This window comes from Aquipseudomonas guryensis (assembly GCF_014164785.1).
Classification (GTDB): Bacteria; Pseudomonadota; Gammaproteobacteria; order Pseudomonadales; family Pseudomonadaceae; genus Aquipseudomonas; species Aquipseudomonas guryensis.
The window spans coordinates 1,070,951-1,300,505 of the sequence record NZ_JACJFN010000001.1 but is presented as its reverse complement, the minus strand read 5'-3'; the positions used below and the strand labels follow the sequence as shown (position 1 = coordinate 1,300,505).

At 64.4% G+C, this 229,555-nt stretch carries 203 protein-coding genes, 1 tRNA gene and 1 pseudogene (2 of these 205 cut by a window edge); 96 read left to right on the top strand and 109 right to left on the bottom strand.

The window, feature by feature from the left end; genetic code table 11:
- From H3H45_RS05915 to desA, 8 genes are all read right to left on the bottom strand, one after another.
- Positions 1–2,845 carry the 5' portion of a sensor domain-containing protein gene (locus H3H45_RS05915; RefSeq protein ID WP_182832784.1) on the bottom strand. Its footprint begins 932 nt before the window's first position, so 2,845 of the gene's 3,777 nt are visible here — the first part of the coding sequence; it begins with the start codon at positions 2,843–2,845; the stop codon falls past the left edge of the window.
- Between the two features lie 104 nt (positions 2,846–2,949).
- A complete protein-coding gene (locus tag H3H45_RS05910; RefSeq protein WP_182832783.1) occupies positions 2,950–4,314 on the bottom strand; it encodes a hypothetical protein in 1,365 nt (454 codons plus the stop codon).
- 138 nt (positions 4,315–4,452) lie between these two features.
- Complete coding sequence (locus tag H3H45_RS20270; RefSeq protein WP_182832782.1) at positions 4,453–5,874, bottom strand: S8 family serine peptidase; 1,422 nt, start codon at positions 5,872–5,874, stop codon at positions 4,453–4,455.
- Positions 5,871–6,497: an anti-sigma factor family protein gene (locus tag H3H45_RS05900; protein ID WP_182832781.1), complete on the bottom strand. Its 627-nt coding sequence runs from the start codon at positions 6,495–6,497 to the stop codon at positions 5,871–5,873. Before H3H45_RS05900 ends, H3H45_RS20270 begins: the two co-directional genes overlap by 4 nt.
- Before the next feature lie 61 nt (positions 6,498–6,558).
- Entirely contained in the window at positions 6,559–7,122 is a 564-nt protein-coding gene (locus H3H45_RS05895; RefSeq protein WP_182832780.1) for a sigma-70 family RNA polymerase sigma factor, read from the bottom strand.
- The gene (locus H3H45_RS05890; protein ID WP_182832779.1) at positions 7,119–8,687 is read right to left on the bottom strand and encodes a hypothetical protein; all 1,569 of its coding nucleotides are present in this window, start codon (positions 8,685–8,687) and stop codon (positions 7,119–7,121) included. Before H3H45_RS05890 ends, H3H45_RS05895 begins: the two co-directional genes overlap by 4 nt.
- A 45-nt stretch (positions 8,688–8,732) precedes the next feature.
- Positions 8,733–10,928 carry a hypothetical protein gene (locus H3H45_RS05885; RefSeq protein ID WP_182832778.1) on the bottom strand — a complete coding sequence of 732 codons (2,196 nt, stop codon included), beginning with the start codon at positions 10,926–10,928 and terminating at the stop codon, positions 8,733–8,735.
- 391 nt (positions 10,929–11,319) lie between these two features.
- On the bottom strand, positions 11,320–12,504 hold the full coding sequence (gene desA, locus H3H45_RS05880; RefSeq protein WP_182832777.1) for a delta-9 fatty acid desaturase DesA: 1,185 nt from the start codon (positions 12,502–12,504) through the stop codon (positions 11,320–11,322).
- Positions 12,505–12,681: 177 nt separating this feature from the next.
- Between desA and dibA the strand changes: the two genes are divergently transcribed.
- Positions 12,682–14,946, top strand: a complete 2,265-nt coding sequence (gene dibA / locus H3H45_RS05875; protein ID WP_182832776.1) for a phosphodiesterase DibA — start codon at positions 12,682–12,684, stop codon at positions 14,944–14,946.
- Positions 14,947–14,999: 53 nt separating this feature from the next.
- On the opposite strand, the gene H3H45_RS05870 is transcribed toward dibA, so the two are convergent.
- The 7 genes from H3H45_RS05870 to H3H45_RS05840 all read right to left on the bottom strand — a co-directional run bounded on the left by H3H45_RS05870 (position 15,000) and on the right by H3H45_RS05840 (position 20,837).
- Positions 15,000–15,215, bottom strand: coding sequence for a TOBE domain-containing protein (locus tag H3H45_RS05870; protein WP_013793202.1), 216 nt, complete (start codon positions 15,213–15,215; stop codon positions 15,000–15,002).
- Positions 15,216–15,270: 55 nt separating this feature from the next.
- Positions 15,271–16,071, bottom strand: coding sequence for an aliphatic sulfonates ABC transporter ATP-binding protein (gene ssuB, locus H3H45_RS05865; RefSeq protein ID WP_182832775.1), 801 nt, complete (start codon positions 16,069–16,071; stop codon positions 15,271–15,273).
- Positions 16,068–16,862, bottom strand: coding sequence for an aliphatic sulfonate ABC transporter permease SsuC (gene ssuC / locus H3H45_RS05860; RefSeq protein WP_182832774.1), 795 nt, complete (start codon positions 16,860–16,862; stop codon positions 16,068–16,070). Before ssuC ends, ssuB begins: the two co-directional genes overlap by 4 nt.
- Before the next feature lie 254 nt (positions 16,863–17,116).
- Positions 17,117–18,265: an FMNH2-dependent alkanesulfonate monooxygenase gene (gene ssuD, locus H3H45_RS05855; protein WP_182832773.1), complete on the bottom strand. Its 1,149-nt coding sequence runs from the start codon at positions 18,263–18,265 to the stop codon at positions 17,117–17,119.
- Between the two features lie 163 nt (positions 18,266–18,428).
- Positions 18,429–19,403: a sulfonate ABC transporter substrate-binding protein gene (locus H3H45_RS05850; RefSeq protein WP_182832772.1), complete on the bottom strand. Its 975-nt coding sequence runs from the start codon at positions 19,401–19,403 to the stop codon at positions 18,429–18,431.
- Positions 19,404–19,595: 192 nt separating this feature from the next.
- Positions 19,596–20,189 (bottom strand): NADPH-dependent FMN reductase, encoded by a 594-nt coding sequence (ssuE, locus tag H3H45_RS05845; RefSeq protein WP_182832771.1) that lies wholly within the window; start codon positions 20,187–20,189, stop codon positions 19,596–19,598.
- 9 nt (positions 20,190–20,198) lie between these two features.
- On the bottom strand, positions 20,199–20,837 hold the full coding sequence (locus H3H45_RS05840) for a peroxiredoxin (protein WP_182832770.1): 639 nt from the start codon (positions 20,835–20,837) through the stop codon (positions 20,199–20,201).
- A gap of 217 nt (positions 20,838–21,054) precedes the next feature.
- Between H3H45_RS05840 and H3H45_RS05835 the strand changes: the two genes are divergently transcribed.
- Positions 21,055–22,050, top strand: a complete 996-nt coding sequence (locus H3H45_RS05835; protein ID WP_182832769.1) for a sulfate ABC transporter substrate-binding protein — start codon at positions 21,055–21,057, stop codon at positions 22,048–22,050.
- Between the two features lie 52 nt (positions 22,051–22,102).
- On the opposite strand, the gene H3H45_RS05830 is transcribed toward H3H45_RS05835, so the two are convergent.
- Positions 22,103–22,504 (bottom strand): hypothetical protein, encoded by a 402-nt coding sequence (locus tag H3H45_RS05830; protein ID WP_182832768.1) that lies wholly within the window; start codon positions 22,502–22,504, stop codon positions 22,103–22,105.
- A gap of 124 nt (positions 22,505–22,628) precedes the next feature.
- On the opposite strand from H3H45_RS05830, the gene H3H45_RS05825 reads away from it, so the two are divergent.
- Positions 22,629–23,414: an MmyB family transcriptional regulator gene (locus H3H45_RS05825; RefSeq protein WP_182832767.1), complete on the top strand. Its 786-nt coding sequence runs from the start codon at positions 22,629–22,631 to the stop codon at positions 23,412–23,414.
- Positions 23,415–23,482: 68 nt separating this feature from the next.
- The gene (locus tag H3H45_RS05820) at positions 23,483–24,106 is read left to right on the top strand and encodes a LysE family transporter (RefSeq protein ID WP_182832766.1); all 624 of its coding nucleotides are present in this window, start codon (positions 23,483–23,485) and stop codon (positions 24,104–24,106) included.
- A 49-nt stretch (positions 24,107–24,155) separates the two neighbouring features.
- On the opposite strand, the gene H3H45_RS05815 is transcribed toward H3H45_RS05820, so the two are convergent.
- The 4 genes from H3H45_RS05815 to H3H45_RS05800 form a co-directional block, all read right to left on the bottom strand.
- Entirely contained in the window at positions 24,156–24,887 is a 732-nt protein-coding gene (locus H3H45_RS05815) for an ABC transporter ATP-binding protein (protein ID WP_182832765.1), read from the bottom strand.
- A 1-nt stretch (position 24,888) separates the two neighbouring features.
- Positions 24,889–25,716, bottom strand: coding sequence for an ABC transporter permease (locus H3H45_RS05810; protein WP_182832764.1), 828 nt, complete (start codon positions 25,714–25,716; stop codon positions 24,889–24,891).
- A gap of 5 nt (positions 25,717–25,721) precedes the next feature.
- On the bottom strand, positions 25,722–26,711 hold the full coding sequence (locus tag H3H45_RS05805) for an aliphatic sulfonate ABC transporter substrate-binding protein (RefSeq protein ID WP_182832763.1): 990 nt from the start codon (positions 26,709–26,711) through the stop codon (positions 25,722–25,724).
- Positions 26,712–26,806: 95 nt separating this feature from the next.
- On the bottom strand, positions 26,807–28,132 hold the full coding sequence (locus H3H45_RS05800; RefSeq protein ID WP_182832762.1) for an OprD family porin: 1,326 nt from the start codon (positions 28,130–28,132) through the stop codon (positions 26,807–26,809).
- Between the two features lie 367 nt (positions 28,133–28,499).
- Between H3H45_RS05800 and H3H45_RS05795 the strand changes: the two genes are divergently transcribed.
- Both H3H45_RS05795 and H3H45_RS05790 read left to right on the top strand, forming a co-directional pair.
- The gene (locus H3H45_RS05795; RefSeq protein ID WP_182832761.1) at positions 28,500–29,474 is read left to right on the top strand and encodes an aliphatic sulfonate ABC transporter substrate-binding protein; all 975 of its coding nucleotides are present in this window, start codon (positions 28,500–28,502) and stop codon (positions 29,472–29,474) included.
- Positions 29,464–30,690, top strand: a complete 1,227-nt coding sequence (locus tag H3H45_RS05790) for an acyl-CoA dehydrogenase family protein (RefSeq protein WP_182832760.1) — start codon at positions 29,464–29,466, stop codon at positions 30,688–30,690. Before H3H45_RS05795 ends, H3H45_RS05790 begins: the two co-directional genes overlap by 11 nt.
- A 710-nt stretch (positions 30,691–31,400) precedes the next feature.
- On the opposite strand, the gene H3H45_RS05785 is transcribed toward H3H45_RS05790, so the two are convergent.
- From H3H45_RS05785 to H3H45_RS05775, 3 genes are all read right to left on the bottom strand, one after another.
- Positions 31,401–32,306 (bottom strand): sigma 54-interacting transcriptional regulator, encoded by a 906-nt coding sequence (locus H3H45_RS05785; protein ID WP_182832759.1) that lies wholly within the window; start codon positions 32,304–32,306, stop codon positions 31,401–31,403.
- Positions 32,307–32,425: 119 nt separating this feature from the next.
- A complete protein-coding gene (locus tag H3H45_RS05780) occupies positions 32,426–33,007 on the bottom strand; it encodes an RBBP9/YdeN family alpha/beta hydrolase (protein WP_182832758.1) in 582 nt (193 codons plus the stop codon).
- Between the two features lie 111 nt (positions 33,008–33,118).
- Positions 33,119–34,087, bottom strand: coding sequence for a GGDEF domain-containing protein (locus H3H45_RS05775; RefSeq protein WP_182832757.1), 969 nt, complete (start codon positions 34,085–34,087; stop codon positions 33,119–33,121).
- 291 nt (positions 34,088–34,378) lie between these two features.
- Between H3H45_RS05775 and oscA the strand changes: the two genes are divergently transcribed.
- The 6 genes from oscA (at position 34,379) to H3H45_RS05745 (ending at position 39,420) form a co-directional block, all read left to right on the top strand.
- Positions 34,379–34,561 (top strand): sulfur starvation response protein OscA, encoded by a 183-nt coding sequence (oscA, locus tag H3H45_RS05770; RefSeq protein WP_182832756.1) that lies wholly within the window; start codon positions 34,379–34,381, stop codon positions 34,559–34,561.
- Positions 34,562–34,655: 94 nt separating this feature from the next.
- Positions 34,656–35,654, top strand: a complete 999-nt coding sequence (locus tag H3H45_RS05765; protein WP_182832755.1) for a sulfate ABC transporter substrate-binding protein — start codon at positions 34,656–34,658, stop codon at positions 35,652–35,654.
- Positions 35,655–35,791: 137 nt separating this feature from the next.
- Positions 35,792–36,610 carry a sulfate ABC transporter permease subunit CysT gene (gene cysT / locus H3H45_RS05760; RefSeq protein ID WP_182832754.1) on the top strand — a complete coding sequence of 273 codons (819 nt, stop codon included), beginning with the start codon at positions 35,792–35,794 and terminating at the stop codon, positions 36,608–36,610.
- Positions 36,611–36,619: 9 nt separating this feature from the next.
- A complete protein-coding gene (gene cysW, locus H3H45_RS05755; RefSeq protein WP_182832753.1) occupies positions 36,620–37,489 on the top strand; it encodes a sulfate ABC transporter permease subunit CysW in 870 nt (289 codons plus the stop codon).
- A 3-nt stretch (positions 37,490–37,492) separates the two neighbouring features.
- Positions 37,493–38,482 (top strand): sulfate/molybdate ABC transporter ATP-binding protein, encoded by a 990-nt coding sequence (locus tag H3H45_RS05750; RefSeq protein ID WP_182832752.1) that lies wholly within the window; start codon positions 37,493–37,495, stop codon positions 38,480–38,482.
- A gap of 173 nt (positions 38,483–38,655) precedes the next feature.
- Positions 38,656–39,420 carry a hypothetical protein gene (locus tag H3H45_RS05745; RefSeq protein ID WP_182832751.1) on the top strand — a complete coding sequence of 255 codons (765 nt, stop codon included), beginning with the start codon at positions 38,656–38,658 and terminating at the stop codon, positions 39,418–39,420.
- Between the two features lie 256 nt (positions 39,421–39,676).
- On the opposite strand, the gene H3H45_RS05740 is transcribed toward H3H45_RS05745, so the two are convergent.
- Positions 39,677–40,201 carry an Mpo1 family 2-hydroxy fatty acid dioxygenase gene (locus tag H3H45_RS05740; RefSeq protein WP_182832750.1) on the bottom strand — a complete coding sequence of 175 codons (525 nt, stop codon included), beginning with the start codon at positions 40,199–40,201 and terminating at the stop codon, positions 39,677–39,679.
- A gap of 94 nt (positions 40,202–40,295) precedes the next feature.
- On the opposite strand from H3H45_RS05740, the gene H3H45_RS05735 reads away from it, so the two are divergent.
- Together H3H45_RS05735 and H3H45_RS05730 are read left to right on the top strand one after the other, a co-directional pair.
- Complete coding sequence (locus H3H45_RS05735; RefSeq protein WP_182832749.1) at positions 40,296–40,985, top strand: Crp/Fnr family transcriptional regulator; 690 nt, start codon at positions 40,296–40,298, stop codon at positions 40,983–40,985.
- Between the two features lie 103 nt (positions 40,986–41,088).
- Complete coding sequence (locus H3H45_RS05730) at positions 41,089–43,980, top strand: EAL domain-containing protein (RefSeq protein WP_182832748.1); 2,892 nt, start codon at positions 41,089–41,091, stop codon at positions 43,978–43,980.
- On the opposite strand, the gene H3H45_RS05725 is transcribed toward H3H45_RS05730, so the two are convergent.
- Positions 43,967–45,184: an HDOD domain-containing protein gene (locus H3H45_RS05725; RefSeq protein WP_182832747.1), complete on the bottom strand. Its 1,218-nt coding sequence runs from the start codon at positions 45,182–45,184 to the stop codon at positions 43,967–43,969. The two genes, H3H45_RS05730 and H3H45_RS05725, sit on opposite strands and share 14 nt — an antisense overlap.
- Before the next feature lie 186 nt (positions 45,185–45,370).
- The gene (locus tag H3H45_RS05720; protein WP_182832746.1) at positions 45,371–45,928 is read right to left on the bottom strand and encodes a TetR/AcrR family transcriptional regulator; all 558 of its coding nucleotides are present in this window, start codon (positions 45,926–45,928) and stop codon (positions 45,371–45,373) included.
- A gap of 90 nt (positions 45,929–46,018) precedes the next feature.
- Here H3H45_RS05720 and H3H45_RS05715 point away from each other — a divergent pair, with 90 nt between their 5' ends.
- Both H3H45_RS05715 and H3H45_RS05710 read left to right on the top strand, forming a co-directional pair.
- A complete protein-coding gene (locus tag H3H45_RS05715; protein WP_182832745.1) occupies positions 46,019–46,759 on the top strand; it encodes an SDR family oxidoreductase in 741 nt (246 codons plus the stop codon).
- Positions 46,760–46,921: 162 nt separating this feature from the next.
- Positions 46,922–47,515 (top strand): 2-hydroxychromene-2-carboxylate isomerase, encoded by a 594-nt coding sequence (locus H3H45_RS05710; RefSeq protein WP_182832744.1) that lies wholly within the window; start codon positions 46,922–46,924, stop codon positions 47,513–47,515.
- A 280-nt stretch (positions 47,516–47,795) separates the two neighbouring features.
- Here the strand turns inward: H3H45_RS05710 and gabT are convergent, their stop codons facing one another.
- From gabT to speB, 7 genes are all read right to left on the bottom strand, one after another.
- Complete coding sequence (gene gabT, locus H3H45_RS05705; RefSeq protein WP_182832743.1) at positions 47,796–49,076, bottom strand: 4-aminobutyrate--2-oxoglutarate transaminase; 1,281 nt, start codon at positions 49,074–49,076, stop codon at positions 47,796–47,798.
- A 344-nt stretch (positions 49,077–49,420) separates the two neighbouring features.
- Positions 49,421–50,872, bottom strand: coding sequence for an NADP-dependent succinate-semialdehyde dehydrogenase (gene gabD / locus H3H45_RS05700; protein ID WP_182832742.1), 1,452 nt, complete (start codon positions 50,870–50,872; stop codon positions 49,421–49,423).
- A gap of 474 nt (positions 50,873–51,346) precedes the next feature.
- Positions 51,347–52,786, bottom strand: a complete 1,440-nt coding sequence (locus tag H3H45_RS05695) for an aldehyde dehydrogenase family protein (protein WP_182832741.1) — start codon at positions 52,784–52,786, stop codon at positions 51,347–51,349.
- Between the two features lie 45 nt (positions 52,787–52,831).
- Positions 52,832–53,569, bottom strand: coding sequence for an MBL fold metallo-hydrolase (locus H3H45_RS05690; RefSeq protein WP_182832740.1), 738 nt, complete (start codon positions 53,567–53,569; stop codon positions 52,832–52,834).
- Positions 53,570–53,761: 192 nt separating this feature from the next.
- On the bottom strand, positions 53,762–55,285 hold the full coding sequence (locus H3H45_RS05685) for a purine-cytosine permease family protein (protein ID WP_182832739.1): 1,524 nt from the start codon (positions 55,283–55,285) through the stop codon (positions 53,762–53,764).
- 20 nt (positions 55,286–55,305) lie between these two features.
- Positions 55,306–55,713 carry a YybH family protein gene (locus tag H3H45_RS05680; RefSeq protein WP_182832738.1) on the bottom strand — a complete coding sequence of 136 codons (408 nt, stop codon included), beginning with the start codon at positions 55,711–55,713 and terminating at the stop codon, positions 55,306–55,308.
- Positions 55,710–56,669, bottom strand: coding sequence for an agmatinase (gene speB / locus H3H45_RS05675; protein ID WP_182832737.1), 960 nt, complete (start codon positions 56,667–56,669; stop codon positions 55,710–55,712). The genes H3H45_RS05680 and speB overlap by 4 nt, the downstream gene beginning before the upstream one ends.
- Before the next feature lie 232 nt (positions 56,670–56,901).
- On the opposite strand from speB, the gene H3H45_RS05670 reads away from it, so the two are divergent.
- Positions 56,902–57,795, top strand: a complete 894-nt coding sequence (locus H3H45_RS05670) for a LysR family transcriptional regulator (protein ID WP_182832736.1) — start codon at positions 56,902–56,904, stop codon at positions 57,793–57,795.
- A gap of 7 nt (positions 57,796–57,802) precedes the next feature.
- On the opposite strand, the gene H3H45_RS05665 is transcribed toward H3H45_RS05670, so the two are convergent.
- Complete coding sequence (locus H3H45_RS05665) at positions 57,803–58,813, bottom strand: AraC family transcriptional regulator (protein WP_182832735.1); 1,011 nt, start codon at positions 58,811–58,813, stop codon at positions 57,803–57,805.
- Positions 58,806–58,985 carry a hypothetical protein gene (locus H3H45_RS05660; RefSeq protein WP_182832734.1) on the bottom strand — a complete coding sequence of 60 codons (180 nt, stop codon included), beginning with the start codon at positions 58,983–58,985 and terminating at the stop codon, positions 58,806–58,808. Before H3H45_RS05660 ends, H3H45_RS05665 begins: the two co-directional genes overlap by 8 nt.
- On the opposite strand from H3H45_RS05660, the gene H3H45_RS05655 reads away from it, so the two are divergent.
- The 4 genes from H3H45_RS05655 to H3H45_RS05640 all read left to right on the top strand — a co-directional run bounded on the left by H3H45_RS05655 (position 58,984) and on the right by H3H45_RS05640 (position 61,229).
- Positions 58,984–60,051 carry a fatty acid desaturase gene (locus tag H3H45_RS05655; protein WP_182832733.1) on the top strand — a complete coding sequence of 356 codons (1,068 nt, stop codon included), beginning with the start codon at positions 58,984–58,986 and terminating at the stop codon, positions 60,049–60,051. The two genes, H3H45_RS05660 and H3H45_RS05655, sit on opposite strands and share 2 nt — an antisense overlap.
- A gap of 150 nt (positions 60,052–60,201) precedes the next feature.
- Positions 60,202–60,927, top strand: coding sequence for an NAD(P)H-dependent oxidoreductase (locus H3H45_RS05650; RefSeq protein ID WP_182832732.1), 726 nt, complete (start codon positions 60,202–60,204; stop codon positions 60,925–60,927).
- Positions 60,924–61,088, top strand: coding sequence for a rubredoxin (locus tag H3H45_RS05645; protein WP_173210493.1), 165 nt, complete (start codon positions 60,924–60,926; stop codon positions 61,086–61,088). Before H3H45_RS05650 ends, H3H45_RS05645 begins: the two co-directional genes overlap by 4 nt.
- Positions 61,089–61,152: 64 nt before the next feature.
- Positions 61,153–61,229 (top strand) — tRNA-Arg (locus tag H3H45_RS05640).
- Between the two features lie 69 nt (positions 61,230–61,298).
- Here H3H45_RS05640 and H3H45_RS05635 read toward each other — a convergent pair.
- The 6 genes from H3H45_RS05635 to H3H45_RS05610 form a co-directional block, all read right to left on the bottom strand.
- Positions 61,299–63,653, bottom strand: coding sequence for a Hint domain-containing protein (locus H3H45_RS05635; RefSeq protein ID WP_182832731.1), 2,355 nt, complete (start codon positions 63,651–63,653; stop codon positions 61,299–61,301).
- 17 nt (positions 63,654–63,670) lie between these two features.
- Complete coding sequence (locus H3H45_RS05630) at positions 63,671–67,639, bottom strand: hypothetical protein (RefSeq protein ID WP_182832730.1); 3,969 nt, start codon at positions 67,637–67,639, stop codon at positions 63,671–63,673.
- A 566-nt stretch (positions 67,640–68,205) separates the two neighbouring features.
- Positions 68,206–70,818 carry a LuxR C-terminal-related transcriptional regulator gene (locus H3H45_RS05625; protein ID WP_182832729.1) on the bottom strand — a complete coding sequence of 871 codons (2,613 nt, stop codon included), beginning with the start codon at positions 70,816–70,818 and terminating at the stop codon, positions 68,206–68,208.
- 136 nt (positions 70,819–70,954) lie between these two features.
- Positions 70,955–72,322, bottom strand: a complete 1,368-nt coding sequence (locus H3H45_RS05620) for a DUF1329 domain-containing protein (protein ID WP_182832728.1) — start codon at positions 72,320–72,322, stop codon at positions 70,955–70,957.
- Between the two features lie 18 nt (positions 72,323–72,340).
- A complete protein-coding gene (locus H3H45_RS05615; RefSeq protein ID WP_182832727.1) occupies positions 72,341–74,164 on the bottom strand; it encodes a DUF1302 domain-containing protein in 1,824 nt (607 codons plus the stop codon).
- 421 nt (positions 74,165–74,585) lie between these two features.
- Positions 74,586–75,950: a spinster family MFS transporter gene (locus H3H45_RS05610; RefSeq protein ID WP_182832726.1), complete on the bottom strand. Its 1,365-nt coding sequence runs from the start codon at positions 75,948–75,950 to the stop codon at positions 74,586–74,588.
- Between the two features lie 231 nt (positions 75,951–76,181).
- Here H3H45_RS05610 and H3H45_RS05605 point away from each other — a divergent pair, with 231 nt between their 5' ends.
- Positions 76,182–77,702, top strand: a complete 1,521-nt coding sequence (locus H3H45_RS05605) for a FadR/GntR family transcriptional regulator (RefSeq protein WP_182832725.1) — start codon at positions 76,182–76,184, stop codon at positions 77,700–77,702.
- Positions 77,703–77,763: 61 nt separating this feature from the next.
- Here the strand turns inward: H3H45_RS05605 and H3H45_RS05600 are convergent, their stop codons facing one another.
- Both H3H45_RS05600 and H3H45_RS05595 read right to left on the bottom strand, forming a co-directional pair.
- Positions 77,764–78,987 carry a CaiB/BaiF CoA transferase family protein gene (locus H3H45_RS05600; RefSeq protein WP_182832724.1) on the bottom strand — a complete coding sequence of 408 codons (1,224 nt, stop codon included), beginning with the start codon at positions 78,985–78,987 and terminating at the stop codon, positions 77,764–77,766.
- 106 nt (positions 78,988–79,093) lie between these two features.
- Positions 79,094–80,275, bottom strand: a complete 1,182-nt coding sequence (locus tag H3H45_RS05595; protein WP_182832723.1) for an acyl-CoA dehydrogenase — start codon at positions 80,273–80,275, stop codon at positions 79,094–79,096.
- A 189-nt stretch (positions 80,276–80,464) separates the two neighbouring features.
- Here H3H45_RS05595 and H3H45_RS05590 point away from each other — a divergent pair, with 189 nt between their 5' ends.
- From H3H45_RS05590 to H3H45_RS05575, 4 genes are all read left to right on the top strand, one after another.
- Positions 80,465–81,373, top strand: a complete 909-nt coding sequence (locus H3H45_RS05590) for a LysR family transcriptional regulator (RefSeq protein ID WP_182832722.1) — start codon at positions 80,465–80,467, stop codon at positions 81,371–81,373.
- Between the two features lie 437 nt (positions 81,374–81,810).
- Entirely contained in the window at positions 81,811–82,932 is a 1,122-nt protein-coding gene (locus H3H45_RS05585) for a Re/Si-specific NAD(P)(+) transhydrogenase subunit alpha (RefSeq protein ID WP_182832721.1), read from the top strand.
- Positions 82,933–82,946: 14 nt separating this feature from the next.
- Positions 82,947–83,261, top strand: coding sequence for an NAD(P) transhydrogenase subunit alpha (locus H3H45_RS05580; protein ID WP_182832720.1), 315 nt, complete (start codon positions 82,947–82,949; stop codon positions 83,259–83,261).
- Positions 83,262–83,263: 2 nt separating this feature from the next.
- On the top strand, positions 83,264–84,724 hold the full coding sequence (locus H3H45_RS05575) for an NAD(P)(+) transhydrogenase (Re/Si-specific) subunit beta (protein WP_182832719.1): 1,461 nt from the start codon (positions 83,264–83,266) through the stop codon (positions 84,722–84,724).
- A gap of 61 nt (positions 84,725–84,785) precedes the next feature.
- Here the strand turns inward: H3H45_RS05575 and H3H45_RS05570 are convergent, their stop codons facing one another.
- Positions 84,786–85,376: a methyltransferase domain-containing protein gene (locus tag H3H45_RS05570; protein WP_182832718.1), complete on the bottom strand. Its 591-nt coding sequence runs from the start codon at positions 85,374–85,376 to the stop codon at positions 84,786–84,788.
- Between the two features lie 80 nt (positions 85,377–85,456).
- Positions 85,457–87,286, bottom strand: a complete 1,830-nt coding sequence (locus H3H45_RS05565; RefSeq protein ID WP_235983356.1) for a sulfatase-like hydrolase/transferase — start codon at positions 87,284–87,286, stop codon at positions 85,457–85,459.
- Between the two features lie 60 nt (positions 87,287–87,346).
- Here H3H45_RS05565 and H3H45_RS05560 point away from each other — a divergent pair, with 60 nt between their 5' ends.
- Positions 87,347–88,150 carry a 2OG-Fe(II) oxygenase gene (locus H3H45_RS05560; RefSeq protein WP_182832716.1) on the top strand — a complete coding sequence of 268 codons (804 nt, stop codon included), beginning with the start codon at positions 87,347–87,349 and terminating at the stop codon, positions 88,148–88,150.
- On the opposite strand, the gene H3H45_RS05555 is transcribed toward H3H45_RS05560, so the two are convergent.
- The 6 genes from H3H45_RS05555 to H3H45_RS05530 all read right to left on the bottom strand — a co-directional run bounded on the left by H3H45_RS05555 (position 88,113) and on the right by H3H45_RS05530 (position 93,978).
- Positions 88,113–89,273: an acyltransferase family protein gene (locus H3H45_RS05555; RefSeq protein ID WP_182832715.1), complete on the bottom strand. Its 1,161-nt coding sequence runs from the start codon at positions 89,271–89,273 to the stop codon at positions 88,113–88,115. The two genes, H3H45_RS05560 and H3H45_RS05555, sit on opposite strands and share 38 nt — an antisense overlap.
- A gap of 279 nt (positions 89,274–89,552) precedes the next feature.
- Complete coding sequence (locus H3H45_RS05550; protein ID WP_182832714.1) at positions 89,553–90,317, bottom strand: class I SAM-dependent methyltransferase; 765 nt, start codon at positions 90,315–90,317, stop codon at positions 89,553–89,555.
- Positions 90,314–91,405, bottom strand: coding sequence for an acyltransferase family protein (locus tag H3H45_RS05545; RefSeq protein ID WP_328822252.1), 1,092 nt, complete (start codon positions 91,403–91,405; stop codon positions 90,314–90,316). Before H3H45_RS05545 ends, H3H45_RS05550 begins: the two co-directional genes overlap by 4 nt.
- Complete coding sequence (locus H3H45_RS05540; protein WP_182832712.1) at positions 91,402–92,388, bottom strand: glycosyltransferase; 987 nt, start codon at positions 92,386–92,388, stop codon at positions 91,402–91,404. Before H3H45_RS05540 ends, H3H45_RS05545 begins: the two co-directional genes overlap by 4 nt.
- A complete protein-coding gene (locus H3H45_RS05535; protein WP_182832711.1) occupies positions 92,388–93,308 on the bottom strand; it encodes a glycosyltransferase in 921 nt (306 codons plus the stop codon). Before H3H45_RS05535 ends, H3H45_RS05540 begins: the two co-directional genes overlap by 1 nt.
- 13 nt (positions 93,309–93,321) lie before the next feature.
- On the bottom strand, positions 93,322–93,978 hold the full coding sequence (locus H3H45_RS05530; RefSeq protein WP_235983354.1) for a sulfotransferase family protein: 657 nt from the start codon (positions 93,976–93,978) through the stop codon (positions 93,322–93,324).
- 180 nt (positions 93,979–94,158) lie between these two features.
- Between H3H45_RS05530 and H3H45_RS05525 the strand changes: the two genes are divergently transcribed.
- The 7 genes from H3H45_RS05525 to H3H45_RS05495 all read left to right on the top strand — a co-directional run bounded on the left by H3H45_RS05525 (position 94,159) and on the right by H3H45_RS05495 (position 102,797).
- A complete protein-coding gene (locus tag H3H45_RS05525) occupies positions 94,159–94,947 on the top strand; it encodes an ABC transporter permease (RefSeq protein WP_235983352.1) in 789 nt (262 codons plus the stop codon).
- An 8-nt stretch (positions 94,948–94,955) separates the two neighbouring features.
- Positions 94,956–95,711, top strand: coding sequence for an ABC transporter ATP-binding protein (locus tag H3H45_RS05520; RefSeq protein WP_182832709.1), 756 nt, complete (start codon positions 94,956–94,958; stop codon positions 95,709–95,711).
- A gap of 52 nt (positions 95,712–95,763) precedes the next feature.
- A complete protein-coding gene (locus H3H45_RS05515) occupies positions 95,764–98,910 on the top strand; it encodes a glycoside hydrolase family 99-like domain-containing protein (RefSeq protein ID WP_182832708.1) in 3,147 nt (1,048 codons plus the stop codon).
- A gap of 35 nt (positions 98,911–98,945) precedes the next feature.
- Complete coding sequence (locus tag H3H45_RS05510) at positions 98,946–99,926, top strand: glycosyltransferase family 2 protein (protein WP_328822251.1); 981 nt, start codon at positions 98,946–98,948, stop codon at positions 99,924–99,926.
- Positions 99,927–99,989: 63 nt separating this feature from the next.
- A complete protein-coding gene (locus tag H3H45_RS05505) occupies positions 99,990–100,307 on the top strand; it encodes a DUF2388 domain-containing protein (protein WP_182832706.1) in 318 nt (105 codons plus the stop codon).
- A gap of 211 nt (positions 100,308–100,518) precedes the next feature.
- Complete coding sequence (locus H3H45_RS05500) at positions 100,519–100,842, top strand: DUF2388 domain-containing protein (RefSeq protein ID WP_182832705.1); 324 nt, start codon at positions 100,519–100,521, stop codon at positions 100,840–100,842.
- An 11-nt stretch (positions 100,843–100,853) separates the two neighbouring features.
- Positions 100,854–102,797 (top strand): DUF7844 domain-containing protein, encoded by a 1,944-nt coding sequence (locus H3H45_RS05495; RefSeq protein WP_328822250.1) that lies wholly within the window; start codon positions 100,854–100,856, stop codon positions 102,795–102,797.
- Positions 102,798–102,800: 3 nt separating this feature from the next.
- On the opposite strand, the gene H3H45_RS05490 is transcribed toward H3H45_RS05495, so the two are convergent.
- Positions 102,801–103,205, bottom strand: coding sequence for a GFA family protein (locus H3H45_RS05490; RefSeq protein WP_182832704.1), 405 nt, complete (start codon positions 103,203–103,205; stop codon positions 102,801–102,803).
- Positions 103,206–103,291: 86 nt separating this feature from the next.
- Here H3H45_RS05490 and H3H45_RS05485 point away from each other — a divergent pair, with 86 nt between their 5' ends.
- The 3 genes from H3H45_RS05485 to H3H45_RS05475 all read left to right on the top strand — a co-directional run bounded on the left by H3H45_RS05485 (position 103,292) and on the right by H3H45_RS05475 (position 106,608).
- Positions 103,292–104,197: an AEC family transporter gene (locus H3H45_RS05485; protein ID WP_182832703.1), complete on the top strand. Its 906-nt coding sequence runs from the start codon at positions 103,292–103,294 to the stop codon at positions 104,195–104,197.
- Between the two features lie 246 nt (positions 104,198–104,443).
- On the top strand, positions 104,444–105,748 hold the full coding sequence (locus H3H45_RS05480; protein WP_182832702.1) for a CitMHS family transporter: 1,305 nt from the start codon (positions 104,444–104,446) through the stop codon (positions 105,746–105,748).
- Positions 105,749–105,846: 98 nt separating this feature from the next.
- Positions 105,847–106,608: a TerC family protein gene (locus tag H3H45_RS05475; protein WP_182832701.1), complete on the top strand. Its 762-nt coding sequence runs from the start codon at positions 105,847–105,849 to the stop codon at positions 106,606–106,608.
- A gap of 43 nt (positions 106,609–106,651) precedes the next feature.
- On the opposite strand, the gene prfH is transcribed toward H3H45_RS05475, so the two are convergent.
- From prfH to recC, 10 genes are all read right to left on the bottom strand, one after another.
- Positions 106,652–107,272 (bottom strand): peptide chain release factor H, encoded by a 621-nt coding sequence (gene prfH / locus H3H45_RS05470; RefSeq protein WP_182832700.1) that lies wholly within the window; start codon positions 107,270–107,272, stop codon positions 106,652–106,654.
- Positions 107,272–108,408: an RNA ligase RtcB family protein gene (locus tag H3H45_RS05465; RefSeq protein ID WP_182832699.1), complete on the bottom strand. Its 1,137-nt coding sequence runs from the start codon at positions 108,406–108,408 to the stop codon at positions 107,272–107,274. Before H3H45_RS05465 ends, prfH begins: the two co-directional genes overlap by 1 nt.
- A gap of 370 nt (positions 108,409–108,778) precedes the next feature.
- Complete coding sequence (locus H3H45_RS05460; protein WP_182832698.1) at positions 108,779–110,464, bottom strand: phosphate ABC transporter substrate-binding/OmpA family protein; 1,686 nt, start codon at positions 110,462–110,464, stop codon at positions 108,779–108,781.
- A 243-nt stretch (positions 110,465–110,707) separates the two neighbouring features.
- Complete coding sequence (locus tag H3H45_RS05455) at positions 110,708–111,559, bottom strand: hypothetical protein (protein ID WP_182832697.1); 852 nt, start codon at positions 111,557–111,559, stop codon at positions 110,708–110,710.
- Positions 111,556–113,208, bottom strand: coding sequence for an AAA family ATPase (locus H3H45_RS05450; protein WP_182832696.1), 1,653 nt, complete (start codon positions 113,206–113,208; stop codon positions 111,556–111,558). Before H3H45_RS05450 ends, H3H45_RS05455 begins: the two co-directional genes overlap by 4 nt.
- Before the next feature lie 3 nt (positions 113,209–113,211).
- The gene (locus H3H45_RS05445; RefSeq protein WP_182832695.1) at positions 113,212–113,964 is read right to left on the bottom strand and encodes a PspA/IM30 family protein; all 753 of its coding nucleotides are present in this window, start codon (positions 113,962–113,964) and stop codon (positions 113,212–113,214) included.
- A gap of 226 nt (positions 113,965–114,190) precedes the next feature.
- Complete coding sequence (locus H3H45_RS05440; RefSeq protein WP_182832694.1) at positions 114,191–114,949, bottom strand: substrate-binding periplasmic protein; 759 nt, start codon at positions 114,947–114,949, stop codon at positions 114,191–114,193.
- A 74-nt stretch (positions 114,950–115,023) separates the two neighbouring features.
- Positions 115,024–116,844 carry an exodeoxyribonuclease V subunit alpha gene (gene recD, locus H3H45_RS05435; protein WP_182832693.1) on the bottom strand — a complete coding sequence of 607 codons (1,821 nt, stop codon included), beginning with the start codon at positions 116,842–116,844 and terminating at the stop codon, positions 115,024–115,026.
- Between the two features lie 85 nt (positions 116,845–116,929).
- Positions 116,930–120,595, bottom strand: a complete 3,666-nt coding sequence (locus H3H45_RS05430) for a UvrD-helicase domain-containing protein (RefSeq protein WP_182832692.1) — start codon at positions 120,593–120,595, stop codon at positions 116,930–116,932.
- Positions 120,592–123,930 (bottom strand): exodeoxyribonuclease V subunit gamma, encoded by a 3,339-nt coding sequence (gene recC, locus H3H45_RS05425; protein ID WP_182832691.1) that lies wholly within the window; start codon positions 123,928–123,930, stop codon positions 120,592–120,594. Before recC ends, H3H45_RS05430 begins: the two co-directional genes overlap by 4 nt.
- 147 nt (positions 123,931–124,077) lie before the next feature.
- On the opposite strand from recC, the gene H3H45_RS05420 reads away from it, so the two are divergent.
- The 5 genes from H3H45_RS05420 (at position 124,078) to H3H45_RS05400 (ending at position 131,453) form a co-directional block, all read left to right on the top strand.
- Positions 124,078–125,211: a PilT/PilU family type 4a pilus ATPase gene (locus tag H3H45_RS05420; protein WP_182832690.1), complete on the top strand. Its 1,134-nt coding sequence runs from the start codon at positions 124,078–124,080 to the stop codon at positions 125,209–125,211.
- Positions 125,212–125,310: 99 nt separating this feature from the next.
- A complete protein-coding gene (locus tag H3H45_RS05415; protein WP_182832689.1) occupies positions 125,311–125,622 on the top strand; it encodes a hypothetical protein in 312 nt (103 codons plus the stop codon).
- Positions 125,623–125,780: 158 nt separating this feature from the next.
- Positions 125,781–128,039 carry an EAL domain-containing protein gene (locus tag H3H45_RS05410; protein WP_182832688.1) on the top strand — a complete coding sequence of 753 codons (2,259 nt, stop codon included), beginning with the start codon at positions 125,781–125,783 and terminating at the stop codon, positions 128,037–128,039.
- Entirely contained in the window at positions 128,036–129,625 is a 1,590-nt protein-coding gene (locus tag H3H45_RS05405; protein ID WP_182832687.1) for a methyl-accepting chemotaxis protein, read from the top strand. Before H3H45_RS05410 ends, H3H45_RS05405 begins: the two co-directional genes overlap by 4 nt.
- Positions 129,626–129,749: 124 nt before the next feature.
- On the top strand, positions 129,750–131,453 hold the full coding sequence (locus tag H3H45_RS05400; RefSeq protein WP_182832686.1) for a Na/Pi cotransporter family protein: 1,704 nt from the start codon (positions 129,750–129,752) through the stop codon (positions 131,451–131,453).
- Between the two features lie 4 nt (positions 131,454–131,457).
- On the opposite strand, the gene H3H45_RS05395 is transcribed toward H3H45_RS05400, so the two are convergent.
- Positions 131,458–131,745 carry a hypothetical protein gene (locus H3H45_RS05395; protein ID WP_182832685.1) on the bottom strand — a complete coding sequence of 96 codons (288 nt, stop codon included), beginning with the start codon at positions 131,743–131,745 and terminating at the stop codon, positions 131,458–131,460.
- Between the two features lie 54 nt (positions 131,746–131,799).
- Entirely contained in the window at positions 131,800–132,795 is a 996-nt protein-coding gene (locus tag H3H45_RS05390; protein ID WP_182832684.1) for a TerC family protein, read from the bottom strand.
- A 200-nt stretch (positions 132,796–132,995) separates the two neighbouring features.
- On the opposite strand from H3H45_RS05390, the gene H3H45_RS05385 reads away from it, so the two are divergent.
- Positions 132,996–134,003, top strand: a complete 1,008-nt coding sequence (locus H3H45_RS05385) for a DUF5924 family protein (protein WP_182832683.1) — start codon at positions 132,996–132,998, stop codon at positions 134,001–134,003.
- A gap of 71 nt (positions 134,004–134,074) precedes the next feature.
- On the opposite strand, the gene H3H45_RS05380 is transcribed toward H3H45_RS05385, so the two are convergent.
- Both H3H45_RS05380 and H3H45_RS05375 read right to left on the bottom strand, forming a co-directional pair.
- Positions 134,075–135,685, bottom strand: coding sequence for a methyl-accepting chemotaxis protein (locus tag H3H45_RS05380; RefSeq protein WP_235983350.1), 1,611 nt, complete (start codon positions 135,683–135,685; stop codon positions 134,075–134,077).
- An 84-nt stretch (positions 135,686–135,769) separates the two neighbouring features.
- Entirely contained in the window at positions 135,770–136,996 is a 1,227-nt protein-coding gene (locus tag H3H45_RS05375; RefSeq protein WP_182832682.1) for a nucleoside recognition domain-containing protein, read from the bottom strand.
- 163 nt (positions 136,997–137,159) lie between these two features.
- Here H3H45_RS05375 and H3H45_RS05370 point away from each other — a divergent pair, with 163 nt between their 5' ends.
- From H3H45_RS05370 to H3H45_RS05360, 3 genes are all read left to right on the top strand, one after another.
- Complete coding sequence (locus tag H3H45_RS05370; RefSeq protein WP_182832681.1) at positions 137,160–137,816, top strand: DUF3313 domain-containing protein; 657 nt, start codon at positions 137,160–137,162, stop codon at positions 137,814–137,816.
- Between the two features lie 125 nt (positions 137,817–137,941).
- The gene (locus tag H3H45_RS05365; RefSeq protein WP_182832680.1) at positions 137,942–139,642 is read left to right on the top strand and encodes a sulfatase-like hydrolase/transferase; all 1,701 of its coding nucleotides are present in this window, start codon (positions 137,942–137,944) and stop codon (positions 139,640–139,642) included.
- A 63-nt stretch (positions 139,643–139,705) separates the two neighbouring features.
- Positions 139,706–140,113 carry a DUF1330 domain-containing protein gene (locus tag H3H45_RS05360; protein WP_182832679.1) on the top strand — a complete coding sequence of 136 codons (408 nt, stop codon included), beginning with the start codon at positions 139,706–139,708 and terminating at the stop codon, positions 140,111–140,113.
- A gap of 82 nt (positions 140,114–140,195) precedes the next feature.
- Here the strand turns inward: H3H45_RS05360 and H3H45_RS05355 are convergent, their stop codons facing one another.
- Entirely contained in the window at positions 140,196–140,969 is a 774-nt protein-coding gene (locus tag H3H45_RS05355) for an N-acetylmuramoyl-L-alanine amidase (protein ID WP_182832678.1), read from the bottom strand.
- 178 nt (positions 140,970–141,147) lie between these two features.
- The gene (locus H3H45_RS05350; protein ID WP_182832677.1) at positions 141,148–141,741 is read right to left on the bottom strand and encodes a MarC family protein; all 594 of its coding nucleotides are present in this window, start codon (positions 141,739–141,741) and stop codon (positions 141,148–141,150) included.
- A gap of 238 nt (positions 141,742–141,979) precedes the next feature.
- Here H3H45_RS05350 and H3H45_RS05345 point away from each other — a divergent pair, with 238 nt between their 5' ends.
- Positions 141,980–143,401 (top strand): DASH family cryptochrome, encoded by a 1,422-nt coding sequence (locus H3H45_RS05345; RefSeq protein WP_182832676.1) that lies wholly within the window; start codon positions 141,980–141,982, stop codon positions 143,399–143,401.
- Positions 143,402–143,534: 133 nt separating this feature from the next.
- Here H3H45_RS05345 and H3H45_RS05340 read toward each other — a convergent pair whose 3' ends face one another.
- The 5 genes from H3H45_RS05340 to H3H45_RS05320 form a co-directional block, all read right to left on the bottom strand.
- Positions 143,535–145,424, bottom strand: a complete 1,890-nt coding sequence (locus tag H3H45_RS05340) for a GGDEF domain-containing protein (protein WP_182832675.1) — start codon at positions 145,422–145,424, stop codon at positions 143,535–143,537.
- Positions 145,421–146,299 carry an endonuclease/exonuclease/phosphatase family protein gene (locus H3H45_RS05335; protein ID WP_407926682.1) on the bottom strand — a complete coding sequence of 293 codons (879 nt, stop codon included), beginning with the start codon at positions 146,297–146,299 and terminating at the stop codon, positions 145,421–145,423. The genes H3H45_RS05340 and H3H45_RS05335 overlap by 4 nt, the downstream gene beginning before the upstream one ends.
- A gap of 13 nt (positions 146,300–146,312) precedes the next feature.
- Positions 146,313–146,942 carry a thiol:disulfide interchange protein DsbA/DsbL gene (locus H3H45_RS05330; protein ID WP_182832673.1) on the bottom strand — a complete coding sequence of 210 codons (630 nt, stop codon included), beginning with the start codon at positions 146,940–146,942 and terminating at the stop codon, positions 146,313–146,315.
- A gap of 181 nt (positions 146,943–147,123) precedes the next feature.
- The gene (locus H3H45_RS05325) at positions 147,124–147,747 is read right to left on the bottom strand and encodes a c-type cytochrome (RefSeq protein ID WP_182832672.1); all 624 of its coding nucleotides are present in this window, start codon (positions 147,745–147,747) and stop codon (positions 147,124–147,126) included.
- 44 nt (positions 147,748–147,791) lie between these two features.
- Positions 147,792–148,085, bottom strand: a complete 294-nt coding sequence (locus tag H3H45_RS05320; protein ID WP_182832671.1) for a c-type cytochrome — start codon at positions 148,083–148,085, stop codon at positions 147,792–147,794.
- 182 nt (positions 148,086–148,267) lie between these two features.
- On the opposite strand from H3H45_RS05320, the gene yihA reads away from it, so the two are divergent.
- Positions 148,268–148,918 carry a ribosome biogenesis GTP-binding protein YihA/YsxC gene (yihA, locus tag H3H45_RS05315; protein ID WP_182832670.1) on the top strand — a complete coding sequence of 217 codons (651 nt, stop codon included), beginning with the start codon at positions 148,268–148,270 and terminating at the stop codon, positions 148,916–148,918.
- 303 nt (positions 148,919–149,221) lie between these two features.
- Here the strand turns inward: yihA and polA are convergent, their stop codons facing one another.
- Positions 149,222–152,044, bottom strand: coding sequence for a DNA polymerase I (polA, locus tag H3H45_RS05310; protein WP_182832669.1), 2,823 nt, complete (start codon positions 152,042–152,044; stop codon positions 149,222–149,224).
- 73 nt (positions 152,045–152,117) lie between these two features.
- Here polA and H3H45_RS05305 point away from each other — a divergent pair, with 73 nt between their 5' ends.
- The gene (locus H3H45_RS05305; protein WP_182832668.1) at positions 152,118–152,405 is read left to right on the top strand and encodes a DUF2782 domain-containing protein; all 288 of its coding nucleotides are present in this window, start codon (positions 152,118–152,120) and stop codon (positions 152,403–152,405) included.
- 55 nt (positions 152,406–152,460) lie between these two features.
- Entirely contained in the window at positions 152,461–153,411 is a 951-nt protein-coding gene (locus H3H45_RS05300) for a homoserine kinase (RefSeq protein WP_182832667.1), read from the top strand.
- A gap of 7 nt (positions 153,412–153,418) precedes the next feature.
- On the opposite strand, the gene H3H45_RS05295 is transcribed toward H3H45_RS05300, so the two are convergent.
- Entirely contained in the window at positions 153,419–154,327 is a 909-nt protein-coding gene (locus H3H45_RS05295; protein ID WP_407926673.1) for a zinc ABC transporter substrate-binding protein, read from the bottom strand.
- 63 nt (positions 154,328–154,390) lie between these two features.
- Here H3H45_RS05295 and zur point away from each other — a divergent pair, with 63 nt between their 5' ends.
- From zur to H3H45_RS05260, 7 genes are all read left to right on the top strand, one after another.
- Positions 154,391–154,891: a zinc uptake transcriptional repressor Zur gene (gene zur / locus H3H45_RS05290; RefSeq protein ID WP_182832665.1), complete on the top strand. Its 501-nt coding sequence runs from the start codon at positions 154,391–154,393 to the stop codon at positions 154,889–154,891.
- Positions 154,888–155,679 carry a zinc ABC transporter ATP-binding protein ZnuC gene (gene znuC / locus H3H45_RS05285; protein ID WP_182832664.1) on the top strand — a complete coding sequence of 264 codons (792 nt, stop codon included), beginning with the start codon at positions 154,888–154,890 and terminating at the stop codon, positions 155,677–155,679. Before zur ends, znuC begins: the two co-directional genes overlap by 4 nt.
- Positions 155,679–156,467 (top strand): zinc ABC transporter permease subunit ZnuB, encoded by a 789-nt coding sequence (gene znuB, locus H3H45_RS05280; protein ID WP_182832663.1) that lies wholly within the window; start codon positions 155,679–155,681, stop codon positions 156,465–156,467. The genes znuC and znuB overlap by 1 nt, the downstream gene beginning before the upstream one ends.
- Positions 156,468–156,520: 53 nt before the next feature.
- Positions 156,521–157,474, top strand: coding sequence for a hypothetical protein (locus H3H45_RS05275; protein ID WP_182832662.1), 954 nt, complete (start codon positions 156,521–156,523; stop codon positions 157,472–157,474).
- 347 nt (positions 157,475–157,821) lie between these two features.
- The gene (locus H3H45_RS05270; protein ID WP_182832661.1) at positions 157,822–158,829 is read left to right on the top strand and encodes a methionine ABC transporter ATP-binding protein; all 1,008 of its coding nucleotides are present in this window, start codon (positions 157,822–157,824) and stop codon (positions 158,827–158,829) included.
- Complete coding sequence (locus H3H45_RS05265; RefSeq protein ID WP_182832660.1) at positions 158,826–159,506, top strand: methionine ABC transporter permease; 681 nt, start codon at positions 158,826–158,828, stop codon at positions 159,504–159,506. Before H3H45_RS05270 ends, H3H45_RS05265 begins: the two co-directional genes overlap by 4 nt.
- A 96-nt stretch (positions 159,507–159,602) precedes the next feature.
- Positions 159,603–160,385 (top strand): MetQ/NlpA family ABC transporter substrate-binding protein, encoded by a 783-nt coding sequence (locus tag H3H45_RS05260; protein ID WP_182832659.1) that lies wholly within the window; start codon positions 159,603–159,605, stop codon positions 160,383–160,385.
- Positions 160,386–160,509: 124 nt separating this feature from the next.
- On the opposite strand, the gene H3H45_RS05255 is transcribed toward H3H45_RS05260, so the two are convergent.
- From H3H45_RS05255 to H3H45_RS05235, 5 genes are read right to left on the bottom strand one after another with little or no spacing between them, the layout of a single operon-like run.
- Positions 160,510–161,145, bottom strand: coding sequence for an SCO family protein (locus H3H45_RS05255; RefSeq protein ID WP_182832658.1), 636 nt, complete (start codon positions 161,143–161,145; stop codon positions 160,510–160,512).
- Positions 161,142–162,041 (bottom strand): heme o synthase, encoded by a 900-nt coding sequence (cyoE, locus tag H3H45_RS05250; RefSeq protein ID WP_182832657.1) that lies wholly within the window; start codon positions 162,039–162,041, stop codon positions 161,142–161,144. Before cyoE ends, H3H45_RS05255 begins: the two co-directional genes overlap by 4 nt.
- Before the next feature lie 18 nt (positions 162,042–162,059).
- Entirely contained in the window at positions 162,060–163,115 is a 1,056-nt protein-coding gene (locus tag H3H45_RS05245) for a COX15/CtaA family protein (protein WP_182832656.1), read from the bottom strand.
- 43 nt (positions 163,116–163,158) lie between these two features.
- Positions 163,159–163,752 (bottom strand): hypothetical protein, encoded by a 594-nt coding sequence (locus tag H3H45_RS05240; protein ID WP_182832655.1) that lies wholly within the window; start codon positions 163,750–163,752, stop codon positions 163,159–163,161.
- The gene (locus H3H45_RS05235; RefSeq protein WP_182832654.1) at positions 163,715–164,458 is read right to left on the bottom strand and encodes an SURF1 family protein; all 744 of its coding nucleotides are present in this window, start codon (positions 164,456–164,458) and stop codon (positions 163,715–163,717) included. Before H3H45_RS05235 ends, H3H45_RS05240 begins: the two co-directional genes overlap by 38 nt.
- A gap of 72 nt (positions 164,459–164,530) precedes the next feature.
- Here H3H45_RS05235 and H3H45_RS05230 point away from each other — a divergent pair, with 72 nt between their 5' ends.
- Positions 164,531–164,734: a twin transmembrane helix small protein gene (locus tag H3H45_RS05230; RefSeq protein WP_110680540.1), complete on the top strand. Its 204-nt coding sequence runs from the start codon at positions 164,531–164,533 to the stop codon at positions 164,732–164,734.
- Between the two features lie 35 nt (positions 164,735–164,769).
- Here H3H45_RS05230 and H3H45_RS05225 read toward each other — a convergent pair whose 3' ends face one another.
- Genes H3H45_RS05225 through coxB form a run of 4 tightly spaced genes read right to left on the bottom strand, consistent with a single transcriptional unit; the run spans position 164,770 to position 168,964 of the window.
- Positions 164,770–165,657 (bottom strand): cytochrome c oxidase subunit 3, encoded by an 888-nt coding sequence (locus H3H45_RS05225; protein WP_182832653.1) that lies wholly within the window; start codon positions 165,655–165,657, stop codon positions 164,770–164,772.
- Positions 165,658–165,668: 11 nt separating this feature from the next.
- A complete protein-coding gene (locus H3H45_RS05220; protein ID WP_182832652.1) occupies positions 165,669–166,235 on the bottom strand; it encodes a cytochrome c oxidase assembly protein in 567 nt (188 codons plus the stop codon).
- Between the two features lie 10 nt (positions 166,236–166,245).
- The gene (ctaD, locus tag H3H45_RS05215; protein WP_182832651.1) at positions 166,246–167,835 is read right to left on the bottom strand and encodes a cytochrome c oxidase subunit I; all 1,590 of its coding nucleotides are present in this window, start codon (positions 167,833–167,835) and stop codon (positions 166,246–166,248) included.
- A gap of 4 nt (positions 167,836–167,839) precedes the next feature.
- Entirely contained in the window at positions 167,840–168,964 is a 1,125-nt protein-coding gene (gene coxB, locus H3H45_RS05210; RefSeq protein ID WP_182832650.1) for a cytochrome c oxidase subunit II, read from the bottom strand.
- 372 nt (positions 168,965–169,336) lie between these two features.
- Here coxB and H3H45_RS05205 point away from each other — a divergent pair, with 372 nt between their 5' ends.
- Entirely contained in the window at positions 169,337–169,978 is a 642-nt protein-coding gene (locus tag H3H45_RS05205) for a hypothetical protein (RefSeq protein ID WP_182832649.1), read from the top strand.
- 66 nt (positions 169,979–170,044) lie between these two features.
- On the opposite strand, the gene H3H45_RS05200 is transcribed toward H3H45_RS05205, so the two are convergent.
- The 4 genes from H3H45_RS05200 to prlC all read right to left on the bottom strand — a co-directional run bounded on the left by H3H45_RS05200 (position 170,045) and on the right by prlC (position 174,387).
- Positions 170,045–170,770: a carbonic anhydrase gene (locus H3H45_RS05200; RefSeq protein WP_182832648.1), complete on the bottom strand. Its 726-nt coding sequence runs from the start codon at positions 170,768–170,770 to the stop codon at positions 170,045–170,047.
- Between the two features lie 84 nt (positions 170,771–170,854).
- Positions 170,855–171,913, bottom strand: a complete 1,059-nt coding sequence (locus H3H45_RS05195; protein ID WP_182832647.1) for a PA0069 family radical SAM protein — start codon at positions 171,911–171,913, stop codon at positions 170,855–170,857.
- 156 nt (positions 171,914–172,069) lie between these two features.
- Entirely contained in the window at positions 172,070–172,342 is a 273-nt protein-coding gene (locus H3H45_RS05190) for a YheV family putative zinc ribbon protein (RefSeq protein ID WP_182832646.1), read from the bottom strand.
- Positions 172,339–174,387, bottom strand: coding sequence for an oligopeptidase A (prlC, locus tag H3H45_RS05185; RefSeq protein WP_182832645.1), 2,049 nt, complete (start codon positions 174,385–174,387; stop codon positions 172,339–172,341). The genes H3H45_RS05190 and prlC overlap by 4 nt, the downstream gene beginning before the upstream one ends.
- A gap of 124 nt (positions 174,388–174,511) precedes the next feature.
- Between prlC and H3H45_RS05180 the strand changes: the two genes are divergently transcribed.
- The gene (locus H3H45_RS05180) at positions 174,512–175,060 is read left to right on the top strand and encodes a gamma carbonic anhydrase family protein (protein WP_182832644.1); all 549 of its coding nucleotides are present in this window, start codon (positions 174,512–174,514) and stop codon (positions 175,058–175,060) included.
- Between the two features lie 72 nt (positions 175,061–175,132).
- Positions 175,133–176,098, top strand: coding sequence for a hypothetical protein (locus H3H45_RS05175; RefSeq protein ID WP_182832643.1), 966 nt, complete (start codon positions 175,133–175,135; stop codon positions 176,096–176,098).
- Positions 176,099–176,114: 16 nt separating this feature from the next.
- Here H3H45_RS05175 and H3H45_RS05170 read toward each other — a convergent pair whose 3' ends face one another.
- On the bottom strand, positions 176,115–177,191 hold the full coding sequence (locus H3H45_RS05170) for an aminopeptidase (RefSeq protein WP_182832642.1): 1,077 nt from the start codon (positions 177,189–177,191) through the stop codon (positions 176,115–176,117).
- A gap of 53 nt (positions 177,192–177,244) precedes the next feature.
- On the opposite strand from H3H45_RS05170, the gene H3H45_RS05165 reads away from it, so the two are divergent.
- A complete protein-coding gene (locus H3H45_RS05165) occupies positions 177,245–177,661 on the top strand; it encodes a PA0061/PA0062 family lipoprotein (RefSeq protein WP_182832641.1) in 417 nt (138 codons plus the stop codon).
- Between the two features lie 41 nt (positions 177,662–177,702).
- Entirely contained in the window at positions 177,703–178,122 is a 420-nt protein-coding gene (locus H3H45_RS05160; RefSeq protein ID WP_182832640.1) for a PA0061/PA0062 family lipoprotein, read from the top strand.
- Between the two features lie 161 nt (positions 178,123–178,283).
- Here the strand turns inward: H3H45_RS05160 and H3H45_RS05155 are convergent, their stop codons facing one another.
- The 5 genes from H3H45_RS05155 to H3H45_RS05135 form a co-directional block, all read right to left on the bottom strand.
- Positions 178,284–178,709 (bottom strand): OsmC family protein, encoded by a 426-nt coding sequence (locus tag H3H45_RS05155; protein ID WP_328822274.1) that lies wholly within the window; start codon positions 178,707–178,709, stop codon positions 178,284–178,286.
- Positions 178,710–178,784: 75 nt separating this feature from the next.
- Positions 178,785–179,786 carry an LLM class flavin-dependent oxidoreductase gene (locus H3H45_RS05150; protein WP_182832638.1) on the bottom strand — a complete coding sequence of 334 codons (1,002 nt, stop codon included), beginning with the start codon at positions 179,784–179,786 and terminating at the stop codon, positions 178,785–178,787.
- A gap of 110 nt (positions 179,787–179,896) precedes the next feature.
- On the bottom strand, positions 179,897–180,121 hold the full coding sequence (locus H3H45_RS05145) for a DUF1161 domain-containing protein (RefSeq protein WP_173210698.1): 225 nt from the start codon (positions 180,119–180,121) through the stop codon (positions 179,897–179,899).
- Positions 180,122–180,278: 157 nt separating this feature from the next.
- Entirely contained in the window at positions 180,279–180,494 is a 216-nt protein-coding gene (locus tag H3H45_RS05140) for a dodecin (RefSeq protein WP_182832637.1), read from the bottom strand.
- Between the two features lie 48 nt (positions 180,495–180,542).
- Positions 180,543–181,430, bottom strand: a complete 888-nt coding sequence (locus tag H3H45_RS05135; RefSeq protein WP_182832636.1) for a LysR family transcriptional regulator — start codon at positions 181,428–181,430, stop codon at positions 180,543–180,545.
- Positions 181,431–181,577: 147 nt separating this feature from the next.
- On the opposite strand from H3H45_RS05135, the gene trpB reads away from it, so the two are divergent.
- The 3 genes from trpB to H3H45_RS05120 all read left to right on the top strand — a co-directional run bounded on the left by trpB (position 181,578) and on the right by H3H45_RS05120 (position 184,090).
- Positions 181,578–182,792, top strand: a complete 1,215-nt coding sequence (gene trpB / locus H3H45_RS05130) for a tryptophan synthase subunit beta (RefSeq protein ID WP_182832635.1) — start codon at positions 181,578–181,580, stop codon at positions 182,790–182,792.
- Positions 182,792–183,601, top strand: a complete 810-nt coding sequence (gene trpA, locus H3H45_RS05125) for a tryptophan synthase subunit alpha (RefSeq protein ID WP_182832634.1) — start codon at positions 182,792–182,794, stop codon at positions 183,599–183,601. The genes trpB and trpA overlap by 1 nt, the downstream gene beginning before the upstream one ends.
- 240 nt (positions 183,602–183,841) lie before the next feature.
- Positions 183,842–184,090: a hypothetical protein gene (locus tag H3H45_RS05120; RefSeq protein WP_182832633.1), complete on the top strand. Its 249-nt coding sequence runs from the start codon at positions 183,842–183,844 to the stop codon at positions 184,088–184,090.
- A gap of 23 nt (positions 184,091–184,113) precedes the next feature.
- Here the strand turns inward: H3H45_RS05120 and H3H45_RS05115 are convergent, their stop codons facing one another.
- Positions 184,114–185,238, bottom strand: a complete 1,125-nt coding sequence (locus tag H3H45_RS05115; protein WP_182832632.1) for a M14 family metallopeptidase — start codon at positions 185,236–185,238, stop codon at positions 184,114–184,116.
- A gap of 218 nt (positions 185,239–185,456) precedes the next feature.
- Here H3H45_RS05115 and H3H45_RS05110 point away from each other — a divergent pair, with 218 nt between their 5' ends.
- Genes H3H45_RS05110 through H3H45_RS05100 form a run of 3 tightly spaced genes read left to right on the top strand, consistent with a single transcriptional unit; the run spans position 185,457 to position 188,698 of the window.
- The gene (locus H3H45_RS05110; protein ID WP_182832631.1) at positions 185,457–186,743 is read left to right on the top strand and encodes an NAD(P)/FAD-dependent oxidoreductase; all 1,287 of its coding nucleotides are present in this window, start codon (positions 185,457–185,459) and stop codon (positions 186,741–186,743) included.
- 26 nt (positions 186,744–186,769) lie between these two features.
- Positions 186,770–187,327, top strand: coding sequence for a helix-turn-helix domain-containing protein (locus tag H3H45_RS05105; RefSeq protein WP_182832630.1), 558 nt, complete (start codon positions 186,770–186,772; stop codon positions 187,325–187,327).
- Between the two features lie 18 nt (positions 187,328–187,345).
- Positions 187,346–188,698 carry a glutamine synthetase family protein gene (locus H3H45_RS05100; RefSeq protein WP_182832629.1) on the top strand — a complete coding sequence of 451 codons (1,353 nt, stop codon included), beginning with the start codon at positions 187,346–187,348 and terminating at the stop codon, positions 188,696–188,698.
- Between the two features lie 168 nt (positions 188,699–188,866).
- Here H3H45_RS05100 and H3H45_RS05095 read toward each other — a convergent pair whose 3' ends face one another.
- From H3H45_RS05095 to H3H45_RS05065, 7 genes are all read right to left on the bottom strand, one after another.
- Positions 188,867–189,340 (bottom strand): hypothetical protein, encoded by a 474-nt coding sequence (locus H3H45_RS05095; protein WP_182832628.1) that lies wholly within the window; start codon positions 189,338–189,340, stop codon positions 188,867–188,869.
- Positions 189,341–189,490: 150 nt separating this feature from the next.
- Positions 189,491–190,399, bottom strand: a complete 909-nt coding sequence (gene pbpG / locus H3H45_RS05090; RefSeq protein WP_182832627.1) for a D-alanyl-D-alanine endopeptidase — start codon at positions 190,397–190,399, stop codon at positions 189,491–189,493.
- Between the two features lie 119 nt (positions 190,400–190,518).
- Entirely contained in the window at positions 190,519–191,337 is an 819-nt protein-coding gene (aroE, locus tag H3H45_RS05085; RefSeq protein WP_182832626.1) for a shikimate dehydrogenase, read from the bottom strand.
- Positions 191,338–191,487: 150 nt separating this feature from the next.
- Complete coding sequence (gene hemF, locus H3H45_RS05080; protein ID WP_182832625.1) at positions 191,488–192,402, bottom strand: oxygen-dependent coproporphyrinogen oxidase; 915 nt, start codon at positions 192,400–192,402, stop codon at positions 191,488–191,490.
- A 126-nt stretch (positions 192,403–192,528) separates the two neighbouring features.
- On the bottom strand, positions 192,529–193,086 hold the full coding sequence (locus H3H45_RS05075; protein WP_182832624.1) for an L-threonylcarbamoyladenylate synthase: 558 nt from the start codon (positions 193,084–193,086) through the stop codon (positions 192,529–192,531).
- A 42-nt stretch (positions 193,087–193,128) separates the two neighbouring features.
- Positions 193,129–194,217 carry a DNA-processing protein DprA gene (gene dprA / locus H3H45_RS05070; RefSeq protein WP_182832623.1) on the bottom strand — a complete coding sequence of 363 codons (1,089 nt, stop codon included), beginning with the start codon at positions 194,215–194,217 and terminating at the stop codon, positions 193,129–193,131.
- A 72-nt stretch (positions 194,218–194,289) separates the two neighbouring features.
- Entirely contained in the window at positions 194,290–195,315 is a 1,026-nt protein-coding gene (locus H3H45_RS05065) for a LysM peptidoglycan-binding domain-containing protein (protein WP_182832622.1), read from the bottom strand.
- A gap of 133 nt (positions 195,316–195,448) precedes the next feature.
- On the opposite strand from H3H45_RS05065, the gene def reads away from it, so the two are divergent.
- Genes def through H3H45_RS05040 form a run of 5 tightly spaced genes read left to right on the top strand, consistent with a single transcriptional unit; the run spans position 195,449 to position 199,991 of the window.
- Positions 195,449–195,955 (top strand): peptide deformylase, encoded by a 507-nt coding sequence (def, locus tag H3H45_RS05060; protein ID WP_182832621.1) that lies wholly within the window; start codon positions 195,449–195,451, stop codon positions 195,953–195,955.
- 59 nt (positions 195,956–196,014) lie between these two features.
- Complete coding sequence (gene fmt / locus H3H45_RS05055; RefSeq protein ID WP_182832620.1) at positions 196,015–196,947, top strand: methionyl-tRNA formyltransferase; 933 nt, start codon at positions 196,015–196,017, stop codon at positions 196,945–196,947.
- Positions 196,944–198,257 (top strand): 16S rRNA (cytosine(967)-C(5))-methyltransferase RsmB, encoded by a 1,314-nt coding sequence (rsmB, locus tag H3H45_RS05050; protein ID WP_182832619.1) that lies wholly within the window; start codon positions 196,944–196,946, stop codon positions 198,255–198,257. The genes fmt and rsmB overlap by 4 nt, the downstream gene beginning before the upstream one ends.
- Positions 198,258–198,268: 11 nt before the next feature.
- Positions 198,269–199,642: a Trk system potassium transporter TrkA gene (trkA, locus tag H3H45_RS05045; protein WP_182832618.1), complete on the top strand. Its 1,374-nt coding sequence runs from the start codon at positions 198,269–198,271 to the stop codon at positions 199,640–199,642.
- Between the two features lie 16 nt (positions 199,643–199,658).
- The gene (locus H3H45_RS05040; protein WP_182832617.1) at positions 199,659–199,991 is read left to right on the top strand and encodes a tetratricopeptide repeat protein; all 333 of its coding nucleotides are present in this window, start codon (positions 199,659–199,661) and stop codon (positions 199,989–199,991) included.
- 229 nt (positions 199,992–200,220) lie between these two features.
- On the opposite strand, the gene H3H45_RS05035 is transcribed toward H3H45_RS05040, so the two are convergent.
- The 3 genes from H3H45_RS05035 to H3H45_RS05025 are packed head-to-tail and all read right to left on the bottom strand — an operon-like array spanning position 200,221 to position 202,042.
- The gene (locus H3H45_RS05035) at positions 200,221–200,487 is read right to left on the bottom strand and encodes a PilZ domain-containing protein (protein WP_182832616.1); all 267 of its coding nucleotides are present in this window, start codon (positions 200,485–200,487) and stop codon (positions 200,221–200,223) included.
- 60 nt (positions 200,488–200,547) lie between these two features.
- Positions 200,548–201,435, bottom strand: coding sequence for a lysophospholipid acyltransferase (locus tag H3H45_RS05030; protein ID WP_182832615.1), 888 nt, complete (start codon positions 201,433–201,435; stop codon positions 200,548–200,550).
- A gap of 55 nt (positions 201,436–201,490) precedes the next feature.
- Positions 201,491–202,042: a DNA-3-methyladenine glycosylase I gene (locus H3H45_RS05025; RefSeq protein WP_182832614.1), complete on the bottom strand. Its 552-nt coding sequence runs from the start codon at positions 202,040–202,042 to the stop codon at positions 201,491–201,493.
- A gap of 165 nt (positions 202,043–202,207) precedes the next feature.
- Here H3H45_RS05025 and glyQ point away from each other — a divergent pair, with 165 nt between their 5' ends.
- The 10 genes from glyQ to H3H45_RS04975 all read left to right on the top strand — a co-directional run bounded on the left by glyQ (position 202,208) and on the right by H3H45_RS04975 (position 212,528).
- Positions 202,208–203,155, top strand: a complete 948-nt coding sequence (gene glyQ, locus H3H45_RS05020; protein WP_182832613.1) for a glycine--tRNA ligase subunit alpha — start codon at positions 202,208–202,210, stop codon at positions 203,153–203,155.
- Positions 203,155–205,209, top strand: coding sequence for a glycine--tRNA ligase subunit beta (gene glyS / locus H3H45_RS05015; RefSeq protein ID WP_182832612.1), 2,055 nt, complete (start codon positions 203,155–203,157; stop codon positions 205,207–205,209). Before glyQ ends, glyS begins: the two co-directional genes overlap by 1 nt.
- Before the next feature lie 3 nt (positions 205,210–205,212).
- Complete coding sequence (gmhB, locus tag H3H45_RS05010) at positions 205,213–205,743, top strand: D-glycero-beta-D-manno-heptose 1,7-bisphosphate 7-phosphatase (RefSeq protein WP_182832611.1); 531 nt, start codon at positions 205,213–205,215, stop codon at positions 205,741–205,743.
- 15 nt (positions 205,744–205,758) lie between these two features.
- Complete coding sequence (locus H3H45_RS05005; RefSeq protein WP_182832610.1) at positions 205,759–206,532, top strand: lysophospholipid acyltransferase family protein; 774 nt, start codon at positions 205,759–205,761, stop codon at positions 206,530–206,532.
- 237 nt (positions 206,533–206,769) lie between these two features.
- Complete coding sequence (locus H3H45_RS05000; RefSeq protein ID WP_182832609.1) at positions 206,770–207,384, top strand: CDP-alcohol phosphatidyltransferase family protein; 615 nt, start codon at positions 206,770–206,772, stop codon at positions 207,382–207,384.
- A 19-nt stretch (positions 207,385–207,403) separates the two neighbouring features.
- Positions 207,404–209,158: a bifunctional alpha/beta hydrolase/class I SAM-dependent methyltransferase gene (locus H3H45_RS04995; RefSeq protein ID WP_182832608.1), complete on the top strand. Its 1,755-nt coding sequence runs from the start codon at positions 207,404–207,406 to the stop codon at positions 209,156–209,158.
- Positions 209,158–210,516 carry a phosphatase PAP2/dual specificity phosphatase family protein gene (locus H3H45_RS04990; RefSeq protein ID WP_182832607.1) on the top strand — a complete coding sequence of 453 codons (1,359 nt, stop codon included), beginning with the start codon at positions 209,158–209,160 and terminating at the stop codon, positions 210,514–210,516. Before H3H45_RS04995 ends, H3H45_RS04990 begins: the two co-directional genes overlap by 1 nt.
- A complete protein-coding gene (locus tag H3H45_RS04985; RefSeq protein ID WP_182832606.1) occupies positions 210,506–210,961 on the top strand; it encodes a hypothetical protein in 456 nt (151 codons plus the stop codon). Before H3H45_RS04990 ends, H3H45_RS04985 begins: the two co-directional genes overlap by 11 nt.
- A gap of 9 nt (positions 210,962–210,970) precedes the next feature.
- Entirely contained in the window at positions 210,971–211,594 is a 624-nt protein-coding gene (locus H3H45_RS04980) for a lysophospholipid acyltransferase family protein (RefSeq protein WP_173210767.1), read from the top strand.
- Between the two features lies 1 nt (position 211,595).
- Positions 211,596–212,528, top strand: a complete 933-nt coding sequence (locus H3H45_RS04975; RefSeq protein ID WP_182832605.1) for a phosphatidate cytidylyltransferase — start codon at positions 211,596–211,598, stop codon at positions 212,526–212,528.
- Between the two features lie 67 nt (positions 212,529–212,595).
- On the opposite strand, the gene gyrB is transcribed toward H3H45_RS04975, so the two are convergent.
- The 4 genes and pseudogenes from gyrB to dnaA form a co-directional block, all read right to left on the bottom strand.
- Positions 212,596–215,016, bottom strand: coding sequence for a DNA topoisomerase (ATP-hydrolyzing) subunit B (gyrB, locus tag H3H45_RS04970; RefSeq protein WP_182832604.1), 2,421 nt, complete (start codon positions 215,014–215,016; stop codon positions 212,596–212,598).
- A gap of 4 nt (positions 215,017–215,020) precedes the next feature.
- A pseudogene (gene recF, locus H3H45_RS04965) lies at positions 215,021–216,122 on the bottom strand (DNA replication/repair protein RecF).
- Positions 216,123–216,129: 7 nt separating this feature from the next.
- Positions 216,130–217,233, bottom strand: a complete 1,104-nt coding sequence (dnaN, locus tag H3H45_RS04960; RefSeq protein ID WP_182832602.1) for a DNA polymerase III subunit beta — start codon at positions 217,231–217,233, stop codon at positions 216,130–216,132.
- 31 nt (positions 217,234–217,264) lie between these two features.
- Positions 217,265–218,707 (bottom strand): chromosomal replication initiator protein DnaA, encoded by a 1,443-nt coding sequence (dnaA, locus tag H3H45_RS04955; RefSeq protein ID WP_182832601.1) that lies wholly within the window; start codon positions 218,705–218,707, stop codon positions 217,265–217,267.
- 525 nt (positions 218,708–219,232) lie between these two features.
- Here dnaA and rpmH point away from each other — a divergent pair.
- The 12 genes from rpmH to atpE all read left to right on the top strand — a co-directional run.
- Positions 219,233–219,367 carry a 50S ribosomal protein L34 gene (rpmH, locus tag H3H45_RS04950; RefSeq protein WP_003246698.1) on the top strand — a complete coding sequence of 45 codons (135 nt, stop codon included), beginning with the start codon at positions 219,233–219,235 and terminating at the stop codon, positions 219,365–219,367.
- Positions 219,368–219,383: 16 nt separating this feature from the next.
- The gene (gene rnpA, locus H3H45_RS04945) at positions 219,384–219,785 is read left to right on the top strand and encodes a ribonuclease P protein component (protein ID WP_182832600.1); all 402 of its coding nucleotides are present in this window, start codon (positions 219,384–219,386) and stop codon (positions 219,783–219,785) included.
- A complete protein-coding gene (gene yidD / locus H3H45_RS04940; protein WP_182832599.1) occupies positions 219,778–220,014 on the top strand; it encodes a membrane protein insertion efficiency factor YidD in 237 nt (78 codons plus the stop codon). The genes rnpA and yidD overlap by 8 nt, the downstream gene beginning before the upstream one ends.
- A 3-nt stretch (positions 220,015–220,017) precedes the next feature.
- A complete protein-coding gene (gene yidC / locus H3H45_RS04935; RefSeq protein ID WP_182832598.1) occupies positions 220,018–221,685 on the top strand; it encodes a membrane protein insertase YidC in 1,668 nt (555 codons plus the stop codon).
- Positions 221,686–221,761: 76 nt separating this feature from the next.
- On the top strand, positions 221,762–223,129 hold the full coding sequence (gene mnmE / locus H3H45_RS04930) for a tRNA uridine-5-carboxymethylaminomethyl(34) synthesis GTPase MnmE (RefSeq protein ID WP_182832597.1): 1,368 nt from the start codon (positions 221,762–221,764) through the stop codon (positions 223,127–223,129).
- Between the two features lie 466 nt (positions 223,130–223,595).
- A complete protein-coding gene (mnmG, locus tag H3H45_RS04925; RefSeq protein ID WP_182832596.1) occupies positions 223,596–225,488 on the top strand; it encodes a tRNA uridine-5-carboxymethylaminomethyl(34) synthesis enzyme MnmG in 1,893 nt (630 codons plus the stop codon).
- Positions 225,488–226,135 carry a 16S rRNA (guanine(527)-N(7))-methyltransferase RsmG gene (gene rsmG, locus H3H45_RS04920; RefSeq protein ID WP_182832595.1) on the top strand — a complete coding sequence of 216 codons (648 nt, stop codon included), beginning with the start codon at positions 225,488–225,490 and terminating at the stop codon, positions 226,133–226,135. The genes mnmG and rsmG overlap by 1 nt, the downstream gene beginning before the upstream one ends.
- A 13-nt stretch (positions 226,136–226,148) precedes the next feature.
- Positions 226,149–226,937 carry a ParA family protein gene (locus H3H45_RS04915; protein WP_182832594.1) on the top strand — a complete coding sequence of 263 codons (789 nt, stop codon included), beginning with the start codon at positions 226,149–226,151 and terminating at the stop codon, positions 226,935–226,937.
- Positions 226,938–226,945: 8 nt separating this feature from the next.
- Positions 226,946–227,818, top strand: a complete 873-nt coding sequence (locus H3H45_RS04910) for a ParB/RepB/Spo0J family partition protein (RefSeq protein WP_182832593.1) — start codon at positions 226,946–226,948, stop codon at positions 227,816–227,818.
- 165 nt (positions 227,819–227,983) lie between these two features.
- Positions 227,984–228,391, top strand: coding sequence for a F0F1 ATP synthase subunit I (locus H3H45_RS04905; protein ID WP_182832592.1), 408 nt, complete (start codon positions 227,984–227,986; stop codon positions 228,389–228,391).
- 16 nt (positions 228,392–228,407) lie between these two features.
- The gene (gene atpB / locus H3H45_RS04900) at positions 228,408–229,277 is read left to right on the top strand and encodes a F0F1 ATP synthase subunit A (protein WP_182832591.1); all 870 of its coding nucleotides are present in this window, start codon (positions 228,408–228,410) and stop codon (positions 229,275–229,277) included.
- A 90-nt stretch (positions 229,278–229,367) separates the two neighbouring features.
- A protein-coding gene (gene atpE / locus H3H45_RS04895; protein ID WP_173210797.1) for a F0F1 ATP synthase subunit C crosses the window boundary here: on the top strand, positions 229,368–229,555 show its 5' portion. 70 nt of this gene lie beyond the right edge of the window; the window shows 188 of its 258 coding nt (coding positions 1–188); it begins with the start codon at positions 229,368–229,370; its stop codon lies off the right edge, out of view.

Sequence of the window (229,555 nt, the reverse complement as noted above, 5' to 3'; positions counted from 1 at the left end):
CGGCCAGCTCGTGACCGTTGATCAGGTAGCTGCCGCGCAGGTTGAGCAGCAGCTTCTCGCCCACTTCGGCCGCATGTTCAGCCGCCAATTCCGGGCTGGACGCCAGGTGTTCCAGCAGCACGACGAACTCATCGCCACCCAGGCGGGCCAGGGTGTCCTCGGCGCGCAGGCAGTCGCCCAGGCGCGCGGTGACAGCCTTGAGCAAGGCATCGCCGGTGGGATGGCCAAGGCTGTCGTTGACCGTCTTGAAATGATCGAGATCGATGAACAGCAAGGCGCCGTAACTGCCCTCGCGCTGTTCACGGGTCATCGCGTGCTGCAGGCGGTCCTGCAGCAGACGCCGGTTGGGCAGCCCGGTCAGCTCGTCACTGTAGGCCAGGCGCTCGATTTCGCGTTGGTAGCGCTGGCGTTCGGAGATGTCAGTAATGCTGCCACGGATCAGCAGCGGCTTGCCGGGCATGCGCACCAGTCGCACTTCGCAGGGCAGCACGCGCCCGACGCTGTCGCGGTGCAGCCACTCGAAGACCGGCGTATCGCCGCCGATTGTCATATCCAGATAGCGCTGCGCGAGTAGAGCGGAGTCCTGGCCATCGGCCTGGCGCGGCGGGCTCAGCTCGATCGGGTGGCGGCCCAACAGTTCGGCATGGCTGAGGCCGAACAGGCGCTGGGCGTTCTCGTTGGCCTCGATGATGCCGCCCTTGGGGCTGAACAGCACGATAGCCTCCGGAGCATGCTCGACCAACGTACGGTAGCGCGCCTCCGCCTCGTGGCGCGCGGTAATGTCCTCGATGATCGCCAGGCAGGCCTCCAGGCGGCCACCCTGCTCGCGTACCGCACGCAGGCTCAGGCGGCTGTAGATCACCGAACCGTCCTTGCGCAGAAAGCGCTTCTCCAGCTCGTAATCATCACGCTCGCCACGGCGAATAGCGTCGAACAGGGTCTCCTCCCGCTCGACATCCTGCACATGGGTAATCATCTGCCAGCTGACGTCGCACAACTCCTGGCGACTCCGATCGAGGATCTGGCAGAGCTTGAAGTTGACCTCCAGCCACTGGCCCTGCGGGGTGATCATGGCCATGCCGATCAGCGGCGCTTCGAAGAACAGGCGCAACCACTCGTCGCGTTCACGCAGTTGCTGCTCGGCCAGTTTGCGCGCGCTGATGTCCTGGATCGCGCCGTACAGGCGCACAACGCGTGTGCCATCCAGCTCCGGCAGGCCCTTCAGGCGTACCCAGCGCGAAGTGCCACGAGCACCATTGAGGAGTACTTCGAGATCGAAAGCCTGGCCGGTACGCAGAATCTGCGCCAGGGTCTGCTCCATCTTCAGACGACTCTGGGCATCGTATCGACTGAGCGCCACCTGCATCGACGGCGCCCCGGCAGCAGGTTCCATCTCGTTGAGGCGGAAGCAGCCATCGGTCCAGAACATGCGCTGGTCGGCCACTTCCAGAACCCAGCCACCAATATCGGCAATGGCCTCGGTCTGCGACAGTAGATGGGTCTGCCGCAGCAACTCCTCACGGCCCCTGGCTAGCTCCTTGGCCAGACGCTCACGCTCGCTGACATCCTGGTTGAGCGCGACGAAATGGCTGAGCTTGCCGCGCGCATCGAGCAGCGGCGCAATGGTCACTTCGTTCCAGAACTCCTCGCCGTTCTTGCGGTAATTGCGCAGCACCTCATGGTGCGGCAGACCGCGACTGAGAGCCTGACGCGCACGCTGCAAGGCGCCGTGGTCACTGTTGCCGGCCAGCAGCAGACGGCTACTACTGCCGAGGATTTCCGCACGGCTGTAGCCGCTCAGTTTCTCCATCGCCGGGTTGCAATAGATGAAGGGATTGCCGGGCTGGCGCGCGTCGGAAATCGACACGCCCAGGGGGCAGGACTGCAGCGCCTGGTTGACCAAGGCCAGCTCCTGCTGCATCGCCGCACTGCTGTGCAGGGTTCGGCGCAGGTCGCTGAGGGCGCGGCCGACCAGCAGCGTGGCGATCATCAACAGCAACAGACTGAAGTGCATTTCCAGGCGCTGCGGGCTGGCCCAGTCGAGATCGCTGAGCAGCACACCGGCCAGCGGCAGCGCCAATACGCTGAGCACAGTCAGGGCGGCGCCCCAGACGGCACCACTGAAACCCCAGAGCATGGCCAGCACCAGCATCATGGCGCCAATCAGCGGCAGGATCAGCAGCAGCGGCAACAGGCAGAGCAGCACCGGCAAGCCGACCAGCAGCGCGAGCAAAGCCCACCAGGGCGGGGTCTGCAGCCCGGCGCGGGCCGCGCCGTGCGCAGCCAACGGATTGCCCCGCGCCCAGCCACGCCGGCGCAGGCGCTGGGTCAGCCCGGTCAGCAGTGGCAGGGTCACTCCCAGGGCAATCAGGCTGTCGGCCAGCCACAGGGTCAGGCTCGCCTGGGCCCATTGCTCGCTCGCCAGCACGCCGGTCAGCAGCAGGTTGCTCTGTACGCCGAGCGCGGCCACCGCCGCCGGCACCAGCACACCCAGGAGGATAAAACGCACCAGGCTGGCCACCGTGGTCAGGGCCGCATCAAACTCGCGACCACGCAGAAACAGCCAGGCCACGCCGACAGCCAGGGTTTCCGACAGCGCATACAAGGGTGCCCAGCGCCAATCCAGCCCCCACAAGGGGATGCTCAGCAGGGCGTTGAGGTAGAGCGCCGGCAGGATGCGCGGCCCCCACCACAACAGCAGCGTCAGGCCGAGCGCGAACGGCAGGTACCAGAGCGCGGCGCCACTGACAAACTGGGTCGACAGGGACATCCAGGTTCCCAGATGGAACAGCGGCAACGGCAACCACCAGCTCCACCCCGGCAGTCGGTCCGAATCCACAGGCATGCTGACCTCGGCTAATCCATCTGAGCAGCATAGATCAGCGGCGCAGGCCTGAACTCATGCAAAAGCCCGCCGGATGGCGGGCTTTTGCAGAGCGTGGGGTCAGTTCACTGCGGGTTACTTTGCAGCTGCAGCGTGGGCTTCGGCGGCTCCGGCTGCGGCTCGGCGGCCTTGATCTGCAGCACCGGCTTGGGCGGTTGCGGCGGAGTTTGCGGGGCCTGCAGTTTCAGCTCGGGCTTCGGCGGTTGCGGCTCATTAGCCTTGAGCTGCAGCTGCGGCTTCGGCGGCTCGGGCTGCGGTTGCGGCGCCTTGATCTGCAGGCCCGGCTTAGGCGGCTCTACCGGCGCTACCTGCAGCTTGCCACTGCCACCCGGTTGCACGTTGAGGGTGCTGGTGCAGAGCACCTCGACCTCGACCTTGCTCGACTGCTGCTTGTTCGGCGCCAGCACATGCAGACGGTAGCTGCGCTTGACCAGCGTGCCCTGGCCCTGGGTATTGGCCTTGAAGCCACCGATACCCTGCTGCTGCGGCTGCGCATCCGGCTTGATGGTGACCTTCTGGTTGAGCACCCGCTGGGTCGCCTCACCCACCTTGCCCGGCAGGTTGCTGGTCATCTGCATTGCCGCGCCCTTGCCGCCGACTTCTTCCAGCCAGTACTTGATCTCGCCGCCACCGACACCCTTGATGGTGGCCTTGAGGTTCACCTCCGCCGGGCACACGCCCTTGAACTTGGCAGGCTGGGCGACCAGCTCCACGCTGGTAACCTGGAACTGTGCCGCTACACCTTGCGGGCCTTTCGGCGGGGCAACTTTGTCGGCGATGGTCGGGTTGCCCAGGCACTGGATGGTCACCGGCGCTGTCTTGTCCCACAGGTGGTACTGGTGATTGCTGGCTGGCCGCGACGTGTTCGGCCCGCCGCCCAGCTGGTAGAAACCGGCCATTTTCAGCGGCACATCGAGCTTGACGTTGAAGCCCTGGCGCAGCACCTGATTGAGGCTCTTGCCCTGCTTCAGGCGGTTGCTTTTTTCGAAGCCGCAATAGAGGGCGATATCGGCACCGGGGATGCCGTCACTCACCAGCAACTTGAACGGCAGATTGGCGTTGAGATAGCCACTGGCAGCCTTCACCTGGGCGGCACCGAGATCGAACATCTGCGATTTCTCGAAGTGCATCTCGCCATTCTTGGGGATATTCGCCTCGCCGACGTAAATCCGTGCCCAGGGCTTGCTCGGCTGCTGCGACCACTGGTGGGTATACTGGAAGCGCATTTTCACCGTGCTGCTGGGCACCACCGACCACTCGCCCTTCTGGTCCAGCTGCACCTGCAGGGTGTGTGGCTGGCCGCCATTGGGCACCGCCTTGATGGTGGCGGTAGCCGCCGGGTTGTCGTCGACGGCCTTGGCGGCGGTGCTGGCCAGCAACAGGGCCAGGCTGAGACTGCTGAGGGTGAAGCGGGGGTTGAACGCTTTCATGGTAGAGATCCTTGTAGGGGTGGCGATAAATTTGCCTTGCCACCCTCTGTCGTTGATCGCCACTGCAGCGGTTCAAATTATTTTTGCCGCTCGCGATAATTCTTCTGAGTAAAGCCGCTAAGCCAGGAATAGCGCGGCTCAGCGACAGCCGGGCAGGCGCGCCAGGCCGGCACCGTACTGCTCGTCGCGACCGTTCTCACCGAGATCGCGGGCCTGCGCCAGCAGCGCTTCGGCGGATGGCGCCAGGGCCAGGGCGGCGCTGACGAAAGGCGCGGCGAAGGAGGTGCCGCTGGCGTAGAAGCCCTGGCCATTGCCGTCCAGGGTCCAGATATCCTCACCCGGCGCCACCAGCGCCAGATGCCGGCCGAAGTTGGACTGGCGCAAACGCCGTAGCCGCGCATCCACCGCGCCCACCGCCAGCACACCGGGATAGGCAGCCGGATAACGCACGCCGGCCTGGCCGTCGTTACCGGCGGCCGCGACGAAGTCCATCCGTGCTGCGAGCTGCTCGAACAGTTCCGCCAGCAAACGACTGTGCGAGCCGCCGAAGCTCAGGTTGACCGCTTGCGGCGCTGGCTGCAGGCCGGCCAGCTGCTCCAGGGCGGCGATCACCCAATCGCTGCGGGTGTGCAGGCCGGCCGTGCGGTCTTCACCAAAAACCCCCAGGGCCTGCAAGCGCGCGCCGGGCAGCAGGCCAGCCACCTGCTCGCGGCCGACCAGCAACGCCGCCAGCGCGGTGCCGTGGCGCGCCGCCTCGCTGCTGCGGGCCAGGTACTGCGCCGGCGGCAGGCTCTGGTAATGCAGATCGGCACCGGCAAACTCACTCAGCGCACTGTTCACCGGGCCATCGAGCATGGCCAGCAGCTTGCCCTTGCCGCAGTCGACGGCGGCTGGCTGTTGGCGGCCCATGGCGCGCTGACCCCAGTTGCGCTGTTGCAACTCGGCCGCATCCGGCAACTGCAACGGCCGGTAGCGCTGATTGAGCTCCTGCTGCCAGTGCGGAAACTGCCGCCTTAGATCCGCTTCAAGTTGCTCCAGGTCGAGCTGCGCGGGGATGCGGTAGACGCTGAGCACCCGCTGCAGATTAGGCAGCTGCTGCCGGCGCAGGATCGACAGCTGGAACGCTTGCAAGGCCAAACGCTGCTGCTCCGCTTCGGCCAGATCGCGGCTGAACACCAGCCACTCGCGCAGCGCCGGCAGCTCCTGCGCCGGCGGCTGCACCACACCCCGCCACTGCTGGGGTGGCGCCTGCAGCATAGGCTGATCAAGCAGGCTGCCAGTGGCGCGGCGCGGCGGCGGGATCGGGATGCCGGCAGGTACTGACGGCGGCGCAGGTGGGATAAGTGCCGGCGCTGGCATGGCAGCCGGAGCGGTGGGAGTTGCCGCGGGCACGACAGGCGCCGGGGCAGACGTCGGCGCAGGGCCACCAGGCGCGGGCGGTGCACTGCTGGCGGGCGGGCCACCCGGAACGCCGGAGCTTGCCGGCCCACCAGCAGCGTCGCTGGCGGCCTGCAGCGGCAGGCTGAGAACCAGCGCCAGCAGCAGCCAGGGCTGCCTCATGGCTGCTCACGCGCCAGTAACGCGGCATGCTGTACCACCGGTTGCTGCTGCAACCACTGCAGCAGGGCCTGGCCATCGGCGAAGCGCCGATCCGCTGGCACATGCACCTGCACGATACCCAGCGCCGAAGGGCCATCCACCAGCACCGCATCGACCTCCAGCAACAGCCCACGTACCTGCTGCCACTGGGCATGCTCGACGAAGCGCAGCTGCACCCGGTAGCCACCACTGAGCACCTGTTGCTGGCCGCCACTCTGCAGCTGCCAGTCCGTGTCGGTCGACGCCGGGCGCATCAGGATGCCCAGTTGCAGCGCCACCACCAGGGCCGCGGCGGCCGCCAGTGAAGGCTTCCACCAGTCGCGCCGGGCCGCCACCGGCTCCTGCTGCAGGCTGCGCTGCAGGCGCGCCCAGCCCAGTTCGGCCGGTGCGCTGTGGGCGTTGTTGTGCTGCTGCTCCGCGTGCTTAACCGCCGGCGCCAGCTGGCGCAATCCGGCCAGTTTCTCGCGGGCCTCGGCAGAGCGTTGCAGCAACGCCTCGACCCGCACCCGCTCGTCGGCCGTCAATGTGCCGTTGAGGTACCAGGGCAGCAGGGCCCTTAGATCGTCGTCAGTTTCGCTGTTCATTGTTCACCTCCGCAGTCTGTACCCCTGAGTCGTCTGCGCCGGTGTAGCGGTTCAGTCTTTCTCATGCCTCGGCCCCTCCCAGCAGGCGCCGCAGACACTGCAGCAACTGCTGTTTGGCGTGCAGCATGCGGGTCTTCACCGTGCCATTGGGGATGGCCATGATCTCGGCGATTTCCGGGTAGGACAGTTCCTCGAAGAAGGTCAGGTAGACCACCTGGCGATGGCTGTCCTTGAGCCGATCCAGGCATACGCGCACCTGCTCGCCCTGCTGGCCCAGCTCGATGGCCAGGCTCATGGGGCAGCTCGCCTCCTCCTCGCCTTCGTCCAGGCTGGCTTCGTCGAGCAGTTCGGTGGGGCGCTTGCGGCGCAACAGGTCGATCGACTTGTGCCGGGTGATGCTCAACAGCCAGGTGCGCACCTGCGACTGGCCCTGGAAGCTGGCGGCGCGGCGCCAGACCTCCAGCATCACCTCGTTGAGCACCTCGGCAGCATCGGCCGCGTTGGCCACCGTGCGCATGGAGAACTGGTAGACCACGCCGTGGAAGCGCTCATAGAACTGGCGCAGGGCGCGCTGATCCTGGCCGGCGATGCGCAGCAGCAGTTGTACGTCCGTGTCTTCGCTCATGGCTGGTAGCGCACTCTCCATTCCTGGCTCTTGCCGATCAGCGCACCACCCTGGTCATGGGCGGTCACGCGCCACAGATAGTAACGCCCCGGCTCCAGCTTGTTGCGCATCAGCGCCGATAACGGGGTCTTGGTGGTGCTGGCCGGCAGCAGCATGCCCGCGACGAAACTGAGTGACTCGCCGAGCACTTCGACCTCGCCGGCATTCTGCTGGTCGAGACCGATGGCGAACAGCTGCAACTGGTAGACCACCGCGCCGTCCACCGCCCGCCACTGGAACGGCGTGGCCGCATCGACCACACCGCTTTGCGGGCTGGCGCTGATGGCCAACTGGGCAGCGGGTCCGCTGCCGCCCAATACCTCGTAGACGGTTTCCACGGTAAGGCTCTCGATCGGGCAACCGGAGTCCAGTACCAGGGCATCGGCCGGCACCAGGTCCTGGTTGGTCACGCAGAAGCGCAGCCGATACTTGCCGGCCTTGGCCGTCGGCAGTGGCGGACTGAACAGCGTGCTCTGCTGGGCGCTGCCGAGCTGGCTACGTACCAGCGTCAGGGTGCGATAGAACGGCTTGCCCTCGGTGCTGCCCGGCTCGGCCACCTGCCAGCGCCCCTCGACCAGGCCATTGCCGCTGTAGCCCAGCAGCACCTTGGCCTTCAGCTCAGTGGCCGGCGGCACCAGCTTGATCCGCTGGTTGTCGAGGAAGCTCAGACTCAGGCGCTGCACCAGCAGCTCGCCGTCGCGGTTTTCCCGCGGTGCACGCAGACCACTGCTGACCAGAGTGAGCACCACCTGCGCACTCAGGCTCTGGCTGCCGCTGGAGAACTCGCGCTGCAGGATCAGCCGACGCAAGCCGCGGGCATACCAGCCCTGCACCTCGCCCGCCGACAGCTCCAACTGCTCGCTGAGCAGGAAGGGCGTGCGGCCGCTGGCACTCAGGCCCTCGCCCAGGGTACTCAACACCGCACCGCTGGCTGGGTCGATGATGCGCGCGCGGCTGGAACTGACCCGCCCGCTGAAATCGTCAGTGGCCACCACCTGCCAGGCCAGAGCCAATACATTGCGCTGGCTGGCCAGCACCTGGCGCTGCGCCGGCTGGATCTTCACCGCGCGCAGGCTGCCCACCGGCTGGGTCGGAGCGGGTAGCACCAGCACCTGCTGGCCACGCACCGCACCGCCCCCCGCCAGGTCGGCAAAGTCGCGCACCAGCAGGACCCGGCGCAAACCGCTGCGCTGCCAGGCCTGCACCGTGGCCAGCGGCAGGCTGATGAACTCGCCGAACAGGAACGGCCCGCTACCGCCCTGACTGAGCGTGCCACCGACCGTGGCCAGGGTGGCGCCACCGGACGGGTTGATGATGCGTGCCGAGCTGGAGGCGGCGCCGCCACTGTGGGCAGAGCCCGCCGTGACACGCCAGTTGACCGCGAAATTGTTGTCCTGGTTGACCTGCAACTGGCGCTGGTTGGGCTGCGCCGTTGCCGCCAGCAGGGCAGCCTGGGCAGAAAGGGCAGGCAAGCCGAGGCAGGTAACCAGGGCGAGCAGCAGCCAGTGCTTGGAAAATCGGTTCATCGTTCACCTTCCTTTCCCTCCCCGGCCAGCGGCCAGGGCGGGGCATCAATATGTGTGGGTATCCCAACGCAGGTCGAAGCCCAGCAGTAGCTGCCAGTCCTCCAGGCCCTGGTCGTAGAGGTCGCTGTCCTGCTTGGCGTAACTGCTCTTGATGAACCAGTCGAGGCCGGGGTTGAGGCCATCGGGCTGCATCTGCGTCCAGGTCAGCTGCAGGTTGGCGGTCTGCTGCAGCATGCTGTCGCCGAGGAAGTCGCCATCGCCAAAGTGGCTGGTATCGCGGCCGCGGTAGTAGGAGGCATTCAGCCGCCAGCGTTCGGGCACTATCTGCCAGGCCACATCCAGGCCCCGGCTGACGCTGCGATAGAGATTGTCGTCGTCGCTTTCCTGCTGCTTGTTCCACTGCCAGCTGGTGGAAATGCTCAGCACGTCCCAGGGCATGTAGCCGATCTGCAGGGTGGTGAAGCGGTTGCGCTGATCGGACGGCGGTTCGTAGATCAGGTAGCCGTTCTGCTCCACCGCCTGCGAATCGTCGCGGGTTTCCTGCAGCGTGTGCTGCACCGACCAGTTCCAGCGGTTGTGGTAGAAATTCACCCCGACCAGGCTTTCACGTGTCTCGTCGTTGAGGTCGAAACCGACCAGCTGGGCGTCTTCGCGATCCTGGCGGCGGCGGGTCTCAGTCACACCGGCATTCAGCGAGGGCATGCCGAGGATGCGCCAGGGCAATGCGTTGCTGTCGACCATCGGGTAGTAGTAGAGGTTGAACACCTGGCGGTGGGCGACCTGGTCGGCGATGTCGTCCTGGTCATCGAGGTTGTTGGTCTCACGCGCCAGCTCGGCTTCCACCTGCAGGTTGCCGACGAAGGCCTGCCAGTTGGCGCGATCCAGCTGCAGGTCGCCGGGCAGCGAGAGGTTGCCCAGGGTGAAGAAGTCCAAGCCCACTTCGCGCCGCTGCAAGGTCAGGTTCCACTGGTCGAACGGTCCGGAGGGGAACCATTCGCCGGAGCTGAACTGGGTCTGCAGGTCGTGCGAGGTATCCGTGCGCGCGTCTTCGCCGATGCCGAGGCCGTCGCTGTCGAAGCTGGAGTGGGCGTAGTCGCCATGCAACCACAGGCTGTTGTTGCCCAGACGCGAGTCGACCGCAATATTCCAGCTGTCGCCACCGTAGCGGGTCTGCTGATCCGGCGACCACCAGCCGATGCCACTGTCGGTGGTTTCACCATTGATATAGGCGGTGCTGAACTGCAGCCATTGCGGGTTTTCCTGCAGCGGGGTGAAGGTCAGCAGGCCGCCGGCACTGCGCTCCTCACTGCTCTGCGGGTAACCGAGGCGGCGCCGGTAGTCGGTCAGCGGCTCGCTCTGCAGGCCGAACACCTCCAGCTGCAAGGGACTGTTCAACGCATCGCCGAGGGTCAGCGCCACGCCGCGGCGCTGGTAGGCGCTGAACAGCAGGTCCTCGCGCAGCACGTTGTAGGTGCCCAGGGCCAGGCCCTGGCGAGTCAGGCCCGTGCCGCGCGAGGCGGCCAGGCGGTAGTTGGGCAGCTCCCATTCGTAGCCGTTGGGGTTGTTCTCGCTGAGGTTGTCGTACAAGGCATCCAGTTCACCCTGCCACTGCCAGTCGGCGCCGGCACCCTCGCCGCGGTAGCTGATCCCGCCATTACTGGCGTAGCGCGGGCTATCGGGGTAGTTGGCGGCATCCTTCTCATCGACCCGGTAGTTGTTGCTGAGCAGGCCGTAGAGGGTATAGCGATGGGCGAGCGGGGCAGCGTCCTGGGCATAGGCATCGACCGTGGTAGCGGCCTCTTCGCTGGCAGGCTCCGCCGCCAGCACCTCGGTCGTCTCCGTCGCCGGATCGGGCGCGGCCGCCGTCTCGTCGCTCGCCTGCGGCGCGCTGCCTGCAGCGACTTCGACGCTGGCTTCGAGCAGGGTGGCGACGTTGCCGTTGGCATAGAACACCAGCACCAGCAGCGGGTGGCTGCCATCCGCCAGCGGGCTGGGCATGTCGAGGAGGAAATCGCTGTCGCTGCGGCTGATCAGGGCGCTGACGTCGTAACCATCCAGCTCCACGGCCAACTGGTCACCGGCACCCAGCGTCTCCAGACCGAGCACGCTGAAACTCAGGCGGGTCTGCCCGGGCGCCAGGTTGAGCACATCCTCGGCCGCCGCCTGGCCGGCCAGGCTACCGAGCAGGAACACCGCGCAGCAGCGGCGGGTGTTGGTGATTAGCCGATGCACGATGCTCATGACCATACCTGTTCCTGGTTGCCAGCCCAGCGACCACGCGCACTCGGCGGAGTAGCCGGCGAGGTTCACTGGAGCACAACCGCGGCGCTCTGCGGCGCACGGTCGGGTTGTGGGGTGCCACGGCCGCACACTGGCACCGTGGCCCATGCCGGCTGACGGTCCTGCAAAGGCGCCTTCACGCATGCAGCCGGGCTGCACACATCGTAGACCAGGGGCGGGACAAGCAGGAAAACACGGGGTGAGGACATCGGGTGGCACTCCGGGAAAAAGACTGTCACCCCTCTGTCGTAGTCTCGCGTGCCAGCGGTTCACTTTATTTGCGTGGCTGAGCAATGCGGCCGCGCAAATGAAAAAGCCCGCCAAAGGGCGGGCTCGTTCATCTCGGTGCAACTCAGGCCGTAGCCGGGCGCAACGAATAGGTCTTCAACTGCTCGGCGAACTCGCGCAGCGACTGGATGCCACTGGCCTCGGCCTCGTTCACCCACTGCTTGATCGCTTCAAGCATGTCGTGGCCGTTGCTGCTGGTCTTGACCCAGATCTGCTGCAGGGCCAGGCGCTTCTCATAGATCACCTTGAGTGCCTGGCTCTGCTCCAGCATGCGCTGGATGCGCGCCTGGTGGGTTTCGTCGAGCAGGCTTGGCTCACGCGAGAGCAGGCGCTTGGCGCGGCGGAACTGATGACGTACCGACTCGTCGGCCTTGGCCAGTTCCTGCTTGACCAGCGGCGCGATGACCAGCTTGCGGTACTGCGCCATGATCTGGAAACGGTTGTTGAGGATGGCCATGGCGGTGTCCATATCCAGGCTGCGCTTGCCTTCCACGCGATGGGCAATCGGCGCCACGCGCTGCACCTTGGCCATGCGCAGGAAGCTGAACAGCTGGATCCAGGCCCAGCCCATGTCGAACTCCCACTTCTTCACCGACAGCTTGGCGCTGTTCGGGTAGGTATGGTGGTTGTTGTGCAGTTCCTCACCGCCGATCAGGATGCCCCAGGGCACCAGGTTGGTAGCGGCGTCGCGGCACTCGAAGTTGCGGTAGCCGACGGCATGGCCGAGACCGTTGATCACACCCGCCGCCCAGACCGGGATCCACATCATCTGGATCGCCCACACGGTCATGCCGAGCACACCGAACAGGGCCAGGTCGATCACTGCCATGGCAATGATGCCGCCCATCGGAAAACGGCTGTAGACGTTACGCTCGACCCAGTCTTCCGGGCAGTTCTTGCCATAGATGCGCAGGGTGTCCGGGTTCTTGGCTTCCTGCTGATAGAGCTCGGCGCCGGTGCGCAGCACGGTGCTCAGACCTTTGATCACCGGGCTGTGCGGGTCATCCACGGTCTCGCATTTGGCGTGGTGCTTGCGGTGGATGGCGGTCCACTCGCGGGTGTTCTGGCCGGTGGTCATCCACAGCCAGAAACGGAAGAAGTGCTTGAGGGCGGGGTGCAGCTCCAGCGCGCGGTGCGCCGAGTAGCGGTGCAGATAGACGGTGACGCTGACGATGGTGATGTGCGTCATCACCAGGGTGACCGCCACCAGTTGCCAGACCGACAGGTCGAGTAAACCGTTGTACCACATGGAAGGTGTTGCCTCGCAGGGAAGAGAGAGACGGCCCGGATTGCAGGCTCGCCCGCATTATCTCTTAGTGCAGGGATAAAGCCAGTACACCCTTAGAAGGGAATACTCTGGATGGCGACTTATCTATAATGTGCGCCCGCGCACGTTTTTTTGCCGCCCAGGCAGGCCTCTCTCCCGATGAAATTCCAACGCAGTCCGCTGCAGCTCACCCTGCTTTACCTTGTCGTCGCCCTGCTCTGGGTGCTGGGCAGTGATGCCCTGCTGCTCGAGCTCGGCCTCGACCGCGAACACCTGGTGCGTTACCAGTTGCTCAAGGGCTGTGTCTTCGTCCTGCTTACCGGCCTGCTGCTGTACGCCGCACTGATACAGCACCAGCGCGAGCAGTCACTCATCCGGCACCATATCAAACGCAGCGAGGAGCGCCTGACCCTGGCCCTGGACTCTGCCCAGGAAGGCCTGTGGGACTGGGATCTGAAGAGCCAGAACGTGTTCTACTCGCGGCGCTACTGCGCCCTGCTCGGCTACACCCCCGAGCAGTTCGGCAACAGCCGCAGCGACTGGGAAGAGCGCCTGCACCCGGAAGACCGCAAGCTGGCCAACCAGCGCTTGCAAGCCCTGCTCGACGAACGCACGCCCTACTACGAAGGCATCTACCGTCTGCGCCACCGTGACGGCGACTACCGCTGGCTGCTGGCGCGGGGCCAGTTGCTGCTCGATGAGGCGGGGGAGCCGAGCCGCTTTATCGGCACCTCCGTGGACATCACCCAACGCCGCGCCGACGAAGAAAGCCTGCGCCAGGCCGCCGCCGTGTTCGACAGCACCCAGGAAGGCGTACTGGTCACCGACCGCGAGCAGCGCATCGTCCACGTCAACCCGGCCTTCAGCCGCATCACCGGCTACAGCAGCGATGAAGTGCTCGGGCAGAGCCCCAAGCTGTTCAAGTCCGGGCGCCATGACGCGGCCTTCTACCACAGCCTGTGGCACGCTCTGGAGCAACGTGGCGCCTGGAGCGGCGAGATCTGGAACCGGCGCAAGGACGGCGAAGTCTTCCCCATGTGGCAGTGCATCCGCAGCATCCACGACGAAGCCGGCAACCTCAGCCACTACGTCGCGGTGTTTTCCGACATCAGCGCGCTCAAGCGCTCGCAGCACGAACTGGATTACCTGGCCCACCACGACCCGCTGACCACCCTGCCCAACCGCCTGCTGTTCAGCGAACGCATCGAGCAAGCGCTGCAGCGCGACAAGCAGCGCGGCGCCCTGCTGCTGATCGACCTCGACCACTTCAAGATCATCAACGAAAGCCTTGGCCACAATACCGGCGACCAGTTGCTCAAGCAGATCGGCGAACGCCTGTGTGGCCGCTTCGACAAACAGCTGACCCTGGCGCGCCTGGGCGGCGACGAATTCGGCCTGCTGAGCAACGACTGCGCCCACGCCGAGCAGGCCTCGCAGCTGGCCCAGCGCCTGCTCGACAGCCTTGCCGAGCCGTTCAGCATCGACGGCGAAACTCTGTTCATCGGCGCCAGTATCGGCATCAGCCTGTTCCCCGATGACGGCAACTCGGTCGAGCAACTGCTGCGCAACGCCGACTCGGCGCTGTTCCGCGCCAAGAGCAGCGGCCGCCAGACGTTCAGCTTCTACAGCCAGGATATGACCACCCTGGCGCGCCAGCGAGTCAAACTGGAGGCCGAGCTGCGCCAAGCCCTGGAACAGAACCAGCTGCGCGTGTACTACCAGCCGATCCACCGCCTCGACGACGGGCGCATGCTTGGCGCCGAAGCTCTGGTGCGCTGGCAACACCCCGAGCGTGGCCTGGTGCCGCCCGGCGAGTTCATCCCGATGGCCGAAGACAGCGGCTTGATCGGCGCCATCGACGCCTGGGTGCTGGAGCAAGCCTGCCTGCAGATGTGCCAATGGCTGCAGCAGGGGGCACAGCTGGAATTCGTCGCGGTCAACGTCTCCAGCCGCCTGTTCAGCCGTGGCGAGCTGGACCTGCGCGTCGCACGGGTCCTGGCGCAAACCGGTCTCGACCCGGCGCGCCTGGAACTGGAAGTGACGGAAAGCGCAGTGATGGACGACCCCGATCGGGCCCTGGAACTGCTGCAGCACCTGCGCAGCCTGGGCGTGCGCCTGGCCATCGACGACTTCGGCACCGGCTATTCCTCACTGGCGCGCCTCAAGCGCCTGCCGGTGGACAAGCTGAAACTGGACCAGAGCTTCGTCCGCGGCCTGCCCAACGACGCCGAAGACGCCGCCATCGCCCGTGCGGTAATCACCCTCGGCCAGAGCCTGGGCCTGCGCGTGCTGGCCGAAGGTATCGAACAGGAAGAACAGGCCGTCTTCCTCCGCGAACTCGGCTGCACCCTGGGCCAGGGCTACTGGTTCGGCCGCCCGCAGCCGGCCGAACAGTTGCTGGCGACAGCGGCGAGCGCCTTGTAGGGCGGGTGCAACCCGCGTGCTGGGCATCACGGGTTGTAACCGCCCTAAGCGCCTCAGAGCTTGGCGATCGACACCTCGGTCGATTTGACGAAGGCGATTACTTCGCTGCCAACGCCCAGTTCCAGCTCGCGCACGGAGCGGGTGGTGATCACCGAGGTGACGATGCCAGCAGCGGTCTGCACGTCGATTTCCGACAGCACGTCGCCTTCGACGATTTCCTTGATGGTGCCTTTGAACTGGTTGCGTACGTTGATGGCTTTGATGGTCATGGTATTGCTCCTTGGATCATGGGTAGCCCGGATGCAATCCGGGACAGGGGTTTGCTCAAAGCGCCCAGCGCAATTGCGTGGGCAGGGGTGAAACGGGTTCTGGCTGGGGCGGCAGTTCAGGCAACGCCAGCACGCGGTTGAGCACTTCGGCTTCCAACGCGGCCAGGCGCGCCGAGCCACGCTGGCGCGGACGCGGCAGCTCGACCGGCAGATCGAGACCGATCTGGCCGTCCTCGATCAGGATCACCCGGTCGGCAATGGCCACGGCCTCGCTGACGTCATGGGTGACCAGCAGCACGGTGAAGCCATGCTGCTGCCACAGACGCTCGATCAGTTGCTGCATCTCGATACGGGTCAGGGCATCCAGGGCGCCGAGTGGCTCGTCGAGCAGCAGCAGGCGCGGCTGGTGGATCAGCGCACGGGCCAGGGCCACGCGCTGCTTCTGTCCGCCGGACAGCGCCGCCGGCCATTCGTGGGCGCGGTCGGCCAGGCCCACCGCCGCCAGTGCCTCGCGGGCCTTGGGCTGCCAGTCGCCGGACAGGCCCAGGCCGACGTTGTCGATCACTCGCTTCCACGGCAGTAGACGGGCGTCCTGGAACATCAGCCGAGTGTCTTCGCGGGCAGCGGACAAGGCCCCCTTGCCGGCCAGCAGCTGGCCACCGCTGGGTGCATCCAGCCCCGCCAGCAGGCGCAGCAGGGTGCTCTTGCCGCAGCCGCTGCGCCCGACTATCGCGACGAACTGGCCGGCCGGGATATGCAGGTTGATGGCGTTCAGTACCTGGCGCTCGCCGAAGGACTTGTGAATACCTTCAATGGCCAGGGGAATGCCCTGGCGAATGCTGTGCAGGGCGCTCATTGGCCACCTGCCTTGGCCTGGTAGGCCGGGTGCCAGCGCAACCACAGCCGCTCCAGGCCACGGGCGGCAACGTCCGCCAGCTTGCCGAGTAGCGCATAGAGCAGGATCGCCAGCACCACCACGTCGGTCTGCAGGAACTCGCGGGCGTTCATCGCCAGGTAGCCGATGCCGGCACTGGCGGAAATGGTCTCGGCCACGATCAGGGTCAACCACATGAAGCCCAGGGCGAAGCGCACGCCAACCAGGATCGACGGCAGCGCGCCGGGCAGGATCACCTGCCAGAACAGGCCGAAACCTTTGAGACCATAGCTGCGCGCCATCTCCACCAGCGACGGATCAACATTGCGGATGCCGTGGTAGGTGTTGAGGTAAATGGGGAACAGCGTGCCGAGGGCGACCAGGAAGATCTTCGCGCTCTCGTCGATGCCGAACCACAGGATCACCAGCGGGATCAGCGCCAAGTGCGGTACGTTGCGGATCATCTGCACCGAGCTGTCGAGCAGGCGTTCGCCCCACTGCGACAGGCCGGTAATAAAGCCCAGCAGCAAGCCCAGGCCGCCGCCGATGGCGAAACCGATAGCCGCGCGCTGACCACTGATGGCCAGGTGCGTCCAGATCTCGCCACTGGCAAGCAGCGCCCAGCCGGCCGCCAGCACCGCGCTCGGCGCCGGCAGGATGCGCGTGGACAGCAGACCGGCGACCACGGCGATCTGCCAGGCCGCCAGCAGCGCCAGCGGCAGGGCCCAGGGCGCCAGGCGCAGGCCAATTTTGTGTAGCGTTTGCGTCGACATGCTCAACGCTCCTTCCTTCGATTCGTTGCGGTGGAGTGAGGCAATGGCTCCGCCCCTCTCCCTAACCCTCTCCCCAGAGGGGCGAGGGGATGTTCTATGTTGCCGGCTACGCCGAGCTCGACCACTACCCCGCCAACCCCCTCTCCCATTTATGGGGCGAAGGCGGAAACAGCGAAGCCCTGCTTCGCCCGCTGTAGCGCCCTGAGCCATGCGAAGGGCCGGGGCGCGGAGCGGGGCTGGGGAGAGGGTGCCTTTCAACTCGCCGCTGCCGCCTTGGGCAGAATGTCGCTGGAGATCATTTCGCCGAACGGGCTGACGTAGCCGCGGCTCTGCGGGCGCTCCGGCTGGGCGACATCCAGGTGCGGGAACAGCAGCTCGGCGACCCGGTACGACTCTTCCAGGTGCGGATAGCCGGAGAAGATGAAGGTGTCGATGCCCAGCGCGGCGTATTCCTTGACCCGCGCGGCCACAGTCGGGCCGTCGCCGACCAGTGCAGTGCCGGCACCGCCGCGTACCAGTCCGACCCCGGCCCAGAGGTTGGGACTGACTTCCAGCTTGTCCTTCTTGCCGCCGTGCAGGGCAGCCATGCGCTGCTGGCCGACCGAGTCGAAGCGCGCCAGGGAGGCCTGGGCGCGAGCGATGGTGTCGTCATCGACATGGCTGATCAGCTTGTCGGCGGCCTTCCAGGCCTCTTCGTTGGTCTCGCGCACGATCACGTGCAGGCGGATGCCGAAGCGCACTTCGCGGCCCTGGGCGGCAGCCTTCTCACGCACCTGGGCGATCTTCTCGGCCACCGCGGCTGGCGGCTCACCCCAGGTCAGGTACAGCTCGACCTGCTCGGCGGCCAGATCCTGCGCAGCATCCGAGGAACCGCCGAAATACAGCGGCGGACGCGGCTGCTGGATCGGTGGGTAGAGCAATTTGGCACCCTTCACCTGGATATGCTTGCCGGCGTAATCGACGGTTTCGCCTTCGAGGACGCGGCGCCAGATGCGGGTGAACTCCACCGAGGCTTCGTAACGTTCGGCGTGGGACAGGTTGAGGCCGTCACCGGCCAGTTCGTCCGGATCGCCACCGGTGACCAGGTTGAACAGCGCGCGGCCGCCCGACAGGCGATCGAGGGTCGCGGCCTGCCGCGCCGCCACCGTCGGGGAAATGATCCCGGGGCGCAGGGCAACGAGGAATTTCAGCTGTTGCGTCACCGGGATCAGCGAGGCGGCGACCAGCCAGGAATCCTCGCAGGAACGCCCGGTGGGGATCAGCACACCGCCGAAGCCGAGGCGATCAGCCGCCTGGGCGATCTGGGTGAGATAACCGTGATCGACGGCGCGCGCGCCCTCGGCGGTGCCGAGGTATTTGCCGTCGCCGTGGGTGGGCAGGAACCAGAAAATATTCAGGCTCATGGAGGAGTCTCCTTGTTCAGGCGTTGCCCGGATGCAATCCGGGGCGGGATTTCCCGGAGTGCATCCGGGCTACTCGAAGCATTTGAGTGACAGTCCTCTCTCCCGGCCCTGCGGGCCACCCTCTCCCATTTATGGGAGAGGGGCTGGGGCAGATGGAAGGCCGTTACTGCTGGGCCACCTTGGCCGGCGGTCCATCTGGCCGAGTCCAGATCACGTCCTTGATGGTCAGGCGCTTGGGGATCAGCTTGAGGTCGCTGAAGGTGTCGGCGATCTGCTGCTGCGCCTCTACCACCTCGGGGCTGATGAACTGCGCGCCGTAGGCCTGGCGCTCAACCGCCGTGCGGGTGATCGCCGGCGACAGGCCGAGCAGCGGCGCCACCTGGTCAGTCGCCTCGGCACTGTTGGCGCGGGTCCACTCGCCGATGCCACGGATTTCCTCGACCAGCACGCTGACCACCTCGGGGTTCTGCAGCGCGTAGGGCTTGGCGGCCAGGTAGAACTGGTGGTTGGCCACCAGACCCTGGCCATCGCGCAGGCTGCGCGCTTGCAGCTGATGCTCGGCGGCCGCCAGGAAGGGGTCCCAGATCACCCAGGCATCCACGCTGCCACGCTCGAAAGCAGCGCGGGCATCGGCCGGCGGCAGGTACACCGGCTGGATGTCGCTGTACTGCAGACCGGCGTCTTCCAGGGCACGCACCAGCAGGTAGTGCACGTTGGAGCCCTTGTTCAGGGCGACTTTCTTGCCTTTCAGCTCGGCCACCGACTGCAGCGGCGAATCCTTGGGCACCAGGATCGCCTCGCTGGTCGGCGCCGGAGGTTCGTGGGCGACGTAGAGCAGGTCGGCACCGGCCGCCTGGGCAAAGATCGGCGGTGCTTCGCCGGTGGTGCCGAAGTCGATGGAGCCGACGTTCAGCCCTTCGAGCAGCTGCGGGCCGCCGGGGAACTCGGTCCACTGCACCTCGATGCCCTTGTCGGCCAGGCGCTTCTCCAGCGAACCCTTGGCCTTGAGCAGCACCAGGGTGCCGTATTTCTGGTAACCGATCCGCAAGGTCTCGGCTTGTGCTGAGGTGATAGCGCCGAAGGAAATGGCCGCGGCAAACAGGGCGACCAGGCTCCGACGCAAAGTGATAGTGCGCATGGCGCTCTCCTTTGCTGTGGTTTCTTGGTTGGCTACCTGCTTGCCCGTTGGCGGGCGAGTAAGGCGGGGGTTAGGTGTTGTTCCTGTAGGAGCCAGCTTGCTGGCGATCAGCGAATCCAATGGCAGTTGGTCTGCTCCCCATCGCCCCGGATCGCCAGCAAGCTGGCTCCTACAACAATCAACAATGCGTCTTCAAATACTCCAGCGGGCATTCACCAGCCGGTCGTTCAATAACTGTGGATCGATAGGCTGGGGGCGACGAGCCAGTGCGGCAAATAACTGCTCCACCGACTCGTCCAGTCGCTCGATCAGTTCATCATCCAGCTGCGACGCACGCTCGCCCTCGGCATAGGCGATCTGCTTGTCCACGGCGAACACGCCATGCAGCATCTCCTGGGCCTTGAGCGCGGCCAGTACCGGCTTCAACGCATAGTCCACGGCCAGCAGGTGCGCCGGGCTGCCACCACTGGCCAGCGGCAGGATGACCTTGTGCGCCAGGGCGCGCTCCGGCAGCAGGTCGAGCAGCACCTTCAGCGCCCCGGTGATCGAGGCCTTGTACACCGGCGTTGCCACCACCAGGCCATCGGCACTGGCCACCACGGCTTGCAGCTGTTGCACCGCCGGGCTGTCGAAGCGGGCGTGCAGCAGATCCTCGGCCGGGAAGTCACGCACCCGCAGCAGGGTCACTTCGACGTGCTGGGCGCGCAGGCGCTGGCTGACATGTTCCAGCAGCACTTCGGTGCGCGAACGCGCCGCGGGGCTGCCGGACAGCAGAACTACGTGCATGGCCAGTCCTTACCGGTTGGGCTGCGGGGTCAGGCGCAGGTAGGGTTTCACCGCGCGATAACCCTGCGGGAAGCGGCGGGCGATCTCTTCCTCGTCCTTCAACGACGGCACGATCACCACCTCGTCACCGTCCACCCAGTTGGCCGGGGTGGCGACCTTGTGGCTGTCGGTCAGTTGCAGCGAATCGATCACCCGCAGGATCTCGTGGAAGTTGCGCCCGGTGCTGGCCGGGTAGGTGATGGTCAGGCGCACCTTCTTGTTCGGGTCGATGACGAACAGCGAACGCACGGTCAGGGTGTCGTTGGCATTCGGGTGGATCAGGTCGTAGAGATCGGAGACCTTGCGGTCAGCATCGGCCAGGATCGGGAAATTGACCGTGGTGTGCTGGGTCTCGTTGATATCGTCGATCCACTTCAGGTGCGAGTCGACCGGGTCCACCGACAGGGCGATGGCCTTGACCCCGCGCTGGGCGAACTCGTCCTTGAGCTTCGCGGTGAAGCCCAACTCGGTGGTGCACACCGGGGTGAAGTCGGCCGGGTGGGAGAAGAGAACGCCCCAGCTGTTGCCCAGCCACTCGTGGAAACGAATGCGGCCTTCACTGGAGTCCTGTTCGAAGTCGGGGGCGATGTCGCCCAGGCGGATGGTCATGCTGCTGCTCCTTGAGCGTCGTTGCGTGGTGCTCACTATGCTCAGGAACGAAATCGAATAAAAAGAATAAATAATGATTTATTTATTCCATAAGGAGATATGCAATGAGTTGCCGCAACCGTACGCGAAAAGCATAAGCATCTAATTATTTATTCTTTCAAAGAATAAAAACGCTCTCCTATAGTCGCTGCGTTCCCCCTCCTTCCAAGGACGTCCGATGAAACGCCTACTGCCCCCTTCCCTGCTGGCCGCCGGCCTGCTGCTAGCCTCCAGCGCCCAGGCCGCGACCCTGCTCAACGTCTCCTACGACGTGATGCGCGACTTCTACAAGGACTACAACGTCGCCTTCCAGCAGCACTGGCAGGCCGAAGGTGGCAAGCCGCTGCAGATCCAGATGTCCCACGGCGGCTCGAGCAAACAGGCACGTGCGGTGATCGACGGCCTGGCCGCCGACGTGATCACCATGAACATGGCCACAGACATCAATGCCCTCGCCGACAATGGCGGCCTGGTGCCCAAGGACTGGGCCGAACGCCTGCCCAACCACAGCGCGCCGTTCACCTCGGCCACCGTATTTATCGTGCGCAAGGGCAACCCCAAGGGCCTGAAGGACTGGCCGGACCTGCTCAAGGACGGCGTGCAGGTGGTAGTACCCAACCCGAAGACTTCGGGCAACGGCCGCTACACCTACCTGTCGGCCTGGGGCTATGTGCTGGAAAAAGGCGGCGACGAAAAAGCCGCCAAGGACTTCGTCGGCAAGCTGTTCAAGCAGGCTCCAGTGCTCGACACCGGCGGCCGCGCCGCGACCACCACTTTTATCCAGAACCAGATCGGCGACGTGCTGGTGACCTTCGAGAACGAAGCCGAGATGATCGCCCGCGAATTCGGCCGTGGCAGCTTCGAAGTGGTCTACCCGAGCGTCTCCGCCGAGGCCGAGCCACCGGTGGCAGTGGTCGACAAGGTGGTCGACAAGAAAGGTACCCGCAAGGAGGCCGAGGCCTACCTGAAGTACCTGTGGTCCGAGGAAGCCCAGCGTATCGCCGCCAACAACTACCTGCGTCCACGCAACGAGAAGATCCTCACCGAGTTCGCCGACCGCTTCCCCAAGGTCACCTTCTTCAACGTGGTGCAGACCTTCGGCGACTGGCCGGTGATCCAGAACACCCACTTCAAGGATGGTGGCATGTTCGACCAGATCTACGTCGGGCAGTAAGCAGCGCCTGAAATGAAAAAGCCCGGCCCTGTGCCGGGCTTTTGCATGAGGCTCAGGCCACCACCGGTTCCGAGCGTTTCAACCCCAGCAGCTCCAGCTCGATGAACAGCAGCACCACTAGCGCCTGGGCGATGACGAAGAAATGCCCGAGCAGATTGGGCGTGACCCAGCCGGCGACCAGCAGCAACAGGCTGTCGACCACCCACAGCGCATTGAGCGCCAGCACCACCCACACCAGCAGGCGGTTGACCCGCTCGCCGCTACCCAGCCAGAGCAGAAACACACCGAGTGGCAGCAGCGCCAGGCCGGCACCGAGCAGCAGCTCGCGCGGCAGCGCCAGCAACTCGGCGAACCAGCCGGCAGCCAGCACCAGCAGGGAGCCAGTGCCCAGGCCGACCAGGCCGTCGGCGAGCAGGGCACGACGCAGCAGCGGGGAAGCATTGAGGGTATGCATGGCGAATCCTCCAGATGAGAGCGCCGGACTGGCGCCTGGGCATAGGGTTCTCCCGTTACACGTGGCGCGTCGATTACCTGCCAGGTAATGGCCGTGCCGAGCACCCTGGTCTATCGTCGGAACCATGAATACAGCCACCTACCCTGTCGGCGCCCTGTTGCGCCAATGGCGCCAGCGCCGCCGCCTGAGCCAGCTCGACCTGGCTTGTGAGGCGGACATCTCCACTCGCCACCTGAGCTTCGTCGAGACCGGCCGCGCCCTGCCCAGCCGCGAGATGCTCCTGCACCTGGCCGAGCAGCTGGAGATCCCTCTGCGCGAACGCAACCGCCTGCTGACCGCCGCCGGCTATGCGCCGCTGTTCAGCCAGCACAGCCTGGATGACCCGGCGCTGGCCGCCGCGCGCAGCGCCATCGAACAGCTGCTCAAGGCCCACGAGCCTTATCCCGCGCTGACCATCGACCGACAGTGGAACCTGCTCGCCGCCAACAGTGCGGTGGCGCCATTTCTGCTTGGCGTGGCCGCGCCACTGCTCGAACCACCGCTCAACGTGCTGCGCCTGTCGCTGCACCCGGACGGCCTGGCACCGCGCATCGTCAACCTGGCGCAGTGGCGCGCCTACCTGCTGATGCGCCTGCAGCACGACATCGAGATCAGCGGCGACCCGCAGCTGATGGCCCTGCAGGAAGAGCTGCTGAGCTACCCGGCCCCCGTCGAGAAGGCCGAAGCGACACCGGAAAGCGTGCTGATGCCGCTGCAGTTCCAGACCGAGCAGGGCGTGCTCAGCCTGATCAGCACCACCACGGTATTCGGTACGCCCAATGACGTGACCCTGGCCGAGCTGGCCCTGGAGACCTTCTTCCCGGCAGACGAAGACAGTGCCGCCTACCTGCGGCAACTGGCGGCAACTTGAGCGGTCACCTCTTGTGCTACGGCCATGCTGCCCCCATCTAGGGTGACTCCCCCAGCCGAGGCCGCGCCATGCTCGAACTTGTTTCCGTCATCACCATCACCCTGCTCGCAGTGATCAGCCCCGGCGCCGACTTCGCCATGGTCAGCCGTAACAGCATGTTCCTCTCGCGCCGTGCCGGCCTGCTCACCGCGCTGGGCATCAGCCTCGGTGTACTGGTGCATGTGACCTACTCGATGCTCGGCATCGGCCTGCTGATCTCGCAATCGATCGTGCTGTTCAACCTGGTCAAGTTCGCCGGTGCGGCCTACCTGATCTGGCTCGGTATAGGCATGCTGCGTAGCCGCAAAGCCGATCCGGCAGCAATGGCAGTGCAAGCGCCGCAACTGTCCGACTGGCAGGCGCTGCGCGTGGGCTTTCTGACCAATGCGCTGAACCCCAAAACCACGCTGTTCGTGGTCGCCCTGTTCAGCCAGGTGATCAGCCCGGACACCGCCGTGCTGACCCAGCTTGGCTACGGCCTGTTCATGGCAGTTGCCCACCTGGGCTGGTTCGCCCTGGTGGCGTATGGATTGTCCTCGGAGGCGGCGCGTGGCTTCGTCACCCGCGCGCGGCATCATATCGAGCGTGCCATCGGTGGCGTGCTGGTGGCGCTGGGCCTGGGGCTAGCCTTGTCGTCCGTGCAACGCACATAAAAAAACCGGGCCTTGCGGCCCGGAAACGTGCTTCCACCTTGAGGCTCGTTTACAGCGCGTGGGCCTGGTACAGCGCGGTCAGTGCCTCGCCGCGCAGGTAGGCCAGCTCCACCGCGCGGCGATCACGCGGTCGGGCCAGCGGGACATTCAGTTCAAGCTGCAGGCGGCTGGGGGTGCCGCCGAGGATCAGCACCCGGTCGCTGAGGTAGAACGCCTCGTCCAAGTCATGGGTGACCAGCAGCAGGGCGATGCCGTAATGCTCGGCGAGGGCAACCACCAGGTCCTGCAGTTTCATGCGGGTGAAGGCATCCACCGCGCTAAAGGGTTCATCGAGCAGCAGCACCTGTGGCCGGCCGAACAGGCCACGGGCGATGGCCACCCGCTGAGCCATGCCGCCGGAGAGTTGCTTGGGCAGTTTGTCGGCATGCCCGGCCAGGCCGACATCCTGCAGCAGCTGCGCCACCCATTCGAGGTCGGCATTCCGGCCGGCGGCAAAGCCGACGTTCTCGGCCACCGTCAGCCAGGGCAGCAGGCGCGGCTCCTGGAACACCACACCGATACCGCTGCCACGGCCGAAGCCGAGCAGCGGGTTGAGCTCCAGGCTGCCGGAAAAGTCGCGATCGAGCCCGGCGGCGATGCGCAGCAGGGTGCTCTTGCCGCAGCCACTGGGGCCGAGCAGGCTGACGATCTCGCCGGGGGCCAGGGCCAGGCTGACTTCATCGAGCACCCGCACGCCGGCGAAGGCCTTGCGGATGCTCTGCAGTTGCAGCAATGCGCTCATCTCAGGCCTCCCCACCGCTGTAGCTGTCGCGCCAATGCAGGGCGCGGCTTTCCAGGTTTTTCAGCAGGCCATCGCTGAGCTTGCCGAGTAGTGCGAGCAGGACGATGGCGGCGAGCACCAGGTCCGGGCGCGATGTCTCGCGACCGTCGCTGAGCAGGTAGCCGAGGCCCTGGGTGGCGGCGATCAGTTCGGCGGCGACGAGGAACATCCAGCTCAAGCTGAGCGCCCCACGCAGGCCGGTAAACAGGTTGGGCAGCGCCGCCGGCAACAGGATGCGCCGGGTCAGGGCGAAGGCCGACAGGCCATGCAGCCGGCCGACTTCCACCAGTTTGCGGTCTACCCCGCGAATGCCGGCGAGCAGCGCCAGGTACACCGGGAAGAAGGCGCCAAGGGCGATCAGCACGATCTTCGGCGTCTCGTCGATGCCCAGCCAGAGCAACAGTAGCGGCACCCAGGCCAGACTGGGAATCGCCCGCAGGGCCTGAAAACTGGGTTCCAGATAGGCCTCGGCGCGGCGACTGAGGCCGACCCAGGCACCGATCAGCACGGCCAGGCCGGCACCGCAGGCAAAACCCGCGGCCACCCGCGCCAGGCTGACGCCGACATGCCCCCACAGCTCGCCGCTGGCGGCCAGCCAGTAGAGCGTTGCGCCGATCTGGCTGGGCGCCGGCAACTGGTGCGCCGGTACCCAGCCCAGGCGCACCAGAGCCTCCAGCAGACCAACCAGCAGCAATGGCAGCACCAGGCCGCGCCAGCCCGCCAGAACGGGGCGGCGCCAGCGCGGCAGGCGCACGGCACTGCGCAGGGCGAACAGGCTGGACGCGGGCATGACCGTTACTCCGCCTTGGCCACGGGCTGGCCGATGACGCTGGCTGCCAGTTGTGGGCTGATCAGTTGCTCGACGGTGGCGGCCACGTCGGTGCCCGGACGCACCAACTGCTCCTCGACCAGGATCGGCGCGGCGGCCTTCAGCGCGGCGATATGCTCGGCACCTGGCTGCGGATTGCTGAAGTCGGTACGCGACAGCTGCAGCTTGGCCACTTCCAGCGGCAGCTTGGCTTCACGGGCGAGCAGCTCGGCGGTCTGCTGCGGATGGGTGACGGCCCAGTGGCGGGCCTTCTCGTAGGCGCCGATGACTTTCTCGATCAGCTTCGGCTGCTCCTTGAGGAAGCTGTCGCTGACGTTGAGCACGCCGTAGCTATTGAAGTCGACATTCCGGTAGAGCAAGCGCGAACCAGCCTGTAGCTGACTGGCGGCCAGGTGCGGATCGAGCCCGGACCAGGCGTCGACGTCACCACGTTCCAGGGCCACGCGGCCATCCGGGTGCTGCAGGTGGACGATGTCCACGTCGCCCTTGTCCAGGCCGGCCGTCTGCAGGCTGCGCAGGAGGAACAGGTAAGGGTCGGTGCCCTTGGTGGCGGCGATCTTCTTGCCCTTGAGGTCGGCCAGGGTCTTGATCGGCGAATCCTTCGGTACCGCCAGGGCGGTCCATTCCGGGCGACTGGCGATGTACACGGTCTTCACCGGGCTGCCGTTGGCCCGACTGAGTACAGCGGCCAGGCCGGCGGTGGAAGCGAAGTCGATGCTGCCGCCATTGAGGTATTCGAGGGAGCGGTTGCTGCCCTGGCTGAACACCCACTTGACGCGGATGCCATCGGCGGCGAGCTGTTTCTCGAGAATGCCCTGCTCCTTCAGCACCAGGCTGGTGGGAGCGTAATAGGCGTAGTCCAGGCGGACTTCCTTGGGGGTTTCAGCGGATACACCGGCGGCAGCCAGGGCGGCCAGCAGGGCGCTGAGGCCGTGACGCAATGTGAAGTGTTTCATGGGGTTCTCCTTGGCTCTTGGGCAGATGCCTTCCGGCCCGATGGCGGGCTGGTCAGGAGGTGGCGCCGGCGGGGTTCGCCGGCACCTGGGTTGAATCAGAGGATCGGCAGGCTGTAGCTGAGGATCAGACGGTTCTCGTCCTGATCAGCCGCCGCGTTGCCGCGCAGGCTGGCGTTACGCCAGGACACGCCGAGGCCCTTGAGGGCGCCGTCCTGCAGGGTGTAATCGAGACGGAAGTCCCGCTCCCACTCCTTCTTGTCGCCGTCGGCCGAGTCGATGTTGTCGCCGGACAGATAGGTGACGGTGGCTTTCAGGCCCGGTACGCCGACCTTGCTGAAGTCGTAGCCGTACTCGGCCAGCCAGGTGCGCTCGCCGGCACTGAGGAACTTGCCGATCTGGCGGTCGGTGATCAGGTAGGCGGTGGCGCCATCGCCCTGGTTCAGATAGGGGAAGTTGCTGTCGCCGGAGACTTCCTGATAGCCGGCGCTCAGCGCATGGCCACCGAGGGTGTAGGTGAACAGCGCGCTCCAGGTGTTGTTGTCGACTTCACCTTTGTCGCTGTCGCCGCTCTCCCAGTAACCGCTGCTCTTGTAGCCATCGGCACGCCCGGCCACGCTGCCGTTCTTGCCATCGGAACTGCTGTTGAAATAGCGCAGGTCGGACTTCAGCGCGCCCGGGCCGATGGCCAGGTTGTGGGTCAGGCCGAGGAAGTGCTGCTGGTAGAACTCGTTCAGCTCGCCGTAGTAGTACTGCGCCAGCAGGTCCTTGCTGATCTTGTAGTCGCCGCCGGCGTAGTAGAACTTGTTACTGAACTGGCCGGTCTTGGCGTTGTTGGCGCCACCGATCGACAGGCCTTCGCTGCTGCTCGAGCTGCGCCCCTTGGCATGCTCCAGCTGGCCGCCGATCAGGGTCAGGTTGTCGATTTCATTGGAGGTGATCTGCCCGCCCTCGAAGGTCTGTGGCAGCAGGCGGCCGTCGTTGAAGGTCACCACCGGCAGCTTCGGCTGCAGGGTGCCGATGCGGCCTTCGGTCTTCGACAGACGAACCTTGCCGGTCAGGCCGAGGCTGCTGAATTGGTCCTCGGCACGACCGTTTTCGTCGGTGGGGAACACGGTGCCGCTGTACTTGCTGGAGTCCGGGTTGTAGTGGCGACCCTTGCCGGAGTCCAGCTTGACCCCGAGCAGGCCGATGGCATCGACGCCGACACCGACGGTGCCTTCGGTGAAACCAGAAATGTAGTTGAACTGGAAACCCTGACCCCATTCTTCCTGGGTGTTGGCCGCTTCGTTGCGAGTGTCCTGGTTGATGTAGAAATTGCGCAGACCGATGGTGGCCTTGCTGTCTTCGATGAAACCGGCGGCGCCGGCCTGTTGGGCGATGGCGCCGAGGGCGACGGCCAGGGCCAGGGATGACTTGTTCATGCTCGATGCTCCAGATGCGTTCTTGGTCTCGTATGGGCTGGGGCTCGAGCCGGCGGTCTGTGTGCCGTGCTGCAGTGAAAGGAGAGCCCCTTGATCGGGCTCGGTGCGGTGGTCCGCTGTCGGCTTGGGGTGCAATCTAGGGGATTTTTTTAATCCCTAAAAAGAATTGTTTTTCACTTTTATGTAACTAAAAAGAATATGCAGGCCTTGGCAACAAACCCATAAGCTAATTCCTGAAAAGTATTTGTAGAGAAGTTTTTAGATCGATTAGCTTGTCTCTACCGGATCACCGGACTTCCTCTTTCCCCGAAGTTTCCTGTGCTCCGCCGCCTCGCAATGGCCGGAGTGCCCCTTGCAGAGGTCTGCCATGTTCCCTCATTCGTTTACCCGTCGTGCCCTGCTCGGCCTCGGCTTGAGCCTCGGCCTGCTCGCCGCCCTGCCGGTCCAGGCCGAAACCCAGCTGCGCATCGGCTACCAGAAATCCTCCACCCTGATCAGCCTGCTGAAGAGCCAGGGCACCCTGGAACAGGCCCTGGCCGGCCAGGACATCCGTATCAGCTGGCACGAATTCGCCAGTGGCCAGCCGCTGCTGGAGGCGCTGAATGTCGGCAATATCGATCTGTCCGCCGATGTCGCCGACACCGTGCCGGTGTTCGCCCAGGCCGCCGGCGCGCAGCTCACCTACTTCGCCCAGGAAGCGCCCTCGCCCGCCGCCCAGGCAATCATCGTGCGCAACGACTCGCCGCTGCACAGCCTGAGCGAGCTGAAAGGCAAGAAAGTGGCAGTGACCAAAGCTGCCGGCAGCCACTACCTGCTGCTCGCCGCCCTGGCCAAGGCAGGGCTGCAGTTCAGCGATATCCAGCCTGCCTACCTGACCCCGGCCGATGGCCGCGCCGCCTTCGAGAACGGCAAGGTGGATGCCTGGGTGACCTGGGAACCCTTCCTCAGCAGCGCCCAGCGCCAGCTGCCGACCCGCACCCTGGCCGATGGTCAGCAGCTGGCCAGCTACCAGCGCTACTACCTGACCAGCAATGCCTTCGCCAAGGCCCGTCCGCAGGTGCTGCAGGTGGTGTTCAACGAGCTGGTGAAGACCGGTGACTGGCTGCGTGCCAATCCAGCCGCAGCGGCCAAGGTGCTCGGCCCGCTGTGGGGCAATCTCGACCCGGCCATCGTCGAGCAGGCCAACCAACGACGCAGCTACCAGGTGCGCGCAGTGCAGGCCGCCAACCTCGGCGAGCAGCAGAAGATCGCCGACGCCTTCTTCGCCGAAGGTCTGCTGCCCAAGGCGGTGGACGCCAGCCAGGTAGCGATCTGGCAACCGGAGGCGAAGCATGGCCAGTGAAGCCCGCCACCTGCACCCGCAGGCCGAGCCGCTGCTGGATGCGCGGCTGTTCCCCGTCGACTTCGGCACCCTGACCAGCAAGGTCGAGCGCCTGGCGCGCAAGCTCGCCGACAGTGCCATCGAACGCGACAAGCGCGGCGGCCATGCCCGCGCCGAGCGCGAGCTGATCCGCGACAGCGGCCTGCTCAGCCTGGCCATCCCGCAGCGCTACGATGGCCTGGGCAAGAGCTGGCCGGAGATCTACCGCATCGTCCGTCATCTGGCGGCGGCGGACAGCTCGCTGGCCCACCTGTTCGCCTTCAACCACCTGCAGGTGGCCACCATTCTCCTGCACGGCAGCGCCGAGCAGCAGCGCCACTGGCTGAGCCGCAGCGTGCAGGAGCGCTGGTTCTGGGGCAACGCCAGCAACGGCCGCGACCTGGGCCTGCAGTTGCAGGCACGCGAGGAACACTTCGAGCTCAACGGCAGCAAGTCCTTCTGTTCCGGCGCCCTCGGCGCCGATGCTCTGCTGGTCAGCGCGCCGCGCGGCAAGAGCGCCACGGAACGGGTGTTCCTGACCCTGCCGGCGCAGCGCGACGGCCTGGCAATCAACGACGACTGGGACGCCTTCGGCCAGCGCCAGACCGACAGCGGCACGGTGCAGTTCGAGAATGTCTTCGTCGACCGCGACGAGCTGCTGGTCTCCGGCGGCCAGAGTCCGCGCAGCAGCCTGCGGGTCTGCGTGTCGCAGCTGATCCTCACCCAGCTCTACCTGGGCAATGCCCAGGCCGCGCTGGATGGCGCGCTGCGCTACACCCGCGAGCAGGCCCGCGCCTGGCCCGGCTCCGGGGTGGCCACGGCGAGCGAGGACCCGCTGATCCAGAAGCGCTACGGCGAACTCTGGCTGCTCTACCGCGGCGCTCTGCTACTGGCGGAACATGCCGCCGAGCGCCTGCAGCAGGCCTGGGAGAAACCGGCACTGGGCGCTGCCGAGCGTGGCGAGGTGGCGCTGCTGATCGCCGAGGCACGGGTCGCCTCGGCCCGTGCGGCGCTGGAGATCACCAGCCAGGTGTTCGAGGCCATGGGCGCCCGCGCCACCGCCTCGCGCTACGGCTTCGACCGTTTCTGGCGCAACGTGCGGGTGCACAGCCTGCACGACCCGCTAGATCACAAGGTGCGCGATGTCGGCCACTGGCTGCTCAGCGGCGTGCCGCCGACGCCATCGCTGTATTCCTGAACACACGTTTGCACGGGGGCCGTCTCAGGCAGGGCGGCTCCCGTTTTTTGCGCGCGGCTTGAATGCCGGGCGCTGGCATAAGCTTCGATTGCTAGCTGATTAACGTGCCGGCCCGAGCTTCTGGTTTCGCCCTCCTGGGCGACTCACTTTTTCCAAACGCGGAAAAAGTAAGCAAAAACGCTGTGCCCCTGCATACGGCCCCGGCTGCGCCGGGGTTCGTTCGCTCCATCGCCGCTTCAGGGGCCCGCCGCGAAGGGCCATCCCTGGCCCATCGCGGCTCTCGCGGCATCCATGCCGCTCAACCCCTTCCACGACGATTCCACTCACCCTCCTGAAGGGGCGTTTGGTGTTGCCTGACAGATCGTGTGATGAAAAAGCAAAAAGCCCTCAAGCAACTCGGAGCTCGATCCCCCGTCAGGAGGCCGAGCGTAGGTGTTGCGCAGGGGGACGAGCCGCAGGGATGCGGCGAGAGGCTTAAAGGGCCAGGGACGGTCCTTGTAAGCCGGCCCCCGGAGCAGCACCGGAGGGAGGGAAGTTTCGCGCAGCGAAACCCGGATGTCGGGGCGCACTTCTCTTTGGTTACTTTCTCTTGTGCGAGCAAGAGAAAGTGACTCGCCCGGGAGGGCGAAACCAGAAGCTCGGGCCTGCACATTAACCAGCCAGCCACCAAAACCGCAGCCACCTCTAACGAAGCCAAAACCAGCAAATCGTCAGAGCACCAGCCGCTGCCGCAGCTCCGCGCGCTCATCCGCCGTCAGCAATCCCAGCTGCTGCTCGATCACCTGCAACGGCGCACTGGCCGGCAAGTTGAGGTGCTGCGGCAGAATCTCCGCGCCACTGCTGACCAGCAGGGCGAAGTGGATAACGTTCTCCAGCTCACGGGTATTGCCGTACCAGTGATGACTTTCCAGGGCAGCCTGCACCGCCGTGCCGAGCAGCGGAATGGCCAAGCCCAGGCGCTGGGCATAGATGCCGAGGAAATACTCGGCCAGCGGCAGGATATCGCCCGGCCGCTCGCGTAGCGCCGGCAGCTCCAGACGGCCTTCGTTGAGGTACAGATAGAGGCGTTCGCTGAACTTACCGGCGGCTACCGCCTGAGCCAGGTCGATGCTGGTGGCGACCACCAGACGGACATCCACCGGGGTGGCGTGATGGGCACCGACGCGCAGTACCTCGCGGGTTTCCAGCACGCTCAGCAGTTGATCCTGCAAGGCACGCGGCAGATCACCTATCTCGTCCAGGTAGAGGGTGCCGCCGGTGGCCGACCCGAACCAGCCGGCACGGCTGCTGGCCGCCCCGGCATAGGCGCCAGCGGCATAGCCGAACAGTTCGGCCTCGCCCCACTGCGGACTGATCGCCCCACAGTTGACCGCGACGAACAGGCCGCCGCGCTCGCTTTCGCGGTGGATATGCCGCGCCAGCAGCTCCTTGCCGGTGCCGGTTTCGCCGACGATCAGCACCGGCAAGTCGATGGCGGCCAGCAGATTGGCCTGCTCGCGCAGCTCACGGGAGCGTGGGTCGACAAACACCAGCGCCTTGGCACGGATGCTCAGCGGGCTCTTCTCGGTGTCGGCAAAGGTCAGCAGGGCTTGCTGGGGATAATGGGGGCGGCTCATGGATCGGTTTCTCTGTGCGCGATGAGCCACCGCACAGCAGCGGACTCAGGATGAATAAGGGACGTAAACGGGCACGCCGCCGGGCATTCGCCTGGCCGGCAAACAACCGGGGCGCGGGCTCACGCGCGCCGCCGTGCCTGCTGTTCGATCTGGCTCTGCAGGCGATACAGGTAGGCGAAACCCTGCTCCCAGCGCTGGTGGCCGGACTTCACGTTGATATGCCCGGCGCCTGTCAGCACAGCGGCCTGCGCACCCCAGTCACGGGCCAGTTGCAGGGCGCGGGCGGCGCTCGCCGCCGGGTCGTTGTCGGAGCCGACCAATTGGCTGGGAAACGGCAGCAGGTCCCGCGGGATCGGCGCGAAGCCTTTCAGGGCTTCAGGGCAGCCAGGCCGCTCGACATCCGCCGGGGCCACCAGCAAGGCACCACGCACCTGGCGTAGTGAAGCCAGCGGTGCCTGTGCCGCCCAGCGCGCCACGGTGACGCAGCCGAGGCTGTGGGCGATGAGGATCACCGGGCTGCTGGCAGCACCGACGGCGCGCTCCAGGGCAGCGACCCAACTGGCCGGATCGGGCTGATCCCAGTCGGCCTGTTCGACCCGCGAGGCGTTCGGCAGGCTGCGCAGCCAGTGGCTTTGCCAGTGATTGTCCGGCGAGCCCTGCCAGCCCGGCAGGATCAGATAACGGATGGATTGGCTGCGCATCGCGGGCCTCCTTGAGCGGTGTGTGGAGGCCAGTCTAGGAGGGCAAAATAAAGATGTTAAGGAATAAGAAATTATTTGTTTATAACTTAAACACCAGATAGACCTGCAATCTCACCCCAGCACTATGCAATTCTTGCCATTGTGCTTGGCCTGGTACATGGCCTCGTCGGCGCGCACGTAGAGGGCTTCCAGGCTGTCATCCACGGTCAGGCTGGTGAGGCCCTGGCTGATAGTCACGCTGAAGGTCCGCTCACCGGCCGTGAAACTCAGGCGCTGCACTTCGCGCTGCAGGCGCTCGGCCATCTGTCTGGCCTGCTGGGCATCGCAACCGGGGAAGATGGCGGCGAACTCCTCGCCGCCGATGCGCCCGAACAGGTCGTCGCGGCGCAGCACATAGGCGCCGCAGTGGGCGATGCGTTGCAGTACGCGGTCACCGATCTGGTGGCCGTAGCTGTCGTTGATCTTCTTGAAGTCGTCGATATCGAACAGCAGGAAGGCCAGGTCGTGAGCATTGCCGCGCGCCTGCTCCAGAGCCCGCTCGGCACTCTCGAAGAAGTAGCGGCGGTTGTGGATGCCGGTCAGCACGTCGGTGGTGGCCAGACGGTGCAGCTCCCCCTGTAGCTGCTTCTTCTCGGTAATGTCCTCGGCGATGCCGACGATCAGCGGCTGGCCCTCGGGAGTACTGCGCGGGCTGACGAAACACTTGTCGCTGAGCCAGCGGATCTGTCCGTCACCACGGATGATGCGGTATTCGCGCTGCTCCACCGCGCCAGCCTCGAGCACGGCGGCCAGGCTCTGCGCGGCGTATTCCATGTCGTCCGGGTAGATGCTGTTGAGCCACTCACCGTAGTCGCTCATCAGCAGCGCGGCCGAGCGGCCGAACACGCTCTCGTAGGCCGGGCTGACGTAAACCACCCGTTGCTGCTGCCAGTCGAAGGCCCATAGCACCACGTTGACGCTACCCAACAGGCTGCTGACCAGCTGCTCGCGCTCGCGCAGCCGCTCGACCTCGCCCCGGCTGTGAAGCAGGGCGAGAGTGAGCGTTTCCAACTCGCTCGGTGCTTGGGTTTTGTCGTCCATGAACTCACCTCCTGACTGCCTGCTCACAGACTATTCCCCACGTTAGAGCCTGGCGATGGGGAGAAACCGATGATGTGACGAGCGGCAGAAAAACCGACAACTCCGTCAGGAACCGGGAACTGATTGACCTGCGCGGCACTCGCTGGGACGCAGACCTGGCACCCCTGATAGACAATAAAAGAATATATAAATAGTTAAATATTCTTTTTAAGCATATTAAATCTCCTTCTACTATCCGCTCCACGCCCAGCACCCAACCCCGGTAAGGGCACCTTTGCATAGGAGCGAAGCATGAGCGCCACTCTCAGAAGCGTCGAAGGCCAGGATGAAGCCAGCGTCCTGCGCGAGATCCAGGCAGCCCTGCAGGGCCTGCGCTTTGGTTCGGTGGAAATCACCGTGCACAACGCTCAGGTCGTACAGATCGAGCGCAAGGAAAAAATCCGCCTGCAGGCCCCGGCCAGCAAACAACCCTGATTACTCAAGAACCCGACTGGACAACCAGAGGGTGCCAACCCTGAAGCCCATAACACCTACACGCCAACACCACAGAATTCTCAGGAGCACCACCATGTCCATTCGCCGTTTCGCCCTGGCCGCTCTGGCCTCCGCCTTGATCGCCGGCCCGGCCGCAGCCGCTACGGAAATCCTCAACGTGTCCTATGACCCGACCCGTGAGCTGTATCAGGAGTTCAACGCCGCCTTCAACAAGCACTGGACCGCCCAGGGCAAGGAAGCGGTGACCGTGCAGCAATCCCACGGCGGCTCGGGCAAGCAGGCCCGCGCGGTGATCGACGGCCTGCGTGCCGACGTAGTGACCCTGGCCCTGGCTGGCGATATCGACGAGCTGAACAAGCTCGGCAAGCTGATCCCGGCGGACTGGCAGAGCCGCCTGCCACAGTCCAGCACCCCCTACACCTCGACCATCGTGTTCCTGGTTCGCAAGGGCAACCCGGAAGGCATCAAGGACTGGGACGACCTGGTCAAGCCGGGCGTGGAAGTGATTACCCCCAACCCGAAAACCTCCGGCGGTGCACGCTGGAACTTCCTCGCCGCCTGGGCCTTCGCCCAGCAGAAATACGGCAGCGAAGCCAAGGCCCAGGAATTCGTCGAGAAGCTGTACAAGAACGTCCCGGTGCTGGACACCGGCGCCCGTGGTTCGACCATCACCTTCGTCAACAACCAGATCGGCGACGTGCTGCTGGCCTGGGAAAACGAGGCCTTCCTGGCTCTCAAGGAACAAGGTGGCGACCAGTTCGAAATCGTCGCGCCGAGCCTGTCGATCCTCGCCGAGCCGCCGGTAGCCGTGGTCGACAAGAACGTCGACAAGAAAGGCACCCGTGAAGTGGCGACCGCCTACCTCAACTACCTGTACAGCGAGGAAGGCCAGCGCATCGCCGCGAAGAACTTCTACCGCCCGCGTAACGAAGCGGTGGCCGCCGAGTACGCCAAACAGTTCCCGGCGCTGAAGCTGGTGACCATCGATAAGGACTTCAACGGCTGGAAAACCGCGCAGCCGAAGTTCTTCAACGACGGTGGCATTTTCGACCAGATCTACCAGGCGCAGTAAGCCGAAACCTGCCACGGGCCTCGGCGCCTGTGGCTTATCAATGGGTGGGGCGGGTGTCATCCGCGTGATAAACCGAAACACGGGCTCACGCGGGTTGCACCCGGCCTCCGCTGACCCGCAACGATAAGGGACAGACGATGTCACGCCGCATTTCCCCCGTCATACCCGGCTTCGGGCTGACGCTGGGCTACACCCTGGTGTACCTCAGCCTGTTGGTGCTGATTCCCCTGGGTGCCATGTTCGTCCACGCCGCCCAGCTCAGCTGGGGCGAATTCTGGGCCATCATTTCCGCACCGCGGGTGCTGGCCGCACTGAAACTGAGCTTCACCACCGCCTTCGCCGCCGCCGTGATCAACGGCATCATCGGCACCCTGCTGGCCTGGGCCCTGGTGCGCTACACCTTCCCCGGGCGCAAGGTCATCGATGCGATGATCGACCTGCCATTCGCCTTGCCCACCGCCGTCGCCGGCATCGCCCTCACCGCGCTGTACGCCCCGGCCGGCCCGGTTGGGCAGATCGCCACCTGGTTGGGTTTCAAGATCGCCTATACGCCGCTAGGCATCACCCTGGCACTGACCTTCGTGACCCTGCCGTTCGTCGTGCGCACCCTGCAGCCAGTACTAGCGGATATCCCCCGTGAGGTGGAAGAAGCCGCCGCCTGCCTGGGCGCCAAACCCTTCCAGGTGTTCCGCCATGTACTGCTGCCGGCGCTGCTGCCGGCCTGGCTGACCGGCTTCGCCCTGGCCTTCGCCCGCGGCGTCGGCGAGTACGGCTCGGTGATCTTCATCGCCGGCAATATGCCGATGAAGACCGAGATCCTGCCGCTGCTGATCATGGTCAAGCTCGACCAGTACGACTACACCGGCGCCACGGCCATCGGCGTGCTGATGCTGGTGGTCTCCTTCCTCCTGCTGCTGCTGATCAACCTGCTGCAGCGCCGCATCGAAAAGCCCTGAGGAGCCGCCATGACATCTATTACCCTCGGCGCTGCCGCCAGCGCCAATGCCGCCCGTCGCGGCAGCCGCGCCGGCCGTATCGCCCTGATCCTCGGCGCCTGGCTGGCCTTCGCGCTGTTTCTCCTGCTGCCCCTGCTGATGGTGTTGAGCGAGGCGTTCAAGCTCGGCCTCGGCACCTTCTTCAGCGCGCTGATCGAGCCGGATGCGCTGTCCGCGCTGAAACTGACCCTGCTTGCCGTGGGCATCGCGGTGCCGCTCAACCTGGTATTCGGCGTGGCCGCCGCCTGGTGCGTGAGCAAGTACGAGTTCCGCGGCAAGAGCATCCTGGTGACGCTGATCGACCTGCCGTTCTCGGTGTCGCCGGTAATCGCCGGTCTGATCTACGTGCTGCTGTTCGGCGCCCAGGGCTTCTTCGGCGAATGGCTGCAGGAGCGCGATATCCAGATCATCTTCGCCCTGCCCGGCATCGTCCTCGCCACCGTGTTCGTCACCGTACCCTTCGTCGCCCGTGAGCTGATCCCACTGATGCAGGAACAGGGCACCCAGGAAGAAGAAGCGGCGCGCCTGCTCGGCGCCAACGGCTGGCAGATGTTCTGGCACGTGACCCTGCCCAACATCAAATGGGGCCTGATCTACGGCGTGGTGCTGTGCGCCGCGCGGGCGATGGGCGAGTTTGGCGCGGTGTCGGTGGTGTCCGGACATATCCGTGGCTACACCAACACCCTGCCGCTGCATGTCGAGATTCTCTACAACGAATACAACCACGTCGCCGCATTCAGCGTGGCCAGCCTGCTGCTGGCCCTGGCCCTGATCATCCTGCTGCTCAAGCAGTGGAGCGAAGCGCGTCTGTCCCGTCTCAAGTCTGCTGATGAGGAATAAACCATGAGTATCGAAATCCGTAACGTCAGCAAGCACTTCGGCGCCTTCCGCGCGCTCAACGACATCAACCTGGATATCCACAGCGGCGAGCTGGTGGCCCTGCTCGGCCCGTCCGGTTGCGGCAAGACCAGTCTGCTGCGCATCATCGCCGGCCTGGAAACCCCGGACAACGGCAGCATCCAGTTCCACGGCGAAGACGTATCGCGCCACGATGTGCGTGATCGCAACGTCGGCTTCGTGTTCCAGCACTACGCGCTGTTCCGCCACATGACCGTGTTCGACAACGTCGCCTTCGGCCTGCGCATGAAGCCCAAGGGCGAACGCCCGAGCGAGGCGGAGATTGCCGAACGGGTGCACGAGCTGCTCGGCATGGTCCAGCTCGACTGGCTGGCCGACCGCTATCCGGAACAGCTGTCCGGCGGCCAGCGCCAGCGTATCGCCCTGGCCCGCGCCCTGGCGGTGAAGCCCAAGGTGCTGCTGCTCGACGAACCCTTCGGCGCCCTTGACGCCAAGGTGCGCAAGGAGCTGCGCCGCTGGCTCGCGCGCCTGCACGAGGAAGTGCACCTGACCAGCGTGTTCGTCACCCACGACCAGGAAGAAGCCATGGAAGTGGCCGACCGTATCGTGGTGATGAACAAGGGCGTGATCGAGCAGATCGGCACACCGGGCGAGGTCTACGAGAAGCCGGCCAGCGACTTCGTCTACCACTTCCTCGGCGATTCCAACCGCCTGCACCTGGGCGACGATCAGCACCTGCTGTTCCGTCCGCACGAGATCTCGCTGTCGCGCCTGGCGCTAGCCGAGCACCAGAGCGGCGAAGTGCGCGATATTCGCCCGCTCGGCGCGATCACCCGGGTGACCCTCAAGGTCGCCGGCCAGGACGAGCTGATCGAGGCCGAAGTGGTCAAGGACCACGACAGCCTGCACGGGCTGATCCGCGGGGAAACCCTCTACTTCAAACCCAAGGTCTGGCAAGCGCAGTCCGCTCGCTAACCCCAGTAGCACACGCAGAGCCGCAACGGCTCTGCGGCGTCAGAATTGCGACGCGAATCACTCTTTTGGCTCATCCTTTGCTATGACAAGCACAGTAGGCTGTTGCCACTGCGCGGTAGCTGCTCTTTACCGACGATCCCGCGGTTCACAAGAATAATAAGGAGTACCACGGCATGAACCGTAACCCTTTGATTGCTAAATTCTTTCTTCTCTGCCTGGGGCTTTTGACGCTGCTCCCTGCACAAGCCTCTTCGGCGCAGATGACGGCCGCCGAACAGGTCCAGGTTTTTGCCAGCCGAGCCACTGGCAGCCTGCTGCTGCTGCGCGGTGAGGGCTTTCAGGAGGCCCATCTGGCGCGCCTGGACAAGGATATCGCCGACCTGGAGAGCGCATCGCAGAATGCCATGAGCGCCAGCTCGGAAATTCCCGGATTGACCACCAAACTTGTTACCCAGTTACGCCTAGGTGTTTCCTTTGGCCCCAATGAGGACAACGTGCCATGGCGTTATCCGGAAGAACTGGCTCAGGCACTGCGTGACCTGCTCACCGTGGCCCGCGCAGTACCCGACGCCACTGCGGAAGGTGAACTGCCAGGCAAGGTCGAGTACCTCGCCGTACAGTACCTGAGCCGCTCCTACATCGGCACCTTCGAGATTGCCCGCGAGCAGCCAGACAACTACATCGGCCAGGACGAGCGCGTGCTGGTACCGGATATCGATGCGGCAATGAAGAAGCTCGACGACAAGAGCAACCCGGCCTTGGCCAAGCTCAAGACCCGCTGGAACTTCCTGCGTGCCGCCCTGCTCGACATGAACAGCCAGAGCAACGCCCTGGCCAGCGCCTCCGGCCGCGCCTTCGCGCCGACCACCGTAGATCGCCATGCACGCTCGCTGAGCAGCCAGTGGATGGCCATCAACTCGGTCGAGCAGGCACCCTGAGCGCAGGCGCAACGGCCCTCTACAAGCAGGGCTAACACTCGAATGCTATTCACTGAAAAGACGCCGCGATTCCCCCCAGGAATCGCGGCGTTTTTTTGCGGCAACTGCAGCGGCCCAGTCTCGGGAGAGGTGAGCACAGCGCTTAAGTCGTAGCCCGGATGCAATCCGGGAAACCGGCAGCTCCGCTCCCTGTTCACTCAAAGAAAAACGCCCGCCTGGTTCGGCACCAGGCGGGCGTTTGTATAAGAGGGGCGCCTCAGGCCAGGGCTTTGCCCGGACGGATGCAGGTCGGCCCGGCGCGCCGTTCTACTGCCTGGCGCACTTCATCACGCAGGCCGCAGAGGAAAGCCAGTTCAGCCACCACGAACAGCGGGCCGACCACCAGGCCCATCAGGTCGTCGACGAAGGCCGGCTTGCGTCCCTCGTAGTAGTGGCCGATGAACTGGATGATCCAGCCAACCACGAACAGGCCCAGGCCGGCGCTCAACCAGACCAGGGTACTCTGCTGCGCCAGCGCCGCGCCGGCCCACAGGCACAGCGCCAGCAAGGCGGCCATCAGCAGGCCGAAACGCAGGTCCAGACGCAGGTAGAAGACGCAGGCGGCGACTGCGGTGAGCAGCGCCGGCGACAACCACAGCCCGGCAAGTTCGAAGCCGGGACGCGAAAGCAGTACGGCGACCGCCACGACAATCAATGGAATACCGATGAAATGGCTGAAGATGTTGCGCCGGTCGCGGTGGTACTCGGCGTACTGACCAAGGTGATCGACAAGGGACTTCATCGGCTATCTCCGCAATAATTCAGGCAGGTTGATCGATAATGGCCCTGTAGCGCTGATGGCCTCTGTCAGCTAGCCGACAAACCCAGGAGACGCGATGCCCAGCCCCGACACCCTGCGCCAGCAACTGCTCGCCGGTCACTGGTTCAGCCACTTGCCCGCCGCTCTGCAGCAAGCCCTGCTCGACCAGGCCAGCGAGCGCCAGCTGAGTGGCGGGCAGCGTCTGTTCCGCCGTGGCGATCCGCCCTGCGGCCTGTACGCCGTGCTCGATGGGGCGATCCGCGTGGGCGCGGTCAATCGCGACGGCAAGGAGGCCCTGCTGACCCTGGTCGAGCCGCCCTACTGGTTCGGCGAGATTTCCCTGTTCGACGGCCAACCACGTACCCACGACGCCTATGCCGAAGGTCCGACCCGTCTGTTGCAGGTGCCGCAAAACGCACTGCTGGCGCTGCTTGAGCAGCAGCCGCACTACTGGCGGGAGTTCGCCCTGCTGATGAGCCAGAAGCTGCGCCTGGCGTTTATCGCCCTGGAAGAGATGAGCCTGCTGCCGGCGGCACCGCGCCTGGCCCGGCGCCTGCTGCTGATCACCGAAGGCTACGGCGAGACCGGTCCGCGGCGGGTGATCCACCTGGCCCAGGAACAGCTTGCCTTGATGTTGGCGCTGTCGCGGCAGACCACCAACCAGATCCTCAAGGAACTCGAAGCCCGCGGCGCCCTGCGCCTGAACTACGGCGAGATCGAAATCCTCGACCTGGAGTGCCTGCGTCAGGTTGCGCAAATCGACTAGTGGCGCAAGGCCAATATCGGCTGCCTCGGCTAAGCTTGCCGAGGGCAACCAGAAGAGCCCGCGCCACTGTTCCCCTTCACTTCCCTGCGCTCAGGTGCCATGCATGCCATTTGCTGTTCGCTGGCTGAAACCTGTGTTGAGCCTGCTGTTGCTCACCTGCTTGATGGCCACTGCGCGCGCCGAATTACCGCTCAATCAGCTGTGGTCCAAGCCTGACGATAGCGCCCTGCACGTGCGCCTGCTGGAGGAGCCCCAGGGCCAGTGGGATGTACGCGAGGCCCGCGTGCGCCTGCTCAGCGCTGGCAGTACCTTTACCCGCACACCCTCCCTGGGCTGGAGCGGCAGCACCTGGTGGCTCGGCATGCGCCTGAGCGGCGTAGCCGGCCAGCGCAATTACTTATGGCTCGACCATACCTACCTGGACGACGTGCAGCTGTGGGTGTTCAGCAACGACCAGCTGCAGCTGTACCGGCAGACCGGCGATACCCAACCCTTCGCCCACCGCGATGAACCGCTGCGCGCCTTCCTGCTGCCGCTACCGACTTACGGTACCGGCGAGCTGGAAGTGATACTGCGAGTGCGCAGCAGCTCGTCGATCAGCCTGCCGCTGAAACTGGTACCCGCCGAGCAGAAAAGCCAGTTGCTGGCCGGCAGTTGGCTGGGCAACGGCCTGATCGTCGGCGCACTGGTGGTCATGGCGCTGTTCCACCTGTTCAAGTTCGCCTCCGTGCGCGAGCGCAGCCTGGGTTACTACTGCGCCACCATTCTCAGCGTGGCCTGGTACAACGCGGCGATCAACGACCTGACCAGCCTGCTGCTCTGGCCTCACTGGCCGGCGATGGTGCTGTTCGAGATCAATATCAGCGGCGCCCTCACCCTGATTTTCAGCACCCTGTTCATCAGCAGCTCGCTCAAACTCGACCAGCGCCCCGTACGCTGGCTACGCAATGCCCTGCTGCTGATTCTGGTCGGCGCGCAACTATGGGTACAGCTCAGCCCGGGACAGCACCTGCCTGCAGCCGTATTCAATCAGCTGATGCTCGCCACCGGCCTGTTCCAGCTGGCCCTGACGCTCTTCGCCCTGCACCTGCGCCGCCCCTACGCCGGCTGGTTCGCCCTGTTCTGGAGTGCCGCGATCCTACTCATGCTGCTGCTATCGCTGAGCCGCAGCGCCATGATTCCGCGCAGCACATTGGTCGACACCCTGCATGCCTGGCTGCCGGTGATCAGCGTGTTCCTCTTCGGTGTGCTCAACGGTCGCCAGCTCGACCATGTACGCAAGGCCCTGCTGGCTTCGCAGGGGCAGGCAATCGTCAACCTGGAGCAATACCGCGCGCTGTTCCGCAATGCCGCCGAAGGCATCTTCCGCTGTAACTTGCAGGGGGTGCTGCTGGAGAGCAACCCGAGCTTCATGCGCCTGCTCAATCTGGACAACGGACAGAGCACGCAGCTGCAAGGCCAACCCATGTACAACCTGATTGCCAGCAATGACTGGCAGCGCCTGCGTGCCCAACTCAGCCCCGAGCAACCCACCGCCAGTGGCGAAGTGCAGCTGCTGGCCTGTGGCGGCCAGGTGCGCTGGGTGCATCTGTCGCTGCACGAACAGCGCGAGCAGCACTGCATCGAAGGTATCGTCGTCGACCTCAGCGAGCGGCGCGCCCTGGAACAGCGCCTGGCCAACCTGGCGGCGCACGACTCGCTGACCGGGCTGATCAATCGCCGCGAACTGGAGCGCCTGCTGCAAGAGAGCCTGCAACAACATGGCCGGCACTTCAGCCATCTGCTGTTTCTCGACCTCGACCAGTTCAAACAGGTCAACGATCTTTGCGGCCACTCCGCCGGCGACCAGTTGTTGCGCCAACTGTCCAGCTACCTGCTCGGCCGTCTGCCCAGCAACAGCGAGCTGGCGCGCATCGGCGGCGACGAGTTCGCCGTGCTGCTGAGCGGCACGGACACCCGCGAGGCCCTGGCCCAGGCCGAAGCCCTGCGCGAAGCCGTGGCCCAGTTCGTGTTCAGCTACGACGGCCGGCCGTTCTCCCTGTACGCCAGCATCGGCGTGCTGGAGCTGGACAGCGGCGTGGGTGACTGGGAAATGGCGCTGAACTGGGCCGACAACGCCAGTCACATGGCCAAGGCCCAGGGGCGCAACCGCGTGCACCTGTTCAACCCGGCAGACGGCGCGCTGCTCGAACACCAGCGCCAACTGCAGTGGATCAACCGCCTGCGCGAAGCCATCGAGCAGGAGCATTTCGAGCTGTTCTACCAACCGGTGCAAGCACTGCAACACAGCGAAAGCGGCTGGCACTACGAGGTACTGCTGCGCTATCGCGACCCACAGTCAGGCGAGTGGATTGCGCCGGGGCAGTTCTTCGCCGCCGCCGAACGCTATGGCTTCCTCGCCGAAATCGATCGCTGGGTACTGAGCCGCTACTGCCAGTGGCTGGGGCAGAATCCGCAACATGCGGCGCAGCTGCAGCAGGTCAATCTCAACCTCAGCGCACCCTCGCTGCTCGACCCCGAGTTCCACCACCTACTCGACGAGTTGCTGGACACCCACCGCCTGCCGGCTCACAAGCTGTGCCTGGAAATCACCGAGATGGTCGCCCTGGCCGAACTGGGCACCTCGGCCACCTGGATCAATCGCCTGCGCACCACAGGCATCAAGGTGGCACTGGATGACTTCGGCAGCGGCTTCGCCTCCTACGCCTACCTACGCCACCTGCCGCTGGACCTGCTGAAGATCGATGGCACCTTCATCCTCGGCATCGAGCGCGACCCGATCAACCGCGCCATGGTCAGCTCCATGGTGCAAATCGCCCGGCAACTGGGTTTGCAGACGGTGGCCGAGTTCGTCGAAAACAGCGCGGGCCTGGAATGCCTGCGCGAACTGGGGATCGACTTCGCCCAGGGCTATTTCATCGACCAGCCCAAACCGCTGGCCGAACTGGCCGACCTGGCATTGGAACGCCCGACGGCTCCGGTCAGTCGCGCCTGAACAGACTCGGCGGAACCTGGCCGAGCACGGCCGCCGACAGCCGCAACATGCTCGCCGCACGGCACTCCACCAACTGCTCCGGCCCCTGGTTGGCCGGCAGCGCGAGGAACTCGGCACTCAGGTTGAGCACCAGCGCCTCGCGGGAGAACACCCCGCTACCCAAGGCATAGAAGGCTGCGATCAGTTCGCGCAGGCCGAACGGCAGACGCCAGCGGATACGCAGGGCCGAACCGAAACCGGCGGCCCGCCGGCGCAGGGCCGCGTCGATCTGCTCATTGCTCAGCACGCCGCCGGCATCCAACCAATCCTGCAGGCTGCGCAGCAGGGCCAGCTCGCCAATGTTGTGCAGCAGGCCGGCGGTGTAGCACAGCTCGTTATCCAGACCCAGACGCCCAGCCAACCAGTAGGCCAGCTCCGCACTCTGCTGGGCCTGGCGACCGGCCAGCAGAGCCAGCTCGCTCAGATGGGGATCCTGCAACAGTGCATTGCGCTGTACGGCCAGGCCCAGCACCAGGTTCAGGCTACGCGCCACGCCCAGACGCTGCAGGGCCTGGGACAGGGTCTGGCAGGCCACGCCACGGTGTTCGGCGCCACTGTTGGCGGCGGCGATCAGACGCGCGGTGATCTGCGGATCACGCACAAACTCCTGCTCCAGCTCACCCAGGCTCAGTTCCGCGGCCTGCAGGCTGCGCGCCACCGCATCACGCAGGTCACCCAGCAGCGGCGCGCCCTGGCCTTCCTCACGCACGCCGTCGAGGTATTCGTTGAGGTCGCTGACCAGCAGCGCCGGCCGCGGCGGGAGCACCGCCACGCCAGGCACCTGCAACAGGCCCTGCAGGCGCTGGCGCAGGATTTCTGCGTTGAACGGCTTGGCCAGGTAAGCGGTCGGCGCCAACGGCAGGGCCGCACGCACGCTGCGCGCATCGGTATGCCGGCTGATCAGAATGAAGGGCAAGGCCGGCGTACGCGGATGGCGGCGCACCTGGCGCAGCAGCTCGACGCCGTCGAGCGCGGCCAGCTCACCGTCGGCAATCACCAGGTCCGGTAGCCGGCGCCGGCAACGGGCCAGGGCCGCCTGGCCATCGGCGACCTTGGTCACCACGGCGTCGCCACGTACATCGAGCACCAGCTGGGCAAGCAGATCGGCTGTCCAGGGGTTCGCTTCGGCAATCAGAATCTCCGGAGCAGCAACCGGGGCAGTCATGGAAACCTCAAAAGTGATGGCAAAATAGTGGCGTCAAACGGAAGGCGCGCCAGTCTACGGATTAAGTACGAGGGTGCCAGGGCAATCCGACGAAATACCGGACAATCTGTCAGGTTAAGCGTTACATCGCCCCCGTTGCCCGACAAGGCTCTATTTCAAGGTTTGCAGAGGCGAATTGCCGCAGGCCTATAGCTGCACGATCTCCGCCAGCAGCGCCTTGCTGGCTGCCAGGACTTCTTCCTGGCGCTGTTCCGTGGCCAGCATGCGCGCCACCACCAGCGCGCCGACACACTGGGCGAGGATCGCCCAGGCCAGCTCGCCACTGCCCAGCACCTCGGCCCAGGCCTGTTGCAGGCGCACCAGCCAGTGCTCGGCCTGCTCGCGCACACGGATATCCGCGCGGGCAATCTCGGCACCCAGGGTGGGGATGGCGCAGCCGCTGTCCGCGTGCTGCACATGGGCCAGGCTCAGGTAACGCGCCAGGCAGCGCTGCAGCTTGGCGCGGCTGACCTCGGCGTCGTCACCGAGCCGCGCCACGCTCTGGCTCAGTTCGCGCTCGACGATGGCGCTGAACAGGTCGTTCTTCGACGGGAAGTGGCTGTAGAACGCCCCTCCCGTCAGGCCGACGGCCTTCATCAGGCTATCCACGCCGGCAACGGCAAAACCACCCTGCTTGGCGATGGCGCCGCTGCTCTGCAACAGCTTCTCGCGGGTCTGGGCCTTGTGCTCGGGCGAATAGCGCATGGAAGTCTCCGCTGCTAAACCTGCTTGACGGTGCAGCGAGCGTAGCATAACGTCCGTTTAGCTAACGATCGTTTAGTAAAGGTGAAGTCCATGAGCACGCAGAACAACGACAACAAAGTGGTACTGGTGATCGGCGCCGGCGACGCCACCGGCGGGGCCATCGCCAAGCGCTTCGCCCGCGAGGGCTACATCGCCTGCGTGACCCGGCGCAGCGCCGACAAGCTGCAGCCGCTGGTGGATGAGATCCGTGCAGCCGGCGGCCAGGCCCATGGCTTCGCCTCGGATGCGCGCAAGGAAGACGAGGTTGCCGCACTGGTCGAGCAGATCGAGAGCAGCATCGGCCCGATCGAGGCCTTCATCTTCAACATCGGCGCCAACGTGCCGTGCAGCATCCTCGAAGAGACCGCGCGCAAGTACTTCAAGATCTGGGAAATGGCCTGCTTCTCCGCCTTCCTTACCGCCCAGGCAGTGGCGCGGCGCATGGTCACCCGTGACCGCGGCACCATCCTGTTCACCGGTGCCACTGCCGGCCTGCGCGGCGCCTCGCACTTCGCCGCCTTCGCCGGCGCCAAGCACGGCGTGCGCGCCCTGGCGCAGAGCATGGCGCGTGAGCTTGGGCCAATGAATATCCACGTCGGCCACGTGGTGGTGGACGGTGCCATCGACACCGCCTTTATCCGCGACAGCTTCCCCGAGATGTACGCGCGCAAGGAGCAGGACGGTATCCTCAATCCCGAGCATATCGCCGATAACTACTGGTTCCTGCACGCCCAGCCACGCGATGCCTGGACCTTCGAACTCGATCTGCGTCCCTGGATGGAGAAGTGGTGACGTGAATCGACCCGCTGGGCGACGCACGGGCGTTGTTGGCGAAGCGGTGCGAAATGCTCATTGGCAGCAGCCAACTGCGCTTTCTCTCCACTTCGCCGCCTAGCCTGAACACCGCTCGCTGGGTCGTGAAAACTCGTTAAAACAACAAGAGAGAATTTATTGATGAGCAAATCCGTCGAGTTCTACTTCGACTTCGGCAGCCCCACCACCTACCTGGCATGGACCCAGTTGCCGGCGATCTGCGCCGCGGCGGATGCCGAGCTGGTGTACAAGCCCATGCTGCTGGGTGGCGTGTTCCAGGCGACGAAGAACGCCTCGCCGATCACCATCCCGAGCAAGGGCCGCTTCATGATCCAGGACCTGCAGCGCTTCGCCCGCCGCTACCAGGTGCCAATGCAGTTCAACCCAAACTTCCCGATCAACACCTTGGGCCTGATGCGTGGCGCGGTAGCGGTGCAACTGCGCATGCCGGAGCGTTTCGACGCCTATGTGAGCGCAATCTTCCGAGCCATGTGGGTCGATGCCTTAAACCTCGGCGACCTGGCGGTACTGGGCAAGGTATTGAGCGAAGCGGGGTTCGATGCACAGGCGCTGCTGGCGCTGACGGCCGAGCAGGAGGTCAAGGACCAACTCAAGGCCACCACCGAGGAAGCGGTCAAGCGTGGCGTATTCGGCGCACCGAGCATGTTCGTCGGCAACGAGCTGTTTTTCGGCCAGGATCGCCTGGATTTTGTCGCGGAAGCGCTGCAGGCCTGAGAACCTATTTACGATCTCCTGGTCATCGGCCATGCGGCGTTAAAAGCAGCCTCGGAATGCTCATTTACAACTGTAAACTCCGCTTCCTCGGCTGCTTTTGCCTTGCCTGGCTCTAGCCCAAAAGATCGTAAACAGGCTCTTCGCGATGCCCGCGCTGGTAGCCATTCGCCAGACAAAAAAAGACCCGCTTGCGCGGGTCTTAAAGAAACGCCTGGCCTGGTGAGCTTCAGGCGGATTCTGTGAGGCCTCCAACGGGGAGGAGGAAGCCTCGGCAGAGCAGTTACGCCAGCTCGTCGAAGCACTCGGCGACGATGGCCAAACCTTTTTCCAGCTGGGCGTCCGGAATGGTGACCGGCATGAGGAAACGCACCACGTTGTAGTAGGTGCCGCACGACAGCAGGATCAGACCCTTCTCGCGCGCCTTGGCCACGATCTTGCCGGTCAGCTCGGCGGCCGGCTTGTTGGCGTCGCCGCCTTCGAACAGCTCGATGGCGATCATCGAACCCAGGCCACGCACGTCACCGATAACCTTGTGCTTGGCCGCGATTTCGCGCAGGCCAGCCTTGAGCTTCTCGCCCACCGCCTGGCTGCGCTCAAGCAGCTTCTCTTCGTCGAACACTTTCAGCACGGCCAGGGCCGCGGCGCAGGCGATCGGGCTACCGGCATAGGTGCCGCCCAGGCCGCCCGGGGCGATGGCGTCCATGATCTCGGCCTTGCCGCAGACGCCGGAGATCGGGAAGCCGCCGCCGACCGATTTGGCGAAGGTGGTCAGGTCCGGAACGATGCCCAGCTGCTCGGTGGCGAAGAAGGTGCCGGTACGGCCAGCGCCGGTCTGCACTTCGTCGGCGATCAGCAGGATGCCGTGCTGGTCGCACAGGGCGCGCAGGCGCTTCATGAAGGCCGGCGAGTTGACGTAGAAACCACCTTCGCCCTGCACCGGCTCGATGATGATGGCGGCGATGTCCTGCGGCTGCGCGTCGTTCTTGAAGATGCGCTCGATGCTGGCGATCGACTCGTCTTCGCTGACGCCGTGGATTTCGCACGGGGCAACGGCGCGGTACACGCCAGCCGGCATCAGGCCCATGCCAGCGGAGTAGGGTACGACCTTGCCGGTCAGGCTCAGGGTCATCATGGTACGGCCATGGTAGGCGCCGGTGAAGGCGATCACGCCGGCACGGCCGGTGGCGGCACGGGCGATCTTCACGGCGTTCTCAACCGCTTCGGAGCCGGAGGTGACCAGCAGGGTCTTCTTGGCGAAGTTGCCCGGTACGCGCTTGGCGATTTCTTCGCACAGCTCGATGTAGGGCTCGTAGGCCAGGACCTGGAAGCAGGTGTGCGACAGCTTGGTCAGCTGCTCCTGCACGGCTGCCACCACTTTCGGGTGCAGGTGACCGGTGTTGAGCACGGCGATACCGCCGGCGAAGTCGATGTACTCGCGGCCTTCGACGTCCCACACGGTGGCGTTCTCGGCGCGCTCGGCGACGATCGGGTGGATTTGGCCTACACCGCGCGGAACAGCGGCAGCACGGCGTTGCAGAATGGATTCGTTGGTCTTGCTCATGGTTTCCTCATCGGCCGCTTGTGTTGGCGCGGCTTGGTCCAAGGATGATGACGATGGGGCGGGACTTGGCAGCTAACGATGATCGAACTGCCAAGCACCTGCCGATTCGTCTGCAGGGTTCGCCGGTGCCACCACCGGAAACGCCGACGCCGGGTGACCACGGCTCCTGCCTGTCACCCGACACCCACGGAAAATCAAAACTATGAAACTTGTGCGTGGTTCGGCGAGCTAGCGCCAGGCAAGGCGCAATCGGGTGAGGGCGCGCAGTTTACGAGCTGTAAATGAGCAGCCCGAACCCGATTGCAACGCTGCATGGCCGACGCGCAGCCAACCACGGACATGTTTCAGATACCGCCGAGGCACAGATACTTCAGCTCGAGGTAGTCCTCGATACCGTACTTGGAGCCTTCACGCCCCAGGCCGGAGGCCTTAACGCCGCCGAACGGCGCCACTTCGGTGGAGATCACCCCAGTGTTGATGCCGACCATGCCGTACTCCAGCTTTTCCGCCACGCGGAACACGCGGCCCAGGTCGCGGGCATAGAAGTAGGAGGCCAGGCCGAACTCGGTGTCGTTGGACATGGCAATCACTTCGGCCTCGTCCTTGAAGCGGAACAGCGGCGCCAGCGGACCGAAGGTTTCTTCCTTGGCCACGGCAGCGTTGTTCGGCACGTCGATCAGGATAGTCGGTTCGAAGAAGCTGCCACCCAGGCTGTGCGGCTTGCCGCCGGCAACCAGCTTGGCGCCTTTGCTGATGGCGTCCTCGATGTGTTCCTGGACCTTGGCCACGGCCTTGTTGTCGATCAGCGGACCGGTGGTGGTGCCGTCTTCCAGACCGTTGCCGATCTTCAGCTTGGCCACAGCGGCTTTCAGCTTGTCGACGAAGGCGTCGTACACGCCGTCCTGAATATACAGGCGGTTGGCGCAGACGCAGGTCTGGCCGTTGTTGCGGTACTTGGAGATCAGGGCGCCTTCCACGGCGGCATCCAGGTCGGCGTCGTCGAAGACGATGAACGGCGCGTTGCCGCCCAGCTCCAGGGACACTTTCTTGATGTCCTGGGCGCACTCGGCCATCAGCTGGCGACCGATTTCGGTGGAGCCGGTGAAGGTCAGCTTGCGCACGATCGGGTTGCTGGTCAGCTCGCCGCCGACTTCGCCGGCGCTGCCGGTGACCACGCTGAACACGCCAGCCGGAATCCCGGCTTTCTCGGCCAGGGCGGCCAGGGCCAGGGCGGAGTACGGGGTCTGCGACGCGGGCTTGAGCACCATGGTGCAACCGGCGGCCAGGGCCGGACCGGCTTTACGGGTGATCATCGCGGAAGGGAAGTTCCACGGGGTGATGGCTGCAGTCACGCCGATCGGCTGCTTGAGCACGATGATGCGCTTGTCCGGCTGGTGGCCGGGAATGGTGTCGCCATAGATGCGTTTGGCTTCTTCGGCGAACCACTCGAGGAAGGAGGCGGCGTAGGCGATTTCGCCCTTGGCTTCGCTCAGCGGCTTGCCCTGCTCGATGGTCATCAGGCGGCCGAGGTCGTCCTGGTTTTCCATCATCAGTTCGAACCAGCGACGCAGGCGGTTGGCGCGATCCTTGGCGGTCAGCGCGCTCCAGGCCGGCAGGGCGCGCTCGGCGGCTTCGATGGCGCGACGGGTCTCGGCGCGGCCCATTTTCGGCACGGAGCCAATGATCTCGCCGGTGGCCGGGTTGTTGACCGCGATGGTCTGGCCGCTGTCGGCGTCCAGCCACTGACCGTCGATGTAGGCTTGCTGGCGGAACAGCTGGGCGTCTTTCAGTTGCATCTTGTTCTCCTGGTAAGGGCGCCGAGGGGCAGGCAGCACAGCAGCGAATCGCAGCGACGAGGTGCCGGCGTTTGAAATGTCAAACGAATGCTAGGGCCGACGTCGGCAAAGGGCAAGAGCTATGTTCGATAAAACCAACAAAATAACCAAAAAGTATGAGAGGCGGCCTGTGCCCCGCACTTCCTCTGCTTTTGCGCTGCCGCTCAGGCGCCCCAGCCCTCCAGCCATGTCAACAGGAGCCAGGGCAACAGCATATCTGTTCGATATTAAGAACATCCATATCACCATGGCATGTAGTGTTTTCCACCCCGCACTACAGCGCATGCAGCCGCCATCGAGGTAAGGGCTGGTGCTCTGCTCACCGCAGAGTTGGCAGGCCGGGCAGGTAGGCCACTTCACTAATCAAATGGCCGGGTTCTCCATTTGGCAGGTATTGCTCAGGGTTGAGCCCATGGCCCGTCGGGTCGTTTCGGTTCAGCTATCCGCGTGGGGCACGGTGATGTGCTTGACCTGCTGAAACGCCGACAGCCCCCAAGGCCCCAACTCGCGACCAATGCCGCTGGCCTTGCCACCGCCCCAGGAGGTGTGTGGATAGATCACCTGAGCCGAGTTGATCCACACATGCCCGGCTTCCAGCGCTGCCGCCACGCGCAGGGCGCGGTTGCGGTCGGCGCTGACCACGGTGGCGGCCAGGGCGAAATCGCAGGCGTTGGCTTGCTGAAGCGCATCCGCTTCATCTTTGAAGCGTCTAGTGCAGAGCACCGGGCCAAAGATTTCCTCGCGCCACAAGCGGCTGTCTTGTGGCACGTCGGCGTACAGCGTGGGCGCGACGAACCAGCCAGGCCCCGGCAATTGCCGCGCGCCGCCGAGGCATTGCAAGCCTTCGCGCTCGGCGATGGCGAAATACTCCAGCACCTTGTGCAGCTGCGCCTGGCTGGTCATCGGCCCCATTTCGCAGCCTTCGCTGTGTGGATCGCCGACCTTGAGGGCGGCCAGGGCGCTGGCCAGCCTGTCCAGCAGCGCGTCGGCGATGCTCTCCTCGACCAGCAGGCGCGAAGTGGCCGAGCACATCTGCCCGGCATTCCAGCAGATACCGGCGATGATCCATTGCACCGCCTGCTCCAGGTCACTATCGGCAAACACCAGGATCGGTGACTTGCCGCCCAGCTCCAGGGCTACCGGCAGGGTACGTGCGCTAGCGGCCTGCATCACCTTGCGCCCCACCGCATTGCTGCCGGTAAAGGACAACTTGGCGATCTGCGGGTGAGCAACCAGGGCCGCGCCAGTGGCGGCATCGCCCGGCAGCAGGTTGAACACCCCTGCCGGCAGGCCGATGGCGCTGGCGATCTCGCCCAGTTGCAGTTCGATCAGCGGTGTCAGCTCTGAGGGTTTGAGCACCACACAGCAGCCTGCGGCGAGCGCCGGGGCGAGCTTCCAGGCGCTGGTGACCAGGGGGAAATTCCACGGCACGATCAGCCCGACCACACCGAGCGGCTCCAGGCGAGTAAAGGCCTGGTAGCTGCTATCCGGCAGGGCTACGGCGGCGTTCTGGCGGGCATCCAGGCCGTCGGCCAGATCGGCGTAATAGACGAAGGTGGCAATGGCGTCGGCTATATCCAGCTCGGCCTCATGCCGGGGCTTGCCGCTGTTGCGCATCTGCAACTCGATCAGCTGCGGACCACGCGCCTCGATCTGTGCGGCGAAGGCGCGCAGGTAGGCGGCACGCTCGCTGGCCGGGCGCTGGCTCCAGGCCGGCAGGGCGCGCTGCGCTGCTTGTACGGCCAACTCGACATCGGCTTCTGAGGCGCAGGCGACGCTGGCAATCTGCTCACCGTTACTGGGGTTGAACACGGGCAGACGGGTGGCGCAACTGGCGGTTTGCCAGGTGCCATCAATAAAGAGTTGGGCAGTCACGGGTCACCTGAACAGCTATGAGGGTGAAAGAGTGGGTACGGGGTTTCAGCAGGCTTGGCCTGGATGAGCGGCAAACCAGGCGTCGATCAATTCGCGCATGCGCTCGCCGGAAAAACTGGGAAAGTGGCCGCCATGCACCACGCGCACCGGGAGCTCGCGCAGACGCGCCAGGCTGCGGGCGTAATGGTCCAGGTTGGAGTGGTAGGCATCCTCAATCAGCGGGCCGTCGTAGAGGATATCCCCGGAAAACAGCGTCTGCGTCTGCGCTTCCCACAGGCTGATGCCGCCCGGTGAATGGCCTGGGGTGTGCAGCACCTGCAGCACCCGGTCGCCCAGGTCCAGCACATCACCCTCCTCAACCAGGCGCGTGGCAGGAGCCGCCTTGACCTGATACTCGGCATAACACAGCGGGCAATCCGGATGGGCCTCGAACATCTCATCGCCGACAAAGGCCGTGGCCAGGGTATTGGCACCGTCCGGCTCGGCGAGAATATCGGCCTCAGCAGGGTGCACCAGACGCTCGGGAAATTCGTGATGCCCGGCGATATGGTCGAAGTGGCAGTGACTGGCCACCGCCAGCAAGGGCTTCTCGGTGAGCCAGGGCAACTGCTCGCGCAGACTGACCAGACCGGAGCCGGAGTCGATCAGTACATCGCGCTCGCGGCCCTGGATATGCCACAGGTTGCAGCGGTAGAACGGACGAATGTAGGGCTCATGGATCAGGCGGATGCCGTCATCCAGGCGCTGCACCTCGAACCAGTGCTCGCGGCTGACAATCTTCATGAATGGATCTCCTCAGGCCCCGTTGCAACGATGAACAACCAGGCTGGTCACGGACGCGCTCGCCGAGGTTGAAGCTTTTATTCGGGCTGGCGACCAAGCCGGCGCCCGTTTCAATAGGCGCCCACCCATCGCCGCCCTCGTTCAGACCCACTGCATTCGCGAATGGCCGTCACGAGGGTAGATCGTTTGCGCTTAGGCCGCCTCAGGGCTGTCCTGAATCACCGGTTGCGGGTCGGACGCGCCCGCCTTGATCCAGCGCGGGCCTTGCGGGCCATAGACTTCGGCAGGCTCTGGGAACAGTACCAGCAACAGCAGGTACAGCACCGCAGCCAGACCGAGGGTCACCGGCAGGCTGATATCGATGCCACCAGCCAGTTCGCCAAGCGGGCCAACGAATTGCCCCGGCAGGTTGACGAAGCACAGGCCGATCACTGCGCTGGGAATCCAGGCGCCCATGCCGCGCCAGTTCCAGCCGCCATGGAACCAGTAGGCGCCGCCACGCTGGCCGCGGGTGAACACCTGCAGGTCATCGGGGCGGTAGAAGCCGCGACGCACCAGCAGACCGAGGATCATGATCACCATCCACGGACTGGTGCAGGTAATGATCAGCACGGCGAAGGTCGACACGCTCTGCACCAGGTTGAACGCGAAGCGGCCGATGAAGATGAAGGCGATCGACAGCAAGCCGATCATCACCGTGGCCTTGACCCGGCTGAGCAGGCGCGGGAACACGCTGGACATGTCCAGGCCGGTGCCATACAGCGAGGTGGAGCCGGTGGACATGCCGCCAATCACCGCAATCAGGCACACCGGCAGGAAGAACCAACCCGGCGACACGGCCAGCAGACCGCCGACGTAGTTGTAGTTGGCGATGTAGTCCGGTGCCAGGGTGGCGACGATGGTGGCAGTGATCAGGCCGAAGAAGAACGGCACCAGGGTGGCGGCCTGTGCGCCGATCACCGCCAGCATGATGCGCGCCGGCGAGGTCTGGCGCGGGATGTAGCGCGCCCAGTCACCGAGGAAGGCGCCGAACGACACCGGGTTGCTCATGGCCAGCAGGGCGGCGCCGATGAAGGCGGCCCAGAAGCCCGGCTGCCCCAGTTGTACGCTGCCGGCATAGCTGGCATCGAACGGCCCGGCGAAGGCAACGATACCAAGCAGGAACAGCGCACTGGCGCCGATCACCGCGACCTTGTTGACCCACAGCATGAAGCGAAAGCCGTAGATGCAGACGATCAGCACCAGGCTGGCGAACAGACCGTAGGCCAGGCCCAGGCTGAGATCGGTTTCCGGCAGGCCGACCAGGCGCTTGGCGCCGCCGACCAGGGCATCGCCCGAGCTCCACACCGACAGCGAGAAGAAGGCGATGGCGGTGAGCAGAGAGAGGAAGGAGCCGACGATGCGCCCGTGCACACCGAAGTGCGCCCCGGAGGACACCGCGTTGTTGGTGCCGTTGAGCGGGCCGAACAGGCCCATGGGCGCGAGGATGATCGAGCCGACCAGCACACCGAGCAGGATGGCCCAGGCGCCGGCCTGGAACGACAGGCCGAAGATCACCGGGAAACTGCCGAGGAAAGCGGTGGCGAAGGTGTTGGCACCGCCGAAGATGATGCGGAACAGGTCGAAGGGTTTGGCGCTGCGTTCGCTATCGGGAATCTGTTCGACCCCGAAGGCTTCTATCTCTGTGATGGCGTGCTGCTTATTGTTGTTGTGCATGTTCACTCTCCGGGTACTGATCAGGTTGGCGGCAGCTGCTCCGGCATAGCCGAAAGATGCTCATGGCAGGCCAGCCAACGGCCCTGTTCTGGTTGTTGGCGGAACACGATGGTTTCGCGCTCCAGGCTTGCGACTTCCTCGTGGCCCAGACGCAGGCGGGTAGCCACGTCGTGGATAAAAATCGCCAACTCGCCCTGCAAGCTGACGACCGGGTTGCTCGAGGTGCAGGCCAGAACTTCAAAGCCATCGGCCTGCCATTCCTGCCACAGCGCCTGGTAGGCGGCACGTGACAGCAGCGGCTGCGCGCAGGTGTGGAAAACGAACGTGGCATCTTCGCTGAAAGCAGCGAAGTAGGAAGCCGTGTCATTGCTGGCGAAGGCTTGCACCAGGTCGCGGGCGGCGGCCAGAACCTGTTCGGTGGGATTCATTTGTGTGTCACTCCCGGCAACACGCAGAGCATCTCGTAGAGCAGGTTGGCGCCCAGCAACGAGGTGTTGCCGGTGGTGTCGTAGGGTGGTGAGACCTCGACCAGATCGCCGCCGACCAGCTGCAGGCCCTGGCAGCCACGGATGATTTCCATGGCCTGGATGGTGGTCAGGCCGCCGATTTCCGGGGTACCGGTGCCAGGTGCCCAAGCCGGGTCGATGCCGTCGATATCGAAGCTCAGGTACACGGGGCCGCCACCGACTTTTTCGCGTACTTCAGCCATCAGCGGCGCCAGCGATTTGTGCCAGCACTCCTCGGCCTGGACCACGCGAAAGCCCTGCTTGCGGCTCCAGTTGAAGTCCTCGGCGGTATAGCCCTGGGCACGCAGGCCGATCTGCACCACGCGGTCGCAGTCGAGCAAGTCTTCCTCGACGGCACGGCGGAAAGTGGTGCCATGGGCGATTTTCTCGCCAAACATGTGGTCGTTGACGTCGGCATGCGCATCGATATGCACCAGACCGACCTTGCCGTGCTTCTTCTTGATCGCCCGCAGGATTGGCAAGGTGATGGTGTGATCACCGCCCAGGGTCAGGGGGATGATGCCCAGTTCGAGGATCTCGTCGTAGGCGTCCTCGATGATGCGGATGGCCTCGGCCATATTGAAAGTGTTGATCGGCACATCGCCGATATCGGCGACGTTCAGCGAGTCGAACGGCGCCGCGCCGGTGGCCATGTTGTAGGGGCGGATCATCACCGACTGGGCACGGATCTCGCGCGGGCCGAAGCGCGTGCCGGAGCGCAGCGAAGTGCCGATATCCAGGGGCACGCCGACGAAGCCGACATCCAGTTGACGTTTCTCTTCAGTTTTCTGGATATGCGGCAGGCGCATCATGGTGGCGATGCCACCGAAACGCGGCATCTCGTTGCCGCCCAGGGGCTGGTGCAGGATCTTGTCCACCGCGTGGCCTCAGCATTGTTGTGGTTATTAGTCGTGCCGATTTTTGGTCAGGCAGCACCTGCGACAAATCGCTGCAGGCAAAAAATTAGTTCAGGAATTTCTAAACTGAAAAACACCTCTGTAGGATGGGTTAGCGGCGCCGGACAGCCTGGTGGCGCCTCGGTAACCCGGATGCACGCCGCAGGCTGCGCCGCGCGCACCATCGATTTCCGCTTCAGCCAACGAGAACGCCATGCCCAGCGCCCTGCCCGATCTGAAACTGTTGCGTATTTTCGCCAGCGTGGTCCGCCACCAGGGTTTTGCCGCGGCTCAGCAGGAGCTCAATCTGTCGACCTCGGCGATCAGTACCTATATGAGTCAGCTGGAAAGCAAATTGGGTCTCAGCCTCTGCCATCGCGGCCGCGGGGGGTTCAGCCTGACCAGCAAGGGCGAGCTGTTCCACCAGGAAACCTTGCGTCTGCTCGGTGAGCTGGAAGGCTTCGAGCGCTACTCGGCAGCACTCAAGGGCGAGCTGCGCGGCACCCTCAACCTCGGGGTGCTGGACTCCACGGTGAGTGATCCAGCCCTGCCCCTGGCCGAGGTGATCGGTGCCTACAGCCTGGAGCATCCAGCCATGCACCTGCATCTGTCGGTGGCCAGCCCCTACGAGCTGCAGCTAGCGGTGCTGGACAACCGCCTGGATCTGGCAATCGGTGCCTTTTCCACACGCATGAACGGCCTGCTCTACCAGCCGCTGTACCGTGAGCAGCACTGGCTTTATTGCAGCGAGCGGCATTCGCTGTTTGGTGAGCGGCGCATCCCCGAGGAAGTAATCGCTCAGCAGCGCATGGTCGGCCGTGGTTACTGGAGCCAGGCCGAACTGGCCCGGCATGGCTTCAAGCACAGCGCGGCGACGGTGGAGTCGATGGAGGCGCAGCTGATTCTGGTACTGTCCGGTGCCTATATCGGCTACCTGCCGGAGCACTACGCGCAGCCCTGGGTCGAGCAAGGTCGGCTCAAGGTGCTACTGCCGGCGACCTTCGGTTACCAGGCGCCGTTCTCGCTGATCCTGCGTCGCGGCCGCTCGCGCGAGCCGCTGATCCAGACCTTCCGCGACCTTCTGAAAACCCAGCTTAATCCGGCATAGCGGCGGATCAGCCGCGTTGCAGGTGGTCACGATACTGGCTGGGGCTCTGCCCGCTCCAGCGCTTGAAGGCGCGGCTGAAGCTGCTGCTGTCGGCGAAACCGAGCAGGTAGGCGACTTCACTGATCGAGCAATCGGCTGCGCCCAGGTGCTGCACGGCCAGGGCATGGCGAGTCTCGGCGAGCACCTGTTCGTAGCTGCTGCCTTCCTCGCTGAGGTGGCGCTGCAGGCTGCGCAGGCTCAGGTGCAGACCATGGGCCAGCACCTCGGCGGACGGTTCGCCATTCGGCAGGCACTGCTCCAGGGCGCGGCGCAGGCGACGACCGACGGTATCCGGCTGCAGGGCGTCGAGACGTTTGCGTAGCACCGCCTCGTTGTGCGCGGCCAGCTCCGGGTTACCGTCATCCAGCGGGCGGTCGAGGTCGGCGCGGGCGAAGCACAGCACGTCCTCGGGCGCGGCGAAATGCACCGGCGCGCGGAACGCTTCCAGCCAGGGCTGCGGATCGGCCGGCGGAGGCCGGCGCAGGTGCACAGCCAGCGGCGCGTAGCTGCGCCCCAGGCGATTGCGGCAGGTGCGCACGTAAATGGCGGCGAAGGCATCGATGGCCTCGGGTGCCGGCAGCGAACCGCCCGGCGGCAGGCGGAAATGCAGCTCGCAGCTGTCGCCAACATCGCGCAATTCCAGGCTCAGGGCATCGCTGACCACCTGGTGATAGCGCACGATGCGCTCGAAGATCTCGCGCAGGCTGCCGCTGGCCATCACCGCCATGCCCAGGGCATGGAAAGTAGTCGGCGCCACATGCCGCGAGGTGTTCAAACCCAGCGCCGGGTCGCCACTGGCGGCCACGGCCAGTTGCCACAAGCGGGTGGTGGCCGACAGTGGATAGCGGGCGTTGGGGTCATCCAGCAACTGCGGGTCGAGGCCGGCCTCGCGGCACAGCGCGGCGCTGTCCAGGCCGAGTCCGTCGAGTTGGCGACGCAGGGCGCGGGTCCAGCTGGCCAGGGTGGAGGCTTCAGTCATGCAGGTTGGCATTCTCGGTCAACAGGTTGGCGTTATGGGTCAGGCGAGGGCGGCGACAGGCGCGCACAGTAGCCTGGACGATTTGCCACAGACGTTTCCCCACAACAGTCCGCATGCCGACCCGCTGCCCCGCATGGCAACGCTCGGCGAACAGAGAAGAGGATGCGTGCATGACCCCGACTCCTGCAAGCCATGGCCTGCACAATGACCAGCAGCGCTCCGCGCATATCCGCAGCCAGGTGCTGGCCCGTGGCGCAGAACTGCGCCAGCGCTACCCCATCCTGCAGCACCAGGACGCCCTCGGTGCCGGCATGCTGGCCTTCGCCCTGGCGGGGATGCTCGGCAGTGCCTGGCTCTACCTGGACGGCGCCATCGCCTGGTGGGCGTGTCTGCTGGCCAACGCCTTCTTCGCCTCGCTGACCCACGAGCTGGAGCATGACCTGATCCACTCCATGTACTTCCGCAAGCAGCGCGTGCCGCACAATTTGATGATGGCCCTGGTGTGGCTGGCCCGGCCGAGCACGATCAACCCGTGGATCCGCCGCCACCTGCACCTCAACCACCACAAGGTGTCCGGCAGCGAGACCGATATCGAGGAGCGCGCCATCACCAATGGCGAGCCCTGGGGCCTGGCCCGCCTGCTGATGGTCGGCGACAACCTGATGTCCTCGCTGATCCGCTTCCTGCGCGCCAAGACCTGGGCGCACCGCAAGATGATCGTCAGCCGCACGCTGATCGGCTACGCGCCTCTGGGCCTGCTCAACTGGAGCACCTGGTATGTGTTCCTCGGTTTCCACCTGATTGACTTCGCCGCCAGCGCCACGGGCACGCCGATCGCCTGGTCCGCCACCACCCTGAGCCTGATGGACATCGTCAACATCGCCGTGGTCGTACTGGTCGGGCCCAACGTGCTGCGCACCTTCTGCCTGCACTTCATCAGCTCGAACATGCACTACTACGGCGACATCGAAGCGGGCAACGTGATCCAGCAGACCCAGGTGCTGAATGCCTGGTGGCTGTGGCCGCTGCAGGCGTTCTGCTGCAACTTCGGCAGCACCCACGGCATCCACCATTTCGTGGTCAAGGAGCCCTTCTATATCCGCCAGCTCACCGCGCCGCTGGCGCACCAGCTGATGCGCGAAGCCGGGGTACGCTTCAACGACTTCGGCACCTTCGCCCGCGCCAACCGCTGGCAGGCGCAAGAGAAGCCGACCAGCGAAGCTGCACAGACCACCTGATTCCTCGGTTCCCCTCCCCCACAACAGGAACCTGCGCTTTTTGTAGGAGCCAGCTTGCTGGCGATGTTGGTCGCAGTCAGCCGGATCGCCAGCAAGCTGGCTCCTACAGAGGCTGTGCAAAACCCTCACCACTATATTTCCGAAGACTTTATGAACACCCTGATCATCCACGCCCACCCCGAGCCGCAGTCCTTCTGCAGCGCGATGAAAGACCTCGCCGTCGCCACCCTGCAGCAGGCCGGGCACAGCGTGCAGGTCTCTGACCTCTACGCGATGAACTGGAACCCGGTGGCCAGCGCCACCGACTTCCAGCAGCGCAGCAACCCGGATTACCTGGTCTACGCCCTGGAACAGCGCGAGGCGCTGAAGACTGGCAGCCTGGCGCCAGACATCGCCGGCGAGCTGGACAAGCTGCTCTGGGCCGACCTGCTGATCCTCAACTTCCCACTGTTCTGGTGCTCGGTGCCGGCGATGCTCAAGGGCTGGATCGACCGCGTGCTGGTATCCGGAATCTGTTACGGCGGCCTGCGCTTCTACGACCGCGGCGGCCTGGCCGGCAAGCGCGCGCTGCTCAGCTTCAGCCTCGGCGGCCAGGCGCATATGTTCGCCGACGAAGACGCCGTGCATGGCGACCTGGAACCCATGCTGCGCCCATTGCAGCGCGGCACCCTGGCCTACACCGGGCTCAGCGTGCTGCCACCCTTCGCCGCCTATCACGTGCCTTATGTCAGCGCAGACAGCCGCGAGGAAATCCTCGAACAGTACCGCGACTACCTGCGGCGCCTGGACACAGTCGAGCCGCTGGCATTCCCGTCGCTAGCCGACTTCGACCGTCAGCTGCAGCCGTTGAACAATAGAGAGCGGGTACCGGCATGAAGACCTGGATCTGCATCATCTGCGGCCTGATCTACGACGAAGCCAGCGGCTGGCCCAACGACGGCATCCCCGCCGGCACGCCCTGGGCCGAAGTGCCGGACGACTGGCTATGCCCCGACTGCGGGGTGAGCAAGGCCGACTTCGTCATGCAGGAACTCTGAACAAAAGGCCCGACGGCCCGCATGGACGCCCGCGCGACGGATGCGTATGATTGCGCCCCGCAACGCACCAGTAGCTCAGCTGGATAGAGTACTGCCCTCCGAAGGCAGGGGTCGTGGGTTCGAATCCCGCCTGGTGCGCCAGACTGCAATAAAACGAAGGCCCCGTGGCGCAAGCCCGGGGCCTTCGGCGTTTCTGCGGTGGCGCTTGGCCTATTGCCCGGCGCCGTTGCGCTTGCCGCCTGCCTTGGCCGCCTGCTGGGCCTGGAAGGCCTGCAACTGGTTGGGCAGCTCCGCCAGGACGGCCTGTACCAGGCTGTGCAGGTAGGCCTCGGCCTGGGCTTGATCCCAGTGCTCCTTGCGTTGCTGCTCGCGCTCGATGGCGGCGCGGCCGAGCAGGCGCAGGTCGAGACGACAGGTACCGGCAATGGCGCCCTGGACATCGCGCAGCAGGCCTTCGCAGCTGCGCCAGCCGGTTTCCAGGCGCTCCGGCAGATAGACCTGCGCGCTAAGCGAGTTGCCCGCGCCATCCTGGCAGGTCAGCGTCAGTTTTTCCGCCAGTTCGCCGCGGCTCGCCAGTGGGCAATAGAGCACCTGGTCGACGTGTCGGGTAAAGGCACTGGAGGGTCGCTGGCCGCACTCTTCCAGCTGGTAGTGCTGCTCGCCGAGGCTCAGGTTGAAAGGGCCTGGGCTGTCGGCGAAGGCCTGGCCGTTGAGCAGGCTGACCCCGAACAGCGTGACTGCCAGGGTGTCGCCTGTGGCGTCGCCGGGTTCGCGCCAGCCCAGGGCCAACTGGGCCAGTAGCGATTCGCCGAGATTGCCCAGCAGTTGCTCGGTGAGCAGGTTGAGTTGCCAGTTGAACGAGCTGCCCGCGGCGCTGGCGCGCAGGGCCGGACCGGGTGGTTGGGCAAGCAGGCTGAAGAACGCACTGGTGGCGCTGTGGATATCCAGTGCTGGCGTGCTGCGCAGCAGGGCTGCCTGGGGCTGGTTGCGCGCCTGCTGCAGAGCGGTGGGCAGCAGTTGGCTGTGCAGACTCAGAGCCAGGTGTTCGAGGATGGGCGCAAGGCTGGCCTGGGACAAGCTGGCGATATCGCTGTGCAACTCATCGTAGAGGCGCTGCGCGAGCGCGAAGAAGCCGGGGGCGATCTCGGCGTGGGCGCTGATATCGGGTATTTCCGCACTGACGGCCAGATAGGTGCCGTTGCCGCCGACCAGGTAGCCGGCCATTTCCGCGCCAGGTTCCAGCAGCAGGTCGTAGAGGCGCTCGTCGGCGTTGCCGCTGCCGGGCAGACAGTGCACCTGGGTGACCGGATAAGGCTGCGCGCTGTGGTTGGCGATACGCAGCAGCGTGCTGCCGCTGCTCAGCGGAGCGATACCCAGTACGGCTAGGCCAGGAATGCGCGCACTCAGTTGCAGCGGGTCGATACTGACCAGGGTGGGCTGATCCGCCTGGGGAAAGCGCAGGAACGGATGGGTGGCAGTCATCTGAATGGGCAGCTCGTCGATGCGGTACAGCGCGCGCCCGGCGCGAAACGGCTGGGCGACCAAGGCCAGGCGACGTGGTCCGGCGGTGGTGGCCAACTGGTCGCCGGGGCGCAGGGTTTCGATCGCGCGTTCACTGCCGTCGGCCAACAGCACACCGGTGCCGGCGGCGAAGCAACAGCCGCCACCGCCGGAATCCCGATAGCCGTTGCCGGGCTGACCATTGGCGGTGAACTCGTAGGAGTTCTCCTCGTTCATGCACGAAGGCATGTACGAGCCGGGGTAGGCCGTACAGACCTGTGCCAGGATGCCGCCCCGTGCAGCGCCGGCGATGTCGTTCCAGTCGAGTCGGCGGCGGTTCGGGTCACCGGTGGACATCCAGGTGTTGTAAGCGAGCCAGGTGACCCCATCGACGTTGCCGGGCAGCACGACCTGCAGCGCGGCCAGGTTGCTTTTCACCACGCCGATGAGGCTGCTGATGGTGGCGGTCGCGCAGCCAAGTACGCTGAGCTTGACCCAGTGGTGCCACATCAGCCAGTCGAAGTTGGGCAGGCCAGCCTGGCTGTGATACTGCACGGCCAGGGCGTTGAGGTAGTTGCTGCTCTGCAGTTGCGCAGTGTAGGTAGCCAGCGCCTGGGCCTTGTCCGGGCAGTCGTTGTAAGCCTGGGTGAACGCGGGGTAACCCTGTTGTAGGGCCACGCCATAGAGCGGCATGGCGCTGTTGGTGATCTGCCCGTTGCAGGCGTTTACCGCGTTGTCGATATCCCCGGACTTGAGCTGTTGGCGCAGACCCGAGGTGATGTTGTACATCGCCTGGCACAAGGCGGCGACGGCGAAACCGGACCAGAAATCATCGTTCAGGCCGGTACTGCCGGTGACGTTGCCGGTGTAGGCGGCCGGCGTGTAGCCGGGAAAGAAAATGTCGAGAAAGCTTGGCCCGGAAGATTGGGGCCACGGCTGGGTGTGTTTGCCCGGCGTGGCCCCTTGCAGACGACTGAGCAGGGCCGCCTTGGCCAGGATCCCGACCGGGTTTGCGCCGATATCGGGCAGGGCGGTGAACATCGCTTCTACAGGATCATTGGACATGGTGGCGACCCCCCTGGTCAGGCTACGGCGAATTGCAGGTCATCATCGGCCCGCAGGTGTGGGTAAACCGGCTGGACGTAGACCTGCACCCGGATCGAGAAACTGCACTCGGCCTTGCCGTAGTCATTGGAGACGCTGAGCGTGTAGCTCTTCGCCGCCATACTGCTGGGCGTCACGCCAGTTTTCTGCGAGATGGCACCAGTGGCCAAGTCGAACTGCAGGAAGCTCGGCAGCGCCGGGTCGATTTTCCAGGTACGCGGCGCGCTGCCGGGCTGCCCCAGGTACGGGGTGTTGCGCTGGTCGCGGTTGTAGTCCCACAGGTTGAAGTTGCCCATCGCCAACAGATTGGGCGCCATGGTGGTGAGGGCCACCGTCCAGGCCGTACCGCTGCCGCCGGCGGACACCGTTTTGCCGTCGCTGTTGAGATAGAGCTTCTTGCCCTGGTCGTTCCAGTAGCAGTTGTAGAAGCGGAACTGCGCCGCCACCAGCGCGCCCTGGCTGTCGAACTGCGGGCTGCCGACATACTCGCTGGCCCACAATTGCTGACTGGTTTTCTTCGCATCGCTGATTGGCGGCACGGCGCTGAGCAGCTGGTTGTCGTCCAGGGTGATGCTCACCAGCTTCTGCCGCGGCGTGTTGTTGACCGTCTCGCCGCCCTCTGCCAGCAGGGTAGAGAGGGTGGCGCGGCCGAGGGCATCGGAACCGAGGAAGAAGTCGGTGCTGAAGTCCAGCTTCTGCGCGCCGATGGTCAGCGAGCCATCGTTATTGAAGGTCAGGGTCTGCTGGTAGCTGGCGTTGTACTGCAGGGCGATGCCGACCAGCTTCGGCGAGGTCTGATTGGTGGTGCTGCCGGTGATGTTGAGGGCATCGATGGAAGCTTTGTCTTCCATGTAGAAACCGGCTTTCTTAGCCTGGTCTTCGGCGAACTTCTGGATCGGCGATTTCTGCGGACGAAAGGCCAGCACCAGCAGGATGATCGCCCCGGCAATCGCCGCAAAGGCCGCCAGCACCGCCACCCCGGAGGCGATGGAGGCCACCGCCAGGCCGCCGATGGCCTCGATGCCGAAGGCACCCAAGCCCCACTCGCCGAGGATGGCGATCAGCTCCAGCGAGGCCGAGGCCAGCAATAGCGCGTTGCCGGCGGTTTCCAGATCGGACTCCGAGTTGGCGATGGCGATGGCGCTGAGGACGATGTTGGCCACTGCGAACAGCGCGCCGAGACGGGTGGCGATGAACTCGTCGAGGTTGCGGCCGAAGATCTTCGCCACGACGCCCAGGTCTTCTTCCGCGCCAGCGACGAGCAGCTTGGCCTCCAGCGAAGCATCGCGCACCAGCCAGCGCGAAAAGCCGTTGCTGCCACGGGTGTTGGCCAGCTCCAGCACATCGTTGCTCCAGACGCTCTTGAAGAACGAGCCCCAGGTATTTTCCGTGCGGAAGATGGTGGTGTAGGCGGTGCCCTTGCGCAGCACGGTGCCGAGCAGTTGGGCGAACACCTGCGTGCCGCCGATGATCACCTGGGCCTGTTGCGCCGCGTCGAGTTTCTTCCAGTCCATCACGCCGAAGACGAAGGCGGCGATCCCCACGGAAGCGGCGGCCAGGGTGATGGCCTTGGCCAGGCCGAGGGAGATCTTGCTGCTGATGGGCCAGGAGGCGGCGAACTTGCCGGCCAGCTGTTCCCACTCGTAGATGCCGGCGAAGGTGGCGGACAGGCTGGCGAAGGTGTCGAGCACCTCGCGCACCTGCCCCTGCGCCTGGGCTTCGCGAAGCTCCTCGATCATCTTCTGGATCTGTGGATCGGTGGAGCTGCCGTACTGCTTGATGAACGCGCTGATGATCTGGTTGACGGAGTACTCGTATTCGTCGAGGTTGCCGCTGAAGTCGATCAGCGTCGGCAGGATATTGCCGATCTGGAAGGTCTGGATCACCTGGGTGTACTGGTTGCAGAAGAACCCGCTGGGATCGAGCACGTTGAGCACGGCCAGGTTGGTCTGCACGCGCTGGGCGAAGGCCGAGCCATCCAGGCCGGTGTTGCTGTTCATCGAGATCATGCGCAGGTAGTTGAGGGCCGACGGCTGGGTCGAGTAGCGGAACATCAGGTAGGCCCAGTACAGGCTCTGTTTGCCCTTGGTGGCCGCCTCGGTGACCATCTTCACCAGGTCGTCGATCTGCTCCTGGCTACCGGTGACGGTGGCACGAATCTGCGCGATCCAGCCGGTCAGGTCCTGGTCGATCAGCGGCACGTACTGGCCGTTGTTGTTGATCTGATCCTGGGTGAACAGCGCGGTATCGGGGAACTGCATCAGCCAACGGTTGGCGTACAGCTGCGGTGCCTGGGCCTGGTACACCTGATCCGCAGCGACCTGCTGGGACAGCCATTTGCCGGCGCGGTCGCCGTTCAGGTAGGGCGCGCCTGGGTCGTCGGTATGTGCCAGGGCGCTGCTCAGGTAGGCCACGCTGAGGCTCTTGTACCAGTCCTGGGGCAGTTGCCCGTCGGCGCCCTTGATCGCGGCGATATTCTTCAGCGCGGAGGAGAGTACCGGCGGGTTGGGCGAGATAAATTCGCTGCGCAGCTCCGGGTCCATGTAGTACTGCAGGATCAGGTAGAAGTCCTGCATCGAGTTGTCGCGCACCACCTCGCTCCAGACCTTCTTCGGCACGCCGTGGTCGTCGACCGTGGTCTGCTGGAACGGCGACATGCCGAGCAGGGTGTGGATGTTCAGCGCAGTGTCGCCCAGCAGCTGGCTGTGCAGGGCGCTGCGGGTGGTGCTGATGGTCTGGCGCAGGCTGGCCTGCGGCGCGCTGAGGTTGTCGGCCAGGCGAATCAGCGAGGCCGCGCAGTGGCGCTTGCCGACCCCGCCGTGGCTGCCGTTGAGAATCTGCTCGCCGTTGCCGGAGAACTCCAGGTGACCATCGCTGCTCAGGCCGCTGGCTTGTGCCTGGGCGCCGCTGAGGCCCTGCCAGCTAAGGCGATTGCCCTGGACTTTGGAGCCGGCAACGGGCTCACCATCGATCACCAACTGGCCGTTGCGCACCAGCACCAGGCCGCGGTGTTGGCCGCTGTGGTGGTCGATCAGGCCGTAGAACCCGGCGATGGCCGGGTTGTCGACCACCCCGCGCACGGCGTAGGGCACGCCGAGAATGGTGTTTTCCCCGATCAGATAGGCGCCCTCGAAGCTGCTGGCGAAGCCGTCAAAGGTGAAGGCCATCTGGTAGGGGAACACGCTTTTCACCGGGCTGCTGCCACGGTCGTCGGCGTCCGGGGTGACGCCCTGGTTGGCGCTGAAGATCAGGCGGAATTCCGGGGTCAGCAGCAGGGTGAAGTCGTAGTCCGGTTGCGGCGCCCAGTCGGTATGGGTCTGCAGGTCGGAGAACTCCACCAGCACGTTCGGGTCGGGCTGGCCGATGAACGGGCCGTTGTCGGTAAGGCCGTAGGTGAAGCGCAGGGCACTGTCGATCCAGGTCGCGTTCTTCCAATCCGTGGAGTTCACGTCCCAGTTCAGCTTCGGCCCGCTGGCATCGCCGGACACGTACTGGCCGGCGTTGGCCGATACGGCGCAGGTGTAGGACACCGGCTTGAGGTCGATTTCCACGGAGAAATGCGCGTCGCCGCGGTTGATGTAGCCATAGCCCTTGCTGTCGTCCGGCAGCAGCTCGATGCGCCCGGAGATGGCCTCGGCACCACTGCCCTGATGCCAGCTCAGCACATGGTTGTGCGGGTCCCAGGTCGAGGCCTGGCGCGCGATCGGCTGGTCGCCGAGCAGCAGGTGATCCTGGCTGCGATCCTGGGGCGCGGGGGTGAGCAGCGTCAGCAGCTCGAAGTCCAGCGCACTGCTGCCGACGAAATTGTTCAGCAACTTGATCGAATAGGTGCGGGCAAACTGGTGACGCGCGGCGAGCAGCGCACTGAAATGGCTGTGCTGTGGATTGATGGCCCTGCGGGTGCGCAGTTGCAGACGGGCCAGCTCGCTTTTGTTGATCCCTTTCATTGCATAACCTCCTAGCAGATGTGTGGGCGCCCAGCGCAGATAGCCAACTGGGCGCATGCAGCTCTGGCAGTGACCAGGGCGCAAACCAGACAAGGAGGTGCACAACGGCGACCCGCGATGACACGCAGGCTCAGTGACAGATGCAACGGCAGATGAAGGGGCAGATCGAACCTAGACAGGTAATGCGGAAATATGGCGTCCTTTCACCCAGCAAACTCCTTGTACCCCGACCCTGGCATCCCGTGGCGGCTGCCGCTTGAGTCGAGTGAGCGACTGCCAGTCCCCTGGAGCGCCGTAGTACATCGGTTTAGTTGAAAGAAGCGCAGCGTCAAGCCTGCTGCGCTGCAGACGGATATACCCGGATAAGCGCCTTGTATTTTCAGCCAGCCGCTCTGCAACGGGCATTGCAGCTCTGCCAAAACGTGCTGCGGCACCAGCCTCAAGCGCCCCCTGAACAGCGGCCTGGCGGCTGCAGGTGGCGACCCGCCTGGCCTGCAAGCCCACCCCTGAATCGCTAGACGGATTGACGATAACGCCAAGCTTGTTAGAAGCGTTTGGTTTCGCCCCTAGGCCATCCAGCCCAGCGCCTTGGCCCGCGCCACCGCCTGGGTGCGGCGCTCGACACCAAGTTTGACGTTGATCCGCCGCGCATGGGTTTTCACCGTGTGCAGGGAGATGTACAGCTGCTCGGCGATCTGCTGGTTGGAGCAGCCCTGAGCGATCAGGCCGAGCACCGCTTCCTCGCGTTTGCTGAGCAGGGATTCGCTGGTTTCCACTGCCCGCGCAGACGCCTGCGTGCCCTCGGGGTGCAGCCTGGCCTGCCAGTGCGGCTCGGCCAGCACCGGCAGGTTACGCAGCAACCAGACCGTTTGCCGGACATGCAAGGCCTGCAGCGGGCGCAGCAACTGCTGGCGCTCGACATCCTGCAGGGCGGACTGGGCTTCGAGCTGGGCGGCCGCGTCCTGCCCGGCCTGGAGCAGGGCTTCGACCAGGCTGCAGCGGCATTCGCAAACCAGGCTGCGATGGCCCTGCTGCTGGCTGTCCTGGAGCAGACTGCGCAAGGCGGCGATGGCCTCCAGCGGCCGGCCCAGCGCCAGCTCGGCCTGGGCCAGGGCCAGGCGACTGCGCAGCGGCAGGTCGTAAAAGCCGGAAGGTGCCAGCAGATCGTCGGCCTGCAGGCGTTGCTGGACCTGCAGGAAGTGCTCACGGGCCTGCTCGGCATCGCTCTGCAACAGGCTCAACTGCCCCGCCACCATCTGCAGCACGCCGCGATAGCGTACCGCCGGCACATGCTGCCACTGCATCTGCCGCTCGGCCTTGCGCAGCAGTTGCTGCGCGCGGATGAAGTCACCCCGCTCGGCGGCCAGCAGAGCCAGGCCCTGGTAGGCAAACAGGACATAGGCGTCGGTGCAGTCCTCGGCTTCGCGCAGGCCGGCGGCATAGGCGGCCTCGGCCTGCTGGCGGGCGCCCTGGCCGGCCAGCAGGCTGCCGCGCAGCAACAGCAGGCGCGCCAGCACCGGGCCCTGCAAGCCCGCCTGCTGCAGGTGCTGCAGCGATTGCTCGACCTGTTCGCTGGCGCGCTCGCCCTCGCCGAGCAGGCCCAGCAGATGGATGCGGTCGACGCTGAGCAGCGCTTCGAACAGCACGCTGCCCTGCTCGCGGGCCAGGCGCAGGCCTTCCTGGCTGTACTGCTGGGCCGCTGGCAGATCGTTCTCGGCCATGGCCTGCTGGGACAGCGCCTGGTAGCACAGCACATGCTGCGACCAGGCCGTCGGCGCCAATACCGCCAACGCCTGCAGGCAATGTTCACGGGCGCTGCGCAGGCCGCGTTGGCGTTGCAGCACGCCCTGGATGGCCTGGTACTGGGCCAGCCACTGCTGCTGGCGATGAGCATCGGGCTGCGGCAGGAAGCGCGCCAGCTGGGCCAGGCAGCCATCTACCTCGTCGAGGCGGGCACAGATGATCAGGGCCCAGGCCTGCAGGGTGATCAGGCGTGGCGTGCTGGCAAACAGGCTGGCCGGCAGCTCGTCGCGCCAGTGCAGGAACTGGGCGACGCTCTGGCCGATCAGCAGTTGCTCCTGGCCGTATTGCTGGAGGAAGTTGGCCGCCACCTCGGGCTGTTCGGCCCACAGCGCATGTTCCACCGCTGCACGCACATCGCCACGGGCGGCAAACCACTGGCAGGCCCGTACATGCGCCTGCAGCGGCACCGGGCTATGGCGCCGGAGCATGGCCGCCAGCGGCCGCCACAGGCGAAACCACTCGCCGCAGCTGTCCAGGCCGTGGAGGAACAACTGGCGCTGGTGCAGCTCGGCGAGCAGCCCGGCGGCGTCCTCACCGTCAAGCAGGTGCGCGCAAAGTTCGGCGGAAAAACGCGGGATATGCGCCAGCACCAGCAACGCACGCTTGAGTGCCTCGGGCAGGCCGTTGAGCACTTCGCGCTCGATGTATTCCTGCAGCAACGCGCTACCCGCAGCGAGGCGCTCGGGCAGGTTCTGCGCCGTGCCCTGGATCAGCAGCAGGCAGACACCGGCCAGCCAGCCTTCGCTGTTGTGCAGCAGTTGTTGGCTGAGTTCGCCGGGCAGCGCCAGCTGGCGTTGCTGCAGCAGGCCGTGCAGCTCCTCTTCGCGCAGCGCCAGGGCCTGGCCGTCTAGCTCCAGCAGATCGCCCTGCAGCAGCAGACGCGGCAGGTTCCAGGCTGGGCGGCGACGGCCGTTGATCCACCAGCGCAGAGTGTGCGGGGCGCGCTCCAGCAGGCGATCGAGACAGGCGTCCAGCTCGGCACAGGGCTGTCGGGGGTAGTCGTCGAGGACGATCCACAGCGGCTGTTCGACGCGACTGAGCAGGCTGCCCAGCTCGACATCCGCCGCGCCTTCGCCGGGAATTAGGTGCAGGGCGGCAGCCAGGCGGCCGAGCAGTTCAGCAGGGCTCAGGGCATGGCCGAGCAGATCGAGCCAGACCAGGCGCGTGCCGCTGGGCAACTGGCGCACGCATTCGTTGAACAGCACGCTCTTGCCGAAGCCGGCCGGGGCGCACAGCAGGGTCAGCCGGCAATCGCTGGCCAGCAGCGCCTGGGCCAGCCGCGGGCGCGCCAGATGGGCCGCCGGCAGGCGCGGCAGGACGACATCGAGCAGTGCAGGCCGGGGCGCGACATGCAGGGCACGGACCTTGTGGGGCATGGGACTGGCCTCGACTTTCTTATGATTGTTCGGCGGGCTAGGGTCGATCTTAACCAAGATCCATTGGCTCTCGGGACAAGCCGATAAAAAAGGCGACCACAGGGGTCGCCTCAAGAGAGCAACGTGGCGCTGGAACTCAGCGCACGCCGGCGTTGCGCAGGGCGGCCGGGGTGAAGTCGATGGCCGCGGCGGCAGTGCCGTACTGGATCGAGCGTTTCTCTTCGTTGGCCATGCCGATGGCCAGGTAACGGCCGACGATCACGTCATACAGGGCCTCGAAGGCATACACCGGCGCCTGCACCTCGAACTGCTGCATGAGCATGGCCTGGCCGACACGCCACAGCTGGCCGCGTCCGTCGTAGTGCTCGGAGACGGCAATCTGCCAGGTGTCTTCGTCGATGAAGAAGCGGCGCTTGGCGTAGATATTGCGCTCGCCGGCCTTCAGCGTGGCCTCGACTTCCCAGACCCGGTGCAGCTCGTAGCGCGCCAGCTCCTGGTTGGTATGCCCGGCCTGGAGGATGTCGGCGTACTTCACCTCGGGTGAGGCCAGCTTGAAGTTGTTGTAGGGGATGTACAGCTCGCGCTTGCCCACCAGCTTCCAGTCGTAACGGTTGGGGGCACCGTTGTACATGTCGAAGTTGTCCGAGGTGCGCAGGCCGTCGGCGGCGGTACCCGGGCCGTCATAGGCCACCTGCGGGGCACGGCGCACGCGGCGCTGGCCGGCGTTGTAGACCCAGGCCATGCGCGGCTCGCGGATCTGGTCGAGCGAGTCGTGCACCAGCAGCACGTTGCCGGCCAGGCGCGACGGCGCGGTGACGCGCTGCTTGAAGAACAGCAGGGCATTGGCCGCCTTGTCCGGATCGAGGCCGGGCATCATCGTCGGCATCGCCACTTCGTCCTCGAAGTGCACCAGGGTGAAGTCGCCATTGGTCTGCGGAGTGGCCTGGACGATGCTGCGGCGCAGGTTGCCACCGCGGTAGCGGGTGATGTGATTCCACACCACTTCCAGGCCATTCTGCGGAATCGGGAAGGCGTAGTAGCGGCTGTCGGCGAAATTCTTCAGGCCGTTGCCACCCTCCACCAGCTCGGTATTCAGCGCGCTGCGCTTGGCCGCTGCATTCACCTCATCCGGCACGGCGGCCGTGCGATGGGTCGGATAGACCAGCATCTTGTAGCTGTCCGGGTAGCGTTTGAACATCGCCAGCTGACCTTCGCTGAGCTTGCCCTGGTACTGCTCCAGGTTCTGCGCGGTAATGGTGAACAGCGGCTGCTCGCCAGCGAAGGGGTCGCCGAGAAAGCCGCGACCATCCACGGCCGCCGCATTCTTGGCCAGGCCGCCGTTCCACTCGGGAATGCTGCCGTCGGCGTTGCCGGCGCGCTCGGCGCCCAGCGGGGTCAGGCTGCTGCCGAGCTTGGCCGCTTGCTCGGGGGAAACCGCCGCCAGGACGCTGCCCGCCAGCAGGGACAGGGTCAGGGTGGAGATCAGGTGCATGGTTGTTTTCATGATGTGCAGGATCCCGTCTTAGAAGTTCACGCCGAAGCTGAGGGCGAGGAAGTCGCGGTCGGTGGCGACGTTGTAATCACCGTCGAAAAAGTCGGTGTACGACAGACTGGCGCTGTAGGTGTTGCGGTACTCGGCATCCAGGCCGACGCTGACCGCCTTGGCGCCTTCGTTGAACACCGGGCCGTAGCCGTCGACGTCATGCGACCAGGACAGGTTGGGCTTGAGGTTGACCCCGGCGAACACGTTGCTGTAGTCCCAGATCGCCCGGGCGCGATAGCCCCAGGAGTTGTTGGTGTAGAAGCCGTGGGTGCCGTATGCGTCCAGTGCCTCCAGGTTGGAGGCGGCGGTGCCGTGCGGCGAGCCGTAGATCGAGTCGCGGCCATAGGCCACTTCATCGCGGCTCTCCAGGCCACCGATGGCGGTCAGGCCGACTTCACCGACCAGGGTCAGGCGGTCGGCGCCCATCACCTGGTCGAAGAAGTGGGTGAAGCTGGTCTGCAGCTGGGTCACTTCCTTGCGGTTGTAGCCCTTGATGTACTGGTCGCCCTGGGCCATGGCCGCCGCCACCCCGGTCGCGCCACCACCGGCTCCGGCGAATGCGCCGGCCGGTACGGTGGCCAGCTTGCCGGTCATGTCGGTGCCGTTGATGCTCAGCGGCATGTTCGGCCGGTAGCTGATCTCGCCAGCCCAGGCGGTGCCGGTGGGCAAGGTGGTGGAGAAGCTCAAACCGTACAGGCGGATATCTTCCGGGTACTCCAGGAAGTACTCGCCGTTACCCAGCAAAATCGGCTGGGCCAGCGCGCCGCCGGCAACCGAGAACGCGTTAAGGATCTGCGCCGAGCTGGCGGTGGTGAAGCCGGCGCTGGGAGTGCGGCTGTGGTAGTTGAGCGCGTAGGCGCCGTACTCGGTTTCATCGCCCAGCCAGCGCAGGGCCAGGCCCCACTGGCCGGAGTCGCGGGCATCGCGGTCACCGCCGCGCGCTACCAGCAGGCCTTCCGGCTCGACCGTCACGCCCAGGCTGGCGAGGGTCGACTGCAGCCCCAGCAGGGTCGCGACCGAGTCGGCACCGAGGATGTTGTAGTTGTCGGCACAGCCGTCGGCCGCTACGTCACTGGACGAGAAGAAGGTGCCGCAGTTGTCGGCCACCGTCTGGTCCCACTCCAGCTGGTAGAAACCTTCGACGCTGAGCTGGTCGGTCAGGCTCTGCGACAGGTAGAGCATGTTGACCGGGATCAGGCCTTCCTTGATTTCCGCGCCGGGGCGGCGGAAGGCGGCAGCATCGATCGGGTTGATTGAGTTGATGCTGTTGCCGATGAAGGTGCTCTCGCCCCAACTGACCACCTGCTTGCCCACGCGGAAGGTACCCGGCAGCTCGGCCAGGTTGTAGTTGTGGTAGAAGAACGCGTCGAGGATCTGCGCCCCGGACGACTGCGCGCCTTCCTTGCGGTTGTGGTCGTCGATGTCCTTGAACAGGCGCTGCTCGTCCTTCAATTCGAAGTCGTACCAGTACTTGCCACGCACGAATACGCCGCTGTCGCCGTACTGCAGTTCGAGGTCGTGGATGCCCTTGAAGATCTTCGAGAAGGTCTCGCCCTTCTTGAAGTTCAGCCGACCATCGTCGCCGGTCTGGGTGAAGCCGCTGCCGCCGTTGGCGGAACCGATCAGCTTCTGGTCCGGCGAGTCCATCGACCAGCTGGCGCCGACCGAAAGGGCCGAGTCGAACTGGCCTTCGATCTCACCGATGTTGAACGTGACGGCATGTGCCGGGGCAGCGAGGCCCAGGGCGATGGCGACGGCCAAAGTGCGTGGCTGGAAGATTCCGGGCCTTTTTGTTGTTGTCATGCGGCTCTCCGATGTGGGTTGGAACTGCCTGCACGCTACTGATGGGATGACAGTCGGATAAGCGCTCCAAGGTGGGATTCGCACTGTCGCTCGAAAGGATGAATGGCGGCATTTGGCGGGCCCGCCAGCCATCAACACGGCGATGAATAATCGGCCATCAGGCAGGCGCGGCGGGTATGAGTGGTCATCCGCCGCGCGGCACCAACGGGTGCACCAGGACCATGCCCGAGCGCATGCGGTTGCGGCCTTCAGGCTTTTGTGGGCGCGCATTCATTCGCGATCAGGAGCAGCGCTGAGCGGCCTGTTTAGCGCGGATCAATCCGCGTCCACTAAAGCCTGCTCATAAGTGCACTACAGAGGGCATCAACAAGAAAAAGCCCCGCACAAGGCGGGGCTTCGGCAGCGGAAAACGGATCGCCGATCAGGCGATCTTCGGCTGCGCCAGGCTAGTGTCGGCGGCCTGTGCAGGCACCCACTGCTGCAGGCGCAGCAGGCTCTCGCGATAGGGCTTGAGGCTCATCCACAGCAGCACCACCGAGGCCAGCACCGCCAGCGTGGTGACGATCAGCAGCGAGTAGCGCAGCGCCTTGTCATCGGCAAAGACGAAGTCGGTCACCAGCGCCACCGCCGTCGGCCCGATCCCCAGGCCGATCAGGGTGATGACGAACAGGTAGATGGCCGAGGCCTGGCCGCGCATCGAGTTGGGCATGATTTCCTGGATCGCCGCCGGCGCCACGCCAAACGGCATGCTCAGGAAGAATACCGTTGGTGCCAGCAGGATCGAAGCCCACAGCGCATTGCCCATCAGCGGGAACAGCACCACCAGCGGCAGCGCGCCGAGGGCGGCGATCAGGCCGACGCGCATATTGGCGTCGCTGTGCCCGCGCTTGACCAGCCGGTCGGCCAGGCGCCCGCCACAGACGATACCCAGGCAACCGAACACGGCGACGATGCTGCCGTAGACGATGCCCACCTGGCCGGCATCCCAGCCGTAGGTGCGGATGAAGAAACTCGGGATCCAGGCCGCACTGCCGTAACCGGCGAAGGCCAGGCCGGCGAAGCCGAAGTTGTGGCACAGCACGGTGCGCCGGTTGCTGCGGATATAGCGGCCGACCTCGGCCAGCGGCACCGCCACCCCGGCGCCCACGCCACGCCGCACCGGCTCGCGCACGGCGAGCATGAGCAGGGTGAACAGCACACCGGCAGCGCCGAGAATGAGGAAGATCAGCTGCCACGGCCGTACCTCGCCGAGCACCGGTAGCACCAGGTCACCCTGGGCCGAGGCGAACTGGATCACCAGACCGCCGAGCAGGAAGGCGATGCCGGAACCGAGGTAGACGCCCATCGAATAGACGCTGATAGCGGTGGCCCGGCGCTCCGCCGGGAAGCTGTCGGCAATCAGCGAATAGGCCGCCGGCGACAGCGCCGCCTCGCCCACACCAACGCCGATGCGACAGATGAGGAACTGCCAGTACAGCTTGGCCATGCCACAGGCGGCCGTGGCCGCACTCCAGAACAGCACGCCGATGGCGATCAGACCGCGGCGGCTGCGGGTATCGGCCAGGCGCCCGAGGGGGATGCCACAGATGGTGTAGAACAGCGCGAAAGACAGGCCCATCAGCAGGCTCATCTGCGTGTCGCTGATCACCAGGTCACGGCGGATCGGCTCCACCAGCAGGTTGAGAATCTGCCGGTCGATGAAGGACAGCACATAGGCCACCATCAGGATGACCACAGTGGTCCAGGCGGACAAACTGGAGGGGTAGCCATTATTGTTGTTGGGCATTGGCATGCTTCCTCGACGCCACAGCACGGCGCGGATCGGGTTGAGTGTCATGCAGCTTAGGTCGATATAAAGGCGCATGAGTATCGCCCTAAGGTGTTATCAGTGAGTTGAATTGGCGTGATGCCCTCACGCGAATGACGGACTCTGGCACATCGCCAGTAATGGCAAAGCGCTTACAAAATCGAATAAAAAACTCTACTGTGGCGCCTTTCTCCTGGATCAGGCACAAACATGTTGACTCCAGTTGCTACCGATTCGAGCCCAGCACCCAGTCGTGTGCATGACCTGCGCCGGGCCGCGCTGAAGCACAGTGGGCGCCAAGCCAAGCTCGCCGAGCTGGTGGCCGAGGCCATGCAGCAGGAAATTGCCGCCCTCGGCTGGCCGGTCGGCAGCCTGCTGGGTTCCGAGGCCCAGTTGATGGAACGCTACCGGATCAGCCGCGCCACCCTGCGCGAGGCTATCCGCCAGCTGGAGCGCAACGGTGTGGCAAGCATGCGCCGCGGTGCCGGTGGCGGCCTGATCGTCCGCCAGCCCGCCAATGACTCCGCCGCCCTGGCCCTAGCGACCTATCTGGAACTGACCGACGTCAGCTTTGCCGAACTGTTCGAAGCCCGTGAGCTGATCGAATGCCTGATCGTCAGTCAGGCTGCCGAACAAATCAGCGACGCCGACATCGGCCGCGCGCGGCAACTGATCGACCTGCTGCGCGATACGCCGCCGTGCAGCTTCAACGAAGAACTGCAGCTGCACGGCCAGGTACGCGAATTCATCTGCCAGGTGGCCGCCAACCCGGCCATCAGCCTGATCTACGTGGCGCTGTGCTACGTCACCATCAATGGCCGCACGCCGCAACGCGCGCACGTGCGCGCCAGGCTGGAGCAGGTCTTCAGCACGGGCCGCCAGCTCAAGCTGGAGTTGCTCGAATGCATCGTGGCCGGCGATGCCCAGCGCGCCCAGGACAACGTACGCGACTCGCTGCGCCAGCTGCGCGAACTGATCGTCGAGCTTGGCGGCGGCCTGCAGAAGGGGCCGACCTCCGACATGAGCAGCTTGCAGCTGGCGCCGGACTTCGCCATCCGCAAGGTCTACGAGAAAACCGCCCACCGCCTGGCGGTGGTCATCGCCCGCAGCATCGCCAACTCCGGCTTGCGTGCCGGCGCCCGCCTGGGTGCCGAGCCGGATCTGCAGGCTCTCCATCAGGTCAGTCGAGCCGTGCTGCGCGAGGCGGTGCGCACCCTGGAACTGCACGCCATCGTGCGCAGCCGGCGTGGCCAGGGCGGCGGGCTGATCGTGGAAACCCCAGACCCGAGCTACACCATCAAGCTGGCGCTGAATTACCTGCGGCACAACCAGCTGCCGCGGCACTACTTCTACTCGGTGTGGAAAACCCTGCAGCTGGCTGCCGCCGGGCTGACTGCGCAACGTCTGGATAACCAGGGCCGCACGCGCCTGCAAAAACTGCAGGCAGCCATACCTGCAACGCACCTGGCCTCCTCCCGCGAGCTCGACCTGTGCATTGCCGAGCTGAGTGGCAACCGCGCCCTCGCGCTGTTTTCCCATGTGTTCGGCGCCATGGCCGAGCACGACCCACTACCGGCCGCCCTGGCGGACAAGCTGCGCGATAGTCAGACGCAACGCATCCAGGCCCTGCTGGCAGGCGACCCGGGGCTGGCGCGGCGCAGCATGCTGCGCTACTTCCAGCTGCTGGAAGGGGCGTTCGACGCAACCGCACCAGGCGGCTCAGCAGGCTGAGGAACGCCGCTCTCGGACGGCGTTGGGTTACAGCCGCCCGCGGCAGACTTGGAACAGGTTCTTAGACGACACCGGCCGCGCGCAGCTCGGCAATCTGCCCGGCATCCAGCCCGAGCACGCGCTGCAGGATGGCATCGCTGTGCTCACCGAGCAGCGGCGGTGCCAGGCGGTAGTCCACCGGGGTCTGCGATAGGCGCAGCGGGCTGGCCACCTGCGGGGTGACGCTGCCCAGGCTGTTGGGCAGCTCCACGCGCAGGCCGCGGGCCTGCACCTGGGGGTCGGCGAATACCTGGGCCAGGTCGTTGATCGGCCCGCAGGGCACACCGGCCTCTTCCAGCAATGCCACCCACTCGGCGGTGGTGCGGAACACGGTGGCCTGGCGCAGCAGGGGGATCAGCTCGGCGCGGTTGGCCACACGCGCCTTGTTGGTAGAAAAGCGCGAGTCGCCGGCCAAAGCCGGAAGGCCGGCGACCTCGCAAAACTTGCGGAACTGCCCGTCGTTACCCACAGCAAGAATGAAATCGCCGTCGGCGGTGGGGAAGTCCTGGTAAGGCACGATGTTCGGGTGGGCGTTGCCCAGGCGCTTGGGCGACTGGCCGGTGGCCAGGTAGTTCATCGCCTGGTTGGCCAGGCAGGCCACCTGCACATCGAGCAAGGCCACGTCGATGTACTGGCCTTGGCCGGTCTGCTCGCGGGCGTTCAGCGCGGCCAGCACGCCGACCGTGGCGTACAGCCCGGTGAGGATATCGGTGAGAGCGACGCCGACCTTCATGGGGCCGGCGCCGTCCTCGCCATCGGGCTTGCCGGTCAGGCTCATCAGCCCGCCGAGCCCCTGGATCATGAAGTCATAACCTGCCCGCTTGGCGTAGGGCCCGTTCTGCCCGAAACCAGTGATGGAGCAGTAGATCAGTCGCGGGTTGACCGCTTTCAGCGATTCATAGTCGAGGCCATAGGCTGCCAGGCCACCGACCTTGAAGTTCTCCAAAACCACATCGCACTGCGCTGCCAGTTCACGTACCAGCCGCTGGCCCTCGGGCTGGGTAAAGTCGAGGGTCAGTGATTGCTTGTTGCGGTTGGCACACTGGAAGTAGGCCGCCTCGCGGCTGTCATTGCCGGCGGCGTCCTTGATGTAGGGCGGGCCCCAGTGACGGGTGTCGTCGCCCGTACCCGGGCGCTCGACCTTGATCACCTCGGCACCGAGATCGGCCAGCGTCTGCCCGGCCCAGGGCCCGGCGAGCACGCGGGAGAGATCGAGAACACGGATATGGGAAAGTGCACCGGGCATGGAGAAGCCTCTGAGACTGCGGTACAAGAAGCTTTTATAGGAGCCAGCTTGCTGGCGATCCGAGTCGCCGCCGATCGCCAGCAAGCTGGCTCCTACAGGTTCAGGTTCAGAAGAACGCCTGCAGACCGGTCTGTGCGCGGCCCAAAATCAGCGCATGCACGTCGTGGGTGCCTTCGTAGGTGTTGACCACTTCCAGGTTGACCAGGTGGCGGGCCACCCCGTACTCGTCGCTGATGCCGTTGCCGCCGAGCATGTCGCGGGCCATGCGCGCAATTTCCAGAGACTTGCCGCAGCTGTTGCGCTTCATGATCGAGGTGATTTCCACCGCGGCGGTGCCTTCGTCCTTCATCCGCCCGAGGCGCAGGCAACCTTGCAGGGCCAGGGTGATTTCGGTCTGCATGTCGGCCAGCTTCTTCTGGATCAGCTGGTTCTGCGCCAACGGCCGGCCGAACTGCTTGCGGTCCAGGGTGTACTGGCGAGCGGTGTGCCAGCAGTCTTCGGCGGCGCCCAGGGCGCCCCAGCTGATGCCGTAGCGGGCAGAGTTGAGGCAGGTGAACGGACCTTTCAGGCCACGCACGTCGGGGAAAGCGTTTTCTTCCGGGCAGAACACGTTGTCCATGACGATTTCGCCGGTGATCGAGGCGCGCAGGCCGACCTTGCCGTGGATCGCCGGGGCGCTGAGGCCCTGCCAGCCTTTTTCCAGGACGAAGCCGCGGATCTCGCCGGCGTCATCCTTGGCCCAGACCACGAACACGTCGGCGATCGGGCTGTTGGTGATCCACATCTTGGCGCCGGTCAGGCGATAGCCGCCGTCGACCTTCTTGGCCCGAGTGATCATCGAGCCCGGGTCGGAGCCGTGGTCCGGCTCGGTCAGGCCGAAGCAGCCGATGTATTCGCCGCTGGCCAGCTTGGGCAGGTATTTCTGCTTGGTGGCTTCATTGCCGAACTCGTTGATCGGCACCATCACCAGCGACGACTGCACGCTCATCATCGAGCGGTAACCGGAGTCGATACGCTCCACTTCACGGGCGATCAGGCCGTAGCACACATAGTTGAGGCCGCTGCCGCCGTAGATTTCCGGGATGGTTGCACCGAGCAGGCCGGTTTCGCCCATCTCGCGGAAGATCTTCGGGTCGGTCTGTTCGTTGCGGAAGGCCAGCTGTACGCGTGGCTTCAACTTGTCGGCGGCGAACTGCTGGGCGCTGTCGCGCACCATGCGCTCTTCTTCAGTCAGTTGCTGATCGAGCAGCAGCGGGTCGATCCAGTTGAAGGTTGCCTTGCTGGCCATGGGGCGAATCCTCGAAACGTTGGCAGTAGAGGGCCGCCACCTGCGCAGGGACGGCCAGTCGATGGAGCAAGACTAGGCCCGTAGACGGCACGGGGCAAACGAGGATTTTGCATGGTGTTGTGCAATAAGCTCACTCCGAGATAGCCTGAGCAGGCAATTCAAGCTCATGACTGTGAGGCTATCGCATAAATGCGCCGCAAGATCCCCAGCACCACTGCCCTGGTGGCCTTCGAGTCGGCCGCTCGCCAGCAGAGCTTCACCAAGGCCGCCGAGGAACTGTCGCTGACCCAGGGTGCGATCTGCCGGCAGATCGCCGGGCTCGAGGAGTTTCTCGGCATCGAGCTGTTCCGCCGCTCGCGCCGTGGCGTGCAGCTGACCGAGGCCGGCCTGGCCTACAGCCGTAAGGTCGCCGCCCAGCTGGATGCGGTGGAGCGCGACACCCTGGCTGCCATGGGCCAGCAGGGCGCCATGAGCATCGAGCTGGCGGTGGTGCCGACCTTCGCCACCCAATGGCTGGTGCCGCGCCTGAAGGACTTCCAGCAGCTGCATCCGGAAGTCACCGTGCACCTGACCAACCGCACCCGGCCCTTCCTGTTCGCCGACACCGCCTTCGACGCCGCGATCTATTTCGGCGATGCCGACTGGTCCGGCACCGAGGCGCACTACCTGATGCCCGAGTACCCGCTACCGGTATGCAGCCCCGAGCTGCTGGCCGGTCGCACGCAGTTCAGCGCCGAGGAACTGGCGGCGCTGCCGCTGCTGCAACAGACCACCCGCCCCTACGCCTGGCGTCAGTGGTTCAATGCTCAGGGCCTGAATGTGCCGCGCGACATGAGCGGCCCGCGCTACGAGCTGTTCTCCATGCTGGCCCAGGCAGCCATCCACGGCATGGGCGTGGCGCTGATCCCGCCGTTCCTGATCCAGCGCGAGCTGGCCGAAGGCCGCCTGGTCGCCGCTCACCCGCAGGCTTTTCACAGTGATGAGCGTGCCTATTACCTGATCATTCCCGAGCGCAAGCTGGAATCGGCCGCTCTGCGCGCCTTTCGCGACTGGTTGTTGCAGGCGGCCGCTGACTACCAGCAGGAAAATCGCCTGTAACCCTTGCCGTGCGCGGCCTGTGCCCATGTAGCACGGCGCCGCTGACACTACATCGGCGCAACCCGGTAAAACCGCTGAAAGCCCCGCCACAGCTGGCGCGAACAGGATTTCGCACAATCCGTTCGATACATTTCACACCACATTGAAATCGACGAACGGTTATTCAGCTGGCGAATGCCAAAACACCCCTGCAAGCACCGCCAGTAGAGGGCTAGACCAGCAACAGCGCGGCCTCTAGCCGGTATAAAAGACAACAACAGTACCTATAACTTGTAGTAATCGAATTTCAAAACTCCATAAATTCTTGAAGGCCTCGCCGTTCACCTGCAAAATGCCGCGCCCCGCCATTATCCGAGCGGGTTTGTGCTGATCCGCCCTCACCCGCGTGCCACCCGTAGTGCGCTGGTTCATCAAAACGATCACGCAGGAGAATTGAAGTGCACATCGGTGTTCCTCTCGAAACCCACGCCGGCGAGACGCGCGTTGCCGCAACTCCCGAAACCATCAAGAAGCTGATCGGCCAAGGCCATCAGGTGACTGTACAGAGCGGCGCTGGCGTAAATGCCAGCCTGCCCGATCACGTCTATGAAGTGGTCGGCGCCAACATTGGCGATGCCGCCACTGTGTTCGGTGCAGACCTGGTGCTCAAGGTCGTGGCCCCGAGCGACGCCGAACTGGCGCTGATGAAGTCCGGTGCGGTGCTGGTTGGCATGCTCAACCCGTTCTGCAACGAAACCATCGCGCGCATGGCTGCCCGTGGCATCACCGCCTTCGCCCTGGAGGCCGCGCCGCGTACCTCCCGCGCGCAGAGCCTGGACGTGCTGAGCTCGCAGGCCAACATCGCCGGCTACAAGGCCGTGATGCTGGCCGCCAACCACTACCCGCGTTTCATGCCGATGCTGATGACTGCGGCCGGTACCGTGAAGGCCGCTCGCGTGCTGATCCTCGGTGCCGGTGTGGCCGGTCTGCAGGCCATCGCCACGGCCAAGCGCCTGGGTGCGGTGATCGAGGCCTCGGACGTGCGTCCGGCGGTGAAGGAGCAGATCGAGTCGCTCGGCGCCAAGTTCGTCGACGTACCGTTCGAGACCGATGAAGAGCGCGAATGTGCACAAGGCGTGGGCGGCTATGCCCGTCCGATGCCGGCTTCGTGGATGCAGCGCCAGGCTGGCGCCGTGCACGAGCGTGCCAAGCAGGCCGACATCGTCATCACCACCGCACTGATTCCGGGCCGCAAGGCGCCGACCCTGCTGCATGCTGCCACGGTAGAAGAAATGAAGCCGGGCTCGGTGATCATCGACCTGGCTGCTGCTCAGGGCGGCAACTGCCCGCTGACCGAAGTCGATCAGGTCGTGGTCAAGCATGGCGTGACCATCGTCGGCCACAGCAACCTGGCCGCACTGGTGCCAGCAGACGCTTCCGCCCTGTACGCACGTAACCTGCTGGACTTCCTCAAGCTGGTCATCGACGGCGAAGGCAAGTTCCACCTCAACCTCGAAGACGACATTGTCGCCGCGTGCCTGATGTGCCGCGACGGACAAGCCGTCCGTACCAACGGCTAAGGGGAGACGCAGTAATGGATCTGATTTCCGACGGTATCTACAACCTGATCATCTTCGCGCTGGCCATCTATGTCGGCTACCACGTGGTCTGGAACGTCACCCCGGCCCTGCATACCCCGCTGATGGCGGTGACCAACGCGATTTCCGCGATCGTCATCGTCGGCGCCATGCTGGCCGCCGCCCTCACCGTGACCCCGCTGGGCAAGGCCATGGGCACCCTGGCTGTAGCCCTGGCTGCGGTCAACGTGTTCGGTGGCTTCCTGGTCACCCGGCGCATGCTGGAAATGTTCAAGAAGAAGGCGCCGAAAGCGCCGGTGGAGAAGCACTGATCATGAGCATGAACCTCATCACCATTCTCTATCTGATCGCTTCGATCTGCTTCATCCAGGCACTGAAAGGCCTGTCGCACCCGACCACGTCGCGCCGCGGCAACGCCTTCGGCATGATCGGCATGGCCATCGCCGTGCTGACCACCCTGGCCCTGGTGCAACTCAAGGTCGAGCAGTTCGCCAAAGACGGCGTGAGTGTCAGCATCGTTGAAGGCCTGGGCTTCGTCCTCGCCGGCCTGGTCCTCGGCGGCGGCGCCGGCGCGATCATGGCCAAGCGCGTAGAAATGACCAAGATGCCGGAACTGGTTGCCTTCATGCACAGCATGATCGGCCTGGCGGCGGTGTTCATTGCCATCGCAGCCGTGGTCGAGCCGCAGTCCCTGGGCATCGTCGAATCGCTGGGCGACGCCATTCCGGCGGCCAACCGTATCGAACTGTTCCTCGGTGCAGCCATCGGTGCCATCACCTTCTCCGGTTCGGTGATCGCCTTCGGCAAGCTCTCGGGCAAGTACAAGTTCCGCCTGTTCCAGGGCGCACCTGTGCAGTTCAAGGGCCAGCACCTGTTCAACCTGGTGGTTGGCCTGGCCATCATCGGCCTGGGCGTGTACTACACCTTCACCGGTGACGTGACCGCCTTCGCCGTACTGGTGGCCCTGGCCTTCATCATCGGCGTGCTGATCATCATCCCGATCGGCGGTGCCGACATGCCGGTCGTGGTGTCGATGCTCAACTCCTACTCGGGCTGGGCAGCTGCCGGTATCGGCTTCTCGCTGAACAACTCGATGCTGATCGTTGCCGGTTCGCTGGTGGGTTCGTCCGGCGCCATCCTCTCGTACATCATGTGCAAGGCGATGAACCGTTCGTTCTTCAACGTCATCCTCGGTGGTTTCGGTGGTGCGACTGAAGCAGCCGGCCCGGCTGGCGCTCAGGAAGCCCGTCCGGTGAAGTCCGGTTCGTCCGACGACGCCGCCTTCCTGCTGACCAACGCCGACACCGTGATCATCGTTCCGGGCTACGGCCTGGCGGTAGCCCGTGCCCAGCACGCGCTTATGGAGCTGGCCGAGAAGCTGACCCACCGCGGCGTGACAGTGAAGTACGCAATCCACCCGGTTGCCGGTCGTATGCCTGGCCACATGAACGTTCTGCTGGCCGAGGCCGAAGTGCCTTACGAGCAGGTGTTCGAGATGGAAGACATCAACTCCGAGTTCGGCCAGGCCGACGTGGTGCTGGTGCTGGGCGCCAACGACGTGGTCAACCCGGCCGCGAAGAACGACCCGAAGTCACCGATCGCCGGCATGCCGATCCTCGAGGCCTACAAAGCCAAGACCGTGATCGTCAACAAGCGCTCGATGGCCAGCGGCTACGCCGGCCTGGACAACGAACTGTTCTACCTGGACAAGACCATGATGGTCTTCGGCGACGCCAAGAAAGTCATCGAAGACATGGTCAAGGCGGTCGATTAAGACGCTTTGCTCCAGACACAAAAAACCCGGCCATGTGCCGGGTTTTTTGTAAATGCCTGAATCAGCTCTTCAGACCGTGCCGAGTAATGTGCTCGATGTTCTTGTTGTTTCTTGCCTGCCATGCAAGAAACTCTGCATTGAACGCAGCAAGATCTGGAGCTTCCCCCTTAAAGGCAACAGCAACAATCGTGCGAGGGAAATCCTCCGGGCCGTCGAAGCCAACAAAGCTGCTGTTGAAGTTCTTGAGCAGGGATCTGAAACCCTCTGGGGTGAAGCGCCAATAATCGTTCGGATAGCCATGAATCGGGAAGTTCATCACCGAGCTCATGATCAGCACGCCATTGGGCTGCAACACCCGGTGCAGTTCGTCGATTGCTTGTCGCGGATATTCGACATGCTCCATGGTATCCATGCAGATAGCAGTTCCCACAGATGCATCAGGCAAATCCAGGTGATGCAGATTGAGCACCATGTCGACGCCAGCCCCCGGACGCATATCGCAGCCTACATAAGTCTGGCCTGGGAATAGCGGGCGAAGGTCTTCAAGCTCGCTATCGCCATGAACCTGCAAAGCGCCGAACTCGAAGACCGGCGTTTCAAGACGGATAGTTTTAGTGGATAGCTCGATAAAGCGTCTTAAGTGATTACGCATTTCTGATGCCCGACTGTTGGCGATTGATCCCACGACCACGCTGGCCGCAACTTAAGCATTACTCTCTGCAAAGCCCCCCGCTAGGGAGCGGTGCAGAGTTGTTGTTGTAAATCTTGGAGCCCGATCCCATCTTGCTCCGCGTAAAGAAGCTTATTGATGACCCTTGGTTTCTCGATAACACCCTCAAAAGCCTCACTACCGTCTGCACGGGCACCGATGAAAGTAGGCTGCATTAAAGGCTGATCAGTTTCAGGGCGACGCAATAGCGCTGTGCTTTCAAGAACAGACAGGCCGTTCCAATAGACTCGTAACACTGATTGCGCAGGCGTTTGAAGAGGGAAATCAACAGCTGCATCAACCTGCATGCCTACCACCAGTTTGTTGCACACCACAGCCTCTTCGAGAATAGAGCTGAATTGAACGACATCACCGTGCTGGATGCGCAAACGCCTATCCTGGAGCAGCTGAACCTGCCAGATGCCTGGCTGCTCAATTATCGTCTGCACCCGATCCACGAATGGACTTCCGCGTAGCGACAGCCCAATGCTGTAACCACCGAAAATCGGCGCACGCTGCATCGACCTGCCGCTCAGGATGCCAGGCTTGCCGTCTCCAGCCGGCTGCCAAGTCAGAGGAACCTCCCTCACATCCCGCTCCCAATCCCGTATCAGCGTATTTGCGGCGTCAAACGGAAAGGCCGGCACAGACTGATTGAATTGCGCTGCGCCTACTGGAGGTGCAATGGCAGCAGTCATCATTGGCCCGGTAAAAGGACGATAAAACAATCTCCCCTCATCGAACACACGTCCGCCATAGCTCATTCCAGTTGCATACGGGATAGCAAAGAAGAGCTTCTCGGGTCCGTGATACACATTACCCTGTATCAGAGGAACAAGGCTCTGCCCATCTATATCCAACGGCCGCTTGCTCCCAGCCAAAGCGACAATGGTTGGAAAGATATCCATGATCGTCGTAGGGACGCGGATGTCCTTTTCCTTAAGATGATTTGGCCAGTGCAGCAACAATGGACTGCGCTGCCCACCCTCCAAATAAGTGTCTTTGGTTCCACCAAACGGCCAATTACTATCGCGCGCTTTATTGGGTGAGCCGTTATCACTGGCAAAAACCACGATAGTATTTTCTGCCTGACCAGACTCCTGCAGGGCTTTCAGCAGCCGGGAAACGTTCTGATCTAAGCGGGAGAGTATCGCCAGATACCGCCCCTCTGGAGTATTGGGAAACTTCGCAGCATCCTCTGCAGGCGGCTGATGGGGGGTGTGGGGCGAGTAGAGCCAAAGGTTGATGAACCAGGGCTTAGCACCGGGCTTCTCGATAAGGCCGAGCGCCTTCTCGGTCAGAATGTCATCCAGGTAGCCTTCGAACTGGCGAGCCGGAGTACCGTTCTCCTGCAACCAAGGATTCCAGTGTGTTGGCTTCGTGCGGAGCGTTTCACCTCGGGAGTTAGGGCCCTTTAGAACAAAGTGATTAAGCATGCCGAACCAGTAATCGAACCCATGCTGGGACGGCTGGATGGATGAGTATTCCAAAGCCTCCCCCACGTGCCACTTGCCGATATGGGCTGTCCGATATCCCAAAGACTGTAGCTTTTTTGGCAGCGTATCCAGATCAGGCGAGAGCCCGAGTGCCGTGGGCTGAAAACCGATACTGGTAGGCTCGCGCCCTGTCAGTAGCGCAGCGCGGCTTGGCGAGCAAGTGCTATCGGTATAGTGCTGACGAAACCGCACAGACTGCTGACTTAGCTGATCCAATGTCGGCGTAGGAGCCGAACCATCCCCCCAACTACCCAGATCATTGTTGCCAAGATCATCGGCCAAAATCAGCAGGATGTTTGGCTTCAAGACTTGATCAGCATCATTGCCCGAACAGCCTGCAGACAGGAGAATGGCCAACAGAGAAAAACAGTACACCGCGGTTTTGCAAGAGCCCGCCACGAAAAGGACCTCTAATCAATGAGTGACGCATTATTCCCGAAGCTGGCCGGTAATCAACATGCTGTACCGGACGCGTCAGGCCTGCTGATCAACTATCAGGCGCTTAGAGATGCTCAAGAGCAGCTGGCAGGTATCTATCAGCGTAATCAGCCTTTTCCCCACATCGTTATCGATGATTTTCTGCCGGCCAGCACTCTTGCAAAACTGCTGCAGGAATATCCCCAAGACCAGAGTCTACCGGTGTGGAACGATGCTACACACAAAGATAAAAACAGCGGGGAATATGTCCAGAAGGACAAGCGCAACATCCGCGATAGCTTGCAGATGCCGCCAACCTATCGCCAGCTGATCTGGGAGCTGAACTCTCAGTACTTCTTGCACTTTCTTGCTGCCATGACCGGCATCGAACATCTGATTCCGGATCCAAACCTGCGCGGCGCCGGCATTCACCAGATCGGACGCGGAGGGTTTCTCAAGGTGCATGCCGACTTCGCGACTCACCGCGAATTCGCCCTCGACCGCCGCCTGAATTTTCTGCTCTACCTGAACCAGGACTGGCCAGAAAGCTATGGCGGCCATCTAGAACTTTGGGACAAGGAAATGCAGGGGCCGCCAAAGCGGATCCTGCCGATCCTGAACCGCTGTGTCGTGTTCAATACCACGTCGACCTCTTATCACGGTCATCCGCAGCCACTGACCTGCCCGGAAGATGTTTATCGCAAATCCATGGCGCTCTACTACTACACCAACGGTCGCCCTGCAGGAGAGGCCGAGCCTGGATTCGCTACGCTCTGGCAGGACGTCCCCGAAGCCTATCGGTAAGCACCGGCAGGTGTGACTTGAGCTTCAGGAAAGGTCTCTCGATAAGGCGATAGCAAACTATCGCCAACAGCCAGGAAAGGACGAAGCTAGCCCCGATGATCGCCAGGCTGCGTGGATCATCGGGCACCCACGTCCCTCCAGAGGCAGCCTTGAGCGGGTATATAAGGTAGAACTGGATCGGCACGTGCACCAGATACAGGGAGTAGGAGATGGTGCCAAAGTGACTAAATAACGGATTGACGAACAGCCACATCGTACGGCCAGTAATACAGAGGCTTGCGAGCAGCAGCCCCCCCCACAATAGCGCTTCAAGATCGTGATACAGCGGCATGATCAGAATGGCGTTCTTCTGCCCAACGCTCCCATACCAATGCAACAGCGCGAGCAGTGTCGCAAGCAGTAGCAGCGAGCAGAAGGCTGTAATCCGTGGCGCCCCCGCCAAGCGGACGAGGCCGCCGCTGAGATAGAACCAGCCGCATATCCCTCCCACGAGGAAAGCCAGCCCCCGCCCAAAGAGCGAAGATTGCAGCGCTAAAGACTGTCCCTTCGGCTGCAAAAGGAAGTAGCAATGCAGGCCGAACCAGACTGCTGCTGCAGCCAAAACCAAATAACGACCCCATCTAAAGTGCAGGCCCAACATCACCCAAGGCAGCAGCAGATAGAACTGCACCTCCGTGCACAACGACCACCAAGGCACGCTGAACGGAAAAATATCGAAGCCTACCGGGATAAATAGCAATGCCTTGAACGCACTTGCTCCGTTCGAACTGATCAGCCAGGCCACCAGAACCGCCGAGTAGTAGAGCGGCAATATTCTCAGCAGGCGCGCACCATAGAAACGGCCAATGCTTACCCGTTCACCCGCTTTAAGGGCCTGAATGAAAGGCTGTACAAGCAGGAAACCACTGAGGACAAAAAACAGCGTTACGCCTGTATTGCCTGCCGCCATGATCTTGAGCCATGACGAAGCCCCTTCCGCTAGCCCTGCAGGACTGTTGGTGATCAGGATGCCAACATAATGAAATGCAACCACCAGCAGAATTGCCCAGCCACGCAATGACTCCAACTGGGCAATGTATTTCCCTGGCTGGCGCAGCCCTACGGTTGCTTCCACCTGACTCATAAATACCCTATTCAGATAGCGCTACAGACTGACAGATGCTCGCGAGGCCCACCGCCCCAATAGATGCAGCAATCCGATATTAATGCCAGCAACGATAACCCTGCCCACGCCATGCATCTCTGTACATCGAATCAAGGCCGATGTTGGGATACCGGGCCATAGGTAGATTCCGGGTTGGCATAGCATTGGGCGACATCGCCATGCCACCTCGAATGAAATACTCCGATTACAGACCTACTCAAGCGCATGAAGAATATCTGTTGGCCGCGGCGCCCTACCTCAGGAGGCAGCATCTACCGGCTTATTGGCGCCCTGACCCAACCGTTTGATCTTGCGATTATTCTCAAGGTGCTTGCTGGCATGCACATAGAACGCTCGCAGAGCGGCGGCAGACTGCTCCGTCTGATTTTCGAACATCAACTTGAGCAGGTCGGGATCCTGACTACGATCACCGCCCGGCTTGCGCAAAACACCCAGGCCAAAGCCATGGTTGAAGGTGAACGTTTCATGTTGTCCGCGAATCTCGTCCCAGAATTTCCAGGCTCCGAAATCCTGCAGACGAGCCTGCACGTCATGGAACAGGATTATCCCGCCCGGTTTGACCTTCGGATACCAGTTGGCGAAGTCAGCACTTACCGCTTCGTAGGTGTGGAAACCGTCGATATGCAACAGATCGACACTGTCTTCATTGAAGTGCTTCAAGGCATCTTCAAAGAACATCCGCATCAGATAAGAAAAACCGTGGTAGTGCTGACGGTTGTGGCCATTCACTGAGTTGAATACCGACTCGTCGTACTTGTCGGTGTGCTCATCACCCTCAAATGTGTCAATGGCGTAGCACAGACCGTCGATCTCATTTTCCTTCATCGATTGGCAAAAGGTGAAATAGGACAACCCTTTGTGAGTACCCAACTCGACCAGCATCTTCGGCCGCAGGGCAGCAACCAAGTCGTAACCAAATGGCAAATGATCAACCCAAGTACTGAACACCATATGCAGGGGTTCGAAACGGCGGATTGAAGGCGGCATGTAAACAAGGCTCATGTTTTTATTCCCTGCAGAATTTGCGGTTGCGTTAATTTGTCTTTGAGAAGAAGAGAAGGCTTTTCGATTAACCAATACAATACTTGAGCCAGCGCTATAGAGAGCAACACAGCTAATATCGCCGCGAGCCAAGACGCATAAAACCCAGCATGCTCTTGGAGCACTTGAATAATCGGCATGTGCACAAGATATAACGAAAAGGATATCTTGCCGAAGAAACGGGTCAGTCGATTATCCAGCAGACTGAATGACGGCTGCTTACGCGCTAACATGACCCAGGTGATGCCCCCCCACAGCAGGGCCTCTGGCAACACATACCAAGGCGCATGCCAAATGTAGTTTTGCGGCTGCATTGCCGCAGCAGGTGATAATACCCAGGCTAAGAGCAGCAATAAAACCGACAAGATCAGCGTCGACATGGACACGCTCAGGCGTCGATGCCCATGCTTGAGCAGCAAGACCAAAAGCATACCGACCAGAAAAGCCGGCATCTGCCCTATCACTGAAAGAATCAGGCGGTACTGCAATTCAAAGCCTATGCGGCCAGCAGCCCATTTACTGATAACCAGCAGGTAAAGAGCCAGACCAACCCCACACAGCAACAGCATTGCTTTCCGGCGTTGAAGATTACACAGCGTCAGAAACAGAAAGGGCACTAGCAGGTAGAACTGAACCTCCGTGGCCAGGCTCCACCATACAGTACTGAAATACCCTAGGTCATAGCCTGTTGCGCGGATTAGCAATACCGACGACCACTGATCATATTGTTGGGTGTAGAGAAGACCGAACAAGCCCACCACGTAGTAGGGCGGCAGAATACGCAGCGCACGCTGCAGAGCGTACTTACTAAAGGATGGCAACTCTCCTCGCTGCAATCCCTCAAAAAACGGCCTACTTACCAAGAAGCCGCTCAACAAGAAAAAGAGCGTCACGCCGGTATTACCAGCCCAAAGAAACGACAGCGGAAAAAGACTTTCCGGCAACTCCGGCATTACACCAAGCTGATCCCAGGCGTGATAGAAAATCACAAGCAGAATAGCCACGCCACGAAGCCCATCGAGTGGCCTGAGTCGCCCAGCGACCTTCACTGAAGCTCCTGACGCATACGCTCCTTGGCGCGTTCGTCGGCATAAAGCTCTTCGTTATGCTCGGCAAAACGACGAGCCCTGTGTATGCCCCGCTCGGCGGAGTGTTGGAGATAGCGAAGCGCCGAACTTGGTACTTTACCCAGCAGGATTGGCTCCACGCTTGGCGAACGAAAAGGCTGGCCCAGCAGCTGCGTAAGTTGCTCGTTCTGCCGACGCAAGATGGCCTCGCGCTTCTCAACTTCGGAGGTGGTCACCCCTCCGTGCAATTGATGGAATGAACCCTCCCCAGGCAGCATGAAGAATCGCGTACGCGGATGCATCGCCACCTTGCGGTAGATGCATAGATTCAATGCACCACCGCCCGGCAGGTCAAAGCGCTCATCTGCCTGTCCGATTTCCCGGAAAACCTCGGCGGACATGAACAGGCAATTACACTCCATGAACGGATGAAAGACCCCGTTGGGGTTGGCGCCACTCAGGCAGGAGATGTCGAACAAGCTGTAACCATTGCGTTGCCAGTCGATCTCATCCAGCAGTGCCTGCTCCTTCTCCTCGGTATATCTATGAGTCAGGTGGAATTGCTGCTCGTTCTCGCCAAGGTGATACCCGGGAACCGCCACCATCGCAGACTCGTGCAGGGCAAATGCCATCAGCACGTTCTGCACTACACCCGGCGTCACCATCCGCGCACCGTCAATCATCAGGCCGATGAATTGGCCGCGCGCCTGGGCAAAACCGAAGTTGATCGCAGCGGCCGGTGAAACGCCCGATTCGTCGCGCAGAAAGTAGTGGAAGTTGCCGGGTAACGCAGCAATGGCTGCGGCGTCCATGTTCCGCTTCGAGCGGTTCTCCACCAAGATCACTTCGTAATCCGCCGCCTCAACGCCCTGCTGATAAGCAGGACTGAGGCTGATAAGGGTATTGAGTGCCTGACGGGGCATGTCATACGCAATGACGATGATTGAGAGAAGCGGCTTACTCACTATCCACCCACCTTTTCCAGCGACAGCCGCACGAAGCGATAGACACTTGGATGCGGGCTACCCAGCAGGATCGGTCGCACATCCGGTGGCGAGCGGTCATCACCGCGGATTTCGCGATCCTGATCATCCAGTGCCTTGTAGATCACATCGCGTTCGGCCTTGCGCGTACCGGTCGTCACGCCACCATGGAACTGGTGAAACGAACCCTCTCCGAACAACAGGTAAAAAGGCGTATCGGGATATTCCAGCAGGCGTTTGTAGAGATCCAGGTTGGCGTTGCCTCCGCCAAAGTCGTTGTAACGGACATCCATCCCGCCAAGTGCCTGCCACTTGCGCACCGACATGCAGATGAAATTGCTCTCATAGTTAGAGCGGAAAAACCCGCCCTGACAGGAGCCACTGAGTACAGCTATGTCATACAGGCGATAACCGTCCTTGGGCCACTCAATGCTAGCCAACAGCTTGGCCTCGGCTTTCTCGTCATAGCCTTCGTTGACAGCCACCTGCTGCAGCTTGTGACCGATGTGGTAACCAGGCGCGGATACCGCCGCATGGGGTGCCATACGAAAAGCCTCAAGAGCCAGACGTACCACACCGGGCGTGACCATGCGCGCGCCGTCAATCATGATCGCAATATGACTACCGGTCGCCTGCTCAGCACCAAAATTAATGGCATTTACAGGGGAACGCAGCGTTTCCTGACGGTGGAAGTAGCGAACGTTGGACGCATGCCGCAGTGCCCGCTCCTGCCCCAGCAGGCGGTCGGAGTGGTTCTCGACCACTATCACTTCGTAATCGTCCTCACTGACACCCTGCTGATAGGCAGGGCTCAGCGAATAAAGCGTTTTATCCGCCTGATCAGGCATTTTGTAGACGATTAGCACAATCGAAAGGCGGGGAATTCGGCGAAAAATCGACATCAATCAGTACCCGTTAGCGCGCACAGCGACACAATTCGCGATAGAGCTTCTGCAGCTCGGCAGGTAGCGACTGACGCATTTGCTTGTGGTGTTTCAGTTCAGGGCTAAAGAAGCGCTCTTCGGTTGAAGGCTCAAGCCCGAGCTCTTCGAGAACAACATCCAGCTTGCGATGCAGCACGGCCTCGTCTTCGTCGAAGCACAGCAAAGGAAATGCACCCTCCCGATACAATTTGAGCAACCGCTTGTTGTATGCCAGCCAGAGGGCAAACGCCTGCTCCTGAGGCATACCGCCGCGTGCCGCAAGAGATTGAGCGACTGCTGTCGGGTGACGGAAAATTCCGACGAAACGTAGCTCCGGCAACAGCTCTTGCCACCCCTCGACTAGCAACAAGGCGCGTGGATCCTTGAACCCCCAGCGCGCCACGCCATCGTAATCGGCAATCAATTCGCGAGCCCTGCTACGTTCCGCGTCGGTCCATACCACCGGCTCGGTTGGTGGGTTATCCCAGGCAAATCCACGAGCAGCCAAAACCTCGTCACTGAATGCGACGATCTCCAGATTTTCCCGGTTGCCCTTGAGGTTATGCGGGTTCCAGGCGCTGAACTTGCCCAGTTCCAGGCCAGACTGCTGCAAGGAACCGGTCAGAAAACTGGTACCGCTACGATGCATGCCCACCACCATAAGCGTGACTCTTTCAGGGCGCGATTGGGGCGCCTCGGCGCGGGCAAACAAGGATCGGAGAAACCGCATAGCCTTCCTAATTGTTCTTATAGGCACTGCGCGACCATCTGGCAGCAAATCGCCAAGTCATGCAGGCAACGTGATGAAAAAGGAGAGCATTGTGGTTAAATGATCGCCCCTTTTCAATCGGCCTTTGTCGGGATGAATTACAAGGAAATTTTGCTGTATGGAATCTATAGCGACCTACGCACCGAAGTCGCTAGGCGCTTCCTAGGCTTTCTCTGGTGGATCATTGATCCTGTTCTGTACATGGGCGCCTTCTATGTCGTTTTCGCCCTCGCCTTGCGCCAGGGGGGGGAGGATTACGCCCCATTTTTGCTGATCGGGATGGTTGTCTGGAAGTGGTTCGACAGTACTGTGCGCCAAGCTAGCGTGGCCATCGTGGGCAACGCCGGCCTGATCCAGCAGATTCACATTCCCAAAAGCCTTCTCGTGCTTATTCAGATTTTCAGCAATGCATTCAAGTTCATCATTGTTCTAGTGCTGCTGCTGGTGTTTTTGCTTGCCATCGGCAAACGGCCCTCGCTGCACTGGCTTGCCTTGGTACCCATTATCCTGACACAGCTTTATCTGGTTACGGCTGTAGGGCTGTTGCTCGCCGGCATCATTCCTTTGGCGCAAGACTTCAAACAGGTCGTAGATAACCTTTTGATGGTGATGATGTTCCTGTCGGGAATATTCTTCACGGCCGACCGGATGCCCGACTCGCTGCGCTTTGCCTTTGAACTCAACCCCATGGTTGTCCTGATTCAGGCTTTCCGCAGCGTGCTACTGCACAATCAGTGGCCTGACCCATCACATCTTTTGTATGTACTTGTAGTGGCTACACCCCTGCTGATATTTGCCGTGCTGTTCATTCGCAAGAATGAGCGGCGTTATCCCAAGCTGATGCTCTGAAGAGTGCTATGAGCGGAAAGAAAATACTCGAAGCCAAGAATGTAGGTATCTGCTATCGCCAGCGGGCAGGCTTTCTGCGCTATGACCACTACTGGGCGCTGAAAGATGTGAGTTTTGATCTTCGCGCTGGAGAAACGCTAGGCGTGATCGGCGCCAACGGGGCAGGAAAAAGCACCCTGCTGCGAATGATCGCGGGAATTGTTGAGCCGGACTGCGGGGAGCTGTGGCGCGAGCCCGGCACAACCGCCAGCCTACTAGCACTCAATGTCGGGTTGAAAAACGAACTATCGGGCCGGGAAAACGCCATTATCAGCGGCCTACTACTAGGTATGAGCCTGGCTCACATCAAGTCCTTACTCGAAGATATTCACAAATTCAGTGGACTGGGAGCCTTCTTCGAACGCCCCGTAGGTAGTTATTCCACCGGCATGCGCGCTCGACTTGGCTTTGCAGTAGCGATTCATGCAGATCCGGATATTTTATTGATCGATGAAGTCTTGGGGGTCGGCGACCAAAACTTCAAAGACAAATCGCACAAGGCAATGAAGCAGAAGATCAGCTCCAACAAAACCGTCGTTCTGGTTTCACACAGCATGGACGCTATTAAGTCCTTGTGCGACCGGGTCATCTGGATACATGAAGGTAAAAGCATTATTTGTGACGAAGCAAACTACGTCACCAACGGCTATTTAGAAGTAGTCGGCACAGCATTGCAGGAAGAGGTAGAGCGGCGCCGCGCAGGCATAGAGCCAGCCGAACTCTGACCCCTTCAACCACGAACAATAAGAATGGGTCCATGAGCCCAATGAGACATGTATGAGCATTGAGTGCAAAAGAGTTCTGATGGTTCTGGGCATGCATCGCAGCGGCACCAGTGCACTCACCCGCGGCTTGGAAGTTCTAGGCGCAGAGCTGGGCCAGAGCCTGATGCCGGCCGCCAAGGACAATAATGATAAGGGTTTCTTCGAGGACATCGACTTTCACGCCCTCAACTCCCGACTCCTTGCCCACCTGGGCTCGACCTGGGACAAGCTAGCTCCGCTGCAGACGAACAGCCTGCTGCAACCTGAATTCTCGGCGCTGTTAGACGACGCGGAACGCATCCTCTCCAGCAAACTTGCGCAAACGCAGTGTTTGGCAATCAAGGATCCACAAGCCTCGTTGTTGCTGCCGTTCTGGCAGCACGTTTTCAGCCGGTTAGGCGTCAAGGTCCAGTACCTGATCTGCTTCCGCAACCCACTCAGTGTCGCTGCATCTTTGCGCAAAAGAGATGGTATCTACCCTGTGCAAGCGCAGCTGCTGTGGGCAAAGTACTCGCTGTCGGCGATCCAGAACACCATGACCCAGGACGCCTTAGTAGTAGATTACGACAACCTCATGGAGAACCCGCAGGAAGAGCTGCGACGCATCGCTAGAGCATTTGATTTGCCATCTCCGGACTCTGCCCCCGAAGCATTCGCGGCCTTCAGCCAGGAGTTCTTGGCACAGGATCTACGTCACTCGAAGTTCAACGATGAGCATTTAAATACCCCCAGCGAAGTGCTGCAGATTATTCGCGATCTCAATGCACTGTTGAAATCCATCGCCAAGAACGACAAGTTATCTGCGGCGGAACATCTGATCGCGGAATGCAGCCGGCTGTCGGCGACTATCGCCACGCTCGAACCCATCGCCCGGGAGCTGGACGCATTAAACAGCCTGGTGACGCCGGAAGACCTGCAGCGCGAGCGCGACAGCCTGCTGTCTCAAACAGCCAGGCTGCAGGATGAATGCAAGGATGCATGGGCGGAGCATGCGAAAGTGCTTGAGCAGCTGGATCGCATCCGCAGCAACCTCCTTTTTAGAGCCTTGCGGACCCTCAAGGACTACCGCTCTGCACCCAAGCTCATCGTGCACAGCATCTCCCTGGCAACCCGCAGCCTCTGGCAGAACCTGCCGGGTTCAACTACCCAGAAACAACTCGCCAAGGATTGGCTTTTCCGCCATACCGGAAGCCTGTTTCTGCGAACCAGAACCTACCAAAACTGGCTCCTTGCCAGCGGACAAAAAGGTAGTAGCGTTGAGGGTGCACCGCTCAATTGGCTTAACGAACCGATCCAGCAGGTAAGGCGGCTGCGCACCGACGTTCCCGCCCAGCAGCCAGCCCGCTTGCTTGCCTTCTATCTTCCCCAGTACCACGCCATACCAGAAAACGACGAATGGTGGGGCGAAGGCTTCACCGAATGGACCAACGTCAAACCGGCCCAGCCGCACTATAGAGGTCACTATCAGCCCCATATTCCTGGGGAGCTCGGCTACTACAACCTGGAAGATCCCGAGACACAGAGACGCCAAGTAGAGCTGGCCAAGCTCTACGGTATCGCGGGCTTTTGTTTCTATTTCTACTGGTTCGGCGGCAAGCGCCTGCTTGAAAAGCCAATCGAGAATTACCTGCAGAACCGCGATCTGGATCTCCCCTTCTGCCTCTGCTGGGCCAATGAAAACTGGAGCAGGCGCTGGGACGGGCTGGATGACCAGATACTGATCGGGCAGAAACACTCGGCCGACGATGATCTGGCCTTCATCGCCCATGTGGCCGAGTACCTACGCGACGAGCGCTACATCCGTATCGATGGCAAGCCCCTGCTTCTAGTCTACCGCCCCGGCGAACTGCCCGACGCCAAGGCCACGGCGGCGCGCTGGCGCGCCTGGTGCCGCGAGAATGGTGTCGGCGAGATTTATCTGGCCTATACCCAGTCTTTCGACAAGGCGCACCCCGCCCGGTACGGATTCGACGCCGCCGTCGAATTCCCGCCCAATGGCACCGTGCCCGATGATGTCACCGACAGCGTACTGCCCCTGAAGGACAACTTCCTAGGCAAGGTATATGACTGGCGCACCTACCTGAAACGCAGCGCCAAACTTACTACTCCCAAATACACCCTGTTCCGTGGGGTCTGCCCATCCTGGGACAATACCGCTCGACGCAAGGAGCGTGGCACCTCCTTCATCAACAGCTCGCCACGCGGTTATCAGGAGTGGTTGTTCAACACCATCAAGGACACCGTGCGCAGATTTCCCCAGAAAGATCAGCGACTGGTGTTTATCAATGCCTGGAACGAATGGGCGGAAGGTGCCCACCTCGAGCCCGATCAGCGTTATGGCTATGGCTATCTGGAAGCATCGCGGATGGCCTGTCTGCGAGCAGGCTTACAGTCATCCTCACCTGTGGCCAACCCACGCCCAGGTATCGCCGTAGTGATTCATGCCTACTATATGGATGTGTTCGAGGAGATACTCGAGCACATTCGCCAGATTCGCCACATCCCCCTCAAACTCTATATTTCAACGCCTGTAGGGCAAGGCGAAGCGATCCGCAACCGACTGGTGAATAGCAATCTCGACTATTGCCTGCATGAACTGCCCAATCATGGACGGGACGTCTTGCCTTTCCTGAAACTGCTTCCCCAGATCGTTCAGGATGGGTTTGCAACGCTGGTCAAGGTACATACCAAGAAGTCGACCCATCGCCAGGACGGCGATAGCTGGCGTAAGGATCTTTACGCAAAACTGTTGGATCAACAGGCACTTTCCGAAGCCATGTCGTCTTTTGCCAACGACCCGAGCCTGGGTATCCTGGGGCCGGCAGGCCATGTGGTGCCCATGAGTTTCTACTGGGGATCGAATGCCCTGGCGGTGGAAAAACTGGCCTGCAGACTCGGGATCAGCCCTGCGGAGCTGAGCCGCGCCAGTTTTGTAGCGGGAACCATGTTCTTCGCCAAAACCAGCGCGCTGCTGCCGCTCATGAACCTTGCACTGGCAGATGAAGATTTCGAGACTGAAGGTGGGCAGGTAGACGGCACTTTCGCCCATGCCATGGAGCGCGCCATTGCCATCAGTGCAAGTGCGGCCGGCCTGAAGCTGCGGAGCTGCGATGGCACTCCGAGCAACAAGCGCTATGCCTACGCCGAAGCTGCCCTGTGAGGCTGTCGGGATGACGAATGAGGGAGGCCCGTACTGTGCCGGATGAACTCTTGCAAGCCAGACACAGCCGCTCATCCGATGAGGAGGAAGTGGCAGCCAAATCAACGGTGGCGATTCTTCTCTCGACATTCAACGGGGAGAAGTACCTGGCCGAACAGCTCGATTCGATAGCAGCCCAGACTCACCAGGATTGGGTAATCGTGGCCTCCGACGACGGCTCCCAAGACAGTACCCTGAGCATTCTCGAACACTATCGCCGTCGCTTCGGGGATGATCGACTACGGATCGTCAAAGGCCCGGGGAGAGGCTTTGCCGCGAACTTCCTGTCCATGGCGACGGATACGTCGATCCATGCATCGTTCTTTGCATTCTGCGACCAGGATGACCTTTGGCATCCAGACAAACTGGAGCGCGCCCTTACCTGGCTCGAACAGCAGCCGCTCGGCAGTGCAGCGCTCTACTGCTCGCGGACACGCCTGGTCGACGCCACGGGGCATCCCCAGGGGTTATCCCCGCTCTTCGACAAGCCGCCGTCCTTCCGTAATGCACTGGTACAGAGTCTCGCTGGCGGTAACACCATGGTTTTCAATCGCCCCGCACGCGACCTACTTGCTCAAGCAGGCAACGTGCAGGTGATCTCACACGATTGGTGGTTCTACATCCTGGCCACAGGGCATGGCGGTCATGTCCACTACGACCCCAAGCCGACCATCGACTACCGTCAGCATGGCAGCAACCTGATCGGAGCCAATTCGGGCATATCCGACCGGATTTTCCGCATCCGCCGTATGTTGTTAGGGGATTTCAACCAGTGGAACGATGTCAACCTGAACGCCCTGGCGCCACAGGTCGGGTTGCTGACCCAGGCCAATAGGGTTGTCCTCGACCGGTTCTCCAAAGCACGTACGGCACGCCTGCCGTTGCGGGTGCAGACTATGCTGCGGGCGGGGGTGTACCGGCAGACGCTCCTGGGTAACCTCGGCCTCGTCGCCGCGACCTTGCTGCGCAAAATATGAACCACGCGCAAGTCAGAGACTCTATAGGTTCAACTTCATTTGAATTCGTATAAGGAACACACGATGCACTACCTGCGCTTAACCTCGATCGCCGTGCTGCTGACTGCGTCATGCGCAGCTTCCGCCACCAGCTTCGTAGTCACCACCGACACCCTCGGCAGCGCCACAGTCGGCACTACCGATACCACCTCCGATATCTCCTCATCCTTCGGTGACGACAAGATCGTGTTGGCCGCGCGTGACGATGCCGCCAGCTTCGTCGCCAGCCAGGGGGAGATTCGTGGCGCTCGCCTGGAGGCCGCCCTGCAGCACATTCGCCAGCAGGCACCCCAGCTGCAGGCCGATGATCTGCAACTGGCCCAGGCCATTCTCGTACTCTGAAGGCTGCGCGCACCGACTTAAGTCGGACACGCCTCTGTGAGAGCGGATTTATCCGCAATGCCGTGCAGCTTTAGCCCAGCGTGGCTAAAGCCGCGCTCACAAGATTGGCGGTGGCCTGCGTGAACGCCGTCGCGGCCGCAGGTCATCGGACTTGAACTGGCGCAGGCTATTTTCGTCCAATAGGCAGGTTCCCTGCTTATCTGGAGTTGTCATGCGTAACCTGTTGCCCACCCTTCTCGCTGCCACCCTCTGCCTTGGCGCCGTCAGCGTCCAGGCGCAAACTCTGGTGGCCACCAGCAACATCATCATCCGTGCGCTGGACCGCAGCTTCGACTTCACCTCTGACACCACCACCTCGATCCGCGATATGAAAGTCGTGCGCGCCGCCCGCGATGATGCCGCCAGCTTCGTCGCCAGCGCCGGTGACATCCGCGGTGCAGAGCTGGAGGCCGCCTTCGCCACCCTGCGTGAACGTCTGCCGGAAGCCCGCGGCGCCTCCGACCAGGAACTCGCCGAAGCCATCCTCGCCCTGTGAGGACACCCGTCGTGCGCTGGCTGCTGGCCGTGCTGCTGGCAACCACCACGGCGGTCCAGGCCGAACTGCGCCTTAGCCTGGACAGTGAAGGACTCAGCGCCGCCGAACGCCAGCTCAGCCAGCAGCTGATCGACGAGGCCCTAGCCACACTGCCGCCCAGCTTTATCCAGCGCCTGGATCGGCAGGTACGGGTGGGCTGGCAGGATGACCTGCCGGCCAACGCCTACGGGCGCATCACCCGTCTCGATGCCCTGAGCCTCAATACCAACCTGCTGCCACACCTGCTCGACCCACAGCAGGCCGACGCACCGAGTGGCCGCCCCCACGGCACCCTGCGCCGCGAAGTGCTCGCCACCATAGTCCACGAGCTGACCCACCTGTATGACCGTGCCCGCCTGTGGTCCGCTGCCGAACAGCACCTGCTGCAACGCTGCCAGGGCCGCGTCGCCAGCAATGGCAGGGTCGGCCTGGCGGATGAATGCCGCGGCCAGGATGCACGGCGCTTCACCCTCAGCGACGACCCGCGCCTGCTCGACCTGGCCGGCTGGCAACAGGCGGTTGGCAAACGCGGCAGGCGCGAGCAGGACAACGGCCAGAACAGCCGCAGCCCCGACCTGTACGAGCTGAGCAATCCGCGCGAGTTTGTCGCGGTGAATCTCGAGTACTTCCTCCTCGACCCGAGCTACGCCTGCCGCCGGCCGGCCCTGCAGCGCTACTTCGCCACGCATTTCGCCTGGACGCCGGCCAAGCAGCAGGCCTGCGCCGATGGCTATGCCTACCTCAACGCCGGCCGCGACTTCGCCCGCCAGCCTCTCGGCCAGCTCGACCCCGAACGGGTCTACCAGGTCGACTACCTGCTCGCCGAGCCCAACCAGCAGTGGGCCAGCCGCTGGGGCCACAGCATGCTGCGCCTGGTGATCTGCGCGCCGGGACGGCCGCGTGGTCCGGATTGCCGCCTGGATCTGCAGGAGCACTTGGTGCTGTCCTACCGCGCCTTCGTCGGCGATGTGCAGCTGTCCAGCTGGGACGGCCTGACCGGAGCCTACCCTTCGCGCCTGTTCGTCCTGCCGCTGGCCCAGGTGATCGAGGAATACACCAAGGTCGAGCTGCGCGGCCTGGTCTCGGTGCCCCTCAAGCTGCAACGCAGCGAGCTGGAGCAGCTGGTCGAACGCGCCGCCGAGCTGCACTGGAGCTACGACGGCGACTACTGGTTCCTATCCAACAACTGCGCGGTGGAAACCCTCAAGCTGCTGCGTAGCGGCACCGGCCACGATGAGCTACAGGCCCTCGACAGCATCATGCCCAACGGCCTGCTGGATATCCTCGAAGGCCGCGGTCTGGCCGACCGCAGCGTGCTGGCCGACCCGCGCGAGGCGCTGCGCCTGGGCTACCGTTTCGATTCCTTCCGCGACCGCTACCAGGCCATGTTCGCCGTGCTACGCGCCCAGCTGCCGGTGCCGCAGGAGCAGGTCGAAGACTGGCTGCAGCTGCCGGCCGAGCAACGTCGCCACTGGTTCGCCCGCGCCGACCTGCGCACCAGCGCGGCCCTGTTGCTGCTCGAACAGGCCGCCTTGCGCCGCCAGCTGCTGCTGGCCCAGGAAGACCTCAAGCAGCGCTACCTCAAGGCCCGCGAGCAACACCAGCCCGGTTTCGGCGAGGCCGACAACACGCTGCGACAGATCCTCGCCAACAGCGGCTTCCTCAGCCGCCCGGCGGAACTGCTCGACGCCGGCTACGGCCTACCGCAACGCAGCGAATGGCAACGCCTGGAGCAGGAGAGTACGACACGCCAGCAGGCCCTGCGCCAGCTCAGCGACGACCTCGACCGCGAAGTGCGGCGCCTGCTCGAACCGCAGCGCCTGTCCGAACTGGAGGCCGGCGAGGCCAACCTCAAGCAGCTCGGCACGCACCTGCGCAACCTGCACAAGGCTGGCGGCGGGCTGCTGCTGCCCTGATCGTCAGGGGATGAACTCCTCGTCTTCTTGTGGCAACTGCGGATCCAGCTGCAGCCAAGGCAGCCGACTCTTCACCCAGATATGCCGCTCGGCCGGGGCCAGCTCCGGGTGATCCAGGCTGGCCACGGTGATATCCAGGCTATCCGGGCTCAGCGTGGTGAACAGCGTCAGGTGGCAGCCGCAGTGGCCACAGAAATAGCGTGTGCAGCTGGGCGAAGAGGCGTAAACCGCCGGCTCACCGCTGCGCCAGCGAAAGCTCTGTGCCGGCACCGTCAGCCAGGTAGTGACGATGCCACCGCTGGTGCGCCGGCAGATCGAGCAGTGGCAGTGCGCGATATCCTGCAGTGGCGCCTCGAAGGTGTAGCGCAGGTGGCCGCAATGGCAGCCGCCGCAGTAGGTATCGGTCACGGGTACTCTCCGGAAGTTTTTCACAGACCCTAGCCTGAGCGCCGGCTTTTGCCCAAGATGATGGCTCGAACGAAGCGGAAACCCCCGTGACCATCCTCATTTACAGCCTCTGGCCCCTCTTTGCCCTGATCCTCGGCGGTCTCGCCCTGCGCCGCTGGAACTTCCCAGGTGAGGCCTTCTGGCCGGCCGCCGAGCGCCTCAACTACTTCATCCTGTTCCCGGCCCTGCTGTTCAGCAGCCTGGCCACTGCGCCGCTGGACAATCCGGCGCTGCCACGCCTGGCCCTGGCCGTGCTGCTCGCTCTCGGCGGCGCCTGGCTGGGCCTGTTGCTGGTGCGCCGCCTGCGCGGCTGGCCGGCGGCACGCTTCGGTGCTTTCAGCCAGGGCATCCTGCGCTTCAACACCTACCTCGGCCTGGCCGTGGTCGGCAGCCTGCACGGCCAGACCGGTCTGGTGCTGGCGGCGCTGCTGCTGGCGCTGATGGTGCCGGCGGTAAACGTGCTGTCAGTCTGGTCGCTCACCGCCGAACAAGGCGTCAGCGTGCGCAGCCTGCTCTGGCCGATAGTGAAAAACCCGCTGATCCTTGCCTGCCTCGCCGGGATACTGGTCAACCTGGCCGGCATCGGCCTGCCCGGTGGCAGCGATCGTCTGCTCGGCTTGCTGGCCGCAGCCAGCCTGCCGCTGGGCCTGCTCTGCGTCGGTGCCGCCCTGCGCCCACAGGAACTGGCCGGAGAAAAAACCGCCCTGCTCTGCAACTGCGGCCTGCGCCTGCTCGGCATGCCTCTGCTGGCCCTGGCTGTAGCGCGTCTGCTGCAGTTGCCTGCACTGGAAAGCACGGTACTGGTGCTGTTCTTCGCCCTGCCCACGGCACCCACCGCCTATGTGCTGACCCGCCAGCTGGGTGGCGACAGCCAACTGATGGCGGGGCTAATCACCCTGCAAACCCTGTTGTCCGGGCTCAGCCTGTTCGTCGTGCTGGCCCTGCTGCGCTGAACGGTACGCTAGCGAAAGCCCGCTGAAAGCTTAGCCCCTTAGCATCGCCCCACTACCGGCACAGACCGGTTCGTCCGGCTGCGCGTCTACACGCAGCAGCCGGCCAACCCCGACAACAACAAGATGGGTGATTGCCATGCCTCGTTCCTGCCGCCACTCTGGCCGCTCCACGCCTGCCCTCCGCTCGCCGCACGCCGCGCGCTGATCCCAGCGCCACTCGCCCAGCCCCCGACCGGAGATACTCCCATGCTGACTATTCTCGGCTTCGCCATGGTCATGACCTTCATGTACCTGATCATGAGCAAGCGCCTGTCCGCCCTGATCGCCCTGATCATCATCCCCATCGCCTTCGCCCTGATCGGCGGCTTCGCCAGCGGCATCGGCCCGATGATGCTCGAAGGCATCGGCAAGCTCGCCCCGACCGGGGTGATGCTGATGTTCGCCATCCTCTACTTCGCCCTGATGATCGACTCCGGCCTGTTCGACCCGGCCGTGCGCGCCATCCTGCGCCTGGTCAAGGGCGACCCGCTCAAGGTGTCCATGGGTACCGCCGCCCTGGCGCTGATCGTCTCCCTCGACGGCGATGGCGCCACCACCTACATGATCTGCGTGGCCGCCATGCTGCCGCTGTACAGCCGCCTGGGCATGAGCCCGCTGATCATGGCCGGGCTGATCATCCTCGCCGGCGGGATCATGAACATGACCCCCTGGGGCGGGCCCACCGCCCGCGCTGCCAGTGCCCTGCAGGTCGATCCGTCAGACATCTTCGTGCCGATGATCCCGGCCATGCTGGTTGGCTGCCTCGCCCTGTTCGGTGTCGCCTGGGTCTACGGCAAGCGCGAGCGTGCGCGACTCGGCGTGCTGCACCTGCCGGACGATGCCACGCAGCACGCCGAGATCAGCGTGTCGCAGTACCCCGAGGCGCGCCGGCCCAAGCTGCTGTGGATCAACGGCGCGCTGACCGCGACCCTGATGGCCACCCTGATCGCCGGCCTGCTGCCGCTGCCGGTGCTGTTCATGATCGCCTTCAGCATCGCCATGATCATCAACTATCCCTGCCTGCAGCAGCAGAAGGAGCGCATCGCCGCTCACGCCGGCAATGTCCTGGCGGTGGTCGGGCTGATCTTCGCCGCCGGCATCTTCACCGGCATCCTGTCCGGTACCGGCATGGTCGAGGCCATGTCGAAGAGCCTGCTCGACGTCATCCCGCCGTCGATGGGGCCGTACCTGGCGGTGATCACTGCGCTGGTGAGCATGCCGTTCACCTTCTTCATGTCCAACGACGCTTTTTATTACGGGGTGTTACCGGTTCTTGCCGAGGCGGCCAGCCATTACGGCATCAGCCCGGTGGAAATGGCCCGCGCCTCGATCGTCGGCCAGCCGGTGCACCTGCTCAGCCCGCTGGTGCCCTCCACCTACTTACTCGTGGGTTTGGTGAAGATAGAATTCGGCGACCACCAGCGTTTCACCCTCAAGTGGGCGGTGCTGATCTGCCTGGCCATCCTCCTGGCCGCCCTGCTGCTGGGGGTATTCCCGCTGTTCAGCGGATGAATGCCAACACAGCCGGAAATTTCCCCTAAAGCCAGCTAGAATCGCGCCGCCTAGCCGGCGATAACGCCGCCCGACTCGTTAAATAGCAAGGAACTGATATGGAATGGTTAACCAGCCCGGAAATCTGGGTTGCTTTCCTCACCCTGACTGCCCTGGAGATCGTCCTCGGCATCGACAACATCATCATGATCGCCATCCTGGTCGGCCGCATGCCGCCGCACATGCAGGCGCGCACCCGCCTGTTCGGCCTGGCCCTGGCGATGATCACCCGCATCGCCCTGCTGCTGTCGATCACCTGGATCATGCGCCTGACCAGCGACCTGTTCGAACTGTTCGGCCAGGGCATCTCCGGACGCGACCTGATCCTGTTCTTCGGCGGCCTGTTCCTCCTGTGGAAGAGCAGTACCGAGATGTATCACAGCCTGGAAGGCGAGGATGAAACCGAGCAGACGCCGGGCAATACCGCCGCGCGCAACTTCATCGGCACCATCATCCAGATCGCCATCATCGATATCGTCTTCAGCCTCGACTCGGTGATCACCGCTGTCGGTATGGTCGACCATGTACCGGTAATGGTCGCCGCGATCATCGTCGCCGTGCTGGTGATGATGCTGGCCGCTGGCACCATCAGCGACTTCATCGACAAGCACCCGTCGCTGAAGATGCTGGCCTTGGCGTTCCTCACCGTGGTCGGCACCGTGCTGATCGCTGAAGCCTTCGAAATCCACGTGCCGAAAGGCTATGTGTACTTCGCCATGGCCTTCTCCCTGGGCGTGGAAGCGCTCAATATCCGCATGCGCACCGCACGCGGACGCAAGGAAGACCCGGTCAAGCTGCGCAAGGATATTCCGGGCGAGTAAGCCGGGATTGCGCAAAGAAAACGGGGCCATACGGCCCCGTTTTTTATTGCGCTGATTCGGCGAAGCGCTCACCGCGGAAGGTACGCCGCGGGTTGCCACGCTCTAGCCGATGGTGGAGCAAACGTCGCTCGGCACGCAGCTGCTCGTTGGCCTCCTCGGCACATTCGGCCAGGCGCAGGGCAATCAGCAGCAGGGCCAGACGCTTGTTGGCATGCTGGCTGCGCTCGCTCTGCACCTTAACGCTGATGCCGCTGGCCAGGTGCGTGGCACGCACCGCCGAATCGGTGGTGTTGACGTGCTGGCCCCCCGGGCCGGACGAGCGCAGCGTCTCGAAGCGGACCTCGCTCTCCAGGCTGGCCGACGGCGCGGCAAAGCGCGCCCCGCCGAAGAACCAGTTCTTGCGCCCGTGGCTCGGCCGGTAACTGCTGGCACAGATCCACAGCAGCGAACCGCTCCAGGCCTCGGCCAGCACCTCGGCGCCCTCACCCTGCAGCGCCACAAGCACGGAGCGCAAGGTGCCTCGCGACACCCCGGCTTCCTCTTCCAGCACACGTACCTCGACCCGCACCGCCTCGGCTTCCGCCAGCAGCCGACGCAACGCCTTGGCCACCGCCAGTGCACATTCCTCGGGGCCCTGGCCCGCCGACAATTGCAGGAGGATCATCAGCAGCACCCTCCTCGCGTCTTGTAGGTCAGCACCGGCTTCAGCCGTGCCAGTACCCGCACCAGCCCAGCTTCACGCAGGGCGCCGACCACCGAATCGATAGCCTTGTAGGCCTCCGGCGCCTCCTCGTAGATCAACGCCCGGTCGGCGCAGATCACCCTGCTGCCCAGCGCCGTGCGAGCCAGCTGCTCGACGCTGTAGCGCGACGCCAGGCGATCCTTGCACTCGCTGCGCATCCATTTGCGCCCGGCCCCGTGGGCCAGGGACAGCAGGTTGCGCTCGTCGGCAAGCGGCTCGACCAAGTAGCTGAAGTCGCCGCGCGAACCAGGGATCACCATCACCCCCTGGTCCGATGGCGTGGCGCCCTTGCGGTGCAGCCAGCCATCGCGACCGTCGATGCGCGCCGGCGACACCAGGTTGTGGTTGACGTCCAGCACCGGCTCGCCGTCGGCACGCAGGCGCTCCAGCATGCGTCGGGCGATCAGCTGGCGGTTGGCCTCGGCAAAACGCAGGGCGCCGTCGTGGCGCGCGAGATAATGTGTGCAGGCCTCGCTGCCAGCCTCCAGCCCGGCATGGCCAAACAGGTCGACCTGCTCGCGCAGGATCGCCTCGCCCAGCCCGCGCGAGCCACTATGCACCAGCAGAAGCAGGCGGTTGCGGGCGATGCCAAGCCGCTCCAGCGCGGCATCGTCATAGCTCAGGTCGAGCTGCTGCAGCTCGGCGAAGTGGTTGCCGCCGCCGATGGTGCCCAGCGAGCGCTCGTGACCGCAGGCTGGCAGGCCGAAGGCGGCAATCGCCTCGGCCCAGTCCTCGTCGAGCGGCGCATCGAGGCTGCCCAGGCGCTTCTCCAGCTTGTCCAGGTGCAGCTTGGCCGTCGGTATGTCGGTACGCCACAGCGCCATGCCGCAGCCGATGTCGTTGCCGACCAGCGCCGGGTACAGACGGCCGATGGAAAAGAACGCCGCACCGACCGGATAGCCGCGCCCCGGGTGCAGGTCCGGCATGCCGGCCACCCGTTGCATGCCCGGCAGGCGAGCGGTGGTTTCGAGTTGTTGGATCGCTTTTCCTTCAATCCAGGTGTCGTCCGCGGCGATCAATACGACGCCGTCAGACAGATTACGGATGCAATTGCCCATGGTCCAATCCCTATGGGTGGAAACGAAAATGTTGGGAGTGGCAGGACCGGGCCGGGTGAAGCGCGCCGCAGCGAAAGCGGCGGATAGAATCAGACCAGACGCGACCTGCAAAGGGTGATCAGCTGCTGCATGATGTGCCTCCTTTGCTGTCGGTTGAGGGAAGAAGGCGCGCATCCTAGGCCTAAGCCGCGCGCCGCGCAATCCCCGCGTCTGCTTCGGCAGGGCCAACTGCAGCCGCTTCTTCGCGCGGACCAGCAGGCAACAGCGGCCTGCTCGTCGTATCCAGCACAATGAAAAACACCGGCAATGCGCCGGTGTTTTTTCTCTATTCGTGCGGCGCTGGCTGCAGGCCAGGCACCGCCTCAGCCCGTCACTCCAGGGTGAACCACTGCACCTCGACGCGGCGGTTCTGCTCGCTGTCCTGGCCGATCGGTTCTTCCCAGCCGCGGCCTACCAGTTCGATGCGGTCGTCGGCGATACCGGGGTGGCGGGCCAGCAGGGCTTCCTTGACCGCCAGGGTGCGCTGGCGCGACAGCTCCATGGCCTTCAGTGCCATGCTCTTGACCAGCGCCGGACCGCCCTGGCGCTCGAAGTCGGCGACCATGGCGTTGTCCACGTGGCCGCGCAGCAAAACGATGGAGCCGGGGCTGACCTGGAGGAACTTCTTGATAGTGTCCAGGTAGTCCTGGTTGGCCTTGGCCTGCTTGTCCAGCGCGGCCGAGTTGGCTTCGAAGAAGAAGCGGATGTCCTTGCTCAGCAGCGCGTCGCCTTCCAGGGCCACCTTGCCGCTGGTGCGGATCGGCGCGATGGAGATGCTCTGGCCCTTGAACTGACCACCGGCATCCAGCGCCTTGAGGTGCTGCACATTGGCAAAACGCGCCGGGTCGGCCGGGTTCTTGATCAACGCGCCGTAGGCCAGCACCGAGGACTGGAAGATGCCCTGGAAAGAGCCGGCCGAGTCGATGCTGCCGTCGAAGAAGGCGAGGTTCTCCGGCAGGTTGCTCAGGTGCACCTTGCTCAGCTCGTCGAGGGTTTCCTGCTGGGTCCAGCCGAACGCCTGGGCGACCACGCCAGCATGGGTCTGCGGGTCGTCACGCAGTAGGCGGTTGCCTTCCAGCAGGCCGTGGACCAGGCCCTTGACCTTGTCTGGATGGGCCGTGGCAAAGCCCTTGTTGACCACCAGGATGTCGGCGACCACCAGCAGGTTGCGGTTGGACACCAGCATCTTCGCCGCACCCGCAGACTCGGCGACTACTTCGTCGGTACGCGGCGACCAGCCGACGCAGCCGTTCAGCCGGCCATTGCCGCTCAGCTCGGCGGCGTAGGCATCGCAAGCGATGAAGGCATCCTCGTAGAACACCAGGCCCAGTTCGTTGGGTGCCGGGCGGCTTTCCAGATCGCGCAGCACCTTGACCGGCACACCGGCCTCGGAGGCCAGGTAGCGAATGAAGAACTCACTCTCGTTGAACTGGCTGGCGCCGAGCACCTTGCCCTTGAGCTGGTTGATGCTGGCGATATCGCTGTCCACCACCACCTGGTCGGCGCCGCGGGAGAAGGCGATTTGCGCCGGCACCGTGACCTCGAACTGGCGGCCGAGCACGGCCAGCACATCGGCAGTGGTCGCCACGGCGGCCATCTGGCCGTTGTTCAGCGCCGACCATTCCTCGCTCTCGCCCTTGTTCAGGCGTACCTGGAAGCCGTACTGCTTGGCGAAGATCGACTCCGGGTTGGGCGCCAGGCCACCGTTGGCGACGATCAGGCCGCCATAGCCGGCGTACTCGCTCATATCGATGTCGATGATGTTGTTCTTCATCTCATAGGGCGCGGCCGACTGCAGCACCGGCGTGCCGATCACCGGTTCGGCCGGCTCGGGCACTGCCACGCCGCCACCGAGACTGCTCGGCAGGCTGCTCAGCGGGCTGTCGCCGCCCTGCTTGAGCATGTCCTTGCTGACCAGCCAGCCGCCGAGGCCGAGCAGGCCAAGCACCAGCACGATGGTCAGCAGCTTGCCGGCGGCATTGCCGCGTTGGCGCTGGCGGAACGAGGTTAAATACATGACGCGTCTCCCTGTCAGTTGCGAGCTCAAGGCCCGCCATTCAGTGTGCAAATCTTCGCGGTGGAGCTCAGAACTGGTCTCGGGCTTCGAAAACTCCCCTCTCACACTTGTGGGAGAGGGGCTGGGGGAGAGGGCGTGAACCCACTAACCATCTCCCCAACCCTCTCTCGTAAACGGGAGAGGGGGCAAAAAGCGCGCCTACCCATTCAAAGCCGTGTATCGGGCAGGCAATGTCCAGCCTATTCAGTGTTTGACGGCTTCCCTGGCGGCTGGCTTGCCACCCTCCTGCAGCACATAGCGCGGCAGGCTCTGTTGTTCGTTGAGTTCGAGCACGCCGAGCAGGTCGCGCTGGTCGTTGAGCCAGCGGCTGGCCTCGTTGAACGAGGAGGTCAGGGCGTTCAGCGCCGTGCCGATCTGCTCCTCGTCGGTGGCCAGCAGGGTCTGCTCGCGGATCAGGGCGATCTGCTGGTCGATGCGCGCCAGCTCGGCGTCCACATGCTCCTTGCGCCGCAACCCTTCGGCATGCGCGGCTTGGCGCGCGTCGATCACCTGTTTCTGCTGCTCCAGACTGCGCCGTAGCTCGTCACCCAGATCGCTGGCGGCCAGGCGCTGGTCGATCTGCTCTTCCTGGCGCTGCAGTTCGGCGCTGTCAGCGGCGGCAGTGTCGACCACCACGCTGAGCGCCTGCCCGGCCACCAGCAGGCGCAGGTTGAGCCATACCAGCTGCTCCAGGCTGTCGGCATGCGAAGCCATCAGCGGCGAACGGGAAAGCAGTTGCAGCACCTCGCGGGCGCGGCCTTCGATGCGCTGCTGGCGCTGGCGCTGGCTGTCGCCAAGCAGGGCCAGGGTGTTTTCGTAGCGCTGCTCGGCCGGATCGACCCGTACTTCGCCGGCATCCACCGCGTTGCGAAAGCGCTTGCTGCTGGCCAGCAGGCCCAGGTAGGCCAGCTCCAGGCCGGCGCCAAGCACCCAGAAGCCGGGGCTGATGAACGCGCCGAGCAGGCCGACGGCAGCCAGCGCCAGCCAGTTCGGCGGCAGCGGCATGCCCAGCGGGCGGGCATTGAAGGCAGACCACAGATAACGCCCGACACTCATGGACTGACGCTCTCCTGGGCAAGATGGCGCAAGGGCTCGGGCACGAAAGCCACGTCGGTGGCCTCGCGGATGGCCAGGATCATCTGCTGGCGCAGCACCTGCTCGGCGACCGGCGGCTGGTAGCCCTGCAGGCACTGCTTGAGCGCAGCCAGGGCTGACAGCTTGCTGGTGCGCACCTGGCGGTAGACCTTCACCACCAGTGCCTCGGCGGCGCCGGGGGTAAGCAGCAGCGGCAGGTCGAGCTTGACCAGTTCGGCCAGCTCCAGCTTGAGGTCGAAGCGCTTGAGCAGCGCCTTGAGCAGCGCCGCGCTTTCCTCGACGGTGGTGCTCGGCAGCAGCGGGATCTTCACGTCGACCCGGCCGGGGCGCTTGAGATCGACCTCGATCAGGTCCGGACGCGAGGAGGCAAGAATCCAGATCACCTTGCCGCGGTTGTCGGCGTCGCCCATCTCCTGGGCGATCATCGAATAGATGCGCCCGGACAGGCCGCTGTCGCCGCTGCCGCCGTCGCGCTTGCCGAGGGTCTGGTCAGCTTCGTCGATGAACACGATGCAGCGCCCGAGACCACGGATCAGGCGGAAGATCTTCTCCAGGTTGCCTTCACTGGAACCGACCCAGCGGTCGCGGAAATTCTTCAGCTTGACCACCGGCACCCCGGCCTCGCCGGCCAGGCACTCGACCAGGTAGGTCTTGCCGGTGCCCACCGGGCCGCAAAAGATGTAGCCCTTGGGCAAGGCGCGCAGATCACTGGCCTGCCACAGCGCCATGTCCTGGCGCAGCCAGGTCTTCAGCGCATCCTGGGCGTGATAGTCGTCGAGGGTGCGCTCGGACTCGATGAATTCGACCAGGCCGGCGCTGTCGGCTTCGACCAGCTCCTTTTTCGCTTCGACCCAGTCCTGCGCACCGAGCACCTTGCCCTGATGGGCACGGCGCTTGACCAGGCTGGCCAGGGCGCTGAGGCTGACCCCAGCCAGGGTTTGCACCGCGCCGGAGTCTTCGCTGGGAAAAGCCTTGGGGTGATCGACCTGCAGCTGCGCCAGGCACTGCTGCAGGCTGGCGGCGTCCGGCAGCGGCACCTGCACCCGGTCGATACGCGGGTTGTTGGCCACCAGCGGGTGCAGGTCGTTGAGGTTGTCGGCCAGCAGCAGGCTGGCGAAGGCCATGTCGCAGAACGGCGGTTCGGCGGCCCAGTCACGCACCAGGCTGGCCAGGCTGGCGGTGGCGAAATCGCCCTGCAGGCTAGCAGGCAACACCAGCTCGGCGCCGCGCAAAATCACCGCCACATGCTCGCTGTCGCCACGGCCGAGGGCATGCAGATTGGCGCGGTAGCGCAGGTAGCGGCTGATCAGCTCCACCGCCTCGCGCGGGTCATGCGGCCAGGGCTGGATCTGCGCCGCCGCTGGCCATTCGGCGAAACGCTCGCCGCCGCGCAACAGGCTCAGGCCATTGCCCGGGTCGTAGAGAAAGACGATGTCGAAGGCGGCGAGCAGCTTGGCGTCCAGGTAACGGGTCAGGCTGACCAGGCGACCGTCCAGGGGGAAGCGGTCGGCAACGTTGCCGTACAGCACGAACTGGCCATGGGCGCCGCTTTCATAGGCCAGGCGCAGTTCGTCGAGCCAGTTGTTGGGTACTTCCTGTGCCCCACTCATGGCTTACTGGCTTTCCGACTGAGGATTGCCGCCCATGCTGCGATTGGCCTCGGGGGCCGCGCTGGCTTCGGCGCCAGGCAGGGCGATGCCTTCCTTGGCCGCGAACTCGGCCAGGGCCTGGTCGGCGAGAGCGTCCATCTCGGCTTCCTTGAGGTTCACTTCGCTCATGTCCATCGAGTCGCGGGCCATGCGCGCGCGGCCGGCGGCCTTGGTGCGTTCTTCCTCGACCATCTCGTGCAGGCGGTTGAGGGTATCGCCGGAGCCGCCGATGGTGCTGACCATGCCGGCGGCCATCTCGTTCATCTCGGCCATGGCGGTCTTCATGCGCATGTCGTTGATCGCGCCCTTGAGCGCCTCGATCTTGCTGCGCGCGGCGTTCACCGCCACTTCGCGGGCCTTGGTCAGGTTCTGGTAGGTCTCTTCGGCCTGGGCCAACTGGCGGCGGTTCTCTTCCAGCTCACGGGCCAGGCTCTGCAGGCGCAGGGCGTTCTGTGCGGCGGCGGATTTGTTGCCGGCACGCAGGTGCGCGGTGGTGCGCGCGTGCAGCTCGCGCTCCTCGGCTTCCTGCTTGCGCACCTGGCTCATCAGGCGCTCGGCCAGGCCGGCGTGGGCGGCCAGGCCCTGGTTGAAGTTGGCGATCTGCTTGCGCAGGTTCTCCTGCTCCAGTTCCAGCAAGGCTTCCGGGTTCTGGCGCTCCAGGTCCTTGATGAACAGGGAGAGGATGCCTTTGAAGACATTGGCGAGGCGGCTGAACATGTACAACTCCTTGCGATCTGCGTGCAATCCATCGTGCACCGGCGCCACGGCCGGCAGGGCTTGGCGCATTCTTCGCGAGCGGGCGGGCAGATGCAACCGGGGCAGGCGAGTTTAGCCAAGCGACCTGTCGACACTTGGCGACAAGTCACGTCCTATTGGGATAACTGGATCTATGCCGCTAGAGCGGCTGCTTGCCCAGACAAGCCGAGGACAGGCCAAATACCGGTCACGGCCCGGTCTGCGCGTTCAGGTAGTTGATAACCAATTGTTCGTACTGGTTGCTCGTGCGCAGCGACGCCAAGCCACGGTTGAACAAGGCGATAAGCTTCTCGGCTCGAGGGTGCTGGCGAGACACCAGAAGGTGCAGGCTGGTCGAGGGGAAGGTGCTCTGTGAGCGGTGGAACTGGCTAGGCGAAGCGCCTGCCTGACTCAGCGCGCCCGCACCGATCATGCCATCGGCAACAAAGACATCATCGCGGTTGAGCAACAGCAGACGAGCACACTGGGGCAGCCCTATCGGGGAGTGACGCGTCAGCAAGCCCTGCTCAATCATCTGCTCAATCGCAGCCGGCAATTGCCAACCCAGGGGGTAGCACAAACGTTTACCGGTCAACGCGGCCAGGTCACTGACTTCGTAGACTTCGCCTGCGCGACTGAACAGGTGTTGTTCGATCACTGCCAGGGGTTCGCTATACAGATAGTTCTGTCCACGCTCATCCGTGTAGACATAGGGAAAGGTGGCGTCGTATTCAGCCTTGAGGGTCATTTGCATGCCGCGGTTCCAGGGGTGCCACTCCAGCTCGATTTTAACCTCGACCTGAGCCAGCGCGGCCTGCACCACCTGTGTCAGCAACCCACCCCCGGACAACTGCTGGCCGGTGAACGGCGCGTAATCGTCACCGGTTACTAAACGCATGGTTTCGGCGGATGCCAGTGCCGGGCGGCACAGACAGGCAAGCAGCAAACACAGCACAACTCCACGCATGCGCCTTCCTTAACCTAGCAAACCAAGGCCGAGCTGAGCGGGATTACCCGCCCGGTATTCAAGGTACTACCAGCTTAGCCAAACAAGTCCAACTGTCCCTGAGCCGGTGATACACCAGGTTGCACCTCCTGCATCCCCAGGCGCTCGGCCAATCCCGCCGCGCGCTCGGCCTTGGTGTTCACCGCCTCGCTCAGACGCGCCGGCAGGCCCCAGATTTCCACCTTGTGCTTGGCGCGGGTGATGCCGGTGTAGAACAGCGCGCGGGTCAACAGCGGGCTGGGCAGTTCCGGCAGGGCCAACAGCACTTCGCTGAATTCCGAGCCCTGGCTCTTGTGCACGGTCATGGCGAAGGCGCTGTCGTGGCTGGGCAGGCGCGCCGGGGCGAAGGCACGGTAGCCATCCTCGCCTTCAAAATAGACGCGCAGGCCATACTCGCCGTGCAGGCACAGGCCGATATCGCCGTTGAACAGGCCCAGCGCATAGTCGTTCTGCCGCACCATCACCGCACGACCGGGGTACCAGCGCTCGCGCTCGGCCAGGCTGTAACGGCGCTTGATCCGCGTCTCCAGCGCCTCGTTGAGGCCGCTGACGCCCCATGGCCCTTCACGCTGGGCGGTGAGGGCGCGGAAGGCGTTGAAGGCGGCGAAGGCCTGGGCCGGATCGCCGGTACGCGCGGCCTGCAGGTAGGGGCGATATCCCTGGTCCAGACGTTCGAGCAGGGTGGCGGGGGTCGGCTGCGCCTGCCAGTGCAGGTCGGCGCGCTGTTCCCTGAGCAGATTCAGCGTGCCGGCGGCATCGCCGCCATTGATCCGCCGCGCCAGCTCGCCGATGCCGCTGTCGCCAGCGAAACGGTGGCTGTGAGTCAGCAGCACCACGGCGTCGCCCAGCCTGGAGCGCGGCGGCTCGACCGGCACGCTTTGCCCGGTGATGCGCTGCAGCTCGGTCACCGCCTCGGCATCGAAACCACGGCCCTCGCACAGTTCGGCGAATACCGCGCCAGCTTCCACGGCGGCGAGCTGATCCTTGTCGCCGAGCAGGATCAGTCGCGCATGGGGCGGCAGGGCATCGACCAGCTTGGCCATCAACGCCAGGTCGACCATCGAGGCTTCGTCGACCACCAGCACGTCCAGCGCCAGCGGCCGCGCCGCATTATGACGCACTTTGGGCGTATCGCCACGGCTGCCTAGCAGGCGGTGCAGGGTGCGCGCCTCTTCCGGCAGGGCGGCCTTGATCGCCTCGCTGACCGGCAGCGCCGCCTTGGCATTGCGGATCGCCTCGGCCATGCGTGCCGCCGCCTTGCCCGTCGGCGCGGCCAGGCCGATGGCCAGCTGGGCGCCGCCCGGTTGTTCGAGCAAGGCGGCAAGCAGGCGTACGACTGTGGTGGTCTTGCCGGTGCCGGGGCCGCCGGAGATCACCGCCAACTTGCGGCGCACCGCCTGGGCGGCGGCCAGGCGCTGCCAGTCGGGTTGCTGCTGGTTGAAAGCGAACAGGCGCGCCAGGCTTTCCGTCAGCACTGCTTCGTCGACCTCTGGCAGGTCGCCGGCGCGAGCCAGCAGCTGGCTGGCCAGCTGGCTTTCGTAGGCTTGATAGCGGGCCAGATACAGGCGCGAACCGTCAAGAATCAGCGGGGCGAAATCGCCGGGTGCACCGACCAGGGTTGAGACTTCCAGCTGCTTACGCCACTCAGCCAGGGCGGGTAGGACAAAGGCGAATTCCGGCCAGGGTCGCTGCCCGGCCAGGCGCGCCAACGGCAGGCACACATCACCCTTGCCCAGCGCCTCGCAGCAAAGCGCGGCGGCGGCCAACACGCTATCAGGCGCAGTGGCATCCAGACGGCGCAGGCTGTCGACCAGCGCCCGTTCCAGCGGGCCAAATGGCAGATCCAACAGACTCATCGTAGCCACCCCAGACCAGCCGTAGCCCGGATGCAATCCGGGTGCGGAATTCCCCGGATTGCATCCGGGCTACGCGTACGCCGCATCACTGGCCCTCCGCAAACAGACGATCCAGCGCATCCAGCAGCGCATCGCTGGGCCGGGCGAAGTACACGCCGGCCTGGGGCATGCCGCGCAGGAACAGGTAGTAGGCACCGCCCAGCTGCTCGTCGTGGAAGTCGGCCAGGCGCTGACGGAGGAAACGCCGCAGCGCCACCAGGTAGATCAGGTACTGCAGGTAGTAATGCTCGCCGGCCAGGGCCTGCAGCAGGCGCTCGCCGCCATAGTGGCTGGCGTCCGGGCCGAGCCAGTTGGACTTGTAATCGAGGATGTACCAGCGCCCGTCGTGCTCGAAGGTCAGGTCGATGAAGCCCTTGAGGAAGCCCTTGAGGCTGTCGAACTCCAGGCGTTCGGCAGCCTGGCGCAGCGGCTCGGCCAGACCCATGGCCGGGTCGACCAGAATCGCGCGCAAGCGCTGCACGTCGAGGTCGGCCACCGGGAAGGTGAAGCCCAGCTCGGGCAGACGCCGCGCCGCCTGCAGACTGGCCAGGGTCAGGCCGCTGCCGTCCAGGTCGCTGTCGAGCACCTGCTGCAGATGGGCGCTGGCGATGGCCGTCCACAGCTCGGCGTTGATGCCATGGGCGCTCAGCGCCGGCTCGACCAGTTCGGCCAACGGCGCCTTGCCGCGCGCCCAGTCTTCGAGAATGGCGTGCAGGCAGGTACCGGCGCGCGCGCCACGGGGGAAGGCGAAGAAGCCGCTGCCGGGCTCGCTGGCTGCGGACATGACCAGGCCGTCGCGATCCGGTGCCTCCATATGCATGCCGGCGGCCAGGCCGGAGAAGCTGCCGATGCGCCAGGCGCTGTGCAGGCTGCGCTGGAAGTGCTGCAACTGGGCCGGCGGCGCGGCGCGCTGTTCGCCAGCGGCATTGGCCTCGCGATTGAGCAACGGCACGCGGGCGATCATCCCGGCGCTGCCCTCGGCCAGTTGGTCCAGCTCGCCAGCCAGGGCGCTGGCGGATTTGTCGTTGAGGTGACCGGCAAGCTCGGCGAGGGCATCCTCGCCGCCCAGCTCACGGCCGTGTAGCAGCCAGGCCAGAGCGCTGCTGTGCAGGCCTTCGTCAGGCAGGCCACCATCCTTCTTCGGCTTGGGCACGGCGACCGGGCCCCAGTGCAGCCACAGGCGGTGCTCGGCACGGGTCAGGGCGACGTAGGCCAGGCGCAGCTTCTCGGCGAATACTTCGCGCCGGGCCGTCTGCAGTCGTTCGGCGAGACGCGCGCTGCCCAGGTCGAGCAGTGGCTGGCCGTGTTCGTCATGGCAACGGGCGCTGTCGGTGTGCTGGCCGAGCAGGCGGCCGTCCCACAGGAAGGGGCAGAACACCAGCGGGTATTCCAGACCCTTGGAAGTGTGGATGGTGACGATCTGCACCCGCTCGGCATCGCTTTCCAGGCGCAGCAGGGCATCCTCGCCGGCGCCCTCGCTGCCGCGCTGGCCGTTGAACCAGGCGAGCAGGGCCTCCAGGCCGGGACGTTGCAGGCTCTCGGTCTGCAGCAGCTCGGCCAGGTGCAGCAGGTTGGTCAGCCGACGCTCACCGTCGATGCCGGCCAGCAGGCGTTCGGCTACCTGTTCCTGATCCAGCCAGGTTCTGAACACCCGCATGAAACCGTGCTGCTGCCACAGCTGGTGGTACTGCTCGGCGTCGGCACGTTCCTTGTCCCAGGCCCGTTCATCGTCCTGGCAGCGCGCCAGCTGCGCGGCATCGCGGCCGAGCAGGCGGCTGGCCAGGGCATAGCGCAGCACGCCCTCGCGGCCCGGCTCGGCGTAAGCGGCCAGCACCGCAGCCAGCTCGGCGGCTTCTTCGCTGTGCCACACGCTGTCGCGGCCACGCCGTACGCTGGGCACGCCACGGGCCGCCAGCTGCTCGGCGATGCTCGCCGCCTCGCGGTGGCTGGCGACCAGCACGGCGATATCGCCGCCCCTGAGCGGGGTGCGCTGTCCGTCCTTGTCGAAATAGGCCGTGCCCTCGCCACTAGCGGCCAGCAAGCCAGCAATGCGCTGGGCGGTGTCGATGGCGGCGATCTCGCCGGCGCGGCCCTTGTTCAGGCCGTCGTCGCCCAGCCAGACCAGCGCCAGTGGCACGCCGTTGGCTTCGTTCGGCAGCACCAGATCTGCCCGCGATTTTTTCCCGGCGCTGACCGGCGGGTAGTCCAGGCCCTGTTCGGCGAACGGTTGCGGACGGTCGAAAAGGCGGTTCAGCGCATCGATCAACTGTGGCGTGGAGCGGTAGTTGAACGGCAGGTCGTAGCGCCGCGCGGCCGCATCGCGGGCAGTGAGGTAGGTGGCCAGGTCGGCGCCACGGAAGGCATAGATGGCCTGCTTGGGGTCGCCGACGAAACACAGGTCACCACCCGGGCTACTGCGCGACTCGCTGGCGGCGTCAGTTTCTCGCTCAGACCTCGCCGTACCGCTTGTACTCTCTCGGTCTTCGCTCGAAGCCTTCCTTGCCAGCGAGCCGCTCGCTACGCCCGGCACTACCGGATAGATGCGATCGAAGATCTGGTACTGCACCGGATCGGTGTCCTGAAATTCGTCGATCAGCGCCAGCGGGTACTGGGTGCGCAGGGTCGCGGCCAGGTCGGCGCCGGCCGGGCCGCTCAAGGCCTCGTTCAGGCGATTGAGCAGGTCGTCGAAGGCCAGCAGGCGCTGCGCCGCCTTGCGCGCCGGCAATTCGGCGTTGAGCTTGTCGAGCAGTTCGACCTGCAGGGCGATCAGGCGCTGGCGGCCGACCGGCACGGCAGCACCAAGCGCTTCGCTCAATAGATCGAAGGCCTCGGCCAGGGCGCCCTGCGGTGCGTCGAAGCCCTTCTTGGTAGCCTTGTGCAGTGCCGCCGCGCCGAACTTGGCCAGGCCATCGGGCTGCTCGAACAACGCCGCCGGGTCGGCGAAATAGGCGTCCAGCTCGGCCGCCCACACCGGCAATTTGGCTAGTTTGTGGGTGCTCTGGCTCAGCCCGCCATGCTCGCGCAGCATCGCGACGAAGGCCGCACCCTGTTCGCGCCACAGCTGTTCGGCACGCTCCCAGGCAGTACTGGCGGCGTTCAGCTCATCACCGCTCAAGGTCTCGCGCGGCTCGATACGTAGATAAGGTTTGCCCAGGTGGCTGCGCAGGGCCTGGCGCAGGGTAGCCGGGGTGATCTTCTGCTTGGCCAGGAAGCGCGCCCAGGCCGGGTCGGCCGCCGCCAGCACATGGCGCCAGGCATCGGCGAGCAGGGCGTCGAGCACCTCGCGGTCGTCCTGGGTCAGCTCGCTGTCGAAGTCGCCGCCGGCCTCGAACGCGGCATCCTGCAGGGCGCGCTGGCAGAAGCCGTGGATGGTGAAGATGGCCGCCTCGTCGAAACCATGCACGGCCAGCAGCAGGCGGCGGCGCGCCTCCTCGCCGGGATGGCGGCTGTGCAGCTCGCTAAGGAAGGGATCGTTGCTCGGCGTGCCTTCATAGACCGCCAGCAACTCGGCCAGACGCGCACGGATGCGCTCGCGCAGCTCGGCGGTGGCGGCGGTGGTGTAGGTGACCACCAGGATCTGGCTGACGCTGAGTTGCTGCTCCAGCAGCAGGCGCGCGTACAGCGCGGTCAGGGTCCAGGTCTTGCCGGTACCGGCGCTGGCCTCGATCAGCGAGCGGCCAGTGAAGGAGGAAGTCTGCAGGTCGAGGCTCATGCGTCGTCCTCGTCGGCGGCCAGGGCCAGCAACGCCGGGCCGAGCAGTTGTTCGGCCAGTTGTTCGAAGCGCTCGCCGAGCGGTTCGCGCTCGCGGAAGGCCAGGGCGTTCCAGGGGTCGAGGGCTTCGCCGGGGATCGGGCTGAAGTCGGCGCCAAGCCAGGCGCTTTGTGCATTGGCCCGCGCCGCGTCGATGGGTTCCTTCTTGCTGCGCGCGCTGGGGGTGACCAGCGCCTTGGCGAATTCGTAGCTGCTGCGCGGCAGGAACGGCAGCGGCGCGCTGAGGGATTCGCGGTAGGCGGCGAGCCAGGGTTCGAGCAGTTCGCGCGGGTTGGCCAGGGCGCCGAGCTGCCAGTCGCCGGCCGGCGAGACCAGCAGGCTGTCGCGGGCGATGCCCTCGCTGGCGGCGACGTTGAGCAGCAGGTGGCGCAGCCAGAAGCCGGGCAGGTCCCAGGCGCTCGGCGCATTTAGGCGCCAGTCGAACAGGCCACTGGAAGTCACCCCGTCCAGCCAGCCATGCAGGCGCACGCCGGACAGGCTGATATCCACCAGCAACGGTTGCGGCGCGTCCTCGGGCCGCGCCTCGAACAGCCGTGGAGCGAAGGCGCGCACCGGGCCGCGCAGCTTGCCCCACAGGGCGTGGCCCAGCTCACCGGTGGGCAGCCAGCCGGCGGCGCGGGCGATGCGCCGTTCCTGTTGTTCAGTCCAGTCGCGCTCCACCGCCTGCAGGGCCAGGTGGCGCAGGCCGCGACGGGCCGGGCCTTCAAGGGCGAACGGCTCGTCCGCGGCGATGGCTTCCTCGGCATCGGCCAGGCGCAGGCCCAGGCGTTGTTCGAGGAGGAAGCGCGCCGGATTGCGGAAGCACAGCAGCAGCTGTGCCGGCTCGATGGTCAGCCAGTCCTCGCCCGGCTCCGGCAGCTGGGTGATGAACGGCGGCGGGGTCAGCAGCGGCGCCTCGGCCAGGCGCTGGGCGGCGCGGAACCAGGAACTGACGAAGCCCAGTTGCTGGCCGGCTTGCTGGAAGTTGCCAGGGGCGAAGGGCTGTAGCGGATGGGCGACGGTGATTGCAGCGCTGGCTTTCTGCTCCTGTAGGAGCGAGCTTGCTCGCAATGTTTCGGAGTTGCCGGGATCGCGAGCAAGCTCGCTCCTACGGAAAGCGACGGCGGTGAGGTCGACGGCTTCGAGCAATTCGCTGACCAGCACCGAGGGCGGCAGCACGGCGTTGTCGCGCGGGTCGCGGCCGACGTAGCTGAGGTACAGGCCGTCGCGCGCCGAGAGCAGGGTTTCCAGCAGCAGGTAGCGGTCGTCCAGGCGCCGCGCGCGGTCGCCACGGCGGGGCTTGTGGCTGATCAGGTCGAAGCCGGCCGCCGGCGTGCGCCGTGGCAGGGCGCCGTCGTCCAGGCCGAGCAGGCAGACCAGGCGAAACGGCAGGCTGCGCATCGGCACCATGGTGCAGAAGGTCACCGCGCCGGTGAGAAAGCCAGAGGCACCGCCACCGGCTTCCAGCGCCGTGCCCAGTTGCTGGCGCACCAGGGCCAGCTCCAGCGGCCGGGCGATGCCGGCATCCGCGGCCTGGCGGGCGAGGGCGGCGCAGGCCTGGCTGAGCAGGAGCAGGGTGTCGCCGGCTTCGCGCTCGTCGAACAGGCTGTCGATCAGCGCCTGCAGATCCAGCGCCCAGTCCGCCAGCGGACGTGGACGCTGCAGGCTCTCGGCCAGGCCGGCGAGTTTGCCGACGAAGGCGCACAGGCGGCCGAGCAGCTGACCACGCGCGCCTTCCAGGGCATCCAGCGGCAGGCTGTCGCCAAGTAGGGGAATACCATCGCCGGCCAGTTGTGGCGGCGCGGCGAAACCCAGCAGCAGGCGGTCGAGGCCCTGGGCCCAGGTGAAGGCGTTGTCCTCCGGCAGGCCGAGAGCGGCATGGTGGCCGGCATCGCGGCCCCAGCGCACGCCGGCGTCGCGCAGCCAGTCGCGCAGCAGCGGCAGGTCTTCCTGCTCGATGCCGGCGCGGCGGGCGATGGCCGGCTGCTCCAGCCAGGCGAGGATTTCCTCGGCGGCGAAGCGGCTCTCGGGCAGGACGAGCAGGTCGATAAAAGCTTCCAGCAGCGGCAGCTCGGCACGCAGGCTGCGGTCGGCCAGGCTGAAGGGGATGCGCGGTGCGCCTTCGCGCGGGGCGAAGACCGCCTCGATGTAGGGCGCGTAACGCTCGATATCCGGGGTCAGCACCACCACCTGATCCGGGGTCAGGCTGGGTTCGGCGGCAAAGCGGGCGAGCAGCTGGTCATGCAGGATTTCCACTTCGCGCAGCGGCGAGTGGGCGATATGCAGCTCCAGCGAGCGATCGTCTGCGCGCAGCTCGATACGCTCGTCCGCACTACGCGTTCTGAGCCGCAGGATATCGTGCTGCAGGGCGTGCAGCAGGCTGTCATCCACCAGGTCGGCGTCTTCCGAATACAGCCCGGTTTCCTGCCCGCCCTCGGCCGAGGCCAGGCTGAACAGGCTGTCGAAGAAGTCGCGCCCCTGCTTGCCGAGGCTGGCCAGCAGCGGGTGGCCGACGTCGAGATACCACTCGTCCGGGCTCAGCTCCGGCTGCTTGGCTAGCTCGCGGATATCACGGATCTCGCCCCAGGCCTCGCGGCACGGGTTGAGCGCAAAGATCACCACCTCGGTATGCCGCGCCAGGCCTTCGAGCACGCGCAAGTGATGAGGCGGCAAGCTGCTGATGCCGAACACCAGCAGGCGCTCGGGCAGACCGGCAATCGGCGTGTTGTCGTACAGGCGCTGCAGCAGATCATCGAGCAGGCGTGCCCGGTGCGGGTGGCCATCGGCGGTCAGCTCGCGCCAGAGCAGAGCCTGCCAAGCTTCATCGGCGCCGAGGTCACATAGCTCGCCACGCTCCCAGGCAGCCAGCCAGTCGTCGCGATACAGCAGGTACTGGTCGAACACGTCGGCGATGCGCGTGGCCAGGGACAGCCGGCGGCGCTCGTCGCCGCCTTCCAGATAACGCGCCAGGCGCGGCGCACGCTCGAGATTGGCCGGCTCGCACAGCCAGTCATACAGGCGCCAGCTCAGGGTCAGCGGAGTGAAGGCGGACTGCTCCGGCAACTGACCGAGCACCAGCCGCGACAGCTCCCAGACGAAAGCCGAGGGCAACTGCACCTCCAGCTGCATGGCGATGCCCTGTTCGCGCGCCAGCTGCAGGGTCAGCCAGCGGCCGATGCCCTGGCTCGGCACCACCACCCGCGCCGGGGCGAAGAGGTCGCGTTGCGGCTGGGCGAGCAGGCGCGTGGCCAGGGCGCCAAGGGTTTCCAGGTCGGGGGCGTGGAAGAGGTTGAGCATGGGCTGCCGGGCAGTTTGCAAAGAGCGTCAGGTTACCAGCAAGGGGCCAAGGCCGGCACGGCGAAAGCGTGCGGAGCGGCCGCCTGGTCGAATGCCCGCGCATGCACTGTACTGAAGGCAGCTTTCTCGCTCAGCCCCGGAGCCGCCATGACCGATCCGCTCACGCCCGCCACCCAGCCGGATGTCTACCCGCTGCTGCAGACGCTCTATGAGAAGGGCGGCTCTGACCTGTTCCTCAGCGTCGGCACGCCGCCGCAGATCAAGCTCGAAGGCCATACCGTGCCGTTGCCGGTTGCGCCGCTGGGGCCAGGCGAGGTACGGCAGATGGCCTATCAGTTGATGAACGAACGCCAGGTCGCCGAGTTCGAGCGCGACCTGGAGATGAACCTGGCGGTCAGCGTCGCCAGCTCCGGGCGCTTTCGCATCAACATCTACTACCAGCGCGGCGAAGTCTCGATGGTGGTGCGCCTGATCAAGAGCCAGATCCCCAGCCTGGAAGCCCTCGGCCTGCCGCCTCAGCTGGGCAAGCTGGCACTGCTCGACCGCGGCCTGATCCTGATCATCGGCGCGGCCGGCTCGGGCAAATCGACCACCCTGGCGGCCATGCTCGACCTGCGTAACCGCAACAAGTCCGGGCACATCATCTGCATCGAGGACCCGATCGAGTTCCTCCACCAGCACCAGCGCTCGGTGATCGACCAGCGCGAAGTCGGCCTGGACACCCACAGCTTCGCCGATGCCCTGCGCAACGTGCTGCGCGAGGCGCCGGACGTGATCATGCTCGGCGAGATCCGCGACCTCGACACCATGCAGCACGCCCTGCACTACGCGGAAACCGGCCACCTGTGCCTGGCCACCCTGCACGCCACCAGCACCAGCCACGCGCTGGAACGCATCGTGCGTTTCTTCCCCGAGGAGGCGCGCACGCAGATCCTCGCCGACGTGGCGCAGAACCTGCTGGCCATCGTCGGCCAGCGCCTGGTGCCAGCCCTCGACCAGCGCCGGGTGGCGGTGGTCGAACTGATGCTGGGCACCGCGCATATCCGCGACCTGATCCAGCGCGGCCTGCTCGACGACCTGCGCGAGGCCATCGGTCGCGGCCGCGAACAGGGCCTGCAGACCTTCGACCAGCACCTCTACGAGCTGTTCGAGAGCGGCCGTATCAGCTTCGAGGAGGCGGTGCGCAACGCCGACTCACGCACCGACCTGACCCTGCGCATCAAGCTCGGCCATGGCGACGTCGGCGACGGCGGCAACCTGCATGTGCTCAGCGAGAACTGAACGCGACCATTGGCAGCCATGGCTTTGATTCAGGTCAAAGCCAGCTGGCCAAGGGCCACCTAGAGTGGCGCCATCAAAACCAGCGCGCGTCCCGCAGTCATGCCGCGAACGATCCCCAGCATCCTGATCACCCATAACGACCAGCAGATGGCCTGCCGCGTACGACGCCTGCTGCATGACGACGGGCTGGACTGCAGCGTACTGGCGCGCCCGCAAGACTGCAGCCAGGCACCGCTGTGCCGCTGGCTGCAGGACTGGCCGCTGCCGGCCCACGCGGCCCTGCATGCGACCCTGGCCGATGCCATCGAGGTGCTCGAACGCTCCCGGCATGCCTTCAAGTCGCGCGATCTGGCGGACCTGCGCCAACGCCTGGAGCAGCTGTTAGGCGAATTGTCAGCATCCACGCAATAAGGTAGAAGACACCGCAGTAGGTTCCGCCCAGTAGCGGAGACCGGCTTTGCCGGGCAGGACATAAGGGCCTGCAAGACGAAGCGCCGCGACGCCCCGTTCCCCGAGAACGTGGCGTCCGGCGCTTTTTTTATGCCCGCGAAAAACAACAGGGAGAACATATGGGCTCGATTGCAGCACTCCAGGAGCTGATGCGGCGCATCGGTCTGGATCAGGCCGAGGCCGATGAACGATGCCGCCTGCTCGGCTGGCAGAGCGACGATGCGACACGCCTGAATGCCGTGGCCGAAAGCATGGCGCCGGCACAGCAGGCTTTCGTCGAGCGGCTCTACCAGCACCTGGGCGAGTTCCCTGGCCCGGCCAGCCTGATCAGCAACGAAAGCACCCTGAGCCGCCTCAAACACAGCCAGCTGGACTACTACCAGCGCCTGTGGCGCGGCCCCTATGACGGCGACTATGTGGCCAGTCGCCTGCGCATCGGCCTGATCCACCAGCTCGCTGGCGTGGAGCTGAAGTGGTACCTGGGCGGCTATCGCCTGTACCTCGATTCGATGCTTAGCGAGCTGTTCCCCGATGACGCCCAGCGCACCCTATACGCCAGCCTGCTGAAAGCGGTGTTCTTCGACATGACCCTGGCCATCGACACCTACAGCGCCGCCCAGCGCAAGGCCCTGGAAGACAGCGAGGCGCGTTTCGCCCGAGCCCTGCGCGGGGCCAACGACGGCATCTGGGACTGGCACCTGGAACACGACCGGCTGTACGTCTCGGAACGCTGGGCGGGCATGCTCGACCTCAGTCGCGACAGCCTCGGCGAAGGCAGCGCCAGCTGGTTTTCGCGGGTTCACCCGGACGACCTGCCCGGCCTGCGTCAGGCCATCGACGCGCACCTCAGCGGCGCCAGCGCCCTGGTGCACCACGAGTACCGCATGCGCCGCAGCCGCGGCGACTACCTGTGGGTGCTGGCCCGCGGCGTGGCGCAGACCGATGCCGACGGGCAACGGCGTATCGCCGGCTCGCAGAGCGATATCAGCGCACGCAAGGCGGTCGAGCAGCAGCTGCGCCACGCCGCCCGCCACGACCCGCTGACCGGCCTGGGCAACCGCCTGCGTCTGGATGAGCTGCTGCCGCAGGCGCTGCAGCAACTGGGTAAGGCTGGGGCACGCGAGGCCGCTCTGCTGTTCATCGACCTCGACCGCTTCAAGCTGATCAACGACAGCCTCGGCCATGCCTGCGGCGACCAGGTGCTGGTCGAGGTCGGCCGGCGCCTCAGCCAGTGCCTGCGCCCCGGCGATCACCTGTGCCGTTTTGGCGGCGACGAATTCGTCGTGCTGCTCTGCGACTTGGCCCACGCCAGCGACGCCGAGCAGGTCGCCCAGCGCATGCTCGACAGCCTGCACCTGCCGCTGCACCTGGCCGAGCAAACCCTGGTGGTCAGCGCCAGCATCGGCATTGCCGCGCTGCAGGCCAGCGATGCCTCGCAGGATGCCCTGCAGGCCGCCGACCTCGCCCTGTACCGCGCCAAGCAGGCCGGCAAGGCGCAGTTCGCCCGCTACAGCGCCGAACTGCAGACCAGCGCGCGGCACCAGCTGGAGCTGGAAAGCGCCCTCGGCCAGGCTCTCGACCGCGACCAGTTCGTCCTGCACTACCAGCCGATCTACCGCATCGACCAGGACCGGCCGCAGCTGGTCGGCGTCGAAGCCCTGCTGCGCTGGCGCCAGGACGGTGCACTGGTGCCGCCGCAGGAGTTCATCGCCTCGCTGGAAGAATCCGGCGAGATCCTCCGCGTCGGTGACTGGGTGCTGGCCCAGGCCTGTCGCCAAGTGCGTGCCTGGCAGCTGGCCGGGCAGGCGCGGCTGCGCTGCTCGGTGAACCTGTCCAGCCGCCAGTTGCAGCAGGACGACTTTGTTGCCCGGCTCACCGAGATCCTCCGGGACAGCGGCCTGCCGCCGGCCAGCCTGATTCTGGAGATCACCGAAAGCCAGCTGATGCAGGACTGCACCGCGACGCTGATCACCCTGCGCGAACTGGCCAGTCTCGGCGTGCGCCTGGCCCTCGACGATTTCGGCACCGGCTATTCCTCGCTCGGCTACCTCAAGCGCTTCCCCCTGCACATCCTCAAGGTGGATCGGAGCTTCATCGACGGCGCCCCGCAGGATGCCGAGCTGGGCGCAATCAGCCGGGCGATCATCGGCCTCGGCCACAGCCTCGGCCTGGAGGTGGTCGCCGAGGGTGTGGAACAGGCCGCGCACCTCGATTTCCTGCGCCAGGAAGGCTGTCGTCTGGCCCAGGGCTACTGGTTCAGCCGACCCCGCGCGGCCAGCGAACTGGAGCGCCTGTTCAGCCCAGCCCTGTCCCCCGCAGAACCGCACGACCGGCCAGCACAGGCGCGGCCGGCACACAGCACGGAGCTCAGCCAATGAAGATCAACCTGCCGGTCAGCCAGCGGGCGCTGGATGTACCCGCCCATGCCAACATCCTCTCCACCACCGACCTCAAGGGTGCGGTGAGCTACGTCAACCCAGACTTCATCGCCATCAGCGGCTACAGCGAGGCGGAACTGCTCGGCCGCAACCACAACATCGTGCGTCACCCGGACATGCCGCCGGCGGCCTTCGCCCACCTCTGGCAGACCCTGAAAAACGGCAGGCCGTGGATGGGCCTGGTGAAGAACCGCTGCAAGAACGGCGACCACTACTGGGTCAGCGCCTATGCCACGCCGGTGCTGCGCAACGGCCAGGTGGTGGAGTACCAGTCGGTGCGCACCCGCGCCGAGCCGGAGCTGGTAGCGCGCGCCGAACAGCTGTATGCCGAGCTGATCAAGGGGCGTACGCCGCGCCAGTTGCGCCCACCGCGGCTGACCCTGGCCGCGCGCCTGAGCCTGCTGACGGGCGCTCCGCTGCTGGCGGTGGCGGCAGCGCTCGGCTTGAGCGGCGCCCTGCCCCTGCTGCCGGCCGTGGCCGCTGGCCTGGGCCTGGCGACCCTGCTCGGCGGCCTGCTGCACCTGAGCCTGCGCCCGTTGCGGGCGTTGACCGAGCAGGCCCGGCGCCTCGCCGACAATCCGCTGAGCCAGTGGGTGTACAGCGCACGCAACGACGAGTTCGGCCAGCTGGCCTTCACCTTGCGCAGCCTGCAGGCCGAGTCCGGCGCGGTGGTCGGGCGCATCGCCGACTCGGCGCGTCAGCTCAGCCAGGAAGCCAGCGAACTGGCGGCCGCGGTGGACAGCAGCAGCCAGGCCAGCCTGCGACAACAGGGTGAGACCGCTCAGGTGGCCAGCGCCATCGGCCAGATGGCGGCCAGCGTGCAGGAAGTGGCGCGCCACGCCCAGCTCAGTGCCAGCGCCGCCAGCGCGGCGGACATGGAGACCAGCAACGGCCTGCAACTGGTCGAGCAGACCCGCCAATTGATCGCCAGCCTGGCCGGCGAGGTGCAGCAGAGCAGCCAGGTGATCCACCAGCTGGAACTGCACGGGCAGAAAATCAACCAGGTGCTGGAAGTTATCCAGGGCATCGCCGAGCAGACCAACCTGCTGGCACTCAACGCGGCCATCGAGGCGGCGCGGGCCGGCGAGGCCGGACGTGGCTTCGCCGTGGTCGCCGATGAAGTACGCGGCCTGGCCTCGCGCACCCAGCAGTCCACCGCGGAGATCAATGCCATCATCGGCACCCTGCAACAGGGCACCGCCCAGGCCGTGGCCGCCATGCAGCGCAGCCAGCAACAGGCCGGTGCCAGCGTCGAGCAGGCGCTGCAGGCCAGCCAGGCGCTCGACGGCATCACCCAGCGGGTCGGCCAGATCAGCGACATGAGCATCCAGATCGCCGCCGCCGTGGAGCAGCAGAGCGCGGTCGGTGACGATATCCAGCGCAACCTCTGCGGCATCCGCCAGGCCAACGAAAGCACCGTGGTGGCCAGCGACCAGAGCCGCAGCAGCGCCGAGCACGTGGCCGGCCTGGCCGAACGCCTGCAACTGCTGGTCGAGCAGTTCTGGGGGCGCCAGGCGCCGCGGTGAGGGCGCGCGCACTGGCGCCGACGGGCAATAGCAACTACAGCTAAAGCAAGGGAGGCGGCGCACGGCGCAGACCCGACGACAAGCCGCCCCCGCCCATCGAGCGAGCCCCACTGGAGGCTACGCCATGCTCACCTTGCTCAATCTGCTGTCTGCCATCGCCCTGCTGGTGTGGGGCACCCATATCGTGCGTACCGGCATCCTGCGCGTGTACGGCTCGCAGCTGCGGCGCATCCTCAGCCACAGCGTGGCCAAGCAGCCACAGGCGTTCGCCGCCGGCATCGGCGTCACCGCGCTGGTGCAGAGCAGCAACGCCACCGCCATGCTGGTTACCTCCTTCGTCGCCCAGGGTCTGATGACGCTGCCGCCGGCGCTGGCGATCATGCTCGGCGCCGATGTCGGCACCGCGCTGATGGCACGGGTGCTGACCCTCGACCTGTCTTGGCTGTCGCCGCTGCTGATCTTTGCCGGAGTGGTGCTGTTTCTCTCGCGCAAGCAGCGCCGCGCCGGCCAGGTAGGGCGGGTGGCCATCGGCCTCGGCCTGCTGCTGCTCGCCCTCGACCTGATCGTCGAGGCCGCCAAGCCGATTGCCCAATCCAACAGCCTGGAAGCGCTGTTCGCCTCGCTGACCGGCGACCTGTTGCTGGATGCCCTGGTCGGCGCGCTGTTCGCCCTGCTCACCTACTCCAGCCTGGCCGCCGTGCTGCTCACCGCGACCCTGGCCAGCAGCGGCATGATCAGCCTGCCGGTGGCCATCGGCCTGGTGATCGGCGCCAATATCGGCAGCGGCGTGCTGGCCCTGCTCAACAGCAGCATGCAATCCGCCGCCGGGCGGCGGGTGGCAGTCGGCAGCCTGCTGTACAAGCTGCTCGGCCTGCTGTTGGTGCTGCCGCTGGTGAGTCCGCTGGTGAACTGGATGGATGGCCTTGAGCTGTCGGCGGCGAGCCTGGTGATCGGCTTTCACCTGCTCTACAACAGCCTGCGCTGCCTGCTGATGTTGCCCACCGTAGGCCAGATGGCGCGCCTGTGCACCCTACTGCTGCCCGAGCGCAAGAGTGCGGAGGGCGTGGCCGAGCCGCGCCACCTCGATCGCAGCGCCCTCGACACGCCGAGCCTGGCGCTGGCCAACGCGGTGCGCGAGACCCTGCGCATCGGCGACCTGGTCGAACAGATGCTCGGTCACCTGCAGGAGGTGCTGCGCGAGGGTTCCGGAGAAGCCGGGCGCCAGGTGCGGCGCCTGGACGACGACGTCGACGCGCTGTACAGCGCGGTCAAACTGTACCTGGCGCAGATGCCGCGTGAAGACCTGGCCGGCCACGACAGCCGGCGCTGGGCGGAAATCATCGAGCTGGCGGTGAATCTGGAGCACGCCGGCGACCTGATCGAACAGATGGTCGGCAAGCTCGACAACCACAAGCGTTCACGCCACTACAGCTTTTCCGCCAGTGGCCTGGAGGAACTGACCGGCCTGCTCGGCCTGCTGCAGGACAACCTGCGCCTGGGCCTCAATGTGTTCCTCAATGGCAACCCCGCCAACGCCCAGCGCCTGATCGCGGAGAAGCGCCGTTTCCGCCAGGAGGAACGCAAGCTGGCCCACGCCCATGTCGACCGCCTCAGCCAGCAGGTGGTGCAGAGCATCGAGACCAGCTCCCTGCACCTGGAGCTGATCGCCGACATGAAGCGCCTCAACTCACTGTTCTGCAGCAGCGCCTATGCCCTGGTCGAGGCGCTGGAAATCCAGCCGGTGGCGGTGCCGACCACACCGGAAGAGGCGCCGCTGGCGAGCGGCGATGAAAGCCCCAGCAGCGTGGCGCCACCGACCCAGCATTGAAGTATCAGATTTCCTGGGTGGTCGCTGCCGGGGGCTGTGCCGCCGGCTCTGCCGGTTTTTCCGCAGTCGCCGGTGGGGCCGGTTTGTCGAGCAGCTGGTCGGCGGACTCCTGGGCCTTGTCGACCGTCTGGTTGAGCTGGTCCAGGGTTTCGCCCAGGCTCTCGCGGGCCTGCTCGACCACCGCCTGTTCGGCCTTCTCGACCAGGCCCTGGGCGGCCTTCTCGGCACTGTCGCAGGCGGTCAGGGCCAGCAGGGCGCAGGCACCGAGGGTGGTTTTCAATAACGTATGCATGGCTATCTCCTCTAGTCAGATGAGGCCGCCGCGTGAAGCGACGGCCTTAGCGGATCAGTTCCCGGCTTGCGTAACGGACTGTTCATTGCGGGTTTTCCACAGCGATACCAGTACACCGCCCACCAGCAGGCCGAGGGTCACACCGAGGGAAATGGACGAAGGAATCTTGCCGATGATGCCAACCAGGAAGATCTTGCTGCCGATAAACACCAACACCAGAGCCAGGGCGTATTTCAGGTAGGCGAAACGGTGGATCAGCGCGGCCAGGGCGAAGTACAGGGCGCGCAAGCCGAGGATGGCGAAGATGTTCGAGGTGTAGACGATGAAGGGATCCTGGGTGATGGCGAAGATCGCCGGCACGCTGTCCACGGCGAACACCAGGTCGGCGCACTCGATCAGGATCAGGGCGAGGAACAGTGGCGTTACCCACAGCACGCTCTTGCCGCTGGCATCAGGCTGACGCACGAAGAAACGCTGCTCGTGCAGGCGCTCGGTCACCCGCAGGTGGCGGCGCAGGAAGAGCACAAAGCGGTTGTTGGCCAGATCCGGTTCGGCGTCGACCTTGGTGAACAGCATCTTCACCCCGGTGAGTACCAGGAATACGCCGAACACATAGAGGATCCAGCTGAACTCGTGGATCAGTGCGGCACCCAGGCCGATCATGATGGCGCGCAACACGATCACGCCCATGATGCCCCAGAACAGCACCTTGTGCTGGTACTGGCGGGGAATGGCCAGGAAGCTGAAGATCAGCGCCATGACGAAGACGTTGTCCATCGACAACGATTTTTCGATGAGGAAACCGGTCAGGTAGTCCATGCCGGCGTCGCCGCCTTTCTGGAAATACACCCACAGGCCAAACAGCAGGCCGGCGCTGATATAGCCGGCAGAAAGCAGCAGGCTTTCCTTGACGCCAATCTCGCGGTTGTCGCGGTGCAAAATGCCCAGGTCAAAGGCCAGAAGGGCAATTACCACGCCCAGGAATATCAGCCAGAGCCATACAGAGGTGCCGAGCAGGTCGGCGAAGAGAAACGGTTCTAGGGCAGTCATGAGCCCCTCCTTGCAGTCGAAGTTGTACCAACTGTAACTCCGACATGGCGGCGCTAGCCGTCAGAGGGGCCCGGTGTTACGGAGGCAAGGATAGAGAGGCCAGGACGGCTTGCTCAAGCCTCAGGCCTTTGCAAAGTATGTCCGCGCCGCCGGAGCCCGTGCGATGATGCGCACCCCGCAAGACCTCGCCGCCGACGCCCATGCCTCACTGGAAATCGCACTTCCTGCGCCTGCTCGCCCTGCTGCAGCGCTATCCCGGCCTGATCGCCGCCTTCGGCTTCTGCTCCGGGGTGGCCAGCTTCATCCTGGTCGATCGTCAGGAGGGCGTCGGCCGGGTGATCGCCGTATTGATGTTGCTGAGCTGGACCTGGCTGCTGCTCGAAGGCCTGCTCACGCGCAGCGCGGCGCGTTGGCTGGGGCTGGAGCTGCCACCCAAGCTGCTGCACTACCTGACGCAGCTGATCCACCAGGAAAGCCTGTTCTTCGTCCTGCCGTTCTTCTTCATCACCACCGCCTGGAACAGCGGCCAGCTGGTGTTCACCAGCCTGCTCGGCGCCGCCGCCCTGCTCGCCATCATCGACCCGCTGTACTACAAGTGGCTGGCCGCGCGGCGCTGGCTGTACCTGAGTTATCACACCCTGACCCTGTTCGCCGTGCTGCTCACCGCGCTGCCCCTGCTGCTGCAGCAGACCACCGCAGAGAGCTACCGCCTGGCCCTGGGTATTGCCCTGCTGCTGGCCGTGCCGAGCCTGGCCAGTTCGCTGCTGCTGCACGACTGGCGGCGCTGGCTGGCGATGTTCGGGCTGCTTGCCACGCTGGGGATCGGTGGCTGGCTGGCGCGCCCATGGATTCCGCCAGCCACCCTATGGCTGACCGACGTGGCGGTGAGTGCTGAGCTGCAACAGCGCACGCCCGGCCGCAGCCTGCAGCAGGTCAGCGTACAGCAGCTGCGCAGCGAGGGCCTGTACGCCTACACCGCGATCAGCGCGCCGCGCGGGCTGAACGAACGCATCTACCATGTCTGGCGTCATCAAGGCGTGGAGGTCGACCGCATCGCCCTGGATATCAACGGCGGGCGCAAGGGCGGCTACCGCTCCTGGACGCACAAGCGCAACTTCCCGGAAACGGTGGTTGGCAACTGGCAGGTGCAGGTGGTGACCGAGACCGGTCAGCAGATCGGCGTGCTGCGCTTCAAGGTGGTCGAGTAGGACCGCTCCGACTCTATACGTAGGGCGGGTGCAACCCGCGTCGGCCCCAGCGCGGGCGGCCCTACGTATGGCTACAGGCGGAAGCGCTGCACCATGCCGTTGAGGTCGCTGGCCAGGCGCGCCAGCTCGTCGCTGGCTACCGAGGTTTCATGCGCGCCGGTGGCGTTCTGCGCGGCGATGTCGCGGATCGCCACCAGGTTGCGGTCCACCTCGCGGGCCACCTGGGCCTGCTCCTCGGCGGCGCTGGCGATCACCAGGTTCATCTCGTTGATCTGGCTGACCCGCTGAGCAATCACTTCCAGGGCGCTGTCCGCCTCGCTGGCCATCTCGCTGCTGCGGCTGGCGTACTCGCTGCTCTGACCCATGGCATCCACCGACTCGCGGCTGGCGCTCTGGATGGCGCTGATCATCCGCTCGATTTCCTGGGTCGAGGTCTGCGTGCGCTGGGCCAGGGCGCGTACTTCGTCGGCCACTACGGCGAAACCACGGCCCTGGTCGCCAGCGCGTGCCGCCTCGATGGCGGCATTCAGCGCCAGCAGATTGGTCTGCTCGGCAATGGTGCGGATCACTTCCAGCACCCGGCCGATGGCGATGGCCTCCTCGGCCAGGCGAGTGATGGTGCTGGAGGTGTGCTGCAGGCGCTGGCTGAGCTGCTCGATAGTGCTGCGCGTGCTGCTGACCTTCTGCCGCCCGGCCTCGGCAGTCTCTTCCGCCTCACGCGAGGAGTCGGAGGTGTGATTGGCGTTGCGCGCCACCTCATCGACCGCCGCTGACATCTCGGTCACTGCGGTGGCGGCCATCTCGATTTCGTCGTTCTGCCGGGTGATGCCCTTGGATGAGTCTTCGGTGACCGCGTGCAGCTGCTCGGCCGCCGAAGCCAGCTGGGTGGCCGAGTTCTGAATGCTCTGCAGGGTTTCGCGCAGGGTATTCTGCATGCCACCGAGCGAACGCTGCACCTGGGTCACCTCGTCGGCACCTTCGGCGCGCACTGGCTGAGTGAGATCCCCGCCGGCGATACGCTGTGCCGACTCGGCCAGCTGTATCAGCGGCTGGGTAATACTGCGACTGAGCAGCCAGGCGGCCAGCAGGGTGAACAGCACGCTGGCCGCGAGAATCAGGCTGAAAATCCAGGTAGCGCTGTCGGCATTCTTTTCTGCCCGCGCGCCGGCAGCCGCCGCGCCACGATTATTGTGGTCGATCAGCTTGTCCAGGGCCGTGATCAATTCAGCGAAGCGCGCCGCCGATTCCTCGGCTGCAGCCTGATCCAGCTGACCTGCGCGCACGCTGGCGACCACCTTGCCCAGAGCGCTCTCGTAGGTCTGGCTCTTGGCGTGATAGTCGGCGAACAGACGCCGATCTTCGTCGTCGATGATGGTGTCTTCATAGGCCTTGTCGTAGCCGCTGACCCGTTCGCGGAGCGCCTTGGCCTCGGCGCTCAGGCGCTGGTCGTTCTGCGGGTGGGCCATCAGCTCGTATTCGGCCAGACGCTGCAACTGGCGCTCGGACTTGATCTTGGCCATCAAGTCGAGACCGAGCATCCACACGTCCTTCACTTCCAGCAGATCGCTACGCAGGCTGGACAGCTGACCGAGGGCGACCCCGCCAGTCGTCAGCAGGATCAGGGTGAGCGCCCCGAAGCCGATCAAATTGCGCAATCCCACACTAACTGAGCGCAGAAGCATGGCGAACTCCGGAAAACGGGGATGGTTTCCTTAGTCTAGTCAGCACCTGCGGGGCGGCAAGCCGCGTGGCGTGCGGCTTGCCGATCAGCCAAAGAACCAGTAGCAGACCGCGATGGCGGCCAATACCCCGGCCAGGTCGGCGACCAGCGCGCAGCCCACTGCATGGCGGGCACGCTGGATGCCGACCGCGCCGAAGTACACGGCCAGCACATAGAAGGTAGTCTCGGTGCTGCCCTGGATAGTCGCCGCCACCAGGGCCGGGAAACTGTCGACACCATGGGTCTGCATGGTTTCGATCAGCATGGCGCGCGCCGCACTGCCGGAGAACGGTTTGACCAGCGCGGTGGGCAGGGCATCGACGAAGCGGGTGTCCCAACCCAGCCACTCGATCAGGCTGCGGATACCATCGAGGCCGAAATCCAGGGCGCCGGAGGCGCGCAGCACGCCGATCGCGCAGAGCATGGCAACCAGATAGGGCAGCAGGCTCTTGGCTACGTCGAAGCCTTCCTTCGCCCCGTCGACAAAGGTTTCGTAGACCGGCACCTTGCGCAGCCAGCCCACCAGCAGGAACAGCAGGATCAGGCCGAACAGCACCAGGTTGCCGAGCAGTGACGACAGCGCCGCCAGGGCCGTGGCGGACAAGCCGCCGAGCAGGGCCATGAAACCGCCCAATAACAAGGCTCCTGGAATCAGGTAGGCCAGCACCACCGGATCCCACAGGCGCAGGCGCTGCATCAGCGCCACCGCCAGCAGGCCGGCCAGGGTCGAGGCACTGGTGGCCAGGAGAATCGGCAGGAACACCAGGGTTGGGTCATCCGCGCCCTGCTGCACGCGGTACATGAAGATGGATACCGGCAGCAGAGTCAGCGACGAGGCGTTGAGCACCAGAAAGAGGATCTGCGCATTGCTCGCCACCGTGGCGCTGGGGTTGAGCTCCTGCAGGGCCTTCATCGCCTTGAGGCCGATCGGCGTGGCGGCGTTGTCCAGGCCCAGGCCGTTGGCGGCGAAATTGAGGGTGATGAAGCCAAGCGCCGGATGACCGCGCGGCACCTCCGGCATCAGCCGCGCGAACAGCGGGCCGAGGGCACGGCCGAGCAGGTCGACCAGGCCGGCCTTCTCGGCGATGCGCAGAAAGCCCAGCCACAAGGTGAGGGTGCCGAATAGCACTACCATCAGCTCGACCGAGACTTTGGCCATGGCGAACAGGCTCTCGACCATGGCCGCCCATACCGCTACGTCGCCGCCGATCCAGCGCACCAGCGCGGCGAGTGTCGCCACCACGAAAAACCCCAGCCACAGGCCATTGAGCATTGCTTACCCCCCGATCGATGGCGGCGATGATAGCGGCAGCCACGGACAGCGGTCACCTGCGCGGCAGCAATCGACGGCGCACCACATAAAACTGCAAGCAAGCGCGGCCACACTGCTGATAGTGTCTAAAGTTAAGGCGTTTCCCAACCTCAGGAGTACATGGATGAAATCCCCCCTCATGCTGTCCCTCGGCCTCATGGCCGGCTTGCTGCTGGCCGGCTGCGCCAGCCAGACCACCCAACCTTCGCAGTATTCGGGCTTCCTCGCCGACTACTCGCAGCTACAGCCGGCTACCTCGGCCAGTGGCGCCCCGGTGATGCGCTGGGTCTCGCCAGACTACAAAGCAGGCAACTATCGCTCGGTGTACATCGAGAAGCCGGTGTTCTACCCCACCCCGCAACCGAGCGACCAGGTCAGCCAGGCCGTGCTCGATGAAATCGCCGATTACCTGTACCAGGCCATGCGCCGTGAATTGCAGGGCAGCATGACAGTGGTCAGCCAGCCCGACATGGACAGCCTGGTACTGCGCAGCGCGATCACCGCCGTGGACGTCTCCACCGAAGGGCTGAAAGTCTACGAAGTGATCCCGATCGCCCTGGTGGTCGCGGCCGCCAGCACCGCCGCCGGTACCCGTGACCGCACCAGCGAAATCTATGTCGAGGTCGAAGCGATCGAGGCGCGCACCAGCAAGCCGCTGGTGCGCGTGGTGCGCAAGGGCCATGGCCAGGATCTGGAAAACAGCAGTACCCAGCTGACCTTGAAAGCACTCAAGCCAGCCCTGGATGTATGGGCGGCCGATGCCCGGGCCTTCCGGCCCTGAACCTGGGCATCCGCACGGCGCGCAAGGCCCGTGCGGATGTCATGGACAATTCTGGTAACAAGCTGCCGGGGAACCCGCAAGGCAAGCAGGCATCTGTTGGCTGATCCTCAGCCGAGTAGTTCCTGATGTCACTTGTTGCCCTGGCTCCCATTGCATCATCCACCACCCTGTCCTGGAAGATCAGCCTAACGCGCCTGCTGGCCCTGAGCACCCTGAGTGCCGGCCTGCTGATGGCCGACGACTTTATCCAGCAACTGTTCACCTCGGCCAACCAGGCAGAGCTCGAATTGCGTTTCGTCCTGGTGGCCTGGTTGTTCGCCCTCGGCTTGTGGCTATGCGGCATGCCGCGCCTGGTCACCGCGTTGCTGGTGCTGCTGGCCGGCATGCAGCTGATCCAGCTGAGCCATGTGTCGTTCTTTGGTGAGCCGCTGGCGGCGCCGGATATCGCCAGCCTGTTCGCCGATTTCGCAGAGGTGCGGGAAACCGGCTGGGCCAGCTTCGCCGATCACTGGCATGTGTTGCCCAGCGTGCTGCTGCCCTACGGCCTGTTACTCGGCCTGCACCTGTGGTTGCCCCGCCATGTCCGGCTGCCGCAGAGCCGTTGGGCACTGCTGATCATCGTCCTGGTGCTGACGGCCAAGCCCTGGCGCGCCACTTATCGTGACTACAGCTCCTTTCTACCTGGGCCAACGCGCAGCGGTCTGCACAACAGCTTCAATGCCTTTGCCTTCTATGCCGTGCGCCTAGCTTTCCGCCCGGCCGAAGCGCTGCCCAAGGCGCCCTTCGCGCCCTACCGAGTCACGCCTGTGGCCAGCAACGCCCAGCATGTCTGGCTGGTGGTGGCGGACTCGCTGCGCACCGATCGCCTCGGCCTGTTCGGCCATGAGCGCGGAACCACACCGACGCTTAGCCGTTTGCATCGCGAGGGGGTACTGCTGGCAAAACCGGGCATCGCTTCGGGAGTGGCCACCGCGGTGAGCCTGCCCAACCTGATCAATCTGGTGCGTGAGCCCGGTCAGCCGGATCTGCTGCGCCAGCAACCACACAACCTGTTTGCCCTGGCGCGCACCAGCGGCTTTCGCACCCACTGGCTGTCGGCCCAGGAATCCAAACTGCTCAGTCATCTCGGCAGTCGCCACCTGGATGTTTCCATTACCCGCGAGGATTATCCGCTGCGCTTCCTGCAGCGGCACGATCATGCACTGGTCGACCTGCTCGACGAGCAGCAGTGGAGTGCGCGCAACTTCGTGGTACTCAACCTGCGTACCGCACACCTGCCCTACGAAGAGAACTACGACCAGCACCCCGAACCGCTGCCGACCTGGCCGGTGGCAGCCGAGTTGCCGCGCGAGGAGCGTCAGCGCAACGCCTATGACAATGCCATCGGCTATCTCGATGACGTGCTGGCAGAAGTGATTGCCCGCTTCGACCAGCTGGAAGGCGAGCGCTACCTGCTGATCACCGGCGACCACGGCCAGCTGCTTGGCGAAGCAGGGCGCTGGGGGCATAACGACCTGCTGCCACAGGTGGCCGAGGTGCCGGTGATGGTGCTGGCGCGGGAGGCGCCGCAGACAGCGCTGGATTCTCTGCGCCAGGAGCAATGGATTAGCCACCACGAGGCCGGGCTTTGGCTGGCCGAGCGCCTCGGCCAGCGGGTGGACAATCCCAACCGGGTCGCCGATGAGCACTTCGTGCAAGGCAAGCAGCTGTTCGGCGACAACATGATCCAGCGCGTGCGGGAAACGCCAGAGGGCCTGGTGTTCGATGAGCCGCGCCTGCTCAGCCGCTGGCTGCGTGATCTCGACCCGGCGCCATCCACACCCTGAATGGTACTTGCCGCGTCACCCGGCGCGGCGCAGGCTGAGGCAATCGCCCGACCGGAGCACGCCATGCCCAGCCTCAACCCCAGCCGCGAACAGCTGGCCGCCTTCACTGAAGGCATGCCGGCCGACACCCCGATTCTGATGCTCAACCTGCTGCGTTATCGCGAGCTTGCCGAGTACCCGGTCGACAGCCAGTGCCAACCCTGTAGCGGTCGCGAAGCCTACAGGCGCTACAGTCGCACCGCGCTGGCCAAGGTGCAGGGCGTAGGCGGGCAAGTCGAATTGCTGGCGGCAGCGCAGGTGGCATTGATCGCGCCGCAGGGCGAGCAGTGGGATGAGTTGCTGCTGGTGCGCTACCCGTCGAAGGAGGCTTTCCTGGGTATGCTCGCCGACCCGGAGTACCGTGCTGCTACGCTGCATCGCACGGCGGCGCTGGCGGATTCGCGCCTGATCGGCTGTCTGCCGCCGGCCTGAACGCCTGCTGACGGTCAGCTGAGTGGTTACCAACCCGGCGCCGCGTCCGGTTCTATTTGGACAGGGGCAAACCGCTCAGCCGTCATTCGGCGTTGAGCGTTGCCAGTAGTGCCGCTGTTTCGGCATCGGCCATGCCGTCGTAACGCGCCGGTCGATACTTCATCTGGAACGCTGCCAGCACATTGCGCGTCGGCTCGTCGAACTCGCCGCTGAACGCCAAGCTGAAACCGATGTGCGCGAGTTGTTGCTGGAACCACAAGGCATCCGGCAGCGCCTGTTCGAATACGGCGCGGCGCGTGGCCACCGCGGCGGCATCCGGCCAGCGGATCAGGCCGGCCTCGGCCAGGCGTTGCCACGGGAACAGCGGGCCCGGATCGACCTTGCGCTGCGGCGCGATATCGCTGTGGCCGATGATGCTGTCGATGGGTAGCTCATGGCGTTTGACCAGGTCCTTGAGCAGGGTGATCAGCGCTTCGATCTGCGCTTCGCTGTAGGGCTGCCAAACAGCACCGCTCGGCCCCTGCTCATAGCCCTGATTGACCAGCTCGATACCGATGGTGCTGGCGTTCAGCCAGGTGCGCCCCTGCCACGCACTATCGCCGGCGTGCCAGGCGCGCCGGTTTTCGTCGACCAGACGGTAGACGGTGGCCGGGCTGTCGCCGATCAGGTAGTGGCTGCTGACCTCGCCCTGGGTCAGCAGTGCCAGGGAATGGGCCAGGTCGGTGGAGGTGTAATGCACCACGATGTACTGCACGCGGCTGCTCTGGCTACGCGAGCTGAAACTGTCGTCGATTACCTGGCCGCCGGTGCAGGCGGTCAGCAGCAGGGCGGTGAGGGCAAGCAGGGCAAATCGCATGGCTTCAGTGCACAGTGGATAGGGAGCGCAGTGTAACGCCTGGCAGAACAATCGCAGAAACGATCTCGCGAGCTAGAGCCAGGCAAGGCGGAAAGGCCCGAGGGCGCGGAGTTTACTAGCCGTAAATGAGCAGCCCGAGGGCATTTCCAACGCAGCATGGCCGACGCGCAGCAGATCGTCAGGGGGTGATGTGTAACACGCTTTGCAGGTTGTCCAGGAGCATGTCGACGCTGAGCATGATCAGCAGCATGCCGGTCAGGCGCTCTACCGCGGTGAGACCGCGGGCGCCGAGAAAACGCTGCAACCAGGACGCCTGCAGGAGAATCATGGCCGTGCCGAACCAGGCCAGGCCGACCGCCAGGTACAGCTCCCACAGCGCCCCTTCGTGGGTATTGCGCAGGGTCATCAGCACCGCCAGGGCGGACGGGCCGGCCACGGCGGGCGTGGCCAGCGGCACCAGCAGTGGCTCACCATCCGGTAGATCACCGAGCACACCTTCGGGCCGGGGGAAGATCAGGCGCATCGCAATCACGAACAAGATGATGCCGCCGGCAATCGCCGTGGCTTCGCGCGACAGACCGAGGCCGCTGAGAATCTTGTCGCCGAAGGTGAGAAACACCATCAGCAGCACCAGAGCCAGCAGCAGCTCACGCAGTGCCACGCGCATGCGCCGCTCCGGCGCGACGTTCTTCAGCGCAGCCAGGAAGATGGCGATATTGCCGAACGGATCGGTAACCAGAAACACCAGCACGGCAATGCCGAAGATATCCATGACGAGCTCCAAGTCCAGATGCGCACAGTCTAGAAGCCAGCCGTCCGGGCGTCTGTCGTCGAAGCGTCCGCTACCAGCGCAAACAGGACAGGCGAAGGCGTTGCCGGGGCAAAAATGCCAAATACGTCACAAATGACCTCCATGATCGGACATGGGGATCGCCGGCGGGGATAAACGGTGCAGCGCCCGGTCTACAGCAGCGTATCGTCACTCACATGCCTCCCCGAGGATATCCGTCATGCACCGCCAGCTGCTCTGGTTCAAACAGGATCTGCGCCTCGATGACCACCCGGCGCTTCAAGCCGCCATGGATGCCGAGCGCGTGCTGCCGCTGTTCATCCTCGACCCGGCCCTGCTCCAGCCAGGGCCGTTTGGCTGCAGGCGTATGGGCGTGCACCGTGCGCGCTTTCTCCTGGAAAGCCTCACCGCCCTCAACGGCGAACTGCGCCAGCGCGGCTCCGGCCTTCTGGTTCTGCATGGCCGCGCCGAGCAGCTGATTCCGCAACTGGTCGAGCAATTCAGCCTGCAGGAAGTGCTGACCCTCGACGAAATCGCTCCCGAGGAACGCCGCCAGCTCGACGCGGTGCGCCAGGCACTCGGCTGTGTCCCGCTGCGTGTGCTGCCGGGCAACCATCTGCTGCGCAGTGAGGAGTTGCCCTGCAGCCTGGAAGAACTGCCGCAGGTCTACAGCCAGTTCCGCGAGCTGGTCGAACAGCGTCTGCCAGTGTTCCAGCCGCGCCCGGCACCGGCACGTCTGCCGGCCCTGCCGGAAAATGCCGAACTGAGTTTCGCGCCACTGCCCAGCCTGTCGCAGCTGGGCCTGGGTGAACCGCTCAGCGTGGCCAACAGCGCCTTCCCCTTTTCCGGCGGCGAGCCCGCTGCCCAGGCACGGCTGCGCGACTACCTCTGGCAACGTCAGGGCGTACGTCAGTACAAGGACACCCGCAATGGGCTCATCGGCAGCGAGTACTCGTCGAAGTTCTCGCCCTGGCTGGCCAATGGCAGCCTGTCCGCCCGGCGGGTGGTGGCCGAGCTGCGCCGCCACGAATCGCAGTTCGGACGCAACGACTCGACCCATTGGCTGTGGCTGGAAATGCTCTGGCGCGACTTCTTCCGCTGGACCCTGGTGCGCCATGGCAGCGCGCTGTTCCAGGCTGGTGGCCTGAAGGCCACGGCGCGCGCACCGCAGCAGCTCGACCAGCGTTTCAGCCTGTGGTGCCAGGGGCGCACCGGCATGCCCCTGGTGGATGCCAACATGCGTGAGCTGCTGAGTACCGGCTTCATGTCCAATCGCGGCCGCCAGGTGGTGGCCAGCTACCTGGTCAATGACCTGCAGCAGGACTGGCGCCACGGCGCGGCCTGGTTCGAAGAACATCTGCTGGATTACGACCCGGCCAGCAACTGGGGTAACTGGGCCTACCTGGCCGGCGTGGGCAGCGACCCGCGCCACGGGCGCATGTTCAACGCCCTGCGCCAGGCCCGTCAGTACGACCCAGATGCCGCCTATGTCAGCCTCTGGCTGCCGGAGCTGCGCAGCGTGCCGCAGCACCTGCGCCACACCCCGTTCCTGCTGTCGCATCTGCAGCTGGATGCCATGGGCTACCCACGTCTGGAACAGATCCCTGAGCAGTGGAAGCCTTATATGCCTGACGCGGCTTAGAGGCAGTTCACGAGCGTTGCCAACCCTGGCCAATCAGGCATTGATTGGATGAGTTAGAACGCCTCTGTGCTTAGGGGCGCCAGGCGCACCAGTGCCCCAACTTCTGGGACGCCCGGCTAGAGGTTCTTGCCCGTCAGCTCTGCTCGATACGGTTGCGCCCGCTGCGCTTGGCCCGATACAGCGCCTGGTCGGCGCGCTCGAAGACCACGTCACTGCTCTCACCAACGGCGAATGCGGTCAGCCCGGCGGACAGGGTGATGGTCACCCGCTCGCCACGGAAGTGGAACGGGCAGTGCTCAATTGCCGAGAGCAGGGTCTGCAATAGCTGCGCACCGCCCTCCAGCGGAGTAGCCGGGATCAGCAGGACGAACTCTTCGCCACCGAAACGAGCAATGAAATCGGTCTTGCGCAGGCGCTTGTTCAGTTCGCCGGCGACTATCTTCAGCACCTTGTCGCCGGCCAGGTGGCCATAACCATCGTTGATCCGTTTGAAGTGGTCGATGTCCAGTACCGCTAGCAGCAGCTCACCGCCGTAACGCTGCCAGCGCGCCACTTCCAGCTCCAGACGCTCACTCCAGCCGGCACGGTTGGCCAGCCCGGTGAGTGGATCGATCAGGGCCTTGAGCCGTTGCTCTTCGAGGTGATCGCGGAAGCTCTGTGCTTCCTGCTCCATCTCCGCGACTTTCTGCGCCAGGGCCTGCAAGCGCTCGGCTACCTCATCCTCATGACCGTCACGCTGACGCTGGTGCTCGGAAACCGTATTGAGCAAACCGTCTAGGCGCGCTTCCAGGGCCTGCTTCAGGCTTTCCAGATCCGCCGCCTCCTGCACGCTGGCTTGCAGGCCGCTGACCTGTTCACGCAGCTCCTGATTGAAGCTGCGAGCGCTTTCAAGCGACTCGCTGTAGCCCTCATGAGCTTCGCTGAGGGTGCCGAGAAAGGCCGCCAGGCGCTCATTGAGCTGTTTGAGATAACCGGCGAATTCGCGCTGGCCACTGTCGGTGACGGCAAGCACCAGCACGGCCAGATCATCCAGCACCGGCACCAGCTCGTACCAGTTCAGGCCGCCCTGCATGCGTGCGCGTAGCTCTTCGCCCTGGGGTTGGTGACGCAGCGGCAGCTCCAGCTCATCGAGCAGGCCAAGCAGGCTCTGCGCAACATGCGGTGCCACCGCGCTGTAGCCGGGCTCGGCTGGTTCGGGCAGGGCATAGGCAGGATCATCGCCGCCACTGAATACCCGCGCATCCAGCGGCAAACTGTCTAAAGCGGGGGTGGGCCGGGTTACAGCCAGCACAGGGGCGATCGGCTCCGAGCCCGCAGCAAGCGCGGCAGCGGCCGGCACAGGCTGACTAGCTGGCTGCGCCGATGCAGCGGGAGCAGCGGGAGCAGCGGGAGCAGCGGGCTGATCATCCTCGTCCGCCGCCAGGGACTGCGGCAGAACGACTTCGTCGCGCGCCTCGGCCACTTCACTGTCGGACGCCGCCTTGTCCGAGCCAGGCGCCTCCTCACGCCCTCCGAACAGGCGCTGCAACAGGCCAGGCCGGGCGACCTGATCGCTGCCCAGCACCGCCAGCACCTTCTGCTGCAGGCTGCTCAGCTCGGCCAGCAAGGCCGGCATCTCGCGTGGCTGGCTGGCCCGCTCATCGATGCGCTTGGCGAATTGCTTGAGCGCCCGACGCACCTCACGGGGCAGATCCAGGGCCAGCAACTGCTGGGTCAGCCCGGTGATCCCGGCGACGTTCTGCTCAACCCGTTGCTGACGCCGCTGCTCGGAGTCGAGCACGGCTTTTTCCAGACGCGGGATCAGGGCGGACAAGCCGGCATCCATCTGCTCGCCGCGGATGATCTCGCGCAGCTCCTGCATGCACTGGTCGACCGCCTTGTCCGAGCCTTCAGCAGCCAGCGAGCTACGCACCAGGCCACGGCGCAACAGATCGAGGCGGGCGTCCCAGCGGCGCTCGAGCTTTTCCTGTTGTTCCAGGCTATCGAGGTATTTGGCTTTCCAGCGCTGGGCATCATCGGTCATGGGGGCGATCCAGTGGTAAGCGTCTTCAGCGTAGTAGCCGGCGCACCGGTAAGCCCGGCCGGCAAGCGAATATCGATGGCCACCGGCAGGTGATCGGAAATCGGCTGGCTGAGCACCGCCACCCGTTCCACGGCCAGGCCGGGGCTGAGCAGAATATGATCGAGGCAGCGCTGTGGCCGCCAGCTGGGGAAGGTCGCCTCAATCTGCGGAGCAAGCAGGCCGAGGTCACGCAGCGGCGAGTGCTGCAGCAGATCGGCAGCATGGGTGTTCATGTCACCCATGAGGATCTGGTGTTGGTAACCACCAATCAGCTCGCGGATATAGGCCAACTGACGGGTGCGAGTACGCGCGCCCAGGGCCAGGTGCATGACCACCACCACCAGGGCTTCGGCACCCTCACCAAAACGCAGCAGGATGGCACCGCGCCCCGGTGGCCCGGGCAGGGGATGGTCTTCCAGTTGCTGCGGCTGCCAGCGGCTGAGCATGCCATTGCTGTGCTGGGCCAGACGACCCAGGTTGCGATTGAGCTGCTGGTACCAGTAGGGGAAGGCGCCGAGTTCGGCGAGGTGCTCGACCTGGTTGACGAAGCCCGAGCGCAGGCTGCCGCCATCGACTTCCTGCAGGGCAACCAGGTCGTAGTCAGCGAGCAGGGCACCGATCTTCTGCAGATTACCAGCGCGCCCAGGGTGCGGCAGCAGATGCTGCCAGCCACGGGTCAGGTAGTGGTGGTAACGCTCGGTGCTGTTGCCGACCTGGATATTGAAACTGAGCAGGCGCAGCAAGCCGCTGCAAGGCGGTCCGGCAGAGTCCGGGCAACGACCGTTAACCTGCGGTTGGTGCAGACCGATCGAACGCCCGGAACTCCAGCGGCGCAGCATGATGGTTTACTCAGCGAGCGGCCCGCTCTTTGTCGATGAGGTAATCGGCGACTTGCAGCAGCTGCTCTTCGCCACCCGCGGAACGCACATCGAAACGGTATTTGCCGTTGACGATCAGCACCGGTACGCCAGTGATCTGATAGGCCTTGGCCAGTTGCTTGGCCTTGGCCATCTGGCCCTTCACAGCAAAGGAATTGTAGGTGTTGAGGAAAGAGTCGCGATCGACACCCTGCTCGGCGAGGAAGTCGGCCATTTCTTCCGGATCCTTCAGTTCCTTGCCTTGCTTGTGGATGGCATCGAACACGGCCTTGTGCACACGCTGCTCGACCTTCATCAGGTCGAGGGTGATGAACAGCTGGCCATGGATATCCCAGGTGCGCCCGAACAGGGCCGGTACGCGGATGAAGTTGACGTCAGCGGGGAGTTTTTCCGCCCAGGCGTTCAGGGCCGGCTCCAGCTGATAGCAGTGCGGGCAGCCATACCAGAACAGCTCCACCACTTCGATCTTGCCCGGCTGGGACACCGGAACCGCTTTCTGCAGCTGGACATAGTGCTGGCCCGCGGTAATCGGCTCAGCTTGAACACCGAAGCTGAACAGACTGAGGCTGGCGAGGGCCGCACTGACAATCAGGTTACGCATGCATGACTCCTTGGCAAATGGATGCCGCTCGGGGCGGGCCTGGGTTCGACCGGCGGCCCGGGGGCGGGTTCCGGCATTGTAGCGGCGCCGCCCATAAAAAAGGGCGGCCGAAGCCACCCTTTTTCGAACACCAGTTCAGGTCTTGGAACCTGTTTACGATCTGTTGATCGTAGGCCGGTTCTTAGTGCAGGCCCTGGATGTAGCTGGAAACGGCCGCGATATCCTTGTTGCTCAGCTTGGCAGCGATGGCACGCATGATCAGCGTGTCGCCATCGTTGGTGCGGTTGCCTTCGCGGAAGTCGGTCAGCTGCTTGGCCACATACGCACCATGCTGGCCACCCAGCTTGGGGTAACCGGCAAGCGCATTGCCCGCGCCGTCTGGCGAGTGACAGCCGGTGCAGGCTGGCATGCCTTCTTCCAGCTTGCCGCCGCGGAACAGCTCGGCACCACGGGCAACCAGTGCCGGATCGGCTGCGCCAACACTCATGCTCTGGCTGGCGTAGTAGGCCGCGATGTCAGCCAGGTCCTGATCGCTCAGGTTGGTCAGCAAACCGGTCATTTCGACGATCTGGCGCTTGCCGGACTTCACATCCTGCAACTGCTTGAACAGGTATTTCTCACCCTGGCCAGCCAGTTTCGGGAAGTTCGGTGCGGCGCTGTTGCCATCAGCCCCGTGGCACGCGCCACACACGGCGGTTTTCGTCTTGCCAGCTTCGGCATCGCCAACGATCGCGGCGCCACCAGCAGCATATGCTGCGGAGGAGAGGCCAAGGCTCAACAGCAGAGTCACGAGTACTTTGTTCATCAGCTAATCCAATAACGGCTAGAGGTAAAAGAGTTTCTGCGGGATTACTCGCTCATCACCTTGATGACGGCCTGGTAGTCCTCTGCAGTGCAGTCCATGCACAAACCACGCGGCGGCATGGCATTCAAACCATTGGTCACGCTGGTTACCAGCGCGTCCATGCCCTTGGCCAGACGCGGCTCCCAGGCAGCCTTGTCGCCACGCTTGGGCGCCATCGGCAATTGTCCATTGTGGCAGGCCGCGCAAGCCTTGGCGTACACCGCCTCGGCATCCTGTGCAGCCTGTACATTAGCGGACAGGGCACAAAGTGCAGCCGCTGCAATCAATACTTTTTTCATGGGCCAACCTCATCAGGGCGGGGAACGATCTGCGTTCTATCGCGCAGCTGATTTGTTCGTTCCCGGAACAACGGACGGGACAAAGCGCACACAAAATCTGCGGCATTATATACTGGCGTCGCTGAAACGGAAGCGACACCATGCCGCGCCTCACGCGGCGCCCGCCCCAACCGGAACCTCCCATGCAACCCAAGAATCCCATCATCGGTCTGTGCCAGCAGGCTACGTTCATGATCAGTGCGGCCAAGGTCGACCAGTGCCCGCCAGACGAAGGCTATGAAGTGGCCTTTGCCGGGCGCTCCAACGCCGGCAAGTCGAGTGCGCTGAACACCCTGACCCATGCCAACCTGGCCCGCACCTCGAAGACACCGGGCCGCACCCAGCTGCTCAACTTCTTCACCCTGGACGAAGAACGCCGCCTGGTCGACCTGCCCGGTTATGGCTATGCCAAGGTGCCAATTCCGCTGAAACAGCACTGGCAGCGCCACCTGGAAGCCTACCTGAGCAGCCGCGAGAGCCTGGTCGGGCTGATCCTGATGATGGATATCCGCCATCCGCTGACCGAGTTCGACCGCATGATGCTCGACTGGTCCCAGGCCAGCCATATGCCGCTGCACATCCTGCTGACCAAGGCCGACAAGCTGACCTTCGGCGCAGCCAAGAACGCTCTGCTCAAGGTGCGTCAGGATATCCACAAGGGCTGGGGCACAGACGCCAGCATCCAGCTGTTCTCGGCACCCAAGCGCCAGGGCGTCGAGGAAGCGCAGGCCGTGCTGGCTGGCTGGATGGGGCTGCTCGAGGAGGCCGATGACGATCAGGAACCGGCTGAGTAAGTGCCGGCTTGCTACGGCTGCACGCAGCAAATCGTGAACAAAAAAAGCCCCGGGCTTCGTATGGGGAGGGAGAAGACCGGGGCTCAATTCTGAACCGCTAGGGCGGGGTTCAGAGATCTGCCAACACTAAACACACATAGGAGCATCGAAGGGCTGATGCCATTCGTAATCTCTGACCGGGCTTGCCAGCGGATAGTTCAGTGATTTTTTAAATCGCATTGCGATAAGCAATGATTTGAAAGACTGAAACGAACTAAAAAGCCGGCGAGCTGCGACCCTATGCCGCAGCCTCTGACCGCGCAATCAGTGCGCTTCGTCCCAGTTGTCACCCACTCCCGCCTCAACCAACAGCGGCACATCCAGCTCGGCGGCACCGCTCATCAACGGCAGCAGACCAGCCTTGAGCGCGTCGATTTGATCCTCGCGCACCTCCAGCACCAGTTCGTCGTGTACCTGCAGGATGACCTTGGCATCCAGCCCGGACTGCGGCAGCCAGGCGTCCACGGCGATCATCGCGCGCTTCATGATGTCGGCTGCGGTGCCCTGCATCGGTGCGTTGATTGCGGTGCGCTCGGCGCCCTTGCGCAGTGACGGGTTCTTCGCATGGATATCCGGCAGGTACAGACGGCGGCCAAACAGGGTCTCGACATAGCCCTGTTGCGACGCCTGCTCGCGGGTGCGCTCCATGTAGGCCAGCACCCCGGGATAACGGTGGAAGTAGACGTCGATATAGGCCTGTGCCTGCTTGCGGTCGCAGCCGATCTGCTTGGCCAGGCCGAAGGCGCTCATGCCGTAGATCAGGCCGAAGTTAATCGCCTTGGCGCTGCGCCGCTGGTCGTTGGTCACTGCGTCGAGAGGCACGCCGAACACTTCGGCGGCGGTCGCCTTGTGCACGTCGCGGCCGTGGCGGAAGGCATCCAGCAGGCCTTCGTCCTGGGCCAGGTGAGCCATGATGCGCAGCTCGATCTGCGAGTAGTCCGCCGCCAGCAGCTTGTAGCCCTTGGGCGCGATGAACGCCTGGCGAATGCGCCGGCCTTCGGCGGTGCGGATCGGGATGTTCTGCAGGTTCGGATCGGTCGAGGACAAGCGCCCGGTGGCGGTGACGGCCTGGTGGTAACTGGTGTGGATGCGCCCGGTGCGCGGGTTGATCTGCTCTGGCAGGCGGTCGGTGTAGGTGCTTTTCAGTTTGCTCAGGGAGCGGTACTGCATCAGCACCTTGGGCAGTTCGTAATCCTGCTCGGCCAGTTCGGCGAGCACCGCTTCGGCGGTCGAGGCCTGGCCGGTGGCGGTCTTACTGATGATCGGCAGGCCGAGTTTCTCGTAGAGGATCGCGCCGAGCTGCTTGGGCGAACCGAGGTTGAACTCTTCGCCGGCGATGGCGAAGGCCTGGCGCTCCAGCTCGACCAGGCGCTCGCCCAGTTCGACGCTGTGCTGGCCGAGCAGCTTGGCGTCGACCAGCGCGCCCTGGCGTTCGATACGCGCCAATACCGGCACCAGCGGCATCTCGATCTCGCGCAGCACCTTGGCCAGGGTCGGCGTTTCCTGCAATTTGGCCCACAACGTCTGGTGCAGGCGCAGGGTTACGTCGGCGTCTTCCGCTGCGTAAGGGCCGGCCTGTTCCAGGGCGATCTGGTCGAAAGTCAGCTGCTTGGCACCTTTGCCGGCGATGTCCTCGAAACGGATGGTGCTGTGGTCGAGGTACTTCAGCGCCAGGCTGTCCATATCGTGGCGGGTGGCGGTGGAGTCCAGCACATAGGATTCGAGCATGGTGTCGAAGGCCACGCCCTGCACCATGATCGGCGTCGAGGCATGGGCCAGCACATTCATGTCGTACTTGGCGTGCTGGCCAACCTTGGCCTTGGCCGGGTCTTCCAGCAGCGGTTTGAGCGCGCGCAGCACCGCATCGCGATCCAGCTGCGCCGGCACGCCCATGTAGGTGTGGGCCAGCGGCACATAGGCGGCCTCGCCAGCGCTGACGGCGAAGGACACGCCGACCACCTGAGCCTGCTGCGGGTCGAGGCTGGTGGTTTCGGTATCGAAGGCGATCAGCTCGGCCTGCTCCAGCTTCTGCAGCCAGGCATCGAACCGGGCCTGCTCCAGCACGGTTTCATAGCGTGTGTCGCTGGCGACCGGCTGCTCCTGCTGCTGTTCCTCGACTGCAGCTGCCAGCGGTTCAGGCTCATCGAACAGCCCGCCACTGCTCACCAGCGGCTTAGCCGCAGCCTTGGCCAGCGGTTTGCTGCGCGCCTGCTCGCGCTGCAGCTCATCCAGCCAGCTCCTGAATTCCAGTTCGGTATAGAGAGTGGTCAGCGCCTCGCGATCCGGCTCACCCGGGTGCAGGTCGTCGACGCCGACATCCAGCTCGACGTCCAGCTTGATGGTCGCCAGCTGGTAGGACAGGAAGGCCATGTCCTTATGCTCGGCGAGCTTGGCCGGCAGGGTCTTGGCCCCGCGAATCGGCAGCTCCGGCACCTTGTCGAGGTTGGCGTAGAGCACGTCGAGGCCGCCACCGACGCCGACCAGCAGGCCCAGCGCGGTCTTCTCGCCGACGCCCGGCACACCGGGAATGTTGTCGACCTTGTCGCCCATCAGCGCCAGGTAGTCGATGATCAGCTCCGGGCCGACGCCGAATTTCTCTTTCACGCCCTCCACGTCATAGACGCTGCCGGTCATGGTGTTGACCAGGGTGACGTGCGGACAGACCAGCTGGGCCATGTCCTTGTCGCCGGTGGAGATCACCACGTCGCGACCCAGGGCGGCGGTCTGCCGGGCCAGGGTGCCGATCACGTCGTCGGCCTCGACCCCTTCGACGCACAGCAGCGGGTAACCAAGGGCACGCACAGCCGCATGCAGCGGCTCGACCTGGCCACGCAGCTCCTCCGGCATCGGCGGGCGGTTGGCTTTGTACTCGGCGAACATGGCGTCGCGGAAGGTGCCACCCTTGGCGTCGAACACCACCGCGAAGGGGCTGTGCGGATACTGTTTGCGCAGGCTCTTGAGCATGTTCAACACGCCCTTCACCGCTCCGGTTTGCAGGCCCTTGGAAGTGGCCAGCGGCGGCAGGGCATGGAAGGCGCGGTACAGGTAAGAGGAACCGTCGACCAGAACCAGAGGAGCGTTAGACATGCGCAGGATCAACCTTTTGCCAGGGGCGGGCGCTAGAATGAACCCACCAACCAGAGAAAGGGACAAGGTTACCATGCGCGTACTCAACCGCCTGTTGCTCACCGGCCTGCTGGCCATCAGCCCGCTGTATGCCATCGCCGCCGAGGATGCGCCGAGCGCCGATCCGGACGTGACCATCCGCCAGGATGGCGACAAGACCATCACCGAATACCGCCAGAACGGTTTTCTGTATGCCATCAAGATCACCCCGAAAGGCGGCAAGCCCTACTTTCTGGTGCGTGCCGATGGCAGCGAAGGCAACTTCATCCGCTCCGACCAGCCGGATATGCTGATCCCGGCCTGGGAAATCTTTAAGTGGTAAACCCTCGGGCAGTCGGCCAACCGCCTGCCCCCTGAACTAAACGGACGCGCCTGCCATGTCGGTCTTCACCCCCCTGGAACGCCACGAACTGGAAGCCTTCCTCGCGCCCTACGGGCTGGGGCGGTTGAAGGACTTCCAGGGCATCAGTGCCGGCACCGAGAACAGCAACTTCTTCGTCAGCCTGGACGGCGGCGAATATGTGCTGACCCTGGTCGAGCGCGGCCCACGGGCCGACATGCCGTTCTTCATCGAGCTGCTCGCGCGCCTGCACCAGGCCGGCTTGCCGGTACCCTACGCGGTGCCGATGCAAAACGGCGAAGCCCTCGGTGAACTGGCAGAAAAGCCGGCGATCCTGCAGCCGCGCCTGGCCGGCAAGCACATCAGCCAACCCAATGCCCACCACTGCGCGGAGATCGGCAGCTGGCTGGCGCGCCTGCACCTGGCCACCCGCGACAATATCCTCGAACGGCGCAGCGACCGCGGCCTCGACTGGATGCTCGAAGAAGGCCCGATGCTGGCCCTGGAACTGCACGACGAGCAGCTGCCATTGCTGCGCGACAGCCTGCACGAAGTGGCCGAACTGAAGGCGCGCATCCTCGCCCTGCCGCGCGCCAACCTGCACGCTGACCTGTTCCGCGACAACGCGCTGTTCGACGGCAACCAGCTGGCCGGGGTGATCGACTTCTACAACGCCTGCTCCGGGCCGATGCTCTACGACCTGGCGATCACCCTCAATGACTGGTGCTCGCAGGCCGACGACAGCCTCGACCTGCCGCGCGCCCGCGCCCTGCTCGGCGCCTACGCCGCGCTACGGCCGTTCACCCGCAGCGAAGCCGAGCTGTGGCCGGCCATGCTGCGCATCGCCTGCCTGCGCTTCTGGCTGTCACGTTTGATCGCCGCGCGGCGCTTCCAGGGCCGTGATGTGCTGGTCAAGGATCCCGGCGAGTTCCAGCGCCGTCTGGCGCAGCGACAGCAGATCAGCCTGGCGCTGCCCTTCGCTCTCTGAGCTGTTCCTACAGGCTTTCCAGGCAGCCGGCCAGCTCGCTGGCCAAGCCTTCCAGCAACTGCTCATAGCTCTGCGCCGAGGCGCCCAGCGCATCCATTTCTGCCAGCTTGACCGGCAGGCCTGCGCTCAGGGTTTCTGCCAGGCGCGGGCGCAGCGGCGGCTCGCTGAACACGCAGCTCGGCCCGGCCGCCTGCAGGCGCTCACGCATCGCCGCCACATGCCGCGCACCCGGCTGCACCTCGGCGGCCACGCTGAATACACCGGCATGTTTGAGGCCATAGGCGGCCTCGAAGTAGTCATAGGCCTCGTGGAAGACGAAGTAGGGCTTGCCGACCACCTTGCCCAGACGCGCATGCAGGCGCTGGTCGAGGGCATCCAGGCGCGCTTCGAAGGCAGCCAGGTTGCTCTGGTAACGGGCGGCATTGGCCGGATCGGCCTGGGCCAGGTCGGCAGCCATCTTCGCGGCGATCACCTTGGCGTTATGCGGCAACAGCCAGAGGTGGGCGTCCAGCGTGCCGGGGCGGTGATCGTGGTCGTGCTCATCATGGGCATGCTCATCGTGGCCGTGCTCGTCGTTCTCTGGCTTGGAAAAATGGCGCAGCTGCAGGCCGGGCAAGTCCTGCAGCGCCACACTCGGCAAACTGCGCGACTGCAGCACGCGCGGCAGGAAGCTCTCCATGTCCGGGCCAATCCAGTACAGCAGGGTGACGCTCTGCACCTGGCGCACATCTGACGGGCGCAGGGCGAAACGGTGCGGCGAGGCGCCCGGCGGCAGCAGCACGGCCGGGGTGCCGACACCCTCCTGCACCGCAGCGGCGATCAGTTGCAACGGCTTGATGCTGGTCAGCAGCTGCACTTCGGCGCGAGCGGAGAGGGAAAACAGGCAGAGCAGGACAACCACGGAAAGACGCGACACGACGGCAAGACTCGGCAGGCAAAGAGTTATAGAATAACGTCTCTTCACCCGGACGTCCTCGTCATGTTCAAACCGCATACCGCCAACACGCCCCTGGCCTGCCTGCCGCACGACCATTCGCACTGTGTCAGCAGCGCCCTGGCAGAGGCCGATGCACTCTGCACCAAGCAGGGCGTGCGCCTGACCGCCCTGCGCAAGCGCGTGCTGGAGCTGGTCTGGCAGAGCCACAAGCCGCTGGGCGCCTACGACATCCTCGGCGTGCTGAGCGAGGCCGACGGCCGGCGCGCCGCACCGCCGACCGTCTATCGGGCGCTGGATTTCCTCCAGGAAAACGGCCTGGTGCATCGCATCGCATCGCTCAACGCCTTTATTGGCTGCGTGCGCCCGGAACATGCGCACCAGGGCCAGTTCCTCATCTGTCGCAATTGCCACACCGCCATAGAGCTGGAGCTGCCGAGCATCAGCCAGGCGATTGTCACCGGTGCCAAGGCGGTGGGTTTCGTGGTGGAAAGCCAGACCGTGGAAATCGTCGGCCTTTGCGCCAGTTGCCGGGAGGCGGCATGAGCGAGGTACTGGTCCAGCTCGACGGCGTTGGCGTTGGCTTTGCCGGGCAGCGCGTGTTGCAAGATGTGCAGCTGACCGTACGCGCCGGTGAGATCGTCACCCTGATCGGCCCCAACGGCGCCGGCAAGACCACCCTGGTGCGCGCCGTGCTCGGCCTGCTCAAGCCCGACAACGGCCGGGTGCAACGCAAGGCACGCCTGCGCATCGGCTACATGCCGCAGAAACTGCACGTCGACCCGACCCTGCCGCTCTCGGTGCTGCGTTTCCTGCGCCTGGTGCCAGGGGTTGACCGCGCCGCGGCGCAGGCGGCGCTGGCCGAGGTCGGTGCCGAGCAGGTGATCGACAGCCCGCTGCAGGGCATTTCCGGCGGCGAACTGCAGCGCGTGCTGCTGGCCCGCGCCCTGCTGCGTGAGCCCGAACTGCTGGTGCTCGACGAACCGGTGCAGGGCGTCGACGTCGCCGGCCAGGCCGAGCTGTACCGCCTGATCACCCAGCTGCGCGACCGCCACGGCTGCGGCGTGCTGATGGTCTCCCACGACCTGCACCTGGTGATGAGCACCACCGACCAGGTGGTCTGCCTGAATCGCCACGTGTGCTGCTCCGGCCACCCGGAGCAGGTCAGTAATGACCCGGTATTCGTCGAGATGTTCGGCCAGGACGCCAAGAGCCTGGCCATCTACCACCACCACCACGACCACAGCCACGATCTGCACGGCGCGGTGGTCGATCAGCCCGGCCTGACCATCCACGGCCCGGCCCATGTCCACGGCCCCGGTTGCAAACATTGATGCCCGATTTCCTGCTCAACGCCCTGCTCGCCGGCCTGGCCCTGGCCCTGGTCGCCGGCCCTCTGGGCTCCTTTGTGGTCTGGCGGCGCATGGCCTATTTCGGCGATACCCTGTCGCATGCCGCACTGCTCGGCGTGGCCCTCGGCCTGCTGCTGGATGTCAGCCCGACCCTGGCGGTGACCGCCGGCTGCCTGCTGCTGGCCGTGCTGCTGGTGACCCTGCAGCAGCGCCAGCCACTGGCCTCGGACACATTGCTGGGCATTCTCGCGCCGACCACCCTGTCGCTGGGTCTGGTGGTGCTGAGCTTTATGGACGAGGTGCGCATCGACCTTATGGCCTATCTCTTCGGTGACCTGCTGGCCGTCGGCCCCAGCGACCTGGCCTGGATCGTTGGCGGCGCCGTGCTGGTTCTAGCCCTGCTCGTGCCGTTGTGGCGCCAGCTGCTGGCGATCACCGTGCACGAGGAACTGGCGCGGGTCGAAGGTCTGCCGGTGGCGGCCCTGCGTCTGGCCCTGATGCTGCTGATTGCGGTGGTCATCGCGGTGGCGATGAAGATCGTCGGCGTACTGCTGATCACCTCGCTGCTGATCATTCCGGCGGCCGCCGCCCAGCGCCATGCGCGTACGCCGGAACAGATGGCGGTGGGCGCCAGTGTGCTCGGCATGCTCGCGGTAGCCGCAGGCTTGAGCCTTTCCTGGTATCAGGACACCCCAGCCGGACCGTCGATTGTGGTGTCTGCCGCGGGCCTATTTCTGTTGAGCTTTGTGCTGCCGCGCCGAGCCCGCTAGTATTGGGCGTTTTTTGCCCAAACAGAAACGCCACAGAACCAGTCGGTCATAAAATGAATTTCAACAAGACGCAATCCCTTGCCACGCTCGCGCTGAGTCTGCTGCTGGGCCAGGCCCATGCCGAATACTGGACCCCCGATGAGCTGGTCACCAGCTTCAATGGCGTATCTGCACAGATCAGCCGGGGCGAGTTGCAGGCCGCCGAGCAGAGCCTGACTGCCCTGCAGCAGCGCACCGAGAAGAATGATGTGCGCATCGAACAGTACCAGCGCGAGCTGGCCGGCGCCTACCTGAAGCAGGGCCAGCAGCAGTTGGCCGCACAGAACCCCGAAGCCGCCAGCCAAGCTCTGGCCAAGGCCAAGCCGTACATGGCCATGGCGCCCGGCTTGAAGGGCCAGTACGAACAGAGCCTGGCTGCCAGCCAGGGCGCCTCTGGCAAACCGACTGCCAAAGCCACCCCGGCCCCGGCAGCCAAACCGGCGAGTCAGCCCCAGGTCGCTGCCGCCACCGAGACTCAGCGCCGCAGCGACGTCGAACAGCGTCTGCAGCAGGCGGAAGCCAGCCTGGCACAGAAAGAAGCCGAGCGTGTGCGCCTGCAGAAGCTGGCCGAGGAACAGGCCACCGCCAAACGCGAAGCCGCTGCCGCACAAGCCGCCAAGCTCGCCGCCGCCAAAGCTGCAGCGGCGGCCGAAGCAGCCGCTGCCGCAGAGCCACGTGCGCGCCTGATCGATCCTACTGCCAGCAGCAGCAGCGTGCCCATGCCGATGCTCGACGCCAACGACCGCGACAGCCTGCGCACCCTGCTCGACGCCGTGGCCGCCGACGTGGTCGCCTTCGATTGTGCGGTACGCCTGCAAGTGCGCGAGGCCAAGGACTACCCCTTTGTTGCCGCGCTGCTGTCGGCACGGATCAAGAAGCTTGAGCCTGGCTTCAACCCGCAGTTCTCGCCGGTGCTCAAGCCGGATCAGGAACCGCGGCTGGTGCTGAGTCCGCAAAGCAACAGCTGACCCCCATCGGCGCGGCTGCGCGTCGGCCATGCGTCGTTGGGCAAGGGCCTCGGGTGCTCATTTACAGCCCGTAAACTCCGCGCCCTCGGCCCTTGCCCGCCTAGCCTGGCTCTAGCTCGCGAGCGCCGCATCCCGTAGGGCGGGTGTAACCTGCGAGCCAGATACGCGGGTTGCACCCGCCCTGCGTGCTTATGCCTGTGCATAAGCTATTCAGGCCAATAAAGACTAAGAACGCATAAACAAACCGGCTAAAATGCGCGGCTTTCGGCTAACCGCCTAGGCTAGAAGGAGTCGCCGCGCCCATCGGATGGCGGCAGTCACTCCCACGTACCCACAAGGTTCGCTCCGTGATCGAGTTCCACCACGTCAACAAGACCTACCAGGTCGCCGGGCGCGCCGTGCCCGCCTTGCAGCCCACCGACCTGCGCATCGACGCCGGCCAGGTGTTCGGCCTGATCGGCCATTCCGGGGCTGGCAAGAGCACCCTGCTGCGCCTGATCAACCGCCTGGAAGAACCCAGCGGCGGCCGCATCAGCGTCGACGGCGAGGACGTCACCGCCCTCGACGCCAACGGCCTACGCCGCTTCCGCCAGCAGGTCGGGATGATCTTCCAGCACTTCAACCTGCTGTCGTCGAAGACCGTCGCCGCCAACGTCGCCATGCCCCTGCAACTGGCCGGCGAGCTGAGCCGCGGCGAGATCGCCCAGCGCGTGGCCGAACTGCTGGCCCGCGTCGGCCTGGCCGACCACGCCAACAAGTACCCGGCGCAATTGTCCGGCGGGCAGAAACAGCGCGTCGGCATCGCCCGCGCCCTGGCCACCCAGCCGAAGATCCTGCTGTGCGATGAGGCCACCAGTGCCCTCGACCCGCAAACCACCGCCTCGGTGCTGCAGCTGCTGGCCGAGATCAACCGCGAGCTGGGCCTGACCATAGTGCTGATCACCCACGAGATGGACGTGATCCGCCGCGTGTGCGATCAGGTGGCGGTAATGGACGGCGGGCAGATCGTCGAACAGGGCCCGGTGGCCCAAGTGTTCCTGCATCCGCAGCACGCCACCACCAAGCGTTTCGTCCAGGAAGACGAGCACATCGACGAGGACGAGCAGCGCGACGACTTCGCCCATGTGCAGGGCCGCATCCTCCGGCTGACCTTCCAGGGCGAAGCCACCTACGCGCCGCTGTTGGGTACCGTGGCGCGCGAGACCGGGGTGGACTACAGCATCCTCGCCGGGCGCATCGACCGCATCAAGGACAGCCCCTACGGCCAGCTGACCCTGGCCCTCACCGGCGGCGACATCGACGCCGCGCTGGCGCGTTTCCAGGCCGCCGACGTGCATCTGGAGGTGCTGCGATGATCGATTCCCTGCTGGCCAGCTGGCTGCCCAATGTCGACTGGCAGGAGATCGGCTACGCCAGCCTCGACACCCTCAACATGCTCGGCGGCTCGCTGCTGTTCACCGTGCTGCTCGGCCTGCCGCTGGGCGTGCTGCTGTTCCTCACCGGCCCGCGGCAGATGTTCGAGCAACGCGCGCTGTACGCGGTGCTGTCGCTGCTGGTCAACGTGCTGCGCTCGGTGCCGTTCGTCATCCTGCTGATCCTGATGATCCCGCTGACCGTGCTGATCACCGGCACCTCGCTGGGCGTCGCCGGGGCCATCCCGCCGCTGGTGGTCGGTGCCACGCCGTTCTTCGCGCGCCTGGTGGAAACCGCCCTGCGCGAAGTCGACCGCGGAATAATTGAGGCGACCCAGGCCATGGGCGCGACCACCCTGCAGATCATCTTCCGCGCCCTGCTGCCAGAAGCGCTGCCGGGACTGATCGCCGCCGCCACCGTGACCGCCATCACCCTGGTCTCCTACACCGCCATGAGCGGCCTGATCGGCGGCGGCGGTCTCGGCGACCTGGCCGTGCGCTACGGCTACCAGCGCTACCAGCCGGACGTGATGGCGGTCACCGTGATCCTTCTGCTGGTGCTGGTGCAAGTCCTGCAGACCGCCGGCGACAAGCTGGTGGTGCATTTTTCTAGGAAATAAAAAGCTCGCGCAAGTAACCAACCGAATTCACCACCAGAACAGCGGGCGACCCGTTACCCACGGGACCCTGCGCCCAATCCCACAAGGAGTTGCACCATGAAAAAACTGCTGACTGCCCTGGCCGCCGCGGCCGCCCTGACCAGCGCTGCCACTCAGGCCGCCGACACCATCCGTGTCGCCGCCACCGCCGTGCCACACGCGGAGATCCTCGAGTTCGTCAAACCGGCCCTGGCCAAGGACGGCATCGACCTGCAGGTGAAAGTATTCACCGACTACGTGCAGCCGAACGTGCAAGTGGCCGAAGAGCGCCTGGACGCCAACTTTTTCCAGCACCAGCCGTATCTGGATGAATTCAACGCCTCGCGCGGCACCCAGCTGGTGAGCATCGCCGGCGTACACGTCGAACCTTTCGGCGCCTACTCGAGCAAGATCAAGACCCTCGCCGAGCTGCCGCAGGGCGCCCAGGTGGTGATCCCCAACGACGCCACCAACGGCGGCCGTGCCCTGCTGCTGCTGCAGAAGGCCGGCGTGATCAAGCTGAAAGACGGCGCCGGCATCACCGCCACCGTCAAGGACATCGCCGAGAACCCCAAGGCAATCAAGGTGCGTGAGCTGGAAGCGGCCACCCTGCCGCGTGTACTGGCCCAGGTCGACCTGGCGCTGATCAACACCAACTACGCCCTGGAAGCCGGCCTCAACCCGACCAAGGATGCCCTGGTGATCGAAGGCAGCGACTCGCCTTACGTCAACATCCTGGTGGTGCGTGAAGCCAGCAAGAACGACGCGGCCCTGCAGAAGCTGGCCAAGGCGCTGCACAGCGCCGAAGTCAAAGCCTTCATCAACGACAAATACAAAGGCGCGGTAGTGCCGGCGTTCTGATTGCCTGACCCCCGTCCAACAAAAAGCCCGCTCATTAGCGGGCTTTTTCTTGCTTGGGTTTTCGTAGCCCGGATGCAATCCGGGAAAGGAGCCGCCAGTGCCGCGGATTGCATCCGGGCTACGGCTATTTCGCGCCGAGCAGGCCCGGCAACTGCGCCGCCAGCTTGTCGTTGTTCAGCGGTGCGCGGATAAAGCCGCGCTGGGTGCCATCCGGGCCGATGATCACCAGGTTGCCGCTGTGGTCGACGGTGTAGTTTTCCTTGCTGGTATCGGCCGGGATATAGGGAATGCTCACCGCGCCGGCCAGCTTTTGCAGATCCTCCTGGGCACCGGTCAGGCCCATGAAGGCCGGGTCGAAGAAGCCGAGGTATTTCTTCAGCTGCTCGGGGTTGTCGCGCTGCGGGTCGACCGTCACCAGCACCACGCGCAGCTGGGCCTGGGTCTCGGCCGGCAGCATGCCCTTGAGCTGGCGCAGCTGGGCCAGGGTGGCCGGGCAGATATCCGGGCAGAAGGTGTAGCCGAAGAACAGCAGGCTCCACTGGCCCTTGAGCTGGTCCACGGCCTGCGCCTGGCCATCCTGGTTGGTCAGCGACAGGCCCGGCAGGCTGCGGCTCTGCGGCAACAGGACGATGCCGGCGTCGAGCAAGGCCACCTTGTCGGTGCCGTCGCCCTTGCTGTTGAGCACCTTGTTGACGGTAAGGCCGAGCACCAGGGCAACAGCGGCGACGAGGACAAACAGGGTTTTCTGCGTTCGGGTCATAGATTCAGCAACAGGTAGTGGTCGGCGAGGAGGGCGATAAACAGTAGGAACAGGTACCAGATACTGTACTTGAAGGTGCTGATCGCCGCGTGCGGTCGGCTGTCACGGTACAGCACCACGGCCCAGAACATAAAGCGCCCGCCGAGCACCACGGCGCAGGCGAGGTAGAGCAGCCCGCTCATGTGGATGGCATAGGGCAGCAGGGTCACGGCGATCATCACCGCGGTGTACAGCAGGATGTGCACCTTGGTGTAGTGCTCGCCATGGGTCACCGGCAGCATGGGGATGTCGGCCTTGGCGTATTCCTCCTTGCGGTGGATGGCCAGGGCCCAGAAGTGCGGCGGCGTCCAGGCGAAGATGATCAGCACCAGCAGCAGCGGCTCGGCACTGATATGCCCGGTGACCGCGACCCAGCCGAGCAGCGGCGGCGCGGCGCCGGCCAGGCCGCCGATGACGATGTTCTGCGGCGTGGCGCGCTTGAGGAAGCCGGTGTAGAGCACCGCATAACCGAGCAACGAGGCCAGGGTCAGCCAGGCGGCCAGCTCGTTGGTGAAGGTCAGCAGCAGGGCCATGCCCGCCACCGCCAGCAGCAGGGCAAAGCCCAGCGCCGCAACCGGCGACAGGCGCCCGGCGGTGACCGGACGCTTGTGCGTGCGCGCCATGATCGAGTCGATCCGCCGGTCGACCACATGGTTGACCGCCGCCGCCGCGCCGGCACACAGACCGATGCCCAGGTTGCCGAACACCAGCACCGGCCAGGCGACCCCGGCGCGGGTGGCGAGGAACATGCCAACCAAGGAGGTGATCAGCATCAGCAGCACCACACGCGGCTTGGTCAGTTCCAGGTAGTCGCGCCAGCTGGCGTTCTCCTGGCGGGTTTGCAGCAGAGTAGCCATGGGGGTCTCTCCTTGTGATTATTTACCGACCTGAGCCAGACCGGCAGCAGCCGGCACGGCGGCGGATTGGCGAGCGGCTACGGCAACGCTACGCAAGCGGTAGTTGATCAGCACCAGCACCAGCAGCAGGGCGGCGCCGCCGCCGTTGTGCGCGACCGCGACGGCCAGCGGCAGATGCAGCAACACATTGCTGATGCCCAGGCTGATCTGCGCGGTCAGGGCCAACAGCAGCAAGGCAGCCAGCCGGCCCTGGCCGGCAGCCCGCAAGCGCCAGGCCAGAACCAGCAGCACCAGGCTGACCAGCAGGGCGCCGATGCGGTGGCTCATGTGAATGGCGGTGCGCGCATCGCTGTCGAGCTGGCCACCGAGGTAGTTGGGGCCGATGTGCTGGGTCAGGTGGAAGCCGTTGGCGAAGTCCATTGCCGGCAGCCATTCGCCATGGCAGGTGGGCAGGTCGACACAGGCCACTGCCGCGTAGTTGGAGCTGACCCAGCCACCCAGAGCGATCTGCCCGATGACCAGAACCAGGGCCACGCCCGCCAGCACCCGCAAGCGCCGGGAAATCTGCGCCAGCACCGGTAGCGCACCCGACAGGCGCAGAGTGAGGAGAAAGAGCAGCGAAAGGGTGGTGAAACCGCCCAGCAGGTGCGCGGTGACCACCTGCGGCCACAGCTTGAGGGTCACGGTCCACATGCCGAAGGCAGCCTGGGCAATCACCACGCCGAGCAGCAACAGCGGCAGCTTGAGCGGTTGGCCAGGCTCGACGCGGCGGCGCAGGGCCTGCACCGCCAGGCCGAGAATCACCAGACCCAGCGCGCCGGCAAAATAGCGATGGATCATTTCGTACCAGCCCTTGGCCACCTCTACCGGTGCCTCGGGAAAGCGTGCTTCGGCCAGCGCCTGTTTGTGCTCGCTCATCGGCACACCGATAAAGCCGTAGCAGCCCGGCCAGTCCGGGCAGCCGAGACCGGCGTGGGTCAGGCGGGTATAGGCGCCGAGCAGGATTACCACCACTGCCAACAGGGTGGCGAACAGGGCCAGGCGGTAGCCGGGGCGGGTTGTGCGTTCAGTCATCCAGGGGCCTCATTTTTGTTGTTATGTGGGCATGACGTGGGCTTCAACCTATTTGCGACAGCTTAAGGAGCAGCCGCAGGTCATTGAGGATGGCCTTGCCCTTGGCCTTCGCGTCGTAGCGCAATACCAGGTTGCCGTGCGGATCGACCAGCCAAAGCTGCGCGCCGCTGGCACCTTTGGCGGTCTTCTCATAGGCCGGTAGCGCCAGCTCATAGCGCCCCAGCTGCGGGTACTCGCGCTGCAGCTGGGCGTCGTAATCGGCCGGCAATGGGCTGCTGACGGCCAGGCCATGGCTGGCGCGGGTGGCATCGCGATTGAGGCCTATCTGGATCTGCCGAGCGGTGTAGACCAGCTGACGGCAATCCTCTGCGCACTGCTGCGGCGCGGTGACCAGAATTTGCCAGCGTGCCTGGGCGGCGCCGCTAACCCCGAGGTCGGCCAGGCTCTGGCCGTTGCCGATCAGCTCGCCATGGTAGTTGCGCGCATCCGGCACCCAGAAACGCCACTGGTACATGGCGGTGGCGAGGACCATCGGGCCGATCGCCACCAGCAGCAGCAGGATCAGCTGCAGGCGGCCACGCAGGCGCGGCACGGCGACCTCAGGAATGCTGTTGGGGGGATTCATGGTTGTGCTCATCGTGCTGCTCCCGCGCATTGCGCCATCCGAAATAGAGGTAAAGGCCACACAGGGCCGCCGCCAGGGCGAACCACTGCACGGCGTAGCCGGTATGTTTGTCCGGGCTCATGGCCACCACCGGCCACTCTGCCAGGTAGCTGGCCGGGCCCGGTTCGAGCCGCACTTCATAGGCCAGGCCGCCACGACCCAGTTGCTGCCAAAGGCGCTGCGGCTCGACCAGGGTGATCAGCCGGGGCCAACTCTTGTCCGCCACATCGCCCTGCAACTGAAAGCTGGCGCCCGGCGGCACATAAACCTGCGCCACCAGCTCCAGCGGTTGTTGCGGGGTGGTGAATTGCGGCGGGGTACGCCGATCCGGCCAGGGCAGCCAGCCACGGTTGACCAGCAGCCACAGGCCACTGGGTTGGTCATAGAAGGGTTGCAGCAACTCGACGCCGACCTGGCCGTTGCGCTGGCGGTTGTCGAGCAGCAGGCTGTGGCGCTCGTCGAACTGCCCTTGCAGGCGGATGCGGGTGTGCGCCGGATCACGCTGTTGCTCAAGTTGGTTCAGGCTGATCGGTGCCGCGTTCTGCCGGGTTTCGTGACTGGCCAGCAGGGCACGCTTCTCCTCGGCGCGGGCCAGCTGCCAGAAGCCAAGCGTCACCAGCAGCGGCAGCAACAGGGCCACCACCACACTGGGCAGAATGCCGGGGCGAAAGGCGCTCACCGGCGACTCCCGAAACCCGCTGCGCGTCTGGCTATACTGCAACTGCACATTCCCCATCCCCCGGAGTCACGCATGCTCAAGGCCGCGATCATCCTCTTGCTGCTGGCCACCCTGGTCAGCCTGTTCAGCGGCCTGTTCTTCCTGGTCAAGGACGAGGGCCACGGCTCGCGAGTGGTCAATTCGCTGAGCGTTCGGGTGATTCTCACGGCACTGACCGTGGCGCTGATCGCCTGGGGTTTCTACAGCGGCCAACTGGTCAGTCATGTCACCTGGTAGCGGCAGGCTGCAACACCTGCCGCCAGCCAGGTCGATCAAAGCACGTAAACGAAGATAAACAGCCCCAGCCAGACCACGTCGACGAAGTGCCAGTACCAGCTGGCCGCCTCGAAGCCGAAGTGCTTGTCACCATCGAAGTGGCCCTTGAGCACCCGCACCAGCATCACGGTGAGGATGATCGCCCCCAGGGTTACGTGGGCACCGTGGAAACCGGTGAGCATGAAGAAGGTCGCGCCGTAGATGCCCGAGCCGAGGGTCAGGCCCAGTTCGGTGTAGGCCTCGATGTATTCCTCGACCTGCAGCACCAGGAACGCCGCCCCCAGCAGAATGGTCAGCGCCAGCCAGGCCTTGAGCGGGCCCCGCTTGTTCTTCTTCAGCGCGTGGTGGGCGAAGGTCACGGTGAAACTGGAGGTCACCAGCAGGATGGTGTTGATCAAAGGCAGGTGCCAGGGATCAATCACCGCGCTCGGCGGCGGGAACAGCTTGGGATCCGGGTTGCTCAGCGCCGGCCAGCTGTACTGGAAGCCTTCCCAGAGCATGTTGCTGATGCCCTTGTCACCCTCGCCACCGAGCCAGGGACCGGCCCAGGTGCGGATGTAGAACAGCGCACCGAAGAAGGCAGCAAAGAACATCACCTCGGAGAAGATGAACCAGCTCATGCCCCAGCGGAACGAGCGATCCATCTGCGGGCTGTACAGGCCGCCGCGGCTTTCCTTGATCACCGCGCCGAACCAGCCGAACAGCATGTAGGCGAGGAACAGGCCGCCGACGAAGAAGATCAGCGGGCCGTTGGACTCGGCGCGCTCGGCCTTGAGGTCGTTGAACCAGGTGCCGAGACCGTAGACGGTCAACAGCATGCCGAGGGTGGCGATGATCGGCCACTTGCTCTGGGCGGGAACGTAGTACTGCTCGTGACTCGACATTGTTGTTCTCCTTATGGAGCCGACTGGGTAAGGGTCGCCTGGGCGACAGGCGGTTTACGCGCAGTGATATCGAACAGGGTGTAGGCCAGGGTCAGGTGTTTCACATCGGCGGGCAGATCGCGGTCGACGATAAAGCGCACCGGCATCTCGATGCGCTCGCCCGGCTGCAGCACCTGCTGGGTGAAACAGAAGCACTCGGTCTTGTGGAAGTACGCCGCCGCCTTGGACGGCGACACGCTGGGTATGGCCTGGGCGGTCATCGGCTTGTCGCTGGGGTTGTAGGCGACGAACAGCATCTGGTTGCTGGAGCCCGGATGCACTTCCAGCTCGTCGCTCTGCGCCTTGAACTCCCAGACCATGCCGGCGGCATTGGTGGCGAGGAACTGCACGCGCACCTGGCGCGCCTCGTCCACCGTCTGCGCGCCGTCATAGGCCCCGGCGGTCTTGCCATTGATGCCAAAGGCCTGGCACATCGCGTCATACAGCGGCGGCAGGACGAAGACGCCGAAACAGAACATCGCCACCACCACCAGCAGCAGCTGCACGACCAGACGACGGGTGCCGATGACCTCGCTCACGATGCCGCTCCTACTTCACTTCCGGCGGGGTGGTGAAGGTGTGGTAGGGCGCCGGTGACGGCACCGTCCACTCCAGCCCTTCGGCGCCATCCCAGGGCTTGGCCGGGGCTGGCTTGCCGCCACGGATGCACTTGATGACGATGAACAGGAAAAGGAACTGGGTGGCACCGAACATGAAGGCGCCGACCGACGAGAGCATGTTGAAGTCGGCGAACTGCAGGTTGTAGTCGGGAATCCGCCGCGGCATGCCGGCCAGGCCGACGAAGTGCATCGGGAAGAACGCCAAGTTCATGCCGATGAAGCTCATCCAGAAGTGCAGCTTGCCGAGGGTCTCGTCGTACATGTGCCCGGTCCACTTGGGCAGCCAGTAGTAGGCGGAGGCGAAGATGCCGAAGATCGCACCGGGCACCAGCACGTAGTGGAAGTGCGCCACCACGAAGTAGGTGTCGTGGTACTGGAAGTCCGCCGGGGCGATGGCCAGCATCAGTCCGGAGAAGCCGCCGATGGTGAACAGGATGACGAAGGCCACGGAGAACAGCATCGGCGTCTCGAAGGTCATCGACCCCTGCCACATGGTGCTTGCCCAGTTGAACACCTTCACCCCGGTCGGTACGGCGATCAGCATGGTGGCGTACATGAAGAACAGTTCGCCGGTGAGCGGGATGCCCACGGTGAACATGTGGTGCGCCCAGACGATGAACGACAGGAAGGCGATCGAGGCGGTCGCGTAGACCATCGAGGTGTAGCCGAACAGCGGCTTGCGCGCGAAGGCCGGGATGATTGCACTGACCGCGCCGAAGGCCGGCAGGATCATGATGTACACCTCGGGGTGGCCGAAGAACCAGAACACGTGCTGGAACAGCACCGGGTCGCCGCCACCAGCCGCGCTGAAGAAGCTGGTGCCGAAGTGGATGTCCATCAGCATCATGGTCACCACACCGGCCAGCACCGGCATCACCGCGATCAGCAGGAAGGCGGTGATCAGCCAGGTCCAGACGAACAGCGGCATCTTCATCAGGGTCATGCCAGGGGCACGCAAGTTGAGGATGGTGGCGATCACGTTGATCGCGCCCATGATCGAACTGATACCCATCAGGTGTACGGCGAAGATGAAGAAGGTCACCGACTCCGGCGCGTAGGTGGTCGACAGCGGCGCGTAGAAGGTCCAGCCGAAGTTGGGCCCGCCGCCTTCGCTGAACAGGGTGCTGACCAGCATGCCGAAGGCCGCCGGCAGCAGCCAGAAGCTGAAGTTGTTCATCCGCGGCAGTGCCATGTCCGGCGCGCCGACCATCAGCGGGATCATCCAGTTGGCCAGGCCGACGAACGCCGGCATCACCGCGCCGAAGACCATGATCAGGCCGTGCATGGTGGTCATCTGGTTGAAGAACTCGGGCTGCACGATCTGCAGGCCCGGCTGGAACAGCTCGGCACGAATCACCATGGCCATGCTGCCACCCAGCAGGAACATGGCGAAACTGAACCACAGGTACATGGTGCCGATGTCTTTGTGGTTGGTGGTCAGCACCCAGCGCATCAGGCCCTTGGCCGGGCCGTGGTGATGGTCATGTCCGGCATGACCGTGGTCGATCACTGCACTCATGTCCTTACTCCTGAGCCTGTTTGAACGCGAGGACGTCTTTCGGCGTGACCATGTCGCCTACCGCATTGCCCCAGGCATTGCGTTCGTAGGTGATGATCGCGGCGATATCGACTTCCGAGAGTTGCTTGCCGAAAGCGGCCATGGAGGTGCCGGGCTTGCCGTTGACCACGATGCCGATGTGGCCGGCAGCCGGGCCGGTAGCGATGGCCGAGCCCTTGAGGGCCGGGAACATCGGCGGTAGGCCTTCGCCACTGGCCTGGTGACAGGCGGCGCAGGAGGTGTTGTAGGCCTTTTCACCACGCGCCATCAGCTCGTCGTAGGTCCACTCCTTGCTGGTCAGCTCCTTGAGCTTGGCAGCCTGTTCCTTGCGCTCGGCCAGCCAGATAGCAAAGTCCTCCTTGGACTTGGCCTCGACCACCACCGGCATGAAGCCATGGTCCTTGCCGCACAGCTCGGTGCACTGGCCGCGGAAGATGCCGGGCTCCTCGATGCGGGTCCAGGACTCGTTGATGAAGCCGGGGATGGCGTCCTTCTTCACTGCCAACGCAGGCACCCACCAGGAGTGGATCACATCGGCGGCGGTGATCAGGAAGCGCACCTTGGTACCCACCGGTACCACCAGCGGCTCATCGACTTCGAGCAGATAATGCTCGCCCTTCTCCGCCTGGTTGTTGATCTGCGCGGCGGGCGTGGCCAGGTTGCTGAAGAACTCGACGTCCTGGCCCAGATATTTGTAGTGCCACTTCCACTGGTAGCCGGTGATCTGGATATCCAGCTCCGACTCGGAAGTGTCGTAGATCTCGATCAGCGTCTTGGTCGCCGGTACCGCCATCACCACCAGAATGACGAAGGGCACGACGGTCCAGAGGATCTCCACCGTGGTGCTTTCGTGAAAGTGGGCGGCGACCTGGCCGGTAGAACGACGGTGAATGATCATCGACCAGAACATGGCGCCGAAGACCACCACGCCGATCACGACGCAGATCCAGAAGATAATCATGTGCAGGTCGAAGACTGAACGACTGACCTCGGTGGCACCCGGCAGCATATTCACTGCCCACTCGGCCTGCGCCGAGCCAAATGCCAACCACAGCAGGAGGCCCATCCAGACTCGTGGATGTCGCATCATTGCGGGTTCCCCTTAATTGTTCTTGTTATCCCGCCGGCAAAGCCCGCGGCAAAGGGATCGACTGCCGATACTGCTGGCAAAAACTGTCGAAACCTCTCCGTGCCGAAGCCCGTCCGGTTCCATCAGGTAACGCCTTGCGATTTCGAGTATAGCCAGCCACCGCGACATAACAACGCCGCCGGAAAAATGCCTGCTCGATTCTGTCCCTTGGCTGGAGCGCTAGAATGACGAGGGCTGCAGCGCAGAGCGGGGCGCGCTATATAGCAAGTAAGAATAAATATTTAATAATTATGACAATCCGGTCTTAGCCGGCACGCGTTCCGAGCTAAGGTGAATTCTCGTTTGAGTCATGTCCTCATTTCAGGAGCTGTCATGAATACCGTCGCACTGCGCGAACAGATCCACCAGGCACTGGCCCATGAAGCCGAAAGCGGGGCATTGGCCAACCAGTTGCAAACCCAACTGAGCAAGCTGCACCCGACCATCCAACTCCCAGTCAGCGACGCCCGTGGCGTACTCGAACGCTTTGTCGCCGCCTATATCGAACAGGTGCCGGATGTGCTCGACGCGGCCAATAGCGTGGCCCGCGAAGCCGGCATCGAGGAACAGATCAAGCCGGTGCTGAAGCTGGCCGAGCAGTTCTTCCTCAGCCCGCCGAGCGTGATGGAAGGCCACCAGGGCCTCGACGCCCTGCTCGACGAGGCCTACCTGGCCCATCGTCTGGTCGAGGAGGTCAACGACCGCTACATCACCCACCTCGGCCAACCGCTGATCCCACTGGATACCACGGTGGCCAACCTGATCGCCCATCAGTTGATCGGCGAGCCCTTCGCCAACCAGCTGGACGAAGCAGTGCATCACGCCATGGAGGGACTACTGGATGACAATGTGTTCCAGCAGAGTTCGGTACAGGACTACCGGGCCCGTCTGAGCAGCCCGCAGACCCTGGCGGCCTGGCAGAACTGGCCGTGTCTGTCGCGCCAGCTCGGCGTCGAGCTGGGTCTGCCGGCGTAGCAACAGCTGCCAACACCTGAGCACGCGTCAGATGCAACAAGGCCCGCATGCGCGGGCCTTGTCGTTTCACTGCGCCGGGTAGCGCGCCTTGGGCGTAGCCATCGGCACCACCTCGCCGTCCAGCGGCAGGAAGCCCCCGCTCTTGGCGTCGTAGGCACGAATTGCGCTGCTCTCGATGTCGTACACCCAGCCGTGGATGAACAGCTGCCCGCTGGCCAGCCGGGCCGCCACCGAGGGGTGGGTGCACAGGTGGTTGAGCTGGGCGATCACGTTCTCCTCGGTGAGGATGCCCAGGGTGTCGTGGCCGCTGCAGCCGCAGTTTTCCTCGACCACCTTGAGCGCCACTTCGCTGTGCCGCAGCCAGGCCTTGACTGTGGGCATGTTCTCCAGGGTCTCGGGGGCCAGCACCGCCTTCATCGCCCCGCAGTCGGAATGGCCGCAGACGATGATGTGCTGCACGCCCAGGGCCAGCACCGCGTACTCGATGGCCGTGGACACCCCGCCCATCATCTGCCCATAAGACGGCACCACGTTGCCGACGTTGCGGGTAACGAACAGGTCGCCCGGCGCGCTCTGGGTGATCAGCTCGGGGACGATGCGCGAGTCGGCGCAGGTGATGAACATGGCGCGCGGGTTCTGCGCGCTGGCCAGGGCTTTGAACAGTTCCTCCTGCTGCGGGAAGACCTCAGTGCGGAAGCGCTTGAAGCCGCCGACTATGGCACTCAGCGCCTCGTCGGCGCTTTCCGGCGCGGTGCGCGCCTGCAGGGGAATGGCGTTGTGCTTGTAGGGCATTGCGTCTACCTCATGCTGAACCGTTGCGCTGGGCGAATTATCGACCCGGCATGCGGACAGCCGCTAGCCGTGATGAGTCACAAATTAAAGTAGTGACAGCTGGCCGCCAGGCGGGGCGAACTGGCTGCAATCGAGAGCGAAACCTTCGCGCCGATTCAGCCCCAGGCGCTTGAGCGCTAGCTGGAAGCGCTGCGCCAGCAGCTCGGCGAACACCCCCTGACCGCGAAAACGCTGGCCGAAGCGGCTGTCGTACAGCTCGCCGCCGCGGCTCTGGCGGATCAGGCTCAGCACATGCTCGGCACGCTGCGGGTGGTGCGCCTGTAACCACTCCTCGAACAGCGGCGCCACCTCGCGCGGCAGGCGCAGCAGCATGTAGTTGGCGCTCTGCGCGCCGGCCTGTTTGGCTGCTTCCAGCAGGCTCTCCAGCTCCATGTCGTTGATCATCGGGATCATCGGCGAGCACAGCACGCCCACCGGAATGCGCTGTTCGCGCAGCACGCGGATCGTCCGCAAACGCGCAGCAGGCGCAGCGGCGCGCGGTTCGAGGATGCGCTTGAGCGCGTCATCCAGGGTGGTCAGGCTGATATACACCGAAACCAGGCGGCGCTCAGCCAGCTGACTGAGCAGGTCGAGGTCGCGCAGGATCAGCGCGCCCTTGGTGACGATGGTCAGTGGGTGGCCATAGCGCAGCAGCACTTCCAGGCAACGACGGGTCAACTGGTGTTCGCGCTCGATCGGCTGGTAGGGGTCGGTGTTGCTGCCCAGGGCGATCGGTGCGCAGACGTAGCCCGGCTTGCTCAGTTGTTGTTCGAGCAGGGCCGGCGCATTGCGCTTGGCGATCAGCTTGGTCTCGAAGTCGATGCCCGGTGACAGGTCCCAGTAGGCATGGCTGGGCCGCGCATAGCAGTAGATGCAGCCGTGTTCGCAGCCACGGTAGGGGTTGAGCGAGCGGTCGAATGGCAGATCCGGTGACTGGTTGCGGCTGATGATGCTCTTGGCCATTTCCACCCGCACCTCGGTGGCGCGGCTGGGCGGCACTTCCTGGAACCAGCCGTCGTCGCTGGCAATGATGCGTTGCGGCGCGAAGCGGTTGTGCGGATTGCTGGCGGTGCCGCGACCGCGCGGCGGGAGGAGAGTGGACATGACAAAGCCCTCGGCAAATACCTGTATAAATATACAGTTATTTACCGAGAACGGCAGTACCGGCCGGAAGTTACTCACTGGGCTTCTTATGGCCTGCCATCCGTGGCGGCCACCCCTGTAGGGCCGTCGCTAGGCGACGTTAAAAATGACTCCCGGTCATTTTTTCAGCTTCGGATTGGGGAAGAACTGCACCGCCTGCACCTTGGGATTGGCTGGCTTGGCTGCGGCCTTGTTGACCCGGGTCGGAATCTCGCGGGGGATCGAGTTGCCCTGGGCGTCCAGGGTGTCGCCGAAACCGCAGGCCACGCACTCGCGGTTCGGCGTGCCGTCCACGTCCCACATCTGGATGGTATCCATGGCGCTGCAGGCCGGGCACACGGCACCGGCAATAAAGCGTTTCTTGCCCACGTTTACCGGTGCGTCGCTCATGCTGCTTCTCCGCTCAGGCCGGAGTGGCGCAGCAGGGCATCAATGCTCGGCTCGCGGCCACGGAAGTCGACGAACAGCAGCATTGGCGCCTGCGAGCCGCCACGGGCCAGGATCGCCTCGCGGAAGGCGCGGCCGGTGGCGGGGTTGAGCACGCCCTCTTCCTCGAAACGGGAGAAGGCATCGGCACTCAGCACCTCGGCCCACTTGTAGCTGTAGTAACCGGCCGCGTAACCGCCGGCGAAGATGTGCGCAAAGCTGTTGGCGAAGCGGTTGTAGGCCGGCGGGCGCAACACCGAGACCTCGGCGCGGATGCCTTCGAGCACGTCCAGCACGCTGCGGCCTTCGCCATGGCTGGCGTGCAGCTCGAAGTCGAACAGCGAGAACTCCAGCTGGCGCACCATCATCAGCCCGGACTGGAAGTTCTTCGCGGCCAGCATCTTGTCCAGCAGGTCCTGGGGCAGCGGCTCACCCGTTTCGTAATGTCCCGAGATCAGCGCCAGGCCCTCAGGCTCCCAGCACCAGTTCTCCATAAACTGGCTCGGCAGCTCCACCGCATCCCAAGCCACGCCGTTGATCCCGGAAGCGCCGGCATGCTCGACACGGGTCAGCAGGTGGTGCAGGCCGTGGCCGAACTCGTGGAACAGGGTGGTGACTTCATCGTGGGTCAGCAGCGCCGGCTTGCCGAGGGAGGCCGGGGTGAAGTTGCACACCAGATTGGCCACCGGGCTGACCAGCTTGCCATCGGCGGCACGGCGCTTGTCGCGGGCGCCATCCATCCAGGCGCCGCCACGCTTGTTGGCGCGGGCGTAGAGGTCGAAGAAGAAGCGTCCGACGTGCTGGCCGTTCTCCTCAATCTCGAACAGGCGCACGTCCGGGTGCCAACTGTCGAAGCCGGACAGCTCCTTGATCTGGATGCCGTAGAGCTTCTCGACGATGGCGAACAGGCCGCTGAGCACCTTGTCGATGGGGAACCAGGCGCGCACCTGCTCCTGGGAAATGCTGTAGCGCTGCTCGCGCAGCTTCTCGCTGTAGTAGCCAACGTCCCAGCTCTGCAGATCGGCGCAGCCTTGCTCGGCAGCGAAGGCTTTCAGTTCCTCCAGGTCTTGAGCGGCGAAGGGTTTGCTGCGCACGGCCAGGTCGCGGAGAAAATGCAGGACCTGGTCGGTATTTTCGGCCATCTTGCTGGCCAGCGACAGTTCACTGTAATTGCCGAAACCGAGCAGGCGGGCCAGTTCCTGGCGCAGGTCGAGGATCTCGGCCATCAGTGGGCCGTTGTCGAACTGACCGGCATTCGGCCCCTGGTCGGAGGCGCGGGTGCAGTAGGCGGCATACAGCTCTTCGCGCAAGGCGCGGTCGTCGGCGTAGGTCATCACCGCGAAGTAGCTGGGGAATTCCAGGCTGATCAGCCAACCGTCCAGACCCTTGGCCTCGGCGGCCTGGGCCATCTGTGCCTTGGCCGAGTCGGTGAGACCGGCCAGGGCCGCTTCATCGGTGACGTGCTTGGTCCAGGCCTGGGTGGCGTCGAGCAGCTGGTTGGAGAATTTGCTGGTCAGCTCGGACAGCTTCATCTGGATCTCGCCGTAGCGCTTCTGCTCGGCGGCCGGCAGATCGATGCCGGACAGGCGGAAGTCGCGCAGGGCGTGTTCGAGGATGGTCTGCTGCGCCACGTCGAAACCGGCGGCAACCGGGCTATTGGCCAGTGCCTCATAAGCCTCGAACAGCGGCTTGTTCTGGCCCATCTCGGTCCAGTATTCGGACAGCTTGGGCAGGCAGGCCTCGTAGGCCGCGCGCAGCTCGGCGTTATTGCACACCGCATTGAGGTGGCTGACCGGGCTCCAGGCCCGACCCAGGCGCGCGTTCAGCTCGTCGAGGGCCAGCACCAGGCCATCCCAGCTCGGCGCGGCGCGCTGGCTTTCGAGGATGGACACCAGCGCCGCGCGGCTGTCGGCGAGGATGCTGTCGATGGCCGGCTCGACATGCTCGGGCTTGATCGCGGAGTAGGGCGGCAGGTCGAAATCTTGGAGAAGAGGGTTGCTGGCAGACACGGCAAGGCACCTTTGATGCACGAATTCATGAACAGGTTATGGGGCCGCAGGCGGCAATTCACAACCGGAATGCCCCGCATGTTAATTACAATCGGGGCATTCCGCAGCCGAAGAGGTTTCTATCGTGGCGATTCGTAAGTACCAGGGGGTGACCCCGCAGCTCGGCGCGCGGGTGTTTGTCGACCGTTCGTCTGTGGTCATCGGCGATGTCGAGCTGGGCGAGGACAGCTCGGTGTGGCCCTTCGCCCTGATTCGTGGCGATATGCACCGCATCCGCATCGGCGCGCGCACCAGCGTGCAGGACGGTAGCGTGCTGCATATCACCCATGCCGGGCCGTTCAATCCGGACGGCTACCCGCTGATCATCGGCGACGAAGTGACCATCGGCCACAAGGTCACCCTGCACGGCTGCACCCTGGGCAACCGCATCCTGGTTGGCATGGGCAGCATCGTCATGGACGGTGCCGTGGTGAAGGACGAGGTGGTGATCGGCGCGGGTTCGCTGGTGCCGCCGGGCAAGCTGCTGGAGAGCGGCTACCTGTACGTCGGCAGCCCGGTGAAGCAGGCGCGGGCGCTGACCGACAAGGAACGCGCCTTCTTCAGCTACAGCGCGGCCAACTACGTGAAGCTCAAGGATTTGCACCTGGCCGAGGGGTACGATCAGGCCGAGTGATCACCATCACGCCAGCGACCGGGCTGGCTATGCTGGCGCCGCGCCGCCTTCCAAGCAGAAAAGGATTCCCCCGTGCACGCCAACCCCTTCGACCTACCCGTCAGCCAACCTCCCGCGGCCGCGTTGACGGCTCGGGCGTCTGTCCTGCCCTATGCCTTCATGGGCCTGACGCTGCTGATCGGCCTGAGCGGTCTTGTGTTCAATCTGCTCAGCGTGTGGCTGCCGCAGGATGAGGAGCTGTTCGCCAGCTACCTGGAGTACCTCCCGCAAATCCTCGCCTCCTTTGTCGAAGGCACGCTGCTCAGCGCCGTCGCCGTCCTGTTGCTGAGCCGCAGCTACCTGGAGCGCCACGCCATTGTCGGCTGCGCGCGCCCAAGGCAACTGCTGGCGCTGTTCTTCGGCATGGCGCTGGTGCTGTCACTGGTGCTCGGCTTTGGTGCTGGGCAGTTGCTGTCGCACCTGCTGCCCTGGGCCTACGAATGGTTCGAGTCACCGACCCTGGCGCAGCTCTTGATCAGCGAGCCGATCAACCTGCTGCTGTTCGTCCTCGATACCCTGCTGCCGCTGTGGCTGAGCCTGCATCTGCTGCGCCATCACGCCGTACCGGGTGCTGCGCGCCCGGTTCCGCGCCGGGAGCCGGCCCTGGCCTTCGCCCTGTGCTTTGCGGTGGTCTACCTGAAGCTGGTGAGCCTGCTGCCAGAACAGTTGTTCTACTACGACAGTGCCTGGATCTACAGCCTGTTGCTGTTGGCTGGCCTGCTGCAAGCCGGCCTGGTGTTCGCCGCCGCCTGGAGTGGTTTGCCGCTGCTGCTGCGCCAGTGCAACCCGGGGCGGCTGATCCTCGCCAGCCTGCTGTGCTCGCTGCTCTGGTTGCTGGCCTTCGTGCTGGTTGCCGTGGCCATCGCGCTGTATACCCTGAGCGGCAACGAGCTGGTCAGCGAAGCGCTGCTGGTGCTGCCCGGCCTGGGCCTGCTGGCACTGCTCTGGCCGCTGACGCGCCTGAGCCTGCGCTGGGTATATCGGCCACAAGCTGCCTGATGGTCAGCCAAACGCACTAATCGCCCGCCGTCAGCCTGTTCAACTGCGCGCGGCGCTGCTTGGCCGGCAGCTCGCCGAGTGCCGCTGCCTGTGCGTAGAAGCTGGCCCAGTCGCTCCCGGCCTGGGCAAACAGGGCCGCAAACGCTGGCACCCAGCGGTCGTAAAGGCCGAAGGGCAGCAGCTTGGCATTGTTCAGCGGCGCGTTGATCCAGGCATCGAAACGCCGGTCGCCGCGCCACTGGCTGTCGCACAGCTGGCGGTATTCGCTGCGCAGGCGGGCAAACTCGGCGGCCTTGCCCTGGCGCTTTTCCACGTCGCTGCGCGGGCTGGCGTACAGCCGTTCGAGACGCGCGCGGCTGGCCAGGATCAGCGCGATGAATTGCTGCTTCTGCCGCTCACCGGCGTCGTCCTGCGCCGGCAGACCACGGCGGGCGCGCCACTGGCGCAGGCCCTCCTGCTCGACGAAGCTGGCGAAGGACTCGTTGAACGCGGTGTCGTCCTGCACATACAGCTGCTGGTGGGCCAGTTCGTGGAAGATCACCGCGGCCAGGCGCTCGTCGTCCCAACGCAGCATGCTGCTGAGGATCGGGTCATCGAACCAGCCCAGGGTGGAGTAGGCCTCGATCCCGGCCACATAGGTATCCAGGCCCTCCTGGCGCAGCAGGGCGGCGGCGCCACGGGCGCGACTCTGCTGGTAGAAACCGCGGTAGGCCACGCAGCCGGCGATGGGGAAGCAGTGGGTCAGCGGCGCCAGCGATAGCTCGGCGGTGGCAAACACATTCCACACCACATAGGGCCGCTGCAGGTCGGCATACAGGCGGTAGCTGCGGTTGTCCGGCAGGCCCAGCTCGGCACTGGCAAAACTGCGCGCCTGCTGGGCCAGGGCCAGGCGTTTTTGCAACTGCGGGTCGCGCGCCGGGTCGGCGATGATCGCGCTGACCGGCTCACGCGCCTGCAGCAGTTGCCACTGGCCGCCGGCGAGCTGGGCGTAATACTCCAGGCTGCTGCAACCGCTCAGCAGCAGGCCGAGCAACAGGGGAACCCCGCAGCGGCGGGCGTGGTCGAGTATGACGAGCGATAGGGTCGGGAGCATGCGCCGAGCCTATTGCATTGTCCCTGCCAGACGCCAGCCACGAGGAATGTCACATGTATCGCCTGATGCTCTGCAGCCTGCCCTTGCTTCTCGCCGGTTGCTCCCTCTGGCTGCCGCGTCACGATCCCGGCCAGGCCTGGATCGAGCTGCATGCGGGCGAAGACCAGCAGCTGCAAGCGCTGCAGGTGGACGGCCAGGCCCTGGAGGACGCGCGCTATTTCCAGGTCAGTCCGGGGCGCCATGAGCTGCAGGTGCGCCTGCACTTCCAGGTCGCGCCGAGCAATATCGGCCCGACCAGCCAGGCTCATCCGCGCACCTGTCTGCTGAGCCTGGACTACAGCGAATTCGCCGCCGGCCAACGCTATAGCCTGAAGGCTGGCAGCCATGGCTTCCGCCCTTGGGCCAGACTCTACGATGAACACGACAAACCGCTGATACGCGCCCGCGAAGGCCGCTGCGGCGAGGTTTGATCAGCGCTATGCTGCAACTCTGCCGCCCGGAGCAACCGACCATGCGCCCATTCTTCTTCATCATCCTGCTCACCCTTGGCGCCTGCGCCAGCCCGCTGCCTACGCCCGACCCGCAACAGGCCTGGGTCAGCCTCTACGCCAGCGCCGGCTACACCCTGATGGCGCACAAGCTGGACGATAAACAGACCCGCGACGGCCGCTACTTCCAGGTCAGCCCCGGCGCCCATGCGCTGGATGTGCGCTTCCAGTTCGAAGTGGCGGGTGGCGGCGGAGGTGGCGACTTCAGCAGTGAGCCGATACAGATGACCTGCCACCTGCGCCTGCAGTACGACGGCTTTGCCGCCGGCCAGCAGTACCGCATCGAGGCCCGCCCCCTGCAGTACAAGGCCCAGGCCTGGCTCTACGACAGCCAGCGCCAGGTGCTGGCGCGCGCCAAGGTGCTGCGCTGCAACACCTTCTAAGAGCCTGTTCACGATCTCCTGGCCGTCGGCCATACCGCGTTAAAAACAGGCTCGGAATGCTCATTTACAGCTCGTAAACTGCGCTTCCTCGCCTGTTTTTGCCTTGTCTGGCTCTAGTCCAAAAGATCGTGAATAGGCTCTAAGAGCAGCTGCCAAACGTCTCAGCTGTCCAATGTCGTGTGCAGGGTGATCTCGGCATTGAGCAGCTTGGATACCGGACAGCCGGTCTTGGCCGCGGCCACCGCCTGCTCGAAGCGAACCCGGTCGGCACCGGGAATCTTCGCCTTGAGCCTCAGGTTGACTGTGCTAATGGTGAAACCGCCGGCATCCTTTTCCAGCACCACTTCGGCCTGGGTGTCGATGCTCTCGGCGGTCATCCCGGCCTCGCCTAGCTGCAGGGACAGGGCCATGGAGAAACAAGCGGCATGCGCCGCGCCGATCAGCTCCTCGGGATTGCTGCCAGGCTGGCCCTCGAAGCGGGTATTGAAGCCATAGGGGGTGGCCTTGAGGGCACCGCTCTCGGTGGAGATGGTGCCCTTGCCGTCCTTGATGCCGCCCTGCCAGTGGGCGGATGCCGTCTTCTTGATCGCCATGTGCGTGCTCCTCGCGAATTAGGGGTGTCCTGCTTGAGAGGGCAGCGCACACCACAAAGTTCGCCCGGTCTAGTCGCGCAGGCCGGCCAGGATCTCGAAGCTGCGCAGGCGATGCTCGTGCTGGTACAGGTCGCCGGTGAAGATCAGCTCATCGGCGCCGGTCTGTTCCAGCAGGATCTCCAGGCGCGCACGCACCTTCTGCGGTCCGCCGATCACCGCCAGGCCGAGGAAGTCGCCCACCGCCTGCTGCTCGTGCGGCTGCCAGCGCCCGGCCATGCTCTCCACCGGCGGGCGTAGCACCAGGCTCTGCCCGCGCATCAGCGCCAGCACGCGCTGGAAGGCGGTAGTGGCGAGGAACTCGGCCTCTTCATCAGTCGGCGCGGCGATCAGCGGTACGCCGACCATCGCATAGGGTTTGTCGAGCACGGCCGAGGGCTGGAAGTTGTCGCGGTAGATGCGCAGCGCCTGGTGCAGGTAGCGCGGCGCGAAGTGCGCGGCGAAGGCATAGGGCAGGCCTTTCTGCGCCGCCAGCTGGGCGCTGAACAGGCTGGAACCGAGCAGCCAGAGCGGCACGTTGCTGTCCATGCCCGGCATGGCGATCACCTGCTGCCCCGGCTGGCGCGGGCCAAGCAGGGCCTGCAGTTCCTCGACATCCTGGGGGAAGTCGTCGGCGCTGCCCAGGCGGTCGCGGCGCAGGGCGCGGGCGGTCTGCTGGTCGGCCCCCGGCGCGCGGCCGAGGCCCAGTTCGATGCGCCCCGGATACAACGCGGCGAGGGTGCCGAACTGCTCGGCCACCACCAGCGGCGCATGGTTGGGCAGCATGATGCCGCCGGAACCCAGGCGCAGGGTCGTGGTGCCGGCCGCCAGGTAGCCGAGCAGCACCGCGGTGGCCGAGCTGGCGATGCCCTCCATGTTGTGGTGCTCGGCCACCCAGTAGCGCGAGAAGCCCAGGCGCTCGGCATGCTGGGCCAGAGCCAGGGAACGTTGCAGGGCCGGCGCAGGGCCGCTCTCGTCGTCGCGCATCGGCGCCAGGTCGAGGATTGAAAACGGGGTGGTGGACAGCCTGCTCATAAAGCCTCCTGAGGTCATACCAGCTTTATGGGGGCGGCGCGGCGAAAGGCAACAACAAAAAGGCCGGAGCCCCTGGCGGGAACTCCGGCCTGTGCAGACGGGCGCTAGGCTCAGCCGCGCTGGTAGACGATTTCCTTGCTGCCAGCTTCGCAGGTGCCGACCACGCTCTTGTCGCCGGCGCTGCCCTTGTCCACCACCTCCAGGCTATAGGCCGCAACGCCCTTGGCCTTGAGCTTGGCGTCGATCTCCGCCTTCAGCTCCTCGCACGGCTTGGCCGCCGCCAGGGCCGAGCCAGCCAGGGAAAACAGGGCCAGGCCCAGAATCAGTTGTTTCATGGTTAACGCTCCTTCGTTAGATAAACGGCTCAAACGAGCCATGGCGGGGCAATCCACCCCCAGACGGAAAGGGCGCGCGCTCTTGTTCGAACCCCAGCGCCACGCTGCCAGACCACAGGCAGCCTAGCGCACGGAGCGAGGAATTTCTGCCAACGCCTCAGCTATTGCCGATGCGGAAACCGACTTTCAAGGTGACCTGATAGTGGCCGACCTTGCCGCCCTCGATATGCCCGCGGGTTTCAGTGACTTCGAACCAATCCATGTTGCGCACGGACTTGGCGCATTCGGCCAGGGCATTGCTGATCGCGTCCTCGATGCTGGTCTTCGACGAGCCGACGACTTCGATCTTCTTGTAGGTGTGGTGATCGGACATGCTGCTTCTCCTTAGGCAGGACTGTTCCTGTCTGAGGCTAGTCGAGAATCAGCCGGCCAGTTCCTCGCGTAACCATTCGGCCAGGCGCTCTGCGCGGCTATCGCGAGCCCGCGCCGGCACCCACAGGGCCAGCCGTGCCGGCGTTTCGACAAAACCCCAGGGCGCCAGCAAGCGGCCGCCGGCCATATCGTCGGCAACCAGCTGCTGCGGGGCGATAGCCACGCCAAGGCCGGCCGCCGCCGCCTCCAGCAGGTAATACAGGTGCTCGAAGCCCTGACCCAGCTGCAGGCGCGTGGCATCCAGCTGCTGCGCCCGCGCCCACTGCGGCCAGGCCTGCGGGCGCGACACGGTGTGCAGCAGTGGCTCACCCAGCAACGCCCCGGCCGGCGCCTGGGCCAGCTCGGCAAAGCGCGGCGAACGCGGGCTGAGCACCGGGCCGATGCGTTCGGCGGCCAGTTCGAACACCTGCATGTCCGCCGGCCAGGGCGGTTCGGCGAAACACAGGGTGGCATCCACCCCAGGGCGGCGCGGGTCCAGTTCGCCTTCGCTGGCCGACAGTTGCAGGCGCAGCTCGGGCAATGCGCGCTGTAATCTGTCGAGACGCGGAATAAACCAGCGCGCCAGCAGGCTGCCGGGGCAGCCGAGAACAAAAGGCGCATCGACCTGCTGCTGTTTCAGCTCGGCGCAGGTACTGCGCAGACGCTCGAAGGCCTCACTCGCCGCATCGCGCAGACGGATGCCGGCATCGGTGAGTTTTACGCCGCGCCCCTCCTTGCTGAACAAGGGCACCCCCAGTTGGTCCTCCAGCACACGGATCTGCCGGCTCACCGCACCGTGGGTTACGCTCAGCTCATCTGCGGCCTGGCTGACACTCTGCAGGCGGGCAGCGGCTTCGAAGGCGCGCAGGGCATTCAGCGGGGGCAGTTCTCGGCTCATGATATCTGTGATTTTTTCTGACGTGTTACGGCAATCTAATCGCTTTTCAGGTGGGCGGCCAGGGGTAGAATGGCGCCATCGTCCATACCCTCTCCTCCGGCCCCTCGTTCAGCAGCGGGCCTGGGGGGCAGAAACAGGAGCTCCGCCATGACTTCACTGCGCACCGGCCCAGACGCCACTGGCCTGTTCGGCCACTTCGGCGGTCAGTACGTCGCCGAAACCCTGATGCCGCTGATTCACGACCTGGCCGCCGAGTACGAAAAGGCCAAGCTGGACCCCGAATTCCAGAAGGAACTGGCCTACTTCCAGCGTGACTTCGTCGGCCGTCCGAGCCCGCTGTATTTCGCCGAGCGCCTGACCGAGATGTGCGGCGGTGCGAAGATCTACTTCAAGCGCGAAGAGCTCAATCACACCGGCGCGCACAAGATCAACAACTGCATCGGCCAGGCCCTGCTGGCACGGCGCATGGGCAAGAAACGCATCATCGCCGAGACCGGCGCCGGCATGCACGGCGTGGCCACCGCCACCGTGGCCGCGCGCTTTGGCATGGAATGCGTGATCTTCATGGGCACCACCGACATCGATCGCCAGCAGGCCAACGTGTTCCGCATGAAGCTGCTGGGCGCCACCGTGATCCCCGTGGTCGCCGGCACCGGCACCTTGAAAGACGCGATGAACGAAGCCCTGCGCGACTGGGTGACCAACGTCGACAACACCTTCTACATGATCGGCACCGTGGCCGGCCCGCACCCGTACCCGGCAATGGTGCGCGACTTCCAGGCGGTGATCGGCAAGGAAACCCGCGAGCAGATCCTCGCCCAGGAAGGCCGTCTGCCCGACAGCCTGGTGGCCTGCATCGGCGGTGGCTCCAACGCCATCGGCCTGTTCCACCCCTTCCTCGACGATAAATCCGTGCAGATTGTCGGCGTCGAAGCCGCCGGCTACGGCATCGCCACCGGCAAGCATGCGGCCAGCCTGAACGGCGGCGTACCGGGCGTATTGCACGGCAACCGCACCTTCCTGCTGCAGGACAACGACGGCCAGATCATCGACGCCCACTCGATTTCCGCCGGCCTCGATTACCCCGGCATCGGCCCGGAACACGCCTGGTTGCATGATATCGGCCGCGTCGAATACACCTCGGTAACCGACGACGAAGCCCTGGCCGCGTTCCACACCTGCTGCCGTCAGGAAGGCATCATCCCGGCCCTGGAAAGTGCCCACGCCCTGGCCGAAGCCTTCAAACGTGCACCGAAGCTGCCCAAAGATCATCTGATGGTGATCAACCTGTCCGGCCGCGGCGACAAGGACATGCAGACCGTCATGCACCACATGGAACAGTCCAAGCAGGAGAAACACTGATGAGCCGCCTGCAAAGCCGCTTTGCTGAACTGAAAGAACAAAATCGCGCCGCCCTGGTGACCTTCGTCACCGCCGGCGACCCCAACTACGACGCGTCCCTGGCTATCCTCAAGGGCCTGCCGGCGGCCGGTGCCGACGTAATCGAACTGGGCATGCCGTTCACCGACCCGATGGCCGACGGCCCGGCGATCCAGCTGGCCAACATCCGCGCCCTGGGCGCCAAGCAGAACCTGGCCAAGACCCTGCAGATGGTCCGTGAGTTCCGTGCAGGCGATCAGACCACCCCGCTGGTGCTGATGGGCTACTTCAACCCGATCCACCACTACGGCGTCGCGGCCTTCATCGCCGAGGCCAAAGAGTCCGGTGTCGATGGCCTGATCGTGGTCGACCTGCCGCCGGAACATAACGCCGACCTGTGCGACCCGGCCCAGGCTGCGGGCCTGGACTTCATCCGCCTGACCACCCCGACCACCGACGACAAACGCCTGCCCACCGTGCTCAACGGCAGCTCGGGCTTCGTCTATTACGTCTCGGTAGCCGGCGTCACCGGCGCCGGCTCGGCCACCATCGAGCATGTGCAGGAAGCCGTGACCCGCCTGCGCCGCCACACCGAACTGCCACTGTGCATCGGCTTCGGCATCCGTACCCCGGAACACGCGGCGACCATCGCCCGTCTGGCCGACGGTGTGGTGGTCGGCTCGGCACTGATCGACCAGATCGCCAATGCCACGGACGACCAGCAGGCCATCCAGGGCGTGCTGAGCCTTTGCCGGTCGCTGGCCGAGGGAGTTCGCGGCGCGCGCCTTTAAACACTGTCGTCCGCCGTAAAAAAGCCGCTGCTCTGGATGGAGACAGCGGCTTTTTCATGCCCAGCGGCAAGCGGTTTCAGCACCCCTTCACCACCCCGCCCAACGCCCCGCTAAGCGCCGTTCGCCCTTCCAGATGAACGACATGGCGCGACTGTTCCAGCCGATCTAGCCTGACTGGGGACAACCCTCGGCACCCGGCCCCGGATTTTCCTGTGCGCCAGCCAGGAATGGAGCAGCCCCATGGCAGACCTAGACCCCATCGACTTTGCCGCACCCGGCCTGGCCCTTGAGCCAGAGCAGGGATCAGCCACCGCCCAGGAAGCGCCGAAGAAGAAGGCCTGCTTCCAGATCGACACCCGCGACAAATGCAAAAGCGAGCGCCGGCAGAACGGTGAACGCCGGCAGAGCATTCGCTTCGAGGCCGACCGCCGCAGCGGCGAAGACCGCCGCCCGCACAAGCCAGGCTGGGAGCTGGGCATCGACCTCTAGGCTGCGCTCGCGGAACAGGCTGCTCAGCGCAGCTTGTCGACCATCGCCGCCAGCACACTGAACACGGCACGCGCCAGGTTCTTGCTGCGCGCGCCATTCCAGCCGGTGCGCGGATCGGGCGTGAGGTCGTGGTCCTTGAACGGCATCTCCACCGTATAGGCCAGGCAATCGTAGGTCTGCCCGACCCAGTTGCAGGCCAGCGCCAGGTTGGCCTGGCCGGGTTCGTCGCGCGGGTAGCCGTGTTCCACCTGGAATTCGCCGCAGGCCATCAGGCGCTCGCGGAACTCCTGCTCCAGGGCGTCCAGGCGCGCCGTAAAACCGGGGTTGCCTTCGCAGCCGGCGGTAAACACGTAGGGGATTTCCTCGTCACCGTGGATATCCAGGAAGCAGTCGACGCCGTGGGCGGCCATCTGCTGCTGGACGAACAGCACTTCCGGGCTTTGCCCAGCACTGGGCGCCTGCCAGGCGCGGTTGAGGTCCTGGCCGGCAGCGTTGGTGCGCAGGTTGCCGAGGAAGGCGCCGTCCGGGTTCATGTGCGGCACCAGGTACAGATCGGCCTGGGCGAGCAGGCCGCGCAGCTGATCATCCTGCTCGTGCAGCCTGTCGATCAGGCCTTCCATGAACCACTCGGCCATGTGCTCGCCCGGATGCTGCTGGGCGATCAGCCAGATCTTGCGCGGCGCCTGGGCCGTGCCGCGCACATGCAGCAGCGGCAGCTCGCGGCCTTGCAGACTCGTGCCGCAGGCCAGCAGTTCGACATTCGGCAGGGCCAGGGCACGCACCAGCAACTGCGCGTGGCGGGCACGGCTGTAGGGCTCGAAGTAGGCGAAATAGGCCTGGGCCTGCTCGGCGAGCAGTTCGAAATGCAGGCCGCCCTCGTCATAGCGGGTCGGCACACGGAACCAGTCCACACCGTCATAGCTGGCCACCGCCTGGTAGCCGCTCCAGGCGTTCTTGTAGCTGGACTGCGGCGCGTTGATCAGGCTGAAGCCATGGCGCTGGCCCGGCAGCAGGCCCTCGGCGAGGAAGTGGAACCACTGGAAGTGCTCGCTGGCGAAATCCTTGCGGATCGCCAGGCGCACCTGCTGCGGGTTGCTGGCATCCACTACTTGAATATTACCGCTGTCGAAATCGCTACGAATCTGCATGGCCGGGTCCTCTGCGCTGGATGCCAGGCAGGATAACCGGCAACGCCGGCCCCTGCATGCGCCAGCCAACGGCATGTCGCATTACTCTGCAAGTAGCCACTGGTGATGTCGTCCGCTGGCGTCAGGGTTCGGCGCGGAAATAACCCCGGACTTGGCCTTGTGAATTTTATCGTGTAGATTTTCATGAACTTTCAAATAAGAAATTTCACGAGGCTTCCATGTTCAAGCAATCCGCGCAGCACGTCGGCACCTACTACGCCGCCACCTATGGCGAGATTCCGCTGCGCGCGCGCCTGGAAGGTCGTGAAGACGCGCAGATCCTGATTATCGGTGGCGGTTTCAGCGGACTGCATACCGCCCTGCGCCTGGCTCTGGCCGGCAAGAAAGTCGTGCTGCTGGAGGCCAGCCGCCTGGCCTGGGCCGCTTCCGGGCGCAACGGCGGCCAGGCGCTGCCAGGCTGGTCCTGTGATATGCCGCCGTTCGAGAAGGCGCTCGGCCTGGAGCGTGCCCGCCAGCTGTGGGACAGCATGACCTGGGCCGCCAAGGAAATGCGCGAGCTACCCGAGCGCCACGGCTTCGATATCGATTACCGCACTGGTGCCATTTACACCGCAGTGTTGCCGCGCCGCGTGCGCCTGCTGCAGGAAAACCTCGAAGAGGCGAGCGAGAAATATGGCTACCAGCAGCTGAGCTTTATCCCCAAGCAGGACCTGCCCAAGTGGATTGCCAGCCCGCGCTATCTGGCCGCCCTGCATGACGCTGGCGCCGCCCACCTCAACCCGCTGAAACTGGCACAGGGCCTGGCCGACGCCATCGAGAAGGCCGGCGGACGCATCTTCGAGCAGAGCAAGGTGCTCGACTACCGCGAGACCGCCGCGGGTTATGTGGCGCGTACCGAACATGGCGAAGTACGCGGCGACGTGCTGGTGCTGGCCTGCAACGCCTACATCGACCGCCTCGACCCCGTGCTGTCCAAGCGCCTGCTGCCAGTCGGTTCCTACCAGGTGGCCACCGCGCCGCTGAACCCGGAGCTGGCGCGCTCGCTGTTCCCGCAAGGTACCTGCGCCATCGACAACCAGTTCGTCCCCGATTATTTCCGCGTCACCCCGGACAACCGCCTGCTGTTCGGCGGCGGCTGCACCTACCTGGGCGGCATCCCGGCGGACGTGCCTGCGGCCACCCGGCCCTACCTGGAGCGGGTCTTCCCGCAGCTGCGCGGGGTGCAGATCGACTACGGCTGGGGCGGCCATATCGACTGCACCATGCACCGCACCCCGGACGTCGGCCGTCAGGGCCAGAAGTACTGGCTGCAGGGCTTCTCCGGCCACGGCATCCTGCCGACCCTGGCCGCCGCCCGCGCGGTCAGCGATGCGATCCTCGGCGACGAACAACTGCTCGGCCTGTACCAGGGCCTGAGCAACCCGCGCTTCCCCGGTGGCGACCTGCTGGCCGCCCCGATCGAGGCCGTCGGCAAAGCCTGGTACCGTCTGCGCGACACGATCTGAACCGGGCTCCGCAAAAGGGAAAAACCATGGACATGCAGGATGAAATCGAAGGGCTGGCGATCCTGGTGCGCGACCTGCGCAAGCACAAGAACGTCACCCTCAACGAACTGGCCGAGCGCATCGGCCGCTCGGTGGGCTTCCTGTCCCAGGTCGAGCGCGGTTTGTCGCGCCCGACCGTGGCCGACCTCACCGCCATCAGCGAAGCGCTGGGCGTGCCGACCACCTATTTCTATAACCCAGGCAAGCCGCGCGCGGTGCGCTGGGTGACACGGCCGGACGAGCGACGCACTCTTTATTACGCCGGTGGCATCACCGACGTGCTGGCCTCGCCGACCATGTCCGGCGGCTTTTCCATGCTCGAAAGCTTTCTGGAACCCGGCGCCACCAGCGGCGAAGGCCATCTGAACGACAGCTCCGAACAGGGCGGTTTCGTCCTAGAAGGCGAGCTGACAGTCTGGTATGGCGACGACGCCGAACCGGTCACCCTCGGCCCACGTGACAGCTTCCAGCTGCCGCCGCATGCGCAGTTCCGCTACGCCAACCTCACCGATTTCCCCACAAGAGTGCTCTGGGTCTTCACCTGACCCGCGCAGATAGCCACCATGACAACAACAACGAAATTCCCCGATCTGCTCAGCGAAGTACGTGCCTTCCGCGCGGCCAACCCCGACGTGCGCTACGTCGAACTGATCTGCCTGGATATTCCCGGGCACTTCTATGGCAAGCGCTACCCCATGGACATGCTGGAAAAGGTCGCCGCCGGCGGCCCGTTGAAAGTGCCGCAGAACTGCGTGCTGCTCGGCGCCCAGGGCGGCCTGCACCCGATTGGCGACTACTGCTTCAACGACGGCGACCCGGATGCGCCGCGCCGCCTGATCCCCGGCACCCTCAAGCCGGTGCGCTGGGAAAAGCAGCCGATGGGGCAGATGCTGATCAGCTCCGACGGCACCGAGGCACCGATCGAATTCGAGCCGCGCGAAGTGCTCGCCCGCGTGCTCAAGCGGCTGGAGGCCCGCGGCATCCGCCCGGTGGTGGCCTTCGAGCTGGAGTTCTACCTGTTCGACCGCAAGCTGGAAAATGGCCTGCCGCAGTTCCCCCGCGACCCGCTGACCGGCGACGCCGACGACCAGCCGAACATGCACATCGAACGCCTGACGCGCTTCTCCGAGGTGCTGCATGAAACCGTGGAGGCGGCGCGGGAGCAGGGCGTGGATGCCAACGTGATCACCGCCGAACTCGGCCCCGGTCAGTTCGAGATCAACTTCGCCCACTGCGACGACGGCCTGCACGCCGCCGACCAGGCCGCGCTGTTCTGCCGCAGCACCCGCGGCGTGGCCATGCAGCATGGCTACCGCGCCAGCTTCATGAGTAAGCCCTACCTGGACGCGCCGGGCAGCGGCATGCACGTGCATGTCAGTCTCTACGACCAGGAAGGCCGCAACCTGCTCGACGGCGACCAGCAGCGCCCGCTGCGCCACGCCGTGGCCGGCTGCCTGGAGCTGCTGCCGCACTGCATGCCGATCTTCGCCGCCAACCACAATGCCTTCCGCCGCTACGGCGCCATGGTCAACTCGGCGAGCAAGGCCAGCTGGGGCTTCGAGGACCGCGATGCATGCATCCGCATCCCCGAGTCGGACGGCAAGAACCTGCGCATCGAGCACCGTCTGGCCGGCGCCGACGCCAACCCCTACCTGGTGCTGGCGGCCATCCTCAGCGGCATGGAATACGGCCTGGACCAGGCCCGCGAACCTATCCCCTCGCTCAACGAAGACCGCCGCAGCGGCATCGACTTCCCCAAGGACATGCTGACCGCCGTGGCGGCGATGGCCTCCCATGAGGTGGTCAAGGACAAGCTGGGCAGCGAGTTCGTCTTCGTCTACTGCGAGAACAAGCGCCAGGACCATCTGGACTTCATGAACGAGGTCAGCGCGCGGGAGTATCGCTGGTTCCTGTAAGCCAGTAGCGGTCATCCCCTAAGGGGTAGCCCGGATGCAATCCGGGGGGAGGGTGACCTGCCTTCCCGTATTGCATCCGGCTAGGCCATACAAGCCACCCTCCAGACGCAGTGCAACCGGAGAGCGCAGCTCGGAGGAGCCTTGATCGCGCCACTTCATACCGTGGCTTCAACCCTCAGTGGGCCGCACATTTCGCCAGTCGCGCCAGAGCACCCAGACCATCAGGCCAACAGCCAGCACACGCAGCCACATCGCCAGCGTGGTGTCCCAGGACAGCAGCCCCCAACTACTGAGGATGTAGGTCCAGTCGTGGTCACCACCGCCCACCAGCGGCAGCTCCTGACGCCGTGCATCGGCCATGTAGCGCGCGACATTCAACAGGTTCTCGGCGAACCAGATCAGGCACAGGTGGTAACCGCCGATCTGTTGCTGACGGCGTAGCTGCCAGGCTGCCGTCAACGGCAAGAGCAACTGCATGAACGTGCCGCCGTAGACCATCAGCCGCGAGGAAACCAGGCCGAACAACGGGTGGCCAGCCTCATGAAAGGCCAGGTTGGCCGAATCGAGGATGGGCACCCAGCCCTCACGGACGTGAAAGAACAGCAACAGGCCAGCGAAGGCGGCAAGGGCAAGGGTACGCATGGATGCTCGATAGTCCCGGTGACGGCAGCGATGGGGGGCAGATTGCCACAGCGCAGGAATAAACCGCACCCGTCATGCTCGGCCTTCACCCGGAAAACAAAAAAGCCCGGCAACCAAGGCCGGGCTTTTTACTCATCCAGCAGGGCGCCGTTACTGCGCCGCCTGCACCAGGCGCGCTCGCTCGGCCTGCTTCTGTTTCTTGTAGGCCAGCGCCGCCGGGGCGACCGCAGTCACCTGACCGGTCTCCAGCCAGCGCTTGAGGCGGTTGGCATCGGCCATGTGGGTGTATTTGCCGAAGGCATCCAGCACCACGAAGGCCACCGGCTTGCCGGCCATCTGCGTGCGCATCACCAGGCAATGGCCGGCGGCGTTGGTGAAGCCGGTCTTGGTCAGCTGGATGCTCCAGTTCGGCTTGTGCACCAGGCTGTTGGTGTTGCGGAAACCCAGGCTGTAGCGAGGCTTGGCGAATACCTGGACGCGCTCGCGGGTGCTGCTGAACTGGCCGATCAGCGGGTATTGGCCGCTGGCCTTGATCAGCTTGACCAGGTCATTGGCGGTGGACAGGTTGCCCTCCGAGAGGCCGGTCGGTTCGGTATAGCGGGTACGGGTCATGCCCAGGGCGCGGGCCTTGGCGTTCATCGCCGTGACGAAGGCCGGCACACCGCCCGGATAGTGGTGGGCGAGGCTGGCAGCGGCGCGGTTCTCCGAGGACATCAGGGTCAGCAGCAGCATGTCGCGGCGGCTCAGCTGGCTGCCGACCCGCACCCGCGAATAGACGCCGCGCATCTCGTGGACATCCTTGATGACGATGGGCAGTTGCTGGTCCAGCGGCAGCTTGGCATCCAGGGTGACCATGGCAGTCATCAGCTTGGTCACCGAGGCGATCGGCACCTGCAGGTCAGGGTTGCTGGAGTAGAGAATCTGATTAGTGTTGAGATCGACCAGCAGGGCACTGCCGGAGGCCAGTTCCTGGGTCTTGGGTGCCGCCTGCAGAGCAGGGCTGGCAACGAGGGTCAGGCAAGCCAGCAGCAGGCCGGCGAGGGAGAAAGCTTTGTTCACGAAGTCGGTCCGCGCAGTGGAATGGTGCCTAGGCGGTCCCTGCCGGCTGATGGCGAAAGTATAAGTGCGCGCCGCGCCTCAGGCGAGCGCGGCCGCTCTACGGCGGCACAGATGACATATCAGCCCAGCTGGCGGCGCAACTCCGCAAGCACCGGCGCGCTGTCCGGACGCACGCCGCGCCAGAGGCAGAAGGCCTCGGCCGCCTGTTCCACCAGCATGCCCAGACCGTCGATGCAGCGCGCGGCGCCATGCTCGGCGGCCCAGCGATTGAAGGCGGTCGGCTCCTTGCCGTACATCATGTCGTAGCAGACCGTGTGACCAGGACGGATCAGCCCCGGCTCGATCGGCGGCAGCTCGCCGGCCAGCGAGGCCGAGGTGCCGTTGATGATCAGGTCGACCGGCTCGCTGAGCCAGTCGAAGCCACTGGCAGCCACCGGCCCGAGGTCGGCGAACTCGTGGGCCAGTTGCTCGGCCTTGGCCACGGTGCGGTTGGCGATCACCAGGGCCTGCGGCTCATGCGCCAGGATCGGCGCCAGCACGCCACGCACGGCGCCGCCGGCGCCGAGCAGGAGGATGCGCTTGCCTGCCAGGTCGAGCCCGGCATTCACCGTGAGGTCGCGCACCAGGCCGGCGCCGTCGGTGTTGTCGCCGAGCAGACGGCCGTCGTCGAGCTTCTTCAGGGTATTCACCGCACCAGCGCGGCGCGCCCGTTCGCTCAGTTCATCGGCCAGGCGATAGGCCTCTTCCTTGAATGGCACGGTGACGTTGCCGCCCTTGCCCTCGCTGAAGAAAGCGCGGGCAAACCCGGCGAAATCATCCAGCGGCGCCAGCAGGGCTTCGTAGCTCAGCGCCTGGCCGGTCTGCGCAGCAAAGAGGCGATGGATCAGCGGCGACTTGCTGTGGCCTATGGGGTTGCCGAAGACGCCGTAGCGGTCCATGGAGTGTCCTTCTGTTTGATGGCGGGCGTGGAAATACGCGGGTTCAGCTCTGCTCCCCTCGCCCATTTATGGGAGAGGGGCCGGGGGAGAGGGCAATGGCAAGCTCGCCCTCTCCCCAACCCTCTCCCGCAAGCGGGAGAGGGAGCAGCCCTACGCGCCGGCCAGCCAATCGCGATCCTGCAGGAAATACTCGGTCAGGCGTGCTTCCTCGCTGCCCGGCTGCGGTTTCCAGTCATAGCCCCAGCGCACCTGCGGCGGCAGGGACATGAGGATCGACTCGGTACGCCCGCCCGACTGCAAACCGAACAGGGTGCCACGGTCGAACACCAGGTTGAACTCGACGTAGCGGCCGCGGCGATAGGCCTGGAACTCGCGCTGCGCTTCGGTGAACGGGGTAGCCTTGCGCCGTTGCACGATGGGCAGATAGGCGTCGATGTAGGCATCGCCGATGGCGCGCAGGAAGGCGAAGCTGGTGTCGAAGTCCCACTGGTTAAGGTCGTCGAAGAACAGCCCGCCGATGCCACGCGGCTCGCCGCGGTGCTTGAGGTGGAAGTAACGGTCGCACCATTCCTTGTACTTCGGGTAGACCTCGGCACCGAACGGTGCACAGGCGGCGCGGGCCACCTGATGCCAGTGCACGCAGTCTTCCTCGTTGCCGTAGTAAGGGGTGAGGTCGAAGCCGCCGCCGAACCACCACACCGACTCTTCACCTTCCTTCTCGGCACTGAAGAAGCGCACGTTGGCGTGAGAGGTCGGCACGTGCGGGTTTTCCGGGTGGATCACCAGGGACACGCCCATGGCCTCGAAACCGCGCCCGGCCAGTTCCGGACGGTGGGCGCTGGCCGATGGCGGCAGACTATCGCCGAACACGTGGGAGAAGTTGACCCCGCCCTTCTCGATCAGTGCGCCGTTCTCGATCACCCGGGTGCGGCCGCCGCCACCGGCCGGCCTGTCCCAGCTGTCCTCGAAGAAGCGGGTGCCACCATCCTCGGCTTCAAGGGCGGCGCAGATACGGTCTTGCAGGTCGAGCAGGTAGGCCTTCACGGCCTGGGTACGGTCACTCACGGCAGTCATCCGGACGAGCTGGAAAGGGCGCAAGCATAACATCGTCGCCTCGGCTGCAGACTTGACAGCGATCAGTCCGCACGCCTGCGCCGGCTTTCTGTGCAGGAGGTCAGGTGCGTCCAGGTTCTAAGACGGACGCACCACGTCACCGCTGCGTAAGTCACGGATCAGGCTGGGATTGCGCCGGCCACCCAGAGCACCGCCGAGCACGCCGTCGAGCTGCTGGTGGAAATACTGCTCGACACGCAGGCGCGATCGGGCGGACGGGCGTCCGGCGGGGTTGGCCGAGGTCGAGACCAGCGGGCCGGTGAGGGCGCAGAGGTCACGCACCAGCGGGTGATCGCTGACGCGCAGGGCCACCGTGTCGTGCTGGCCGCTGATCCACTCGGGCAACAGACCCTGGTGCGGCACCAGCCAGGTGTTCGGCCCCGGCCAGGTGCTGGCCAGACGGTCGATCCAGCGCTCGGGCAGGTCGTCGAGGAGAAAATCGAACTGGCGAATATTGTCTGCCACCAGGATCAGGCCCTTGTGCACCGGGCGATCCTTGAGTGCCAGCAGGCGCTCCACGGCCATTTCGTTCCACGGGTCGCAGCCCAGCCCCCAGACGGCCTCGGTCGGATAGGCGATCACGCCACCCTCGCGCACAATGCGCGCCATACGCTGTACCCGCCAACTGCTGTGCATGCTTACCCCCGGAGCGATTTGTTGCCGGCGAGTTTACCCAGCTCAGCCGGCGCGCGGTACCCAGCGCCCCGCCTCGCAGACGACCCGCCCTTCCAGCTCCAGCTCGGTGAGCAGCGCCAGGGTTTCGCCCATGCTCAAGCCGCAGGCACGTGCCAGGCTCTCGCTGTTCTGCGGCGCGGCACGCAGGTGCAGCAGCAGGGGATGTTCGTCGACCGGATCTGCAGCCGGAGCAGGCGGCACGCTCTGCCAGCCGCGCAAGGCTTCGAGGATATGCTCGATGCTTTCCACCAGGATGGCACCATCGCGGATCATCTGATGGCAACCGCGCGCGCCCGGATGATGGATCGAGCCTGGAATCGCATAGACCTCGCGGCCCTGTTCGGCGGCCAGTTTGGCGGTGATCAGCGAACCACTGGAGGGACTGGCTTCGACCACCAGCACCCCGAGCGACAGGCCGCTGATGATGCGGTTGCGCCGGGGAAAGTTGCTGGCTTGCGGCGGGCAATCCAGCGGCAGTTCGGAGACCAGCGCGCCGCCACCTTCGACAATCCGCGTGGCTAGGCTGAAATGCCGCTGTGGGTAGAGCCTGCGCAGGCCGGTGCCGAGCACCGCCACCGTCTGGCCGTTGCCATCCAGCGCGCCCTGATGCGCCGCACCATCGATGCCCAAGGCCAGACCGCTGGTGATCACAAAACCACCCCCGGCCAGGCTGCGGGCGAAGGCGTGCGCCGTATCCAGCCCTGGCCGTGAGGCGCGCCGACTGCCGACCATGGCCAATTGTGGTCGTTCGAGAATGCTCGGATCACCGGCGACGAACAGCAGCGGCGGCGCATCGGGCAGTTCGCCCAGCAGGGCCGGGTAGTCCGGTTGCCCCCAGAGCAGCAGGTGCTGACCTGGCTGCTCCAGCCAGGCCAGCGCCTGCGCCGCGCGGTCACGAATCAGCGCGCTGCGGCGTGGCTCGGCACAGCCGTCCGGCAAGCCCAGCGAACGCCAGGCAGCAGCCGGCGCGCTCAGGGCAGCGGAGGCCGAGCCAAAGGCATCGAGCAAACGACGGAAACGCCGGGGGCCCAGTTCGGGCAGGCAATGCAGGCGCAGACGCGCCTCGAGTTCAGCAGGAGAGAGTGCTGGCATGACGATCATCCTTGATCGGGTGACGCGGGCGGCGCAGAAAGCAGAACCCCCGCAGAGCGGGGGTTCCGGGTATTACGGGTTCTTCACCTTGTCCATCAGCGCCAGGTCACGGGTGGCGTACAACACCAGGCCGTAACTGAGCTTCTCGTAGGTACGGAACACCATCAGCAGACCGGCACGCTCGTCCGGAATCTTCACCGACTCACCGGTGATGCGATCACGTACGGTTTCGCCGGTCTTGTACAGGGCCAGCACGTTGCCTTCGACAAGGCCATCGATCTTGCCCTTGTTGATCGTCACCACGTCGTACTGACCGACACGAGCTACGCCGCGCGGTACGTCGAGGATCACACCATTGACGTCGGTCACCGGCTCGCTGGGCATGAAGGTCGAATTGATCGCGCGTTCTTCGGTGGGGAACAGGCGATCCCCCAGGCGCACTTCCTGAGTCGAGCGGCTCAGGCTGACGGTAGCGATATCGCCTTCCTGGGCTACCACTTCACCGCTACCGATGTCATCGGCGTTGATACCGAGGAATTCCTTGGTTTCCGGATCGGTGTAGATCTTGCCCTGGCGGAAGATGCCATACACCGACTCGGTCTGGTCGAAGGCGCCACGGGCATAGAGACGGTCACCCGCGCCACTGACCACGCGCTCGGCATTACCGGCCACCACATAGGGCTGCTTGGCGAAGTCTGCTTCGCTATCGACGATGCGATTGCTCAGCAGGAAGCTGTTGATCGCCTCCAGCGGAATGGTCGGAATCGCCTGGGCGATCGGCGTGCTGCGCACCTGCGGCGACAGCTTGATGGTACCGCGCGACTCGCCGCGGTTGAGTACCAGACGCGGCTGGCCGTCAACGTAGACCAGGCTCAGGGTATCGCCCGGATAGATCAGATGCGGGTTTTCGATCTGTGGGTTGGCATGCCACAGTTCCGGCCACTTCCAGGGCTGGCTGAGGAACTTGCCAGAGATATCCCAGAGTGTGTCGCCCTTGACCACGGTATAGCGGTCCGGGTGACCTTCCTTGAGTTGCACTTCTGCCTGGGCTAGACCGCCAACGGCGAGAAGCAGCAGGGCGAGTAGTGATTTCCTCATGCGGTGAATCCCTTTATTATGTGGCTGGCGCCTGTAAGCCGCAGAATACGTGGCTTCAAAGCCGTTTTTCAAAGCTGTTCATCATCTTAGCAGCGGTTTTTGACTTTATTCCACAAGTGCATCACAAACATCTATGGCGATTCTCAACATCCTCGAATTTCCCGACTCGCGCCTGCGCACCATTGCCAAGCCGGTCACCGTATTCGACGAAGCACTGCACAAGCTGATCGACGACATGTTCGAGACCATGTACGCCGCGCCCGGTATCGGCCTGGCCGCGACCCAGGTCAACGTACACAAGCGTCTGGTGGTGATGGACCTGTCCGAGGACAAATCCGAACCGCGGGTATTCATCAACCCTGAGTTCGAATCCCTCACCGAGCAGATGGATCAGTACCAGGAAGGCTGCCTGTCGGTGCCCGGCTTCTATGAAAATGTAGACCGTCCGCAGAAAGTGCGGATCAAGGCCCAGGATCGTGACGGCAAGCCCTACGAACTGATCGCCGAAGGCCTGCTGGCGGTGTGCATCCAGCACGAGTGCGATCACCTCAACGGCAAGCTGTTCGTTGACTACCTGTCCAGCCTCAAGCGCGACCGGATCAAGAAGAAGCTGGAAAAACAGCACCGCCAGCAAGCTTGACCCCGATCTCCAAAGGCTTGCCCCGGCAAGCCTTTTTCTTTTCCAGCAGTGAGTGATCCATGCGTATCGTCTTTGCCGGCACCCCGGAATTCGCCGCCCAGCACCTGCAGGCCCTACTCGACGCCGGCCGCCAGATCGTCGCCGTCTACACCCAGCCGGACCGCCCGGCCGGGCGCGGACAGAAGCTCGCGCCCAGCCCGGTCAAGCAACTCGCTCTGCAACATGGGATTGCCGTGTACCAGCCGCAGACCCTACGTGACCCGGTCGCCCAGGCCGAACTGGCCGCGCTCAAGCCGGACCTGATGGTGGTGGTGGCCTACGGCCTGATCCTGCCGCAGGTGGTGCTGGACACCCCGCGCCTGGGCTGCATCAACAGCCATGCCTCCTTGCTGCCACGCTGGCGTGGCGCCGCGCCGATCCAGCGCGCGGTGCAGGCCGGCGATGCCAGCTCGGGCGTCACCGTGATGCAGATGGAAGCCGGGCTGGATACTGGGCCGATGCTGCTCAAAGTCAGTACCACCATCACCGCCGACGACACCGGCGGCAGCCTGCACGACCGCCTGGCCCTGCTCGGTTCGGCTGCAGTGGTCGAAGCGGTGGGCAAGCTGGCCGCCGGCGAGCTGCGCGGCGAAGTGCAGGACGACAGCCAGGCCACCTACGCCCACAAGCTGAACAAGGACGAGGCGCGCCTCGACTGGAGCCGCCCGGCCGATGAGCTGGAACGCCTGGTGCGCGCCTTCAACCCCTGGCCGATTTGCCACAGCACGCTGCATGGCGAGCCGCTCAAGGTGCTGGCTGCACAGCTGGGCGAAGGCGCCGGCCAGCCCGGACAGATCCTCGCCGCCAGCAAGGACGGCCTGACCGTAGCCTGCGGTGTTGGCGCCCTGCGCCTGACCCGACTGCAGCTGCCCGGCGGCAAGCCGCTGAACTTCGCCGACCTGTACAACAGTCGCCGCGAGCAGTTCGCCGCCGGCCTGGTGCTGGGACAATGAACCCACGCCTGGCCGCCGCCCGTGCCCTGGCCGCCGTACTGAATGGCAAGGCCTCGTTGGGCAGCAGCCTGCCGCCACTGCTGGACAAGGTCGAGGCGCGCGACCGCGGCCTGGCCCAGGACCTGGCCTTCGGCGCCGCGCGCTGGCAACCGCGCCTGGCCCTGCTGCTGGACAAGCTGCTGCAAAAACCGTTCAAGGCCGCCGACCGCGACGTCGAGGCCCTGCTGCTGATCGGTCTGTACCAGCTGTTCTACACGCGCATCCCGGCCCACGCGGCAATCGGCGAAACGGTGGCCTGCGTCGACAAGTTGAAGAAGTCCTCGCTCAAGGGCCTGCTCAACGCCGTGCTACGCAATGCCCAGCGCGACGGCGAAGCGCTGTGCGCCAGCCTGGACAAGGACCCGGTGCTGCACACTGCCCACCCGCGCTGGCTGCAGAAACGCCTGAAGGCCGACTGGCCCGAACACTGGCAGACCATCTGCGCCGCTAACAACGAGCACCCGCCTTTGCTGCTGCGGGTCAACCGTCGCCACGGCAACCGCGATACCTATCTCGCCGAACTACAGGCCGCCGGCTTCGATGCCATGCCATGCAGCTTCAGCCGCGACGGTATCCGCCTGCTCGCGCCGTGCGACGTGAAGACCTTGCCGGGCTTTATGGAGGGTCGCCTCAGCGTGCAGGACGAAGCTGCCCAGCTGGCCGCCGAGCTGCTTGATCTGGCCCCCGGCCAACGGGTGCTGGATGCCTGCGCCGCGCCGGGCGGCAAGACCTGTCACCTGCTGGAGGTCGAGCCGGACCTCTGCGAAGTGGTCGCCGTCGACCTGGAATCGAGCCGCCTGCTGCGGGTGCGTGAAAACCTCGACCGCCTTGGCCTGCAGGCCACCCTGATCGCCGCCGACGGCCGCGACACCGCCAGTTGGTGGGACGGCAAGCCGTTCCAGCGCATCCTGCTGGACGCGCCCTGCTCGGCCACCGGAGTGATCCGCCGGCATCCGGATATCAAGCTGACCCGTCAGGCCGACGACATCGCGGCCCTGGCGCAGTTGCAGGGCGAACTGCTGGATGCCCTGTGGCCGACCCTGGACGTCGGCGGTGTGCTGCTCTACGCCACCTGCTCAGTGCTGCCGCAGGAAAACAGTGACAACATCGCCGCCTTCCTCGCCCGTACCCCCGGTGCTCGCGAACTGGCCATTGCCGGCGCCTTCGGCGTGCCGTCGCCCCATGGCCGCCAGTTGCTACCGCAAATCGACGGCCACGACGGCTTCTACTATGCCAAGCTGATAAAAATCGCCGCCTCAGCGCGCGGCTAACGGAGCGATCAGTGAAGATCATCATTCTCGGTGCCGGCCAGGTCGGCGGCACATTGGCGGAACACCTGGCCGGCGAGGCCAACGACATCACCGTGGTCGACACCGATGCCGATCGCCTGCGCGACCTCGGCGACCGCCTGGATATCCGCACCGTGGTCGGCCGCGGCTCCTTCCCCACCGTGCTGCGCCAGGCCGGTGCCGACGACGCCGACATGCTGGTGGCGGTGACCAACAGCGACGAAGTCAACATGATCGCCTGTCAGGTCGCCTACACCCTGTTTCACACGCCGACCAAGATCGCCCGTGTGCGCGAAGCCGCCTACCTGACCCGTACCGGTCTGTTCGACAACGAGGCGATCCCGGTCGACGTGCTGATCAGCCCCGAGCAGGTAGTGACCAACTACATCAAGCGCCTGATCGAATACCCCGGCGCCCTGCAGGTCATCGACTTCGCCGAGGGCAAGGCCCAGCTGGTGGCGGTCAAGGCCTACTACGGTGGTCCGCTGGTCGGCCAGCAGCTCAAGCAGCTGCGCCAGCACATGCCCAACGTCGACACCCGGGTGGCGGCGATCTTCCGCCGCAACCGGCCGATCATGCCGCAAGGCGACACGGTGATCGAAGCCGACGACGAGGTGTTCTTCATCGCCGCCAAGGCGCATATCCGCGCGGTAATGAGCGAAATGCGCCGCCTCGAAGACAGCTACAAGAAGGTGGTGATCGCCGGTGGCGGGCATATCGGCGAGCGCCTGGCCGAAGCCATCGAAAGCCGCTACCAGGTGAAGATCATCGAGATGAACCCGGCGCGCTGCCGCTACCTCTCAGAGAACCTGGAAAGCACCATCGTCCTGCAGGGCAGCGCCTCCGACCGCGACCTGCTGGTGGAAGAAAACATCAACGATGCCGACATCTTCCTCGCCCTGACCAACGACGACGAGGCCAACATCATGTCGTCCCTGCTGGCCAAGCGCCTGGGCGCTCGCAAGGTGATGACCATCATCAACAACCCGGCCTATGTCGACTTGGTCCAGGGCGGCGATATCGACATCGCCATCAGTCCGCAGCTGGCCACCATCGGCACCCTGCTGACCCACGTGCGCCGTGGCGATATCGAGAGCGTGCACTCGCTGCGCCGCGGTGCGGCGGAAGCCATCGAGGCCATCGCCCACGGCGACGCCAAATCGAGCAAGGTGGTTGGGCGGATGATCGAGGAGATCGCCCTGCCGCCAGGCACCACCATCGGCGCGATCATCCGCGACGAGGAAGTACTGATCGCCCACGACGACACCCTGATCGAATCGGGTGACCATGTGATCCTGTTCCTGGTCGACAAGAAGTACATCCGCGACGTCGAGCGCCTGTTCCAGGTAGGGTTGAGCTTCTTCTAAAAGCGAGCACACGCGCATGCTGGAATCCCTGGAAAAGCTGCTGGCCAAAGGCGTCGACAACGCCCTGCTGCGCTTCGGCCTGGGCAAGGGCTACCTCGACGCCGGCGAGCCGGCGCTGGCCGCCGAGCACCTGCAGAAGTGCCTGGGCTTCGACCCCAACTATTCGGCTGCGTGGAAGCTGCTGGGGCAGGCCTGCCAGCGCCAGGGCCTCGGCGAAGAAGCCCGCCAGGCCTGGCACAACGGCCTGGAAGTGGCGCGCAAGCGCGGCGACAAGCAGACGGAAAAGGAAATGCTGGTGTTTCTGCGGCGCCTTGAGAAAGCAGCCGGTCAGGACGGTGGAATCCAGTAAGGTCTGTACAGCGCTGCCGGAATAAGGTCCCAGAACCTGTTTAGGGTCTTTTGAGCTAGAGCCAGGCAAGGCGCAACGACCAACGGGAGTAACAGCCGCAGGCTGGCCCGAAGGGTAAGCGCCAGCGAATAAAGTGGGCGAGGACGCGGAGTTTACGAGCTGTAAATGAGCAGTCCGAGCCCAATTTCAACGCAGCATGGCCGACGATCAAGAGATCCTAAATAGGTTCTCAGTCGCGCTGGAAGATCAGCGCTACCCCACTGGGCTCGAAGCGCACCACTTCCATCTGCACCACCGGCGCCTCGATAGGCAGGCCTTGCACCTGACCACTGACCCGCTCGCCGATCTGCAGCAGGCGCTGGGCATCGTCGATCACCACGAACACGCCGCTATCGGAAATATCCCGGGTGGTCACCAGCATCTGGCCATGCACCGGATGGTCGATGCGCAGCTGGACCTTGAGCGGGGTGCGATTGTGCTCGCGCTTGTTGTCCATGCCTGTCCTGTCGTGAGCCGGTGATAAGTGTTCAGACGTTAATAGCTATCGGCCGCGGCATCAATACCACTTCTTCTCACCGGGCGGGCGCTTCTTGAAACGCTTCATGCTCCACATGTACTGGCTGGGGTAGGCCCGCACATAACGTTCGATAACCTGACTCATGGCCGCCACGCCTTCTTCCACGTTGTCGCTGTACATGCCTGCAGGCGCCGCTTCGAGTATCACCTTGTAGCCGGAGCCATCGTCCAGGCGCAGCGCGTGCAGGAACACACCCACCGCCTTGCCGCCAGTCAACATGCCCGGCACGAACTTGCTGGTCAGCGCCTGGGTGGCGCAGAAGGGCACGAACACGCCACTCGACAGGCTCGGCTCCGGGTCGGCCGGAATGCCTACGGCGCCGCCGCGACGCACTTCCTTGATCACGCTGAGAATGCCTTCCTTGGTCGAGGCCGCGACCTTGTTGCCCATTTGCACGCGCTGCTTTTGCAGCAACTCATCGACCGCCTTGAGCTTGGGCGGCCGGTAGAAAATGATCGGTTTGCACTGGGCGCAGTAGAAGTGGTTGAGCACCTCCCAGTTGCCCAGATGGCTGGTGATGCCGACCACGCCCTTGCCGGAAGCCAGCGCCGCTTGCAGCACCTCCAGGCCCTCAACTTCGCGCACCAGATCGATCGACTTCTGCGCCGGCCAGATCCACGCGCAGGCGCTTTCGGTGAAGGTGCGACCAATATCCATCAGCGCCCGACCGAGCAGTTGCTCCAGCTCGGCCGGTGACAGCTCGGGAAAGCACTTGGCCAGGTTGATTCGCGCCACCTCGCGTGAGCGATTGGGCAATTTCCACATCAACCAACCGATGGCGCCGCCTACTGCCTGCACGGCGCGCCAGGGCAGCAGGGCGAACAAGCGCAGAAAGCCGACGACCAGGGCGCCTTTGAACTTCTCCACGAGCAACTCCTGAGGGGAAAGAGGGCGGCCATTGTAGCGACTGCGCGCGTGGGGTTCAGCTGCGCAGTGCGTGGTAGCGATCACAGTCGGTGGTGTGGTCCATGACCATGCCGGCCGCCTGCATGTAGGCGTAGCAGATGGTCGGGCCGACGAAGGTGAAGCCGAGCTTCTTCAACGCCTTGCTCATCGCCTCGGCTTCCACGGTGACCGCTGGCACCTCGCCACGCCCGCTGAAATGGTTGATCTTCGGCCCCCCGCCGAAAAACGACCAGAGCAGCGCCACCGGATCTTCCAGCTCCAGCCAGGCCCGTGCATTCTGCCGCGCGGCCTTGAGCTTGAGGCGGTTACGGATGATGCCGGGGTCCTGCATCAAGTGCTCGATTTCCTCGTCACTCATCTGCGCCAGGCGCTGCACCTCAAAACCCCACAGCACTTCCCGGTAGCGCTCACGCTTCTTCAACACCGTGATCCATGACAGGCCGGCCTGGAAACCTTCCAGTAACAGCAGCTCGAACAGGCGCTGCGGATCGCGCAGCGGCACCCCCCATTCCTGGTCGTGATAGGCGATGTACAGCGGGTCGTCGTTGCACCAGAAGCAGCGTGGCATGGCATTCGAACCTGACGATGGAGGAAATCAAACTATAGCCAGAATACTGTACAAAAAAACAGCCTCCCAACCTCGTATCCACGCTGTGGGCCGCAGCCCTCAAGGGCGGGTTTGATCGGGTATACTGCGCGGCTTTACGAAATCGTTTCGCAACCGGTGAAATTCGTGAGCCAGACTAAGCCCGACGTGAGCACCTTCCAAGGCCTGATCCTTGCCCTTCAAAGTTACTGGGCCGAGCAGGGCTGTGTGATCCTGCAGCCCTACGACATGGAAATGGGTGCCGGCACCTTCCACACCGCCACCTTCCTGCGCGCCATCGGCCCGGAGACTTGGAACGCCGCCTACGTGCAGCCGTCCCGGCGTCCCGCCGACGGTCGCTACGGCGAGAACCCCAACCGTCTGCAGCATTACTACCAGTTCCAGGTGGTGCTCAAGCCGAACCCGGCGAACATCCAGGACCTGTACCTGGAATCGCTGCGCCGCATCGGCGTCGATACCCTGGTCCACGACATCCGCTTCGTCGAAGACAACTGGGAATCACCGACCCTCGGGGCCTGGGGCCTGGGCTGGGAAGTCTGGCTGAACGGCATGGAAGTCACCCAGTTCACCTACTTCCAGCAGGTCGGTGGCGTCGAGTGCTACCCGGTCACTGGCGAGATCACCTATGGCCTGGAACGCCTGGCCATGTACCTGCAGGGCGTCGACTCGGTATATGACCTGGTCTACTCCGACGGCCCGTTCGGCAAGGTCACCTACGGCGACGTGTTCCACCAGAACGAAGTGGAGCAGTCCACCTTCAACTTCGAACACGCCAACGTCGACAAGCTGTTCGACCTGTTCGACTTCTACGAAGCCGAAGCCAACCGCCTGATGGACCTGCAGCTGCCGCTGCCGGCCTACGAAATGGTGATCAAGGCCTCGCACAGCTTCAACCTGCTGGATGCCCGCCGCGCCATCTCGGTGACCGCGCGCCAGCAATACATCCTGCGCGTGCGCAGCCTGGCGCGGAACATCGCCCAGAGCTACCTGCTGGCCCGCGCCAAGCTCGGCTTCCCGATGGCCACCCCCGAACTGCGTGACGAAGTACTGGCGAAGCTGAAGGAGGCCGAATAATGAGCGCCCACGATTTCCTGGTTGAACTGGGCACCGAAGAGCTGCCACCGAAAGCCCTGAAAAGCCTCGGCGAAGCCTTCCTCGCCGGGGTCGAGAAGGGCCTCAAGGCTGCCGGCCTGAGCTACCAGAGCGCCCGCTACTATGCCGCGCCACGCCGCCTGGCCGTGCTGGTCGAGACCCTGGCCAGCCAGCAGCCGGATCGCACCGTCAACCTCGACGGCCCGCCCGTGCAGGCCGCCTTCGACAAGGACGGCAACCCGACCCAGGCCGCGCTGGGCTTCGCCAAGAAGTGTGGCGTCGAGCTGAGCCAGATCGATCAGAGCGGGCCGAAGCTGAAGTTCAGCCAATCCATCGCCGGGCAGAAGACCGTCAGCCTGCTGCCGGATATCGTCAGCGCCGCGCTGAACGACCTGCCGATTCCCAAGCGCATGCGCTGGGGTGCCGGCAAGACCGAATTCGTCCGTCCGAGCCAGTGGCTGGTGATGCTGTTCGGCCAACATGTGGTCGACTGCGAGATCCTCGCCCAGAAGGCCGGGCGCATGTCCCGCGGCCACCGCTTCCACGCCAACTTCGAGGTGGCGATCGAGAGCCCGGCCAGCTACTCCCATGACCTGCGCGGCGCCTTCGTGGTCGCCGACTTCGCCAAGCGCCGCGAGCAGATCGCCGCGCGCGTGGCGGAACTGGCCAAGGCCGAGAACGGCACGGCCATCGTGCCGCCGGCGCTGCTGGACGAAGTCACCGCCCTGGTCGAATGGCCGGTGCCGCTGGTCTGCTCCTTCGAGGAACGCTTCCTCGAAGTGCCGCAGGAAGCGCTGATCACCACCATGCAGGACAACCAGAAGTACTTCTGCCTGCTGGACGGCAACGGCAAGCTGCTGCCGCGCTTCATCACCGTGGCCAACATCGAGTCGAAAGACCCGGCGCAGATCGTTTCCGGCAACGAGAAAGTGGTGCGCCCGCGCCTGACCGACGCCGAGTTCTTCTTCAAGCAGGACAAGCGCCAGCCGCTGGAGCAGCGCAACGAGCGCCTGGCCAACGTGGTGTTCCAGGCCCAGCTCGGCAGCGTGTTCAACAAGGCCGAGCGGGTTTCCGCCCTGGCCAGTTTCATCGCCGCGCGCATCGGCGGTGACGCTACCCGCGCAGCGCGCGCCGGCATCCTCGCCAAGTGCGACCTGGCCAGCGAGATGGTCGGCGAGTTCCCGGAAATGCAGGGCATCGCCGGCTACTACTACGCCAAGCACGATGGCGAGCCAGAAGACGTGGCCCAGGCGCTGAACGAGCAGTACATGCCGCGCGGCGCCGGCGCCGAACTGCCGCAGACCCTCACCGGCGCCGCCGTGGCCGTGGCCGACAAGCTCGACACCCTGGTCGGCATCTTCGGCATCGGCATGCTGCCCACCGGCTCCAAGGACCCCTACGCCCTGCGCCGTGCCGCCTTGGGCGTGCTGCGCATCCTGATCGAGAAGCAGCTGGACCTGGACCTGAGTGAAGCGATCGCCTTCGCCATCGGCCAGTATGCCGACAAGGTCAAGGCCGATGGCCTGGCCGCTCAGGTGCAGGACTTTATCTTCGACCGCCTGCGCGCGCGCTATGAAGACGAAGGCGTCGACGTCGCCGTGTACCAGGCCGTGCGCGCCCTCAATCCGACCGCGCCACTGGACTTCGACCAGCGCGTGCAGGCGGTGCAGGCCTTCCGCGCGCGCAGCGAAGCCGAGGCCCTGGCCGCGGCCAACAAGCGCGTGTCCAACCTGCTGGGCAAGTTCGACGGGCAAATCCCGGCCAGCGTCGACAACACCCTGCTCGAAGCCGGTGCCGAGCAGACCCTGGCCGCTGCCGTTGCCGCCGCCGAACAGGCCGTGGCCCCGCTGGCCGCAGCGCGCCGCTACCGTGAGGCGCTGGAGCAACTGGCCAGCCTGCGCGAGCCGGTCGATGCGTTCTTCGAGGCGGTGCTGGTCAACGCCGAGGATGCCGCCGTACGGGCCAACCGCTACGCCCTGCTGGCCAAGCTGCGCGGCCTGTTCCTCGGTGTCGCCGACATCTCGCTGCTGGGCTGATCGATGAAGCTGCTGATCCTCGACCGCGACGGCGTGATCAATTACGACTCCGACGCTTATATCAAGTCGCTGGATGAGTGGATTCCGTTGCCCGGTGCGGTCGAGGCCATCGCCCGCCTGAGCAAGGCAGGCTGGACAGTGGCTGTAGCCACCAACCAGTCCGGCTTGGCCCGCGGTTACTACGACCTGGCCACCCTCGACGCCATGCACGCACGCCTGCGTGAGCTGGTGGCGGAGCAGGGTGGTGAAGTCGGCCTGATCGTGCACTGTCCGCACGGCCCGGACGATGGCTGCACCTGCCGCAAGCCCAAGCCGGGCATGCTGCAGCAGATCGCCGCGCACTACGCCACGCCACTGGACGGTATCTGGTTCGTTGGCGACAGCCGTGGTGACCTCGACGCCGCGCTGGCCGTCCATTGCCAGCCCGTACTGGTGAAAACCGGCAAGGGCGAACGCACCCTGAGCAAACCATTGCCAGCGGGAACCCTGATATTCGATGATCTGGCGGCCATCGCCGATCAGCTTCTTCTCTAGAGAACTCGAGCCCCCATGACGACAGTGCAGGCCATCAGAACTTTCCTCTTCTACCTGCTGCTGTCCTCCAGCTCCTTCTTCTGGTGCATCCTCTGCGTGTTCATCGCGCCGTTTCTGCCGTTTCGCGCGCGCTACCGTTTCGTCATCCAGGCCTGGTGCCGCTGCGCCACCTGGCTGGCAAAAACCGTGGTGGGCCTGCGCTACGAAGTCGAAGGCCTGGAGAACATCCCGCAGCAGCCTTGCGTGGTTCTCGCCAAGCACCAGAGCACCTGGGAAACCTTCTACCTGTCCGCGCTGTTCGAGCCGCTGTCGCAGGTGGTCAAGCGCGAGCTGCTCTATGTGCCGTTCTTCGGCTGGGCCATGGCCATGCTCAAGCCCATCGCCATCGACCGCAGCAATCCCAAGGCTGCGCTCAAGCAACTGGCCAAACAGGGCCATGAACGCCTGGGGCAGGGCGCCTGGGTGCTGATCTTCCCGGAAGGCACGCGCATCCCGCCGGGGCAGATCGGCAAGTTCTCCCGTGGCGGCACTTCGCTGGCGGTGAATGCCGGCCTGCCTGTGCTGCCGATTGCCCATAACGCCGGCGAGTTCTGGCCCAAGCACGGCTGGGCCAAGTACCCGGGCACCATCAAGGTGGTGATCGGCCCGGTGATGCATGCCGAAGGCAGCGGCCCACGAGCGATTGCCGAACTCAACGAGCGCGTCTTCGCCTGGGTGCAGCAGACCCAGCAGCGGATTTCTGGCGTGCCCATGCAGAGTACCGTGACAGAGACGCCCGAAACCGTCTGATGATTGCCAACTGTGGATAAGCTGTGGGCAAAATACCGGCAGAGTGCCATTACTCACTGCAAGTCATTGAATAAAATGGTTTTTAACTGATTTTCTGAACCATACGCGGCGGGGCATAAGTTTTTCCGAAAGCCCCGCCAAAGCCCGTAAATCCAGGCATTGCGCACGGCAGAGAACCGCCCAATACGGCTAAGCTTGGAGCTGACTGCCGGGCCCGCTAGAAAAGGAATTTCGTTCATGCTGTCGATCTACCAGCTCAAACCGCGTTTCCAGAATCTGCTGCGTCCCGGGGTCACCCGTCTGCATGCGCGAGGTGTCACCGCCAACCAGGTCACTCTGGCTGCCGGCATCGTTTCGCTGCTGCTCGGTGTGCTCCTCGCCGTCTTTATCAGCCACGTCTGGCTGTTCGCCCTGATCCCGCTGTGGATGCTGCTGCGCATGGCGCTGAATGCCGTGGATGGCATGCTCGCCCGCGAGTTCGGCCAGCAATCCAAGCTCGGCGCCTACCTCAATGAGTTGTGCGACGTGATCGCCGACAGCGCCCTGTACCTGCCGTTCGCCCTGCTGCCGGGCGTTTCACCACTGCTGGTGGTGCTGGTGGTGCTGTTCGCCGTTATCAGCGAATACGCCGGCGTGCTCGGCCCGATGGTCGGCGCCGGACGGCGCTACGACGGGCCCATGGGCAAGAGCGACCGCGCCTTCTGCTTCGGCGTGCTGGGCGCCGGTGTGGCGTGCGGGCTGCTGGCGGCGTCTTGGATAAACGGGCTGCTGGCGGTGATTCTGGCCCTGTTGCTGTACACCCTGTTCAACCGCGTACGCCAAGGTCTGGCCGAGGCGACACAACCCTCCTGATCGGAATAAGGATATTTCGATGCGCGAATCTCAGAACCACATCTTCACCACCCACGATGGCGTAGAGCTGCTCTATCGCCACTGGCCCGCCACCACGCCGACTACCGGCCCACGCCAGGCCGTGGTGATGTTCCACCGCGGCCACGAGCACGGCGGGCGCATGGCCCACCTGCCGGGCGAGCTGGACCTGCCCGAATTCGACTTCTTCGCCTGGGATGCCCGTGGTCACGGTCTGTCCCCCGGCGCACGCGGCGACAGCCCGAGCTTCGCCACCAGCGTGCGCGACGTGCAGACCTTTATCGAACACATCCGCGCCAAGCACAGCATCGCCGAACAGGACATGGCCGTGCTGGCGCAAAGCGTCGGCGCCGTGGTCGTGTCGACCTGGGCCCACGACTATGCGCCGCAGATCCGCTGCCTGGTGCTCGCTTCGCCGGCCTTCAAGGTCAAACTCTACGTACCCTTCGCCCGTCCTGGCCTGAGGCTGATGCGCGCCTGGCGCGGCAACTTCTTCGTCAACAGCTATGTGAAAGCGCGCTTCCTCAGCCATGACCCGGAACGCATCCGCTCGTTCGAGAACGACCCACTGATCAGCCGACCGATCTCGGTGAATATGCTGCTCGGGCTCTACGATGCCGCCGACCGCGTGGTAGCCGACGCCCAGGCCATCCAGATTCCCACCCAGTTGCTGATCTCCGGTGCCGACTTCGTGGTGCACCGCAAGCCGCAGGAACAGTTCTTCGAACGCCTGGGCAGCCTGCGCAAGGAGAAGCACATCCTACCCGGCTTCTTCCACGACACCCTCGGCGAGCGCGACCGCGCCCATGCTCTGCTGCGTGCGCGACGCTTTATACTGCGCAGCTTCGAGGAACCGCTGAGCCGCCCCTCGCTGCTGGATGCCGACCGCCTCGGCGCCACCTGCGCGGAAGCCGAAGAGCTGGCCGCGCCGCTGCCGAAGAACTCGCTCGGCGACCTGTACTGGCGCGCCACGCGGGCCGGACTCAAGCTCGGTAGCGGGCTGTCCGACGGGGTCAAGCTGGGCTTCGCCACCGGCTTCGACTCCGGCAGCACCCTGGACTATGTCTACCGCAACACGCCGAGCGGCAAGAGCGCCCTGGGTCGGCTGATCGATCAGAACTACCTCAACTCCATTGGCTGGCGCGGCATCCGCCAGCGCAAGGTACATGCCGAGGAGTTGCTGCGCCTGGCCATGGGCAAGCTGCGCGAGTCCGGCAAGGCAGTGCGCATCGTCGATATCGCCGCCGGCCACGGCCGCTACATCCTCGAGTCGCTGGAAGGCATAGAGCAACAGCCGGACTCGATCCTGCTGCGCGACTACAGCGAGATCAACGTGCGCGACGGCAGTGCGCTGATCGAGCAGAAAGGCCTGGGCGCCATCGCACGCTTTGTCAAAGGCGATGCCTTCGACAAGGCCGATCTGGCCGCCCTCGAGCCGAAGCCGACGCTGGCGGTGGTCTCCGGCCTGTACGAGCTGTTCGGCAGCAACCAGATGGTCGGCGACTCGCTGGCTGGCCTGGCGGCGGCAGTCGAGGAGGGCGGTTACCTGGTCTACACCGGCCAGCCCTGGCACCCACAGCTGGAACTGATCGCCCGCGCCCTGACCAGCCATCGCGAAGGCCAACCCTGGGTCATGCGCCGCCGCAGCCAGGCGGAAATGGACCAACTGGTGGCCGCTGCCGGCTTCCGCAAGCTGGAGCAGCGCATCGACGAATGGGGCATCTTCAGTGTTTCCCTGGCGCAGCGGGTGTCCTGATGGACGCCTCTGTTCCACGTGAAACCGGGCTGTGGAAACGCGGGGTACTCTGGCTGCTGCTACTCGGCCCGCTGTTCTTCGCCAGCTACGGCTTCGCCAACTGGCTGACCACCCAGCGCGACGATGTCGGCAGCCTGGTATTCGCCTGGGAAAGCGCGATGCCGCTGTGGCCCTGGAGCATCGTGCCCTATTGGTCGATCGACCTGCTCTACGGCCTGTCTTTCCTGCTCCCGGCCACCCGCCGGGAAATGGACCGCCACGCCCTGCGCCTGCTCAGCGCCCAGCTCATCTGTGTCGCCTGCTTCCTGCTCTGGCCGTTGCGCTTCACCTTCGAACGGCCGGAATTGAGCGGCGTATTCGGCTGGATGTTCGACGTGCTGATGGGCTTCGACAAACCCTTCAATCAGGCGCCTTCGCTGCATATCGCCCTGTTGGTGATCATCTGGGTGATGTTCGCCCGGCATACCCAAGGCGTGCTGCTGCGTGGCCTGCTGCACGGCTGGATGGCGCTGATCGGCCTGTCGGTGCTGACTACCTGGCAGCATAACTTCATCGACCTGCCCACCGGCGCCCTGGCCGGCTGGTTGTGCGTGTGGTTGTGGCCCACCGAAGGACGCAGCCCCCTGCTGCAGGCCAGCCTGGCCCGAACGGCGCAGCGCTGGCGGCTGGCCCTGCGCTACAGTCTGGGCGCAGCGCTGTGCAGTGCCATGGCGGTTAATTTCGGTGGCGCCTGGCTATGGCTGTTCTGGCCCGCCTGTGCGCTGCTGTTGGTGGCGTTGAACTATGCCTGCATCGGCGCCGAGGGCTTCCAGAAGCAGGCGAATGGACGCCTGAGCCAGGCAGCACTGTGGTTGTTCGCCCCCTATCTGGCCGGCGCCTGGCTCAACTCGCGCCTGTGGACCCGTCACCATCCCCAGCCGGATCAGATCGTCGACGGCATCTGGCTCGGCCGCTTGCCTGGGACAGGGCAGGCCCAGGCGTTCAACGCACTACTCGACCTCTGTACCGAGCTGCCGGTCGACAGACAGGGCAAGGTCTACCGCGCACTGCCCTGGCTTGACCTCTGCGCGCCCACTGCCGACGCCTGCCTGCAGGCGGCCGAGGCCATCGAGGCGTTACGTCAGCAAGGGCCGCTGCTGGTCTGCTGCGCCCTCGGTTATTCGCGCAGTGCCACCGCCGTGGCGGCCTGGTTGTTGCGCTATGGCCACTGCGCGGATGTCCCGGCGGCGCTGCAGCAGATCCGCCAGGCCCGTCCGCAGATAGTCCTGGGGCTTGCTCAGTTGCAGGCACTGCAGGACATGCTGCAGCTATCGACCGAAGTCCGCAGCGCTGCCCTGGAGATCGTCCATGGCCACTGATATGCAACTGCAGCTAGTAGCCAGCCTGCTGCGCCGCGGTCGACTGCTCGACCAGCTGTCCACCGGGCTGACCCTGCTGGCGCTAGCCCTGGGTCTGGCGCCGCTGCTCAGTGGCCAGGTCAATCCAGCCAGCGCAGTGCTCTGTGGCCTTCTGGTTCTGCTCGGCCTGGCGCAGAAGTACTGGGCCGTGCGGGTCGCCCTGGATGCCGAACTGTTCGCTCAGCTGGCGGGTCAACCTGAGCAGCTTGCCGACAGAACCCGTCAGCTCGATGCGGCCCTGCACAGCCTCGGCCTGCAACCGGCCAACTCGGACGAACGGCCCTGGCCTGAACGCTGCCGTGGCGCACTGCGACTGTTGCGCCTGCAAGTCGCCTGGTTGGCCGCGCAAATACTGTTGGCATTGGCTGCCGTGCTGGCCATGCCCTGGCTTTCCCTCGCTGGATAGGAGTTGTCCATGCTCGCTTCATTTGTTGCCTTCGCCATCACCTCGGCGGCGCGCCTGCTCACTGGAGCCCGTGCGCTCTGGCTGGGTTGTACCGCGCAGCCGGTGCAACGCCTGTACTACGCCAACCACAGCAGCCACGGCGACTTCGTCCTGCTGTGGGCCTCGTTGCCCGATGAACTGCGCCGCACAACCCGCCCGGTAGCCGGCGCCGATTACTGGCAGAAGGGCGGCCTGCGCAGCTTCCTGATCAATCAGGTGTTCAACGGCGTGCTGGTCGACCGTGACCGCAGCAGCCCGGAACACAACCCGCTGCAGCCGATGCTCGATGCCCTCGGCCAAGGCGACTCACTGATCATCTTCCCCGAGGGCACGCGCAATCTCGGCGATGATCCACTGCTGCCGTTCAAGAGCGGCCTGTACCACCTGGCCAAGGCCAATCCACAGGTCGAGGTGATCCCGGTATGGATCGCCAACCTTAACCGGGTCATGCCCAAGGGGCGCGCCTTGCCACTGCCGCTGCTGTGTACCCTGAGCTTTGGCGCGCCACTCGAGCGCCTGGCCGACGAAGATAAAGCGGCGTTCCTCGAACGTGCGCGCAACGCCCTGCTGGCACTCGCGCCCGAGGAGGCTTGAGATGGATCGCAATACGCTACTGTTGTTCGCCGGTATCGGCGCCGTTCTGCTGCTGGCCTCGCTGGTCGGTTTCATCCTCAAGCGCCGCGCCGGTGACACGCCCAACTCGGTGATCGATAACCTCAACGCGCGCATCAACGCCTGGTGGGTGATGGTGCTGGTGATCGGCATCGCCTTCCTGTTCGGCAATACCGGGGTGATCGTGCTGTTCTACGGCGTGTCCTTCTACGCCCTGCGCGAGTTCATGACTCTGACGCCGACCCGGCGCAGCGACTACCCGGCGCTGGTGGCTGCCTTCTACTTCGCCCTGCCGGTGCAGTACCTGCTGATCGGCATCGATTGGTATGGCATGTTCAGCATCTTCATCCCGGTCTATCTGTTCCTCCTGCTGCCGATTCTCGCTTCCCTTGGCGGCGACACCACGCGCTTCCTCGAACGTGCCTCCAAGGTGCAGTGGGGCCTGATGATCGCGGTGTACTGCATCTCCGCCGTACCAGCGCTGCTGACCCTGGATATCCCCGGCTACGAGGGACGCAACCTGCTGCTGATCGCCTGGCTGGTGATCGTCGTGCAGCTCTCCGATGTGCTGCAGTACGTCTGCGGCAAGCTCGCCGGCAAGCACAAGATCGCACCGCTGCTGTCGCCGTCGAAGACCGTTGAAGGCTTCGTCGGCGGTGTCGTCCTGGCTACTCTGGTCGGCGCGCTGCTGTGCTGGATCACCCCTTTCAGCTTCTGGCAGGCTGCCGTCCTGGCCCTGCTGGTCAACCTGCTGGGATTTGCCGGCGGCCTGGTGATGTCGGCGATCAAGCGCGATCGCGGCGTGAAGGACTGGGGCCACATGATCGAAGGCCACGGCGGCATGCTCGACCGCCTCGACTCGGTGTGCTTCGCCGCACCGATCTTCTTCCATGTGGTGCGCTACTGGTGGGCCTGATCGGCTAAACGACAGGCAATAAAAAACCCCGGCATGCCGGGGTTTTTTCTTTCGGGAAACAACCTGGTCAGAAGTCCAGGTTGGATACCGCCAGGGCGTTACTTTCGATGAAGTCGCGGCGCGGCTCCACGGCATCGCCCATCAGAGTGTTGAAGATCTGGTCCGCCGCGATGGCGTCTTCGATGGTCACCTTGAGCATACGGCGCACACTCGGGTCCATGGTGGTTTCCCACAGCTGCTCCGGGTTCATCTCGCCCAGACCTTTATAGCGCTGAATGCTGTGGCGCTTGGTGCTTTCGGCCATCAGCCAGCCCAGCGCATCCTTGAAGGTGCTGACCGGCTTCTTGCGCTCGCCGCGCTGCACGTAGGCACCGTCTTCCAGCAGGCTGTTGAGCTGCTCGCCGAGGGTGGTCACGGTGCGGTAGTCGTTGCTGGCGAAAAAGTCGCGGTTGAAGGTGATGTAGCTCGACAGACCGTGGGCCATCACTTCCACTTCCGGCAACCACAGGTGACGCTCGCGGTCTTCGCGCAGGCTGGCGGTGTAGGTCTGACCGGACTTCTCGACGCCCTTCAGACGCGCCTGGAAGGCTTCCAGCCAGGTCTGCATGGCAGCATGGTCGGCCAGTTGTTCGACCGATACGCGCGGCAGGTAGACCATGTGTTCGGTGATGTCCTGCGGGTAGACACGGGACAGGCGGCCGAGGGTCTTCATCACAGCGCGGTATTCGTTGACCAGTTTCTCCAGCGCTGCACCGGACAGGCCTGGGGCGTTCTCGTTGACGTGCAGGCTGGCATCATCGAGGGCCGACTGGGTCATGTATTCGTCCATGGCCTCGTCGTCCTTGATGTACTGCTCCTGCTTGCCCTTCTTGACCTTGTACAGCGGCGGCTGGGCGATGTAGATGTAGCCACGCTCGACCAGCTCCGGCAGCTGCCGGAAGAAGAAGGTCAGCAGCAGGGTGCGGATGTGCGAACCGTCGACGTCGGCGTCGGTCATGATGATGATGTTGTGGTAGCGCAGCTTGTCGATGTTGTACTCGTCGCGCCCGATACCGCAGCCGAGCGCGGTGATCAGCGTGCCGACTTCCTGGGAGGAAATCATGCGGTCGAAACGGGCGCGCTCGACGTTGAGGATCTTACCCTTGAGCGGCAGGATCGCCTGGGTCTTGCGGTTACGGCCCTGCTTGGCAGAACCGCCCGCGGAGTCCCCTTCCACGATGTAGAGTTCGGACAGCGCCGGGTCTTTTTCCTGGCAGTCGGCCAGCTTGCCGGGCAGGCCGGCGATATCCAGCGCGCCTTTGCGGCGGGTCATCTCACGCGCCTTGCGCGCCGCTTCACGGGCACGTGCGGCGTCGATCATCTTGCCGACCACGGCCTTGGCTTCGTTGGGGTTCTCCAGCAGGAAGTCGGCGAAGTGCTTGCCCATTTCCTGTTCTACCGCGGTTTTCACCTCGGAGGAAACCAGCTTGTCCTTGGTCTGCGAGCTGAACTTCGGATCCGGCACCTTGACCGAGATGATCGCGGTCAGGCCTTCGCGGGCGTCGTCACCGGTGGTCGCGACCTTGTGCTTCTTGGCCAGGCCTTCGGCTTCGATGTAGTTGTTCAGGTGGCGGGTGAGGGCGGAGCGGAAGCCGGCCAGGTGGGTACCGCCGTCACGCTGCGGAATATTGTTGGTGAAGCACAGCAGATTCTCGTTGAAGCTGTCGTTCCACTGCAGGGCAACTTCCACACCGACGCCATCTTCTTCGCGCTGGATGTTGAAGTGGAACACCTGGTTGACCACGGTCTTGTTGGTGTTCAGGTACTCGACGAACGCCTTGAGGCCGCCTTCGTACTTGAACAGCTCTTCCTTGCCGCTGCGCTCGTCCTTGAGGACGATGCCGACACCGGAGTTGAGGAAGGACAGTTCGCGCAGGCGCTTGGCCAGGATGTCCCAGCTGAAGTGGATGTTGTGGAAGGTGTCTTCCGACGGCTTGAAGTGGATCTGCGTACCGGTGCCATCAGCATCGCCAACCGCAGCCAGCGGGGCTTGCGGCACGCCATGCACGTAGGTCTGTTCCCAGACCTTGCCGCTGCGGCGAATGGTCAGCACCAGTTCCTTCGACAGCGCATTCACCACCGAGACACCCACGCCGTGCAGGCCGCCGGATACCTTGTAGCTGTTGTCGTCGAACTTACCGCCGGCGTGCAGCACGGTCATGATGACCTCGGCGGCGGAGACGCCTTCCTCTTTATGCATGTCCACCGGGATGCCGCGACCGTTGTCGCGCACGGTGATCGACTCATCCGGGTGGATGGTGATGCTGATGTCGCTGCAGTGACCGGCCAGCGCTTCGTCGATCGAGTTGTCGACCACTTCGAAGACCATGTGGTGCAGACCGCTGCCGTCATCGGTGTCGCCGATGTACATGCCTGGCCGCTTGCGTACGGCATCCAGGCCCTTGAGGACCTTGATACTGTTGGAGTCGTACGTTTGGTTTTCGCTCATGCCTTCACTCCCGGTGGTCGTGTCTGGGTGATACAGCCATGTTCCACGTGGAACATGGCGACCGGCGTATCCGTGCGCCAGCCATCATTCAATAATTCGTGATCGACACAGGTGATGAACACCTGACACTGCAAATCATCCAGCAGTCGGCACAAGGCCCGTCGATGTTGCTCATCCAGCTCCGACGGCAAGTCGTCCACCAGATAAATGCATTGGCCATGCTTGGCCTGGTTCAGCAGATGCCCCTGGGCAATGCGCAGTGCACAGACCACCAGCTTCTGCTGACCGCGGGACAGAATCTCCGCGGCATTGTGTGCGCCGAGGCGCAGACGTAAATCGGCGCGCTGCGGTCCGGCCTGGGTATGGCCGAGCTGCTGGTCGCGGGGCAGGGTGGCGGCCAATACATCGGTCAGCGCCTTGTCCTTGTCCCAGCCGCGGTAGTAACTCAGGGTCAGCCCTTCAAGCTCTACCAGCTCACTCAGCACCTGCTCGAACACCGGCTTGAGGGCCTGGATATAAGCCCGCCGATAACCGTCCAACTCATCGCTGGCCAGGCACAGCTCACGGTCCCACGCGGCCTGTGCAGCGCCGTCCAGTGTACCATGCCGCAGCCACGAGTTTCGCTGGCGCAGGGCCTTCTGCAGGCGCTGCCAGGCCGGCAAAAAGCGTTGTTCCACGTGGAACACTCCCCAGTCGAGGAACTGCCGACGAATCTTCGGCGCCCCTTCGAGCAGGCGAAAACTATCCGGATTGATCACCTGCAGCGGTAGCACTTCGGCGAGCTGCGCCGTGCTGCGTGCGTTCTGCCCATCGATGCGAATCTGCAGTTCGCCCTGACGATCACGGGAAATCCCCAGATTGCTGGAACGCTCGTCCGCCAGCTCGACCTGACCGAATACGGTACAGGCCGGTTGCTCGTACTGAATCATCGGCAGCAGCTTGTTGCTGCGAAAGGAGCGGGCGAGGCCGAGCAGGTGGATGGCTTCCAGCAGGCTGGTCTTGCCGCTGCCGTTAGCGCCATGAAGGATGTTGATGCGGGGAGAGGGGGAGAGCGTCACCGGGTGCAGATTTCGCACCGCGGTGACGGTGACGCGGGAGAGGGACATTCGGGGGTTACAGACGCATCGGCATGACAACGTAGGACGAGTCGTCGTTACCGGCTTCCTGCACCAGAGCACTGCTATTGGCATCGGAGAGGATCAGACGCACCTGCTCGGTGGTCATCACGCCCAGTACGTCGAGCAGGTAGCTGACGTTGAAACCGATCTCCAGCGAGCCGCCGTTGTAATCGACTGCCACTTCTTCTTCCGCTTCTTCCTGCTCCGGGTTGTTCGCCTGGATCTTCAGCTGACCGCTGGCCAGTTGCAGACGAATACCTCGGTACTTCTCGTTGGACAGGATCGAGGTGCGGCTGAAGGCTTCACGCAGGGCCTGACGATCACCAATCACCAGCTTGTCACCACCGCGCGGCAACACTCGCTCGTAATCCGGGAACTTGCCGTCAACCAGCTTGGAGGTGAAGGTGAACTCGCCGGTGGTGGCACGAATATGGTGCTGGCCAAGAACGATAGCGACTTCGCCGTCCTGCTCGGTGAGCAGGCGGGCCAGTTCGAGGATACCTTTACGCGGCACGATCACCTGGTGCTTCTCGGTGTTCTCGATAGCCGCTTCCATGGCGCACATGGCCAGGCGATGACCGTCGGTAGCCACCGCACGCAGTACGCCGGTCTGCACTTCGATCAGCATGCCGTTGAGGTAATAGCGCACGTCTTGCTGGGCCATGGCGAAACTGGTGCGCTCGATCAGACGGCGCAGCTTGCTCTGGATCAGCGAGAAGGTCAGCGAACCCGGGCCTTCTTCCACAGTCGGGAAGTCGTTGGCCGGCAGGGTCGACAGTGTGAAGCGGCTGCGCCCGGCCTTGACCACCAGCTTCTGCTCGTCGACGCGGATATCGATCAGCGCATCGCTCGGCAGACTTTTGCAGATGTCCATCAGCTTGCGTGCCGGTACGGTGATCTCGCCCGGCTCGGCGCTATCTTCCAAAGTCACGCGGCCAACCAGTTCGACTTCCAGGTCAGTACCGGTCAACGACAGCTGTTGGCCTTCAACCACCAGCAGCACGTTCGACAAAACCGGCAAGGTCTGACGGCGTTCGACGACGCCGGCGACCAGTTGCAGGGGTTTCAACAGGGCTTCGCGTTGAATGGTGAAATGCATGGTCTAGTCCCTTGCCTAATGAGGCTGCGTGTCAGGTAGTCAGGGTGCGCAGCAGGTTCTTGTAGTCCTCGCGGATATCCGCGTCGGATTCGCGCAGTTCGGCAATCTTACGACAGGCGTGCAGAACTGTGGTGTGGTCTCTTCCGCCAAATGCATCGCCGATTTCCGGCAGGCTGTGGTTGGTCAATTCTTTCGACAAGGCCATAGCCACCTGGCGCGGCCGGGCGACCGACCGCGAGCGGCGCTTGGACAACAGATCGGAAATCTTGATCTTGTAGTACTCGGCCACGGTGCGCTGGATATTGTCCACACTGACCAGCTTGTCCTGCAGAGCCAGCAGATCTTTCAGCGACTCGCGAATCAGCTCGATGGTGATCGGCTGGTTGGTGAAGTGCGAGTGGGCGATCACCCGTTTCAGCGCGCCTTCCAGCTCGCGCACGTTGGAGCGGATGCGCTGGGCAATGAAGAAGGCGGCGTCATGCGGCAGGTCGACTTTAGTCTGCTCGGCCTTCTTCATCAGGATGGCCACGCGGGTTTCCAGTTCCGGCGGCTCGACCGCGACGGTCAGGCCCCATCCGAAGCGCGACTTCAAACGTTCTTCCAGGCCTTCGATTTCCTTCGGGTAGCGATCGCTGGTGAGGATGACCTGCTGGCCACCTTCGAGCAGGGCGTTGAAGGTGTGGAAGAACTCCTCCTGGGAACGCTCCTTCTTGGCGAAGAACTGGATATCGTCGATCAGCAGCGCGTCTACCGAACGGTAGAAGCGCTTGAATTCGTTGATCGCATTGAGCTGCAGCGCCTTGACCATGTCGGCGACGAAGCGCTCGGAATGCAGGTAGACCACCTTGGCATTCGGATTCTTCTTCAGCAGGTGGTTACCCACCGCATGCATCAGGTGAGTCTTGCCCAGGCCGACGCCGCCATAGAGGAACAGCGGGTTGTAACCGTGCTTGAGATTGTCCGCCACCTGCCAGGCTGCGGCGCGGGCCATCTGGTTGGATTTACCCTCGACGAAGTTCTCGAAGGTGAAGGTGCGGTTGAGGTAGCTGGTGTGCTTCAACGCGCCTTCGACCTGCACCGTGCGCTCGGTTGGGCGTGTCGCGGCAACGGGCTGGGAACTGGCCTGCGGCTCACTGACCGGGGCGTCGTGTACAACCGCGGCAGCTGACGGCACATGACTATTAATAGAAGGCGTAGCGACTGGCGGGGCAACGCGTGCGGCTGCGCTGCGTTTGCTGCCGATCAACATCGACAAGGCAGGCGCCAGACCATTGGCTCGCTCGGCCAGGAGTTCCAGCAGCCGCACCAGGTACTTTTCATTGACCCAGTCGAGAACGAAACGGTTCGGTGCATAGACCCGCAACTCGTCACCCTCGGCTTCCACCTGCAAGGGGCGGATCCAGGTGTTGAATTGCTGGGCAGGCAACTCATCGCGAAGCAGCTCAACACACTGCTGCCAAAGTTCAACGGACACGGAAATCCCCTAAGTCGCTACGGTCAGCGAGGCAAAAAACAGCCTGCATTGTAGCCCCCGAGACCCGAGTTATCCACACGAAAAAGGCTTATCGGCCGAGTGAAATCAAGGATTTATCAGTGTTTCCCTGGGTAACGGGATAACCCCAGAAAGCTGTGGATAAACTACCCGTAAGGGCTATGGACAAGTCAGGGGAAAAGCCTCTGGATAACCCAGCTGTGGGTAAAGCGGCATTTACTGCACAGGCTTCACCCAGCCTCCGCACAGTTGCCACACCTGTTACTGACAGACTTTGCAAGCGCTGAAGACAGCGCCAGACTAAGCCTGCGCAAGGTTTTCCACAGCTAACCGCTTCCTTAAAGCTTTATAAGTACTACAAGTTCTTTTAAGAATTTCTTTCCTTTTATCTTCTTTATGCTCAGAAGCCTGTCTGGAAATTGACCTGAGGCTTGGCTTTCACTAGAATCGCCGGTCTCTTTAAACGGGGGCCATTCCGGCCCGCAGTGGATCACCCAGGTAAGCACCATGAAACGCACTTTCCAACCCAGCACTATCAAGCGCGCTCGTACCCACGGTTTCCGCGCACGCATGGCCACCAAGAACGGTCGTGCCGTCCTGTCGCGTCGTCGCGCCAAGGGCCGCAAGCGCCTGACCGTCTGATAAACCGGAACGGGTGGTGAGTCGAGACTTCGGTCGGGAAAAGCGTCTGCTGACACCCCGGCAATTCAAGACAGTATTCGACTCACCCAGCGGCAAGGCTCCTGGCAAAAACGTCCTGCTCCTCGCTCGCACTAACGATCTGGACCATCCCCGCCTGGGTTTGGTGATCGGCAAGAAAAGCGTCAAGCTTTCCGTCGAGCGCAACCGCCTAAAACGCCTGATCCGGGATTCCTTCCGGCATCACCAGGCGTTATTGGGCGGTTTGGACATTGTCGTGGTAGCACGCAAGGGTCTTGGCGATCTGGACAATCCCGAACTGCATCAGCAGTTCGAGAAACTCTGGAAGCGCCTTGCCCGCCAGCAGCCTAGTCCTGAAGCCAAAACCGGAATAGGGGTGAGCGACAGTCCCCATGCGTAAACTGGCGATCCTTCCGATCCAGTTTTACCGCTACGCCATCAGCCCGTTGATGGCCAATCACTGTCGCTTCTACCCCAGCTGTTCTTGCTACACCCAGGAAGCCATCGAACTGCATGGTTTACTGCGGGGTGGCTGGCTTGGCATTCGTCGCCTGAGCCGCTGTCATCCCTGGAACCCCGGTGGTTACGATCCGGTTCCGCCTCTTTCTCCCCCTTCGATGACCGAGTAATCCATGGATATCCAACGCTCGATCCTGCTCGTCGCCCTGGCAATCGTCTCCTACCTGATGGTTCTGCAGTGGAACGAAGACTATGGCCAGGCTGCTCTGCCAACCCAGAGTGCCGCTGTTGCCAGCAACAGTAATCCGGATCTGCCCGATGCGCCGGCAGTTGCGAGCAGCAACGACGACATCCCGGCTGCCAACAGTGAACAGGCTCAGCCTGAAAGCACTGCCGCCGTCAGCGATCAGCTGATCCGGGTGAAGACCGACGTGCTCGACCTGGCCATCGACCCGCGTGGTGGTGACATCGTGCAGCTGACTCTGCCGGCTTACCCGCGTCGTCAGGATCGTCCGGAGATTCCGTTCCAGCTGTTCGACAATGGTGGTGAGCGCCTATATCTGGCACAGAGCGGCCTAATCGGCAGCAACGCGCCGGACAAGAGCAGCGGTCGCGCCCTGTGGAGCAGCGCCCAGCAGCAGTACCAGCTGGCCGACGGCCAGGACGAACTGGTGGTCGAGCTGAAGTACAGCGAAGCCGGGGTCAACTACATCAAGCGCTTCAGCTTCAAGCGCGGCCAGTACGAACTAGACGTGGCCTACCGGATCGACAACCAGTCGGCCCAGGCCTGGAGCGGCAACATGTTTGCCCAGCTCAAGCGCGACAGCAGCGGTGATCCGTCTTCGACCACTGCCACCGGCACCGCGACCTACCTGGGCGCCGCCATGTGGACCAGCGAAGAGCCGTACAAGAAAGTGTCGATGAGCGACATGGACAAGCAGGCCGACAAGGAAACCGTGCAGGGTGGCTGGGTTGCCTGGCTGCAGCACTACTTTGTCACCGCCTGGATTCCGGGCAAAGACACCAGCAACGTGGTGCAGACCCGCAAAGATACCAAGGGTAACTACATCATCGGCTTCACCGGCCCGACCCTCAGCGTCGCCGCAGGTGCCCAGGCTGAAACCAGCGCCATCCTCTACGCCGGCCCGAAGATCCAGAAGCACCTGGGCGAATTGTCCCCGGGCCTGGAGCTGACCGTTGACTACGGCATCCTGTGGTTCCTCGCCCAGCCGATCTTCTGGCTGCTGGAACATATCCACAGCATCCTGGGTAACTGGGGCTGGTCGATCATCGTCCTGACCATCATCATCAAACTGGCGTTCTTCCCGCTGTCCGCCGCCAGCTACAAGTCGATGGCGCGCATGCGTGCGGTATCGCCGAAGCTGGCTGCGCTGAAAGAACAGTTTGGCGACGATCGCCAGAAGATGTCCCAGGCGATGATGGAGCTGTACAAGAAGGAAAAGATCAATCCGCTCGGCGGCTGCCTGCCGATCCTGGTACAGATGCCGGTATTCCTGGCCCTCTACTGGACCCTCCTGGAAAGCGTGGAAATGCGCCAGGCCCCGTGGCTGCTGTGGATCACCGACCTGTCGATCAAGGATCCGTACTTCCTCCTGCCGATCATCATGGGCGCCACCATGTTCATCCAGCAGCAGCTCAACCCGACGCCGCCGGATCCGATGCAGGCCAAGGTGATGAAGCTGATGCCGATCATCTTCACCTTCTTCTTCCTCTGGTTCCCGGCTGGTCTGGTGCTGTACTGGGTGGTCAACAACGTCCTGTCCATCGCCCAGCAGTGGTACATTACCCGCAAGATCGAGGCGGCCGCGGCGAAAGCCTGACCGTCCTCGCCGCTGCACTGAACGCCCCCTCGTGGGGCGTTTTGCTATCTGTCATTTACTGCCGAGAGAGCCCGATATGAACGCCGCTCGTGAAACCATCGCCGCCGTTGCTACTGCCCAGGGTCGTGGTGGAGTCGGCATCGTACGGGTCTCCGGGCCACGGGCGCGGGCTATCGGCATCACCTTGAGCGGCCTCGAAGCCAAGCCACGGCATGCCCATTACGGGCCCTGGCACGACAATGAAGGCGAGGTGATCGACCAGGGCCTGCTGTTGTTCTTCCCCGGCCCGCATTCCTTTACCGGTGAAGACGTGCTGGAACTGCAGGGCCACGGCGGCCCGGTGGTGCTCGACATGCTCCTGCAGCGCTGCCTGCAGCTCGGCGCCCGTCAGGCACGCCCCGGGGAGTTCAGCGAACGCGCCTTCCTCAACGACAAGCTCGACCTGGCTCAGGCCGAAGCCATCGCCGACCTGATCGAAGCCAGCTCGGCCCAGGCCGCACGCAATGCCTTGCGCTCGCTGCAGGGCGAATTTTCCCGGCGGGTGCATGGCCTGACCGAGAAGCTGATCGAGTTGCGCATCTATGTGGAAGCGGCGATCGACTTCCCCGAGGAAGAAATCGACTTCCTCGCCGATGGCCATGTACTCGGCCTGCTGGATGGTGTGCGTGACAACTTATCCACAGTTTTGCGCGAAGCCGGTCAGGGCGCCTTGCTGCGCGATGGCATGACCGTGGTCATCGCCGGCCGGCCCAACGCCGGCAAGTCCAGCCTGCTCAATGCCCTGGCCGGGCGTGAAGCAGCGATTGTCACCGAGATCGCCGGGACCACCCGCGATGTGCTGCGTGAACATATCCACATCGACGGCATGCCGCTGCACGTGGTGGATACGGCCGGCCTGCGCGACACCGATGACCAGGTCGAGAAGATCGGCGTGGAACGGGCGCTGAAGGCAATCGGCGAGGCCGATCGGGTGCTGTTGGTGGTTGACTCGACCGCGCCGGAAGCCGCCGACCCCTTTGCCCTGTGGCCGGAGTTCCTCGACCAGCGCCCGGATCCGGCGCGGGTCACCCTGATCCGCAACAAGGCCGACCTGTCGGGCGAGGCCGTGGCGCTGGATACCTGCGCGGATGGTCATGTCACCCTCAGCCTGTCAGCCAAGTCCAACGACGGTCTGGATCTGCTGCGCGAACACCTCAAGGCCTGCATGGGCTACCAGCAGACCACCGAGAACAGCTTCAGCGCTCGCCGCCGCCACCTGGAAGCCCTGCGCCAGGCATCCAGCCACCTCGAGCACGGCCGCGCGCAGCTGACCCTGGCGGGAGCGGGCGAGCTGCTGGCCGAGGACCTGCGTCAGGCCCAGCAAGCCTTGGGCGAGATCACCGGTGCCTTCAGCTCCGACGACCTGCTCGGGCGCATCTTCTCCAGCTTCTGCATCGGTAAATAAACCCGCTTACGCCGCATCCGCCTGCCTGGCCCAAGGCGGATCGCCCCTGCCCGGCAGTTATCCAATGATCCGCAAAGACGAACCTAAGCCCTGTGGAAAACCCGGCCTAAGCCCGGTCTATAACTAGGCTGGAAAGCTGAAGATAAAACCCTCTGTGTATAACTAGCCATTCCATCCACAGCTAGTGGGCAGCTTACCCAGCGGAAAGCGCCAGGATCAGCACAGGGTTATCATTCGCTGTACAGCCCACCAATAAAGGCCTGTAGAACTTTATCCACAGAAAAGGACTTGACCATATATAAAAATAAAAATAAGGCTTTATAAAACTTCATTCTTTTATTCTCTATAAACCTGAAGCCCTACCGACTGGCTATTTTTTGTGCAGAAGGCTTCATTCACTCCGGCTAAGTCCCTATACTTGCGCCCCTTCTCTTTTTCCCCTTTTTCTACAGGCACGAGGTGCGTGGTGGACTTCCCTTCCCGTTTTGACGTGATCGTGATCGGCGGCGGTCATGCCGGTACCGAGGCTGCATTGGCAGCAGCACGTATGGGCGTGAAGACCCTACTGCTGACCCACAATGTGGAAACCCTCGGCCAGATGAGCTGCAACCCGGCCATCGGCGGTATCGGCAAGAGCCACCTGGTCAAGGAAATCGACGCCCTTGGCGGCGCCATGGCGATTGCCACCGACAAGGGCGGCATCCAGTTTCGCGTGCTCAACAGCCGTAAAGGACCTGCTGTGCGTGCCACACGCGCCCAGGCCGACCGCGTGCTGTACAAAGCGGCGATCCGCGAGATCCTGGAAAACCAGGCCAACCTGTGGATATTTCAGCAAGCCGCTGATGACCTGATCGTCGAGCAGGACCAGGTCAAAGGCGTGGTCACCCAGATGGGCCTGCGCTTCTTCGCCGATTCGGTGGTGTTGACCACCGGCACCTTTCTCGGCGGACTTATCCACATTGGTCTGCAGAACTACTCCGGCGGTCGTGCCGGCGATCCACCCTCGATCGCCTTGGCCCAGCGCCTGCGCGAACTGCCCCTGCGCGTCGGTCGCCTGAAAACCGGTACGCCGCCGCGCATCGATGGCCGTTCGGTGGATTTCTCGCTGATGACCGAGCAACCGGGCGATACGCCGATCCCGGTGATGTCCTTCATGGGTAACAAGGACATGCATCCGCAGCAGATCAGCTGCTGGATGACCCACACCAATGCGCGCACCCACGAGATCATTGCCAGCAACCTGGATCGCTCGCCCATGTATTCCGGGGTGATCGAGGGCATCGGCCCGCGCTACTGCCCGTCGATCGAGGACAAGATTCACCGCTTCGCCGACAAGGACAGCCATCAGGTATTCATCGAGCCGGAAGGCCTGACCACCCATGAGTTGTACCCCAACGGCATCTCCACCTCGCTGCCGTTCGATGTACAGCTTGAGATCGTGCGTTCCATCCGCGGCATGGAGAACGCCCACATCGTGCGACCGGGCTACGCCATCGAGTACGACTACTTCGATCCGCGCGACCTCAAGTACAGCCTGGAGACCAAGGTCATCGGCGGCCTGTTCTTCGCCGGCCAGATCAACGGCACCACCGGCTACGAAGAAGCCGGTGCTCAGGGCCTGCTGGCCGGCGCCAACGCCGCGCTGCGCGCGCAGGGCAAGGAAGCCTGGTGCCCGCGTCGCGATGAGGCCTACATCGGTGTGCTGGTCGACGACCTGATCACCCTCGGCACCCAGGAGCCGTACCGCATGTTCACCTCGCGCGCCGAATATCGGCTGATCCTGCGTGAGGACAACGCCGATCTGCGCCTGACCGAAAAAGGCCGCGAGCTGGGCCTTGTCGACGATGCGCGCTGGGCTGCTTTCGAAGCCAAGCGCGAAGGCATCGTCCAGGAAGAACAACGGCTAAAGAGCACCTGGGTGCGTCCGGGCACCCAGCAGGGCGATGCCATCGTCGAGCGCTTCGGCACGCCGCTGGCCCATGAGTACAACCTGCTCAACCTGCTCAGCCGTCCGGAAATTGACTACGCCAGCCTGATCGAGGTGACCGGCGCCGGTGCCAGCGACCCGCAGGTCGCCGAGCAGATCGAGATCAAGACCAAGTACGCCGGCTACATCGAACGTCAGCAGGAAGAGATCGAGCGACTGCGCGCCAGCGAAGATACCCAGCTGCCGGCCGATATCGACTACGCCGGGATATCCGGGCTGTCCAAGGAGATCCAGGGCAAGCTCGGCAACAGCCGGCCGCAGACCCTCGGTCAGGCGTCGCGCATCCCCGGTGTGACCCCCGCGGCGATTTCCCTGCTGCTGATCTATTTGAAGAAACGCGGCGCTGGCCGTCAGCTGGAGCAAAGCGCCTGATGTCTGCCGTCACCCAACGCCATGCCGAAGAACTCGCGCAAGGCGCGCAGACGCTTGGCGTCGACTTGTCCGACCAGCAGCAAGAACAGCTGCTGGCCTACCTGGCGTTGCTGATCAAGTGGAACAAGGCCTACAACCTGACCGCCGTGCGCAACCCGGACGAAATGGTATCGCGCCATCTGCTCGACAGCCTGAGCGTGGTGCCCTTCGTTGCCGAGCATGGCGATAACTGGCTGGATGTGGGGAGTGGCGGCGGCATGCCGGGGATTCCCCTGGCCATCCTGTTTCCCGAGCGGCAGTTCACCCTGCTCGACTCCAACGGCAAGAAGACCCGCTTCCTCACCCAAGTGAAACTGGAGCTGAAGCTGGCCAATCTGCAAGTTATCCACAGCCGGGTCGAAGAGTTTCAGCCGGAGCTACCGTTCAGCGGCATCTGCTCGCGCGCGTTCAGCTCGCTGGAAGATTTCAGCAACTGGACCCGTCACCTGGGTGATGGCCAGACTCATTGGCTGGCGATGAAAGGCGTGCATCCGGACGACGAGCTGCAGGCCCTGCCAGCGGACTTTCGCCTGCAAAGCACGCACGTGCTCAAGGTTCCCGGTTGCCAAGGCCAGCGCCATCTGTTGATACTGCGTCGCTTGGTCTAGGGGGAACGGCAGCATGGCTAAAGTATTCGCGATCGCCAACCAGAAAGGCGGGGTCGGCAAGACCACCACCTGCATCAATCTGGCGGCATCCCTGGTCGCTACCAAGCGCCGTGTGCTGCTGATCGACCTCGACCCGCAGGGCAACGCCACCATGGGCAGTGGCGTCGACAAGCAGACCCTGGAACATTCGATCTACGACGTGCTGATCGGCGAAAGCACGGTCGGCGAAGCCATGCAGTTCTCCGAGCATGGTGGCTACCAGCTGCTGCCGGCCAACCGCGACCTCACCGCCGCCGAGGTCGCCCTGCTGGAAATGAAGATGAAGGAAAGCCGCCTGCGTTATGCGCTGGCGCCGATCCGCGAGAACTACGACTACATCCTGATCGACTGCCCGCCGGCGCTGTCCATGCTCACGGTCAACGCCCTGGTCGCCGCCGACGGGGTGATCATCCCTATGCAGTGCGAGTACTACGCCCTGGAAGGCCTGAGCGACCTGGTCAACAGCATCAAGCGCATCGCCGAGTTGCTTAACCCGAGCCTGAAGATCGAAGGTCTGCTGCGCACCATGTACGACCCGCGCATCAGCCTGACCAACGACGTCACCGCGCAGCTCAAGGAGCATTTCGGCGACAAGCTCTACGACGTGGTCATCCCGCGTAACGTACGCCTGGCCGAGGCGCCCAGCTTCGGCATGCCGGCGCTGGTCTATGACAAGCAATCCCGTGGTGCCATTGCCTACCTGGCTTTGGCCGGTGAACTGGTGCGCCGCCAGCGCAGCAGCGCCAAAACTGCTACCGCATAAGGAATCCCATGGCCATCAAGAAACGTGGACTCGGCCGCGGGCTAGATGCCCTGCTCGGTGGCACCTCTGCCGCCGCCCTGGAAAACGAAGCCGTACAGGCTGACACCCGTGAACTGCAGCATCTGCCGCTGGATCTGGTCCAGCGTGGCAAGTACCAGCCGCGCCGCGACATGGATCCGGGCGCGCTCGAAGAGTTGGCCAACTCGATCAAGGCCCAGGGCGTGATGCAGCCGATCGTGGTGCGCCCGATTGGCGGTGGCCGTTTCGAAATCATCGCTGGCGAACGCCGCTGGCGTGCCAGCCAGCAGGCCGGTCTGGAGAAGATCCCGGCCATGGTCCGTGAGGTAACGGACGAAGCGGCCATCGCCATGGCGCTGATCGAGAATATCCAGCGCGAAGACCTCAACCCGATCGAGGAAGCCGTGGCTTTGCAGCGCTTGCAGCAGGAATTCGAACTGACTCAGCAGCAGGTCGCCGATGCGGTGGGCAAGTCCCGCGCGACCATCACCAACCTGCTGCGCCTGATCGCCCTGCCGGAAGAGATCAAGACCCTGCTGTCCCATGGCGACCTGGAAATGGGCCATGCCCGTGCCCTGCTCGGTTTACCCGCGGAACAGCAGGTCGAAGGTGCGCGACACGTTGTCGCACGCGGCCTCACCGTACGTCAGACCGAGGCCCTGGTGCGCCAGTGGTTGAACAGCAAGGAAAAACCAGTTGCCGTGGTCAAGACCGATCCGGACATCAATCGCCTGGAACAGCGCCTGGCCGAGAAGCTAGGGGCTCCGGTGCAGATCAAGCATGGTCAGAAGGGCAAGGGCCAACTGGTCATTCGCTACAGCTCGCTGGATGAACTGCAGGGTGTTTTGGCGCACATTCGCTGAACTGCGGAAACAATTGCACATCTTTGGCGCTGTAGCAGCGGTCGGAATTCACTACCGGCCAGTTGAACGGGGGTAGAAGCGCCCCTATACTCTGCGCGCATTTTGTCGGCACAAACTATGCCAAGTGATTGATTTTAGGCGGCCGACGCCAGAGGAACAGTAGTGATGGATGCCCGCACGCAAAACCGCCTGCCCTTCCATCGTTTGCCGGTTTTTCCGGTGCTGCTGGCCCAATTGGCCGTTTTGCTGTTGGCTGCTGCTACCCTGTACGGCTGGCGCGGCCCGGTGAGCGGTTACTCGGGACTCTGTGGGGGGCTGATTGCCTGGCTGCCCAATCTGTATTTTGCCCACAAGGCGTTCCGTTTCAGCGGGGCGCGGGCTGCGCAGAACATCGTCCGGTCTTTTTATGCCGGCGAGGCGGGCAAACTGATTCTGACGGCAGCGTTATTCACGCTGGCGTTTGCAGGGGTGAAACCTCTGGAAGCACTGGCGCTGTTCGGTGTCTTCCTGCTGACCCAGATGGTCAACTGGTTCGCACCGCTGCTGATGAGAACAAGACTTTCGAGACCTTAGAGCGTTTGAGGCAAACATGGCAGAACAAACCGCTTCGGGCTACATCCAGCACCACCTGCAGAACCTGACTTTCGGGCAACTGCCGAATGGTGATTGGGGCTTCGCCCACACCGCACAAGAAGCAAAGGAAATGGGCTTCTGGGCATTCCACGTGGATACCCTGGGTTGGTCCGTATTCCTCGGCCTGATCTTCATCCTGCTGTTCCGCTCGGCCGCCAAGCGCGCCACCAGCGGCCAACCGGGTGGCCTGCAGAACTTCGTCGAAGTACTGATCGAGTTCGTCGACGGCAGTGTCAAGGACACCTTCCACGGCCGTAACGCCCTGATCGCTCCGCTGGCACTGACCATCTTCGTCTGGATCTTCCTGATGAACCTGATGGACCTGGTGCCGGTCGACTTCCTGCCGATGCTGGCCGCGACCATCACCGGTAACGATCACCTGTTCTTCCGTGTGGTACCGACCACCGACCCGAACGCCACCCTGGGCATGGCCCTGTCGGTGTTCGCTCTGATCGTGTTCTACAGCATCAAGGTCAAGGGTATCGGCGGCTTCCTCGGCGAACTGACCCTGCATCCTTTCGGTAGCAAGAACATCGTTGTACAGATCCTGCTGATCCCGGTGAACTTCCTGCTGGAATTCGTCACCCTGATCGCCAAGCCGATTTCCCTGGCTCTGCGTCTGTTCGGCAACATGTATGCCGGCGAACTGATCTTCATCCTGATTGCCGTGATGTTCGGCAGTGGCATGTTCCTGCTCAGCACCCTGGGTGTTGCGCTGAACTGGGCGTGGGCGGTGTTCCACATCCTGATCATCACGCTGCAGGCGTTCATCTTCATGATGCTGACCATCGTCTATCTGTCGATGGCCCACGAAGACAACCACTAAGAGGCGTTTGTCTCTTTGGGTAACGAAAAAGCTTTACCGCTTCACTTTGAAAACCCCTAACCAATACGACATAAAAAGTCGGGAGGAAAGATGGAAACTGTAGTTGGTCTCACCGCGATTGCTGTTGCCCTGCTGATCGGCCTGGGCGCTCTGGGTACTGCCATTGGCTTCGGCCTGCTGGGCGGCAAATTCCTGGAAGGCGCTGCGCGTCAGCCGGAAATGGTTCCGATGCTGCAGGTCAAAATGTTCATCGTCGCCGGTCTGCTGGACGCCGTGAC

Bases quoted from the DNA above. Each gene is read 5' to 3' on its own strand.
- H3H45_RS05910 (WP_182832783.1), bottom strand. From the start codon at position 4,314: ATGAAAGCGTTCAACCCCCGCTTCACCCTCAGCAGTCTCAGCCTGGCC.
- H3H45_RS20270 (WP_182832782.1), bottom strand. From the start codon at position 5,874: ATGAGGCAGCCCTGGCTGCTGCTGGCGCTGGTTCTCAGCCTGCCGCTG.
- H3H45_RS05900 (WP_182832781.1), bottom strand. From the start codon at position 6,497: ATGAACAGCGAAACTGACGACGATCTAAGGGCCCTGCTGCCCTGGTAC.
- H3H45_RS05895 (WP_182832780.1), bottom strand. From the start codon at position 7,122: ATGAGCGAAGACACGGACGTACAACTGCTGCTGCGCATCGCCGGCCAG.
- H3H45_RS05890 (WP_182832779.1), bottom strand. From the start codon at position 8,687: ATGAACCGATTTTCCAAGCACTGGCTGCTGCTCGCCCTGGTTACCTGC.
- H3H45_RS05885 (WP_182832778.1), bottom strand. From the start codon at position 10,928: ATGAGCATCGTGCATCGGCTAATCACCAACACCCGCCGCTGCTGCGCG.
- desA (WP_182832777.1), bottom strand. From the start codon at position 12,504: ATGTGGTACAACGGTTTACTCGACCTGTCGGTCTGGCAACTGGTGGCG.
- dibA (WP_182832776.1), top strand. From the start codon at position 12,682: ATGAAATTCCAACGCAGTCCGCTGCAGCTCACCCTGCTTTACCTTGTC.
- H3H45_RS05870 (WP_013793202.1), bottom strand. From the start codon at position 15,215: ATGACCATCAAAGCCATCAACGTACGCAACCAGTTCAAAGGCACCATC.
- ssuB (WP_182832775.1), bottom strand. From the start codon at position 16,071: ATGAGCGCCCTGCACAGCATTCGCCAGGGCATTCCCCTGGCCATTGAA.
- ssuC (WP_182832774.1), bottom strand. From the start codon at position 16,862: ATGTCGACGCAAACGCTACACAAAATTGGCCTGCGCCTGGCGCCCTGG.
- ssuD (WP_182832773.1), bottom strand. From the start codon at position 18,265: ATGAGCCTGAATATTTTCTGGTTCCTGCCCACCCACGGCGACGGCAAA.
- H3H45_RS05850 (WP_182832772.1), bottom strand. From the start codon at position 19,403: ATGCGCACTATCACTTTGCGTCGGAGCCTGGTCGCCCTGTTTGCCGCG.
- ssuE (WP_182832771.1), bottom strand. From the start codon at position 20,189: ATGCACGTAGTTCTGCTGTCCGGCAGCCCCGCGGCGCGTTCGCGCACC.
- H3H45_RS05840 (WP_182832770.1), bottom strand. From the start codon at position 20,837: ATGACCATCCGCCTGGGCGACATCGCCCCCGACTTCGAACAGGACTCC.
- H3H45_RS05835 (WP_182832769.1), top strand. From the start codon at position 21,055: ATGAAACGCCTACTGCCCCCTTCCCTGCTGGCCGCCGGCCTGCTGCTA.
- H3H45_RS05830 (WP_182832768.1), bottom strand. From the start codon at position 22,504: ATGCATACCCTCAATGCTTCCCCGCTGCTGCGTCGTGCCCTGCTCGCC.
- H3H45_RS05825 (WP_182832767.1), top strand. From the start codon at position 22,629: ATGAATACAGCCACCTACCCTGTCGGCGCCCTGTTGCGCCAATGGCGC.
- H3H45_RS05820 (WP_182832766.1), top strand. From the start codon at position 23,483: ATGCTCGAACTTGTTTCCGTCATCACCATCACCCTGCTCGCAGTGATC.
- H3H45_RS05815 (WP_182832765.1), bottom strand. From the start codon at position 24,887: ATGAGCGCATTGCTGCAACTGCAGAGCATCCGCAAGGCCTTCGCCGGC.
- H3H45_RS05810 (WP_182832764.1), bottom strand. From the start codon at position 25,716: ATGCCCGCGTCCAGCCTGTTCGCCCTGCGCAGTGCCGTGCGCCTGCCG.
- H3H45_RS05805 (WP_182832763.1), bottom strand. From the start codon at position 26,711: ATGAAACACTTCACATTGCGTCACGGCCTCAGCGCCCTGCTGGCCGCC.
- H3H45_RS05800 (WP_182832762.1), bottom strand. From the start codon at position 28,132: ATGAACAAGTCATCCCTGGCCCTGGCCGTCGCCCTCGGCGCCATCGCC.
- H3H45_RS05795 (WP_182832761.1), top strand. From the start codon at position 28,500: ATGTTCCCTCATTCGTTTACCCGTCGTGCCCTGCTCGGCCTCGGCTTG.
- H3H45_RS05790 (WP_182832760.1), top strand. From the start codon at position 29,464: ATGGCCAGTGAAGCCCGCCACCTGCACCCGCAGGCCGAGCCGCTGCTG.
- H3H45_RS05785 (WP_182832759.1), bottom strand. From the start codon at position 32,306: ATGAGCCGCCCCCATTATCCCCAGCAAGCCCTGCTGACCTTTGCCGAC.
- H3H45_RS05780 (WP_182832758.1), bottom strand. From the start codon at position 33,007: ATGCGCAGCCAATCCATCCGTTATCTGATCCTGCCGGGCTGGCAGGGC.
- H3H45_RS05775 (WP_182832757.1), bottom strand. From the start codon at position 34,087: ATGGACGACAAAACCCAAGCACCGAGCGAGTTGGAAACGCTCACTCTC.
- oscA (WP_182832756.1), top strand. From the start codon at position 34,379: ATGAGCGCCACTCTCAGAAGCGTCGAAGGCCAGGATGAAGCCAGCGTC.
- H3H45_RS05765 (WP_182832755.1), top strand. From the start codon at position 34,656: ATGTCCATTCGCCGTTTCGCCCTGGCCGCTCTGGCCTCCGCCTTGATC.
- cysT (WP_182832754.1), top strand. From the start codon at position 35,792: ATGTCACGCCGCATTTCCCCCGTCATACCCGGCTTCGGGCTGACGCTG.
- cysW (WP_182832753.1), top strand. From the start codon at position 36,620: ATGACATCTATTACCCTCGGCGCTGCCGCCAGCGCCAATGCCGCCCGT.
- H3H45_RS05750 (WP_182832752.1), top strand. From the start codon at position 37,493: ATGAGTATCGAAATCCGTAACGTCAGCAAGCACTTCGGCGCCTTCCGC.
- H3H45_RS05745 (WP_182832751.1), top strand. From the start codon at position 38,656: ATGAACCGTAACCCTTTGATTGCTAAATTCTTTCTTCTCTGCCTGGGG.
- H3H45_RS05740 (WP_182832750.1), bottom strand. From the start codon at position 40,201: ATGAAGTCCCTTGTCGATCACCTTGGTCAGTACGCCGAGTACCACCGC.
- H3H45_RS05735 (WP_182832749.1), top strand. From the start codon at position 40,296: ATGCCCAGCCCCGACACCCTGCGCCAGCAACTGCTCGCCGGTCACTGG.
- H3H45_RS05730 (WP_182832748.1), top strand. From the start codon at position 41,089: ATGCCATTTGCTGTTCGCTGGCTGAAACCTGTGTTGAGCCTGCTGTTG.
- H3H45_RS05725 (WP_182832747.1), bottom strand. From the start codon at position 45,184: ATGACTGCCCCGGTTGCTGCTCCGGAGATTCTGATTGCCGAAGCGAAC.
- H3H45_RS05720 (WP_182832746.1), bottom strand. From the start codon at position 45,928: ATGCGCTATTCGCCCGAGCACAAGGCCCAGACCCGCGAGAAGCTGTTG.
- H3H45_RS05715 (WP_182832745.1), top strand. From the start codon at position 46,019: ATGAGCACGCAGAACAACGACAACAAAGTGGTACTGGTGATCGGCGCC.
- H3H45_RS05710 (WP_182832744.1), top strand. From the start codon at position 46,922: ATGAGCAAATCCGTCGAGTTCTACTTCGACTTCGGCAGCCCCACCACC.
- gabT (WP_182832743.1), bottom strand. From the start codon at position 49,076: ATGAGCAAGACCAACGAATCCATTCTGCAACGCCGTGCTGCCGCTGTT.
- gabD (WP_182832742.1), bottom strand. From the start codon at position 50,872: ATGCAACTGAAAGACGCCCAGCTGTTCCGCCAGCAAGCCTACATCGAC.
- H3H45_RS05690 (WP_182832740.1), bottom strand. From the start codon at position 53,569: ATGAAGATTGTCAGCCGCGAGCACTGGTTCGAGGTGCAGCGCCTGGAT.
- H3H45_RS05685 (WP_182832739.1), bottom strand. From the start codon at position 55,285: ATGCACAACAACAATAAGCAGCACGCCATCACAGAGATAGAAGCCTTC.
- H3H45_RS05680 (WP_182832738.1), bottom strand. From the start codon at position 55,713: ATGAATCCCACCGAACAGGTTCTGGCCGCCGCCCGCGACCTGGTGCAA.
- H3H45_RS05670 (WP_182832736.1), top strand. From the start codon at position 56,902: ATGCCCAGCGCCCTGCCCGATCTGAAACTGTTGCGTATTTTCGCCAGC.
- H3H45_RS05665 (WP_182832735.1), bottom strand. From the start codon at position 58,813: ATGACTGAAGCCTCCACCCTGGCCAGCTGGACCCGCGCCCTGCGTCGC.
- H3H45_RS05655 (WP_182832733.1), top strand. From the start codon at position 58,984: ATGACCCCGACTCCTGCAAGCCATGGCCTGCACAATGACCAGCAGCGC.
- H3H45_RS05660 (WP_182832734.1), bottom strand. From the start codon at position 58,985: ATGCACGCATCCTCTTCTCTGTTCGCCGAGCGTTGCCATGCGGGGCAG.
- H3H45_RS05650 (WP_182832732.1), top strand. From the start codon at position 60,202: ATGAACACCCTGATCATCCACGCCCACCCCGAGCCGCAGTCCTTCTGC.
- H3H45_RS05645 (WP_173210493.1), top strand. From the start codon at position 60,924: ATGAAGACCTGGATCTGCATCATCTGCGGCCTGATCTACGACGAAGCC.
- H3H45_RS05635 (WP_182832731.1), bottom strand. From the start codon at position 63,653: ATGTCCAATGATCCTGTAGAAGCGATGTTCACCGCCCTGCCCGATATC.
- H3H45_RS05630 (WP_182832730.1), bottom strand. From the start codon at position 67,639: ATGAAAGGGATCAACAAAAGCGAGCTGGCCCGTCTGCAACTGCGCACC.
- H3H45_RS05625 (WP_182832729.1), bottom strand. From the start codon at position 70,818: ATGCCCCACAAGGTCCGTGCCCTGCATGTCGCGCCCCGGCCTGCACTG.
- H3H45_RS05620 (WP_182832728.1), bottom strand. From the start codon at position 72,322: ATGAAAACAACCATGCACCTGATCTCCACCCTGACCCTGTCCCTGCTG.
- H3H45_RS05615 (WP_182832727.1), bottom strand. From the start codon at position 74,164: ATGACAACAACAAAAAGGCCCGGAATCTTCCAGCCACGCACTTTGGCC.
- H3H45_RS05610 (WP_182832726.1), bottom strand. From the start codon at position 75,950: ATGCCCAACAACAATAATGGCTACCCCTCCAGTTTGTCCGCCTGGACC.
- H3H45_RS05605 (WP_182832725.1), top strand. From the start codon at position 76,182: ATGTTGACTCCAGTTGCTACCGATTCGAGCCCAGCACCCAGTCGTGTG.
- H3H45_RS05600 (WP_182832724.1), bottom strand. From the start codon at position 78,987: ATGCCCGGTGCACTTTCCCATATCCGTGTTCTCGATCTCTCCCGCGTG.
- H3H45_RS05595 (WP_182832723.1), bottom strand. From the start codon at position 80,275: ATGGCCAGCAAGGCAACCTTCAACTGGATCGACCCGCTGCTGCTCGAT.
- H3H45_RS05590 (WP_182832722.1), top strand. From the start codon at position 80,465: ATGCGCCGCAAGATCCCCAGCACCACTGCCCTGGTGGCCTTCGAGTCG.
- H3H45_RS05580 (WP_182832720.1), top strand. From the start codon at position 82,947: ATGGATCTGATTTCCGACGGTATCTACAACCTGATCATCTTCGCGCTG.
- H3H45_RS05575 (WP_182832719.1), top strand. From the start codon at position 83,264: ATGAGCATGAACCTCATCACCATTCTCTATCTGATCGCTTCGATCTGC.
- H3H45_RS05570 (WP_182832718.1), bottom strand. From the start codon at position 85,376: ATGCGTAATCACTTAAGACGCTTTATCGAGCTATCCACTAAAACTATC.
- H3H45_RS05560 (WP_182832716.1), top strand. From the start codon at position 87,347: ATGAGTGACGCATTATTCCCGAAGCTGGCCGGTAATCAACATGCTGTA.
- H3H45_RS05555 (WP_182832715.1), bottom strand. From the start codon at position 89,273: ATGAGTCAGGTGGAAGCAACCGTAGGGCTGCGCCAGCCAGGGAAATAC.
- H3H45_RS05550 (WP_182832714.1), bottom strand. From the start codon at position 90,317: ATGAGCCTTGTTTACATGCCGCCTTCAATCCGCCGTTTCGAACCCCTG.
- H3H45_RS05535 (WP_182832711.1), bottom strand. From the start codon at position 93,308: ATGTCGATTTTTCGCCGAATTCCCCGCCTTTCGATTGTGCTAATCGTC.
- H3H45_RS05530 (WP_235983354.1), bottom strand. From the start codon at position 93,978: ATGCATCGTAGCGGTACCAGTTTTCTGACCGGTTCCTTGCAGCAGTCT.
- H3H45_RS05525 (WP_235983352.1), top strand. From the start codon at position 94,159: ATGATCGCCCCTTTTCAATCGGCCTTTGTCGGGATGAATTACAAGGAA.
- H3H45_RS05520 (WP_182832709.1), top strand. From the start codon at position 94,956: ATGAGCGGAAAGAAAATACTCGAAGCCAAGAATGTAGGTATCTGCTAT.
- H3H45_RS05515 (WP_182832708.1), top strand. From the start codon at position 95,764: ATGAGCATTGAGTGCAAAAGAGTTCTGATGGTTCTGGGCATGCATCGC.
- H3H45_RS05505 (WP_182832706.1), top strand. From the start codon at position 99,990: ATGCACTACCTGCGCTTAACCTCGATCGCCGTGCTGCTGACTGCGTCA.
- H3H45_RS05500 (WP_182832705.1), top strand. From the start codon at position 100,519: ATGCGTAACCTGTTGCCCACCCTTCTCGCTGCCACCCTCTGCCTTGGC.
- H3H45_RS05480 (WP_182832702.1), top strand. From the start codon at position 104,444: ATGCTGACTATTCTCGGCTTCGCCATGGTCATGACCTTCATGTACCTG.
- H3H45_RS05475 (WP_182832701.1), top strand. From the start codon at position 105,847: ATGGAATGGTTAACCAGCCCGGAAATCTGGGTTGCTTTCCTCACCCTG.
- prfH (WP_182832700.1), bottom strand. From the start codon at position 107,272: ATGATCCTCCTGCAATTGTCGGCGGGCCAGGGCCCCGAGGAATGTGCA.
- H3H45_RS05465 (WP_182832699.1), bottom strand. From the start codon at position 108,408: ATGGGCAATTGCATCCGTAATCTGTCTGACGGCGTCGTATTGATCGCC.
- H3H45_RS05460 (WP_182832698.1), bottom strand. From the start codon at position 110,464: ATGTATTTAACCTCGTTCCGCCAGCGCCAACGCGGCAATGCCGCCGGC.
- H3H45_RS05455 (WP_182832697.1), bottom strand. From the start codon at position 111,559: ATGAGTGTCGGGCGTTATCTGTGGTCTGCCTTCAATGCCCGCCCGCTG.
- H3H45_RS05450 (WP_182832696.1), bottom strand. From the start codon at position 113,208: ATGAGTGGGGCACAGGAAGTACCCAACAACTGGCTCGACGAACTGCGC.
- H3H45_RS05445 (WP_182832695.1), bottom strand. From the start codon at position 113,964: ATGTTCAGCCGCCTCGCCAATGTCTTCAAAGGCATCCTCTCCCTGTTC.
- H3H45_RS05440 (WP_182832694.1), bottom strand. From the start codon at position 114,949: ATGCGTGGAGTTGTGCTGTGTTTGCTGCTTGCCTGTCTGTGCCGCCCG.
- recD (WP_182832693.1), bottom strand. From the start codon at position 116,844: ATGAGTCTGTTGGATCTGCCATTTGGCCCGCTGGAACGGGCGCTGGTC.
- H3H45_RS05430 (WP_182832692.1), bottom strand. From the start codon at position 120,595: ATGAGCCTCGACCTGCAGACTTCCTCCTTCACTGGCCGCTCGCTGATC.
- recC (WP_182832691.1), bottom strand. From the start codon at position 123,930: ATGCTCAACCTCTTCCACGCCCCCGACCTGGAAACCCTTGGCGCCCTG.
- H3H45_RS05420 (WP_182832690.1), top strand. From the start codon at position 124,078: ATGACCGATCCGCTCACGCCCGCCACCCAGCCGGATGTCTACCCGCTG.
- H3H45_RS05415 (WP_182832689.1), top strand. From the start codon at position 125,311: ATGCCGCGAACGATCCCCAGCATCCTGATCACCCATAACGACCAGCAG.
- H3H45_RS05410 (WP_182832688.1), top strand. From the start codon at position 125,781: ATGGGCTCGATTGCAGCACTCCAGGAGCTGATGCGGCGCATCGGTCTG.
- H3H45_RS05405 (WP_182832687.1), top strand. From the start codon at position 128,036: ATGAAGATCAACCTGCCGGTCAGCCAGCGGGCGCTGGATGTACCCGCC.
- H3H45_RS05400 (WP_182832686.1), top strand. From the start codon at position 129,750: ATGCTCACCTTGCTCAATCTGCTGTCTGCCATCGCCCTGCTGGTGTGG.
- H3H45_RS05395 (WP_182832685.1), bottom strand. From the start codon at position 131,745: ATGCATACGTTATTGAAAACCACCCTCGGTGCCTGCGCCCTGCTGGCC.
- H3H45_RS05390 (WP_182832684.1), bottom strand. From the start codon at position 132,795: ATGACTGCCCTAGAACCGTTTCTCTTCGCCGACCTGCTCGGCACCTCT.
- H3H45_RS05385 (WP_182832683.1), top strand. From the start codon at position 132,996: ATGCCTCACTGGAAATCGCACTTCCTGCGCCTGCTCGCCCTGCTGCAG.
- H3H45_RS05380 (WP_235983350.1), bottom strand. From the start codon at position 135,685: ATGCTTCTGCGCTCAGTTAGTGTGGGATTGCGCAATTTGATCGGCTTC.
- H3H45_RS05375 (WP_182832682.1), bottom strand. From the start codon at position 136,996: ATGCTCAATGGCCTGTGGCTGGGGTTTTTCGTGGTGGCGACACTCGCC.
- H3H45_RS05370 (WP_182832681.1), top strand. From the start codon at position 137,160: ATGAAATCCCCCCTCATGCTGTCCCTCGGCCTCATGGCCGGCTTGCTG.
- H3H45_RS05365 (WP_182832680.1), top strand. From the start codon at position 137,942: ATGTCACTTGTTGCCCTGGCTCCCATTGCATCATCCACCACCCTGTCC.
- H3H45_RS05360 (WP_182832679.1), top strand. From the start codon at position 139,706: ATGCCCAGCCTCAACCCCAGCCGCGAACAGCTGGCCGCCTTCACTGAA.
- H3H45_RS05355 (WP_182832678.1), bottom strand. From the start codon at position 140,969: ATGCGATTTGCCCTGCTTGCCCTCACCGCCCTGCTGCTGACCGCCTGC.
- H3H45_RS05350 (WP_182832677.1), bottom strand. From the start codon at position 141,741: ATGGATATCTTCGGCATTGCCGTGCTGGTGTTTCTGGTTACCGATCCG.
- H3H45_RS05345 (WP_182832676.1), top strand. From the start codon at position 141,980: ATGCACCGCCAGCTGCTCTGGTTCAAACAGGATCTGCGCCTCGATGAC.
- H3H45_RS05340 (WP_182832675.1), bottom strand. From the start codon at position 145,424: ATGACCGATGATGCCCAGCGCTGGAAAGCCAAATACCTCGATAGCCTG.
- H3H45_RS05330 (WP_182832673.1), bottom strand. From the start codon at position 146,942: ATGCGTAACCTGATTGTCAGTGCGGCCCTCGCCAGCCTCAGTCTGTTC.
- H3H45_RS05325 (WP_182832672.1), bottom strand. From the start codon at position 147,747: ATGAACAAAGTACTCGTGACTCTGCTGTTGAGCCTTGGCCTCTCCTCC.
- H3H45_RS05320 (WP_182832671.1), bottom strand. From the start codon at position 148,085: ATGAAAAAAGTATTGATTGCAGCGGCTGCACTTTGTGCCCTGTCCGCT.
- yihA (WP_182832670.1), top strand. From the start codon at position 148,268: ATGCAACCCAAGAATCCCATCATCGGTCTGTGCCAGCAGGCTACGTTC.
- polA (WP_182832669.1), bottom strand. From the start codon at position 152,044: ATGTCTAACGCTCCTCTGGTTCTGGTCGACGGTTCCTCTTACCTGTAC.
- H3H45_RS05305 (WP_182832668.1), top strand. From the start codon at position 152,118: ATGCGCGTACTCAACCGCCTGTTGCTCACCGGCCTGCTGGCCATCAGC.
- H3H45_RS05300 (WP_182832667.1), top strand. From the start codon at position 152,461: ATGTCGGTCTTCACCCCCCTGGAACGCCACGAACTGGAAGCCTTCCTC.
- zur (WP_182832665.1), top strand. From the start codon at position 154,391: ATGTTCAAACCGCATACCGCCAACACGCCCCTGGCCTGCCTGCCGCAC.
- znuC (WP_182832664.1), top strand. From the start codon at position 154,888: ATGAGCGAGGTACTGGTCCAGCTCGACGGCGTTGGCGTTGGCTTTGCC.
- znuB (WP_182832663.1), top strand. From the start codon at position 155,679: ATGCCCGATTTCCTGCTCAACGCCCTGCTCGCCGGCCTGGCCCTGGCC.
- H3H45_RS05275 (WP_182832662.1), top strand. From the start codon at position 156,521: ATGAATTTCAACAAGACGCAATCCCTTGCCACGCTCGCGCTGAGTCTG.
- H3H45_RS05265 (WP_182832660.1), top strand. From the start codon at position 158,826: ATGATCGATTCCCTGCTGGCCAGCTGGCTGCCCAATGTCGACTGGCAG.
- H3H45_RS05260 (WP_182832659.1), top strand. From the start codon at position 159,603: ATGAAAAAACTGCTGACTGCCCTGGCCGCCGCGGCCGCCCTGACCAGC.
- H3H45_RS05255 (WP_182832658.1), bottom strand. From the start codon at position 161,145: ATGACCCGAACGCAGAAAACCCTGTTTGTCCTCGTCGCCGCTGTTGCC.
- cyoE (WP_182832657.1), bottom strand. From the start codon at position 162,041: ATGGCTACTCTGCTGCAAACCCGCCAGGAGAACGCCAGCTGGCGCGAC.
- H3H45_RS05245 (WP_182832656.1), bottom strand. From the start codon at position 163,115: ATGACTGAACGCACAACCCGCCCCGGCTACCGCCTGGCCCTGTTCGCC.
- H3H45_RS05240 (WP_182832655.1), bottom strand. From the start codon at position 163,752: ATGAGCACAACCATGAATCCCCCCAACAGCATTCCTGAGGTCGCCGTG.
- H3H45_RS05230 (WP_110680540.1), top strand. From the start codon at position 164,531: ATGCTCAAGGCCGCGATCATCCTCTTGCTGCTGGCCACCCTGGTCAGC.
- H3H45_RS05225 (WP_182832653.1), bottom strand. From the start codon at position 165,657: ATGTCGAGTCACGAGCAGTACTACGTTCCCGCCCAGAGCAAGTGGCCG.
- ctaD (WP_182832651.1), bottom strand. From the start codon at position 167,835: ATGAGTGCAGTGATCGACCACGGTCATGCCGGACATGACCATCACCAC.
- coxB (WP_182832650.1), bottom strand. From the start codon at position 168,964: ATGATGCGACATCCACGAGTCTGGATGGGCCTCCTGCTGTGGTTGGCA.
- H3H45_RS05205 (WP_182832649.1), top strand. From the start codon at position 169,337: ATGAATACCGTCGCACTGCGCGAACAGATCCACCAGGCACTGGCCCAT.
- H3H45_RS05200 (WP_182832648.1), bottom strand. From the start codon at position 170,770: ATGCCCTACAAGCACAACGCCATTCCCCTGCAGGCGCGCACCGCGCCG.
- H3H45_RS05195 (WP_182832647.1), bottom strand. From the start codon at position 171,913: ATGTCCACTCTCCTCCCGCCGCGCGGTCGCGGCACCGCCAGCAATCCG.
- H3H45_RS05190 (WP_182832646.1), bottom strand. From the start codon at position 172,342: ATGAGCGACGCACCGGTAAACGTGGGCAAGAAACGCTTTATTGCCGGT.
- H3H45_RS05170 (WP_182832642.1), bottom strand. From the start codon at position 177,191: ATGCTCCCGACCCTATCGCTCGTCATACTCGACCACGCCCGCCGCTGC.
- H3H45_RS05165 (WP_182832641.1), top strand. From the start codon at position 177,245: ATGTATCGCCTGATGCTCTGCAGCCTGCCCTTGCTTCTCGCCGGTTGC.
- H3H45_RS05160 (WP_182832640.1), top strand. From the start codon at position 177,703: ATGCGCCCATTCTTCTTCATCATCCTGCTCACCCTTGGCGCCTGCGCC.
- H3H45_RS05150 (WP_182832638.1), bottom strand. From the start codon at position 179,786: ATGAGCAGGCTGTCCACCACCCCGTTTTCAATCCTCGACCTGGCGCCG.
- H3H45_RS05145 (WP_173210698.1), bottom strand. From the start codon at position 180,121: ATGAAACAACTGATTCTGGGCCTGGCCCTGTTTTCCCTGGCTGGCTCG.
- H3H45_RS05140 (WP_182832637.1), bottom strand. From the start codon at position 180,494: ATGTCCGATCACCACACCTACAAGAAGATCGAAGTCGTCGGCTCGTCG.
- H3H45_RS05135 (WP_182832636.1), bottom strand. From the start codon at position 181,430: ATGAGCCGAGAACTGCCCCCGCTGAATGCCCTGCGCGCCTTCGAAGCC.
- trpB (WP_182832635.1), top strand. From the start codon at position 181,578: ATGACTTCACTGCGCACCGGCCCAGACGCCACTGGCCTGTTCGGCCAC.
- trpA (WP_182832634.1), top strand. From the start codon at position 182,792: ATGAGCCGCCTGCAAAGCCGCTTTGCTGAACTGAAAGAACAAAATCGC.
- H3H45_RS05120 (WP_182832633.1), top strand. From the start codon at position 183,842: ATGGCAGACCTAGACCCCATCGACTTTGCCGCACCCGGCCTGGCCCTT.
- H3H45_RS05115 (WP_182832632.1), bottom strand. From the start codon at position 185,238: ATGCAGATTCGTAGCGATTTCGACAGCGGTAATATTCAAGTAGTGGAT.
- H3H45_RS05110 (WP_182832631.1), top strand. From the start codon at position 185,457: ATGTTCAAGCAATCCGCGCAGCACGTCGGCACCTACTACGCCGCCACC.
- H3H45_RS05105 (WP_182832630.1), top strand. From the start codon at position 186,770: ATGGACATGCAGGATGAAATCGAAGGGCTGGCGATCCTGGTGCGCGAC.
- H3H45_RS05100 (WP_182832629.1), top strand. From the start codon at position 187,346: ATGACAACAACAACGAAATTCCCCGATCTGCTCAGCGAAGTACGTGCC.
- H3H45_RS05095 (WP_182832628.1), bottom strand. From the start codon at position 189,340: ATGCGTACCCTTGCCCTTGCCGCCTTCGCTGGCCTGTTGCTGTTCTTT.
- aroE (WP_182832626.1), bottom strand. From the start codon at position 191,337: ATGGACCGCTACGGCGTCTTCGGCAACCCCATAGGCCACAGCAAGTCG.
- H3H45_RS05075 (WP_182832624.1), bottom strand. From the start codon at position 193,086: ATGCACAGCAGTTGGCGGGTACAGCGTATGGCGCGCATTGTGCGCGAG.
- dprA (WP_182832623.1), bottom strand. From the start codon at position 194,217: ATGCCAGCACTCTCTCCTGCTGAACTCGAGGCGCGTCTGCGCCTGCAT.
- H3H45_RS05065 (WP_182832622.1), bottom strand. From the start codon at position 195,315: ATGAGGAAATCACTACTCGCCCTGCTGCTTCTCGCCGTTGGCGGTCTA.
- def (WP_182832621.1), top strand. From the start codon at position 195,449: ATGGCGATTCTCAACATCCTCGAATTTCCCGACTCGCGCCTGCGCACC.
- fmt (WP_182832620.1), top strand. From the start codon at position 196,015: ATGCGTATCGTCTTTGCCGGCACCCCGGAATTCGCCGCCCAGCACCTG.
- rsmB (WP_182832619.1), top strand. From the start codon at position 196,944: ATGAACCCACGCCTGGCCGCCGCCCGTGCCCTGGCCGCCGTACTGAAT.
- H3H45_RS05040 (WP_182832617.1), top strand. From the start codon at position 199,659: ATGCTGGAATCCCTGGAAAAGCTGCTGGCCAAAGGCGTCGACAACGCC.
- H3H45_RS05035 (WP_182832616.1), bottom strand. From the start codon at position 200,487: ATGGACAACAAGCGCGAGCACAATCGCACCCCGCTCAAGGTCCAGCTG.
- H3H45_RS05025 (WP_182832614.1), bottom strand. From the start codon at position 202,042: ATGCCACGCTGCTTCTGGTGCAACGACGACCCGCTGTACATCGCCTAT.
- glyS (WP_182832612.1), top strand. From the start codon at position 203,155: ATGAGCGCCCACGATTTCCTGGTTGAACTGGGCACCGAAGAGCTGCCA.
- gmhB (WP_182832611.1), top strand. From the start codon at position 205,213: ATGAAGCTGCTGATCCTCGACCGCGACGGCGTGATCAATTACGACTCC.
- H3H45_RS05005 (WP_182832610.1), top strand. From the start codon at position 205,759: ATGACGACAGTGCAGGCCATCAGAACTTTCCTCTTCTACCTGCTGCTG.
- H3H45_RS05000 (WP_182832609.1), top strand. From the start codon at position 206,770: ATGCTGTCGATCTACCAGCTCAAACCGCGTTTCCAGAATCTGCTGCGT.
- H3H45_RS04995 (WP_182832608.1), top strand. From the start codon at position 207,404: ATGCGCGAATCTCAGAACCACATCTTCACCACCCACGATGGCGTAGAG.
- H3H45_RS04990 (WP_182832607.1), top strand. From the start codon at position 209,158: ATGGACGCCTCTGTTCCACGTGAAACCGGGCTGTGGAAACGCGGGGTA.
- H3H45_RS04985 (WP_182832606.1), top strand. From the start codon at position 210,506: ATGGCCACTGATATGCAACTGCAGCTAGTAGCCAGCCTGCTGCGCCGC.
- H3H45_RS04980 (WP_173210767.1), top strand. From the start codon at position 210,971: ATGCTCGCTTCATTTGTTGCCTTCGCCATCACCTCGGCGGCGCGCCTG.
- H3H45_RS04975 (WP_182832605.1), top strand. From the start codon at position 211,596: ATGGATCGCAATACGCTACTGTTGTTCGCCGGTATCGGCGCCGTTCTG.
- gyrB (WP_182832604.1), bottom strand. From the start codon at position 215,016: ATGAGCGAAAACCAAACGTACGACTCCAACAGTATCAAGGTCCTCAAG.
- dnaN (WP_182832602.1), bottom strand. From the start codon at position 217,233: ATGCATTTCACCATTCAACGCGAAGCCCTGTTGAAACCCCTGCAACTG.
- rpmH (WP_003246698.1), top strand. From the start codon at position 219,233: ATGAAACGCACTTTCCAACCCAGCACTATCAAGCGCGCTCGTACCCAC.
- yidD (WP_182832599.1), top strand. From the start codon at position 219,778: ATGCGTAAACTGGCGATCCTTCCGATCCAGTTTTACCGCTACGCCATC.
- yidC (WP_182832598.1), top strand. From the start codon at position 220,018: ATGGATATCCAACGCTCGATCCTGCTCGTCGCCCTGGCAATCGTCTCC.
- mnmE (WP_182832597.1), top strand. From the start codon at position 221,762: ATGAACGCCGCTCGTGAAACCATCGCCGCCGTTGCTACTGCCCAGGGT.
- rsmG (WP_182832595.1), top strand. From the start codon at position 225,488: ATGTCTGCCGTCACCCAACGCCATGCCGAAGAACTCGCGCAAGGCGCG.
- H3H45_RS04915 (WP_182832594.1), top strand. From the start codon at position 226,149: ATGGCTAAAGTATTCGCGATCGCCAACCAGAAAGGCGGGGTCGGCAAG.
- H3H45_RS04910 (WP_182832593.1), top strand. From the start codon at position 226,946: ATGGCCATCAAGAAACGTGGACTCGGCCGCGGGCTAGATGCCCTGCTC.
- H3H45_RS04905 (WP_182832592.1), top strand. From the start codon at position 227,984: ATGGATGCCCGCACGCAAAACCGCCTGCCCTTCCATCGTTTGCCGGTT.
- atpB (WP_182832591.1), top strand. From the start codon at position 228,408: ATGGCAGAACAAACCGCTTCGGGCTACATCCAGCACCACCTGCAGAAC.